The sequence below is a fragment of the Caballeronia sp. J97 genome, assembly GCF_905220305.1.
Classification (GTDB): Bacteria; Pseudomonadota; Gammaproteobacteria; order Burkholderiales; family Burkholderiaceae; genus Caballeronia.
This window is the reverse complement of record NZ_CAJMZL010000015.1, coordinates 1-170,358: the sequence shown is the minus strand read 5'-3', so window position 1 is coordinate 170,358 and position 170,358 is coordinate 1. Positions and strand designations below refer to the sequence as shown.

The window sequence follows — 170,358 nt, the reverse complement described above, 5'->3', positions numbered from 1 at the left end:
GCGGCCACAGCGCATCTGATGCGCGATGGCATGCGCCCAAACGCAGACCGCAACATATCCTCACACAGGCGAAAAACGAGGAAATCTCAAATCGTACGAGCGATGACAGATCTTTCCACGGTTTCCCGTCTTTCTCCACGCTCCACCGGTTAGTCCCCCTCTCGCTCCAAAATACTGTATAAATATACAGTAAAACCAAAGGCCGTCGAGTGCTCGACCATGAGCAGGCCCTTGCATTTGCGTTGGACGGGGGAATTTCATGGGTGCCGCACTTTCATTGCTCGATATCGGGCTGACATCGCATTTGCAGCGTCAGATCTGGCAGGGCAGTCCTGTCAACGATCCCGATTCGAACATCATTTCGAGCGGCTTCCGAGCGCTTGACCTGGCCTTGCCCGGTGCAGGCTGGATGCCCGGCACAGTCACCGAATTGCTGATCGAAGAGAGTGGCGTAGGCGAAATCAGGCTGCTTGCGCGCACGATTCGGGAACTGACGGCAAGCAAAGGCCGCTCCGTCATCTTTGTCGCGCCACCGTGGAAGCCCAACCTGGCTGCGCTTCGAGCGATGAACATCGCGGTGAACAAGCTGGTCTGGGTCAAAGCGCCCGAGGATCAGGTGCTCTGGGCCGCCGAACAGTCGTTGAAGCAAGAAGGCATCGGCGCGGTGCTGATCTGGCTGCCGCAAGTGCGTCCCGACGCGCTACGAAGGCTGCAGGTGGCGGCTCAGGAAGCGCAATCGCTGGCATTTCTGTTCCGTCCGCTCAAAGCGGCGAAGCAATCCTCCGCCGCGCCACTGCGCATGGTCTGCAAGCCGATACTTCCCGCCAACGCGCAGACGATGAATCGTCGCGAATGGATGCAGGCCGTCATGCTCGAAATCGACATCATTAAGCGGCGAGGTCCATTGCTCGTCAAACCGTTGCAGTTGAGCTTGCCGCTGCAGATGCCTGCTCTGCCCGAACATATTCGTCGTGCGCATCAGGCAAGGAAAGCACGAGAGGTCAAACATGTTGTGGATAGCGGTGACATTGCCGCTTTTATCGCTCGAAGCAGTCAGGCCGCCCTCGATGCCCTCGGCATCGCGGAATTCGATCTCGCCTGGAGCAACGTCGACATCGAATGACGCCTGCGCCGGCAACATCGATCAACCATGCTTCGCGCTCGCCGATTACGCGCGCATTCTGATGCCCGATCTCGTCGCGTTTCGGCTCGGCGTGCGGCCCGGCAGCACGCGCTCGCATGCGTTCGCGCTGGCGCCGCAACTGACGCTGCTTGCCGTCGACATTCGCGAAGAGCAGAGCGCACTCGAAGCCGTAGCGTTGGCGCTGCTCGCGTTCACGCCCAAAGTCGTGCTCGCGCATGCGAATACAGTGCTGCTCGAAGTCAGCGCCAGCATGCGGCTCTTCGGCGGATTGCGCGCGTTGTTGTCCAAAGTGACATCGACGGTGAAAGGGTGCGGCTTCACGTCGCGCATGGGCTGCGCGCCGACAGCGTGGGGCGCGTGGCTGCTGGCGCACGCGCGCACGCGCCGCGTTGCGCGACGTGTGCGCATCGTGAAAGAGACGACGCTCCTGCACGTGCTCGATGAACTGCCCGTATCGCTCATTCCGTCGGCGCATTCGCACGGCAACGTGTTCGAGCAGATCGGCTGTGCGACGCTTGCCGATTTGCGCCGTCTGCCGCGCAAGGGTGTCGCGCGACGCTTCGGCCAAGGCGTCCTGCAATGGCTCGCGCAAGCGTACGGACAGGCGCCCGATCCGCGCGAGGCATTTTGCGCGCCGGCGTCGTTCGAAGCGCGGCTCGAATTGCAGGCGCGCGTGGAAAGCGCCGAGGCGTTGCTGTTCGCCGCCCGCCGGCTCGTGCTGCAACTCGCCGGTTGGCTGAGCGCGCATCATGCGGCGGTCAGTGAATTCTCGCTCTTGCTCGAGCACGAACCGGCCGCCCGCCACGCGCCGAAAACGTCGACGTTCAAGGTGGCCTGGGCCGTGCCGACGCGCGAAGCCGACCACATCCTGTGGCTGCTGCGCGAGAAGCTGAATCAGACGACGCTCGCCGCGCCCGTGATCGAGATGAAGCTTCTGGCCGACAAGGTCAGCGAGCATGCGCCGCCCCCCGACACCTTGTTTCCGATACCCGGTTCCGACAGCGAATCGATGGCGCAACTGCTCGAACGTCTGAGCGCACGGCTCGGCGCCGAGAATGTCGTGCAACTGGTCGCACGCGACGATCATCGGCCCGAGGCGGCGATGACGGTCGAAGCTTATAAGCCGCCAAGCGAGACAAAGCCCAGGCGCGGTAAAAAATCATCGAAGACTGAAACAGCGAAGGCGGATACGTCCATCGAAGCAGAGCCCGAAGCGCAAGCCGAATCGGACGGCCCGCTCGAGCTTCCCGATCTGGCTGTTCCTTCGCAGCCGCGCCCGTCGTGGATCCTCGAAACGCCGCAAAAGCTGATGCTGCGCAACGAGCGGCCGTTCTATCGACGTCCGTTGAAGCTGATCAGCCGGACCGAGCGGATCGAAGCGGGATGGTGGGACGGCAACGGTGTCCAGCGCGATTACTATGTCGCCGCCGACGATCGCGGCCGCATGTTCTGGCTCTATCGCGAACGTCTCACCGGTGACTGGTTCCTGCACGGTTTTTTCGGATGATGCCGCCATGGATGATCTGAATGACCTGGGCGAGTTCATCGGCTTGGGCGAAGGTGACGACAAGGCAGCATTCCTCGGCTCGATGTCGGCCTCCGCATTGTTGCCTGGTTACGCCGAACTGCATTGCCTGAGCAACTTCTCGTTTCTGCGCGGCGCGTCGCATCCGCAGGAACTGGCGGCGACCGCGCTCGAGCACGGCTATTCCGCGCTCGCGATCACGGATGAATGCTCGCTCGCGGGCGTCGTGCGCGCGCATGCCGCGATCAAGGACATCGAAGCGAAGGCGCGAGCCGACGCCGAAGCCGCGCGGCTTGCCGGCGAGCCGCCGCCCAAGAAGCAGGATCTGAAGCTGATCATCGGCAGTGAACTGCATCTCACCGATGCAAACGGCGAGCCGTTCTGCACACTCATCGCGCTCGCGACGAATCGAACGGGCTACGGCAATTTGTCGGAGTTGATTTCGCACGCGCGCTCTCGTTCGCCCAAGGGCAGTTACAAGATCGGTCCGGAAGACTTCACCGATCCCGCCACGTCAACCGATACAGCGGACCTGCGCGGCGATATCGCGCATCTGAAGCACTTGCCCGATTGCCTTTTGATTCTCGTGCCGCAGCGCTCGGCGACGCTCGCCGATACGCTCGATCGCGCGCACTGGCTGGCCGGTTTCGCTGCGGGCCGCGCGTGGCTCGCGCTGGAACTCTGGCAGGACGGCAGCGACGACGAGCGACTGGCCTCGTGTCGCGTGATCGCCGAAGCGAGCGGATTGCCGCTCGTCGCGGCAAGCGGCGCGCTGATGCACGCGCGCTCGCGCAAGCCGTTGCAGGACACGCTCACCGCGATTCGACTGAACCGGCCGCTTGCCGAGTGCGGCTATGCGCTCGAAGCGAACGCGGAGCGACATTTGCGTACGCGGCTGCGCATCGGCGCGCTGTATCCGAAAGAGGCGATTCGCGAAACGCTGAAGGTGGCCGCTCGCTGCACCTTTTCGCTCGACGAGCTCAAGTACGAATATCCCGAAGAGTTGGTGCCGCCCGGTGAAACACCCGCGAGCTATCTGCGCAAGCAGGTGATCGCGGGCGCGCTGCAACGCTGGCCGGACGGCATGGATGCCGAGACGATCGGTCTTATCGAAAAGGAGCTGACGCTCGTCGCGAAGCTGGAATACGAGAAGTACTTCCTGACGGTCTATGACATCGTCGCTTTTGCACGCAGCAAAGGGATTCTGTGTCAGGGGCGCGGCTCGGCGGCGAATTCGATCATTTGCTACTGCCTGTTCATCACTGAGCTGGATCCGGTCCGGATGGGCTTGCTGATCGAGCGCTTCATTTCGCAGGCGCGCAACGAGCCGCCCGACATCGACGTCGATTTCGAGCATCAGCGGCGCGAGGAAGTCATCCAGTACATCTATCGGAAGTACGGGCGGCATCGCGCGTCGTTGGCGGCGTCGCTCATCACGTATCACACGCGCAGCGCGCTAAAAGATGTCGGCAAGGCTCTCGGGCTCGATGCATCGCTGATCGAGCGCATCGGCAAGTCGCAGCAGTGGTGGGACGGGCCGTCGGCGGTGGCGGGTTACCTCCGGGAAGCGGGCTTCAGCGACGACTCGCACGTCACGAAGCATCTCATCCGGCTGACGCGCGAGTTGCGTGGTTTTCCGCGGCATCTGTCGCAGCATGTCGGCGGCTTCGTGATTGCGCGAGAACGCTTGTCGCAACTCGTCCCGATCGAAAACGCCGCGATGAAGGACCGCTGCGTGATCCAGTGGGACAAGGACGACATCGATCAGTTGAAGCTGCTGAAAGTGGACGTGCTCGCGCTCGGCATGCTCTCGGCGATCCGTCGCGCGCTCGAATTCGTCGCGCTGCGGCGCGGTGTGCCGGGCTTCGGGCTGTCGCATATTCGCCGCGAGGACAAGGCCGTCTACGAGATGTGCTGTCGCGCGGACACCATCGGCGTGTTTCAGATCGAGTCGCGTGCGCAGCAAAGCATGCTGCCGCGCTTGCGGCCGCAGAAGTACTACGACCTCGTGATCGAAGTGGCGATCGTGCGGCCCGGCCCGATTCAAGGCGGCATGGTGCACCCGTATCTGCGCCGCAAGCAGGGGCTGGAAGAGGCGGTCTATCCGAAAGAGGAACTGCGGCCGGTGCTCGGCCGCACGCTCGGCGTGCCGATTTTTCAGGAGCAGGTGATGAAGCTCGCGATGGTCGCTGCGGGCTACACGGCGGAACAGGCCGATCAGTTGCGTCGCGCGATGGCCGCGTGGCGTCGCGGCAGTCATCTGGAGAAGTATCAGGCCGATCTCATGCAGAAAATGCTCGCGCGCGGCTACGACCACGATTTCGCCGCGCGCGTGTGCAAGCAGATCGAGGGCTTCGGCGAATACGGTTTTCCGGAGAGTCACTCCGCGAGCTTCGCGCTGCTCGTCTATATCAGCGCCTGGATCAAGCGTTACGAGCCCGCGGCGTTTCTGGCCGGCTTGCTGAACAGCCAGCCGCTCGGCTTCTATTCGCCGTCGCAACTCGTGCAGGACGCGCGGCGTCACGGCGTGCCGGTGTTCGCGCCCGATGTTTCCCTGAGCGATTGGGAATCGGTGCTGGAAGCGCGGTCCGGCAACGGCGAGCGCATCGTGTTCGATGCCGGCAAGGAGCGGCGGCGTCAGCAGTTCTATGGAGCAGCCTCGTCGGATCGCGTCTTTCGGAAAACCGTGCGACGCGCGGCGCGCAGACTCGGAAAGCGCATCGGGCTGGATGGACGGCAATACGGAGCGAATGGGCCGGGCGTGCGGATCGGCCTGCAACTGATCAAAGGTTTCCCGCAAGCGGCGGCCGAGCGGATCATGGCCGCGCGCGCGCAAGGTCCGTTCATCGATGTCGACGATTTCACGCGTCGCGCCGCCTTGTCACGCCGCGAACTCGAAGCGCTCGCGGCGGGAAATGCGCTCGCGAGTATCGCGGGACATCGGCGTCAGGCTTGGTGGGCGGTCACCGCGCAGCAGCGCGCCCCGGAATTGCTGCGCGACGCGCCGATGAAAGAGGCGCCGCTCGCGCTGCCGGAAGCGTCTGAGGGCCGCGAAATCGTCGACGACTACGCCAGTCTCGGACTCACGCTCAATCGTCATCCGCTCGCGCTTCTGCGCACGAAGCTCGCACGCATGCGCTTCAAGACCGCGGCCGAACTGGCGGGCATCAGAAACGGACGCTTCGTGCGCGCGTGCGGCATCGTGACGGTGCGGCAACGGCCGGGCACGGCGAACGGCACGATTTTCGTGTCGATCGAGGACGAAACGGGCGCGATCAACGTGATCGTCTGGCCGGGGCTCGTCGAGAAGCAGCGGAAGGTGCTGCTAGGCGCGTCGTTGCTCGGCGTGCACGGTGTCTGGCAAATGGAAGGCGAGGTGCGCCATCTGGTCGCGCAGCGGCTCGAAGATCACAGCGCGCTGCTCGGCCGCCTCGCCGCGACGAGCCGCGATTTTCACTGAGACGCGACTGCCGGATACTTCGCGAGCAGTTCGGCGATCGCGATATCGAACGGCGTGCGCCGGCCGATGCCCAGCGCTTCCAGCCGGCCGGAGTCGAGATGACAGTCGCGCGGGCGAGGCGTGGCGTCTGTCGACGTGCGCTGCGCGACCAGTTTCGCGTCCACTTTCAATGTCCGCGCGATTCTTTCGGCGATATCGAACTTCGTCATCGGTTCGTCGCCGGACCATTGCGTGATGCCGGAAATGGTCGCGCCTTTCGCATGATGTTCGAGCATGCCGCGAATCACCACGGCGACATCAGGCGTGAAGGTCGGATAGCGCGTAGCCCAGGCATCCATCGAGGCGGGCGGGTTCGACGGATCGGCTGATTTCACGATCGCGGGCGTGAGGCTCGTGACCGCCGATTCGTTCCAGTCGGTGAACGGTCCGTAAAGCAAAGGCAGGCGTAGCACGCAGGAGATCGGATCGCTCGCGAGCAACGCGCGCTCGCCTTCGAGCTTGCTCCGGCCGTAGGCGTTAAGCGGTGCGGGCGCGTCGTCGGGCAAGTAGGGCGGCGAAGTGCCGTCGAACACGTAGTCGGTCGAAATCGACAGCACCCACGCGCCGAGCGAGCGCGCCTCGGTGGCGATCACGTTCAACGCATCGACGTTCAACGCGCGCGCGAGGGCCGGATCGTTTTCGCAGATGTCCGGACGACGCTCCGCCGCCGCGACCACGATGGCATCGGGCGCAAGCTCGCGAAGGAAGGCGCGCACCGCGTCATGATCGAGCAGATCGAGTTTCACGCTCGCGGCGTCGGCGCGACTGTGTGCCGTGCGCACGATGCGCCAGTTCCGCGCGCCGGCCGCGCTCGCGAGCTCAGCAGCGAGCGCGCGACCCAGCAACCCCGACGCGCCGATGAGCGCGACGGTAAAGCGCTCATCGGCGCTCATGCCGTCGCGATGCCGATGACCGTATAGCCGGCCTCGTCGATAGCGGCTTTCACGGCGTCGTTCGATTGCGCGGACTCGACGGCGACCCGGCCTCGCTGTAAATCGACGCGAACCTGCGCCTGTGGATCGATCTCCTGAATCGAGCGCGTCACGGCCGCGACGCAGTGCTGGCAACTCATGCCCTGAACTTCGAATTCGGTCATTGCGGTTTCCTCTTGAAAAATCTTCGATCAACGACATCGTATACCTTGCCATCATGGGAAGGTGTAGAGTCGGGATGACATTTTTCAGGAGCGAACGATGAATATCGGGGAAGCGGCCCGCGCCTCGGGCGTGACGGCGAAGATGATCCGTTACTACGAAAGCGTCGGATTGCTCAATCCGGTCAGGCGAACGTCGTCGGGGTATCGGATGTACGGCGATCAGGAGGTGCATGCACTGCGTTTCGTGCGGCAGGCGCGCCGGCTTGGTTTTCTCGTCGAGGATATCCGCAAGCTGCTCGCCCTGTGGCAGGACCGGTCGCGAGCGAGCGCCGAGGTGAAATCGATCGCGCTGGAGCACGTTGCGGAGCTGGACCGGCGCATAGCCGAATTGACGGAGATGCGCGACACGCTGTCGCATCTGGCGAATCACTGTCATGGCGATGCCCGACCAGATTGCCCGATCCTGGACAAGCTGGCACAGTGAATGCACCTATTTGGTGCTAAAAAAGGATGAAATGGCTGACGAGATTAATATTCTTCTGAAAAATCAGTGATTTGAAGCAAGGTTACTGCTCGCACCATTCCGAAACCGAATGCACACTATTCAAGCATTTCACTACCACGGCGCGAACGTTCTCCTCTATAATCCGGGTATTCCCTAACGCGGGTAATCCCTGACCCGAAATTGCCAGGGATCTTTCGAAGACCTTGGAGAACATCATGTTTGCATTCCTGATCGAAAAACTGAGCATTTGGTTTGAAGCCGCAGAGCAGCGCCGCCGCGAAGCGTATCTTGCGCAATCGACGGACATCGTCCAGCTCGAACAGCGCATCCGCTCGCTCGAAACGAACGGCTACAACGCCTAAGCGTATCGTTCCTGGCGGTGAAACCGCCGAACGTGAAAGTTGAAAAGCCCCGCATCGCGGGGCTTTTGCGTTTGTGCGCGTCGCGCTGCTGGGCGGCTTACTTGTGCGGATGCTGCTCCAGCCACTGCTTCATAAATGCAATTTCCTTGTCTTGCGCGGCGATGATGTCTTTGGCCAGCTTGCGCAGCTTTGCGTCCTTGCCATATTTCAGTTCGACCTTGGCCATTTCCACCGCGCCCTGATGATGCGGAATCATGTGCGCGACAAAATCCCGGTCGGCATTTCCCGTGTACTCAATGCTCGACATTCCCGACATCATTTTCTGATCAGCGGCCTGGAATGCGGCTGTCGACGAAACGTCCGTGGGCTTCGGCGCGGGATGCTCCATGCTCATGCCAGGCATCGCTTCGCTCGCGGGCGCCGCTGTCTGAGCGATCGTGCCGGCGCTACAGAGGGTGGCGAAGATGGCAAGTACGATTCTTGTTGATTTCATCGTATCTCCTGTAAAAGGGGCGGTTGCTGCTCCTGTGTGAGGGAACGCCTAGCCTAAAGCTTGCCACGGGGGTAAGGTAAAGCCGTTTCGTCGACACAAAGAGCGCGCGATGCAAGACCAGATCAACAACACGACGAATGTTCGCTCCCGGGGATACGCCGCGAAAGCCGCGCGTCTGTGCATCGCGCTCGCCGCGGCCTTGCCCGCTTCGCAATCGGTGTTCGCCAAACCGGGGGGCGAGCCTCTCGTGCTCGATACGCAAACCGGTATCCATAGCGGCGTGAGCGGAACCGTGCTCCAGAGCGGCCCGCTCGGCGGCCCTGGCATGGTCCCGATGGCGACGTTGCCCGGAATTTCACAGGCGGAGCCGCCAATCGTCGTTTCGCCTTACGTCGAATATTCGACCGGACAGGGCACTGCACCCACTCAGCCCGGTGGCGGCGTGCGACCGAGAGTTCCGAAGAGCCTTCATCCCTGATCGTCGGCCGGAGTCAGTCCGCGCGATGTTCCAGCTTGAACGAGGCGTTGTCGTCCTCGCCGAGCGCGTCGACGAGATAGGCCAGAGATTCCTTCAGTTCCTTTGCCAGCGTGTAGGGCGGATTGATCACGAACATGCCGCTACCGAACAGGCCGAAGCCGTCGGCCGGCGGATTTCTCACTGTGAGGGCCGCGTGCAGCCAACCTTTCGGCTGGATGGTTTTCAGCTGATCGGCGAAACGCTGCGACTCCATGCGCGTGACGATCGGATACCAGACCGCATAGGTGCCCGTCGCGAAACGCTTGATGCTTTCTTCGAGACACGTGAGCACACGCGCATAGTCGCGCTTGTCCTCGTACGATGGATCGATCAGCACGAGCGCCCTTCGCGATGGGGGCGGAAGGAGCGCCTTGATGCCGTCGAAGCCGTCACCGTCGTAGATCATCGCGCGCCGGCCGGCATCGCGGAAATTGTGGCGCAGCACGTCGATCTCCGTGCTGTGCAGCTCGAAGAGGCGCATGCGATCCTGCTCGCGCATCGTGCGCCAGGCGAGATAAGGCGAGCCGGGATAAAAGCGCAGATCGCCATCGGGATTCAGCGCCTTCACTTCATCGACATAGTCGGCGAGAAGCGCAGGCAGATCGTCCCGATCCCAAAGCTTGCCGATGCCCGTTTCGAACTCGGCATTCTTCGTCGCGAAGCCTTCGGTGAGCGAGTAGACCCCGGCGCCGGCGTGCGTGTCGATATACCAATACGATTTGTCCTTCTGGCCGAGATAGCGAAGCATCTGGATGACGATCGCGTGTTTCAGCACATCGGCGTGGTTGCCCGCATGAAAGGCGTGACGGTAACTGAGCATGACAGGAGGCCCGCGAAGGGCGCGAAAAACAGCAATGAAAAGGTGCGGAGGAAGGGCGCCTATTTTAGCCGACCCTGTCCGGCGCGATACTCACGACGTCAGGACTGCACTGCAGCGCACGACGTCCTTCATGCACAATAACCGCTCCCGGGCGTGCGGGAATAGTCGGCCGAACGGTCTAGGCGTTCTGATATTCCGCCCGACTTGTCCTATGCCGAACGGCCAGCTTGATGGCCGCGCCGACTGATGTTGTCATACACCCGATGTCTTCCACTGGATAGGAGGTTCGCATGTCATCAAACGGTAAGCTCGACGGCAAGACCGCGGTCGTGACGGGCGCGGCGAGCGGCATCGGCCGCGCGATCGCCTTCACGCTCGCCGGCGCCGGCGCGGCGGTCGCCATCGCCGATCTGAATCAGGCGGGCGCGGACGCGGTCGCGGAGGAAATTCGCGGAAAAGGCGGCAAGGCCATCGGCATCGCGATGGACGTGACGAACGAAGATGCGGTCAATCAGGGCATCGATCGCGTCGCGACCGAACTCGGATCGGTCGACATCCTCGTATCGAACGCGGGCATCCAGATCGTCAATCCGATCGAGAATTACGCATACGCCGACTGGAAGAAGATGATGGCGATTCACGTCGACGGTGCGTTTCTCACGACCAAGGCTGCCCTGAAGCACATGTACAAGGACGATCGCGGCGGCGTCGTGATCTACATGGGCTCGGTTCATTCGCACGAGGCATCGCCGCTGAAGTCGGCGTATGTGACCGCGAAGCACGGCTTGCTCGGCCTCGCACGCGTGCTCGCGAAGGAAGGCGCAAAGCACAACGTGCGCTCGCATGTCGTCTGTCCCGGTTTCGTGCGCACGCCGCTCGTCGACAAGCAGATTCCCGAGCAGGCGAAGGAGTTGAAGATCAGCGAGGAAGAGGTCGTCAAGCGCGTGATGCTGGGCGGCACGGTCGATGGCGTGTTCACGACCGTCGAGGACGTCGCGCAGACCGTGCTCTTCCTGTCCGCGTTCGAAACGGCGGCCCTGACGGGGCAATCGTTCGTCGTGAGTCACGGCTGGTTCATGCAATAAGGGGGAACACGCGGGATGTCGGAAATCGAGAACGAAGAAGTTGGAACAAGGGGACGCACGGCGACTCGAAAGTCTGCCGCGCGTGACGAATCCGCTGAAGCGCAATCTCGGATCCAGTTGCCGCCTTACGAGACGATCGCGCTGATGCTCCAGGGCGGCGGCGCGCTCGGCGCCTATCAGGCGGGCGTCTATCAAGGGCTTCACGAGGCGGGTATTCATCCGAACTGGATTGCCGGCATCTCGATCGGCGCGCTGAACACGGCGATCATCGCGGGGAACGCGCCCGAGCATCGCGTGACGCGTCTGCAGGAGTTCTGGGAAACGATCTGCCAGCCAGCGTTCGGCTTTCCGTTGCCGGCGTTCGTCGAGCGCGCGTTGTTCGATTCCACCGATGAGGTCCGCAAGGCGTTCACCGCGATGCAGGCCGTCGGCGCGATCCTCGAAGGGCAAAAGGGCTTTTTCGTTCCGCGCTTTCCGACACCATCGCCGATCGCGTCGACGTCGCCGCAAACCGCGAGCTATTACGACACGACGCCGCTCAAAGCTACCCTCGAGCGTCTGTGCGACTTCGACCGCATCAATTCCGGCGAGACCCGCGTGTCGGTCGGCGCGGTGAATGTCGCGACCGGCAACTTCGCGTATTTCGACAACTCGAAGATCCATTTGCGCGCCGAGCATTTCATTGCTTCGGGCGCTTTGCCGCCAGGCTTCGCCGCCGTCGAAATCGACGGCCAGTTCTACTGGGACGGCGGCCTCATGTCGAACACGCCGCTCTACGAGATTGCGCAGGCGACGCCGCGCCGCGACACGCTCGCTTTCCAGGTCGATCTGTGGAGCGCGCGCGGGCCGGTGCCGGACAGCATCGTCGACGTGATGGGGCGCGTGAAGGACGTGCAGTACTCGAGTCGCACGCGTCTCGTCACGGATCAGATGCAGCGTTCGCAGCGCTACAGAAATGTCTTGCAGCACGTGCTCGATCTCGTGCCCGAAGAGGTCCGCAAAAGCGACGAATGGTGCAGGCTCGCCGCTGATCTGGCGTGTTCGAAGCGCTACAACATTGTCCATCTCATCTATCGCCACAAAGAGTACGAGGGGCACTACAAGGACTATCAGTTCGGTTTTTCGACGATGCGCGAGCATTGGGAAACCGGCCTGTCCGACATGCGACGCACGCTCGCGCATCGCGACTGGCTTGACATGCCCAACGGCGAATCCCGCTTCGTCACGCATGACATTCACCGCGACGAGCGATGAGCGCGTTCCGCGGAGAGGAATGTCCCTGTCAGGCGAGAATTTGTGCCCCTTTGTATAATCCGGGACGCGTTCCGGTGGCTGTTTTTCCGAGGTCACCGGGCATCATGACCTTTTCCGGCTTTAGATGAACTCGATCGCGGTCTGCTTCGTCTGTCTCGGCAACATCTGCCGCTCGCCCAGCGCGGAAGCGGTGATGCGCGACCTCGTCCAGCGCGCGAATCTGGCCGACCGGATCGTCATCGACTCGGCGGGCACGGGCGACTGGCACATCGGCGAGCCGCCCGATGAGCGCGCCCAGAAGGCGGCAAAGAAGCGCGGCTACGATCTGTCGGCATTGCGCGGCCGTCAGGTCGCGACCGCCGACTTCACGCGCTTCGATCTTTTCATCGTCATGGATGACGCCAACGCCGCTGCCCTGAATGAAGTCTGCCCGTCCGAGCATCGCGACAAGATTCGTCTGCTCATGGAATTCGCCACGCGCGACGACAGCCGCGTCGTCGTCGATCCGTACTTCGGCGGCGAAGAGGGCTTCGAAAAAGTCCTCGATCAATGCGAGGACGCCTGCGAGGGCTTGCTGAACGCCTTGCGCGCCCAATTGACGGGCTGACCGCCCACCGTCAGCTCCCGGTCGTACGAGCAAAAAAATCAATTAAAAAGCTACTTATCTCGCCGGGGATACTTGACTAAAACTGTGGGATATTTATACTTGACGAAAATCATCGAGTATTAGCGGTAGCCCCCAATTATGAGACTCACCACGAAAGGCCGTTTCGCCGTCACGGCGATGATCGACCTGGCACTGCGCCAGGAGCAGGGCCCGGTGACGCTGGCAGGCATTAGCCAGCGCCAGCGCATCTCGCTTTCCTACCTCGAACAGCTCTTCGGAAAGCTGCGGCGGCATGAAATCGTCGAATCGGTCCGCGGGCCGGGCGGCGGTTACAACCTCGCGCGCCGCGCGGAAAACGTCACGGTTGCCGACATCATCATCGCGGTCGACGAGCCGATCGACGCCACGCAATGCGGCGGCAAGGGCACGTGCGAAGGCACCAAGCAGCACGACGGCCACTGCATGACGCACGAACTCTGGGCGACGCTCAATCAGAAGATGGTCGAGTATCTCGACTCCGTCTCGCTGAAGGATCTCGTCGATCAGCAGCGCGCACGCGAAGGCTCATCGGCGGTGCTGCGCGACCGGCGCGCCGAATCGGCTGGCGTCGAGACCGCACGCGTCGTGCCCAAGGGTCCGAATTCCATTTTCAACCTGGCCGGATGACATACATGCGGCGCCGGCACGAGCCAAGCGCGCAGACAAAGAGCGTCCCAGCCAAGAGCTTTGACCGATTTTCCCGGAGCGACTGATGAATAACGATATTCCCCACCTGCCCATTTACATGGACTACAGCGCGACGACGCCTGTCGATCCGCGCGTGGTGGACAAGATGATCCCGTATCTTCGCGAGCAGTTCGGCAATCCGGCCTCGCGCAGCCATCAGTACGGCTGGGATGCGGAGCGCGCGGTCGAAGAGGCGCGCGAGAACGTTGCGGCGCTCGTTAACTGCGATCCGCGCGAGATCATCTGGACGTCGGGCGCGACGGAATCGGACAACCTCGCCATCAAGGGCGCGGCGCATTTCTACAAGAGCAAGGGAAAGCACATCATCACCGTGAAGACCGAGCACAAGGCCGTGCTCGACACCACGCGTGAGCTGGAGCGCGAAGGCTACGAAGTCACGTATCTCGACGTGAAGGACGACGGTCTCGTCGATCTCGAGAAGTTCAAGGCGGCGATCCGCCCGGACACCATTCTCGTTTCCGTGATGAGCGTGAACAACGAAATCGGCGTGATCCAGGACATCGAGGCGATCGGCGAGATCACGCGCGAAAAGGGCATCATTTTTCACGTCGACGCGGCGCAGGCCACCGGCAAGATCGAAATCGACCTGCAAAAGCTGAAGGTTGATCTGATGTCGTTCTCGGCGCACAAGACGTACGGTCCGAAGGGCATCGGCGCGCTGTACGTGCGCCGCAAGCCGCGCGTGCGCATCGAAGCGCAGATGCACGGCGGCGGTCACGAGCGCGGCATGCGTTCGGGCACGCTTGCGACGCATCAGATCGTCGGCATGGGCGAGGCATTCCGTATCGCGCGTGAGGAAATGGCGACGGAAAACGAGCGCATCCGCATGCTGCGCGACCGTCTGCTGAAGGGCCTGCAGGATATCGAGGAGGTGTACGTCAACGGCGACATGGAGCGTCGCGTGCCGCATAACCTCAACATCAGCTTCAATTTCGTCGAAGGCGAATCGCTGATCATGGCGGTGAAGGATGTCGCGGTGTCGTCGGGTTCGGCGTGCACGTCGGCGTCGCTCGAGCCTTCGTATGTGCTGCGCGCGCTCGGTCGCAACGATGAACTCGCGCACAGCTCGATTCGCTTCACGGTCGGCCGCTTCACCACGGAGCAGGACGTCGACTATGTGATCAACCTGCTGAAGAACAAGATCGCGAAGCTGCGCGATCTGTCGCCGCTCTGGGAAATGCATAAGGACGGCATCGACATCTCGACCATCCAGTGGGCCGCGCACTAAGCGGCCGCGCTGAGCGACACGCGACACCGAATATTAGGAGAGTTTGAATCATGGCTTATAGCGACAAGGTTCTGGACCACTACGAAAATCCGCGCAACGTCGGCTCGTTCTCGAAGGACGACGACACCGTCGGCACCGGCATGGTCGGCGCGCCGGCTTGCGGCGACGTGATGAAGCTGCAGATCCGCGTCGGCGCGGACGGCGTGATCGAGGACGCGAAGTTCAAGACCTACGGCTGCGGCTCGGCGATCGCATCGAGTTCGCTCGTGACCGAGTGGGTGAAGGGCAAGACGCTGGATCAGGCGCTTACGATCAAGAACACGCAGATCGCCGAAGAACTGGCGCTGCCGCCGGTGAAGATCCACTGCTCGATCCTCGCGGAAGACGCGATCAAGGCAGCAGTCGCGGATTACAAGCAGCGTCATGGCATCGCGGCGCCGGAAGCGCAGGCGCACGAAAAGCAACACGCGGCGTAAGTGACGAAAGCGGGCGCCGTGCATGCGCGCGGCGCTTTGATGAGAGAAGCGAAGACTATGGCAATCACGTTGACGGATAAAGCGGCACAACACGTGCAGAAGTATCTGACGCGGCGCGGCAAGGGCGTCGGCCTGCGGCTGGGCGTGCGCACGACGGGCTGTTCGGGTCTGGCGTACAAGCTCGAGTATGTCGACGAGCTCGCGCCGGAAGACACCGTGTTCGAGTCGTCGGGCGTGAAGATCGTGATCGATCCGAAGAGTCTCCCGTATCTCGACGGCACCGAACTGGACTTCGCCCGCGAAGGCCTGAACGAAGGCTTCAAGTTCAACAACCCGAACGCGAAGGACGAATGCGGCTGCGGCGAATCGTTCCGCGTCTGACGTGGATTGCGCCGGCGGTATCGGCAAAAGAGGCGGCGCGTGCCGCCTTTTTCATTCGCGCACACTAAACCCATTGACCTAGCATGGCCTCGCTTACCGACAGTCATTTCGATCTCTTCGACCTGCCGCAGACTTTTGCCGTCGATCCGCAAAGGCTCGCCGACGCCTATCGCACGGTGCAGGCGCAAGTGCATCCGGACCGCTTCGCCGCCGCCGGCGATGCGCAGAAGCGTCTCGCGATGCAGTGGGCCACGCACGCGAACGAGGCCTATCAGACGCTGCGCGATCCGCTCAGGCGCGCGCGCTACATGCTGTCGCAACGCGGCGTGGACGTCGACGCGGAGAACAACACCGCGATGGAGCCCGCGTTCCTGATGCAGCAGATGGAATGGCGCGAAAATATCGAGGATGCCGCGGGCGCGAAGAATATTGGCGCGCTCGAAGCGCTGCTCGAAGAGTTGCGCGACGAAGAGCGCGTGCGCTTCACGAAGCTTGAGGCGTTGATCGACAGCAAAGCGGATCAGGCCGCGAGCGAGGCCGTGCGTCAGTTGATGTTCATCGAACGCGTGGCGACGGAGATCGGCGCGCAAATCGAACGGCTGGAGCACGCGTAAAGACGAGCCCGCCGGAACTAACCCCATAAGACCAACGATGGCTTTACTGCAAATCTCAGAACCCGGCATGGCGCCGGCGCCGCACCAGAGGCGCGTGGCGGTCGGCATCGATCTCGGCACGACGAACTCGCTCGTCGCGGCCGTGCGCAACAGCGTGCCCGAAGCGCTGCCCGACGAGGACGGCCACGTGCTGCTGCCGTCGGTCGTGCGCTATCTGGAGAAGGGCGGTCGGCGCATCGGCCGCACCGCGAAGGAAGAGGCCGTCACCGATCCGCGCAACACGATCGTTTCGGTCAAGCGCTTCATGGGCCGCGGCAAGAGCGAGGTCGAGGGCGCGGAGAATGCGCCGTACGATTTCATCGACGCGCCGGGCATGGTGCAGATTCGCACCATCGACGGCGTGAAGAGCCCGGTCGAAGTGTCGGCGGAAATTCTCGCCACGCTGCGTTACCGCGCCGAAGACACGCTCAGCGAGGATCTCGTCGGCGCGGTGATCACGGTGCCCGCGTATTTCGACGAAGCCCAGCGGCAGGCGACCAAGGATGCGGCGAAGCTCGCCGGGCTGAACGTCCTGCGTCTGCTGAACGAACCGACCGCGGCGGCCATCGCCTACGGTCTCGACAACGGTGCGGAAGGCCTGTATGCCGTCTATGACCTCGGCGGCGGCACCTTCGATCTGTCGATCCTGAAACTCACGAAGGGCGTCTTCGAAGTGCTCGCGGCCGGCGGCGACTCCGCGCTCGGCGGCGACGATTTCGATCACGCGCTGTATCGGCATGTGCTGGAGCGGGCGGGCGTCGCGCTCGATACGCCCGAAGACGTGCGCCTGCTGCTCGATCGCGTGCGCTCGGCGAAGGAAGCCTTGTCGGACGCGCCCGAGACGCGCGTGCAGGCGACGCTTTCCACCGGCGTCGAAATCGATGTCGCCGTGACCGAAGCGCAATTCGCCGCGCTGACCGAAGCGCTCGTCGCGCGCACGCTCACGCCGACCAGGAAGGCGCTGCGCGATGCGAATGTCGCATCGAAGGACATCAAGGGCGTCGTGCTGGTCGGCGGCGCGACGCGCATGCCGGTGATCCGCCGCGCGGTCGAAGCGTTCTTCGGCCAGCCGCCGCTCATCAATCTCGATCCGGATCAGGTCGTCGCGCTCGGCGCGGCGATTCAGGCCGATCTGCTCGCCGGCAACCGGCGCGGCGAAGGCGACGACTGGCTGCTGCTCGACGTGATTCCGCTGTCGCTCGGCGTCGAGACGATGGGTGGCCTGACCGAAAAGATCATCCCGCGCAATTCGACGATTCCGACCGCGCGCGCGCAGGATTTCACGACCTTCAAGGACGGCCAGACCGCGATGGCGATTCACATCGTTCAGGGCGAGCGCGAACTCGTGTCGGATTGCCGCTCGCTCGCGCGCTTCGAGTTGCGCGGCATCCCGCCGATGGCTGCGGGCGCCGCGCGCATTCGTGTGACCTATCAGGTCGACGCGGACGGCCTGCTGTCCGTGTTCGCGCGCGAGCAGACCTCGGGCGTGGAGGCGTCGGTGGTGGTGAAGCCGTCATACGGCCTCGCCGACGACGAAGTCGCCCGCATGCTCGAGGAGAGCTTCAGGACCGCGGAAACCGACATGCGCGCGCGTGCGTTGCGCGAGGCGCAGGTCGAGGCGGAGCGCCTCATCGAAGCGACGCATGCCGCGCTCGAAACCGACGGCGAATTGCTCGACGACGAGGAACGCGCGCAAATCCTGTCGCTCGTGACCGGACTCGAGGCGCTCGCGAACGGCGACTCGGTCGAGAAGATCGAAGACGCCACCCGGACGCTCGCCACCGGCACCGACGAATTCGCCGCGCGCCGCATGAACAAGAGCATCCGCCGCGCGCTCGCGGGCCGCAAGCTCGACGACGTCTGATCATCGCGCGGCTATCGAACCATCAAGCATTTACGGAAGAACCAGTCCCATGCCTCAAATCGTTGTGCTGCCTCACGTGGAGCTTTGCCCGGACGGCGCGGTGATCGACGCCGACCTCGGCAAGAGCATCTGCGACAACCTGCTGGATCACGGCATCGAGATCGAACACGCCTGCGAGAAGTCGTGCGCGTGCACGACCTGCCACGTCATCATTCGCGAGGGCTTCAACGCGCTCGAGCCGTCCGAGGAAGACGAGGACGATCTGCTCGACAAAGCGTGGGGTCTCGAACCGACATCGCGGTTATCATGTCAAGCAATGGTGCCTGCCGACGAGGATCTCGTGGTCGAGATTCCGCGGTACTCCATCAATCACGCCAAAGAAAATCACTGACAGGAGGCTCGCCCATGAAGTGGACAGATACTCAGGAGATCGCGATGGCACTCACCGACGCGCATCAGGATATCGATCCCCAATATGTGCGTTTCACTGACCTGCATCGCTGGATCACCGAACTGGACGGTTTCGACGACGATCCCGAAAAATCCAACGAGAAGATTCTCGAAGCGATCCAGGCGGCGTGGATCGAGGACGCGGATTACTGAGCGTCTCCGGCTTCGGTTTCAGTCCCCATCCAGCGGCGGCTTCGTGAGAAGCCGCCGTTTTGTTTTTTGCGCGCGCGTCATGCGGCGCTGCGCGTTCTCCATCACGATTTTGCACGCGCGCAACGGTTTCGATCTTTGACAGAAGTTCACGTCAGAAACGTTGTTCGTGGTTTCCCTGCGACTTAAAATCGCGCCGCTTTGCGTTGGGTGTTGTTGAGCAACGAATGCCGGCCGCGCTTCGTCATGCCCGGACGCCACGACGCCACACGCATTGATGTTTCGCATTGCAGACGATTTTTTACACGCCCGCGTCAAGGCGGCGTGCGGCCGTTCCGTGCGCGGACGGTTCTCGGGCGATCACTTGAGGAGAAGGACATGGCGCAACTCGGGCTGTCGAGGCGCGGTTTTCTGAAAGCGGGCGCGCTCGCCGGCGTGTCGGTGTTCGTCGCGCCGCTTGGCAGCCGGGCGTTTGCCGCATTGTTCGAAGAGAAGATTCTCACGCCGGTTCAGTGGGATGCGACCCAAGGCGGCGCGAAGTTCCGCATCGACGGCATCGCGAAGGTGACGGGTGCGAAGGTGTTCGCGCGCGACGTTCGCGCGGCGGACATGCCGCACTGGCCGAAGGAACAGTCGCACGCGCTGATCCTGCGCACGACGCTCGCCGATCGCCTCTACGAGGGTTTCGATCTTTCGATGCTCGATGGCGGCCTCGCGCCCGATCGCATCGTCACGGCGGACGATCTCGCGCGCGACAAGCTCGCGTTTCCCGCCTTCTACGGCGACGACATGCTTTTGCCCGCCGGCAAGACGCCGGCGTATCTCGGGCAGGCGGTCGCGATTCTGATCTATCACGACTTCGCGCGCTTTCGCTTCGCCAAAAGCAAGTTGCAGTTCCGCGACGACGTGATTCGCTATGGCGCCACGACCGGCCCGCTCGAGCGCGATCCGTGGGCGGCGTTCCGCTTTGTGCGCGTCGGCGGTAAAACGCCTTACGACGACGACACGTTCTCGAGTCTCAAGGACACGCCGCTCTTTCCGCACATGATGAAGAAGCGCGAGCCGGTGTGGGCGAGCGCCGCCGAGCACGGCAAGCTCGACGAGCAGGGCGCTTTTCATGCGAACGCGATCGGCGAGGCGCTCGATCGTCCGCCGTCGGACTGGCTCGTGGTCGAGCGCGCGTATCGCACGCAATCGGTCGATACGGCGGCGCTCGAACCCGACAACGCGAACTGCTGGTATGACGCGGCGACGCAGTCCCTGCACATGGTCGTCCCGACGCAAGGCCCGCACGAAGTGGCCGAAAGCGCGATCGAGATGACGGCGAAGTCACGCTTTGCCGTGAAGAACCTGTTTCTGCATCCGTGCTACACGGTCGGCTACGGTTCGAAAGATCACTACAACATGCCGTTTTACGGGCTGCTCGCGTCGCTGTACGGCGACGGCCGCCCGGTGCGCCTCGCCAATGACCGCTTCGAGCAGTTCCAGAGCGCGCTCAAGCGGCACGCGTTCGATATGCGGTATCGCATGGCGATCGACCGGAGTTCGGGGCTGATTCAGGCTTTCAAGGGCGATTTCGTCGCGAATGGCGGCGGGCGCTGCAACTTCTCGCCGTCCGTCGCAATGGTGGCCGCGACGGCGGCTCAGTCGATCTACTACATCCCGAAGAGCGATCTGTGCGCCACCGCTATCGCGTCGCGCGCGATAGACGCGGGCTCGGCGCGCGGCTACGGCACGCTGCAGAGCATGGCCGCGACCGAGATGATGATCGATGACATCGCGCAGACGCTCGGCGTCGATCCGATCGATCTGCGTCTGAAGAACGTGATGCGCACCGGCATGAAGAACACGCAGGGCGCGATTCCGGCGGGCGCCGTGCGGGCCGAAGACGTGCTGAGGCGCGCACAGTCGCATCCGCTCTGGACGAATCGCACGGCGCGCAAGCGCGAATTCGAGGCGGCACATCCGGGCAAGCGCTACGGCGTCGGCTTCGCGTGCACGCAAAAGGACTTCGGCACGGGCGCGGAAAGCGCGTTTGCGAAGGTCGAGTTCGACGCCGGCGGCCGCATCGCGCTGCATCACTCGGGCGCGGAAATCGGCACCGGCGCATCGACGTCGCAGGCGCTCGCGTGCGCGAAATGGCTCGGCAAACCCGCGTCCGACGTTCGCATGGCGACGATCGACTGGACGGATCTGCCGGTCGTCACGAGCGGCGATCCGTACATCATGTCGCAGGCCGAGCAGGATCGCCGGAGCGCGAACCCGCGCTGGTCGCCCTCGTATATGTCGCCGGCGAGCGCGACGAACTCGGCGTATTACTTCACGCATGCGACGCACGAGGCGGGGCGCGTCGTGTTTCGTCACGGCATCTGGCCGGCGGCGCTCGCGATCTGGGGGCAGGGCATCGGCGGCGGCCAGGCGGCGTCGTTCGTCGTGCGCATCGAGGACGCGCGCTGGACAGACGGCAAGCTTTCCGCCGACGGACTCGAACCGCTCGCCTTCGAGCAGCTCGCGAAGAAGGCGCATGAACTCGGGCTCGCGACGGGCGCGGTCGTGCATACCTTCAATCGCTGGCAATGGAGCGAAGCGCAGTTCGACATCGCGGGAGCCGTCGAGCGCATTCCGGTCGACGGTCTATCCGTGCGCTTCGGCGACGGGAAAACGAACGCCAGCGCCAACGGCTACACGGTGCTCGATCGCAAGCGTGTCTTCATCCCGCCGGTGCAACGCAACAATGCATCGGTCACGTATTACAGCGCGGTCGGCACGCTGGTCGAACTCGCGGTGAGCGAGTCGAGCGGCAAGGTCGAACTGCTTTCGCATCACTCGATCATGGAGTGCGGCAACCAGATCGCGCCGCAACTCGTGTCCGGCCAGTTGCAGGGCGGCCTTGCGATGGGCATCGGCCACGCACTGCACGAATATCTGCCGCTCTACGAAGACGGCCCGGGCAACGGCACCTGGAATTTCAATCGCTATCGCCTGCCGCTCGCGAGCGACGTCGCGGTCTGGACGCAAACGGGTGAAGTACTGCCGCCGCTTTCCGAAACCGATCCGCCCAAGGGCATCGCCGAAGTCGTGATGATTCCGGTGGTCGGGGCCATCGTCAACGCGATCGCGCATGCGATCGGCCATCGCTTCACCGATCTGCCGGTGACGCCGCAAAACATTCAGGAGGTGCTCGCATGACGGCCATCCAATCCGCCGCGGGCTTCGAATCGCGCGCGCTCTCGATGACGATCAACGGCGATAAGGTCGGCCCGATGCAGGTGCCCGCCGGTTTGCCGATGATCGATTTTCTGCACGAGTATCTCGGGCTCACCGGCTCGCGTCTCGGATGCGGTCAGGGTGTCTGCCATGCCTGCGTCGTGATCGTCGATAACGCCGACGGCACGAGCGGCGAAGTGCGGACCTGCATCAACGGCGCGCATTTCTTCGACGGCAAGACCCTGCGCACGATCGAAGGTCACGCGAAGCGCAACGAGCAGGGCGAAGTCGTCGCGATGTCGCCGGTGCAGCAGAAGTTTCTTGAACACTTCAGCTTCCAGTGCGGCTACTGCACGCCGGGTTTCGTCAACGCGACGACCGTGCTGATCGAAAGACTCAAGCGCAATCCGATCGCGAAAGAGCAGATCGAGGCGACGATCATGGATGCGTTGAACGAGCATATCTGCCGCTGCACCGGCTACGTGCGCTACTACGAAGCGGTGAAGGATCTCGTGCTCGCCACGCCCGGGCTCGTGAAGGACGCCGCATGATGAGATTGATTCTGAAACGCCTCGCGCCGCTCGCGTTCGCCGCGGTTGCGCTCATCGGGTGCGGTCAGCATGACGATGCCGCGACACCCGTGAAAAGCTCGCCCGAACAGATCGCGCGCGGCCGCTATCTCGCGCGCGCCGCCGATTGCGCCGCGTGCCACACCGCGCCGGACGGCGCGCCGTTCGCGGGCGGCGTGAAGCTCGAATCGCAGTTCGGCACGTTCTACGGCACGAACATCACGCCTGATCCGAAGCATGGCATCGGTAAATGGAGCGCAGACGATTTCTACGGCGCGCTGCATGACGGCGTCGCGCCGCGACACAAGCTCTATCCCGCGATGCCTTATACCTCGTATCGGCAGATGTCGCGCGAGGACAGCGACGCGATCTACGCCTATCTGATGGCGCAAAAGCCAGCCGCGCTGCCGAACGTCGAAGCCGATCTCAAATTCCCGTATAACGTGCGCTTTGCCGTCCGTTTCTGGGACATGCTGTTCCTGAAGGACACGCTGCCGGATGCGTCGTCGGGGCAATCCGCTGCCTGGACGCGCGGACGTTATCTGGCCAATGCGCTCGGCCATTGCACGGAATGCCACACGCCGCGCGGCGCGTTCGGCCAGATGCAGGGCGCGAAGACGTTCCAGGGCGGCGAGCTCGGGCGCATCGGCGCACCGGACATCACGCCGGCGGCACTCGCCGCGCGTGGCTGGACGGGTGCGGATCTGCAGGCTTTTTTCGCGACGGGCACGGCAAAACAAGGCTCCGCGTTCGGCGAGATGCATCCCGTGGTTTATCTGAGCACGCAGCATCTGAGTGCCGAAGACTCGCACGCGCTCGCGACCTATCTGGTCGGCGACGCACCGCGCGAACCCGCGCCGCTCGCCGTCGTGAAGCTCGCCGACGCGGGGCAACTCACGGCCGGCCGCGGTCTCTATCTCGATTCCTGCGCGGGCTGCCACGGTTTCGACGGGCAGGGCAAGCCGCATGTCGCGGTGGGAATGAACGGCAATTCGACCTTGCGCCAGTCCGATCCGCGCAATCTCCTCGTGTCGATGCTCGATGGCATCGAGGCGCAGCGTTTCCCGGGCGTGGAGAACATGCAGCACATGCCGGGTTTCGCGCAAACCTACAGCGATGAACAGATCGCGCAGCTCGCGAACTATCTTCGCGCGACCTGGGGTGGTCAGCCAGGCGATGTGACCGCCGAGAAGGTGAAGTCGCTACGCTGAAACCGCATGCGAAAAAACGCGAGGCCACGCATTCGTGCGTGGCCTCGCCGCATTCGAGCTGCGAATCAGATGGAACCCGCGGGATCAGGCCTGCGCGCTGCGTTCCGCGAGCTGTCGCTGCAAAGTCGGCCAGATTTTGGCGACGGCTTCTTCGCCCGCGAGGATCGACGCGTTGCGCTGACTGAAATCGCTGCTGCTCATCGCGTTGAGATTGGGGCGGATCACGGCGTTTGCGTATTTGTCGAGCTCGTAGGCCTTGATCGTCTGCCCCATGATCGTGAAGGTTTGCATCAGCACGTCGAACGAGCTCGACGTGAGCCCGCTTTCGGGTCGCGCCGAGATATCGACCGCGATCACGAAATCAGCGCCCATCTTGTGCGCGAACGCCGCCGGCACAGGACTCACGAGCCCGCCATCGACATACTCGCGATCGCCGATTCTCACCGGCTCGAAAATCGACGGCACGCTGCACGACGCCCGCACCGCGATGCCCGTGTTGCCGCGCTGAAAGAGAATCGGCTGACCGCTCTTCAGGTCCGTGGCGACGATGCCGAGCGGCCTGGCCATCTTTTCGATCGGACGGTTGTCGAGTGTTTTGTTCAGGTAGTTCTGCAGCGCGACGCCCTGCAGGATGCCGCGCGCGCGAAAGGGCATCGCCCAGTCGCTGATCGAGGCTTCGTCCATCGTCAGGGCGAGCTTGTTGATCGCGATGCCGTTCATTCCCGATGCGTACAACGCCGCGATCACCGAACCCGCGCTCGTGCCCGCGACGAGATCGACGCGCACGTTGCGCGCCTCCAGCGCCTTGATCACGCCGATATGCGCGAAGCCGCGCGCGGCGCCGCCCCCGAGCGCGAGACCAATGCGCATCGGCTGCTGCGGCTGCGCTTTCGGCGGCGTGGCTGGCGTGCCGGTCGCGGTCTCGCTTGAAACGATGCCCTTCGTGGTCGTGCAGGCGGCGAGAACGGACGATGCGGCCGCGAGCGAAAACGCGCGGCGCGAAAGACGGGGTGACGATGAACTCAAGGTAGGCTCCGGCGGTGCAGCGGCGCCCGGGTGGCCCGTCCGTGCGGGCGTTCCGGGAGATCGGGAAAAGCGCGCACATCATAAAACAAAAGGCGCGCGGACCGGCGCAAAGCGGGTGGCGAGTATAATTTCGTCTCATTTTGCGCAGGATTCGAACGCCAGCGCGCAGCGCCATTCATCGAGTAAACAGCAATGACCACCCAAGTCCGTACACGCTTCGCACCGAGTCCGACCGGCTTCATCCATCTCGGCAACATCCGCTCCGCGCTCTATCCGTGGGCGTTCGCGCGCAAGATGAAGGGCGCGTTCGTACTGCGCATCGAGGACACCGATCTCGAGCGTTCCACCGACGCATCGGTCGATGCGATCCTCGAAGGCATGGCGTGGCTCGGGCTCGATTTCGACGAAGGCCCGTTCTATCAGATGCAGCGCATGGACCGTTATCGCGAGGTCGTCGCTCAGATGATGGAGAGGGGGCTCGCCTACCACTGCTACATGTCGACGGAAGAGCTCGACGCGCTGCGCGAGCGTCAGCGCGCCGCGGGCGAAAAGCCGCGCTACGACGGCACGTGGCGTCCGGAGCCGGGCAAGGTCCTGCCGCCGATTCCGGAAGGCGTGAAGCCGGTCGTGCGCTTTCGCAATCCGCTGACCGGCGCGGTCGCCTGGGACGATGCGGTGAAAGGCCCTATCGAAATCTCGAACGAAGAACTCGACGATCTCGTGATCGCGCGTCCTGACGGCACGCCGACCTATAACTTCTGCGTGGTCGTCGACGATCTCGACATGAAGATCACGCATGTGATTCGCGGCGACGATCACGTGAACAACACGCCGCGCCAGATCAACATCCTGCGCGCGCTGGGCGGCGAAGCGCCGGTATACGCGCACCTGCCGACGGTGCTGAACGAGCAGGGCGAAAAGATGAGCAAGCGTCACGGCGCGATGAGCGTGACGGGCTATCGCGACAACGGTTACCTGCCCGAAGCGGTGGTGAACTATCTCGCGCGTCTCGGCTGGTCGCACGGCGATGCGGAGATTTTCTCGCGTGAACAGTTCGTCGAATGGTTCGATCTCGAGCATCTCGGCAAGTCGCCCGCCCAGTACGACCACGACAAGCTCAACTGGCTCAACGCGCACTACATCAAGGAGGCGGACAACGCGCGTCTCGCGGAGCTGACGAAGCCGTTCTTGTTGCAGGCGGGCATCGATGCCGCGCTCATCGACGGCGGCGCGCCGCTCGATCAGGTGATCGGGCTGCTGAAGGATCGCGCATCGACGGTGAAGGAGATCGCCGATAACGCCGCGATGTTCTATCGCGAGCCCGTCATCGATGCGGACGCGTTCGCTCAGCACGTCACCGATGCAGTGCGGCCGGCCATCGCGGAACTGCGCGCGGCGCTCGCGAACGTCGAGTGGACCAAGGAAGCGATTGCAGCAACGCTCAAGGCGACGCTCAGCGCGCACAAGCTCAAGATGCCGCAACTCGCGATGCCGGTGCGCCTGCTGGTCGCGGGCACGACGCATACGCCGTCGATCGATGCCGTCCTGATGCTCTTCGGTCGCGATGCCGTGTCGAAGCGCTTGGAGAAAGCGGCAGGTTGAACGCATAGCAAAGGATGACGAGCCGCAAACGCGCCGGCGCGTCATCCATTGCGCGCGTCGGCGTCGGAGAGACAAAAAAGTTTCGCTCAAGTCGTCAGAAGGTATTTACAGTTTCAAAAACGCCCTATACAATCTCGTTTCTGTTCTGCAAGGGGGTATAGCTCAGCTGGGAGAGCGCTTGCATGGCATGCAAGAGGTCAGCGGTTCGATCCCGCTTACCTCCACCAAAGAACAGTTGGAGTAGTGCGAAGCTTGTTCTCCGGAAGCGGAAGTCGCAAAAAATACTTCACAAGTAACACGAAGTTGTATAGAATTTCGGTCTTCGCTGATCGGCAGCAAGCAAGTGAGCAGATAAGCGAGGCGGTAGTAAAGACAGAATCACAAGTTTCTGTCCCCTTCGTCTAGAGGCCTAGGACATCACCCTTTCACGGTGAGTACAGGGGTTCGAATCCCCTAGGGGACGCCAGAATATCGGCGGCTGCTAGCAGAAAAGCGCTGCACATCCACAGGTGACACTGCGGATCGATGGAAAGAAGTGGAGCGGTAGTTCAGTTGGTTAGAATACCGGCCTGTCACGCCGGGGGTCGCGGGTTCGAGCCCCGTCCGCTCCGCCAACACTTGCGAGCAGAAACACTCCGGCTAATGAGAGCCGGTTTTTTTTCGCCGCAGGGTGGGTAGAAGTTGAAGTCCCCTTCGTCTAGAGGCCTAGGACATCACCCTTTCACGGTGAGTACAGGGGTTCGAATCCCCTAGGGGACGCCAGAATATCGGCGGCTGCTAGTAGAAAAGCGCTGCACATTCGCAGGTGACACTGCGAGTCGATGAAGGAAAGTGGAGCGGTAGTTCAGTTGGTTAGAATACCGGCCTGTCACGCCGGGGGTCGCGGGTTCGAGTCCCGTCCGCTCCGCCAGAACGTTGTATGAAAAATCCAGCCTTCGGGCTGGATTTTTTTTTCTGTTTGCTGTATTCAATTTCTCTTCCGCACGTCCGATCCCCGTTCGACCGTGATAATGGCCATTGCCAGCCCGCGCGCACTGTCTTAGTGTTTAGGCACTTGTTCTCGTGCCCGTGCAATGCTCGACCCGACCGAAGATCTCTCGCTCTACCAATTGCGCCAGGCGTCCATGGCGGACTTCGCCTTCGCCGAAGCGCTCACGCACGACAACATGGTCGGCTATTATCGGCGCCACAATCTCGTGTGGCGCGGCGATCTCTTCCTCTCCAGTTGGCGCGAGTCTGAGAATTTCATCCTGCAGGCGGACGGCATACCGATCGGCGTCATGCGCGTCACCGAAGAAGACAACTCGCTGCATATCCGCGACGTGCAAATCGCCCAGGGTTATCGCGGGCGCGGTGCGGGGACGTTCCTCCTCAACACGGCGCATCGCTGGGCGCGGGCGCGCGGGCTTGCCGAATGTCAGTTGCGCGTATTCGTCGATAATCCGGCGGCGCGGCTCTACATCCGTCTCGGCTACCGGCCGGCCGGTCCGCGTCTCGCGCAGCTTGGCGCGATCCGGCACATGGTGCGGCGCGTCTGACGGCAGCGTGTGCGCTTCATGCACCGTCGACGTCGCGCGCGTCCCGCTCATCGCGGCTATCGCGCGCGAAGAACGCGCGCGGACTTTCGCCGAACGCACGGCGGAACATCGCGGAGAAGGCGCTCTGGCTCTGATAGCCCAGTGCACGCGCGACTTGCGCGAGCGGACGGCCCTGGCTCAATAGGGGAATGGCGCGTGCGAGCACGGCCTGCTGACGCCATTGCGAAAAACTGACGCCGAGCTCGCGCCTGAAAAGCCGCGCGATGGTGCGCGAGCTCGCGCCCGCTTCCGACGACCAGCGCTCCAGATCCGAGTGCGACGGGTCGGCCAGCACGGCGTCGCACAGGGCACGCAGGCGTTTCTCGTTGGGCATCGGCACGGAGAGCGGCAGCGGCTGCGAACGGATGATCTCGTCGAGCGCGAGCGTGCCGAGCAGTCGCTCGCGCTGGCGGGAAATCGATTCATCGTCGAGCGCCGCGATGACTTCGCGCAAGAGCGGCGACACTTCGACGACGCGGCACGCGCCGAGGCCCGCCGGCACGACGCTCGCATCGACATAGAGCGTTCGCAGATAGGCGTCTTCGACGATCACGACCTCATGCGTGACATTGGGCGGCACCCAGATCGCGCGCGAGGGCGGAACCATCCAGGTCGAATCGGCGGTCGCGACGCGCAGCACGCCGCGCGACGTGTAGGCAACCTGCGCCCACGGATGCGTATGCAGCGCGATGCGCACGCCATAAGGAACCGGCCTCGAGCGCACGCGAATCGGATGATCGAGCGTCGGCGAATGCTCGACAAGAATGTCGAGATGCTCGACTTCTTCATTCGACGTTCTCGGTTCGACAATCGTGGCCATGTGCGCTCGGATTGAATGGTGCTCGGGCGTCCGGGTTTCATCGACCGCCCAAGGGCCGATGGTAGCCGAAAGCGCTCGCCGAAGCGCGCCGCGAATTTTGCGCGGCCGCATAATGGCCGTTGATCGATTTTCGACTACAGGAGCGCTTTTCTCGATGCAATACGTTTTTGTCTACGGCACGCTGCGCGCCGGCGAAGCCAACGATATCAACCGCGCGGCGGCGCGACATGGCGTGGCGATGCCCGAATGGATCGGTGCGGCGCACGTTCAGGGGCGGCTCTTCGACTTCGGCACGTATCCGGGGCTCGTGATCGACGAGAAGGGCGCGCCGATCCGCGGCGACGTCTACCGGATCGCGGACGCACTCGTGCCCGTGCTCGACGAGATCGAAGACGTGTATCCGGGCGTGGAGGGGTTATTCCGCTCGCATCGCCTGCATGTGGAAGTGGACATCGAAGGACGAACGGATCGGGTCGATTGCCTGATCTATCCGGTCGCGGCCGCGGCAGTAGAAGGACTACCGCGCATCGAGGGCGGCGACTGGGTCACGCATCGCGCCGCGCGGGCGTGACTGCAAGACTCATAGGAGAGTGAACATGCTTGCGCGCCGCCTCGAGTCGATTCGACCCAAGGCGGCGCGAATGGCCCCGTGCCTGACAGCGGAAAGCGCGGCTTACTGGCCCGAGCCGGCCGCCGGCTTGCTCGGCGATTTCTTGTGATGCATCGACTTGTGTGAAGGCGCCTGCGAGTGCATGTTTTGCATGTTGTCCTGCTGTGACTGCAAGTTTTGCGCGCGCGATTCGATGTCAGCGATCTTCGCGGGATCGGTGCTCATGGTCACGCCTTGATCGCTCTGGGCATAGGCGCCCGATGCGACCGCGCTGAGGGACAACAGAACAGCCAGGGACACTTTCTTCATTGTTACCTCCTAGTAGTAGTTGAACCCGGGAATCGTCTGTCCGATCCGGTGGATGACGCCTGGGTCTGAGCAAAAATCGCTCCCGCGGCTTCGCGGGCCGTCAGTCGCGAACCTCGCGCGTCTGACGATCAGACAATCCGAATCATAAGCCCGGAATCGGGCGACCGTGTGTCGCGTGTTCGCCCGACGCGCGTCGAGCATGATCGAGCGCAATCACCGAATTATTTTCGAGTGCTTAGCATCGCGTCACGATCCGCTGGTCCCGCGCCCAGTAGCCTAGTAGATATGCAGCCAGCGATACACATCGAAGCGCGCGAGCCCGACGAGTTCGTGCATCGCGAGTTCGCTGTTCATGAAGCCGCGGATGCGCGGAAAGAACGTGACGCGATTGGGCCGCACGTCCGACACGTAAGGCACGGGCGCGTAGCCGAAAGCCTCGAATGCGCGTAACGAGCGGCGCATGTGATACGCGGATGTCACGACGATCAAACGGCTGTCATGTGCCGGGCCGACAATACCGGCCACGTTGCGCGCGTTCTGATACGTGTTGAGGCTTTGATTCTCGCGCACGAGATCGCCGGAAGCGACGCCTTGCGCCAGCACGTAGGGCGCATAGTTGTCGGCCTCGGCTTGTCCGTGGTGCTCCGGATCACCGCCGCTCAGAATCACCTTGCACGACGCGCCGGTCTCGCGGCACTCGCGATAGAGCATCCCGACAGCCTCGATGCGCGGCACCGCGTTGGACTTCGGAACGAGTCCCGAGTCGCTGCGATACGTACCGCCGCCCATCAACACGATCGTCGTTTGCGGCGCGAATGCGGGTAGGTCCGTGTGACGATAACCGTGCTGCGCGAGATCGAGCAGCGGAGTCGCAAGCCATCCTGCGCCGGTTGCCCACGCGAGCGCAGCCACGCCGAGCGCGATCTGGAGGCGAAGGCGCCGACACAGCGCAAATAATGCAAAAAAAAGCAGCAATAAAGTGAATAGAACCAATTTGATTGGGGTAACGTATTGGTTTTAGGGCAATTCGTTCCGTCATCGCGTGCTCTGGAACGCATCGGCGGATGTCGCAGCAAAGCGCGTGATCAGCGCGCTCTCAACGGGGCTTGTAATAGAAAGCAGCACCTAACGCAAGCGGCGGCCAAACATTCGGCTGCGAGTCGTTCATCGCAAACGGAATTCGGCGCGCCGCGTTTAGTCGACGTCGCGGACCGTCTTGCGACCGTCACGAGCGTCGTCATGGCTGCACAGGAAGAAAGAACGAGATGACCACGTATTCCAACGAAGTTGTACTCGAAGCACTTCGCCGAGCGCAGTATCGTCAGGTTCCCTGGGCGAAACGCCCTAACGTTTTCGATCTCCTGCGCGGGCTCGGTTTGCTGGAACTCGCGAGGCAACGCACAGTAGCGCCCGCTCCTGGATTCCATGCACCGGTCGATATCGCGGTCGTCACTGAGCGCGGAAAGCACGAATTCTCGCGGCTTTCACGCGACGAACGCGGGACTGACTGGGACTTGCGTCGCGTGGAACCCTATACGTTCGGTGGTCAGGAAGCAGTTCTGGAGGCACGAGTCTAGCACTGCAAGGCGCGCGGGCCGCGATCGACAGTCGACGCTCGGGTCGAGGGGGCGTTGTCGTCGGACAAAAGGGCCGTGAGTTGGCCGGCCAACATCCATAGTCCGAAAAAATGCCCGTGTCGCGAACGGCACGGGCAGACCGGATCTCACTGTTGCCATGCTGTGCTCATGGCATGAGATGTGACTGACGCGTGCTGAAGTGGTTCCGCGAAGTGCGCATCGTCTTTCAGCCGGGCTCAATGATGCTGTGAGCGCGAGTCGCGCTCGGAATCCGGACGAGCGCGCACATTGCTCGCGATATCGCCACGCAGATCGCCGCGCGGCGCGGGCGGCGTCGCATCGCGGTTGTGTCCTGCATTCTGCGGCGCGGCCATTGAGGCCTTCGTGCTCACGTGGAAATCGGATGCAGGAGGCGGCTGCGCCTGGCTTATCGCCGCAGTGCTCGTCAGCGCGACGAAAGCGCTGCTCGCGAGCAGAGTCGATGCCTTCATGATGAAATCCTCGAAGCCCTCATGGGGCGTGTTCGATCATTCACCAAGCTATGCTGCGATCCGCCGTGGTGCTGTAAGGAATCGTAAAGAGTTGTTTCGTCGAGGACGCGTCGAGCGCGCCTGTGCTACGCCGCAAACGTGCGCTCGATCGCTTGGCGCTGGCCGATCGGCGAGCGCAGCGTATTGCAAGGAGATTAAATATTCGCGCGGGCCCGTGGCCCGTGCGAGAGGTGAAGTATTTGCGTGAAGCCAGCGAATGCCGGCTTCGGTCGAGGCCAATCTGCTCAGGCCATCTTGGCCGGAGCGCGCCACGATTCCGGGTTTGTCCAGAACGCGCCGCGCAGGCGATCGCGACTCGGCGGCGCTGGCGGCTTCGCAGCGCTCGAACCGATGCGCCCGCGCAACGACACTTCACGGCCGTTGCCGGAGAGCCGTTTCACGATCTCGGCGAGCGTGCCGTCGGCCTGCCACTCATCGAAGCGGCGGCGGCAGGTCGGCGGGGACGGATAGCGTCCGGGCAGCTTGGACCAGCCTTCGCCCGTCGACAGCACCCACAAAACCGCGTTGACCACCGCGCGCGCCTCGACGCGAGGGCGTCCGCGCCGCTCGCTACGCGCCGGCTCGGAACAGAACAACGCCTCTACCAGCGCCCACTCGTTATCTCTCAAATCGTCGAACAGCACCATATCTCACCTCAGCGAAGCTAACCCCGGTGCGCTGCCCCGCGCCGCGCACTCTGGTCGGAATCCGATGAACGAATACCTGGGAAGGCCAGAGCGATTGCGGCGGACAATGTTCGATATAACCGCGAATGGCTCCAACCTCTGTGCGCAATGAAATGCGAGAACCGTGCCATGCATGTCGCAAAATCCGGGAAACCCGCATGGCAGTAGGCTGACGCGATGTCAGCATGGCCCGTATAAGACCCGAAACAGACTGATTAAGAAATCGGGACAATCACCAATCAAGTGCAATAGGCCCTTCTGGCGTGCGTTTGGCCGATTTGCTGCACCGCAGCGAAACGTTCGGTCGTGCATGAAATCACACCAATGCCTCGCTATAATCTGCATGAAACGGCCCTATTGATGAGCATTCTGAATGACCGCGCCATTGAACGTGACGTTGCGGCAACTGCGCGTCTTCATCGAGGTATCCAGGCTGCGCAGCTTCAGCCGCGCGGGCGACGAGATCGGCCTTACGCAATCGGCGGTCAGCCGCTGCGTGCGCGAGCTGGAAGGGGAAATCGGCCTCAAGCTGATCGACCGGACGACGCGCGAGGTGCAACTGACCGATGTGGGTCTGAATCTCGTCGGCACCGTATCGCGTCTGCTGGCCGATCTCGACGAAGCGTTGCGCGAGGTGCGCGATCTCGGGCAGCAGCGTCGCGGGCGCGTGATCGTCGCGGCGAGTCCGACGATCGCGTGCCGGTTGATGCCGCGCGTGATCGCCTCCTGCCTTGCGCAATTTCCGCTGATCGCGCTGAGCCTGTGCGACGACGTCCAGTCCGATGTGCTGCGCAAAGTGAAATCCGGTGAGGTGGATTTCGGCGTCGTCATCGGCCCGTTTTCATCTGATGAACTGCACGGCGAGCCGGTGATGACTGATTCGTTCTGTCTCGTCGCGCGGCGCGACCATGCGCTCGGACACGAGGCCGCGGTGCCGTGGAAAGCGCTCGCCGGCGAGCGGCTTGTGATGCTCGGCTACGCATCCGGCAGCCGGCCGATCATCGATGCGGTGATGCAGGAGCACGGCGTCGAGGCGCAGGTGGTGCAGGAGCTGGGGCATTCGGCGACCGTGTTCGGGCTCGTGGAGGCGGGGGTCGGCGTGAGCGTGCTGCCATGGCTCGCGCTGCCGCTGCCGGCGAATTCGTCGCTGGTCGCGTTGCCGCTCGAACCGCGCGCCGAACGGACCGTGGAGCTCGTGCGCCGGCGCGATCGCTCGTTGTCGCCGGCGGCGGAATCGGTCTGGTCGTTGATCGCATCGCTGCCACGGCGTGCGGAAGACCTCGGATAAGCCGGTCGTCCATCTCGAATGAGACGGCGCACGCGTTAGACTTCAGTTATTAAGACAAGACGACGGGGCGAGCGATGAGTGAGTCGGAAGGAGCGGTGGTCAGCGAACTGAGCCGGCTGGCGGACGCGCACGGATCCGGTGCGCCGAATGCGCGCGACGCGGTGCGGGCGTTGCGGCCGTCGCAGATCCGCGAAGTCGCGAACGCGGGCTTCGGCGTCGCCGACGTGTTGCCGTTCTGGTTCGGCGAATCGGACCGCGTGACGCCGCAGTTCATCCGCGACGCCGCGAGCCGCGCGCTCGCCGACGGCGCCACGTTCTATACGCACAATCTCGGCATCGCGCCGCTGCGCGAATCGCTCAGCGGTTACGTGAGCGCGCTGCACGGCGCGACGGCGCCCGCGCACATCGCCGTCACGAGCGCCGGCGTCAACGCGCTGATGCTCGCGGCGCAGCTTGTCGTCGGCGCCGGCGATCGGGTGGTCGCGGTGACGCCGCTGTGGCCGAATCTCGTCGAGATTCCGAAGATCCTCGGCGCGGGCGTCGACACCGTTTCGCTCACCTACGGCCCGCGCGGCTGGACGCTCGACCTCGACCGTTTGATCGCGGCGCTCACGCCGGACACGCGCATGCTGATGATCAACTCGCCGAACAACCCGACCGGCTGGACGATGACGCGCGATCAGCAACGCACCGTGCTGGAGCATTGCCGCCGTCACGGCATCTGGATCGTCGCGGACGAAGTCTACGAGCGTCTGTATTACGGCGATGACGCGCGCGTCGCACCTTCGTTTCTCGATCTGGCCGCGCGCGACGAACGCGTGATCGCCGTGAATTCGTTCTCGAAGGCGTGGCTGATGACTGGCTGGCGGCTTGGCTGGCTCGTCGCGCCGACGCAGTTGATGGACGATCTCGGCAAGCTCGTGGAGTACAACACCTCGTGCGCGCCATCGTTCGTGCAGCAGGCGGGCGTCGTCGCGGTGCAAGAGGGCGAGCGTTTCGCACAGGCGCTCGTCGCCGATCTGCGCGCGAGCCGCGATCATCTCGTGAGGGCGCTGCAGGCAATCGAAGGCGTCGACGTGCGCGCACCCGACGGCGCGATGTATCTGTTTTTCTCGCTGCCGGGGGCGCAGGACAGTCTCACACTGTGCAAATCGCTCGTTCGCGAAGCCGGTCTCGGGCTTGCGCCGGGCAGTGCTTTCGGGCCGGAGGGCGAGGGTTTCGTGCGCTGGTGCTACGCGTGCGATCCCGCGCGGCTCGATGCGGGCGTCGGGCGCTTGCAGCGTTTCCTGGCGGCGCGTGGCGGCGCCTGAGTCGTGCCGGTCGACGCCGGCCGTGCGTGACCGACGTCGAGTGAGTTCGGGCAGCGATGAATCGATCACCTTTACGCACCGGTTGTTTTTGCGTAATATGGCGCTCAGTCACGCGCTTTCGCCTAGGAAAGCGCCACCTCGTCCGGCTGGGATGGCCCGGCGTTCGCTCACCGACCGCCCTGTAACGCCTCTCCCCGGTGCGTGCTCCCAATCAATATGACCGATTACAATCGGGCGAGCGCGTCTTGGAAACTCCGCGTACAGCTTTATCGTTCGCACCATTTTGGTAGCGTTCGGTCCTGCGCAAGCCCGTTTTGAATTGAATCATTGACCATACAGGGTTGACCCAAGCTGCATGAATACCCAAGAGGCGAAGATCGTCCTCGAGACTGCTTTGATTTGCGCGCAGGAACCGCTGAGGCTGAATGAATTGCGCAAGCTGTTCGCCGACGACATTTCGGCGGATACCGTTCGCACGTTGCTCGAAGCGCTCAAGGCCGACTGGTCGGGGCGCGGCGTCGAACTTGTGGCGCTTGCCTCGGGCTGGCGTTTTCAGAGCAAGCCCGCGATGCGGGCCTATCTCGACAGGCTGCACCCGGAAAAGCCGCCCAAGTATTCGCGGGCCGTACTCGAAACGCTGGCGATCATTGCGTATCGGCAGCCAGTGACGCGGGGTGATATCGAAGAGATTCGCGGCGTGACGGTGAACACGCAGGTCGTGAAGCAACTGGAGGACCGTGGCTGGATCGAGGTGATCGGTCATCGCGACGTGCCGGGCCGCCCGGCGCTGTACGCGACCACCAAGCAGTTCCTCGACGACCTCGGCCTGACGGCGCTCGACGAACTGCCCGCGCTGGACAACCCGTCGGCGCAACTCGAAGCATCGCTGCTCGCGCAGCATTCGATCGAGTTTCCCGACAGCGTCGCCGGCGATTCGCCGCCGGTCGCTGCACAAGCACAAGCGCAGGACACGACGGCGGCAACGAATGACGGGGAACAAGGCGCCTTCGCGCCGGTCAACGCCGTTGAAGCGGCGCCCTCGGCCGAAGCAGTAGAAACCGAAACATCCGGCGGCGATGAGAGCGCGGCCGAGGTTGCGGCAGAGCAAGAACAGACAGAAGAACCGCAGGAAAGACTCGGAACGGAACATGCGGATGCGCTGGATGAGCGCGCCTTGTCGCCGGCCGGGATTTACGCGCCATCTTTGAGTACCACGTATGACGCACCCGTGTCGGTGCCGCGTGACGAGGAACAAGACGCGAGTCCATCGAACGAAGCCGAACTGGACGACGACTCCCAGGAACCGAAGGCGCGCCGCGCCTGACGCAAATTGCATGGCCCCTGATCTGGCAACCGGCTCTCCATAAAGATCATTTCGAGACGACCAGCCGGACCGATCAGCGGATTTTTTGACGCGCCCGCGACGGGCGCGCGATTCGACATTTGAGGTTGTTTTGACACACTCCCACGACAGCGATTCGCCTGAATCCGCGCGCCCGGTGCACGCCGCGGACGCCCCTGAGTCGGCCGATGCCGGCGAAAGCACGCGCACCGACCGCGCCGATGAAGGCGGCGAGGGCGAGGACCGTCCGCGCCGCGGACTGCGCCGCGGGCCGCGCAGCCTGATCGCACGGCGTCGCGCTGTCGCGAAGACTAAAGGCGCAGACGCTGCGCCCGGCACGCCGGACGCCGTGAACGAGACGCCGCCCGATGGCGTCGTCGCCGCGCAGATGCGCACGCCGCGCAAGGATCCGGGCGCGAAGCCGCGCAAGAGTGAAGGGGCGAACCCGCGCGCCCGCAAGAGCGCGCGCGTGGACACTGCCGAGACCGGTGTCGAGGCAGCGGATCAGCCGGCCGTGCATGCCGCCGCGCCCGCGCCGCGTGAGGGAGGCCGGCGCAAGAGCCCGCCGCAGCAAAAACGCGGCAAACGCAACGACGCCGGGCCGGCGACGGTCGAAAGCGCGGCTGCTGCCGCCGTCGACGATGTCTTCGCCTACGTCACCTCGCCGGCCTTCGATGCCGACAACGGTTCGGCCGGGGTGCGCGCGCCGATGCTGCGCCGTGGACGTAACGCCCCGCAGCAAAAGCGCGTGCTGGAGCCGGACGAAGACGCGCCGAAGCTGCACAAGGTGCTCGCCGACGCGGGCATGGGTTCGCGTCGCGACATGGAAGAGCTGATCATCGCGGGCCGCGTTTCGGTGAACGGCGAGCCGGCGCACATCGGCCAGCGCATCATGCCGACGGACCAGGTGCGCATCAACGGCAAGCCGCTCAAGCGCAAGCTCGCGAGCAAGCCGCCGCGCATCCTGCTGTATCACAAGCCGACGGGCGAAATCGTCAGCCATGCCGACCCGGAAGGCCGTCCGTCCGTGTTCGACAAGCTGCCGTCGATGAAAACCGCCAAGTGGCTCGCGGTCGGACGTCTCGACTTCAATACGGAAGGTCTGCTGCTGCTTACGACGTCGGGCGATCTGGCGAACCGCTTCATGCATCCGCGCTACAGCGTCGAGCGTGAATATGCGGTGCGCGTGGTCGGGCAATTGTCCGAAGCGATGAAGCAGAAGCTGCTGAAAGGCGTCGAACTCGACGACGGCCCCGCCAATTTCCTGCGCATTCAGGATGGTGGCGGCGAAGGCACGAACCACTGGTATCACGTCGCGCTCGCCGAAGGTCGCAATCGCGAAGTGCGCCGCATGTTCGAGGCGGCCGGGCTGATGGTGAGTCGCCTCATCCGCACGCGTCATGGTCCGATCGCGTTGCCGCGCGGCCTGAAGCGGGGCCGCTGGGAGGAGCTCGAGGACAATCAGGTGCGCAGCCTGATGGCGGCGGTCGGACTGAAATTGCCGACTGCCGAGAAGGCCGGACGCAGCGCAGCGCCCCGCGTACAACCCGATCCGATGCAAACGTCAATGGGCTTCATCACGCGCGAGCCGGTGCTCAGTTCGCACTCGCGCATGACGCAGCAGCAGACCCCGGGCCGCGGCGGCGGACGACGCGGCCAGCCGGGCGGCCTTCCTGGCGGCTTCGGGCTCGGCGGCATGGGCGGATTCGGCGGCAACACCGGCAGCAACGCGGGCAACGCCGGCGGCATGGGCCGTCGCGGTGGCCGCGAGCCGAACGGCAACCGCATCGGCAATGAGCCGAACGGCAATCGCGCGAACGGCGCCCGGCCGGGTCCGCGCGGCGCTCGTCCGCAAGGCGGACCGCAGGGCGCTGGCGGCGCGGGCAAGCGCGCGGCGGGTGGCAACGCGCCGCGCGGCAATCGCCAGGGCGGCGGGCAGCAGGGCGCGGGACAGGCCAAGACTGGCGGCGCTGGCCGAGGCGCGCGAAATCGCTCGCGCGGACGCTGATCGCGGAGATCGCAAAGAAACACGTCGCCGGGACGCCGGTGCGAAGCATTGAACCTGCTTCCGGCGGCAAAAATCCCGCGTTTCGCGCCTCGGATCAGAAACGACAAACGGGCATGAAACCGACCTCAACAGGGCCGAAAGGGCGCGTTACGTTTGCGTTTGTCCTGAAAAATGGCTAAAATCTTGAAGTCGCTGGGCACGTAGTTTTCTTTTTGCCCTGAGTGCGATCTTGGTTGAAAAAGATGGGCGTTGCGCCCATTTTTTTTTGGCTTTTCGGTTCGGCATCTCGGGAGCAGGGGTGCGCGCCCGCAAGAAGGCGCTCGCCCGCAGGTGTTTCGGCGTCGAGCGCGCGAACACCTTGGAGTTACTGTGCAACTGACGGAATTGATAGAAACCACGGTCTCGGGCCTGGGCTACGAGCTTGTCGATCTCGAGCGTTCGGGAGGCGGCATGCTGCGTGTGTATATCGACCAGCCGGCCGGTATCGCCATCGAAGACTGCGAGAAGGTCACGCGTCAGCTCCAATATCTGTTCGAAGTCGAGAACATCGACTATGACCGGCTCGAGGTATCGTCGCCGGGGCTCGATCGCCCGCTCAAGAAACTGGCGGATTTCGAGCGCTTCGCGGGAAGCGAAGTCGCCATTACATTGAAGAAGCCGCTGGACGGGCGCAAGTCGTTCCGTGGCATCCTGCACGCCCCTGACGGCGAAACGATCGGATTGGAATTTGAAGGGAAGGACGGCGCCGCGATGCTCGATTTCACGCTCGCGGACCTCGATAAGGCACGTCTCGTCCCCAAGGTTGACTTTAGGAGCCGCAAACAATGAGTCGCGAAGTATTGATGCTGGCGGATGCGCTGGCACGCGAAAAGAACGTCAACAAGGACGTCGTGTACGCAGCGCTGGAGGCTGCGCTTGCTTCGGCAACGAAGAAGCTCTTCGAGGAAGACGTGGATATTCGTGTCGCCATCGACCGTGAGAGCGGCGAACATGAAACTTTCCGCCGCTGGCGCGTGGTGCCGGACGAGGCCGGCCTGCAAGAGCCGGATCAGGAAATCCTGTTGTTCGAAGCGAAGGAACAGAAGCCGGATGCAGAGGTGGACGAGTTCATCGAGGAGCCGATTCCGTCGATCGAGTTCGGCCGTATCGGCGCGCAGGCCGCCAAGCAGGTCATCCTGCAAAAGGTGCGCGACGCCGAGCGCGAGCAGATCCTGAACGACTTCCTCGAGCGCGGCGAAAAGATCATGACCGGTTCGGTGAAGCGCCTGGACAAGGGCAATTTCATCGTCGAATCGGGCCGCGTCGAAGCGCTGCTGCGCCGCGACCAGCTGATCCCGAAGGAAAATTTGCGCGTGGGCGACCGCGTGCGCGCCTATATCGCCAAGGTCGATCGCACCGCGCGCGGCCCGCAGATCGAGCTCTCGCGCACCGCGCCCGAGTTCCTGATGAAGCTGTTCGAGCTGGAAGTTCCGGAAATCGAGCAAGGCTTGCTGGAAATCAAGGCAGCCGCGCGCGATCCCGGCGTGCGTGCGAAAATCGGGGTGATCGCCTACGACAAGCGTATCGACCCGATCGGCACTTGCGTCGGCATCCGCGGTTCGCGCGTGCAGGCCGTGCGCAACGAGCTCGGTGGCGAGAACGTCGACATCGTGCTATGGTCGGAAGACCCCGCGCAGTTCGTGATCGGCGCCCTCGCGCCGGCAGCCGTGCAGTCGATCGTCGTCGATGAAGAAAAGCATTCGATGGACGTCGTCGTGGACGAGAACGAGCTCGCCGTCGCCATCGGCCGCGCCGGCCAGAATGTGAGGCTCGCGAGCGAGCTCACCGGCTGGCAAATCAATATCATGACGCCGGACGAATCGGCGCTGAAGCAAAACGAAGAGCGTGGCAAGTTGCGCGACCTGTTCATGGCGCGTCTGGATGTGGACGAGGAAGTCGCCGACATCCTGATCGACGAGGGCTTCACGAGCCTCGAAGAAATCGCCTACGTGCCGCTCAACGAAATGCTCGAAATCGAAGCCTTCGACGAAGACACGGTGCACGAGCTGCGCAACCGTTCGCGCGACGCGCTGCTCACGATGGCGATCGCCAACGAAGAGAAGGTGGAAGGCGTCGCGCTCGACCTGAAGAGTCTCGAAGGCATGGATAGCGAGCTGCTCGCGAAGCTCGCCGAGCACCAGATTCAGACCCGCGACGACCTCGCGGAGCTGGCAGTAGATGAACTGGTCGAAATGACCGGTATGGAAGAGGATGCCGCTAAGGCGTTGATCATGAAAGCACGTGAACACTGGTTCCAGTGAGAAATGACCATGGCGCACTGATATTTGGCGGCCTGTCTGGCCGCGTGACCCCGATCTAACCGCAAGGATCTGTCCTTGCATCAAGAGGAATGAATGGCGAGTAACAACGTAGCCCAATTTGCCGCGGAACTCAAAATGCCTGCGGGCGTCCTGCTCGAGCAGTTGCAGGCGGCTGGCGTCCAGAAAGCGAGCGCGAACGACGACCTGTCCGAAACGGACAAGGCGCGTCTGCTCGATCATTTGCGCAAGTCGCACGGTTCCGCCGACGCCGACAAGCGCAAGATCACTTTGACCCGCCGGCATACGTCGGAAATCAAGCAATCCGACGCAACGGGTAAAGCTCGCACCATTCAGGTCGAGGTGCGCAAGAAGCGTGTTTTCGTGAAACGCGACGAAACCGGTGCGGAGCAGGCCGAGGCAGCGCCGAATCACGTCGAAGAACCGGAAGTCGACGAGGCCGAACTGCAGCGCCGCGAGGAAGAAGCGCGCCACGCCGCTGAGCAGCTCGAGCGTGAAGAACGCGAGCTGAAGGAGCGTCAGGCCAAGCTCGAGCGCGAAGAAGCCGAGCGTCGCGCCCGCGAGGAAGCAGCGGAAGCCGAGCGCCGCAAGCAGGAAGAAGAGGCGGCGCGCCGTGCGGCGGCCGCGGCGCAAGCGGCGGAAATCTCGCGTGCGGCGCAGGCTGCGCGTCAGGAAGCGCGTGCGCAGGTGACCGCCGAAGCGAAGCAGGACGTGAAGCAGGATGTGAAGCAGAACGACGACGCGCAGCGTGAGGCCGCCGAGAAGGCTGCGGAAGAAAAGGCCGCGAGCGAGCGTGCCGCCCAGCGCGAAGCCGCCAAGAAGGCGGAGGAAGACGCGCGCGCGGCCGCCGAGAAGGCGCGTCTCGAGCAGGAAGCGATCGCGAAGCGTCGTGCGGCGGCGGAAGCCGAAGCTCGTGCGATCCGCGAGATGATGAACACCCCGCGCAAGGCGCAGGTGAAGGCGCCGGAACCCGCGCCCGCACCGAAGCCCGCGGAAGCCGCGAAGGCTGCCGAAGCGAAGGGCACGCTGCACAAGCCCGCGAAGCCGGAAGGCGCGCAGGCGGCACGTCCGGCGGCGAAAAAGCCGGCCGCAGGCGGCGCGCCGGCTCCCGCATCGACGGCTCCGGCAGGCGCTGGCGACAAGAAGAAGGCCGGCAAGGGCGGCTGGCAGCAGGACGACGCATCGAAGCGCCGCGGCATGAAGACGCGCGGCGATTCGAGCGGCGGCGTCGATCGCGGCTGGCGTGGCGGCCCGAAGGGTCGCGGCAAGCATCAGGAACAGACGAGCTTCCAGGCGCCGACCGAGCCGATCATCCGCGAAGTGCACGTGCCGGAAACCATCTCCGTCGCGGACCTCGCGCACAAGATGTCGGTGAAGGCTTCGGAAGTCATCAAGGTGATGATGAAGCTTGGCCAGATGGTCACGATCAATCAGGTGCTGGATCAGGAAACGGCGATGATCGTCGTCGAGGAACTGGGCCATCGCGCGGTCGCGGCGAAGCTGGACGATCCGGAAGCGCTCCTGATCGAAGGCGAAACCACCGAGGAAACGGCAGAGAAGCTGCCGCGTCCGCCGGTCGTCACGGTCATGGGCCACGTCGACCACGGCAAGACCTCGCTGCTGGACTACATCCGACGCGCGAAAGTGGCGGCGGGCGAAGCGGGCGGCATCACGCAGCATATCGGCGCCTATCACGTCGATACGCCGCGCGGCGTCATCACCTTCCTCGACACGCCGGGTCACGAAGCCTTTACGGCGATGCGTGCGCGCGGTGCGAAGGCGACCGACATCGTCATTCTGGTGGTTGCCGCCGATGACGGCGTGATGCCGCAGACGAAGGAAGCGATCGCTCACGCAAAGGCAGGCGGCGTGCCGATCGTCGTCGCGATCAACAAGATCGACAAGCCGGAAGCCAACCCGGACCGCGTGAAGCAGGAACTCGTCGCGGAAGGCGTGGTGCCGGAAGAGTACGGCGGCGATTCGCCGTTCATCGAAGTGTCGGCGAAGACCGGCCGCGGCATCGACGATCTGCTGGAAAACGTGTCGCTGCAGGCCGAAGTGCTGGAACTGACCGCACCGGTGGAAGCCGCCGCGAAGGGTCTCGTGATCGAAGCCAAGCTCGACAAGGGCAAGGGTCCGGTCGCGACCATTCTGGTGCAGTCCGGCACGCTGAACCGCGGCGACGTGGTTCTCGCGGGCAGCGCCTACGGCCGCGTTCGCGCGATGCTCGACGAAACCGGCAAGCCGACGAAGTCGGCGGGTCCGTCGATCCCGGTGGAAATCCAGGGTCTGTCGGAAGTGCCGGCGGCGGGCGAGGAAGTCATCGTGCTGCCGGACGAGCGCAAGGCGCGCGAAATCGCGCTGTTCCGTCAAGGCAAGTTCCGCGACGTGAAGCTGGCGAAGCAGCAGGCCGCGAAGCTCGAAAACATGCTCGAGCAGATGGGCGAAGGCGAAGTGCAAAACCTGCCGCTCATCGTCAAGGCGGACGTGCAGGGCTCGCAGGAAGCGCTGGTTCAATCGTTGCAGAAGCTGTCGACCAACGAAGTGCGCGTGCAGATCGTGCACAGCGCGGTCGGCGCGATCAGCGAGTCGGACGTCAACCTGGCGACGGCGTCGAAGGCGGTCATCATCGGCTTCAACACGCGTGCGGATGCGCAAGCCCGCAAGCTCGCCGAGGCGAACGGCATCGACATCCGCTACTACAACATCATCTACGACGCTGTGGATGAGGTGAAGGCGGCGATGTCCGGCATGCTCGCACCGGAGAAGCGCGAGACGGTGACGGGCATGGTCGAGGTGCGTCAGGTCATCCGGGTGCCGAAGGTCGGCCTGATCGCGGGTTGTATGGTCACGGACGGCGTGGTCAAGCGTTCCTCGTCGGTGCGCGTGATCCGCAACAACGTCGTGATCCACACCGGCGAGCTCGATTCGCTCAAGCGCTTCAAGGACGATGTCAAGGAAGTGCGTCAGGGCTTCGAGTGCGGTATGTCGATCAAGAACTTCAGCGACATCGTGGAAGGCGATCAGTTCGAAGTCTTCGAAGTGACGGAAGTGGCCCGCACGCTGTAATGCGCTAGCCGCCGATAAAAGGGCGGGGTGAGCCTTGCGGCTCGCTCCGCCCTTTTTGCTTCCGGTGGCAAGAAAAGAAATACGGAAACGACATCATGGCTAAGAGAAAGACATCCACGAACCGCAACGTGCAGATTGCGGATCAGATCCAGCGTGATCTCTCGGAACTCATGCGCGAGGTGAAAGACCCGCGCGTGGGTCTCGTGACCATTCAGAGCGTCGAGCTCACGCCCGACTACGCGCACGCGAAGGTCTACTTCACGACGCTGACGGGCGATCCCAAGCAGACCGAGCAGGGTCTCAATCACGCGGCGGGGCATCTGCACAATATGCTGTTCAAGCGCCTGCACATCCATACGGTGCCGACGCTGCATTTCCACTATGACCAGACGATCGAAAAGGCCGTCGAGATGTCGCGCCTGATCGACGAAGCGAACGCGACGCGTGCGAAAGACGACGAAGAGGGTGCGTGAGTGAAAGGCGGCCCGAAGATTGCCCGTCGTGCGCTGGATGGCGTGCTGCTGCTCGACAAGCCGCTGGGATTGTCGAGCAATGATGCGCTGATCAAGGCGAAGCGGATTTATCTGGCGAAGAAGGCGGGCCATACGGGCACGCTGGATCCGCTCGCGACCGGCTTGCTGCCGCTGTGCTTCGGCGAAGCGACGAAGTTCTCGCAAGACCTGCTCGATGCCGACAAGACCTACGAAGCGACGATGCGCCTTGGCATTCGCACGGCGACCGGCGATGTCGAAGGCGAGGCGATCGATACGCGCGACGTAACGTGCGATGAAGCGTCGGTGATCGATGCGATGAATAAATTCATCGGCGATATCGTGCAGGTCCCGCCGATGTACTCGGCGCTCAAACGCGATGGCAAACCGCTCTACGAATACGCGCGCGCGGGTCAGACGGTCGAACGCGAGGGCCGCCAGGTGACGATCCACGCGTTGCAGTTGATCGCGTGCGCATTGCCGCTCGTGACGTTTCGCGTCACCTGCAGCAAGGGCACGTACGTGCGCACGCTTGCCGAGGACATCGGCGAGGCGCTCGGTTGCGGCGCGCATCTGACGGCGTTGCGGCGCACGGGCGTCGGCGCGCTGACGCTCGAGCACGCGGTGACGCTGGATCAACTCGCGAGCCTGAGTGAAACAGAGCGCGACGAACGGCTTCAGCCCGTCGATGCGCTTCTGTCCACATTTCCCTCGATTCAGTTGAACGACGAAGCCACCAAACGCTTCCTGCACGGCCAGCGATTGAAGCTCGCCGATATCGAGAAGACCCGCGTCGAAGGCCGCGTGCGGGTCTATGCGCAAGAAGGCGGTCGCCTGCTCGGCGTGGCGCGCGCCGGCGAGGGCGTGCTCGCGCCCGAACGACTGATCGTCACGGCGCAATGACAAAGAGCCCGGTCGATCATCGACCGGGCTCTCTTCTTTCCGCCACCAAGCGGCAAACGGATCAACGCAAGATCAATGCGTGATCAGCGCAGGATCAATGCGCCGCCGATGCCGCCGCGGCCGAATCTCCGCCGCCCGAACGCTCGGGCCGGGTGATCCAGATCAGCACGATCAGCGCGACGAAAATTCCCGCCGAGATATAGAACATGTCGTTCACGCCGAGCTGGGCGGCCTGCTGCGTCGCCATGCTGTTGTAGAGGCCGACGGTCTGGTCGTGCGAAAGCCCGAGCGCGCCCATCTGCTGCATCGAGTTCGCGAACACCGGGTTATACGAATTCGCGCTTTCGACCAGTTGCGCGTGATGCACGATCGAGCGATGCTCCCACGCCGTCGAGAAGATCGACGTGCCGATGCCGCCGCACATGATCCGCACGAAGTTCGACAGACCCGACGCTGCCGGAATCCGGTGCCCCGGCAAGCCCGACAGCGTGATCGATACGAGCGGAATGAAGAAGCCCGCCATGCCGATGCCCTGAATCACCGTCGGCACCGTGAGCGCCCAGGTGTCGACGCCGGTCGTATAGCGCGAGCGCATCCAGAAACACAGCGCGAACACGAGAAACGCGGCGGTCGCGATGTAGCGCGGATCGGTGCGCGGCAGGAATTTGCCCGTGATCGGCGAGAGCAGAATCGCGAAGAGGCCGACAGGCGCCATCACGAGACCGGCGTTCGTCGCCGTGTAGCCGATGTCGGTTTGCAGCCACAGCGGCAGCAGCACCAGATTGCCGAAGTAGAGCCCGTAACCGATGGATAGCGCGATCGTCCCGCCCGTGAAGTTGCGCAGCTCGAAAAGCGACAGGTCGACGACCGGGTGTTCCGCCGTCAGCTCCCACACGATGAAGAACGCGAACGAGATCACTGCGATCAGCGCAAGCACGACGATCGTGGTCGAGTTGAACCAGTCGAGATCCTTGCCCTTGTCGAGCATGACTTGCAGCGAGCCGACCCAGATGACGAGCAGCGCGAGACCGACTGTGTCGATCGGCGCCTTGCGGATCGCGGAATCGCGGTCGCGGAAGATCGCGAACGTGGCGATCGCCGCCGCGATGCCGACCGGAATGTTCACGTAGAAAATCCACGGCCACGAGATGTTGTCGGAGATCCAGCCGCCGAGCACCGGGCCCGCGACCGGCGCGATCAGCGTGGTCATCGACCACATCGAGAGCGCCATCGGCGCCTTTTCGCGTGGATAGCTCGCGAGCAGAAGGGTCTGCGACAGCGGAATCATCGGGCCGGCGACCGCGCCTTGCAGCACGCGCGCGGCGAGCAGGAAGGGCAGCGTCGGCGCGAGACCGCAGAGCCACGATGCGAGCACGAACAGGATGATCGAGCCGAGGAACAGCCGCACCTGGCCGATGCGCTGCGTGAGCCAGCCCGTGAGCGGCACGGAGATCGCGTTGGCGACCGCGAACGACGTAATGACCCACGTGCCCTGATCCGACGACACGCCGAGGTCGCCGGAGATCGACGGAATCGAGACGTTCGCGATCGACGTGTCGAGCACGTTCATGAACACCGCGAGCGACACGGCGATCGTCCCGATGACGAGCTTTCCGCCCGACAGCGGCGGATGAACGACGTTTTGCGAAGACATGAGCCGAGTCCGCTTACATCAGCTTCGTGGCCGATGCGGACTTCGCCGCGCGGCCGGGCGCCGAGGATGTGCCCTGCGCCGACGAGCCCGCGCCCGCGCCCGCGCCCGCGTTCTGCTGGATGATGCGCGCGATTTCCTGATCGGCCTGCGCGCCGTAGTTGTCGAACACATTGGTCTGATAGACCGTGTTCTGCGCGTTGCCCAACTGGCCGCCTTCCTCGTTCTTGATCGTCACGTCCACGTTCATCGACAGACCGATGCGCAGCGGATGCTCCTGCAGTTCCTTCGGATCGAGCGCGATGCGCACCGGCAGGCGCTGCACGACCTTGATCCAGTTGCCCGTCGCGTTTTGCGCCGGCAAAAGCGAGAACGCCGAGCCCGTGCCGGCCGAGAAGCCGATCACCTTGCCGTGATACACGACGCTGGAACCGTACAGATCGGCCGTCAATTCGACCGGCTGGCCGATGCGCATGTGCTTCAACTGCACTTCCTTGAAGTTCGCGTCGACCCACACGGCGTTGAGCGGCACGATCGCCATCAGCGGATTGCCCGGCGACACGCGCTGGCCCACTTGCACCGAACGCTTCGCGACATAGCCCGTCACCGGCGCGGGCAGCGTGTTGCGCGCGTAGTTGATGTACGAGTCGCGCACCTTCGCCGCGGCGGCGAGCACGTTCGGGTGATTGGCGATCGTCGTGTTGGCCGTGAGCGAACGGTTCGACGCGAGTTCCTGCTCGGCGGCATCGAGCGCGGCCTGCGCGCCGCGCACCGAGTCGCGGGCGTGCGAGATTTCTTCCTGCGACACCGCGCCGGTCTGCGCGACCTGCATGCGGCGCTTCAGATCGTCCTGCGCGCGCGACAAATCCGACTTGCGCAACGCGATCTGCGCTTCGTACTGGTTGTTGTTCACGAAGAACGTGCGCACCTGGCGCACCGTCTGCGCGAGATTCGCCTCGGCCTGATCGAGCGCGACCTTGGAGTCGGCCGGATCGAGCGCGACGAGCGGATCGCCGATCTTGACGGTCTGCGTGTCGTCCGCGTTCACCGAAATCACCGTGCCGACGACCTGCGGCGTGATCTGCACGACGTTGCCGTTGACGTAGGCATCGTCGGTCGACTCGTGAAAGCGCGCGATCAGGAAGTAGTACAGGCCGTACGCGATGGCGGCAATGATGATGACGAGCACGATCAGCGTCATCAGCACGCGGCGCTTGCCGTTACTCTGCTTCGGCGCGGGCGCGGCGGCCGGGGCGGCGTTTTGTTGAGGGTCGCTCATGAAAGACTCCGAAAATTCCGTATTGGTCCGATGCGTGTTCTTGTGGGCGCTTATTTCGACGGCGCGGCCTCGTTGGCCGCCTGCGTCGTCGCCTGGTTCTGCCCGCTGCCGTCGATCGCGAGATTGGCGCTCGTCGCGTCGAAGCCGCCGCCGAGCGACTTGATCAGCGCGATCTGCAGATCGGTGCGCTTCAGGCGCAGATTGGTCACGGTCTGCTCGTTGGCGAGGCGGTTTTCGTCGGCGTTCAACACCTGCAATTGCGGCGAGAGGCCCGCCTTGTAGCGGATCACGGCGAGCTGATAAGCGCTCGATGCCGCCGCGAGCGCGCGTTGGGCGTCGGCCATCTGCCTGTCGAGCGAGCGGATCGCGGAGATATTGGTCGCGACGTCGTTCATCGCGCTGATGAGCGTCTGGTTGTAGTTCGCGACGTCGCCCTCGAAATCGGCATAACGGCCCTTCAACTGGGCGCGCAGCGCGCCGGCGTCGAAGATCGGCAGATGCACGGCCGGCCCGATCTGGATCTGCCGGCTGCTCGCCTGCAGGAAGCGGCTCCAGCCGAACGCGTCGAAGCCGAAAGCGGCCGCGAGATTGATGTCCGGGAAGAACTCGGCCTTCGCTTCCTTGATGTTGTGTGTCGCGGCTTCGACCTGCCAGCGCGCGGCGACGATATCCGGGCGGCGCGCGACGAGATCGGCGGGCACGTTGTCGGGCAGCGTCACGTTGACGTTCGGATCGATCATGGGCTTGGCGATCTTGAGTCCGCGGTCCGGGCCCTTGCCGAGCAGCGCGGCGAGCTGAAACCGAACAGTTTCGATCTGGCCGTCGAGTTCGGTCGAGTTCGTCTGGCTCGTCGCGACATTGCCTTCCGCCGTGCGGCGCTCGACGTTGGTGTCGAGCCCGGCCGCGACGCGTCCGTTCGTGATGCGGCCGACGTCCTGGCGGTTCGCGATCTCGCGTTGGGCGACGTCACGCAGCGCGTAGAGCAGCGCGAGCTGGTTGTACGTGCGCGCGACCGACGCCGCGAGCGTCACGCGCGCCTGCTGCATGTCGGCTTCGGCGGCTTTCTGCTGCGATACCGCCATGTTCAGCCGCGAGCGGTTCTTGCCCCACAGGTCCAGTTCCCACGACGCGCTCGCGAGCACGTTGTTCTCGCTGAACCACGTGCCGCCATAGGGTGGCGGGAAGAGGGCGTTGGCCGAGTACAGTTCGCGCGTCCACGAATACGATCCGTTGACCTTCGGATAGAGCGCCGAGCGCGACGTCTCGATATAGGACGACGCCTTCGCGATGCGAGCCTGCGCCTGTGCGATGGTCGGATTGTCCGCGAGCGCCTCGTCGATCAGTTGCGGCAGCTGCGGATCGCCGAACTGCTTCGCCCAGTCGAGCGTCGGCCACTGGCCGCCTTGCCCCGGCACGCTCTGCGTGGCCTCGAAGTTTTCGGGCGCGGCAATCTGCTTGTCGCTCGAAATGCCCGAGTAGTTCGCGCAGCCGGCGAGCGCGAGCGCGGCCACCGCGGCGGCCAGGGCGCTCTTCGCACGGCTTTCGCCGCGAACCGCGGACAGGGAGAGGTGTTTCATATCTCGTCTCTTGAGATGCGAATTAAAGATGGACGTTGCAATCATTTTGTAGGCTTGCGATGACAAATTTGCTTGTCATCGCAATGACGTACCAGGCTTATCACTTCCGCCGAGTAGTGGCGCCACGGACGGATCGCACGAGTTTGCAAGAATTCGCCGCAGCATGCTTTTCAGAAAGCCGACCTCTTCGGGCGTAAAGCCGCCGAGCAGGTTGTCGAGGACGCGCGTGAAGATGGCGGGAATCTTTTCGGCCGTCGCCTGGCCTTCGTCCGTCAGCGCGAGGCGCACGACGCGCCGGTCTTCTTCGCTGCGCACCCGCGAGAGCAGACCGCGTTTCTCCAGCCGGTCGATGAGACGCGTGACGGCGCTTGCATCGATGCCGTATTCGCGGGCGATATCCGCCGCGGTGAGACATTTGCCCACCGCCAGCATGAACAGAATGCTGGCCTGCGTGCTGGTGATGCCCAGTTCGGAGGTCGTGTGTTGCGTGACCATGTTCCACATGGTCGAGCGCACCCGGCTGATCAGGTAGCCGACGCTCTCGGCGAGCACGTATTCGCCGATCGCCGCGGATTTCGGAGCGTCGCTCATGGAAATATTATGCGATTGCAATAGTTGACTAGGCAGGATTATAGGCGCGCGTTTCAGTCGCTGCAAGAAGCTTTTCTGAAAATGCTTAACAATCCCCGCGTCACTGGGCGGGCGGGCTTTTGCGATGCGGCGTGTCGGGCGCGCAACGCGTGCCGGCCGGATTTGCGGGTTGCGTCCTATTGCAAGGTATGGACATCCGTGCGTGCTATACTTTACGGTTCTCACCGCGCCGGGCCCGCGTCGTCATGCTTGCATGATGGTTTCCAGAGGGGGCTTGCCGAGCCATGGAGTCTCGTTGAGGAGACTCGCTCCGACGGCGCACAACCAAGACATCTTTCTATGACTCGCGCCCTCCGCAATATCGCCATCATTGCCCACGTCGACCACGGCAAGACCACGCTCGTCGACCAGTTGCTCCGTCAGTCGGGCACGTTCCGGGAAAATCAACAGGTCGCCGAGCGGGTCATGGACTCGAACGACATCGAAAAGGAACGTGGCATCACGATTCTGGCGAAGAACTGCGCCGTCGAATACGAAGGCACGCACATCAATATCGTCGATACGCCGGGGCACGCCGACTTCGGCGGCGAAGTCGAGCGCGTGCTTTCGATGGTCGACTCGGTGCTGCTGCTCGTCGACGCCGTCGAAGGCCCGATGCCGCAAACGCGCTTCGTCACCAAGAAGGCGCTCGCGCTCGGTCTCAAGCCGATCGTCGTGATCAACAAGGTGGACCGCCCCGGCGCGCGCATCGACTGGGTGATCAACCAGACTTTCGATCTCTTCGACAAGCTTGGCGCCACCGAAGAGCAACTCGACTTCCCGGTCGTGTACGCGTCGGGCCTGAACGGCTACGCCGGTCTCGATCCCGAAGTGCGCGAAGGCACGATGCGCCCGCTGTTCGAAGCCATCCTCGAGCACGTTCCGGTGCGTCCGGCCGATCCGGACGGCCCGCTCCAGCTTCAGATCACGTCGCTCGACTACAACTCGTATGTCGGCCGTATCGGCGTGGGTCGTGTCGCGCGTGGCCGTATCCGCCCGGGCATGCAGGTGGCCGTGCGTTCGGGTCCGGACGGCGCGATCCTGAATCGCAAGATCAATCAGGTGTTGTCGTTCCACGGCCTCGAGCGCGTGCAAGTGGAAGAGGCGCAGGCCGGCGACATCGTGCTGATCAACGGTATCGAGGAAATCGGCATCGGCGTGACCATCTGCTCGCCGGAGAATCCCGAGGCGCTGCCGATGATCACCGTCGACGAGCCGACGCTCACGATGAACTTCCTCGTGAACTCGTCGCCGCTCGCGGGCAAGGAAGGCAAGTTCGTCACGAGCCGCCAGATTCGCGATCGTCTGACGAAGGAACTGAACCACAACGTCGCGCTGCGCGTGAAGGACACCGGCGACGAAACCACGTTCGAAGTGTCGGGCCGCGGCGAACTGCATCTGACCATTCTGGTCGAGAACATGCGCCGTGAGGGTTACGAGCTGGCCGTGTCGCGTCCGCGCGTGGTGCTGCAGGAAATCGACGGCGTGAAGTGCGAGCCGTACGAAAACCTGACCGTCGATATCGAAGACGGCCACCAGGGCGGCGTGATGGAAGAACTCGGCCGCCGCAAGGGCGAAATGCTCGACATGACGTCCGACGGCCGTGGCCGCACGCGTCTCGAGTACAAGATTTCGGCGCGCGGTCTGATCGGCTTCCAGAGCGAATTCCTGACGCTGACGCGCGGAACGGGCCTGATGAGCCACACGTTCGATTCGTACGCGCCGGTGAAGGAAGGCTCGGTCGGCGAGCGTCGCAACGGCGTGCTGATCTCGCAGGACGATGGCGCCGCTGTCGCCTACGCACTGTGGAAGCTGCAGGATCGCGGCCGCATGTTCGTGTCGCCGGGCGATGCGCTCTATGAAGGCATGATCATTGGCATCCACAGCCGCGACAACGATCTCGTCGTGAATCCGATCAAGGGCAAGCAGTTGACCAACGTGCGCGCGTCGGGCACCGACGAAGCAGTGCGCCTCGTGCCGCCGATCCAGCTTTCGCTGGAATACGCGGTCGAGTTCATCGACGACGACGAACTGGTCGAAGTCACGCCGCAGTCGATTCGCTTGCGCAAACGTCATCTGAAGGAACACGAGCGTCGCCGCGCGAGCCGCGAGGCGAACGCCGAGTAAGCTGCGCACGCATCGGTCGCATCAGGAACACAAGAGCCGCCTTCGGGCGGCTTTTGTCTTTCCGATGATGTGCAAAAGACCCTTGCTTATCTCACAAAAGCCCGCACATGCTTGTTGCGTAAAGGATGACGAGGGTAGGGCACATGCGGCGATCCGTCATATGACTATTCGTTCTGTGCTATGCTTCTTCGATTAGCTGTCGCTTTTTAGGTCCTTCCAAGCAGACTTGATTCGCGCAATCCGCTAAACGGTCAGGCCGTGGCGCGGAAGGTTTCGTAACCCGCACTTCCTCGAGAAACTCGAAGAAAGGTGAGCGTAAAATGATGAAGCAATTCCAGTCGAACTCTTATCTGTTCGGCGGTAATGCTCCGTACGTCGAAGAGTTGTACGAGCAATATCTCGATAATCCTGCGTCAGTGCCCGAGACTTGGCGCGCCTATTTCGACGCGTTGCAGAACGTGCCCGCTTCCGACGGCACCGCTCACAACGACGTGGCTCACGGCCCCATCGTCGAATCCTTCGCCCAGCGCGCGAAGGCCAATGCCTTTCTGCCGCGCGAAAGCACCGGTGATCTGACCACCGCGCGAAAGCAAGTCTACGTTCAGTCTCTCATCGGCGCGTATCGTTTCCTTGGCACGCAATGGGCCAATCTCGATCCGCTCAAGCGCCGCGAGCGTCCCGCGATCCCCGAACTCGAACCCGGTTTCTACGACTTCACCGAAGCCGACATGGACCAGGTGTTCAACGCGAACAACCTGTACTTCGGTTTCGAGCAGGCATCGCTGCGCGACATCGTCAAGGCGCTGCGCGACACGTACTGCGGCACGATCGGCGCCGAATTCATGTACATCAGCGATCCCGAGCAGAAGCGCTGGTGGAAGGAGCAGCTCGAGTCGATCCGCTCGACGCCGAACTTCTCGAACGACAAGAAGAAGCACATCCTGAACCGCCTGACGGCCGCCGAGGGCCTCGAGCGTTTCCTCCACACCAAGTATGTCGGCCAGAAGCGCTTCTCGCTGGAAGGCGGCGAGAGCTTCATCGCGTCGATGGACGAAGTCGTGCGTCACGCGGGCAAGAACGGCGTGCAGGAAATCGTCATCGGCATGGCGCACCGTGGCCGTCTGAACGTGCTGGTCAACACGCTCGGCAAGATGCCGGCGGACCTCTTCGCCGAATTCGAAGGCAAGCACGTCGATGACCTGCCGGCCGGCGACGTGAAGTACCACAAGGGCTTCTCGTCCGACGTCGCGACAGAAGGCGGCCCGGTTCACCTGTCCCTCGCGTTCAACCCGTCGCACCTCGAAATCGTGAATCCGGTGGTCGAAGGCTCGGCCAAGGCGCGTATGGATCGCCGCGGCGACGAAGAAGGCCTGCAAGTGCTGCCGGTGCAGGTTCACGGCGACGCGGCCTTCGCGGGCCAGGGCGTCGTGATGGAAACGCTGAACCTCGCGCAGACGCGCGGCTACGGCACTCACGGCACGTTGCACATCGTCATCAACAACCAGATCGGCTTCACGACGTCGGACCCGCGCGATGCGCGCTCGACGCTGTACTGCTCGGACGTCGTCAAGATGATCGAGGCGCCGGTGCTGCACGTGAACGGCGACGATCCCGAAGCCGTGGTGCTCGCGACGCAGCTCGCGATCGACTTCCGCATGAAGTTCCACAAGGACGTGGTCGTCGACATCATCTGCTTCCGCAAGCTGGGTCACAACGAGCAGGACACGCCGGCGGTCACGCAGCCGCTGATGTACAAGACCATCGCGAAGCACCCGGGCACGCGCGCCGTGTACGCGGAAAAGCTCGTGCAGCAGGGCGTGATCACGGCCGAAGACGCGGACAACTTCGTCAAGGAATATCGTCAGGCGATGGACGAGGGCCATCACACGATCGATCCGGTGCTCTCGAACTACAAGAGCAAGTATGCGGTCGACTGGGTTCCGTTCCTGAACCGCAAGTGGACTGACGCCGCCGATACCGCCGTGCCGCTGGCAGAGCTGAAGCGTCTCGCCGAGCGCATCACGACGATCCCCGAAAACTTCAAGGTTCACCCGCTCGTCGAGCGCGTGATCAACGACCGTCGCGCGATGGGTCTGGGCGAAGCCAAGCTCGACTGGGGCATGGGCGAGCACCTCGCGTTCGCGTCGCTGGTCGCATCGGGCTACGCCGTGCGTCTGACGGGCCAGGATTCGGGCCGCGGCACGTTCACGCACCGTCATGCCGTGCTGCACGATCAGAACCGCGAGCGCTGGAACGACGGCACCTACATTCCGCTGCAGAACATCGCGGAAGGCCAGGCCAAGTTCACGGTGATCGACTCGGTGCTGTCCGAAGAAGCGGTGCTCGGCTTCGAGTACGGCTATTCGACGGCCGAGCCGAATACGTTCGTCGCGTGGGAAGCGCAGTTCGGCGACTTCGTGAACGGCGCGCAGGTCGTGATCGACCAGTTCATCTCGTCGGGCGAAGTGAAGTGGGGCCGCGTCTCCGGTCTCACGATGATGCTGCCGCACGGCTACGAAGGTCAGGGTCCGGAGCACTCGTCGGCCCGTATCGAGCGCTTCCTGCAACTGTGCGCGGATCACAACATGCAAGTCGTCCAGCCGACGACGCCGGCGCAGGTCTTCCATCTGCTGCGCCGCCAGATGATCCGCCTGTTCCGCAAGCCGCTCATCATCTTCACGCCGAAGTCGCTGCTGCGTCACAAGGAAGCCGTATCGGATCTGTCGGAGCTGTCGAAGGGTTCGTTCCAGCCGGTCATCGGCGAAGTCGACGAAGCGATCGAGCCGAAGAAGGTCAAGCGCGTGATCGTGTGCTCGGGCCGTGTCTACTACGACATCGTCGCGCATCGCCGTGAAGCGAAGGGCAACGATGTCGCCATCGTGCGTATCGAGCAGTTGTATCCGTTCGCACACAAGCAGTTCGACGCCGAGCTCAAGAAGTACGAGAACGCGACGGAAGTGGTCTGGGTGCAGGACGAGCCGCAGAACCAGGGCGCCTGGTTCTACGTCGAGCACCATCTGCGCGAAGGCATGCGCGAAGGCATGAAGCTGGCCTACAGCGGCCGTCCCGCTTCGGCATCGCCGGCCGTCGGCTACTACGCGAAGCACTACGAGCAGCAGAAAGCGCTCGTGGAAGGCGCGTTTGGCCGCCTGAAGGGCGCGCAGGTCATCGCGAAGTAATCGCTGCTTGAACGAAGCCGGGTGAACACGTTCCCCGGCTTCGACGCTCGAACTCAAAAGACACGCATCAGGAAAATACAGAAATGGCTATCGTAGAAGTCAAGGTTCCCCAGCTTTCCGAGTCGGTCTCGGAAGCGACCATGCTGCAATGGAAGAAGAAGCCGGGTGAGGCTGTCGCCCAGGACGAAATCCTCATCGAAATCGAAACCGACAAGGTCGTGCTCGAAGTGCCGGCGCCGTCGGCTGGCGTGCTGGCGCAAGTCATCAAGCACGATGGCGACATCGTCACCGCCGACGAACTCATCGCGAAGATCGACACCGAAGCGAAAGCGGGCGAAGCGCCTGCCGCTGTCGCCGCCGCCGGCGACGCCGAAGTGAAGCCGGCGCCGGTCGCGGAACCCGCTGCCGCCACCGCGGCTCCGGTTGCCGCGCAGGCATCGACGGGCGGCGCGGCATCGCCGGCCGCGACGAAGATCCTGGCCGAGAAGGGGGTGTCGGCCGATCAGGTTTCGGGTTCGGGCCGCGACGGCCGCATCACGAAGGGCGACGCACTCGCCGCGCAAGCCGGCGCACCGGCCGCCAAGGCTGCCGCACCGGCGCCCGCCGCCGCGCCCGCGCGCGCCGCGAAGCCGTCGCTGCCGCAAGTCAGCGCGCCTGCATCGGCGGACCAGTGGCTCAAGGATCGCCCGGAACAACGCGTGCCGATGTCGCGTCTGCGCGCGCGTATCGCCGAGCGTCTGCTCGAGTCGCAGCAAACCAACGCCATCCTGACGACGTTCAACGAAGTCAACATGGCGCCGGTCATGGATCTGCGCAACAAGTACAAGGACCGCTTCGAGAAGGAACACGGCGTGAAGCTCGGCTTCATGTCGTTCTTCGTGAAGGCGGCCGTGCACGCGCTGAAGAAGTTCCCGCTGGTGAACGCGTCGATCGACGGCAACGACATCGTCTACCACGGCTACTTCGACATCGGTATCGCGGTCGGTTCGCCGCGCGGTCTGGTGGTGCCGATCCTGCGCAACGCAGACCAGATGAGCCTCGCCGACATCGAGAAGAAGATCGCCGAGTTCGGCCAGAAGGCGAAGGACGGCAAGCTGTCGATCGAAGAAATGACGGGCGGCACGTTCTCGATCTCGAACGGCGGCGTGTTCGGCTCCATGCTGTCGACGCCGATCATCAACCCGCCGCAGTCCGCGATTCTCGGCGTGCACGCGACGAAGGAACGCGCGGTCGTGGAAAACGGCCAGATCGTGATCCGTCCGATGAACTACCTCGCGCTGTCGTACGACCACCGCATCATCGACGGCCGCGAAGCCGTGCTGTCGCTGGTCGCGATGAAGGACGCGCTGGAAGATCCGGCCCGTCTGCTGCTGGACCTGTAAGAAAAGCACTTCGCCTCGGTGCGCGCGATAGGCTCGCGCGCACCATTCGAGGCTCCTCCGCATGAGCGGAGACAGATCAAAGGAAAGTCATGTCCAAGGAATTTGATGTCGTCGTGATCGGCGCGGGCCCTGGCGGCTATATCGCGGCGATTCGCGCAGCGCAGCTCGGCAAGACGGTTGCGTGTATCGAGAAGTGGAAGAACCCGGCTGGCGCATTGAAGCTCGGCGGCACGTGCCTGAACGTGGGTTGCATTCCGTCGAAGGCGCTGCTGGCGTCGTCGGAGGAATTCGAGAATGCGTCGAAGCATCTGGCCGATCACGGCATCAGCGTGTCGGACGTGAAGCTCGATGTGTCGAAGATGCTGGCGCGTAAAGATGGCATCGTCGAGAAGATGACCAAGGGCATCGAGTTCCTGTTCCGCAAGAACAAGATCACGTGGCTCAAGGGTCACGGCAAGTTCACCGGCAAGAACGCCGCCGGCGTGCAGATCGAAGTGTCGGGCGAAGGCGAAGCCGAGGTTGTCACGGCGAAGAACGTGATCATCGCGACGGGTTCGAAGGCGCGTCATCTGCCGAACATTCCGGTCGACAACAAGCTGATCGCCGACAACGAAGGCGCGCTGTCGTTCGACTCCGTGCCGAAGAAACTCGCCGTGATCGGCGCGGGCGTGATCGGTCTGGAGCTCGGCTCGGTTTGGCGCCGTCTCGGTGCGGAAGTGACCGTGCTCGAAGCGCTGCCGCAATTCCTCGGCGCCGCTGACGAATCGCTCGCGAAGGAAGCCGCGAAGCAGTTCAAGAAGCAAGGTCTCGACATTCACCTCGGCGTGAAGATCGGCGAAGTGAAGACGTCGCAGGGCAACGAAGGGGGCGTGTCGATCGCATACACGGACAACGCGGGCAACGCGCAGACGCTCGAAGCGGATCGCCTGATCGTGTCGATCGGACGCGTGCCGAATACCGATAACCTCGGTCTCGAAGCGATCGGCCTGAAGGCCAACGAGCGCGGCTTCATCGACGTGGACGATCATTGCGCGACGAGCGTGCCGAACGTCTACGCGATCGGCGACGTCGTTCGCGGCCCGATGCTCGCCCACAAGGCGGAAGACGAAGGCGTGGCGGTGGCGGAAATCATCGACGGCCAGAAGCCGCATATCGACTACAACTGCGTGCCGTGGGTCATCTACACGGAACCGGAAATCGCGTGGGTCGGCAAGACCGAGCAGCAGCTCAAGGCCGAAGGCCGCGAGATCAAGACCGGCCAGTTCCCGATGATGGCGAACGGCCGCGCGCTCGGTATCGGCAAGGCGGAAGGCTTCGTCAAGATGATCGCGGACGCGAAGACCGACGAGATTCTCGGCGTGCACGTGATCGCTGCGGACGCATCGGATCTGATCGCGGAAGCGGTCGTCGCGATGGAGTTCAAGGCGGCGTCGGAAGATATCGGCCGCATTTGCCATCCGCATCCGTCGCTGTCGGAAGTGATGCGTGAAGCGGCGCTGGCCGTCGACAAGCGCGCGTTGAACATGTAAGTACGCTCGACTTCGGGCATCAGGCATCGCTAAACGAAGGCGAGCGGATCAAACCGCTCGCCTTCGTCACTTCAAAACGGCAGAAGATGAACGTCACCGAATACTACGAAAACGAACTGCGCACGCGGGGTTATCAATCGGACGAGGCGCAGCTCGCGGCGGTCGCGCGTCTGCAGCGCTGCTACGAGGAATGGGTCGCCTACAAGGCGCGCCGCTCCAACGCGCTCAAGAAGTTTCTCGTGCATCCGGACTTGCCGCGCGGTGTCTACATGTGGGGCGGCGTCGGGCGCGGCAAGAGCTTCCTGATGGACAGCTTCTACGCCGTCGTGCCGGTGCAGCGCAAGACACGTCTGCATTTCCACGAATTCATGCGGGAAGTGCATCGCGAACTGGAAGAGCTGAAAGGGCAGGCCGATCCGCTCGACGAACTCGCGAAACGCATAGCGAAGCGTTACAGGCTGATCTGCTTCGACGAGTTCCACGTCTCCGATATCGCCGACGCGATGATTCTCTATCGCCTGCTCGACCGCCTCTTCAAGGCCGGCGTGCAGTTCGTGATGACCTCCAATTACGAGCCCGACACGCTGTATCCGGAAGGGCTGCATCGCGATCGTCTGCTGCCCGCGATCGAGCTCATCAAGCAGCATCTCGACGTGCTCAACGTCGACGCCGGCACCGACTACCGCAAGCGCACGCTGTCGCAGGTGAAGGCGTATCACACGCCGCTCGGCGCGGCGGCGAGCGAGGCACTGCGCGCGGACTTCGCAAAGCTCGCGGCCGTGCCCGACGAAACTCCGATCCTGCACATCGAAAAGCGTGAGATCAAGGCGCTGCGCCGTGCCGACGGCGTCGTGTGGTTCGATTTCGCGACGCTGTGCGGCGGCCCGCGCTCGCAGAACGACTATCTCGAACTGGCGAATCGCTTTCACGCGGTGATCCTGTCGGATGTGCCGCAAATGACGCCGCGCATGGCGTCCGAAGCACGCCGCTTCACGTGGCTCATCGACGTGTTCTACGACCACAAGGTGAAGCTGCTGATGTCAGCGGCCGTGCCCGCCGAAGCGCTCTACGTGGAAGGACCGATGGCCAACGAGTTCGCGCGCACGGTGTCGCGGATCGTCGAGATGCAGTCGAAGGAATATCTCGAAGCGCCGCGTCGCGTCACCGATATTTCGCTGACCTAAAACGAGTATCAAAAATCTGCGGCTAGCCAATCTGCATAAGGCTTTGCGGCCTTTTCAAGATTCGGATCACTCCGATTTGCCGACTATCGGGTACTCGGTATCGTCGATACCGGTTATCAGTCAGTAAATTGGAGAATATACCGTGAAGCCCTACCGCGACATGACCGATGAAGAATGGCAGATGGTCGCACCGCTGCTTCCCGAACTGCGTCCGCGTTCGGAGCTGCGGGGCCGGCCGCTCGCCAATACCCGCGCCGTGCTCAACGGTGTGCTCTGGGTGATGTACAGCGGCGCGTCGTGGTCCACGCTGCCGCGCAAATATCCGTCGTATCAGACGTGCCACCGGCGCTTCAAGGCGTGGCACGAGTCGGGCGTGCTGCTGCGTGTGATGACGCAGTTGTTCGGGCCGGCGGGAGAATCGCTTTATGCGTTGATGACATCGCGCATGCGCGTGCCGGCGGAACTCAAGCTCGATACCCAGGACGACTTGCCTGCCGATGCGCAAGCGGACGAGGTGCATCAGCGTCGCGCCGCGTAAGTTCGTCGAACACGCGCGAAACAAGCAAAGCCGGTCGAAGACCTATGTCTTCGACCGGCTTTGTCCTTTTTGGATAACGTCCGTTGTGCTTACTGTTGGCGTACCCACGTCTGCGAGCGCCCCAGCAGCGACACGCCGAGATACCCGCGCACGACGAGCTTCTGCCCGCCGTCCTCGAGCTTCATCTTGCACTTGTAGAGCTTGCCGCTCTCGGGATCGAGAATCCGGCCGCCGTCCCACGCATCGCCGTCCTGCCGCATTCCGGTGATGATCGTCATGCCCTTGATCAACTGGTCCTTGCGATCGTCGGTGCAGGCCGTGCAGCGTTTGTCGGGATGATCGAATTCGCCGATGCCGCGCACGACCTTGCCGGACAACTGGCCACTGCCGTCGTCGACGATCTGGATGATCGCTTTCGCCTTGCCGGTCTGATCGTCGATGGTCTGCCAGGTGCCGACGGGCGTCGCCGCCTGCGCGAATACGCTCGCGGCGAAGGTGGCGCACAGCGCGCCGAGCGTCAGGCGCGCGCCGCGCCGGCCGATGAAACGGGTCATGTCATCTCCTTGTCATGAACGGTCGAGCATACGAGAAAGCCCTCGTAGCGTCTGTGAAGAAACGTTCTAGACGCGTGGACCGACAACCGGACCCTCGGACGATCAGACTTCGCGCTTCAGACCCGCTTCGAGCGTGGCGAAAGTGCGCTCGTCGGTGCGATCGAAATGCAGCGGCGTGACGGAAACGCGGCCGGAGGCGACCACCGCCGTTTCGCTATCGGGGGAATTCGGGCGCGGGCCGCGCTGGAAGCGCAGCCAGTGATAGTCAATGCCGCGCGGATCGACGAGCGGCATCACGTCGATGCCTTCCACGAGCCCCACGCCTTGCCGCGTCACGGTGAGCGGTCCCGCGGCGGACGCGTCGCAATCGGGGAAATTGACGTTCAGGCATGTGGGCGCGTCGTGGGAGATCGCGAGCAACTGCCGGATCACGCCCGGCGCCAGCGCGCGCGCCGTATCCCAGCGCACGTTCTCGCGGTCGGTGAAGGCCTGGCTGAGCGCAATTGACGGCAGGCCGAGCAGCAGGCCCGTCATCGCCGCGCCGACGGTGCCGGAGAACATGGTTTCGACGCCGAGGTTCGCTCCGCGGTTGATGCCGGACAGCACGAGCGTCGGCGGCGCCTCTTTCATGATGTGACGCGCGGCCATCACGACGCAGTCGCCGGGCGTGCCTTGCACGCCATAGCGCCGCTCGCCCTGACGCGAAATGCGCAGCGGCGAATGCAGGCTGATGGAATGCGACGTGCCGCTCTGGTCATGCTCGGGCGCGATGACCCAGACTTCGTGCGCGAGTTCGGCGGCGACCGCTTCGAGCACGGCGAGGCCGGGGGCGTCGATGCCGTCGTCGTTGGTGATGAGCACACGTTGCACGATGGGTGAGAGGGCGGACATCGCGAATCACTCCTTGGTCGATGATGAAAAGTATCGACCGATTATTACAGAGTTCGCGCTTGCGGGCGTCCGCTGACCGTGCGTTACGGAGCCTTACTTGACGCCGAGGCCACGCAGGACCGCGTTACCGTCTTCGGTCAGGCGCACTTCCGGTCCGCCCATTTCCGGCGACACGATCTCGACATAGCCATACTCCCGCAGCGAGGCGACGTCCGGCGTGGCCGCCATCACGTCGATGGGCGCGTGCAACAGCAACAGCAGCGTGGCGATTTCGTGATGGCTCAGAAGCTTTTTGATGGCTCGCACGGGGGCGGAAGCCGGACGGCGGAGGTTCATGAAGGATGTCCTCAGGTTTGCATGACGATGTGCGGCGCTTTCGGCCTGACGTGGCCTGCGCGCGAACCTTGATGTCGATGGAGTGCGGGCAGGTTATCGGCCGACTCTTAGGCGAAACTTAAAATATGCGCCGCGGCATGCGGCCAGTTGTTACGCCGCGTGTCGCGAATTCAGCGGGCGTTTCAATACCGTTTCAATGCAGTTTCGATCAGAAGCGATAGTCGGGATTTTTCGGATCGAACGTCAGATCGTCGAAGCGTTTGGCTTCGATGCGCTCGAACACAACGCTTTCGAAAATTTCGCCGTCGTTGTCGTACGACTCCAGCGTGCGGAAAACCGGACGTTCCAGATCGAGCCCGAGCACTTCTTTTTTCGCGTAGAAGGTGGGTTGCCCTTCCGTCGTCTCATAGGTAAGCGCGACCACGCGCAGTCCGTCGACGGTCTTCACCTCGATATTCGACGGCTTCGTGATGCCGGCTTCGGCGAACTTGTGCCCCTCGTCGATAAAGCGCTGCGTAATGGCATCGATGCCGAGCTCGCGAATCGAATGATTCGACTGCGCGCGGGCGAGCGCGCCGTTCACCGATGCCCACATCGGCACGACGCCGAGAAAGCCGCCGAGATGACCGTAGAGCTGGTCGGGCCGCGTGGAATCGTCATAAATGACTTCCTGGCCCGCGTGCGCGCCGTCCAGCAGCCATTTCGCATAGATGCGCAGCGGATCGCGCGTGACGCGCACGAGCATGTGATCCGCGCGCTTCGGCCACTTGCCCTTGATGCGTTCGCGCCGGCGCATCGTGAACTCGTACGAATCGAACTCGCGCAGGCCATCCTGCAAGTATCGCGGCAGCGCTCGCGTGTCGAGCGAACGAAAGAGAGCGACCAGTTGTGCGTCGTCGAGCTTCGCGAGCGCGCCGTTCGCCGCCGCTTGCGACAGCCATTGCACTTGCTGCTCGACGCCGAGATTGCCGATGCGCGCGGCTTGCTCGGGTTCATCGGCGCGTGCGCCCACGGGCGCCAGCGCCAGCGCGAGACACAAGAGGCCCGCGCAAGCGAGCCGCAAGTCGGAAGCACGTCGGCGTCGCATGCGCGGCATGAGTCTCTCCGAGAGTCAATCCTGCGGTTTCGATCCGGCGTCGCGCAATTCGCGCCTGAGCACCTTGCCGACCGTCGTGAGCGGCAGTGCGTCGCGGAACTCGACGTAGTGAGGCACCTTGTAACCGGTCAGGTGTAAACGGGCGAACTTCAGCAGTTCTTCCACCGTGAGCGAGTCATCGCGACGCACGACGAAAGCCTTCACGCGCTCCCCCGTCAGCGGATCGGGCACGCCGACGGCCGCGACCGCGCGCACTTTGGGATGCGCCGCGAGCACGTCCTCGATTTCGTTCGGATACACGTTGAAGCCCGACACGATCATCATGTCCTTCTTGCGATCGATGAGCCGGATGATGCCGCGCGCATCCATCACGCCGATGTCGCCGGTCGCGAGCCAGCCGTTCGCGTCGATGGCTTTCGCCGTCTCCTCGGGACGGTTCCAGTAGCCTTTCATCACCTGCGGTCCTTGCACGCAAAGCTCGCCCGCTTCGCCGACGTTCGCCCACGCGCCGTCCTCGCGACGCAGGCGCACGAGCGTCGACGGCACCGGCACACCGATGGTTCCGTCGAATTCGCTCGCGCCGTGTTCATCGAGCGGCGTCGCGGCCACGAGCGGCGAACATTCGGTGAGACCGTAGCCTTCGACGAGCGTCTGGCCGGTCATCGCCCTGAAGCGCTCCGCGATCACGCGCTGAGTCGCCATGCCGCCCGCCATCGCGAGCTTGAGCGAGGAGAAGTCGCGCTGGCGGAACGCGTCGTTGTCCATGAGCGCGCTGTAGAGCGTGTTGAGCGCGGTGATCGCCGTGAAGTTCTCGTGACGCAGCGCGCGCATGAGTCCGTCGATATCGCGCGGATTGACGATCAGCACATTGCGCGCGCCGATCGCGAGAAACGCGAGCGCGTTGACCGTGAGCGAATAGATGTGATAAAGCGGCAACGGCGTGACGACGGTCTCCGCGCCGTCGACGAGCCGCCCGCCCGCCCACGCGAGCGCCTGCAGCAGATTGGCGATCACATTGCGGTGCGTGAGCATCGCGCCTTTCGCGACGCCCGTCGTGCCGCCGGTGTACTGAATGAACGCGATATCGCCGTGGCCGATCCTGACCGGCTCGAACTTTCGCCGCGCGCCGCGCGCGAGGGCTTGCGGCAGGCGCAGCGCATCGGGCAGCACGTAGGCGGGGACCTGCTTCTTCACGTGACGCAGAATCAGGTCGATCGCGCGGCCTTTGACATTGAGTCCATGACCGAGCAGATCGCCGAGCGCGGTCACGACGATGTTGCGCACGCGCGATCCCGGCTGCGCGTCCTGCACGGTTCTGGCGAAGTTCTCGAACACGACGACCGTCTGTGCGCCGCTATCCGTCAACTGCTGGCCGAGCTCGCGCACGGTATAGAGCGGATTCACGTTGACGACGATCGCGCCCGCGAGCAGCGTGCCGAAGAGCGTGACGGGATAGACGAGCGTATTGGGCATCATCAGCGCGACGCGATCGCCGGGCTTCACACCGATGCCCTGCAGATACGAGGCGAACGCGTGCGCCTTCTCGCCGAGCGTCGCGAACTTCATCTCCGAGCCGAGGCTCACGAACGCGACGTGATCGGCAAACCGCTCGACGCATTCGTCGAAGAAATGCGCGAGCGAGCGATACCGCGAAGGATCGATCTCGCGCGCGACATCGGGCGGATACGACGCGTACCAGATGCCGTCGGTCGCGTGCGGCTCCGAAGCCCCGCGCGGCATTGCCTGTCCCGGGCTCATGGGGTGTCTCCCTTGGCGCAACTCGTGTTCGTCGACAGACGCGCCTTATTGCTTGCTTCTGCTGCTCACCGCTCCAGTATCGCGACGACCCCTTGGCCGCCTGCCGCGCAGATCGAGATCAGTCCGCGCAGCGGCTTGCCGTCGCCGCGTGCGGGCGCGTTCGCGAGCATCTTCGCCAGTGTGCCGACGATGCGCCCGCCCGTCGCGGCGAACGGATGTCCCGTCGCGAGCGAGCTGCCGTTCACGTTCAGGCGCGCCCGGTCGATCGAACCGGGCGGCGCGTCGAGGCGAAGCGCGGTGCGGCAGTATTCATCGTCTTCCCATGCGGCGAGCGTGCACAGCACTTGCGCCGCGAATGCTTCGTGGATTTCGTAGAAATCGAAGTCCTGCAATGCGAGTCCGGCGCGCGCGAGCATCGACGGCACCGCGTAGGCGGGCGCCATCAGCAGGCCTTCGCGCTGGTCGAAGAAATCGACGGCGGCGGTCGCGGACCACGTCAGGAACGCCTGCACCGGCAGTCCGCGCTCGGCGGCCCATTGCTCGGACGCGAGCAGCACGGCCGATGCGCCATCGGTGAGCGGCGTCGAGTTGCCCGCCGTGAGCGTGCCCGCGTCGCGATCGAAGACGGGCTTCAATTGCGACAACTGGTCGAGCGATACATCGGGGCGCAGCGTGTTGTCGCGCGCAAGCCCTTTGTATGGCGTCATCAGATCGTTGAAGAAGCCGCGCCCATACGCCGCCGCGAGCTTGCGATGACTCTCCTGCGCGAGCGCGTCCTGCGCTTCGCGCGAGATCTTCCAGCGTTTGGCCATCAGTTCGCAATGCTCGCCCATCGAGAGACCGGTGCGAGGTTCCACGTTGCGCGGCAGCAGCGGCCTGAAGAACATGCCGGGCCGCAGCTTCGCGAGCGCGCCGACGCGTTGCCCCGCCGAGCGGCCGCGATTCGCTTCGAGCAGGATCTTGCGCATGCGCTCGTTCACCGCGATCGGCGCGTCGGACGCCGTATCGACGCCACCGGCGATGCCCACGTCGAGCTGCCCGAGCGCGATCTTGTTCGCGACCAGAATCGCTGTTTCGAGGCCGGTGCCGCAGGCCTGTTGCACGTCGTAGGCGGGTGTTTCCTTCGCGAGCGTCGTGGAGAGCGCGGCTTCGCGCGTCAGATTGAAGTCGCGCGAATGCTTGATCACCGCGCCCGCCGCCACTTCGCCGAGGCGCATGCCGTGCAGATCGAAGCGATCGACGAGTCCTTGCAGCGTGAAGCTCAGCATGTCCTGATTCGACGCGCTCGCGTAGGCCGTGTTCGAGCGCGCGAACGGAATGCGGTTGCTGCCGATTACCGCGACACGACGCGCTTCGCTCATGGCAGCTCCCATTCGAAATGACCGCGCAGGTGCGGCCGGTCACCCGCGAGATCGCGCACTTCGAAATCGCGCGCGGTGGGCGAGGGCGCCGCGGTCCAGAGCGTCGCGTCGCCGGGAATATAAAGAGGCGTTTTGAAATCGCCGTGCGCATGGCCGGAAGCGAGCGCCTTGACCGGATGCAGCGCCGCGAGCGTGCGCGCGAGCGTCCACATGCCGTGCGCGATCGCGCGTGGAAAGCCGAACGCTTTCGCGCTCAGCATGTGCAGATGGATCGGGTTGAAATCGCCCGATGCCTTCGCGTAGTCGCGCCCGAGTTGCGGCGGAAGCTGCCAGCGCGCCTCGCGTGCGAGAAGCGGCACGCGCGCATCGGCGGCAGCGGCGATTTCGATCGACGGCGCGGCGCTCTCGCTGCGCGCGCCGCGCTTCAGATACACGCTGTCGCCGTCCCACACCGCCTCGCCGCGCCGGTAGATGCGCGTGTGCAGCGTGAACGCCTGTCCCTTCTGATGCGGCATGAGCGGCCCGCATTCGACCTCGATGCGCAAGTCCTGTCCCGCCGCGAGCGGACGCCTCAGCCGCACGGTATTGGCCAGATGCACGACGCCGAGCGCGGACCACGGAAACGACGGATCGGTGAGCATCATCAGATGCAAGGGGAACGCGAGCACGTGCGGAAACGTGAGCGGCACGCCATGCTCGGGGATGAATCCGCACACGCGCGCATAACGGCCGACCTGCTCGGCGTCGAGCCTGACATTGGGGCGCACGAGCCTGAGCGCGGGCAACTCGGGGGCACGCGCGCGTCTGAAGAGCGCGGGCAACGCGCGGCCGTAGAGCTTCGCGGGCGGCGGCAACGTGTCGACGACGACGGTGCGGGCGCGCGGCATGGTCGGTGCGTGCATGCGTCTCGTCTCCTCACGCGCCGATCAGGCTCTGACCGCACACGCGCACCACATTGCCCGTGATGCCCGCGCTGCCCGGACTCGCGAGCCACGCGACGGTCTCGGCGACGTCGACGGGCAAGCCGCCTTGTCCCATCGAATTGAGCCGTCTGCCGGCCTCGCGCACGCCGAAGGGCATGCGCGCGGTCATATGCGTTTCGATGAAGCCGGGCGCGACCGCGTTGATCGTGATGCCGCGCGCGCGCAGCACGGGCGCCATCGCGTGCACGCGGCCGATCACGCCGGCCTTCGATGTCGCGTAGTTGGTTTGCCCGCGATTGCCCGCGATGCCGCTGATCGATGACACGGCGACGATGCGGCCGTCCGCGCGCAGCACGTTCTGCGCGAGCAGCGCGGCGTCGATGCGCTCCTGCGCGAGCAGATTGATGTCGATCACGCTGTCCCACATTTCGCCGGTCATGCGCGCGATGGTCTTGTCGCGCGTGATGCCCGCATTGTGCACGACGATATCGATGCCGCCCGATGCGCCGAGCGCCGCGGCGATCTCACCGGGCGCGTCCGGCGCGGCGATATCCGCGACGAGCGCCGCGTGCGCGCCGCCGGAAGGCGACGCGTCTTCGATCGCGAGCATGGTCTGGTCGAGCGTGTCGCGCGCGGCGTCGACATCGAGCCCGGTGACGATCGCGCCGCGCTCGGCCAGCACCGTCGCGATCGATGCGCCGATGCCGCGCGCCGCGCCCGTCACGAGCGCGCGCTTGCCCGCGAGCGGTTTCGCCCAGCTTTCCGGCGCGGCGGAGGGCGCATCGATGGTCACGACCTGGCCCGATACATACGCCGAGCGTGGCGACAGGAAAAAGCGCAGCGCCGATTCGATGTCCGCGCCCTCGGCCACGCGCAGCAGGTTCGACGTGATGCCGTTGCGCGCTTCCTTGCCGAGCGAGCGGACCATGCCTTCGAGCGCGTGCTGCGCGGTGGCGGCCGGCGCGCCCGAGCGCGTGCCGGGCGGCCGCCCGATGACGACGATGCGACCGTTTTTCGCGAGCGAGCGCAGCGCATCGTGGAAGAACGCGTAGAGCGCATGGAGTTGCGCGCTTTCGTCGATGCCGGTCGCATCGAAGATCAGCGCCTCGACACGATCGCTCGCGGACGCGTCGCGTGCGCGCGGCTCGAAGCGGCCGCTCATCGCGCCGTGCCGCGCGGCGACGGGCAGCCAGCCGGACGCGCTCTCGTGCGCGATACCCGTCATGCCGATGGCGGAGAGCACGCCCATCAGATCGTCGAACAGTGCCGGCGACGGCCCCGCGCCGATGGCGGCCATGCCGCCGAATTCGGCATGGTCCGCGCGATGCCGGCGCAACACCTCGGGACGCGGCAGGCCGAGCGAGCGTGCGATGCTCGTGCCGAAGGGCGAATTGACGAAGTCGAGATAGCGGTCTTTCATCGATTGGCGATCGGTCGTCGGGCGCGCGCGGCGGTGCCTTGTGGGCTGCCTCTTCAGGCAATCGTTGCGGGCAATTGCTGCTCGAGCGCCGCGCTGCGCTTTTGCAATGCTTCGAGGATACCGAAGTCTGCGGAAAAATCATCGACTTTCACCGCTTCGCGCGCATGATCGGCCCATTCGATCAGCAGCGCGCGCTCGTTTTCGTCGATGAGACCGCGCGCCGCAGCGGTTTGCGCCCACGCTCCGATGTCTTGCGGGCTTTGTGGCAGCGGGGCGGTCTGGCCCGCTTTGACCGCATCGCGCAGACGCGCTTCCAGCGCCGCGACGGCGGGCGTGAGCGCGAGCAGCTTCTCGCCGCGCGCGATCGGATCGGATTCGAATGCCGAAACGTGCGAGCCGGCGACGAGACGCTCGCGGGCATCGCCGGGCGTCTGCATCAGCATTGCGATGTCGTTGCCGAGCACGTCGGCGCTCGGTGCGTGCGGCAGGCCGAACGGGAACGCGACGACGCGCAGGAACGCCGCCGCCGCGCGGTTCGGATAGTTCGCGAGCAAGCCTTCGAACGCGGCGCGCGCCTGATGCAGCGCGTCTTCCGCGCCCCAGCGCACGAGCGGCAGATCGCTCTCGGGACGGCCATCGTCCTCGAAACGCTTGAGCGTCGCGGAAAGCAGATACAGCTGCGAGAGGATGTCGCCGAGGCGCGCCGAAAGCCGCTCGCGGCGCTTGAGCTCGCCGCCGAGCGCGAGCATCGACACGTCGGCGAACAGCGCAAAGGCGCTCGACAGGCGGGTGGCGGCGCGGTAGTAGGGCACGAGACGCGCGTCGGCGCGCGCGGGCTTCGCGCCGATCGCGCCGCCGCCGAATGCGTACACGAAACTGCGCATCGCGTTCGATGCCAGAAAGCCCGCATGTCCGAAGAACGCGGCGTCGAATGCGCGCAGATCGTTCTCGCGCGTGGCGGTCATTTCCTTCAGCACATAGGGATGGCAACGGATCGCGCCCTGTCCGAAGATGATGAGGCAGCGCGTCAGGATGTTGGCGCCTTCGACGGTGATCGAGATCGGCATCTGCTGATACGCGCGCGCCAGAAAGTTCGACGGCCCCATGCAGATGCCCTTGCCCGCGACGACATCCATGCCGTCGTTGATCACCTTTCGCGCGCGTTCCGTGATGTGATACTTCGCGATCGCCGAGATGACCGAGGGCTTCTCGCCGAGATCGACAGCCTGCGCGGACAGGCGGCGCGCCGCGTCCATCACGTACACATTCCCGCCCATGCGCCCGAGCGCTTCCTGAATCCCTTCGAAGCGACCGATCGACGTGCGGAACTGGCGGCGCGCGGCCGCATACGCGCCGGTGCCGCGCACGGCGAGCTTCGCCATGCCGACATTCGACGAAGGCAGCGAGATGGCGCGCCCGGCCGCGAGGCATTCCATCAGCATGCGCCAGCCATTGCCCACTTGCGCTCGTCCGCCGATGACCCAGTCCATCGGGATGAACACGTCCTTGCCCCAGTTCGGGCCGTTCTGAAACACGGCATTGAGCGGCCAATGACGCCGTCCGATGTTCACGCCGGGATGGCTCGTCGGAATGAGCGCGCAGGTGATGCCGGGTGCATCGTCGTCGCCGAGCAGATGATCGGGATCGAGTGCGCGAAAGGCGAGGCCGAGCACGGTCGCGATCGGCCCGAGCGTGATGTAGCGCTTGTCCCACGTGACGCGAAAGCCGAGCGTTTCGCGGCCTTCGTGCGTTCCACGACACGCGATGCCGACATCGGGGATCGCCGCGGCGTCCGATCCGGCATACGGGCTGGTGAGCGCGAAGCACGGAATTTCATCGCCGCGCGCGAGACGTGGCAGATAGTGATTCTTCTGCTCTTCGGTGCCGTAGTGCAGCAGCAATTCGGCAGGGCCGAGCGAATTGGGCACCATCACCGAGACGGCCGCCGCCGAAGAATGCGTCGCGAGTTTCATGATGACCTGCGAGTGCGCATACGCAGAGAACGCTTTGCCGCCGTAGCGCTTCGGAATGATCATCCCGAGGAAGCCCTGTTCCTTGACGTAGGCCCACGCTTGCGGCGATAAATCCTGCCAGACGGCAGTCGTGTCCCAGTCGTTCGACAGATCGCACAGGCGCGCGCATTCATTGTCGATGAACCCTTGTTCTTCCTGTGTCAGCTTCGGCGCGCCGTGCGCGAGCAGGTTGTCCCATCGTGGCCGACCCGAGAAGAGTTCGGCGTCCCACCACACGGTGCCGGCTTCGATGGCGTCGCGTTCCGTCGACGACATCTCCGGCAGGATCTTGCGAAACGCGGCGAACGCGTGGCGGCTGACGAGCGCGCGACGCAACGGTGTGATGGCGATCGCGAGTGCGGGAATGACAAAGGCGATCGCGAGCAGCGCGACGCCCACGGTGCCCGTCACGCCGACGAGCGGACCGGCGGCCACCCAGATCGCAAGCCCGACGAGCCAGGCGAGCGAGGGCGCTTGAAGGAAGGTGAGCGTGCCGGCCAGCAGGAGGAAAACGACGACGTACAGGGCGGACATCACGAGTCTCCGGTAAGTAACGCGTCGGAGCACGTACCATGCCACAAAAGTGACGAACAGGCGTAACGAGCCGGTTAGAGGGTTCGCTCGGCAGTCCCACTGTTTAGGAAGTGTCTACTTTGATCGCTCTATCTCGACGCGTTATGCTTTTTGCTCACGCTAGTACCGACAAAATCGAATGATTATCTCGTACAACTAAACATGCGTCGATGAGGATTCTTGATGCCCCGCATCGGCGGGGCATCAAAGGGGGCTGTGGATTGATCTTCGCGGGATACACCACAGCAAGTCACATAGGATCGGTTCTTATTGTGACCACCTGCCACGCGTACGGTGGCCATGGGAGCATATTCGGAAGTGGAGAATAGAGATAACTTAGTCAGGCTAAACATCGGAGCGACTCCGTGGGAACAGGGTATTTCGGATTGGATGTTCCTCACGGGCGACCTGCTCTACTTGCTGGTGCGTTGCAACGGGGAGGTGAGATATATACACGTTCAACTGGATCTGGAGATGCTCAGTTGCGTGCGGGAGTCGATCGTCGGCGACGAAGGCGGCGTGTACAGAGACGTGCAAGGCGAGCCGACCTTGCTCGCCGCGTATCTGGCGTTGATTTTCCTGCAGCGGAACGTGCCAGCTCAGGCGATCAGGCGCGAACTCGGCATGTCGGACATGGCGATGAACCGGTTGCTCGCTGTCTGGCGAGAGGCCGCCGGCGTCAGCGATCGTGACAGCCGATCGCAACGGATACGTATGCTCCCGTTCGACTGAGAAGGACAAGTCTGGTTCGCCCGATTCCGGGTGTGCCGGGTCGGAATTCATGCGGCTGTCTGGCCAGGTCGGCGCGCGCGAATGAGTATTGGTCCCGGCTTCGCTCAGGCGAAGCCAAGACCTGTAGGAGGGTCGTGCGCCGGTTTGGGGACCCGCGCACGACGATCGCAACACTACAGAAGGCTCCTGTAGGCAGCAATCACTTGCCCTGAACTAGCGGCATCAGGAGATTAAATGTTCCTAAACAAAAATGTTTACCAAGTTGAGCTAAAAATAAACTCGCTTTACAGAGAGGCTGTCTCGATCGACCGAAGCTACATTTTCGACAACAAGCTTTATCTTTTCGGCAACGAAACGGACGGCTACAGCTACCAGTCCGTGTGCCTGGACGCGTCCGGGCCGAAGAAACTCCACAGGCAATTTCGCGTCGTCGAGGCATCGCCGGGAAGAAAGGCCGGAGGGCGAATCGACGCGAGGCGGAAATTCCAGGCGATGGCACTGCTGCGCGATGGCGCGTCGGTCGCAGCGGTTTCGCGCGGCGTCAACTTGTCGGAAGCGACGGCTTATCGATATTGGAAGGAACTTCAAGGCGTCGTTGCGCTGCGTCCGCAGAACGTGAACTCGCTTCTGCGGATACTTGCTTTTCCGGGCGGCGCCGAACGATAAACGAGCCGGCGTCGATGCGAGGAGAGCTTTCGATCAGGCGCTACTGCGCGTCGCGCCCACTTCTTGCGCGGAGCGCGTCAAGTCGATGCCTCTGCGTTCCCGGCTGAAGAAGATGAGCGCCGCGATCACCACGGCGACGACGCCCGCGACGATCGCCATCGCCATGCCGTAGTTGTTGCCGTGGGATGTGGCAAGGGACGCCTGCATCGTTGCGTTGACCGCGGCGAACAGGTTGCCGAGCTGATACACGAGGCCCGGGAAGGTCGCGCGAATCTCGTCGGGCGAGAGTTCGTTCAGATGCACGGGAATCACGCCCCACGCACCTTGCACGGAAATCTGCATGAGGAACGCGCCGATCGCGAGCGTGACCGGCGTGGTCGAGAACGCCCACCAGTACAAGACCGGCAACGCAATCAGCGCGGCGATGAAAATGGCCACGCGCCGGCCGATTCGCTCCGACAACGCTCCGAAGAACAGCCCGCCGACGATCGCCCCGATATTCAGCGTGATGGTGATGAGCGACACGGTATGCGGATCGAAATGATGTTGCTCGCGCAAGAAGGTCGGATAGAGGTCCTGCGTGCCGTGCGAGAAGAAATTGAATGCGGTCATCAGCACGATCGCGTAGAGCGAGAGTGTCCAGTTCTGCTTGAGCGTGGCGACGAGGCCGGGGCGCTGGCGCTTTTCCATGGCGCGCCACGCGGGCGATTCGGGCACGTGCGCGCGCACGTACATGACGAGCAGCGCGGGCGCGACACCGACGAAGAACATTCCGCGCCAACCGACGAACGGATAAAGCACGCCGAACGCGATCGACGCAAGCAGATAGCCGCTCGGATAGCCCGCCTGCAAGAGTCCCGACACGAAGCCACGCGCCGAAGGCGGGACGGTTTCCATCGTCAGCGCCGAACCGACGCCCCATTCGCCGCCCATCGCGATGCCGAAGAGGGCGCGCAGAATGAGCAGCGTCGTGAGATTCGGCGAGAGGCCGGAAAGCAGTTCGAGCAGCGAGTAGCACGCGATATTGATCATCAGCGTGGGGCGGCGGCCGAATTTGTCGGCGAGCCGGCCGAAGATCAGCGCGCCCAGAGGACGCATCGCCAGCGTGAGCGTGATGGCGAACGCCACGTCTGGGATTTTCGTATTGAATTCGGTGGCGATATCCTTCAATACGAAGACCATCAGAAAGAAATCGAATGCGTCGAGGGTCCAGCCCAAATAAGCGGCGACCGTCACGTTTCGCTGTTCGCGCGTCCAATTCATTGCCGGATTCTCCGTTCGAATGACCGATTGGCGGGTGTCTTAATGCGACTCAGCAATTTACGAACCGGCCAAAAGCCGCGCCGGACGGGCGTGCCGGCGTTTCACACGAAGGAGTGTATGTCGCAGATTAAACGTGCGCTTAAACGAACCCGTTAATACATTGGGAGCCTGCGCGTGGCGATGAACGGGAGAATACGGATTCGATTCATTTAAAGTTCGACAGAGAGGTCGTCGAATCTGAAATGAAAGGAAGTCGAAGCGAAAAAGAAGGCAGAAAACAAAAAACCCCACGATTTTGCGTGGGGTTTTTGTCTGCGATGCGCCCGAATGAGCGTCTCACGAAAGAAGGACCTTGGTGCCCAGGAGAGGACTCGAACCTCCACGGTGTTGCCACCGCTAGGACCTGAACCTAGTGCGTCTACCAATTCCGCCACCTGGGCCAAGGGGTACAGCGAGCCCGCTATTCTAGCGGGAACGGGCGCCGTGTCAATCGAAAAGTCGTGCGACTCGTCTGAAACAAAAACACGGTCTCCGCACAAAAAGAAAAAGCCACCCGAGGGTGGCTTTTTCCAAACATCTGGTGCCCAAGAGAGGACTCGAACCTCCACGGTGTTGCCACCGCTAGGACCTGAACCTAGTGCGTCTACCAATTCCGCCACCTGGGCAAGGGTGCGTGTACTGCAAGTTTGCTGTGTTTCGCTGTGCGTTCAGCAGCAAAGAACGCCATTATAGCGAGCTGGACACGACTGTCAAGCGTTTCGATGCGATGCGCATATCGAGCCGCATCAGGACGTGCCGGCCGCGCCGGATCGTCCCGCAAGCCCCGTGGTGCTTAAAAGACGGGTGTTAGAATGACCCGCGACGATGACCGCATTTATTGGTTGCAAAGCACCGCGAAAGTCCCGTTCAACGAGAAAAATCACGACTACGCCCTTGAGCAAATATCCGTATCCGATTCCGAGCCGCGAAGAAATTCTCGGAGTGCTGCGCACGAGCGAGACACCGCATGCCGCGAACGACATCGCCGAGGCGTTGTCGATCAAACGCCAGGAGCGCGAAGGATTTTTCAAGCGACTGGCGGCCATGGAACGCGACGGGCAAATCCGCCTCGACAAGCGCGGCCACTATCAACTCACGCATCCGTCGAATTTTGTGGCCGGACGCGTTCAGGGACATCGCGACGGCTTCGGCTTCCTGATCCGCGACGACGGACAGGACGATCTCTTCCTCCCCAACGGCGAAATGCAGAAGGTCATGCACAACGATCGCGTGCTCGCGCGCATCGTCGGCTATGACCGGCGCGGGCGGCCGGAGGGGCATATCGTCGAGGTGACGGATCGCGCGAACAAGCGCGTCATCGGGCGCCTCGTCAATGAGAACGGCGCGCTCATTCTCGTGCCGGAAGACAAGCGCATCGGTCACGACATCCTGATCACGCAAAATCCGAAGAAAGCGAAGGTCGGGCAGGTGGTGTCCGTCGATCTGACGGATTTCCCGAGCCGCCATTCGCAGCCGCTCGGGCGCGTGGTCGAAGTGATCGGCGATATCGACGATCCCGGCATGGAGATCGAAATCGCGGTGCGCAAATACGGTGTGCCGCATCAGTTCAGCGACGCCGCGCTCGCGGCCGCCGCGAAGCTGCCCGACGAAGTCCGCCCGGTCGATATCCGCCATCGCGTCGATCTGCGCGATGTGCCGCTCGTTACCATCGACGGCGAGGACGCGCGCGACTTCGACGACGCCGTGTATTGCGAGCCCGTCACGGTCGGGCGCGGTCAGGGCTTTCGCCTGCTGGTCGCGATCGCGGACGTGTCGCACTATGTGCGCGCGAACGAGGCGCTCGACATCGATGCGCTCGATCGCAGCACGTCGGTGTATTTCCCGCGCCGCGTGATTCCGATGCTGCCGGAGAAACTGTCGAACGGTCTCTGTTCGCTGAATCCGGATGTGGATCGCTGCGTGCTCGTGTGCGACATGGTCATCACCGCGCGCGGCGAAATCAAGGCGTATCAGTTCTATCCGGGCGTGATGCATTCGGCGGCGCGCCTGACCTACACCGAAGTCGCGGCCGTGCTGACCAACACGAAGGGCCCGGAAGCGGCGAAGCGCGCGGAGATCCTGCCGCAGTTGCAGAACCTCTACGGCGTCTACAAGTCGCTGCACGCGGCGCGCCAGAAGCGCGGCGCGATCGACTTCGACACGACCGAGACGTATATCGTCGTGAACTCGCAAGGCAAGATCGAGCAGATCGTGCCGCGTCATCGCAACGACGCGCATCGGCTGATCGAGGAGTGCATGCTGGCCGCGAACGTCTGCGCGGCAGATTTTCTGAAGCGCAACAAGCATCCCGGTTTGTATCGCGTGCACGCGGGGCCGACGGAAGAGAAGCTCGAGAATCTGCGTGCGTTCCTGCGCGGCGTCGGCTTGACGCTGACCGGCGGCGACAAGCCGCACGCGAGCGACTACGCCGCGCTGATCGCGCAAATCCGCGACCGGCCCGACGCGCAGATGCTGCAATCGATGGTGCTGCGCTCGATGCAGCAGGCGGTCTACAGCCCGGACAACATCGGCCATTTCGGTCTCGCGTATGAGGCGTACGCGCACTTCACGAGCCCGATTCGGCGCTATCCCGACTTGCTCACGCATCGCGCGATTTACGCGATCCTGCAGGGCAAGAAGTATCTGCCGGACATCGGTCACGACGTGTCGCTGAGCACGGGTCTCACGAAAGCGGCGCGCGAGATGCAGAAAGCCGACGATACCGCGCGTGGCCGCGCGCGCAACAGCGTCGCGATCTGGGAAGAGCTGGGGCTGCATTGCTCGTCGAACGAGCGGCGCGCCGACGAAGCTTCGCGCGACGTCGAAGCGTGGCTCAAGTGCTACTTCATGCGCGACAAGCTCGGCGAGGAATACGGCGGAATGGTGAACGGCGTGACGTCGTTCGGCATCTTCGTGCAACTGGATTCGCTCTTCATCGAAGGTCTCGTGCACGTGACCGAACTGGGTTCGGACTACTTTCAGTACGACGAGATCAAGAACGAGCTGCGCGGGGAGCGCACGGGCATTCGCTACCGGATGTCGGATCGCGTGCGCGTGCAGGTCGGCCGCGTCGATCTCGATGCGCGCAAGATCGATTTCCGGCTTGTCCGCGATACGCCGGTCAAACCGCCGTCGGCGCGTCCGCCGTCGGGAGCGGGCGATGCCGCGAGTGCGGCCAGCTCGGCGGGACCGCGAATCCGTCCGTTCAGCGACGACGATGTCCCGAGCACGCGTGCCCGCGGCGGCACGAAGAAGGGCGCGTCGCTCGCGGCGGGCTCGCGCGGCGGCGCCGCGAAGAAGCGCGGCGCGGCGTCGAAGTCGGCGTCGCAGGGACGGCCGGCGCGCAAGAAACGCTAGGGCGGCGCGTAGTCCAGCCGCCATCGAATACGCGCGGTCCGATGCTTCGTGCTTCGGACCGCGTCGTGCTTTTCAAGTTTTCATCGAAGGTTCGAATCAGCCATGTCACGTCTCAAGGTTCTATACGGATTTCACGCAGTGACCGCCCGTTTGCGCGCGGATGCATCGTCGATCGAGGAGGTGCTGTACGACCCCACGCGCAAGGATCGGCGCATGCAGGACTTTCTGCGGACCGCGAAGGAAGCGGGCGTGCGGCTGATCGCGGCCGATGAAGCGCGTCTGTGGGGGCTGGCGGGCAATATCCAGCATCAGGGCGTGGTGGCGCGCGCGCACGATCTGCCGCTCGCGCAGAATCTGGCCGAGCTGCTCGATGGCATTTCGGGCACGCCTTTGCTGCTCGTTCTCGATGGCGTCACCGATCCGCATAACCTGGGCGCGTGTCTGCGTGTCGCGGATGCGGCCGGCGCGCATGCGGTGATCGCGCCGCGCGACCGTTCGGCGGGATTGAACGCGACGGCGGCGAAGGTGGCGAGCGGGGCGGCGGAGAGCGTGCCGTATATCACCGTGACGAATCTGGCGCGCGCGCTGCGCGAGCTCAAGGACGCGGGCGTGTGGGTGATCGGCACGGCGGGCGAGGCGACGGCTTCGCTCTATGAGACCAGGCTGGACGGTCCGGTGGCCATCGTCGTCGGCGCGGAAGGCGAGGGCATGCGCCGTCTGACGCGCGAGACGTGCGACGAAATCATGAATATTCCGATGGCGGGGACGGTCGAGAGCTTGAATGTGTCGGTGGCGAGCGGGGTGTGTCTGTTCGAGGCGGTGCGGCAGAGGGCGGTGAAGAAGTAGATCATTCACACGCGGGGATCACTGGAGATTGGCCCGGCATGTGACTCGGAAGTCGAATACCGCCACATCGGAGGCTTTACTTGATACCTTGTCTCTCAAGCACAAGTCCCAAAAATTGCGTGATATCGAGCAGCCATTCTTGCTGAGGCGCGGTGTAGCTGCCGTGAAGTTTCTGGGGTAGCACTAGTTGCAGTCCCTTGGAGCACATCTCGTCGGTTTGATGCTGCGAGATGGCCGTTTCGAGTGTCAGCAGGTGCTTCTCGTGGATTCGATCCGCCTCTGAAAGTACTTGACGCCAACGGTCTTTGCAGGTGGATTTGACTCCAAGCATTGTCAAATGCGCTGCTGGAAAATGACGGTCGTGATATTGTAAAACGCTGGGGAAAAGGAAATCGGGTTTTGATTTATTCTCCGTGGCCGCGGTTCTGCTGTATCGCACACCGTTTGCCATAAACAAGATCTCAAGATGATTCTCCAAGGCAAGCCCAACGCGACTCTTCCGACGGTTCTGTACCGAAAGTGAGAATGTCAGGAAACCATCAACATCCACTTTGTTCGGCCCTTGAACATTGAAACCAGCGGCAAGTCGGTCTGCGATCAGATAACGCTCCATCGTGCGAAAGAGAATTTCTTCTCGCTCCATCCACGCCATCAGAGTGGCGTCCGGGTTATCGCATGGACTGATCTCCGGAAGAGTAGATCGTGCATATTCGGAGAACGAACGCGTTGTTGGAAACTTCCCGTTAAATCGCTGCAACATCTCTTCTAAGAACGTTTCCTCGGATGTCTCGACGGCAATGCCGATGCTCTCGAGAATAAAGCGCGAAGCGAATCCTATCCGGTCTTGTTCCGTCTCGAGTTCCGCCTTTATCGAAAAGCCCGGATGCGAGAGATTGTTAAGTCCGAAGAGCCACTCAATCTGGCGCCCGATACTCGACCCGCTCTCTGCAATGATCACCAGTAGTCCTCCGTCGCTGCGTTTTGCGATAACGAGCAAATCGCCTACAGCCGCGTTCAGCGAAATGTTGGTCGTTGGGAAGTAGAGCCTATATTCCCAGCGTTGGATGTTGCGGGCAATCCGCGCTCGCTGCCGAGCGTCATACCATGTGAAGACTGCATCCTCCATGATAGGGTCGTCTTCTTGATCGGACAGGTATAGCAGGCGAGTGTCATACCGCACTTTGCCATCCGGTTCGCCGAGGATCGCCCTTAACCCTTCGACACCATTAAATTCATGTTGATTCGAATGGATAACATCTGCTTCAACGCAACTAAGTCGTTTGGCTGCGACGCCTTCAAAGTATTCCGATAAGTATCCGTGTTTCATCCCCGTGCTTCCCAAGTTTTATTTTGCGTTCCTAACCAAGCCGAAAATTCATCAACAAGTTTAGCAGGATCCGCATCCCGGTTCCGTATTGCACACTCCCATATTGTCGCAACCCGCCATCCCGCCGCAAGCAACGATTCGAGAACCTGCTCATCTCGCTGCCGATTCCGAAATATTTTTGTGCGCCAGAAATCAGGTCTCGTCTTAGGCCACTTGAAGAGTCGACAGTCGTGACCATGCCAGAAGCATCCGTGCACGAAAATCACTGCGTGATACTTTGGGAGTACGATATCCGGTTTCCCTGGCAAATCAGCCACGTTCAACCGAAAGCGGAAGCCGCGACGATGCAACAGACTGCGAATCAGGACTTCGAGGCGTGTATTTCGTCCTTTGATGCCGGACATCATTCGGCTTCTGGTTGCACTATCGACAATATCTACCACTAGACGAACAGTGGCAAGCGTTGTTGCGCGCCGTCACGTGACTTGTCCAGCAGCGCTTTGACTCGTGGAATCATGATTCGCGCTGTCTCTTGCATCACAGGTACGACTACGCTGTTGCCGAATTGCCGATAGGCTTGAGTGTCACTGACCGGGATTACGAAGCTATCGGGAAAGCCCATAAGTCGGGCACACTCGCGCGGGGTCAGTCGTCGTGGCCGCCTGGCGCCGCCCTGAGAGACGAGAATCTCTGAGCCATCCTTGAAATAGCGTGCGGACAAAGTGCGCGTCACGCTTTCCGCGGTAACGAGTCCGAATCCGAATCCATTGCCGGCCGCCCGATGCTTTTCAGCGTACGCCTGCAGGTATTCCCACAGTTTTGGCGTTAGCGTGTATTTGCTTTGCACCTTACAGCCATCGTGATCGAAGAAACGATCTTGGTCGTGTTCCAGAAATGGTTCTGTGCCGTCCGCCTTATGGAGAATCGAACCGAGACGCGGTTTGACGGATGGCAGGCAGAGGTCGTCAAATGTGAAGTCTGTCAGTTCGCGGAAGCCGACAATCACGATACGCTCCCGGTGCTGGGGCGTAAAATGCTGTCCGTCGATGACTCTGAAATGCACGTCGTAATTCAGTTCGTCGCGCAAGACAGCAAGGATTGTTTTGAAAGTATTTCCCTTGTCGTGCGACAACAGGTTTTTGACGTTTTCGAGAAGGAATGCAGTAGGTCGCTTTGCATCGATGATACGTGCGACATCATAGAACAAGGTGCCTTGTGTCGTGCATTCGAATCCATGTGGCCGGCCAAGCGAGTTCTTTTTGCTGACGCCGGCGATACTAAACGGCTGACATGGAAATCCCGCCAGCAGTACGTCGTGTGTTGGAATAGCATCAGCGGGAAACGGGACAATGTCGCCAACGAAATGGTGATCGCTGGCACCAAAGTTCTCAATGTATGTTCGCTTCGAGAAATCGTTCCATTCGCTAGTGAACACGCACGCACCACCGTGCGCTTCGAAGCCTCGACGGATTCCCCCGATCCCCGCAAACAAGTCAATGAAGGTGAACTCTGGCTTCGCGGGTGCCGCTAGCCGATGCGTTCTTTCGGCGAGCAACTCGCGCAGGGCAGCCTCTGCAATGACAGGACAGCGAGCCTTCTCTGATTCCCATCTACGGATTGTTCGCACGTTCTTTCCGATACGCTGCGCAATTTCCCCTTGCGTATAGAACTTCAGTGCTTCTGTAAGGAGGTTCCGGTGTTCCGCTGCGGTCATATTGTTTGTTCTCGCTGGGTATTTTGGCGGACATTTTGACCGCCGTGCGTCCATTTGTCTAGCACGATATGGGCTGCGTTCGGAAAGGAAAAGGGCACGGGGGCTATGCTTGGGGCTTGCCGGGAACGACTACGACACCGCTGCGATCCAGACGAGAGTGCTCGAAGCGACTGTACAATCCGGACGTGCTGCGCTTACTAGCTGTACAGGCGAGAGGCGTATCTTTACTTCCTATGACGAAACTACACCTTGGTGTTGCCACGCTCTTTGCCTGCATCCTCACCGCCTGCACCACAATGCAAGACCGCACGACCTACATCGCCGACACCCGCTACCACGCGAAAAACGCCGACTCCCGCGTCCGTTTCCTTGTCATGCACTACACGGAGATCGACGAAGCCGAATCGCTCGCGGTGCTCACCGGAAATCAGGTCAGCGTGCACTACGTCGTCCCCGATGCGCCGCGTATCGAAAAAGGCGAACCGGTCGTCTATCAACTGGTGCCGGAAAGCAAGCGCGCCTGGCACGCGGGCGTCAGTTCGTGGCAGGGCGCGACGGAACTGAACGCGTCCTCGATCGGCATCGAGAACGTGAATCTCGGACCGATCGGCGAGGGCAAATGGCAGCCGTATCCGCCCGCGCAAGTCGATGCGCTCATCGAGCTCTCCCGCGATATCGTCGCGCGTTACGACATTCCTCCGACGCGCGTCGTCGGTCATAGCGACATCGCACCGCAGCGCAAGATCGACCCGGGCCCGCTCTTTCCGTGGCGCGCTCTGCACGATGCCGGCGTGGGCGCATGGCCCGACGATGCGACCGTCGCCGCGCACCTGGCTGGCCGCGATCCGAAAGCGCCGTGCGACGTGCGCGCGCTGCAGGACAAGCTGAAGCGCTACGGCTACGACATCGCAACCGACGGGGTGCTCGACGAAAAAACGCGCCGCGTCTTCAGCGCGTTTCAGATGCACTTCCGTCCGTCGGACTACGCGGGCGACGCGGACGCGCAAAGCGACGCCATCGCCCAAGCCTTGCTCGACAAGTACTTCCCCAATTGAACGGAGCCCACGATGGGCGACTACTTCCTGCCGCTGCGCGCGATCCACATGACGTGCGCGGCGCTTTCAATCGCCGGATTCGTGCTGCGCTGGATCTGGATGCTGACGAATTCGCGCCTCCTCGGCGCGCGCGCGACGAAAATCCTGCCGCATATCATCGATACGCTGTTGCTCGCGAGCGCCATCGCGCTGGTCGCGATCGTCGGCTTCTCCGCGAACGCCGCCTGGCTCGGCGCGAAAATCGCGGGACTCGCCGTCTATATCGCGCTCGGCACGCTGGCGCTCAAGCGCGGCCGCACAAAGAGCGCGCGCGCCGTCTATGGCGTGCTGGCGATCATCGTGTTCGCGTTCATCGCGTCGGTTGCGCGCACGCACGATCCGCTCGGTTTCCTGCGCGCGATTGCATGATCCGCACGGTGGGCTCGCGCGCTCCGATAAAATCTCAGTTTTATCCGATAAAGCAGCACCGCTCCCATGACTCAAGACGAACTCAAGCAACTGGTCGGCCAGGCCGCCGCCGACTACGTGAACGCGAACGTGCCCGAGGGCGCGATCATCGGCGTCGGCACCGGATCGACGGCGAACTGCTTCATCGACGCCATCGCGAAGTCGAAGGCGCGCTATCGCGGCGCGGTGTCGAGCTCGCTCGCGACCACCGCGCGGCTCGAATCGCACGGCTTCGAGGTGTTCGATCTGAACGACATCGAATCGCTCTCCATTTACGTGGACGGCGCCGATGAAATCGACGCGAGCGGCGCGATGATCAAGGGCGGCGGCGGCGCGCTCACGCGCGAGAAAATTGTCGCGTCGGTGGCGGACGTGTTCGTGTGCATCGCCGATGCCAGCAAGCGCGTGCCGGTGATGGGCACATTCCCGCTGCCCGTCGAGGTCGTGCCGATGGCGCGCACCGCGATCGGCCGCAAGCTCGCGGCGCTGGGCGGCGTGCCGATCGTGCGCGTGACGAAGGACGGCTCGCCCTACATCACGGACAACGGCAACGAAATCATCGACGTGAAGGGCCTGTCGATCACCGATCCGCGCGCGCTCGAGGCGCAGATCAACGCGTGGCCCGGCGTCGTGACGGTCGGCCTGTTCGCCGCGCGCGGCGCGAACATTTGTCTGCTCGGCACGGAAACGGGCGTCGAGCGCATCGACTACAAGTAAATCGCGGGAAGAAACGAAGCGAAAAAGGCCCGGCGACTCGCATCGCCGGGCCTTTTTCGTCGCAACGTCGATCAGTACGCGTTGCGCCCGATGAATCCCTTGAACATCGTCATCGCGACGATCTTGATGTCGAACCAGAACGACCAGTTGTGGATGTAGAAGAGGTCGAACTTCACGCGGCTCTGCATCTTCTCGACCTTTTCGGTCGCGCCGCGATAGCCGTTCACCTGCGCCCACCCCGTGATGCCGGGCTTGATGCGGTAGCGGAACATGTAGCCGTAGACGAGATCCTTGTAGAGATCGTCGTGCTCGATCGCGTGCGGGCGCGGACCGACCACCGACATATGCCCGAACAGCACGTTCAGGAACTGCGGCAGTTCGTCGAGGCTCGTGCGCCGCAGGAACGCGCCGACCTTCGTCACGCGCGGATCGTTGCGGGTCGCCTGCGTGACGTGGCCCTTGTGTTCCCGGTGCACGCCCATCGAGCGGAACTTGTAGATGCGGAACGGCCGGCCGTCCGCGCCCTTGCGGTGTTGCGTGAAGAACACCGGGCCCTTCGATGTCGCCTTCACGGCGATCGCGATTGCGATCATGAGCGGGGCGAGCGCGAGCAGCGCGGTCGCCGCGAACAGGCGGTCGAAAAGCATCTTCGGCCACATCTGCAAGGTGTTGACCGGGGACGTCGTCAGGTTGATGGTCGCGAGCCCGGCGACATCGGTCATCGAATGATTGAAGAGCGAAATGCTGCGCGTGTCCGGAATCAGCCGAAGATTCACGAAATCGTGCCGCAGCGCGTGCACGAGACGGTAGATCGTATGCTCTTGCGATAGCGGCAAGGCCAGCCACACTTCGTCGATTTCGTCGGCGCGCACCTTCTCGACGAGCTCGTCGAAGTCGTTCAGCACGGGCAAACGATTGCCTCCTATGCCGATTGCGGTCGTCGGCGCCGACACGCCGATGATGCCGCTCGCGTGCAGTTCCTCGTCGCCGGTCGTATCGAGAATGCACACGGGCGTGAAGCCTTGCTCGGGCGTGCTGCACAGATGCGCGAGCAAGGTCCGCGAGAACCCTTGCGCGCCGACGATCGCGACGGTGCGCTGGTTCAGGCCGCGCCCGCGCATCAGGCGCAAGCCCGAGTACACCACCAGTTTCGCCGCGATGATGAGCGCGCCGCAGATGATCGTGGAATACGCGAACCAGAGCCGCGACACCGAATCCATGCGATGCAGCGTGAACGCGAGCAGCAGACCCGCGGCGACGACCGCCATCCACGCCAGCGTGACGCGCGCCAGCATCACGGCGAACGGCTTGCCACGCCAGGTTTCGTACACGCCAAACGCAGGGAAGAGCAGCAGGGCGAGTGCGGAATTGAACGCGATCAGAAGCCTTTCGATATCGCTGATGTCCAGCGATGAAAAGCGTACGTCATGTGCGATCAATCCGCCCGCGATGATGAGGCAGACATCCAGAAAGCGTGCCAGCCATGAAAACAAGTCGTGATTTTTTTCTTGCATTAATCCTAGCCGTTAGACACTTGAGGCCGATACCGCCTCGGTTGCACGAAGACGCGGGAGCAGTCGATCGAACTCCCGCTTGACGAGCCCGTAGCACTCGCATGCGCGCGCTTCGAGACCCTCGCGATCCACGACCTTGATGCAGCCGCGGCTGTGATGAATGAGACCCGCGTCGTGAAGCTTGCCCGCCGCTTCGGTGACGCCTTCGCGGCGCACGCCGAGCATGTCGGCGATCAGTTGCTGCGTGACTTGCAGTTCGTTCGACGCGGTGCGATCGATTTCGATCAGCAGCCAGCGGCAAAGTTGCTTGTTCAGCGAGTGATGGCGATTGCACGCGGCCGTCTGCGCGACCTGCGTGAGAAGCGCCTGCATGTACAGCAGCATCAGGCGACGCAGGAAGTCCGAGCGGCCGAACTGCTCGCGCAGCGCCTGCGCGCTCATGCGATACGCGAAGCCAGGGCATTGCACCTGCACGCGCGTCGGCATCGTTTCGCCGCCGGTCAGCACCGGCACGCCCGTCATGCCTTCGCGGCCCACCGCGGCGATCTCGACCGAGCCGCCGTCTTCCATCGTGTGCAGCAGCGAAATGATGGCCGTGGTCGGGAAATAGACGTGATGAATGCGCTGGCCCGAGTCGCACAGCAGTTGTTCGGTGCGCAGTTGCACGAGTTCGAGATGCGGCGTGAGCGCTTGCCATTCGTGCGCCGGAAGTGCGCCAAGCAGATGATTGCCGTGCAGATCGGACTGGAGGGTCAGCATGATTTGTTCTCTCTCGTAACTTTCGCGCGTTGCGCTTCAATTTTTATTTACTGATATGACCGTTTTCGACAGGAGTCGCTCGCGACGTATCGAAGAAGCATCACATCAGCCCCGTAGCGGCCCGGTCGCGCGTGAATTGGATTTTCTTGTTCGCGCTGGTCGGGGTTGCGCGACTCTATTAGCGAGGACTGTGCCAATTCGTGCAATCGCAATGCTGGCGGGGCCTCATAACCGATGCAATTTTCGTGATGCAGCGCAGCGCAGCATTTTTGTTTCAGTCTTGAACATCGGTGGTCTTAGGAATACGTGCGTGCCCCGATGAGTTTCATCAGTGCAAACCCCCCGGGAAGCGTTTCGAGCTTTTCTGACCACCGTGCGACAAGCCTCACAGGTCGACGTCCCTTCGACAGAACACCTTCTTTCGTAGGGATAAAGAAAAATGATTCATCTGTGTTCCATCGGCTTCGTGGGATATCGAACGCGCGTTATTTTCGAACACGCTTGATTCCCCGCGAAGCCTTGCCGGACGGGCCTGAGCGAGCGATCAGAAAAGTCTGCCGAATGACGACGTGCGCGGCGGAAACGTTGCGCCGATTGCACGAAGTGAAAAATCGCCGTTTCAATCCTCGCGCGCAGGCCCCGCACGGACGCCGTCTGGAGTGTCTGATAGCCCACACAGGGCTTGCAGCGACCTTCTCCGGTTCGCGATGACCGGCGCATCGCCGTAAAACGTTTGCGCGCATTTCGTCGGATTCATCGCGCCGCGCAGGTCATTCAGACGCGGTGCGAGACGCACCGAAATGTTTCATCGGGGACAATTTCATGCGGAACCGATTAACGGGCGCGAAAAAAAGCCGCGCCATAATCGTCGTGATGACATCGCGAGGACATTAAAACAAATGGGGATTGCGCAGGTAAGCGATTGAAAAATCCCTTGAAACGGCGGCTCGAATATGTTTTTGCAGCAAGCGTTTGCTGAGACGCGACGTGCAATTCGCGAAGGTCGGCCAAAAGGTCAGCACACGATTTCCGCGAGCGGCGGAATGACGCGTTCGTACGCATCTTCGATCAGGTCGAACGATGTTTCGCAAAGCTCGCGCCGTCCGCGTGAAAGCGCGCGAGCGAGCCGGCACTGCATGACCATCGTCTCGCTCGCGATCTTGCGTGCGCCCGCGTGGGTCTGCACGGGAATATCGAAGCCTTGTTCGCGCATCCATTGCAGATAATGCGCGAGTAGTTCGAAGTTCGCGCCGAGCTGTCTCATCACGTTGAACGCGTAGAGGCGCGCATAGGATTCGCCCCGCGCAATCATCGTTTCGACATGCTCGGGAAACGCCGCGCGCCAGCGTGTGACGGGGTTGTGCAGAGGACGCCGCAACAGATGCGCGCACAGCAGATCAGCCGAGACTTCCGCGAGCGGCGTGCCCGATAGCGGCTCGCGCACACGCTTGACGAATTCGACGTGCGGAAAGAGCGTGGGCTCCGGCATCGCGCCGGAATGCAGGACGCCGTCGTAATCGTCGCCGTCGAGCAGGTGATAACCCGTGTGATGAAAGTAGCCGAGACGCCGCGCATCGGGATCGATCACATCAATGCCGATGGTCGTCTTCGCATGCTCGCGGTGATACGAAGTCGTGCGCATGTCGGGCAGGAAGAACGCATCGACTTCGACGAGCACGATGTTCGCGCGGCGCGTCTGCACGAGCGCGCGTTCCTCGAGCGAATCGAACATCGACAACTCTTGCACCTGCAGACCGTAGAGCTTTTCGATGTCTTCCTGCGGCAGCTTGCCGAGCGTGAACTGATCGGCTTCGAAGTCCTGAGCGACGGTGAACGCAAGCGCGGCGCGCGGTTCGAGCGCGTTGCCGTGCAGAATTTCGATCCACAAATCGACGGGTGCGACCGCTTCACGCCAGATGCGTTCGCCACGATGGAGCGCGTGCGCATGATGGCGCCGCGCCCGCATGCGCAGAGGATCGAGTGACACGACGCGGGAACGACTTGCGCCGGAATCCGTCACACCGCTCGTATGGAACGCGCTCATGCCGTGACCTCGGGCCGGAAAGGCCGGCGTTCGATACCGCGTGCGCGCTGGAGCGGGTGTAGTTCTGGTTGTGCGTCTCTATCGCGTTCGATGGCGGTATGCATTGTGATTTTCCCATGAAGGTGCCGTATTACGCGAGCGCTATCGATTCCGCGCGAGCGCGCACCGCCGCTCCGGTCGAGGGCCGTGGTGCGGTCGCTTTTATCGTCGGGCAGGCGTCCTTTTCCCCGGGACGCCCTTTTGCGTGTGGTCGGGCTTATTTGAAAGGCGCGCGAGGCATGGGTCGGTGCGATGGCGCACTGAATTTAAGCGGGTCGGCACGTAAGGTTTAATCGTCGCAAACGCCGGTTATTACCGGTAAAAGCATGGAGATAATCGATGAACTGGAAGACCCTGGATTTCGAACAACTCACTGCGCGAGAGCTTTATCTGATATTGCGCGCGCGCAGTGCGGTGTTCGTCGTCGAACAGTCGCACGTCCATCTCGACCCCGATGGCCGCGATGAAACCGGCACGCACGTATTCGCCGCCGAAGACATGAGCCGTTCGATGCCCGTGCTCGCCTATGCACGCATTCACGAGGGCGACGCGGAAGATCCGGAAGTCGTGGTGGACAAGATCTTGACGAGCCCGCTGCGTCGCGGCGACGGCACCGCGCATGCGCTGATCGAGCGCGTGCTCGCGGTGAGCGCCGAGCGCTGGCCCGGCCGAGGCGTGCGCCTGACCGCGCCGGTGAGCCTCCGAGGCTTCTACGAGGCGTTCGGCTTTCGCAAGACCGAAGGACCGTTTCTCGAGCACGGCATGCCCTATATCGGTCTGACGAGAAAGAGCCGGCAGCCGCGCGAGGCGATCGGCGCGAGCAAGGCTCAGTTCGCGCCGGGCGAGAACGCCACGACGTACGAATTGCTGTAAGCCATCAGCGACGCGCCGCGTGCATCGCAACCGGCGCGCGCGGCGAAAGCAACCAACGCAGCAGTCAGCAGCATCACAGGCGTGGACCGTCGGGGCATCGAGGCAATAACAAAGCGATAAAAACGCAATAACAACGCGGTCGAGGCGGCGCAGCACGCTTCGAAACGCGCCCTCGAAACAATAAGATCAACGCCGCCGGCGCGTGCCGGCGAGCGTGCAAACAGCCTATCTCATGCGAATAGTCCATCTCGCCAATCACGCGCAGACGATCGGCAACGGCACCGTCAACATGATGGTCGATCTCGCCTGCATGCAGGCGCGCATGGGGCAGGACGTCGTGGTGGCCTCGTCCGGCGGCGGCTTCGAGCCGCTCCTGCGCCGGCACGGCATCACGCATGTTTCGCTGCAGCAGTCGCGGCAGCCGTGGCGCGTGCCGTCGATGATCGCGGGCTTCAATCGTCTCATCGATCGTTTCGATCCCGACATCGTGCACGCGCACATGATGACCGGCGCGCTCATCTCGCGTTTCGGCAGCATGCGGCGACGCTTCGCGCTCGTGACGACGGTGCATCACGAACTGCAGAAGAGCGCAACGCTCGTGCGCGCCGGCGATCGCATGGTGGCCGTGAGCCGCGAGCTCGCACTGGACATGGAGGCGCGCGGCATCGGCCCCGAGCGCATGTCGGTCGTGCTCAACGGCGCGGTGGGGGCGCCGCGGCTCGTGTGCCGGCCAGCGGCGAAGCCGGTGCGGCTGAAGCATCCGAATATCGTCTGCGTGGCGGGCATGTATCGCAGGAAGGGCGTCGCGGATCTCCTGCATGCGTTCGCGCTCGTGCGCGAGAGGTCCGCGAGCGAGCGCGAGTTCATGCCCGAGCCGCATCTGTACCTTGTCGGCGATGGCCCCGATCGCGGCTCGATGGAAGCGCTCGCGGCCGAGCTCGGCATCGCGGAGGTCACGCACTTCACCGGTTTCGTCGCGGACGCGCGGCCATATTTCGCGAGCGCGGACGTGTTCGCGCTTCTGTCGCGTGAAGACCCGAGTCCGCTCGTGATCGCGGAGGCGCGCGAGGCGGGCTGCGCGATCGTCGCGACGCGCGTGGGCGGCATCCCCGACATGCTCGACGACGGCGCGGCCGGCGTGCTCGTGCCCGCCGGCGACATCGCGCAGGCGGCGGCGAAGCTGCACTGGCTGTTGCTCGACCGCCAGGCGCGTGGCCAACTGGCGGTGCGCGCACGCCAAAACCTGCAGCCGCTTTCGGTCGAAAGAGTCTGCAACGACTATATTGCGGTGTATCAGCACACGCTTAACGAGCGCGAAGCGATGCAACGCCGGCAGGTCACGCTCGATACCAGAAACCGTCGAACGACAGATGGCGCGATTTAAGCATAGGGCTGACAAATCGCCCCGCTCGCGCCGTAGCACGGCCTTTTCGTCCAAACCGTCCGATCATACAAAAGGCTCATGCCAGCGGCCTTCCGTTCGCGTTCGCACAGAAAGCCTACGAGATGCTTGCTCAAATGAGTGCATGATCGGTCCAGCGACAACAGAGGGCCGGACAGAACGCACACGCCGCGCTGCGACGCCGCCATTCTTCAGTTTCCCTGATGAATGCCTGCGCGCGCGCGGCGCGAGCGCAACAGATGCACGTGCAGCGGCAAGAAAGAAAAAAAACGAAACAGTGATGCCGAGGTCAGAGGGATTACCCTGTCAGGAAATTCCTCACTGGCATTCGAAGCAACGAAGACGCAACGTATCAAGCACGACGAATGGACCTGTCGGGAACCCGTCGTGCCTTTCGCAGCCCGGGAAGCGAAAGCGATGCGCTCATACACACGGCTACGGAACAGGCGAGAAGGGGAGAAGCGAGATGGATGACAACAAAGAGCGATCGCTGGTGGCGAAGGTCATGGACGGACTCGTCTCAGGGATCGTCGAGCAAAAATATGGCGCGATACTGCCACCGCAGGACATCCTCTCGAAGGAGTTCGACGTGAGCCGCACCGTCATGCGCGAGGCGCTGTCGATGTTGCTTGCGCGGCACATGCTGGACGTGCGGCCGAAAACCGGCACGCGCATTCGTCCGATGAGCGACTGGCGTCTCATCGACGAGGACGTGGTGAGCTGGCGTTTTCGCGCCAAGCCCGATCAGACATTTTTGCGCGATGTAATCGAATTCCGCATGCTGATCGAGCCGCGCGCGGCAGCGCTGGCGGCCGCGCGTGCGACGCCCGACGAGATCGCCGGCATCCGCGACGCGTTCGACACGCTCTCGCGTCTGCAGGTGGGCGAGCCGGAATATCAGGCGGCCGACGAGGTGCTGCACACGCGCATCGTCGCGGCGAGCGGCAACCAGTTCTTTCGTCAGATGACGGCGATCGTGCGCGGCGCGCTGGTGACGGTCAATCCGATCGTCGACGGCATCGAGTCCGTGCGCGAGGCGACGCTCGCGGCGCAGAAAAGCGTCGTCGAGGCGATCGAGGCCAAGGATCCCGCGGCCGCCGAAGCCGCGACGCGCGCGCTCGTCGATCTCGCCGCGGAGGAAGTGGGCCGCGCGTTCTCGCTGGAGCGTGTGAACAGCCAGCCGGCGTCGCCGAACGTGAACGCCTCCGCGGGCGTATGACGCGTTCCCCGCGCATCGGTCGATGGGGCCGATGTGCTGAAAGCATGGAGCCGGGACGCGTCCCGGCTTTTTTCGTCTCTGGCCCGCCGCGCGGATTCGTCATGCGATGCAATCAGGCACAATGCGTCGCACGACGAACATGGCGCACGGAGGCCGGATTGACCGATACGAACATCGACGGAGCAACGATACGCTGGGGGATCGTCGGCGCGGGGCGCATCGCGCGGCGCTTCGCGGACAGTCTCGCCCATGTCGAAGGGGCGCGGCTCGCGGGCGTCTGGTCGCGCCGCGAGGAACCGGCGCGTGCGTTGGCGGAGGCGTTCGATGCGCGCGCATTCGCCGATTTCGACGCGATGCTCGAATCCATCGACGCGCTTTACATCGCGACCTTGCAGGACAGTCATCCGGAGTACGCATTGCGCGCCTTCGCGGCGGGCAAGCCGGTGCTGTGCGAAAAGCCCGCCGCCGTGAATGCGCGTGACCTGCAGCGCATGATCGACGCGGCGCGCGCGGCGAAGCTGCTCTTCATGGAAGCGATGAAGCCGCCGTTCTATCCGCTCTATCGCCGCTTGCGCGAGCATCTGGAGCGCGATCCGATCGGCGAGATCGGGCTGGTGCGCGCGGGCTGCTCGATGGCGAACGTGCCGCTCGATCATCCGTCGTTCTCGCTCGAAGCCGGCGGCGGCGCGCTTCTCGACATCGGCATCTACGAGGCGTTTCTCGCGGTCGACTGGCTGGGCGAGGCGCTCGACGTGCAGACCATCGGCCGGCTCGGTGCGACCGGCGTCGATGTCTTCGCGAGCCTGAACGTGCGCCACGAGCGCGGCATCGCGCAATTGTTCTGCGGACTCGATCTGCAAGGCCGGGGCGACGCGCTCATCGGCGGCACGCTCGGAACGGTGACGATCCACGAGAACTGGTGGAATCCCGCCCGCGCGACGATCGCCTACACGGACGGACGCAAGGTCGAACTCGACGAGCCGTTCTCGGGCGGCGGCCTCAACTACGAAACCGCGCATTTCTGCGCGTTGCTGCGCGCCGGGGAAACCGAAAGCCCGGTGATGCCGCACGCGACGTCGATGCGCATGATCTCGATCATCGACGCCGCGCGGCGCGATCTGCGGCTGCGCTTTCCCTTCGAGACCGACTGATGCGAAAAAGCCGCTCGTCGAGCGGCTTTTTCGATTTCAGTGCCGTCCCGGCAGTGCGAGACGCCGCTCGAAAATGCGCTGCACGAATTCGAGCACGCTGCACAAAATCCAGTAGACGAACGCCGCCGCGAGATAGAGCGGCAGCGGCTGATAGGTCGCCGCGATCACTTCCTGGGCGCTCCGCAAAAGCTCGGTCACGGTGATGACCGATACGAGCGACGTGTCCTTGATCAGACTGATGAGACTGTTCGACAGGCTCGGCACCGCGATGCGCAGCGCCTGCGGCCCGATCACGTAGCGCAGCGTCTGCGTGCGCGACAGCCCGAGGCTGTAGGCCGCGAGCCACTGCCCGGCGTGGATGCCGAGGATCGCGCCGCGCATGCTCTCCGACAAATAAGCGGCGACATTCGCCGACAGCGCGATCACGCCGGCGGGCGTCGGTTCGAGGGAGATGCCGAGGCTCGGCAGGCCGTAGTAGATCACGAAGATCTGCACGAGCAGCGGCGTGCCGCGCATCACGCTGACGTAGAAACGTCCGATCGCGACGAGCGCGCGATTCTGGCTGATGCCCATCAACGCCAGCACGACGGCCGCGATGAGGCCGAAGAACATCGAGTAGAGCGCGAACTTGATCGTCAGCAGCGCGCCTTGCGCCAGCACGGGCGCCGATTGAACGAGCAGGGATGTCGTGGACATGAACGGAAAAGCGGTGAAAGAACGCGTGCGCGGATCGGATCGTCCGATGCGCACAAAGCGCACATCATAAACCGGCAGCGAAAAAGCGAAGGGCGGCATCGCCAGACGATGCCGCCCCGATGGCGCGAAAGCGCGCCGACTTACTTCGCAGGCTTCGTCACGTCGATGCCGAACCACTTGTCCGAGATCTTCGTGAACGTGCCGTCGGCTTCGAGCTGAGTCATCGCGTCGTCGATCGCCTTCGCGAACTTCGGATTGCCCTTCTTGAACGGAATGCCCGACGGATTGCCCGCGCCGACGTTCGCACCCGTGCGCAGCGGCAGTTGCGAATTCTTCAGCAGGTACGCGAGCATCAGGCGGTCGTTGAGCGCGGCGTCGAGACGGCCGGCGGCGAGATCGCGCAGATATTCGGGCGCGCCCGGATACGTCTTCACGTCGATGCCCGGCACCGACTTCGCCATGTCCATATAGTTCGTGCCGAGACCGACGCCGAGCTTCTTGCCCTTCAGTTCTTCGAGCGTCTTGAATTCGCGCTTGTCGTCGCTGCGCTGGATCAGCTGCGCGTTCGAATACGTGTACGCGGGCGAGAAATCGAGCGTCTGCTTGCGCGCATCGGTGATGCCGACCTGATTCACGATCACGTCGAACTTGCCGGCCTGCAAGCCCGCGATGATGCCGCTCCATTCGGTCGTGACGAATTCGGGCTTCACGCCGAGCCTGGCGGCGACCGCCTTGGCGATATCGACGTCGAAGCCGACCAGCTCACCGTTGGGCGCTTTCGAGTTGAACGGCGGGAAAGTGCCTTCGAGACCCACGCGCAGCGTGCCGCGCTGCTTGACCTGATCCAGCAGGTCTTCGGCGTGGGCGGCGGTGGTGACGGCAGTGAATGCCGCACCGATCAGGCTGGCGGCGACGAGCTTCTTGAGCGTGGACAGTTTCATCGTGTTGTTTTCCTCTTGATGAGCACAGCGTCTTTTTTAGATGCGGCGATCATAGTGAAAATGCAATCGCAACGTCATATCGTTTGCTTATGTCTATATGCGGCGTGACGTAATTCACGCGAGCGCTTCGACACACTCCTTCACCAGCGCGGGACCGCGATAGATCAGCCCCGTATAAAGCTGGACCAGCGACGCGCCCGCCGCCAGCTTCGCGCGCGCGTCCTCGCCCGAGAAAATCCCGCCCACGCCGATGATCGGCACGTCGGTCCCGACTTCCGCGCGCAGCTTGCGAATCACTTCGTTGGAAGCATCGAACACGGGTCGCCCGGACAGGCCGCCGGCTTCGTCGCCGTGTTTCATGCCGGTCACGGCGGTGCGCGAGAGCGTCGTGTTGGTCGCGATCACGCCGTCGATCTTGTGAGCCAGCAGCGTGCCCGCGATCGACTTGATCTGCTCGTCGTCGAGATCGGGCGCGATCTTCAGCGCGAGCGGGACCAGCTTGCCGTGCAGATCGGACAGACGCGCCTGCTTTTCCTTGAGCGCGCCCAGCAGCGAATCCAGTTCGCCCGCGCCCTGAAGCTGCCTCAGATTCTTCGTGTTCGGCGACGAAATGTTGATCGTCACATAGCTCGCGAACGGATAGACGCGCTCGAGGCAATAGAGATAGTCCTCGGCGGCGCGCTCGATCGGCGTATCGGCGTTCTTGCCGATGTTCAGGCCCAGCACGCCGCGATAATGCGCGGCCTTCACGTTGTCGACGAACTGATCGACGCCGCCGTTGTTGAAGCCCATCCGGTTGATGATCGCGTTCGCCTCGGGCAACCGGAACATGCGCGGACGCGGATTGCCAGGTTGCGCGCGCGGCGTCACGGTGCCCACTTCGATGAAGCCGAAGCCGAGCGCCGCGAGCCCGTCGATGCACGCGCCGTCCTTGTCGAGTCCGGCCGCGAGACCGACGGGGTTGCGGAACGTGATGCCCATGACGGTGCGGGGCGAATCGGGGCCGCGTGTGGCGAGCATGCCGGCGAGCCCGGTGCGGCCGGCGGCGCCCAGCATGCGCAGCGTCAGGTGATGAGCGTCTTCCGCGTCCATCTTGAAGAGATGCGAGCGCGCGATCGGATAGAGGGAACTGAACACGAAGTGAAAGCCGGCGACGGCGAATTTTTTTAAGACCGCTATTTTAGCGGTTTCGGACGGCGGCCCGGTCCGACTGCGTTCGGTGACTTCCGAGGCTACTTCGGCTGGAGCGGTCCAAGCATGCGCCCGGGCATCGGCAATGTGCCCGCGGATTGCGTGTTCGCGGGATCGAGCAGCGTCCAGCGGCCGTCGACCAGGCCTTCCAGCGGCCGGAAATTCGCCTTGTAGGCCATCTTTTCGCTTTCGCGAATCCAGTAGCCCAAATAGACATGCGGCAAGTCGAGACTCTTCGCCTGCTCGATCTGCCAAAGGATGTTGAACGTGCCGTAGCTGGTCTTTGGCAGATCGGGTTCGAAGAACGTGTACACAGACGAAAGCCCGTCGCCGAGGATGTCGATCATGCTGATCATGCGCAGCTCGCCGGGCTCGTCCGGATGGCCCGGATGCGCGGGCTCGCGGAATTCGACGAGACGCGAATTGATCCGGCTCTGAAGCAGGAACTGCTCGTACTGGTCGCGGCTGTCGCGGTCCATGCCGCCGCCCGCATGACGCGCCGACTGATAGCGCATGTAGAGCGCGTAATGCTCTTCGTCGTAATGCAGCGGCGCGACGCTCGCCACCAGATTGCCGTGCTGCTTCCACACGCGCCGCTGCGCGCGGTTCGGCACGAAGCGCGCGACCGGCACGCGCACCGGCACGCAGGCGCGGCAGCCGTCGCAATACGGGCGATAGGTGAAGACGCCCGAGCGCCGGAAGCCGGCCTTGACGAGTTCGGTGTAGACGTCGGAGTTGATCAGATGGCTCGGCGTGGCGACTTGCGAGCGTGCGACGCGCCCTTCCAGATAGCTGCAAGGGTAGGGCGCTGTTGCATAGAATTGCAGCGCGGAAAGCGGTGACAGCGGCAGCTCGTTCGGATGTGTCACGTTGGCGGCTCTCGCAGGCGTCGTCTCGTCGTTGCCGCCGGCGCGCGAGATTGGCGTCACGCGCGAGGGCGGCTGCAGTTCATGTGTCGCTCGGGGCGTCACGCGTGGAGCGTTCAGCGTGCCAGCACGTCGAGGAGGACGGATTTATCGAAGCGCCAGCCGATCGCCGGTTCCGTCGTCGCCCGTCTGAGATGCGTGACGAACGCGCGGCGTGCGATCTCGCGACCGCCCAACGACGCCAGATGCGACGTGTTCTGCTGGCAGTCTATCATCTCAATTTGATTGCGGCGCAAGTGTCCGACGAGTGCCGCGAGCGCGATTTTCGATGCATCGGTCTTGTGCGCGAACATCGATTCGCCGAAGAACATGCGCCCGAACGAGACGCCGTACAGTCCGCCGACACGCACGCCCCCGTGCCATGTTTCGATGCTGTGGGCGCTGCCCGCGCGATGCAGTGTCGTGTACGCGTCGACGATATCCGAGGTAATCCATGTCCCGCGCTGGCCATCGCGCGGCGTGTCGGCGCAGGCGCGCATCACTGCCGGAAAGTCGTCGTCGACGCGGACTTCCCAGTCCGGATCGCGCACGACACGCTTCAGGGTCTTGCGCAGCGAATCCGACACCTTGAACTCGGCCGGAAACAGCACCATGCGCGGGTCCGGACTCCACCACAGCACGGGCTGGCCGTCCGAATACCACGGGAAGATGCCGCGCCCGTAGGCGTCGATGAGCCGCGAGGGCAGCAGATCCGCACTCGCGGCGAGCAGGCCCGGCGCGCCGCTCGCCGCGCCGAGCGCGCGCTCGACGGGCGGAAAGGGATCGTCGTCGGCGAGCCAGGGAACCATGTTCTCGGGAGGGCGGCGTGCGGTGATGTGTCGGCCAGCGAGGCGATCAGCCGTCGCGCAGCGTGCGGAAGATGTCGCCCGTGTGCAGCGTGTAATTGCCGGCGGCGCGGTCGGCGAAGAAAAAACGCAGCGTCTGTCCGACCGTCGGGAAGGCGATCTCGTCCCACGGAATCTCGCTTTCCTCGAAGAGCTTCACTTCCAGACTCTCTTCGCCGGGATCGACCTCGGTATCGAGCAGCCGCGCGAGATAGAACAGATGCACCTGATGCACGTGCGGCACGTTGAGCAGCGTGAACAGACTCTGGATCTCGACACGCGCGCCCGCTTCCTCGAGCGTTTCGCGCGCGGCGCCTTCGCTCGTCGTTTCCTGCATTTCCATGAAGCCGGCCGGCAACGTCCAGTATCCGTATCGGGGCTCGATCGCGCGCCGGCACAGCAGCACCTTGTCGTCCCACACCGGCACGGTGCCCACGACGTTGCGCGGATTCTGGTAGTGAACGGTGCCACAGTTGTTGCACACGAAGCGCTCGCGGTTGTCGCCGGGCGGAATGGCGAGACCGACCCCGTGGCCGCAGAGGGAACAGAATTTCATGGAAATGGACGTGGGAAGTGTGCTGCGAGTGTATCACCGCACCGCGGCGGCTTTGAGACGCTCAAGTGGATTGCGGTATCAGTCGCGGCGCATGATCGGCCTGCCCGGGACCGAAGGTGCGGCGCCTGCCTTCTCGCTACAATAGTTGATCGGAATTGCAGTGTCCCTTTTCACGATCAGGGCGCCTCGGGCGTCCGAAACGAACCCCATGTCATCCACCCCAGCCGCTTCCAGCCGTTCTCCGATGCTCGCCACCGCCGAGGCGCTCGGCCGTTTGCTCGACGCCGCGCGTCAGGTCGACGCTCGCGAGCGCGTCGACACGCTCGATGCGCTCGGCCGCGTGCTCGCCGCCGACGTGACTTCGCCGCTCGATGTCCCGCCGATGCACACCAGCGCGATGGACGGTTACGCGGTGCGCGCCGCCGATCTCGCCGGCGCGAGCGAAGGCGCGCCGGTCGCGCTGCCGGTCTCGCAGCGCATCCCGGCGGGCCACGCGGCCGCGCCGCTTGCGGCGGGCACGGCCGCGCGCATCTTCACCGGCGCGACCGTGCCGCCCGGCGCGGATACGGTCGTCATGCAGGAGATGGCGCACCTCTCGGACGACGGGCGCGTCGCGTTCGCGCAGACGCCCGCGGCGGGCGAGTGGATCACGCGGCAAGGCGCGGACATCCGGCGCGATTCCGTGATTCTCCCCTCGGGCACGCGCCTCACGCCGCAAGCGCTCGGGCTTGCGGCATCGGTCGGGTGCGCGCAGCTCGATGTCGTGCGGCGCGTGCGCGTCGCGATCTTTTTCACGGGCGACGAGTTGCGCATGCCGGGCGAGCCGCTCGAGCCCGGCGCGATCTACAACTCGAACCGCTTCACGCTGCGCGCGCTGCTCGCGAGGCTCGGCTGCGAGGTGACGGATCTCGGCATCGTGCCGGATCGGCTCGATGCGACGCGCGAAACCTTGCGGCGCGCGGCCACGGACCACGATCTCATTCTGACGTGCGGCGGCGTGTCGGTCGGCGAGGAAGATCACGTAAAGCCGGCGGTCGAGGCCGAAGGGCGCATTTCGATGTGGCAGATCGCGATGAAGCCGGGCAAGCCGCTCGCGTTCGGCGCGGTGCGACGCGGCGATGACGGCGGCGAGGCGTTCTTCATCGGCTTGCCGGGCAATCCGGTTTCGAGCTTTTGCACTTTTTTGCTGTTCGTGCGGCCGTTTCTGTTGCGGCTCGCGGGCGTGACGAACGTCGCGCCGCGCGTCTATTCGATGCGCGCCGACTTCGCCCAGAAAAAAGGCGACCGGCGCAATGAATTCCTGCGCGCGCGGGTGAACGAATCGGGCGGGCTCGATCTCTTCGAGAATCAGAGTTCGGCCGTGCTGACATCGACCGTGTGGGGCGACGGTCTCATCGACAATCCGCCCGATCATGCGATCAGCGCAGGCGAGATCGTGCGCTTCATCCCATTTTCAGAACTGACGCGGTAAGGACGAGCCGGACATGAAAGTCGAACTGAGGTTTTTTGCGAGCGTGCGCGAAGCGCTGGGCGTCGCGAACGAGACGGTCAGCGTGCCGGACACGGTGGTCAATGTCGGCGACGTGCGCGCCTGGCTGCGCCTGCGCGGCGGTGTGTGGGCAGAGGCGCTCGCGGAAGGCCGCGCGTTGCGCATGGCCTGCAATCACGTGATGACGAATCCGTCGCAGCGCATCACCGAGGGCTGCGAAGTCGCGTTTTTTCCGCCGGTCACGGGTGGTTGAGATGAGCGCGCGTTCCAAGATTCGCGTCCAGGAGGCCGATTTCGACATCAGCGCGGAAGTGGCCGCGCTGCGCGCCGACAATCCGAAGGTGGGCGCGGTCGCGTGCTTCGTCGGCACCGTGCGCGACCTGAACGAGGGCAGCGCCGTTGAAACGATGGAACTCGAACATTACCCCGGCATGACGGAAAAATCGCTCGAAGCGATCGCCGATCAGGCGCGCGAGCGCTGGCGCGGCTCGGACGTGCTGATCGTGCATCGGGTGGGCAAACTGAAGCCGCTCGACCAGATCGTGCTCGTCGCGACCACGGCGATGCATCGCGCGGAGGCGTTCGAATCGTGCGCTTTCGTCATGGACTACCTCAAGACGCAAGCGCCGTTCTGGAAGAAGGAAAAGACGGAAGCGGGCGAGCGCTGGGTCGATGCGCGCGAATCCGACGATGCGGCGCTCGGGCGCTGGCAACGCGAGCGCTCCTGACCGGCGTCAATTCTCGTCGGCGGATTTCCCGATGAACTTGGCCGGAAACGGCTCGGCGTCCGGACGTTCGGGAAAGCGCGGCTCGGGTGCGTCACCGGTGCGCTGACGCTTGAGCGCGGCGAGCAATGCCTGCTGTTCCGCGGGAATCTGATAATCCCAGCCGAACTTGCTGAGCTGAAGACTCTGCGCGATGCGCAGCGCTGGCTCCATGAACTGCACGGCGGCGGCCGGCTCGTAGCGCGACTCGACGGTGTTCAGAAACAGCGACAGCCAGCGCGCGAAGTGACGCGGCTCGATATCGTCGATCGGGCGATGCGCTTCCTGCACGTTCCCCCGATATTGCTTCGAACCGAGCACGAGGCTCGACCAGAAGGTCGTCATCTTGGCGAGATGCTCGTCCCAGCGGCCGGTGAGCGCGCGCGTGAAGATCGGGCCGAGTAGCGGATCGTCGTCGACGCGGCAATAGAAGGCTTCGACCAGCGCGCGGATGTTGGCTTCGCTGGGCTCTCGTTCTCGCGGCGCGTCGGTGTCGGAGTGTTCGGGGTTCATGTCGATGGGTCAAGCAAAGGGCGTGACGATCAGATATTTTGCTGACGAAGCATATCAAGATGACGCAAAATGTTGCTTTTGCGCCTGAACCAGATTCACGCGGCCTCGTTGTACGAATCGCATGGTCGTTCTTCCCCGATTCCGTGCGTCCCGGTCACACCGCCTGCGGGCGGCGCGCCGATGTTAAGTCAGCCGCGTCTGTTCGTGTCATCGTCCTCTGTCTTTACGCGGACTTTTTGACGATACGCACGTCCCGTCGAATCCCCGATGCGTTTTGCATTCAACTCTCTTCGCGCGAGATCATGCGACTTACCGATTACACCGATTATTCGCTGCGCGTCCTGCTCTATCTCTGCGTTCGACCTTCCGGTCTTTCGACGATTCAGGAAATCTCGGACGCCTACGGCATCTCCAAAAATCACCTGATGAAAATCGTCCAGCAGCTCGGCGAGCTCGGCTGGGTCGAGACCGTGCGCGGCCGCAACGGCGGGCTGCGGCTCGCCTCGCGGTCGAGGGAGCTGACGATCGGCGATATCGTGCGCAAGACCGAGAGCGATTTTTCGATCGTGGGCTGCTTCGCGACTCAGGACACCGATCAGGCAGGCACACCGCAGCTGCGCTGCGTGATTCAGCCGAGCTGCCGGCTGCGCGGCGTGCTGGCGGCCGCGCGCGACGCTTTTCTCGCTGAGCTCGACAAGCATACGGTCGGCGAACTCGCGCATCCCGCGAACGATCTCGCGCGGCTGCTCGGCATCGTCAGCATCGCGCCGATGACGCCGGGCGGATTCGCGCCGGCCGCGGGTCCATCCTGAGCGCGTACGGAGACGGTCGCCGCGGTCATTGTCGAAGAGCAAAAAAGTGCACTTAATGAGCTAAACAATGCTTGAAAGTGACAAAAAGCGCCTCATTTTGAACGTATTCAGAATTGGAGCTTTTAAAAAATGAGAATCGACAAACTCACCACCAAATTCCAGGAAGCGCTGTCCGACGCGCAGAGCCTGGCAGTCGGACGTGACAATCAGTACATCGAGCCTGTGCATCTGCTTGCGGCGCTGATCGCGCAGCAGGACGGCTCCGCGCGCTCGCTTCTGTCGCACGCGGGCGTGCAGGTTCAGGCGCTGCAGACATCGCTGAACGAAGCGATCAACCGCCTGCCGCAAGTTCAGGGCACGGACGGCAATGTTCAAGTGAGCCGCGAGCTCGCAGGTCTGCTGAATGCCGCCGACAAGGAAGCGCAGAAGCTCAACGACACCTACATCGCGAGCGAGATGTTCCTGATCGCCGTCGCGGACGATCGCGGCGAAGCCGGCCGGCTCGCGAAGCAGCACGGCTTGTCGCGCAAGGCGCTCGAAGCGGCGATCAACGCCGTGCGCGGCGGCGCGCAGGTCAACAGCCAGGACGCGGAGAGCCAGCGCGAGGCGCTCAAGAAATACACCGTCGATCTGACCGAACGCGCCCGCGCGGGCAAGCTCGATCCGGTGATCGGCCGTGACGACGAAATTCGCCGCTCCATTCAGATCCTGCAACGCCGTACGAAGAACAATCCGGTGCTGATCGGCGAGCCGGGTGTCGGCAAGACGGCGATCGTCGAAGGGCTGGCGCAGCGTATCGTCAACGGCGAAGTGCCGGAAACGCTCAAGGGCAAGCGCGTGCTGTCGCTCGACATGGCCGCGCTGCTCGCGGGCGCAAAGTATCGCGGCGAGTTCGAGGAGCGCCTGAAGGCCGTGCTGCACGACATCGCGAAGGACGAAGGGCAGACCATCGTCTTCATCGATGAAATTCACACGATGGTCGGCGCGGGCAAGGCCGAAGGCGCGATGGACGCGGGCAACATGCTCAAGCCGGCGCTCTCGCGCGGCGAGCTGCATTGCATCGGCGCGACAACGCTCGACGAATACCGCAAGTACATCGAGAAGGACGCGGCGCTCGAGCGGCGTTTCCAGAAAGTGCTCGTCGACGAACCGTCGGTGGAAGCGACCATCGCGATCCTGCGCGGCTTGCAGGAAAAGTACGAGCTGCATCACGGCGTCGAGATCACCGATCCCGCGATCGTCGCGGCGGCGGAATTGTCGCATCGCTATATCACGGACCGCTTTTTGCCGGACAAGGCCATCGATCTGATCGATGAAGCGGCGTCGCGCATCAAGATGGAAATCGATTCGAAGCCCGAAGAGATGGACAAGCTGGACCGTCGTCTCATTCAGTTGAAGATCGAGCGCGAAGCCGTCAAGAAGGAGAAGGACGAGGCTTCGCAGAAGCGTCTGCAACTGATCGAAGAGGAAATCGAGCGGCTCAATCGCGAGTATTCGGACCTCGAAGAAATCTGGACCGCCGAGAAGGCAGCGGTGCAGGGCAGCGCGCAACTGAAGGAAGAGATCGAGAAGGTGCGTGCGGACATCACGCGTCTGCAGCGCGAAGGCAAGCTGGAGAAGGTCGCGGAACTGCAGTACGGCAAGCTGCCGGAACTCGAAGCGCGTCTGAAGCAAGTGACGCAGGCCGAGTCGCAGGAGCAGAACAACCCCACGCGTCCGCGTCTTTTGCGCACGCAGGTCGGCGCCGAGGAAATCGCGGAAGTCGTATCGCGTTCCACCGGCATCCCTGTCTCGCGGATGATGCAGGGCGAGCGCGAGAAGCTGTTGCAGATCGAGAGCAAGCTGCACGAGCGTGTGATCGGGCAGGACGAAGCGATCGGCGCGGTGGCGGACGCGATTCGCCGTTCGCGCGCGGGTCTGTCGGACCCGAACCGTCCGTATGGCTCGTTCCTGTTCCTGGGGCCGACGGGCGTCGGCAAGACGGAACTGTGCAAGGCGTTGGCTGCGTTCCTGTTCGATTCGGAAGATCACCTCATCCGCATCGACATGAGCGAGTTCATGGAGAAGCACAGCGTCGCGCGGCTGATCGGCGCGCCGCCGGGATATGTCGGTTACGAGGAAGGCGGTTATCTGACCGAAGCGGTGCGTCGCAAGCCGTACAGCGTGATTCTGCTCGACGAAATCGAGAAGGCGCACCCGGACGTGTTCAACGTGCTGCTGCAAGTGCTCGACGACGGCCGCATGACCGATGGCCAGGGCCGCACCGTCGACTTCAAGAACACGGTGATCGTGATGACCTCCAACCTCGGTTCGCAAGTCATTCAGGGCATGGTCGGCGAGCCGCAGGAAAAGGTGAAGGACGCCGTGTGGGAAGAAGTGAAGCTGCACTTCCGGCCGGAATTCCTGAACCGTATCGACGATGTCGTCGTGTTCCATGCGCTCGATCGCACGAACATCGAGTCCATCGCGAGGATCCAGTTGCAGCGTCTGCATGAGCGGCTCGCCAAGCTCGACATGCAACTCGATGTGTCCGAAACGGCGCTCGAGCAGATCGGCAAGGTGGGCTACGACCCACTGTTCGGCGCGCGGCCGCTGAAGCGCGCGATTCAGCAGGAGATCGAGAATCCGGTCGCCAAGCTGATTCTCGCGGGACGGTTCGGGCCGAAGGACGTCATTCCGGTCGATGTGCGGGAAGGGAAGTTCGTGTTCGATCGCGTCGTGCATTGAGCGCGGTCGGGTCGCCCGATTGTCGGGCGACCGGTTTTGTACTGAAGGGCAACGGAGCGATTCGTTGCCCTTTTTTGTATTCGTAACACCTGCATCGAGGGCATGACGCGCAAGCTCGCTGCCCGCTGAAAAGCAAAAGCCCCGCGCGGCGCGACGCCTGCGGGGCTTTCGATGCAATGCCGAAAGCGCGCTCAGCCCTGCTTCGGCTCGTCGTTCTTGCCGAACATCCCGGCGAGGCCGCCAAGCGAGCCCAGCACGCCGTTCAGATCGAGCTGGCCTTCGGCAGGCACTTCGCCGTTCGGCGTCGCGCGATCGACGATATGCGGCAGCACCGCCGCGAGCATGCCCGAGAGCTGATCGCCCGAGACGCCGGCCTTCTGGGCGAGCGCGCCGACGTTGTCCTGGCCGAGCACGTTCGTGAGCGTGTCGGGGCTGATGGGCTTGTTCTCACCGGTGCCGATCCACGACTGGACCACGTCGCCCGCGCCGTGCTGCTGGAAGCGCTGGATCAGGCCCATGAGACCGCCGGGCTGGCTGTTGACGAATGCGAGCGCCGCCGCGATCAGCGCAGCCTGGCCGGACTGGGCTGGCTGGCCGCCTTGTTGTTGCGACGAATTGCCGAGGGTGGAGGCGAGAATATCGAGTAGGCTCATGGCAGTCTCACTACGAGAGGTTGCGGGGTGGGTTTGCTCGCGCTGCCGCATGCGGTTAGGAACCGGACGGAGCGGCGCGAGCATCGGCCGCGAGCGGCCGTTCAACGATGGTCATACGAAGGCACATTCCCTTCGACAAGGTTCCCCGAAGAATCACTGACTGGCAGCCGCGGCGCTGGCGGCCTTATCTTTCTTGCTGCGCTTCGATTTGGCGGGCTTCGCATCGCTCGCGGCGGACGCGCCCGATGCGCTCGCCGTCGCTGCCGCCGCGCTATCCTTTTTCGACTTTTTCGACGACTTCGTTCCCGATGCGGGTGCGGCTGGCGTCGCGGACGGCGTCTGCGCCGTCGTGGCGGCGGGAGAAGTTGCGCCGGTGGCGGCGGTCGAGGACTTGACCGTCGAGTTCGGCGCGGCGCTGCCGCCTTGCGTCGATGAGGTCGCGGGCTTCGAGGTCTTGCCCGTCGGCGGCAGCGACGAGCCGCCGATCGTCAGGCCGTTCTGCTCCAGATTCGCGACCGACTTGGTGCCGAGACCCTTGACGCGGGTCGCGAGATCGTCGGCGTCCTTGAACGGGCCGTTCTTCGTGCGCTCGTCGATGATCGCCTTCGACTTCACCGGCCCCAGACCCTTCACCGCTTCCAACGACGCCTGATCGGCGGTGTTGACATCGACCGCGGCGAAAGCCGCACCCATCGACAGCATGAACGCTAAGCACAGCATCAGCAGCTTTTTCAGCATGACGGCACTCCAGGCAAGAGAGAAAGGATGAATCGATATGTTCGGGCCGGTTGAGAAGATGCCGTTAAGGATAGGGCAAAAACCCGTCCCGAACGATGACGGCTCGCATTGTGCACGACTCCGCCGCGCGCACCGCGCTTCTCGCACAATCTTTAACGTTGCGAAACGCCGGATGGATGACGCGACGCTTTTTGCAGACATGTGCCTCGCGCATCACTTCGACGGGGCCGCCGCTTTCGCAAACGCGCCGCGAACCTCGAAGCCGACCGAATCGACGACGTCGCCTCTCGCATCGACCAGTTCGAGCAGGTGCCGGCCCGGCCAGGGCAGCCATGCCGCGCGGGCAGCGTGGCCGTAGGGCTTGCCGTCGAGGCGCCACGCGAGGCGCGCGCCGCTGTCGGCGCGCTCGAACCACACGCGTTGGCGTGCGGGCGGAATGTCGGGGTCGAGCGCGAAGATCGTGCCGTCCGTCGGAGCGCCGATGCGCGCCGCCTGCGTATCCTTGTTGGCGCTGCGCGCGGCCTGCGCCGCATTCGCCGTGAGACCGACCGCGCTCATCTGCGTGCCGCGCACGAACCATTCGTCGCGCGCCGGCTCGATGTCGTTCTGATACGTGACGCGCGTCGTCACGACGCTCGAAGGCGCCTGCGGAGCGTGGCTATCCGATCGCCGGTTCAGATAGTTGACGATCGCGTTCCACGCCGGTGCCGCGCCCGTCACGCCTGAAACGTCCCACATCGGTGCGCCGTCGGCATTGCCGACCCACACGCCCACGGTGTATCGCGACGTGAAACCGACTGCCCAATTGTCGCGCATGTCCTTGCTGGTGCCGGTCTTCACGGCGCTGAAGGTGCGCGTGGCGAGTACGCTGTCGAAGCCGAAGGTGCGCGTGCGCGCGTTGTTGTCCGCGAGGATATCGGTGACGATGAAGCTCGCTTCGGGGCTGAAGACACGCGTTGCGGCCGGCGTCGGCGGATGTTCCGCGAGGTCGAAGAAAGGACGGGCGAGCCCGCCGTTCGCGAGCGCGCGATACGCGTTGGCGAGCGTCGCCAATGTGACGTCGGCGCTGCCGAGCGCGAGAGAAAAGCCGTAGTAATCGCCCGCTTGCGACAAAGGCAGCCCGAGCGCGACGAGCGTCCTGGCGAAACGATGCGGCGTGACCATGACGAGCGTGCGCACCGCCGGCACGTTCAGCGACGAGCCGAGCGCGGTGCGCACGCTCACCCAGCCTTTGAAATCGTGATCGTAGTTCTGCGGGATATAGAGGCCGCCGCCGGTCGCGAGATCGAGCGGAGCGTCGTCGAGCAGGGTGGCGGCGGTGACGCGCTTTTCGTCGATCGCCTGCGCGTAGAGGAACGGCTTCAGCGTCGAGCCGGCCTGACGCGGGGCGAGCACGGCGTCGACTTCCGGCGCGTTCGACAAGCCGCCCGCCGAGCCGACCCACGCGAGCACGTCGCCCGAGCGGTTGTCGATCACGATGGCCGCCGCGTCGTGCACGTTGCGCGGATGCGCGCGCGCGTTGAGTTCGGCGAGCGTGCGGGCGAGCGTGTCGCGGGCGAAGCGTTGCAGGCGCGCGTCGAGCGTGGAGCGCACGCGTGCGCCTGCCGCCGGATGCACTTCGCCTGCGATACGTCGCGCGAGATGCGGCGCGAGCGCGTCGTCGCCCTGGGTGAAGGCGGGCGCGGAAGCGGGGCGCGTAAGCGCGAGTTGAACGTAGCTGTCGAGATTGAGGCACGGATCGGCGTTTCGGGCGACGCCGTGCAGCGCCCGCATGTCGCGCAGAATCAGGCAGGTGCGCGCGGCGACTTTCGCATAGGGCGCGTTCGGCGCGCGCACCAGCGCGGCGGCGAGCGCTGCCTCGCGTTCGTCCAGACCGGACGGCGCCTTTCCGTACAGCGTCTGCGACAGCGCCGACAATCCGACGATCTCGCCGCGAAACGGCACGAGATTCAGATACGCCTCGAGAATCTGGTCTTTGCGCCAGGTGCGTTCGAGCCACAACGCGCCGATCGTCTGCCCGGCCTTTTCACCGATCGAGCGCCGGCCCGCAGGCTTGACGGCTTCATCGTCGATGAGGCCGGTGAGCTGCATCGTCACCGTCGATGCGCCGCGCGTGCGCGTGTTCCACAAATTGCCCCATGCGGCGGCGGCCGCGCCGCGCCAGTCGACGCCCGCGTGTTCATAGAAGCGCTTGTCCTCCGATACGACGATCGCTTCGCGCAACGCCGGTGACACGTCCGACAGCGCGACCCAGTCGCCGCGCCGCGCGCGCTTGTCGATGCGCGTGCGGGCGAGCGGCTCGCCGTCGCGCGAGAGCAGCACCCAGTCGGAGCCGCGCCAGTTCGCGCGCACGTCGTCGAAAGTCGGCTGCGCGTGCGCCGCCGCCGACAGAACGCATGCGATGACGAAGGAGGCGGGACGTTTCATCGCATCACTTCGCGGCGAGCGGCTTGACGACCACCGGCGCATTCGGCAGCGCGCCGGACGACGAAGGCGCGTAAAGCGCTTCGACGCGCGTGGGCGGCAGGCCGAAGGTGCCCGGATTGTTCAGGCGCATCGTGTATTCGACGCTCAGCTTGCCCTTCGGCAGATAGTCGTAATACGCGCGATAACCGTCGAAGCCACGCTCCACGAACGACGGCCATGCGCGTCGATCCTGCTTTTCGCCTTGCGTCGCCGCTTCGGAGTCGCGCCCGAGGCCGGAGCCGAGGATCGTCGCGCCCGCGGGAATCGGATCGTTGACGACGACCCACGTCATGTCGCTTTGGGCGTCGATGTCGAGATGCACGCGCACGATGTCGCCGCGCGAGAGCACGCCTTTCACGGCCGGATCGATCGGCGCGACGGTCTTCGCGATGCGATAGCCCGCCGCGAACGGCGCCTTCAGCGCGACAGCCGCGAGGCTTTCGACCGTAGCCCACGGCTTGCCGGTGCCGTCTTGCGTCAGCGTGAGCGAACCGATGCTCCACGGCAGCATCACGCTGCGCACATTCGCGGTCTTCGTCGCGGGCGGGGCCGAAGCGGGCGCGCTCCAGCTCACGCTCTGCGTCGACGTGCCCAGTTGTATCGACGTACGACCCGTGACCGGCGTGCTTTCGAACAACCGGGAGAAACGTCCGACCGCGAGCGCGCCCCACAGATTGGCGGTCGTCGTCTGCCACGCGCCGTTCTTCTGCAACGCGAGCAGACCCGCGACGACGCGCGGCATCTCGTCCTTCCAGCCGGGCGTATCCGCGAAGACGAGGGCGGTGCGCGCGGCATTGGTTTCGGCGCCGGTCATGAGCCACCAGAGATCGTCGTCGCGTTCGGTCGAGAAGATGAGGCGCGTGCCCTGATATGTCAGGCGCGCACGGATGATCTGCTCCGCCTGCGCGCGCTTCTCGTCGCGATTCGGAATGCCGTCGACGCGCGACAGGATCGCGTAGTAATCGAGCGCCGCCGATGTCGGCCATTGATCAGGCGCGACCGTGATCGACCCGAGCATGCGCGGCTGCGCGAGACCGTAGCGCGACAGCGCTTCGATCGCGGCGAGCTTCTCATAGTCGAGATCGTTGCGCGGAGACCAGAACTTGCGCTCGATCTTGCCGTCGACGAAATTCGCGAGGCCCGCCGCCATCCGGTTGCGCAGATCGTCGGGCAGCGCGAAGCGGCGGTCCTGCTTCGCGGCTTCGTCGGTGACGGCGAGCAGATAGGCGGTGAGGGCGGGGCTGCCGGTGGGGCGCTCGTCGTCGGCGGGCGGAAAGTAGTTCGCGAGGCCGTCGCGGTCGAGATACGACGGCATCTTCGCGAGCACGCCTTGCCACTGCGCGGCGTCCATCAGGCCGAGCGCGCGCGAGGTCTGCTGTTCGAGGCAACTGTACGGATAACGCTCGAACCAGCGGCGCACGCCGGGCAGGCCGTCGGCGAGCTTCGGCTGCAACGACACCGCAATGCCGCCGCGCACGGCGCCATCGTCCGACCGGCTCGCGTCGGCGGGCGGCGCGACGGGCAGCGTGAGCGCGCCGTCGACTTGTCCGATGCTCGCTTGCTGCACGGTGACCGGGATCGCCGCGACGACGCGTTGCGTGATCTTCACCGCGTCGCTCGCTTTGGGTCCGGCCTGTTCGGCGGCGCTGACTTCCCACGCGAGGCTCGCGGACGATCCCGCGCCCAGCACATCGGGCGTGGTCACGTCCCAGGTCACTTCCTGCGATGATTCCGGCCCGAGCTCGACCGTGCGCGCATCGAGCGCAAACGCGCCGGCGTGCGGCGTGACGACGACGCGCATCGTCCGTGCGGTCGTGTTGCGCAGCGTGAACTGCGCGCGGAACGCATCGCCGACGCGCACGAGCGGCGGCAATCCCGAAATCAGTTGCAAGTCCTGCGTGCTTTGAATCGATGCGCTGCCGGCGCCGAACTGGCCCGCGCCGACCGTCGCCACCGCGACGATCCGAAAACGCGTGAGCGCGTCGTTCAGCGGGACGTCGACCGAGGCTTCGCCCTTCGCGTCGAGCGTGACGCGCGGATTCCACAGCAAGAGCGTGTCGAACAGCTCGCGCGTCGCGCTGTGTCCGCCGCCGCCGCCCGCGGGCACCGCCTTGCGCCCGAAGTGACGCCGCCCGACGATCTCCATCTGCGCGGTCGCCGTCTCGACGCCGTACGCGCGCCGCTGCAACATCGCGTCGAGCACGTCCCAGCTTTGATTCGGCATCAGTTCGAGCAAGGCTTCATCGACGGCCGCGACGGCGATCTGCGTGCCGGCGGGTGCGGGTTTGCCGTCGGGCAGCGCGACCTTCACCTTCACATGCGCCTTGCTTCGAACGGTGTACGACTTCGCATCCGGGCTCACGTTCACCGCGAGCCTGTGCGATGCGGTACCGACCCGGATCGACGCGAGCCCGTAACGGAACGCGGGCTTGCTCAAATCGACGAGCGGCGTCGGCGCCTGATACTGACGGCCTTCGTACCAGAAGGCGCGCGCCCATTCGACCGGCGCCTTCCAGCCCCACGTGAAGAACGAATACCACGGCACCTCGCGAATGCGTCCGCGCAGCGCGAGCACCGACACATAGACGTTCGGCCCCCACGCCTCGTCGACCTTCAACTCGACGGTCGGATCCTTGCCGTTCAGTTCGACGACCCGCGTCTCGACGATTCCCTCGCGCTCGACCGCGACGAGCGCCGTCGCCGACCGAAAGGGCATGCGCACCTGAAAGCGCGCGGTCTCGCCGGGTTCGTAGCTGGTTTTCTCGGGCAGCACGTCGATGCGGTCGGTGTTTTCGCCGCCGAACCATAGCTCGTCCGCGCGCGTGACCCATACCGACGTGCTCGCGTTGGAGGCGCGGCCGTCGCCGTCTTTGGCGACCGCGATGAGATCGACATTGCCGGATTCCTTCAGCTTCGCATCGCACGAGACGATGCCGTGATCGTCGCTCTTGCCGCTGCACAACGTGCCGAGATCCTTGACTTCGGTGTGGTTGTCGTACGCATAGAAGCCGCCGACCATGCGCTTTCTCGAACTCGACATTACGCGCGCGACCGCCTTGATATCGACCGAAACGCCCGCGCGCGGCTTGCCCTGCAGATCGAGCGCGATCGCCTGCACGGGCAGCGCGCCGCCGACCGACACCCAATGCCCCGCCTTCACGCCGACGGCGACCGCGGCGGGCCACAGCGTCGTGCCGCCGCTGATCGTCTGAGTCTCGCCGTTCGGATCGGCGAAGCTCGCTTCGAGCGCGAGACGCTTCGGCGATTCGACCTCCGGCAGCGGCTTCAATGTGACCTTGCCCGCGCCGTCGCGATCGAGCGTGACGCGCAGCTTGTCCGCGATGAGCTTCGTCGTCGCGTTGTCCTGCTGCTCGCTGTCCTCGTCCTCGGCGGGTGCGCTCGCGCCGTCGTTCGCGGGCTTGCGGTACGGCGCGAAGCTGAACGCCTCGTACTGCGAAGCAAAGGCCGGCGATGCGTCGCGCACGAGCGCGGAAACCTGCACCGGCAGATTCGATGCCGGCCCGCCTTGCACGTATTCGAGCCGCACCGCGACCGGCGCTTCCTGCGCCGCGACGAGGCCGGGCGCTTTGCCGTCGCCGGCCGTGATCGAGCCTTTGAATACCGGCAGACGGAATTCCTCGACACGGAAGCTGCCCGATTCGTACGACTGGGTCACCGCGCCGTCGTTGTCGTCATCGTTCGATGAATCCGCTCCGTTGTCGAGCGTCACGCTGTATTCGCCGAGTTTCGCGGCAATGGGCACGGTGAAGGTCGAGTCGGCGCTATGGTCCGCCGACCATTTGAGCGGCAGATGCCAGGTCTGCCCGCTGCCGACGTGCCGAATCGTCACGCGGCTCGGATAGGCCGGCGGGAACGCGAATCCAACGAGCGTCTCGACGCGCAGCAGATGCTTCATCGACACCGTTTCACCCGCGCGCAGCAGCGTGCGGTCGAACACCGTATGCGCGCGCGTCGTGCGCGTCGCGCTCATGTCGGTCGGCACGTTGAAGCGCCACGACTCGATGCCGCGATTCCAGTCCGACGTCACGAACGCCGTGTCCGGACCGGTGACGGGATCGTTCACGCGCGCCGACACGAAGAAGCCGCCCCACGCGAGGCTGTGCTCGTTGCATTCGCGCGCGGCCGCGAGCGGCTTGCCGATCTTCGCGAGCCCTTGCGCATCCGTTTTCGCGGTGGCGATTTCATCGCCGTTGCAATCGGTGACGCGCACGTCGGCGTTCGCGACGGGCTTGCCCTTGTCGAGCGTCGTGACCCATACGACGCTGTTCTCGCGTCCCTGCTTGAAATGCACGCCGAGATTGGTGACGAGCACCGACGTGCGCACATACATCGCCTGATTCTTGCCGAGCAGCGACGCGCCGAGCGCCGGCGAGCTCAGTTCGACCACGTAGAAACCGGGCTTGGCGAGCGGAATGCCGACGACCTCGAATGGACGCAGTGCTTTGGGATCGGCGGCGGGCAGCGTGAGGCTTTCGACGCCGGGGCGTTTGGCCAGCATCGACAGCGAACGGACGTCGATTTGCGGATCCTTCGACACCGAGCCGTCGCTGTTCGGGATGATGACCGGCGCGATGCCGTTGTTCAGCATCTCGGGCATGCGTTCCCGGATCGCAGAGCGCGACATCGAGGTGCCGTCAAACATGTCGACGGCGCGCATCCACTGGCGGATGTCCTGATCGGCGTCGAGCTTGAGCTTCGTGATCCGCGACGTGCCCGAATCGAGCCCTTGCACATGCAGGTCCGCTTCGACGTGGCGCAGCGTGACCGGCAGCATCGCGGGCATGTCGGGCTCCGCGAATCGCTCGATGATGCCGAACGTGCCCGACGAGAATTTCGCGAGCGGCGGCATGGCGGCGGTTGCGGCCTTGAGCGGAAACAGATCCGCGTTCGCGAGCGAGCGGCCGCTCACGTCCTTCAGGTTGGGGGGGGCGTCGATGGCGAGGTCGGCGCGTTCGGGAAGCGGCGCGGCGAACTCGATGTGGCTGACTTCCGCCTCCTTGTCGCTCGCATCGAAACGGGGCGATGCGTTGCCCTTGGGACCGCGCAGCACGAACTTCTGCGCATCGGCGCGGCTGATCGGCGCGGTGAAGTTCAGTCGCAGCGGGCGCAGCGGCGTGCACGGCGCCTTCGCGTTCTCGCGCTCGCACGAGAAGCTCGCGGTGAAGGGCTCGCGCACGTTGAAGTCGAAGCGCTTTTCGACATCGTTCGCGATACCGCTCGGACCCGTCACGCCCACGCCGTACACGAACTGCATCTTCGTCGCCGATGGCAAGGTCTGCTGGCATGCGAGCGTCAGCACGCGGTCGCTTTCCTTCTCCAGGCGAAAATGTTTGAGCAGGGCGGCGCGGGTGCCGTCATCGACGGCGCGAACCGGAATGCGGTTGCCCAGCGCGTTCGATTCGCACCAGACATGTTCGAGCACGGAGGCTTGCGTCGCCGGGCCGTTCAGGCGCAGCACGAAGGCCTGATTCTCTTCGATGTCGCCGTAGCTCGGCATGATGCGCGTGACGAACGGTCCGCCCGTCTGAAACGCGAAGTGGCGCGGGCCGGCAAGCGCATTGCCCGCCGTGGACTTGAGGCCGTCGGACAGGTCGAGCGCGCAACGCACGCCGGGCGGCAGATCGCGTTCGAAGTCGAAGGCCCAGGTTTTGGCGTCGATCCAGCGTCCGGAGCCCGCTGTGGCCGCGGCGTTTGCGCCGCTACAGGCGATCTTGCCGGGCGCGGCGGCGGCCGCATTGCCGAACGCGATCATCGGTTCGTCGAACTTGGCGACGACCTGCCGCACTTGCGCGACCTTGCCCTGCGGCGACACGCTCGCGATGCGCGCGGCATCGGCGCGATGAAGCGCCGCGCCGAATCCGAGCGTGGCAATCAGCGTGGTTGCGGCCAGAATCCATTTTTTTTGTGACGTTGTAATGCGGCTCATCCACTCGCTCCGAGTTTTCCTCGACGCGAAATTCTACTGGAGCCTTACGTCATTCTTTCTGACGATGCAAACCGGCGATGTTTTTCCACAAATCATCGCACCGGATGCAATCGGTTCAGGTCGCGTCAATCCTGTTCAGATGCCGCGAACTCACGCGCCGCCAATAGAGGAACAAACCGACGCCCGCCGCGCCCAAACTCGCCGAATTCGCGATCCAGAAGCCGCGCGCGCCTTGCAGCCATTGCGGCACGCCGCCGCCCACGTCGAAGCCGAGCAGATAGCCGCCGCCGAGCCCGATGCCCCACAGCGCGATCGCGTAGATCAGGGTCGGCACGAGCGTCACCTTGTACGCGCGCAGAATGAATGCCGTGGTGATCTGCAGAGCGTCGCAGAGGTGATAGAAGAAGATGATGAGCACGAGCGGCATCGCCGCCGCGATGACGTTCGCATCGGGCGTATAGGCGGCGATCACATGCGCGCGTGCCGCGAGCAGAACCACGCCGTACACGAGCGCGAGCACGCACGCCATGCCGATGCCGTGACGCGAGATCGAGCGCGCGTCGTCGTAGCGTTGCGCGCCGAGCGCCTGCGACACGAGCGTCGACGACGCAATGCCGATCGACAACGGCGTCATGTACAGCACCGCGCCGAGATTGCCCGCGATCTGATGGCCGGCGAGCGTCGTCGTGCCGAAGCGCGAGATGAAGAGCGCCATGAAGGTGTACGACGTGACTTCGATGAGATACGAGAGGCCCATCGGAATGCCCAGACGCAGAAGCGCCAGCTGACGCCGCCAGACCGGCCAGCAGAAGTGCGAGAAGATGCCGAACGGCCGGAAGAACTCGAACTTGAAGAGCACCGTCATGCCGACGGCCGCGAGCACCCAGTTGATGAGCGTGCTCGCGAGCGCGCAGCCCGGGCCGCCGAGCGCGGGCACGCCGAATCCGCCGAAGATGAACCACGTGTTGAGCGGAAACTTGAGCAGCAGGCCGCCGACCTGAAGGAACATCACGAGGCGCGGCTTGCCGACCGCGTTGGTGAGCGAGCTGTAGACGCGAAACGCGAGGCTCGCGGGCAGGCCGAACGACAGAATGCGCAGATAGTCGACGGTGCGATCGTGCAGCGCGGGCGGCGTTTTCGCGAGCGACAGCAGCGGCTCGGGATGGAAGAGCAGCACGAAGCCGATCACGGCGAGCGCGGCGGCGAGCCAGAACGCCTGACGCGTCTCTTCGCCGATCTCGCTTTCGCGGCCCGCGCCGAAGAGCTGGCCGGCGATCGGCTGCAGCGCGACGAGAATCCCCGTCAAGCCGATATACACGGAAATGTAGACGGAGCCGCCGAGGCCGAGCGCGGCGAGGTCGGTGGCGGAGAAGCGGCCGACCATCGCGGTGTCGATCACGCCGAACGCAATCACCGCGAGCTGGCCGATCAGCACCGGCCACGCGAGCGCGGCGATCTTGCGCACGTCGCTCAACATGCCGGTCGTGCTGGTCGGTGTCGGCATCGCGCGCATCGTGTTACTGGACGCGGCGCAGGCTCTTCGGGCGCAGCGGTTTCTTCGCCGGCGGCGTGGGACGCTCGATGCGCACGTAGAGGCGGAAGCGCTCGTCACGGTCGGCGACGCGCCGGCCTTCCCAGACGAGCTTCCACTGGAACGCCGACATCGTGGAAGGCTCGCCGTAGTCCGCCGGATCCTGGCGCAGGATCACGTCGCAATCCTCGTCGAACGCGAAATGCATGCCGCCGAAATAGGCGAAGGTGGCGATCTGCGCGTCGCCGAGGCGCACGGGCGAGATGCAGGTGTAGTCGGGCGGCAGATGATCGGCGATCTGCTCGGCCACGTCGCGATACGTCCGGCTGTAGTTCACCACCGGCAGCCATAGCGTCATGAGCAGCACCCACATGAGCGTGGTGCCCGCGCTCGACAACACGACGCTGCGCCACAGCACCTTCGGATGCCGCGCGAGACGCCAGCGCGCGAGCAGGAACCAGCAGACCGTCACGGCTACCGCGCACGCGAAGGAAATCAGCTTGAACTCGGGATGAAAGCCCGGCGCGAGACGCGCGAGATTGCGGGCCATCGTTGCGGGAAAGCCGAACATGCCGGCGCTCCAGACCAGCCACACCAGCGAGCCGATGATCGTGAAGCTCAGCATCGCGAACCAGTCGATCGCGTTGATCGCACCGCGCTTGAGCGTGGGCAGCGCAAAGGTCGCGAGCACCGAGAGCGGCGGCAGAAGCAGCATGAAGAGCCGGTTGGTTTCGTGCGCCTGCAAGACGACCAGCACGAGCAGCGGCCCGATGATCGACAGGGGCACGCCGACGTGCGGCGAACGCCGCAGCCCGCCCCAACTGACGAATGCCCAGACCGCGAGCGGCCACGCCGGCCATGTGAAGAGCGGCAGATTCTTGATCGCGTAGCCGAAGATCGCGCCGGGCGTGCCGGAGAAGAACGAAAAGCTGTTGCGCCACCATTGCCGCAGCCACCATTCCCCGTCCTCGGGGAAGTAGTGCAGCGTCGGCAGCACCCACGCGGCGATCAGCACGATCGCGACCGGCAGGCCGAAGATCAGGAGCGGCGCGGCGCGCACCTGCTTCACGATGATCGTCATCGCGAGCGTGCACAGCAGAAGCGCGAACACGAGCACGGGCGAGCTCGACAGTCCGACGACGCCGATTGCCACGCCCCACATGAGGCCGCCGTGGATCGGCTTGTCGAGGCTTCGCACGAGGGCGTAGAGGAGCATCGCGGTGCCGGCGAACTGCGCGAGCTGCGGCGTGGTTTCGTGGCCGCGTTCGGCGAGGCCGAAACACGCGAGCAGGATCAGCAGCGCGCCGTCGGCGAGTGTGCGGCCGTAGTCGCGTGGCTCAGGCTCGCCGCCGAAAGCATATTTGAAGGGCTGGGCCTCTTCGCGCCGGCCCAGCAGATAGGCCGAATACCAGACGAATGCGCAGGCAAGACAGAAGAGCAGACCCGTGACCACGCGCGACGCGTTGCTCGCATCGACCCAAGGGCTCAGGATCCGTATCGCCGATGCGCCGAGCCAGTACATCAGCGGGCCATCGGCGGTGGGCGCCTTGCCGACCAGGTTCGGCAGCAGCCAGTCGCGGGCGTCGCCGTTGGCCATCGTCCACATGACGCCGAAGCCCGCCGCATCTTCGTTCTTCCACGGATCGCGGCCGAACAGGCCGAACGACGCGTAGGTGATGCAGATGGCGAGCAGCAGCCAGCGCGGCAGGGCGCTGGTGGCGGAGGCGGTCAGACGAACGACAGATCGCATGCGAGAAGGTTTGATTGAAAGCGGTCCGCTGATCTCGGGCGGAGCGAGGCCGGGACTGGAGCAACCGGCATTGTAGTCGCGCGGCGGCGTTAAGGGCGGTTCATCGCGGCTCGCCGTAATCCAGCGCAACAGCGGTTACACGATGCAGCAAAGCGGCGATGCGCGCCGCGTGTAAGACGAAACGTCGAAGCAAACCCGTCGGCGACAAAAAAGGGCAGCCAAAGCTGCCCTTTTCTCATGAAGCCCGAAGCCCGACTTACTTCTTGGTGGAGAAGCGTGCGAACTTGTTGTTGAACTTCTCGACGCGGCCCGCCGTGTCCATGATCTTTTGCTGGCCGGTGTAGAACGGGTGCGATTCCGACGACACTTCGATCTTCGCGAGCGGGTAGGTCTTGCCGTTGAATTCGGCGGTTTCGCGCGTCTGGATGGTCGAGCGGGTCACGAACTTGAAGTCGTTCGACATGTCGACGAACAGGACTTCGCGGTAATCCGGGTGAATGCCTTGTTTCATGGTCTTTCCTGATATCTGGCGGTAGCCAACCCGTTGCACTGTTTGCAGCGCTGCGCGAGTCACTTGCCTAGGGTCGAAAAACGGGGATTATGCCAGAAAATCAGTCGGTTGACATCTTTTTTGGAGGTTGCGGCGGAACTCATGCGACGAGCGCACCGACGCCCGCCGGGTCTTGCCGGTAGTAGCGCGCGAGCAGCCGGTAAAGCTCGGGGTACTCGGCTTCGAACGCTTGCGGCGTCACGAACAGCGCCTCGCTGCAGACCGCGAAAAATTCCGACGGATGATCGGCCGCGTACGGATCGATCAGCGATTCGCGCTCGAAGCGGCTCCAGCGGCGCTGCGGCACGGCGTCCACGCGCGCGCAGAACTGATCGTAGGCGTTGTCGAAGATATCGGACCAGGCGCCGGAATCGAGCGGTGCGTGCCAGCGGCGAAAGAGCGGAGGATGGCCGTCTGCTTCGCCCGTCACCATGTCGATCTTGTGCGCGAACTCGTGGATCACGACGTTGTAGGCGTCGGAGCCGTCGGCCATCTGCGCGTCTTCCCACGACAAGACGACCGGACCGCCTTCCCACGCCTCGCCGCTCGCATCGTGCTCGATCTCGTGCACGACGCCGTCCTCGTCTTCAACGGTCTTCTTGATGATGAACTCGCCCGGATAGACGATCACGCCGACCCAGCCGCGATACAGGTCCAGGTCGAGATTGAGCACTGGCAGGCAGGCCTGCGCAGCGATCGAGACGATCATCTGGTCGGTCAGTTCGAGATCGTGCGCGGTCGAGAATTCTTTCTGCGCGATGAACAGGCTCGCGGTTTCGCGAAGACGCGCGAGGTCGCTCGCCTGCAGATGGCCGAAGCACGGATACGTGTCGAGCGTGCGCTGCCAGAGCGCGTCGTCGATTGCGTATTTGCGCAGCGTGCGCTCGCGGCGCTGTGCACCGAACCAGCGGGTGAAGAGGTTGGCCATCGATCATTCTGTTTGCTTCGATAGTCCGGATTGTACGAAGAGCGGCGCGCGCGAAGCACAAAAAAAACCGCCCGGCGAAGCGGGCGGTTTTTACAGGCTTGAGCAGCGAAGCGGATCAGGGATCAGCCTCCGCCGCGACGCATCATGTCGAAGAACTCGGCGTTGTTCTTCGTCTGACGGATCTTGTCGAGCAGGAATTCCATCGCTTCGACTTCGTCCATGTCGTGGATGAACTTGCGCAGCACCCAGACCTTTTGCAGCAGGTCCGGCTTGATGAGCAGTTCTTCGCGGCGCGTGCCCGACTTGTTCAGGTTGATCGACGGATAGACGCGCTTTTCCGCGAGACGGCGTTCGAGGTGCACTTCCATGTTGCCGGTGCCCTTGAACTCTTCGTAGATCACGTCGTCCATGCGGCTGCCCGTTTCGATGAGCGCCGTGCCGATGATCGTCAGCGAGCCGCCTTCCTCGATGTTGCGAGCCGCGCCGAAGAAGCGCTTCGGGCGTTGCAGCGCGTTGGCGTCGACACCGCCCGTCAGCACCTTGCCCGACGCCGGCACGACCGTGTTGTAGGCGCGCGCGAGACGCGTGATCGAGTCGAGCAGAATCACGACGTCGTGCTTCATTTCGACGAGACGCTTCGCTTTCTCGATGACCATTTCGGCCACTTGCACGTGACGCGCGGCCGGTTCGTCGAAGGTCGACGCGATGACTTCGCCACGCACCGAGCGCTGCATTTCCGTCACTTCTTCCGGACGCTCGTCGATGAGCAGCACGAACAGGATGACGTCCGGATGATTGGCCTTCACCGCATGCGCGATGTGCTGCAGCATGACGGTTTTGCCGGACTTCGGCGACGCGACGAGCAGACCGCGCTGGCCCTTGCCGATCGGCGCGATCATGTCGATGATCCGGCCCGTGACGTTTTCCTCGCCGCGCATTTCGCGCTCGAGCGGCAGCGGCTTGTTCGGATGCAGCGGCGTGAGGTTCTCGAACATGATCTTGTGTTTCGAGGCCTCGGGCGGCTGCCCGTTGACTTTGTCCACCTTCACGAGCGCGAAATAACGCTCGCCGTCCTTCGGCGTGCGCACTTCGCCTTCGATCGTGTCGCCGGTGTGCAGATTAAAGCGGCGGATTTGCGACGGGCTGATGTAGATGTCGTCCGTGCTCGCGAGATACGAGGTCTCGGGAGAGCGCAGGAAGCCGAATCCGTCGGGCAGCACTTCGAGCGTGCCGTCGCCGAAAATCGTGTCGCCACCCTTGGCGCGCTTTTTAAGAATCGCGAACATGAGTTCCTGCTTGCGCAGGCGGTTCGCATTTTCAATCTCGAGGCCATTGGCCATCTCGATCAGTGCGGAGACGTGCTGAGACTTGAGCTCGGATAAATGCATACGGATTTCCCGCCGGGGAGAGAGGTGCGACAGAAAGATTTGGGAGAAGAGGTGAGCGGAACCGCTCGAGACTTAATACTTCTTGAACTCTTGTGATTCTAGCATAGCACACGCCACACGAGCCTCGGGTGGGCTTTGGGCGGGGCTTTTCGGCCGATGTTGTCACGTGACAACATCGGCTGCATCGCTTTGCGCCTGTAATGCGCCGTGGATGCCGCAAGCGGACGCCGGAGGTACCGGAGTCCGCCGGTGATGCCGTTACAGGTTGCTGTCGAGGAACGCGGTCAGTTGCGACTTGGACAATGCGCCGACCTTCTGCGCGGCGACCGCGCCGTTCTTGAAGAGAATCAGCGTGGGAATGCCGCGCACGCCGAACTTCACAGGCGTCGACTGATGCTCGTCCACATTGATCTTCGCGATCTGCAGGCGATCGCCGTAATCCTTCGCGACTTCGTCGAGGATCGGGGCAATCATCTTGCACGGACCGCACCACTCAGCCCAGAAATCGAGCAGGACAGGTTTATCCGACTTGACGACATCCTGTTCGAAAGAAGCGTCGCTGATGTGCTTGATTGATTCGCTCATTGTCTGAATACCTCTATTGATTCGAGGCCCGCGTTTGAATGCTCGCCACGATATACCAAAACTGAAAAAAATTTTCGTCGCCAACGGGCAAGATTCGGCCCGCGCGCCATGCGCCAAAATGACTCGCGAATGGCGGCGAATGATCTGCGGAAGGGCGAAATGCACCACTTCCGGGTAATTCACACGTCATCTTAGCTTACTTTGCTATCCGTCGCCGGGTACTGATAGGCCGTATCTGAGGCCGACGACACGAAGCACAAGAGGGCGCCGAAAAGACTGTGCATTCGACTGACGCCTTCCGGGCGCACCAGACCCCGTGGTACAATTCGACGTGACGGGCCTCCTCGCATGGTGGCGCGGTCAACCTGGTCAGGTCGGGAACGAAGCAGCCACAGCCGCTTTCCACCAGTGCCGAGGGTCGGGCTCGTCACCTTCCGCTTTCCTCTCTGTTGTTCCTCTCTCGTTTTCCCTGATTCATTTGCTGCTTCGCGCAGCCATCCGAGCGCGACATTTTTGTGCGCCCGCGCTGGCCGGAAGCACCCTGTTCAAGTCCGCCGGCGGCCTTTTGGACCGGCGTTTGCGCAAGGTCGTTGCTGATACAATTTCGCGCATGACCTATCAAGTTCTCGCACGCAAATGGCGGCCGAAATCATTCGAGTCGCTCGTCGGCCAGGAGCACGTCGTCCGTGCGCTCACGCACGCGCTCGATGGCGGCCGCCTGCATCATGCGTATCTCTTCACGGGCACGCGCGGCGTCGGCAAGACGACGCTCTCGCGTATCTTCGCGAAGGCGCTCAATTGTGAAACCGGCGTGACCTCGAAGCCGTGCGGCGTGTGCCGTGCGTGTCGGGAAATCGACGAGGGGCGTTTCGTCGATTACGTCGAAATGGATGCGGCGAGCAATCGCGGCGTCGACGAAATGGCGGCGCTGCTCGAGCGCGCCGTCTACGCGCCCGTCGACGCCCGCTTCAAGGTCTACATGATCGACGAAGTGCACATGCTCACGAACCACGCCTTCAACGCGATGCTGAAGACGCTGGAAGAGCCCCCGCCGCACGTGAAGTTCATTCTCGCGACGACCGATCCGCAGAAGATTCCCGTCACCGTGCTCTCGCGCTGCCTGCAGTTCAACCTGAAGCAGATGCCGGCGGGGCATATCGTGTCTCACCTGGAGAACATTCTTCAGCAGGAGAGCATCTCGTTCGAGTCGCAGGCGCTGCGTCTTTTGTCGCGCGCGGCGGACGGCTCGATGCGCGATGCGCTTTCACTGACCGATCAGGCCATCGCGTATTCGGCGAACGAAGTCACCGAGGACGCCGTGCGCGGCATGCTCGGCGCGCTCGATCAAAGCTATCTGATCCGTCTCATCGATGCGCTTTGCGCCGGCGACGGCCCGAGCGTGCTCGCGATCGCCGACGAAATGGCGCTGCGCAGCCTGTCCTTTTCGACTGCGCTGCAGGATCTCGCGAGTCTTCTGCATCGAGTCGGCTGGGCGCAGTTCGCGCCGGCGTCGGTGCTGGACGAATGGCCCGAAGCCGCGGACATCCGCCGCTTCGCCGAGACTCTTTCTGCCGAGCAGGTCCAGCTCTTCTATCAGATTGCCACGGTCGGGCGCAGCGAACTCGGCCTCGCGCCGGACGAATACGCCGGCTTCACGATGACGCTCTTGCGCATGCTCGCGTTCGAGCCGGCGGGCGGACCGGGAGGCGGCGTCGCCGTCAGCGCGCCTTCGGGCGCGAAGCCCGCGCGCAGCGCTGCGCTGGCGGGCGCAATGGCCGAGCGCGCGGTCGCGCCAGCGCCCGTCGCGAAAGCGCCGGCGCCCGTTGTGGAAACGGTCGTCGTCAAGGCGAAAGAGACGCCACCGGTCGCACCCGCTATAGAAAGCGCAAAGCCGGCGGCGCCCGTCGTCGAGACGAGCGAGCCGGTGCCCGTCAAGCCAGCGCCAGTACCGAGCGCCGCACGACAAGTCGCCGATGAAGCCACTCCGCGTGCATCGGATGAAGCGGCGACTTCGCGCGCGGCAGGCGGCGCGAGCGCGGCGCTCGAGGTACTGCGCAGCGCCGGCATGCGGCTGTCGTCCGACCGCGGCGCACGCGGTGCAGCGGCTGCGCAGACAACGGCTCCCGCAGCGCCCAAGGCAACCGCGAAGCCTGCCGCGCAAGTTCAGGTGCCGACGCCGCGTCGCGCGCAGGCCGCGCCCGAGGCGAAACCCGCTGCCGGCGATGCGGCTGGAAGCGCGGCCAAGTCGAACGTCGTTCCGCCGTGGGAAGACATGCCGCCCGACGACTATCCGCCGGCGGGATCGGAGCAGGATTACTTCATGCCGCCGGACGACGGCTTCGTGCCCGCTTTCGATAGCGGTCCCGACGACATGCGTTTCGGCGCCGAGGCCGCCGTCGCGAAACCCGCGCCCGTGATCGACACGACGCCGCTGCCGCCCGCCGTGCCGCTCGATGCGCTCGGCGTGTCGGTGGAGTGGGCCGCGCTCGCCGTCGATCTGCCGCTCAAGGGCGTCGCCTATCAGCTCGCGTTCAACAGCGAACTCACCGCTTGCGATGCACATTCCGTCACGCTCGCGGTTCCGGTTCAGATGTACACCGACGCCACGCACGTCACGAAGCTCAAGGCCGCGCTTGCCGAGAAGCTCGGCCGCGCGATCGAAGTGAGCGTCGATGTCGCGCCCGCGCGGCGCACCGCCGCCGCGCTCGACGCGGCCGAGCGCGCGCGCCGCCAGCAGGAAGCCGAGCAGGAGATCAGGCAGGATCCGTTCGTGCAGTCGCTGATCCGCGATTTCGGCGCGAGCATCGTGCAGGGTTCGATCAAGCCGATCGCCGTATCGGGCGCGAGTCCGTCGTGAATTGAGGCGCGCGGCGCGTCCTTGAACGTCGCGCGGCCGCACTGAATATCGGGCGCGCGCTTTGCGCGTGCTTTTGCCACACGTTTTCCAGGAAGGAGCCGAACCATGATGAAGAACCAACTCGCCGGGCTGATGAAACAGGCTCAGCAGATGCAGGAAAACATGAAGAAGATGCAGGATCAACTCGCGCAGATCGAGGTCGAGGGCCAGTCCGGCGCCGGTCTCGTGAAGGTGACGATGACCTGCAAGAACGACGTGCGTCGCGTGCAGATCGACCCGAGCCTGCTCGCCGACGACAAGGACATGCTGGAAGACCTCGTCGCCGCCGCGTTCAACGACGCCGTGCGCAAGGCAGAGGCCACCACGCAAGAGAAGATGAGCGGCATGACGGCCGGCATGCCGATGCCGCCGGGCTTCAAGCTGCCGTTCTGAGCGCGCGCGCCGAAGTGAATTCGGCGCGCTTCGATGTCAAACGAAGGACACATGAAACAACCTTCCGCCCTGTCGGCGCTCGTCGAAGCGTTGCGCGCGCTGCCCGGCGTCGGCCCGAAGTCGGCGCAGCGCATCGCGTATCACCTGATGCAGCACGACCGCGCGGGTGCCGAGAAGCTCGGCAATTCGCTGCTTTTCGCGACCGAGCATCTGAAGCACTGCGAGAAGTGCAACACCTTCACCGAAGCCGACATATGCGAAGTCTGCAGTGACGAGGAGCGCGATCCGGCCTTGCTGTGCGTCGTCGAAACGCCTGCCGACCAGATCATGCTCGAGCAGACGCTCACGTATCGCGGACTTTATTTCGTGCTGATGGGGCGGCTGAGTCCGCTCGACGGCATCGGGCCGAAGGAGATCCACTTCGAGCGGCTCATCAACCGCGCGCTCGACGGCGAAGTGCAGGAAGTGGTGCTCGCCACCAACTTCACGAACGAAGGCGAAGCGACCGCGCACTATCTCGCGCAGACGCTCAAGTCGAAAGGGCTCAAGGTGACGCGGCTCGCGCGCGGCGTGCCCGTCGGCGGCGAGCTCGAATATGTCGATGCGGGCACGATCGCGCGCGCGATGCTCGATCGCCGCTCCGTCTGAACGCGACCATCAGCAGGACAAAACCGATGACAGAAACCGAAGCTCTCGCGCTCGCGACGCATCGTCACTACAAGGGCGGACTCTATCGCGTGATCGGCGTCGCGCGGCACTCGGAAACCGAGGAAGCGATGATCGTCTACGAGCATCTGTGGCCGCACGAACGCGGCCTCTGGGTGCGGCCCGCCGGGATGTTCAACGAAACGCTCGCCGACGGCACGCCGCGTTTCAGGCCGCTCGACATGCCGCTCTGAAACAGTCCACATAAAAACATTCAGGAGACGACCATGAGCACAACGACGGGACCGCTCGCCGGCGTCAAGGTGCTGGAGCTCGGCACGCTCATCGCCGGTCCGTTCGCCGCGCGCTTCATGGGTGAATTCGGCGCCGACGTCATCAAGATCGAAGATCCGAACGGCGGCGATCCGCTGCGCAAGTGGCGCAAGCTCTATCCGGAAGTGGGCGGCACGTCGCTCTGGTGGGCGGTGCAGGCGCGCAACAAAAAATCGGTGACGATCAATCTCAAGGCCGACGAGGGCAAGGAGATCGTGCGCCGGCTGGCAAAGGAAGCCGATATCGTCGTCGAGAATTTTCGGCCCGGTCTGCTCGAAAAGCTCGGGCTCGGCTATGAAGTGCTGTGCGCGGAAAACCCCGGTCTCGTGATGGTGCGGCTCTCCGGTTACGGCCAGACCGGTCCTTATCGCGATCGCCCGGGCTTCGGCGCGATCGCGGAATCGATGGGCGGCTTGCGCCATATCACCGGCTATCCGGATTTGCCGCCGCCGCGCATCGGCATCTCGATCGGCGATTCGATCGCCGCGCTCCACGGCGTGATCGGCGCGCTGATGGCGCTGCATCACCGGCAAGTGAACGGCGGCAAGGGTCAGGTGGTCGATGTCGCGCTGTACGAAGCCGTCTTCAACATGATGGAAAGCGTCGTGCCGGAATACGGCGTGTACGGCATGATTCGCGAGCGCACGGGCGCGTCGCTGCCGGGCATCGTTCCGTCGAATACGTATCCGTGCCGCGACGGCAGTATTGTCATCGGCGGCAACAGCGATCCGATCTTCAAGCGCCTGATGAACGCGATCGACCGCGCGGACCTCGCGGACGATCCGGCGCTCGCATCGAACGATGGCCGCGTGCCGCGCACGCAGGAAATCGACGACGCCATCGCCGCGTGGCTGTCGACGCGCAGCATCGACGAGGCGCTCGCCGTGCTCAACGGCGCCGATGTGCCCGCGGGCCGCATCTACAGCGTCGCCGACATGTTCACCGATCCGCAATACATCGCGCGGCAGATGTTGCAACGCTTTCCCTGGCAGGACGGGAAGGAAATCACGCTGCCGAACGTGACGCCGAAGCTCTCGGAGACGCCGGGCGAAACGCGCTGGCTCGGCCCGCAACTCGGTGAACACACGGATGAAGTACTTCAAACGCTCGGGTATGATGCCGACGATATTGCGCGGCTGCGCTCGGCCAAGGTGATCTGAGCCTTCGGTCCGACAGCGCTGAGAACGATAAAACCAGGAGACAGACAACGATGAAACGCAGAACGTTCATCGCGAGCGGCGCCGTGCTCGCGGGTGGGGCCATGTCGGGCATGCCGCTCGCGTTTGCGCAGAGCAAGCCGGAACAGGCCAAGGTATCGATCGCGGTCGGCGGCAAGAATCTCTTCTACGATCTGCCGCTCACCATCGCCGAGCGTCGCAATTACTTCAAGGACGAAGGGCTCGAAATCGAAATCGCCGATTTCGCGGGCGGCGCGAAGGCCCTTCAGGCAGCGGTCGGCGGCAGCGCGGACGTCGTGTCCGGCGCGTTCGAGCACACGTTGCTGCTGCAGGCGAAGAATCAGTACTTCCGCGAATTCGTGCTGCAAGGACGCGCGCCGCAGATCGTGCTCGCTGTGTCGAAGAAGGCGATGCCGAACTACAAGTCGGTCGCGGATCTGAAAGGCAAGAAGATCGGCGTGACGGCGCCGGGCTCGTCGACGTCGATCATGGCGAGCTTCGTGCTCGCGCAGGCAGGGCTGAAGGCGACCGACGTGTCGTTCATCGGGGTCGGCGCGGGCGCGGGCGCGATCGCCGCGCTGCAGTCTGGCCAGATCGACGCCATCGCCAACCTCGATCCGGTGATGACCAAGCTCGACCGCGCGGGCGATATCCGCATCGTGTCGGACACGCGCACGCTCGCGGATACCGTCAAGGTGTTCGGCGGCAACATGCCGGCGGGCTGCCTCTACGCGTCGCAGAGTTTCATCACGAAGAATCCGAACACGACGCAGGCGCTCACCAACGCGATGGTGCGCGCGCTGAAATGGCTGCAGTCGGCTTCGGGCAAGGACCTCATTTCGACGGTGCCGGAAAGCTATCTGCTCGGCGATCGCGCGCTGTATCTGGATTCGTGGCAGCACGTGAAAGAGGCGCTGTCGCCGGACGGCCTGATGCCCGCCGATGGTCCCGCGACATCGCTCAAGACGCTTCAGGCCTTCGACGAAACCGTGAAAGGCAAGCCGATCGACTTGTCGAAGACCTGGACCAACGACTTCGTCAAGAAGGCGCTCGCCACCGTCAAGGTCTGACCGATGTCCTCGCCTTCGAAACACGCGCTCGCGCTCGCGAACGTCACGTGCACATTCGCGTCGCGCGAGAATCGCAAGGACCGCTATACCGCGGTCCGCGATACGAGCCTCGCCATCGCGCCGGGCGAGTTCGTGTCGGTGGTCGGTCCGACCGGCTGCGGAAAGTCGACGCTGCTCAACGTGTCGGCGGGATTGCTTGAGCCTTCGTCGGGCACCGTGAGCGTGTTCGGCGAGAAGCTGAAAGGCATCAACCGGCGCGCGGGCTACATGTTTCAGGCCGATGGCCTGATGCCGTGGCGCTGCGCGCTCGACAACGTGACGGCGGGCCTGGCGTTTCAAGGCGTGCCCAAGGCCGAGGCGGACAAGCGCGGCGAGGAATGGCTCAAGCGCGTGGGCCTGGGCGGCTTCGGCGACCGTTATCCGCATCAGTTGTCGGGCGGCATGAGAAAGCGCGTCGCGATGGCGCAAACGCTCATCCTCGATCCCGACATCATCCTGATGGACGAGCCGTTCTCCGCGCTCGACATTCAGACGCGTCAACTGATGGAAAACGAGCTGCTCGATCTTTGGGCGGCGAAGCGCAAGGCCGTGCTCTTCATCACCCACGATCTGGACGAGGCGATCTCGATGTCCGACCGCGTCGTCGTGCTGGCGGCCGGGCCGGGCACGCATCCGATCGGCGAGTTCGCGATCGATCTGCCGCGTCCGCGCGATGTCGCCGAGATCCGCTCGCATCCGCGTTTCGTCGAACTGCACGCACAGATCTGGGGCGTGCTGCGCGAGGAAGTGTTGAAGGGTTATCAGCAGCAACTGAAGCCCGCCGCCGAATAAGACGATACGACCATGTGGAACAAGCTGCGCCCGAATCGAGCGAATCTCATCGTATGGCAATGGCTGTTGCTGCTCGCGTGCTTCGTGCTGTGGTACGTGCTGACGAGCCCGACGCTCCTGCCGCCTTTCTATTTCGACGACGCCAACAAGGCCGCGTTCTTTTTCGGCGAGCCTCAGAAGGTGCTCGTGCGCATCTGGGAGTGGTTCACCGGCGGCGAGATTTATATCCATCTGTGGGTGACGCTGATCGAGACGGTGCTGGCGTTCTTCATCGGCACGGTGTCCGGACTGGGCGTCGGCTTGTGGCTCGCGCTCGCGCCGACGACGAGCGCGCTCCTCGATCCTTACATCAAGGCCGCCAACTCGATGCCGCGCGTGATTCTCGCGCCGATCTTCGCGGTATGGTTCGGCCTCGGCATCTGGTCGAAGGTCGCACTGGGCGTGACGCTCGTGTTTTTCATCGTGTTCTTCAACGTCTATCAGGGCGTGAAGGAAGTGAGCCCGGTCGTGCTCGCGAATGCGCGCATGCTCGGCGCGAACCGCAAGCAACTGCTGCGTCACGTCTATTTGCCGAGTGCGACGAGTTGGGTGTTTTCGAGCCTGCATACGTCGGTCGGACTCGCGTTCGTCGGCTCGGTGGTCGGCGAATATCTCGGTTCGGCGCGCGGCGTCGGGTATCTGATTCTGCAAGCCGAAGGCACCTTCGACATCAACACGGTGTTCGCGGGGATTCTCGTGCTGACCGCGTTCGCGCTGGTGCTCGACGGCCTCGTCGCGCTGGTCGAGCGCCGGCTCATGAAGTGGCAGCCGAAGAGCGGCGAGACCGAAAAGCTTTGATCGCTCGTGAAGCGCGCACGGCAACACGCCGTAAAACGTGCCGGACCGTTTTCGGAGTATCCGTTCTGGCACGATACGGCTGACATCGCTATCATGCTGCCCTAAACAGGTGTATTACGGTGAATCGCTGCGCAAGGGCCGTCTTCATTCGGGGTGAATGGGCGCCAAGGCACATCGAATCGTGACGAAAGTCGGCGACACTCTGTTTCGGGCGCCATGCGCGGTTTCTGCGCGGCATCCGTCCACGCGATTCCGCGAGACCAAGAATGAAACTGCGAACTGACGGTTCGATTGCGGTGGTTCTGCCATCGCCGATCGGTGACAGCCTCATCGGGCTCGTCCTCGTCGACAATCTCATCCGCAACGGCTATCGCCCCGTCGTGTTCGGCTGGGTCGCGGAGCAGCTCGCCGAATGGTTTCCGCGTGTGACAGTGGGACGTGCCGACGCCTGTCAGGGCGCTTTCGACACCGTGATCGAGCTTCGTCCGACCGACTACGCGTCGACGCTGAGCCGCTCGGGCAAAACGATTTGTCTCGCGACGTTGCCGGAATACGGCGGCTCGAAACACATGGTGGACCGTATCGTCGACATTGCGACGAACGTGCTGGGCCTCTCCGACGTGACCCGTGCGAACGGTCTCGTCGTCCCGGCCGGCGTCATGCGAGGGCGTTTCGCCAATCGCGTCGTCATTCATCCGACGGGCAGCCATCCCGAGAAAATGTGGGGCCGCGAGAAATTTCTCGCCCTTTCGCGTGTGCTCGACCGCGGTCGATTGCAGGCGAGCTTTCTCGTTGCACCGGAGGAGTTGGGCGTCTGGCGCGATATCGCTCAGGAAGGATGCGAAGTCAACGCGCTGCCACAACTGAGCGATGTCGCGACCTGGATCGCCGAGTCGTCCTGGTTCATCGGCAACGATTCCGGTCTCGGGCATCTCGCATCTTGCATCGGCGTGCCCACGCTCTCACTGTTCATGCGCCAGGGCCTTGCACGCTCGTGGCGTCCCGGCTGGGGGCCGGGCGCGGTCGTGTTGCCGCCATCCTTCCTGCCGTTCGGCAAACTTCGCGAACGCTTGTGGCAACGCCTGCTCACGGTGCGGCGCGTGATGTCCGCGTTCCAGACCTTGCATGGCAAGCATGCGCGCGCACCGCAGCACTACGCGCCAGCCGATTTCGTCGATGCCAAATCGGCGCAGTCGACGCGCATCGGCATGCTGCCCGGCGCGCAGTCGCGGCGCTTCTGATCGGGCGTCTCTACGCCGCGCAGCGGGAATAGAAGCGCCAGCAGCGCAGCGCGCGCCACACTTCGCTTGCGTTGGTCGCGCCCTTCAGCATCGCGCGGAGATAGCCCGACTGCAGGAACTGCCGCGCAAAAGGCCTGCGCAGCGCGTCGTCGCTCAGGCGTTTTCTGAGCACATGCAGCAGATGACCACTCTCGCGGTTGGCCTGGCGCAGCAGAATCCGGCTCAGGCGTCGGTTGGCGCGCGGGTCGAGCGCGGCGGTCACGAGCGCGTCGATCACGCGGAGGTAACCCGCGGCGCGACGCGCGACGGCATCCGGCGAAAGCGAGTTCGTGATCGATCCCGGATTGCGCCGATAGCCGTAGAACGGCTCGTGCACGAAACCGACACGCTGCGCGCGAAGCCCGACCTGCAACGTCCAGATGATGTCCTCGTGCACGACGCCTTCCTCGAACCGCAGCCCGTGTCTCGAGACGAAATCGCGTCGTACGCACTGAAGCCATACGCAGACGACCCAGTCGTCGTTCGGCACGGTTCGCTCGAACCACGTCGCGCCGCTGCAGACCTCGCCCCACGGCTGACCGTCGTACATCGGCTGCGGATCGGCGGGCGGCGGCAGCGCGTCGAAGGTGAATCCGTTGCCGATCACGACATCGAGATCGTGCTGGCGGCCGTGCTCGATCCAGGTGCGCAATGCGCCCGGCTTCATCCAGTCGTCGCCGTCGGCGAACGCGATCCACTCGCCGCGCGCGAGCGTCAGTCCGGCATTGCGCGCCGCCGATACGCCGCGATTGGCCTGCGCCACGACGCGGATGCGTGCATCGCGTGCCGCCAGCGATTCGAGCACGGCGAGACTGCTGTCGGTCGCGCCGTCGCAGATCGCGATGACTTCGAGATCGACGCCGTCCTGATCGAGCACCGAGCACAGCAGCACTTCGAGCCACGCCTCGCAGTTGTAGACCGGCACGATGACGCTGGCGTCGGGACGTTTGCTCGTCATGTCGCTTCCGATGAATTCGAAAGGCTGCGATGGTAGCAGCAACGCGTCACGGCTCGATCACGATCTTGCCGGTCACGCGGCGATTCATCATGTCGTCGAGCGCGCGCGGCGTTTCATCGAGCGAATAACGTTGGGTGATCACCGGACGCAGCTTGCCGGCCTTGATCCAGTCGACCATCGTCGCGAATTCTTTATCGGCGAGCGCGTGCTCGCGTTGCATGTGGCCGCCCCAGAACACGCCGACGATGCTCGCGCCTTTCAATAGCGCGAGATTGAGCGGCAGCCTCGGAATTTCGCCGTTCGCGAATCCGACCACGAGATACCGGCCGCGCCATCCGATGCTGCGAAACGCGGGCTCCGCATAGGTGCCGCCGACGGGATCGAAGACGACATCCGGCCCGTTGCCGGCGGTCAGCGCCTTGACGCGCTCGCGCAAATCTTCGCTTGTATAGTCGATGACCTCATCTGCGCCATGCTCGCGACAGAACGAGAGCTTCTCCGGGCTCGATGCCGCGGCGATCACGCGCGCGCCGATGAGCTTGCCGATCTGGATCGCCGCGATGCCGACGCCACCCGCCGCGCCGAGAACGAGCAGCGTATTTCCGGCCACGAGCTCGCCGCGATCGACGAGCGCGTGATACGACGTGCCGTAGGCGAGCGTGAACGCGGCGGCATCGGCGAGATCGACGTCATCGGGCAGCACGATGCAATCCTCCGCCTTCGCGCGCGCCTGTTCCGCGAACGCGCCTTGCGCGGTATAGGCGGCCACCCGCATGCCGGGCGACAGACGCGCGACACCCGCGCCGACTTCGCGCACGATGCCCGCGAACTCCGCGCCCGGCGTGAACGGCAACGGCGGCTTGAACTGGTATTTGTTCTGGATGATGAGCACGTCGGGAAAGTTCACGCTCGCCGCCTTCACGTCGATGACGACTTCGCCCGCTTCCGGGTGCAGGTCGGGCAGCGTTTCGATCGAAAGGGTATCGGGCAATCCGTGTTCGTTGCATCGTACGGCGCGCATATCGTCTCCTTGTCCGCCTGTTCGGGAATGGCCCCAGTGTATAGGGCAGGGACGCCGCCGCAAGCGAGCCTGCGAGTCGTCGTCGCGCCACTTTCCTCGGTTACAATCGTCGGATGCGAATCCTACTCAGCAACGACGACGGTTATCTGGCGCGCGGCATCAACGTGCTGCACGATGTCCTGCAGCCGCTCGGCGAAGTAACGGTGATGGCGCCCGAGCAGAACTGCAGCGGCTCGTCCAACTCGCTTACGCTGTCGCGACCCTTGAGCGTTCATCAAGCGCCGAATGGTTTCAACTTCGTGAACGGCACGCCGACCGATTCCGTGCACATCGCGCTCACCGGCATGCTCGAGCATCAGCCGGATCTCGTGGTGTCGGGTATCAACAACGGGCAGAACGTCGGCGAGGACACGCTGTACTCCGGCACGGTGGCCGCCGCGACCGAAGGCTTCATGTTCGGCATTCCGGCGATCGCGTTCTCGCTCGTCGGCCGCGACTGGCTTCATCTCGACGACGCCGCGCGCGTCGCCGCCGAGATCGTCGCGCATTTCCTCGAACATCCGATGCCGGGCCATCCGTTGCTGAACGTGAACATCCCGAGCCTGCCTTACGATCAACTGCGCGAATGGAAAGTGACGCGGCTCGGCAAGCGTCATCCATCGCAGCCCGTGATCCGACAGACCGATCCGCGCGGCAATCCGATTTACTGGATCGGTCCGTCCGGCGATGCGCTCGACGCGAGCGAAGGCACGGATTTTCACGCGGTCGCGAACGGCTTCGTATCGATCACGCCGCTGCAGCTCGACCTCACGCATACCAAGCTCATGGCCGAGACGCGCGAATGGGCGAGCGCCGGGAGCCGCCGCACATGAGCGACGAGCGCGCCAAGCGCTTTCCGCTGGCGCTCGCGGATCTGGTTCGCGAGCCGCGCAAACCCGCGACGCGCACGCAGGATCTGCGCGGCAAGCAAGCGGCCGCCGCTTCAGCGCTCAAGTCGACGCCCGCGCTGCCGGCCAAGACGGCTCCGTCGCGCGCGGCGAACGCGCCGATGAAGAATCCCGCGACGGCGGCTGCGTCCGCGAAACCGGCCACCTCCGTATTTCCCGCGCGTTCCGGCGCGAAGACCGCAATTGGCACGGCGAAACCGGTTCCGCCGGCGAGCAAGAGCGCCGCACTGCCACATCATTCGGCGCACTCGCCGCGCGCGAACGCATTGCGCCCGGCGGCGCGGTCCGCCGAGCGCGACCTGAACGCTGCGACCGCGACAAAAAAAGGCGCGCCGAACGTCGCGCTCGCGAGCACGCAGACGCTCACGTCGGAACGGGTGCGCGAGCGCATGGTCGAACGGCTGCGCTCGAACGGCGTGACCGATCCGCGCGTGCTGAACGCGATGTCCGTTGTGCCGCGCCACATGTTCGTCGATCCGGGGCTCGCCGCGCAGGCTTACGAAGACGCCGCGCTGCCGATCGGCCATCACCAGACCATCTCGAAGCCGTCCGTCGTCGCGCGCATGATCGAGCTGGTCGCGACGGGGCGTGCATTGAACAAGGTGCTGGAGATCGGCACCGGCTGCGGCTATCAGGCGGCGGTGCTGTCGCAAGTCGCCACTGAGGTTTATTCGATCGAACGCGTGCGGCCGCTGTCGGAGCGCGCGAAGCTCAATCTTCGGCCCTTGCGTGTGCCGAACATCCGTTTGCATTACGGCGATGGCCGCCTCGGCTTGCCCGCGGCCGCGCCGTTCGACGCGATCGTGATCGCGTGCGCGGGCCTCGACGTGCCGCAGGCTTTGCTCGATCAACTGGCGGTGGGCGGCAAGCTCGTCGCGCCGGTCGGATCGCAGGCCGCGCAATCGCAGGTGCTGACGCTCGTCACGCGCGTGTCGGCGACGCAATGGCGGGAAGAGCAGCTCGATCGCGTTTTCTTTGTACCCTTAAAATCCGGAGTGATTTGACACCGATGAGTATCCTGCGTGCTTTGCGAGAAGGAAGTGCGGACCAAGCCTTAAGCGCGGCGCAGCGCGGCGTGTGCGTGCTGGCGTTGTCCGCGCTGGCGGCGTGTTCGACGCGCATGGACATGGCGCCGGTCGTCGACAGAACGGGCGCGCCCATCAGCACGACAGCGGCGCAGACGCCGGACAACGGCCCGCCGCCACCGGGCTATTACCGTGTGAAGCCGGGCGACACCCTATATCGGATCGCACTGGAAAACGGTCAGAATTATCACGACATCGCGACGTGGAATAACCTGACCAACCCGAACCAGATCGAAGTCGGCCAGTTGATGCGCGTGGCGCCTCCGGGCGCGAACGTCGCGGCGGCGACGCCCGGTGTGGCGACCGCGCCGATCGTGGGCGGCGGCGTGCAGACGCAGCCGCTCAACGGCGCGAACGCCTACGCGACGCCGCAGCCGGGTGCGGCCGCGCAGCCGCCGTATTACGGTCCGAATTCAGGGATGGCGGGCACGGGCGCGGCGGCCGGAACGGCCGGCGCGGCGGCGGCCATGGCACCGGCGCCCGGCGCGGATGCGAACGCGACGGCGGCGGCTGCGCAGCCGGCGTTCATCTGGCCGGCGCGCGGCCCGATCATCGGCACGTTCGACGACGCGAAGAACAAGGGTTTGAATATTGGCGGTGCGGCGGGAGATGCGGTCAACGCGTCGGCGGATGGCCGAGTGGTTTACTCCGGAAATGGGCTGCGCGGCTACGGCAATCTCATTATCATCAAACACGACGCGACTTTTCTTACCGCGTATGCACATAACCGTGCTTTGATGGTAAAAGAAGGGGACGCGGTAACTAAAGGGCAGAAGATCGCTGAGATGGGGAACAGCGATTCGGACCGCGTGATGTTGCATTTCGAAGTTCGCCGGCAGGGAAAACCTGTTGACCCACTGAAGTATTTGCCGCCGCAATAAAGCGAAACCATCATGCCAAAAACGAAGCGCCGCCTGCCGCAAGCCGAGACTGAGACGATCAGCCGACCTTTGCAAGTGTCGGTGGAAGACGGTGCTTCGACTCAAGATGACGACATCGATAACGTCGATGTCGATGTCGACTCCGACGAAGAGGGCGGCAACCGGGCAAAAAGCAGCGACGAAGCGGGCGAAGGCGCGACCGATGCCGCACCGGACGCCGACGATTTCCGCTCGCTTTTGCAGGCCGAGCTCACGGCCGACACGATCCAGCATTACCTGAACCGCATCAGCGTGAAGCCGCTGCTCACCGTCGAGGAAGAGCAGCGCTATTCGCGGCTCGCGAAGGCGGGCGAGTTCGACGCGCGGCAGGTGATGATCGAGCGCAATCTGCGGCTCGTCGTCAGTATCGCGAAGGGTTATCTCAATCGCGGCGTGCCGCTGCTCGATCTGATCGAGGAAGGCAATCTCGGCCTCATGCACGCTATCGAGAAATTCGATCCGACGCGCGGCTTTCGTTTTTCGACCTATGCCACCTGGTGGATCCGCCAGAGCATCGAACGCGCGATCATGAATCAGGCGCGCACGGTGCGTCTGCCGGTGCACGTGATTCGCGAGCTGAACCAGGTGCTGCGCGCGAAGCGTCATCTGGAAAAAAATTCCGCCAATTCGACTGACAGCGTCGCGCCCGAGCGCCGCGACGCGAGCATCGACGATATCGCGTATCTCACCGGCAAGACGCCCGAGGAAGTCACCGACATTCTCGCGCTCAACGAACACACGGCTTCGCTCGACGCGCCGCTCGACCTCGATCCCGGCAGCAGCCTGCTGGACCTGCTTTCCGACGACCAGAGCCAGTCGCCCGACGCGGAAGTCCAGCATCGCGAGCTCGAATCGCTGACGCGGCTGTGGCTGTCGCGTCTGTCCGATAAACACCGGCACGTAATAGAACGGCGTTTCGGGCTGAACCATATCGAGCCCGCGACGCTCGAAGAGCTCGCCGACGAAATGGGCCTCACGCGCGAGCGTGTGCGCCAGATCCAGCAAGAGGCGCTCGTGCGGCTCAAGCGCTTTTTCGCATCCAACGGCGTTCGCAAGGACGCCGTGCTTTAACGCACTAGCGACGCCTTTCGAGTTCGGGGCGTCGCGCTTCAGGATTCAATGACACCGATTCTCGTTTTCGACATCGAGACCATCCCCGATGTCGACGGCATTCGCCGTCTCGAAGATTTGCCCGACGATCTTTCCGACCGGGAGGTCGCCGAACATGCGTTCGAAGCGCGCCGCGAGCGCGTCGGCAATGATTTCCTGCCGCATCATCTGCAGCGCGTTGCGGCGATTTCATGCGTGTTTCGCGACAATAACGGCTTTCGCGTGCGCTCGCTCGGCACGACGGCCGACGGCGAGGCCGCGCTCATCCAGTCGTTCTATCGCGTGATCGAGAAATACACGCCGCAACTCGTGTCGTGGAACGGCGGCGGCTTCGATCTGCCCGTGCTCCATTACCGCGCGCTCGTGCACGGCATAGCCGCGCCGCGCTACTGGGATCTCGGTCAGGACGACCGCGAGTTCAAGTTCAATAACTACATCAGCCGCTATCACATGCGGCACATCGATCTGATGGACGTGCTCGCGATGTATCAGGCGCGCGCCAACGCGCCGCTCGATGCGCTCGCGAAACTGTGCGGCTTTCCCGGCAAGCTCGGCATGGACGGCGGCAAGGTCTGGGAGGCGTATTGCGATGGCCACATCGAGGAAATCCGCAACTATTGCGAGACCGATGTCGTCAACACGTATCTGATGTACTGTCGTTTCCAGATGATGCGCGGCGGCTTCACACCCGACGAGTACGCGGACGAAATCAACTTCGTCAAGAACGCGCTCGCGCAGGAATCGTCGCCGCATTGGGCCGAGTATCTCGCGGCATTCGGGAACTAGGCACGGCGAAGCGGTGACGTTCGTCTACAATCTCGCCTTTGCCCATTCGTTAGCCAGGAAGTACGCAGGTGTCTGAAGCCGCTCGAAAAAACCAGCATCGCCGCCGCGCCGCGCCGGCGAAATTCGTCACGCCCGATCCCGACTTCGTCGCGCCCGAGCTCGAAATCGAGTCGCTCGACATGGAAGCGCGCGGCGTCGGCCGCACGGTCAACGAAGACGGCGAGCCGGGTAAGGTCATCTTCGTCGAAGGCGCGCTGCCGGGCGAACGAGTGAGCTATTCGAGCTTCCGGAAGAAGCCGAGCTTCGAGCAGGCGCAAGTGGTGAGCGTGCTGCGCGAGAGCGTGATCCGCGCGAAGCCGAAGTGCCAGTTTTTCGGCATCTGCGGCGGCTGCTCGATGCAGCATCTCGACGTGCGCGCGCAGATCGCGGTGAAGCAGCGCGTGCTCGAGGACAACCTGCAACATCTGTCGAAGCTGCGCGCGGAAGTCATGTTCCGGCCGATTCACGGGCCGTCGTGGGGATACCGCTATCGCGCGCGCCTGACCGTGCGGCACGTCGAAAAGAAGGGTGGCGTGCTGGTCGGCTTTCACGAGCGCAAGAGTAGCTACGTCGCCGACATGACGAGCTGCGAAGTGCTGCCGCCGCACGTTTCGGCGATGCTCGTGCCGCTGCGTCATCTGGTGGCGGCGCTTTCGATCCGCGATCGCATGCCGCAGATCGAGCTCGCGGTCGGGTCGGATGTGACAGCGCTCGTGTTGCGCATTCTCGAGCCGCTGACCGAAGCCGACGAAGCGCTCCTGCGCACCTTCGCCGACGAGCACGGCGTTCAATGGTGGCTCCAGCCGAAGGGCCCGGATACCGTCTATCCGTTCTATCCGCTCGATCGCGAGCTGGCTTACACGCTGCCGGAATTCAATATCCGCATGCCGTTCAAGCCTACCGATTTCACGCAGGTGAATCACCAGATCAATCGCGTGCTGGTGAGCCGGGCGCTCAGCCTGCTTGCGCCGAAGCAGTCGGAGCGCGTGCTCGACCTGTTCTGCGGTATCGGCAATTTCACGCTGCCTCTCGCGCGCGTGTCGCGCGAAGTCGTCGGAATCGAAGGCAGCGAGGCGCTGACGGCCCGCGCGCTGGAGAACGCGAAGGCCAACGGTGTGGACGGGCATACGTCGTTCGCGTGCCGAAATCTCTTCGAAGTGACCGCCGATGACCTGCGCGCGCTCGGCCACTTCGACAAGTTTCTCGTCGATCCGCCGCGCGAAGGCGCGCTTGCCGTGTCGAAGGCGCTCGCGGAGATCGCCCAGAGCGGCGACGGGCCGTTGCCGCAACGCATCGTCTATGTGTCGTGCAATCCGGCGACGCTCGCGCGTGATGCCGGCCTGCTCGTGCACGAGGCGGGTTACCGGATGAAGGGCGCAGGCGTGGTGAACATGTTCCCGCACACGTCGCACGTCGAATCGATTGCGTTGTTCGAGCGCGACTAGACGGGATACGGCAGTTTGAAGTCACAAAAAAAACCGGCCCTCGGGCCGGTTTTTCGTTTCCGCGGATTGAAACGTCGATCAGTTGCGGTTGCCGCCGAAAATGCCGAGCAACGCCAGCAGGTTCGTGAACACGTTGTACAGGTCGAGGTAGATCGCGAGCGTCGCGCTGATGTAGTTCGTCTCGCCGCCGTTCACCACGCGCTGTACGTCGAACAGCATGTACGCCGAGAAGATGACGATTGCGAGCACCGAGATGGTCATCATCAGCGCGGGCAGTTGCAGGAAGATGTTCGCGAACGCGGCCAGCAGAATGACGATCACGCCCATGAACAGGAACTTGCCGAGGCCCGAGAAATCACGCTTGCTGACGGTGGCGATGGTCGCCATGGCCGCGAAGATCACGCCCGTGCCGCCGAAGGCCATCATGATCAACTGAGGTCCGTTCGAGAAGCCGAGAATGAAACTCAGCAGGCGCGAGAGCATCAGGCCCATGAAGAACGTGAAGCCGAGCAGAACGACCACGCCCATGCCGCTGTTCTTGGTCTTTTCGATGGCGAACATGAAGCCGAATGCGATCGCGAGGAACGCGATGAAGCTCATCGCCGGGCTAGTGGCTGCGAACAGCGAAAAGCCCGTCGCGACGCCGACCCACGCGCCGAACACGGTCGGCACCATCGAGAGCGCGAGCAGCCAGTAGGTGTTGCGTAGCACGCGGTTGCGCGTCTCGACCGAGGTGACGCTGCCATTACGGCCAAAGCTGTAGGGTGATTCGTTCATGGTTTCTCCTTGCTCCAATTGTCTGTCGTTTGGTCTTCTCGCGACATCCGTCACATACGAATGATAAGGTGCGCCGACTTAAACCAGTATTAGGACCGCGCAGGTGCGTTCGCCGCCTCGCCCGGTCCCCGTTGCAACGCAGCGTTTTGCTCCAATATGGCCCCGGCGCGCGCCGAATTCAATAGTTCGAATGGCTGATTCGGCCGTCCAGAGGTTTCCGTCGTCGCATTGTTTGATTCTTACGGCGCCGTAAGGTTTCAATCGCAATCATACCTTGCTTCATGCTACAATTGTCGATTCGTTTTAATCCGTAAACCGTTCATTTTTTGGAGTTTTTCATGGCGATCGAACGCACCCTGTCGATTATCAAGCCGGACGCAGTGGCAAAGAACGTTATCGGCCAGATCTACAGCCGTTTCGAGAACGCGGGTCTGAAGATCATCGCGTCGCGCATGGTTCATCTGTCGCGCGCCGACGCGGAAAAGTTCTACGCCGTGCACGCTGCACGTCCGTTCTTCAAGGACCTCGTGGAATTCATGATCTCCGGTCCGGTGATGATCCAGGTGCTGGAAGGCGAAAACGCCATCCTGAAGAACCGCGACCTGATGGGCGCGACCGACCCGAAGAAGGCGGACAAGGGCACGATCCGCGCCGACTTCGCCGACAGCATCGATGCGAACGCGGTTCACGGTTCGGACGCGCCGGAAACGGCTGCGCAGGAAGTTGCGTTCTTCTTCCCGCAAGTGAACGTTTACTCGCGTTAATTTTCGCGTTGGTCGCCATGCTGGCCGTATGGTCAACATGGCATCGCGCCGCGACGCACAAGAAGTCGTAATAAAGCAGAAATTGGCGCGAACGGTCCCGGACTGCACATGTTCCGGGCTTCGCAATCTGAAATGGCACATCTCGACATGACGAGCAGCAGCACCGTCAATCTTCTCGATCTCGACGCCGCCGGGCTCACCGCGTATTGCGCGAGCCTGGGCGAAAAGCCGTTTCGCGCCAAGCAGTTGCAACGCTGGATCCATCAATACGGCGCCGACGATTTCGACGGCATGACGGATCTCGCGAAATCGCTTCGCGAAAAGCTCAAGGGCCGCGCCAACATGGCGATGCCCGACATCATCAGCGACCACGTTTCCGCCGACGGCACCCGCAAGTGGCTGATCGACGTCGGTAACGGCAACGCGGTCGAAACGGTGTTCATCCCCGAAGAGACGCGCGGCACGCTGTGCGTGTCGTCGCAGGCGGGCTGCGCGGTGAACTGCCGGTTTTGTTCCACCGGCAAGCAGGGCTTTTCCCGCAACCTCACCACGGGCGAGATCATCGGTCAGTTGCGCATGGCCGAGTTCGCGTTGCGCAAATCGCTCGGGCGCGAGGTCGGCGGGCCGGGCAAGGGCGAGCGTGTCGTCACGAACGTCGTGATGATGGGCATGGGCGAGCCGATGCTCAATTACGACGCCGTCGTGCCGGCCATGCGCCTTATGCTCGACGACAACGCCTATGGGCTGTCGCGCCGTCGCGTGACATTGTCCACCTCCGGCGTCGTGCCGATGATGGACCGCCTCGCCGCGGACCTACCGGTGGCGCTCGCCGTATCGCTGCACGCGCCGAACGATCCGCTGCGCGACATGTTGGTGCCGCTCAACAAGAAGTACCCGCTGCGCGAGTTGATGGCCGCGTGCCAGCGGTATCTGAAAGTCGCGCCGCGCGACTTCATCACGTTCGAATATTGCATGCTCGACGGCGTCAACGACACCGAAGACCACGCGCGCGAACTGCTCGCCGTGACGCGCGACGTGCCATGCAAGTTCAACCTCATTCCGTTCAATCCGTTTCCCGAATCGGGTTTGACGCGCTCGAAAAACGAGCAGATCAAGCGTTTCGCGCAGGTTCTGATCGACGCGGGTGTCGTCACTACCGTGCGCAAGACGCGCGGCGACGATATCGACGCCGCCTGTGGTCAACTCGCGGGCGCGGTGCAGGACCGCACGCGTCTTGCCGAGCGCATGGGCCGCGCGGGAAGCCGGACGATCGAGGTGCGGCCGGTCTGACGGGGCGTTCGAACGGGAAAATGCCGCAGCGGCAAGGCGCACAAAGCGTCTGGATGCGGTACTAAAAGCCGAACATTTTGTTATAAAGCGGTCTGCAATGGCGCCGGAGTTGTATCGTTCTCGTGGTTTTTCAACCGAACGACGTAACAGCGCTATATAAAAGAATCGATGCGAGGAATTTGGCATGAGTGAGCCGCAGCACCCGACGCCTTTCGGCAGTCATTCCGGTAACCGGTCCGGCGATCAGTACGACGGTCAGGCCGGCGCGGAAGGGGCGGCATCGAATGCGAGCCAGACGGGGTCACTGGACTCGATACAGGCGGTCGGCGCGCGTCTCGCTCAGCTCCGTCAGGCGAAAGCGTGGTCTATCGACGACGTTTCCGCGCGCCTGAAGGTTTCGCCGCCGAAACTGCTTGCGCTCGAAGCGGGCGATATCAGCCATTTGCCGGACCGCACGTTCGCTGCGGGCATCGTGCGCAGCTACGCGAAGATTTTAGGTGCCGATCCAGCCCCATTCACGCAGGCGTTTCGGCGCGGTGGCGGCGAGATCGAGCAAAATCTGAAGGTGCCGGCGTCGGCGGGGGCGGGTCTGCCGCGCGGACGCGTGTCGGTGCCGCTCGGCAATGCGTCGGGCCGCAAGCGTTCGTGGATGTGGGGTGTCCTGGCGGTCATCGTCGTGCTCGCGGCGCTCGTGATGTGGCACACCGGCGGCGATTCGAGCAACTGGCTCGCGCGCTTGAAAACGACGACGGGCATGGGCCTGTCGTCGATGTCGGCACCGGCATCGAACGAAGCGGCGGGCACGGCGTCGGCGCCTACGCCCGACGAGGCCGCCGCGGCGAATACCGGCGAAGCGTCGCTGCCGGAAGTGGCGGGCGCACCCGGCGAGCAGCCGATGCCGCGTCCGCTCGGCACTAGCGCACTGCCGGCTTCGTCGCCTGCGCTGTCCGCGATCCAGGGCGCGAGCGCACCGGTCGCGACAGCACCCGCCGCGGCGGCGAAGGCCGCGTCGGCTGCCACGACGGGGGCGGCATCCGCGCCGGCCGTCGCGGGCAGCGGGTCGAGCGCAATCGAGTTGAAAGTGAAGGAAGATAGCTGGTTCAGCGTGCGCGGCAAGGACGGCAAGGAACTCTATTCGGGCCTCGTCCATGCGGGCAACACGCAGCGCGTGGAAGGCGAGGCGCCGTTCAAGGTGACCGTCGGCAACGTGAAGGGCGTCGAGTCGTTGTCGGTCGACGACGAACCCGTCGATGCCAAGCGCTATTCATCCGCACGCGGAAACGTCGCGCGTCTCTCGCTGCCTTGAGTTTGCGAGATCGACGGGTCCCGCGCGACGGGCAAGTCGAGGGCGTCACGGTGCGAGCCGTGACGCCCGTTTGAGGTTCCACACACGCAACCCGGCGCCGGATCGGCGGCAAGGTTGCCAAAGGGTTTTTCGATGCAATCCGAAGCTCAATCCCTGATCAGCAGCAAGATTTGTTCGACCGAGCCGGTCTTCGGCGGTCCGTTGACGCGCCGTTCATCGCATGCCGTCGACGTGCGCTGGGGCGGCCAGCTCGTGACGATCGGCGGCGACGCGCCGGTGCGCGTGCAGTCGATGACCAACACCGACACCGCCGACGCGATCGGCACCGCCATCCAGATCAAGGAACTGGCGCAGGCGGGCTCCGAGCTCGTGCGCATCACGGTGAATACGCCGGAAGCGGCCGCAGCCGTGCCGCATATCCGCGAGCAGCTCGATCGCATGGGCGTGGCGGTGCCGCTCGTCGGCGACTTCCACTACAACGGCCATCTGCTGCTGCGCGACTATCCCGCGTGCGCCGAGACGCTGTCGAAGTACCGTATCAATCCCGGCAACGTCGGCCAGGGCGCAAAGCGCGACACGCAATTCGCGCAGATGATCGAAGCCGCGATCAAGTACGACAAGCCGGTGCGCATCGGCGTGAACTGGGGCAGTCTCGATCAGGATCTGCTCGCGCGCATGATGGACGAGAACGCCGCGCGATCGACGCCGTGGGAATTGCAGAGCGTCATGTACGAAGCGCTGATCCAGTCGGCGATCGGCTCGGCCGAGCGCGCCGTCGAGCTGGGTCTGGGCCGCGACAAGATCATCCTGTCGTGCAAGGTCAGCGGCGTGCAGGATCTGATCGCCGTGTACCGCGAACTCGCGAAGCGGTGCAGCTTCGCCCTGCACCTCGGCCTGACCGAAGCGGGCATGGGCTCGAAGGGCATCGTCGCGTCGACGGCGGCGCTTTCGGTGCTGCTGCAGGAAGGCATCGGCGACACCATTCGCATCTCGCTCACGCCGGAGCCGGGCGGCGCGCGCACCGGTGAAGTCGTCGTCGGCCAGGAAATCCTGCAGACGATGGGCCTGCGCTCCTTCACGCCGATGGTCATCGCGTGCCCTGGCTGCGGCCGCACGACGAGCACGCTGTTCCAGGAGCTCGCGTCGCAGATTCAGACGTACCTGCGCAGCTCGATGCCCGCATGGCGCGACCAGTACCCCGGCGTCGAGAAGATGCACGTCGCCGTGATGGGCTGCATCGTCAACGGACCGGGCGAATCGAAGCACGCGAACATCGGCATCAGCCTGCCGGGTTCGGGCGAGAATCCGGCCGCGCCCGTGTTCATCGACGGCGTGAAGGTGAAGACGCTGCGCGGCGAACGCATCGGCGAGGAATTCCAGCAAATCGTCAGCGACTATGTCGAGCGCACTTACGGGCAAGAAGCCGGCAAGCGTGAAGCGACGTCCACCGCAACCCTTTGAAGACAGATGACTGAACAGAAGAAACGGCTCGAGAAGCTGAGCGGCGTGAAGGGCATGAACGACATCCTCCCGCAGGATGCCGCGTTGTGGGATTTCTTCGAGACCACCGTCAAGTCGATGCTGCGCGCATACGGCTATCAGAACATCCGCACGCCGATCGTCGAGCATACGCAGTTGTTCACGCGCGGAATCGGCGAAGTGACCGACATCGTCGAGAAAGAGATGTACAGCTTCACCGATGCGCTGAACGGCGAGCATCTGACGATGCGCCCGGAGAACACCGCGGCGGTCGTGCGCGCGACCATCGAGCACAACCTCTTGTACGACGGCCCGAAGCGCCTGTGGTACGTCGGCCCGATGTTCCGTCACGAGCGTCCGCAACGGGGGCGTTATCGCCAGTTCCATCAGGTCGGCGTGGAAGCGCTCGGCTTCGCGGGTCCGGATACCGACGCCGAAATCATCCTGATGTGCCAGCGTCTTTGGGACGACCTCGGACTCACCGGCATTCGCCTCGAACTGAATTCGCTCGGTCAGGCGGAAGAGCGCGCGGCGCATCGCAAGGAACTGATCGCGTATCTGGAGAAGCACGTCGATTCGCTCGACGAGGAAGCGAAGCGTCGTCTCTACACGAATCCGCTGCGCGTGCTCGACACGAAGAATCCGGCCATGCAGGAGATCGCGCAGAACGCGCCGAAGCTCGTCGACTTTCTCGGCGAGACATCGCGCAAGCACTTCGAAGGCGTGCAGCGTCTGCTCAAGGCGAACAACATTCCGTTCACGATCAATCCGCGTCTCGTGCGCGGGCTCGACTATTACAACCTCACCGTGTTCGAGTGGGTCACCGACAAGCTCGGCGCGCAGGGCACGGTCGCGGGCGGCGGCCGCTACGATCCGCTCATCGAGCAACTGGGCGGCAAGCCGACGGCCGCGTGCGGCTGGGCGATGGGCGTCGAGCGTATCCTCGAATTGCTGAAGGAAGAGCAACTCGTGCCGGAGGCGGAAGGCACGGACGTATACGTCGTGCACCAGGGCGAAAAGGCGGCGGAGCATGCGTTCATCGTCGCCGAGCGTCTGCGCGACACGGGCCTCGACGTGATCCTGCATTGCAGCCCGGACGGCGCGTCCGCGAGCTTCAAGTCGCAGATGAAGAAGGCCGACGCGAGCGGCGCGGCGTTCGCCGTGGTGCTCGGTGAGGACGAGCTCGCGCAAGGTATGATCGGCGTCAAGCCGCTGCGTCGTTCGGTCGACGAAACGTCGGGCGGCCAAAAGAATGAGCAAGTCAACGTTCCGGCGGAAGACTTGACCGAATACCTAATCAATGCGATGGTTGCAACCGCCGATGACGAGGGTGCCTGAGATTCAGGCGCCTTGCCGCGCGCATCGGCCGTGATCCAGACGATCCGGTATCGCGCGCGGCCCTCGTTGAGGGAATTGAAACGCAGGAAGGAATAGCTGGACGATGAGCTATCACGACGAACAAGAATCAGTTGAAAGCGTAAAGGCCTGGTGGGCCAAATGGGGTAACACCACGACGTGGGTCGTGCTCGTGGCGCTCGTTATTGCGGCCGGGTACAACGGGTGGAATTTCTGGCAGCGCCGTCAGGCGGCCGAAGCGTCGGTGCTGTACGACCATTTGCAGCAGGCGGTGAACGGTAACGACCAGGCGCTGGTCGCGCGCGTCGCGTCGGACATGGAAGACAAGTTCGGCAGCACCGGTTACGCGCAGATGACCGCGCTTGCGGCGGCGAAGTCACTTTACATGGCAGGCAACACTGCGGGCGCGAAGGCGCAGCTGCAATGGGCCATCGATCACGCGAAGGACGACGAGTACAAGCAGATCGCCAAGTTGCGTCTGGCGCTCGTGCTGCTCGACGAGAAGAACTACGACGCAGGGCTGAAGCTGCTCGCGGATCAGCCGCTCGACGCGTTCAAAGGCGTGATCGCGGATCGCCGTGGCGACCTGCTCGCCGCGCAAGGCAAACGCGACGACGCGCGCGCGGCCTACAAGGTCGCGCTGGAAACGCTGCCCGAAAACGACACGTCCGCGCGTCAGTTGATCCAGTTCAAGCTCGATGCGCTCGGCGGCTGATCCGCGTCGTCTCAGTCGATATCCGTCGATCCAGCCATCAGTCAATCCAGTTGCCCCGCCACGGCGTCGCGTCGAAGCGATGCGGCGGGCAGCGCCGATCAACCCGATTCACCAATTCATGTTGCGTCCACCGATGACTTTTTTGAAACGCTACGCCGTGCCGCTCGCCTGCGCGATGACCGTCTTGTTGACCGCTTGCTCGTCGACCAAGGATGAACGCCGCGTGCCGGTACCGCTCGCGGACTTCAAGCCGGTGTTGAACGTCAACCAGACGTGGAAGGCGAGTGTCGGCAAGGCCGGCCGCTATCTGTTCTCGCCGGTCGCGGTGGGCGATTACGTCTTCGCCGCGGGTGCGAACGGCACCGTCGCCAAGATCGATTCGAAGACCGGCCAGGACGTCTGGCGCATCAAGCTCAAGGACGATCTTTCGGCGGGCGTCGGCAGCGACGGCAATCTGACGGCCGTGGGCGGCCTGAAGGGCCAGGTCGACGTGCTCGGCGCCGACGGCAAGCTCCTGTGGACGGCCACTGCGCCGGGCGAGATCGTTTCGCCGCCGCTCGTCGGCAACGATCTCGTGATCGTGCGTACGATCGACGGCAAGGTCATCGCATTCAATGCGCAGACCGGCGAGCAGAAGTGGGTGTTCCAGTTGCGCGCGGTGCCGCTGAATCTGCGTGTCGCGGCGGGCATGACGTTCGCCGGCAATCAGGCCGTGCTCGCGGGCTTCCCCGGCGGCACGTTCGCGGCGATCAATCTGCAGACGGGGGACGCCTACTGGCAGGCGCCGGTTTCGTATCCGAAGGGTGTGACCGAAGTCGAGCGTATCAACGACGTGACCGGCGCGCCGGGACTCGTCGGCGCGCAGACCTGCGCGGTGACGTTCCAGGGCCGCATCGGCTGCTTCGATGCGAACACGGGTCGGCCGGTGTGGGAAAAGAACTTCTCGAGCGACAGCGGCCTCGCGCAGGACGAGCAAGTGGTGGCGGCGGGCGACGACTGGTCGGTCGTCAATGCGTTCCGCGCCTCGGACGGCTCGCAGCTCTGGAAGACGGACGTGCTGAAGAATCGCACGGTCAGCGTGCCGTTCATTCTCGGCCGTGCGGTCGTCGTGGGCGACTACAAGGGCTTCGTGCACTTCCTGAGCGCGGAGAACGGCGAACTGGTCGGCCGCGCGTCGACCGACGGCAGCGCGATCACCGCGGCGCCTGTACTGGCGGGCAACACGCTCGTCGTGCAGACGCATGACGGCGATCTCTACGGTTTCCGTCCGGGCAACTGATCCGATCCGGGCCGCGAGCGGGTCATGCTCTCGCGGCCTTCAGCAGCAAGCGCGCCGACGGCTTTACGCGGTGCGGCAGGCTCGCCACGACGGGCCGCACGAGAAAGAAGCGCTGCGCCGTGTGCGCCGCGCGATAAACCCCGCATGCAAAAGCAGGGTCGCAAGAACGAAGCGCGTCACGCGAAGGCGCCGCGCAAAAAAGAGCCTCGAACGAGGCAAGACCGGCGAACGACCGCCGACGATCCGGCCAACCGGCGCGCCTCGCGTGCGGCAGGCCGAATCCATGCTAATTTTCGACAAGCGCAGCCATTGCGCGGCGTAGCGGAACGCAACGAGACATTTGTACCGCCCGTTCCGCGTTCGCCTTGCGTTCAACCTTGAACAAACTCAGATGAAACCCGTGATTGCCCTCGTCGGGCGCCCCAATGTTGGGAAATCGACTCTTTTCAATCGGCTGACGCGCTCGCGCGACGCGCTCGTCGCGGACTTGCCGGGCCTCACCCGAGATCGTCACTACGGCGAAGGTCGCGTGGGCGGAGAACGTCCGTATCTCGTGGTGGACACGGGCGGCTTCGAGCCGGTGGCGAAGGACGGCATTCTGCACGAGATGGCGCGACAGACGCGTCAGGCGGTGGAAGAGGCCGACATCGTCGTGTTCATCGTCGATGGACGCAACGGGCTCGCGCCACAGGACAAGTCGATCGCCGACTATCTTCGCAAGACCGGCCGGCCGCTCTTTCTCGTCGTGAACAAGGCCGAGGGCATGAAGTACTCGGCCGTCGCGGCGGACTTCTATGAACTCGGCCTCGGCGATCCGCGCGCGATCTCGGCGGCGCACGGCGACGGCGTCCTCGAGATGATCAACGACGCGCTCGACATCGCGTACAAGGATCAGCCGGAAGAGACGGAAGAAGAGAAGGCGCAGCACGGCGTCAAGATCGCGATCGTCGGGCGTCCGAACGTCGGCAAGTCGACGCTCGTGAACACGCTGATCGGCGAAGAGCGCGTGATCGCGTTCGACATGCCGGGCACCACGCGCGATTCGATCTATGTTGATTTCGAGCGTCAAGGCCGCAAATACACGTTGATCGACACGGCGGGTTTGCGCCGGCGCGGCAAGGTGTTCGAAGCGATCGAAAAGTTTTCGGTCGTGAAGACGCTGCAGTCGATCGCGGACGCCAACGTCGTCATCCTCCTGCTCGATGCGCAGCAGGACATTTCCGAGCAGGACGCGCATATCGCGGGATTCGTGGTCGAGCAGGGACGCGCGCTGGTGGTCGGCGTGAACAAGTGGGACGGTCTGGATTCGCATGTGCGTGAGCGCACGAAGTCGGACCTGACGCGCAAGCTCAAGTTTTTGGACTTTGCTAAATTCCACTACGTTTCCGCGCTGGAGAAGACGGGCATCGGCGCACTGATGAAATCGGTCGACGACGCCTACGCTGCCGCGATGGCCAAGCTTCCGACGCCGAAGCTGACGCGCGCGCTCATCGAGGCGGTGGAGTTTCAGCAGCCGCGTCGCCGCGGTCCGGTACGCCCGAAGCTGCGTTACGCGCACCAGGGCGGGCAAAATCCGCCGATCATCGTCGTGCACGGCAACGCGCTCGATGCAGTCACGGATACGTACAAGCGATATCTGGAAGGTCGTTTTCGTGAAACTTTTGGACTCGTCGGCACTCCACTTCGCATAGAGTTTCGGTCGAGCCGAAACCCTTACGCGGACAAGGAGTAAGAGCCGCGCAAAGCCTTACGCTTCGGTGCCGTCGGCCATTTGGCCGAGCCGGTGCCGAAAACGTAAAATAACGAAAATCAGCTATAGTGTAGCGATTGTCGGCGGATCTCTTTTTCTTCGTCCACAATACTTCCAACCTGCAAAAAAACACGGAGTTTGCTATGAGCAACAAAGGGCAATTGTTACAAGACCCGTTTTTGAACGCACTGCGTAAAGAGCACGTGCCGGTCTCGATCTATTTGGTCAACGGCATCAAGCTCCAAGGGAACATCGAATCGTTCGACCAGTACGTCGTGTTGCTCCGAAATACGGTCACCCAGATGGTCTATAAGCACGCCATTTCGACGGTCGTGCCGGCCCGCCCGGTGAATTTCCACCCGGACGCTGAACCGTCCTAAACCTCGTCGCGGCCGGTGCGAATTTGCCACTTCTAAAGCGAACATTAAGCAACTCGCCGGTCGCTTCAAATACTTAAACATATTAATTTGATCAACGCAGCGCTCGTCGGCATCGACTTCGGCAAGATCGATTTCGAAGCCAGTCTGGAAGAACTCAGCCTGCTCGCACAAAGTGCGGGCGCCCATCCCGCCGTCACGCTCACCGGCCGCCGCTCGAGTCCCGATGCCAAAATGTTCATCGGCAGCGGCAAGGTCGAGGAACTGCGCCTGCAGTGTGAAGCGAACGATGTCGAACTCGTCATCTTCAATCACGCGCTCGCACCCGCGCAGCAGCGCAATCTCGAAGTCGCGCTGAATCGTCGCGTGGTCGATCGTACGAGCCTCATCCTCGATATCTTCGCGCAGCGCGCCCGCAGTCACGAAGGCAAGCTGCAGGTCGAGCTCGCGCAACTGCAATATCTGTCGACGCGCCTGATTCGCGCGTGGACTCACCTTGAACGCCAGAAAGGTGGTATCGGCCTGCGCGGTCCCGGTGAAACGCAGCTCGAAACCGACCGAAGACTCATCGGCGAGCGCATCAAGGCACTCAAGTCCCGGCTGGAAAAGCTGCGCCGTCAGCACGGCACGCAGCGGCGTCAGCGCGTCCGCAACCGCACGATGTCGGTATCGCTCGTCGGCTATACGAACGCGGGCAAATCCACTTTGTTCAACGCGCTGACGAAAGCGCAGGCGTACGCGGCCAATCAACTCTTCGCCACGCTCGATACCACTTCGCGCCGTGTGTTCCTCGGTGAGGAAGCGGGCCATGTCGTCGTGTCGGACACGGTCGGGTTCATCCGCGAATTGCCGCACCAGCTCGTCGCCGCATTCCGCGCCACGCTCGAGGAGACGATTCACGCAGACGTGCTGCTGCACGTCGTCGATGCATCGAGCGCGGTGCGCCTCGATCAGATCGATCAGGTGAACGAGGTGTTGCGCGGCATCGGCGCGGACAACATTCGCCAGATCCTGGTCTTCAACAAGATCGATGCGGTGCCGGAGCTTGCAGCCCGTGACGAGGCGGTTGAAAGGGACGAGTATGGTAATATTTCGCGCGTTTTCTTGAGCGCACGCACGGGTCAGGGGCTCGATGCGCTGCGCGCTGCCATCGCTGAAATCGCCACAGCGGAATCCGAAGAAACCGATGCGGGACTACCCAGCGTGCTCGCTGAATTGTCGGAGCCGCACGAGACGTCCGAAGCAACGCAATCCACGCAGTCCGGGTCAAACGACATACACGGCACGAATGCGGAGCCGGACCCCGACCGGCCGGCCGTCGAATTCGACGATCGCAAGGTCCCCGAGCACGGGCATTGAGTCGCTTCGAAATTGCATCGACCCGGCGTCGACCCCGGCTGTCTAATGGTGAATCACCGAGTGAAAGACTACAAAGAGCGGACTAACCGGCAAGCTGAGCATGCCGTCTTTTCGATCAACGATCCGCGCTGGGGGCGGGGCGACGGCAATGGCGTGAAGAACGACTCGAAGCGTCCGCAGGACGGCAAGCGCCCCAACGGCAAGGACGAAGGTCCGCCCGACCTCGACGAAATGTGGCGGGAGTTCAACCGCCGCATTGCCGGCGTGTTCGGGAAGAAGCCTGGGAACGGCGCACCTCGCGAGAACGGCCGCGGCACCAAGATCGGGCTCGGCATCGTCATCGGCGTGCTCATCGCCATCTATCTCGGCAGCGGCGTGTTCGTCGTGCAGGACGGCCACGTCGGCGTGGTTTCGCAGTTCGGCAAGTATCGTCAGACGGTCTCGCAGGGCATTCACTGGCGTCTGCCGTATCCGTTTCAGTCGAGCGAAATCGTCGATACGTCGCAGATCCGTTCCGTCGAAGTCGGTCGCGGCACCGCGCTCTCGCAGGGCAACGTGCGCGATGCGTCGCTTCTGACGAACGACGCGGATATCGTCGATGTGCGCTTCGCCGTTCAGTATCAGATCAAGTCACCCACCGATTTCCTGTTCCGCAGCGTCAATGCGGACGACAGCGTCACGCAGGCCGCGCAGTCGGCGATCCGCGAGATCGCGGGCGGACTCTCCACGGACGACATGCTCTACAAGGATCGCGAAGCGCTGCGCGCGCGCCTGATCGAGACGATCCAGCGCTCGCTCGACACGTACCGCACCGGTTTGCAGGTGACGGGCGTCGCGGTGCAAAGCGTGCAGGTGCCGCAACAGGTGCAGTCGGCGTTCGAGGAAGCAGCGCGCGTGCGTCAGGACAACGAGCGCGCCCGCGATACCGCGCAAGCCTATGCGGATCAGTTGCTGCCGCGCGCGAAGGCCGACGCCGCCAAGCTGATCGACGAGGCGAGGGCATACAGCAATCGCGAAGTCACGCAGGCCCAAGGCGACGCGGAGCGCTTCAAGGAGGTCTACGCGGAGTACTCGAAGGCGCCCGCGGTCATTCGTCAACGCATGTACCTGGACACGATGCAGCAAATCTATTCGCGCACCACGAAGGTGTTCGTCGACAGCAAGGCCGGCAGTAACGTGGTGTATCTGCCGCTCGACAAGCTCATCGAAGCCAATCGACAGCAGGCGAAGGCATCGGCGGACGGCGCGAGCGGCGCGGTCGCGTCGGGCGCGCCTTCCGCAACGGAAGCGCCTCAGGCGCGCGCGCCGGGCGCTTCGGCGCCCGCCGCGGTCGCACCCGCCAGCGCGGCTAGCGCCGCCAGCGGCGCGAGCGCGACTGCCGGCGATTCGCTGCGCTCGCGCGATGCGTTCCGCTCCCGCAGTCGTCAAGACGATCTGCAATAAGGAGCGCGAACATGAATCGAATCATTGCGCTCATCGTCGCCGTCGTGATCGTGTTGTTCATCGGATCGTCGATGATCTTCACCGTCGACGAAAGGCATGCCGCCGTCGTTGCCGCGCACGGCGAAGGCAATCCGCGTCTCGAAGGTCCGGGGCTGCACTTCAAGCTGCCGCCGCCGTTCCAGACGCTCACGCTCATCGACACGCGCACGCTCACCATCGACGAATCCGGCGCCGATCGTTTCGCTACCGCGGACAAGAACGAAGTGCTCGTGAACACGGTGGTCAAATATCGCGTCGCCGATCCCCTGAAGCTCTTCGAAAGCAACGAGAAGAACACGCAGACGGCGGAAGAACGCATCACCGCGCTCGCGCGCACCGCGCTCGCCAGCGGCTTCGCGAAGCGCTCGCTGACCGATGCGCTCGGCAACCAGCAGGCAATGGAAACCGATGCGCAGAAAAGCGTGGAAGGCGCGGCCGCTGCGTTCGGCGTGCAACTGGTCGATCTGCAGATGACGCGCATCGACTTTCCGTCGGCGGTGGCCGATTCGGTCTACAAGCGCATGATCGCGGCGCGCCAGCAGGCGGCGGCGAACGAGCGCGCGAAGGGCACGGCGGAAGCGGACAAGATCAAGGCCGACGCGGAACGCACGCAGCAGGCAATCCTCGCGGATGCCTACAGCCAGGCGCAGTCGATCAAGGGCGAAGGAGACAGCAAGGCGGCGGCCATAGCGGCCGATGCGTACGGACGCGATCCGCAGTTCTACCAGTTCTATCAGAGCCTCGAAGCGTATAAGAAGACCTTCAAGCCGGGCGACGTGATCGTCGTCGACCCGAGCAGCGACTTCTTCCGCTTCATGAAGAGCCCGACCGGCGGCGCGACGGACACGTCGGCCCCGGCCACGGCGAAGCGCTGATCCCCGTGCGCGCCGCGCGCCAGTTCGTGCTGGTCGCGCGGCAATTGAAAAACCCCCGGACATGGCCGAGACGTTACTGCTCGCTCTTGCGTTGATGCTGATCATCGAAGGTATGTTTCCCTTCGTTTTTCCGACCGCGTGGCGCGACACCTTTCGTCGCATCGCGGAGCGGCCGATTCACCACATCCGCATCGGCGGGCTGGTCGCGATGGTGCTCGGCCTGATCCTGCTCCTGATCGCGACGTGAACCGCGCCCGGCAACACGCCGCCATTTCGCCTATCTTGTCCTTATCCTTTCGTCCCTGACCGTTCAGATCCGCGAGCGCCGCGCGACAAGCGCCGAGCCTCGCGTTCCGTAGGAAACGTATCGATGTCCACCTGGTTACTTCCCGAGAATATCGCCGACGTCTTGCCGTCGGAAGCCCGCAAGATCGAAGAGTTGCGCCGGCGGCTCCTCGACCGTTTCCGTTCGTACGGCTACGAACTCGTGATGCCGCCGATGCTCGAGTATCTCGAGTCACTGCTGACGAGCGGCGGAAGCGACCTGAATCTGCGCACCTTCAAGCTCGTCGATCAACTGTCCGGCCGCACGCTCGGCCTGCGCGCGGACATCACGCCGCAGGTATCGCGCATCGACGCGCATTTGCTGAATCGTCAGGGCGTGACGCGCCTGTGTTACGCGGGTGTCGTGCTGCACACGCGTCCGCGCGGACTGCATGCCACCCGCGAGCAGATTCAGATCGGCGCGGAAATCTACGGGCACGCGGGACTGGAAGCGGATCTCGAGATCCAGCAACTGATGCTCGACTCGCTGCATCTCGCAGGTCTGAAGAAAGTGCGTCTCGATCTGTGCCATGCAGGCGTGCTCGCCGCGCTGCTCGAACTGGAGCCGGCCGCGGCGACGCTCGGCGAAGCGCTCTATGACGCGCTCGCGAGCAAGGACGTGCCGCGTCTGCACGAACTCACCGCGCATCTCGGACAGGTGCCGCGCGAGGCGCTGCGCGCGCTGCCGTCGCTCTACGGCGACGCGTCGGTGCTGCAGATCGCGCGCGGCCGTCTGCCGAATCTGCCGGTGATCGCGCGCGCGCTCGACGACCTCGCCTTTCTCGCGGGCCAGGTCGAAGGGGCGGAGCTGATGATCGATCTCGCGGACCTGCGCGGTTATGCCTATCACAGCGGCGTAATGTTCTCGGCCTATGTCGATGGCGTGCCGAACGCGGTCGCGCGCGGCGGCCGTTACGACGACGTGGGCCTCGCGTACGGCCGCGCGCGGCCCGCCACGGGCTTCTCGCTCGATCTGCGCGAAGTGGCGCGGATCTCGCCGGTGGATGCCCGCGGCAGCGCTATCCTCGCGCCGTGGAAGCACGATGAGCCGTTGCGCGCCGCGATTCTCGCGCTGCGCGACGCGGGCGAAGTGGTGATCCAGGCGCTGCCCGGCCACGACCACGATCTGGACGAGTTCGCATTCGACCGCGTGCTCGTCGAGCGTGACGGCAAGTGGACGGTGGAAACGCGCGCCTGAAGCAGACGACGAATACAGTCGCTTGATCGGCAAGGGATTTTGCTTAGCCGATTCCAATCGCGCGAGCGTGACGAAATCGCGAAACACATCCCGAAAAACTCGGAACCTTCCGCGAACCTAGGTAAAATACGTTTTTAACCAGCTAACGAATCAACATGTCTGCCAGTGCAGTGAATGTGAACCCGGGGCGCAACGTCGTCGTGGTGGGCACCCAGTGGGGTGACGAGGGCAAGGGCAAGATCGTCGACTGGCTGACGGACCACGCCCAGGGCGTCGTGCGCTTCCAGGGCGGTCACAATGCCGGCCATACGCTCATCATCGGCGGCAAGAAAACCATTCTGCGCCTCATTCCGTCGGGCATCATGCGCGCGGGCACGGCCTGCTACATCGGCAATGGCGTCGTGTTGTCGCCGGAAGCGCTGTTCAAGGAAATCGACGAGCTGGAGGCGGCGGGCATCGACGTCCAGAAGCGCCTGTTCATTTCCGAAGCCGCTACGCTCATTCTCCCTTACCACGTTGCGATCGATCAGGCGCGCGAAGCCAAGCGCGGCGCCGGCAAGATCGGCACGACCGGACGCGGGATCGGCCCGGCGTACGAAGACAAGGTCGGCCGTCGCGGTCTGCGCGTGCAGGATCTCTTCGACCGTACGGTGTTCGAGGAACGTCTGCGCGAAGCGCTCGATTTCCACAACTTCGTGCTGACGCAATATCTCGGCGCGAAGGCCGTCGACTATCGGGAAACGCTCGACACGATGCTCGGCTACGCCGACCGTCTCGCGCCGATGGTCACGGACGTCTCGCGTCGTCTCTACGATGAAAATCACGCCGGCCGCAATCTGCTGTTCGAAGGCGCGCAAGGCACGCTGCTCGATATCGACCACGGCACGTATCCCTACGTCACGTCGAGCAACTGCGTCGCGGGCGCGGCGACGGCGGGCGCGGGCATCGGGCCGCAGCGTCTGAACTACATTCTCGGCATCACCAAGGCATATTGCACGCGCGTCGGTTCGGGCCCGTTCCCGAGCGAGTTGTACGACGCGGACAATCCGCAACGCCAGGATCAGGTCGGGCTGAATCTCGCGACCGTCGGCAAGGAATTCGGCTCGGTCACTGGCCGTCCGCGCCGCACCGGCTGGCTCGATGCCGCGGCACTGCGCCGTTCCATTCAGATCAACGGCATCTCGGGTCTGTGCATGACGAAGCTCGACGTGCTCGACGGCCTCGACGAAGTGAAGCTGTGCACGGGCTACACGCTCGACGGCAAGCCGGTCGACATCCTGCCGCGCGGCGCATCGGAAGTCGCGCGTTGCGAGCCGGTGTACGAAACCTTCGGCGGCTGGAAGGAAAGCACGATCGGCATCACGCAATGGGACGGCCTGCCGGAAAACGCGCGCGCGTATCTGACGCGCGTGCAGGAAGTGGCGGGTGTACCGATCGACATGGTGTCGACCGGTCCGGACCGTGACGAAACCATCCTGCTGCGGCATCCGTTCAAGGTCTGAGCGCGGCAGGCGCTTCGACTCGAACCGGACGCTGTAAAGAATGTGGCCGCCTCCCGCGGCCACATTTCGTATATAACCTAAGCATTTGAAAGAGCCTCACCATGATCGCGATGACGGACCCGCGCAACGATGACAAGAACCTCTGGGTCGGCTGGGATGAATATCACCGGCTGATCGAACTCCTCGCACTGAAGGTGCACGAGTCGGGCTGGAAGTTCGACCAGATCCTGTGTCTCGCGCGCGGCGGCTTGCGCGTGGGCGATCAACTTTCGCGCATCTACGATCTGCCGCTCGCGATCCTCGCGACGAGTTCCTATCGCGAGGCGGCGGGCACGGAACAGGGCGACCTCGACATCGCGCAATACATCACGATGACGCGCGGCGATCTGTCCGGCAACGTGCTGCTAGTCGACGACCTGGTCGATTCGGGCGTTACGCTCGCACGCGTGCAGGAACATTTGAAAGAACGGTATCCGGCGATCACGTCGGTGCGCTCGGCCGTGCTCTGGTACAAGGCCTGCTCGAAGGTCAAGCCTGACTATCACGTTCAGCATCTTGAAACGAATCCATGGATTCATCAGCCATTCGAAGAGTGGGACACGGTCCGTCCGCACAACCTCGGGGCATGGATCAAGCGCGGCACGCAAAACGCACGCGGATAAATTCCGCCGCCTGATCGTTTCGAATGACGACGCCGTTGCGCCTGGCACGAAGCCGGACACAACGGCGTTTTTGCTTGACGGCATCGCATCGAAAACGCAAAGAATCGTGATGGACACGCGCGCCGACGCTCGCGGGGCGCGATGCTACACTCTATTCGCGTCTCTCGTGGCGCTGGTGCAACAAGCGAGAAGGCGTTTTCGCGTCCGACGTTAGATAGAATGGCGTTCGTTTCTTTCCGCCCTGGACGGATATCTCGCTTTTATGACTAACACGACTCACGCGCACGAGCACAAACAGCCATTGCCCTCGCTTGCGCTCGCGGCCATCGGCGTCGTTTTCGGCGATATCGGCACGAGTCCGCTCTACTCGTTGAAGGAAGCCTTTAGCCCATCGCACGGCATCGGCTTGTCGGAGGCGTCGATTCTCGGCGTCATCTCCTTGCTCTTCTGGGCGATCGTCATGGTCGTCGCCGTCAAATACGTGCTCTTCGTCATGCGCGCCGACAACAACGGCGAAGGCGGCGTGTTCGCGATGACCACGCTCGCGCTGCGCAGCGTGAAGGAGGCGGGAAAAGTCTCCGGCGTGCTGATGATGCTCGGCATTTTCGGCGCATGCATGTTCTACGGCGACGCGGTCATTACCCCGGCGATGTCGGTGATCTCGGCGGTCGAGGGCCTCGAGATCGCGGCGCCCAAGCTCACGCCGTACGTGCTGCCGATCACGATCGTCATCCTGATCGCGCTCTTCTGGATTCAGCGCCACGGCACGGCGGTGGTCGGCAAGCTCTTCGGCCCGATCATGGTCGTCTGGTTCGTGACGCTCGCGGTGCTGGGCGGCGCGCATATCGTGATGGAGCCGCGCATCATCGCCGCGCTCAATCCGTATTACGCGTTTTCCTTCATGGCGCAGCACGTGCTGCAGGCGTATATCGTGCTCGGCTCGGTCGTGCTCGTGCTGACCGGCGCAGAAGCGCTGTATGCGGACATGGGGCACTTCGGCGCGAAGCCGATCCGCTACGGCTGGTACGGGCTCGTGATGCCGTCGCTGCTGCTCAACTATTTTGGCCAGGGCGCGTTGCTGATGCACGACCCGAAGGCCATCGAAAGCCCGTTCTTCCTGCTCGCACCCGACTGGGCCTTGCTGCCGCTCGTGATTCTGTCGACGGTCGCGACCGTGATCGCATCGCAGGCGGTCATTTCCGGCGCGTATTCGCTGACGAGCCAGGCGATCCAGCTCGGCTACGTGCCGCGCATGAAGATCCTGCATACGTCGGAACTCGCGATCGGCCAGATCTACATCCCGCTCGTCAACTGGATGCTGCTTTTCATCATTCTGTGCATCGTGGTCGGGTTCAAGAGCTCCGAGAATCTCGCGGCGGCGTACGGTCTCGCCGTCACCGCGACGATGCTCACGACCACCATTCTCGTGTCCGTCGTGATGGTGAACCTGTGGGGCTGGAATCGCTGGCTCGTGGGCGGAATGATCACCGTGTTCCTCGCGATCGACATCGGCTTCTTCGGCGCGAGCCTGCTCAAGATCGAGCAGGGCGGCTGGCTGCCGCTGTGCATCGGCGGGGCGCTCTTCTTCCTGCTGATGACATGGTACAAGGGCCGCATGATCGTGAAGGACCGCACGGCCGCGGACGGCATCCCGTTGATGCCGTTCCTGCAGGGCCTGCTCGCGCATCCGCCGCATCGTGTGTCGGGCACGGCGATCTATCTCACCGGCAGCGATTCGCTCGTGCCCGTGAGCCTGCTGCACAACCTGAAGCACAACAAGGTGCTGCACGAGCGCACCATTTTCATGAACTTCTTGACGCGCGACATTCCTTATGTCGACGACGCGCATCGTCTCGAAGTGAAGGACATCGGCGGCGGGCTGTTCCTCGTGAAGGCCGCGTACGGCTTCAACGAGACGCCGGATGTGAAGGCGGTGCTCGAGCAGATCACGCGCACGCACGCGATGAACTTCGAGCTGATGGACACGTCGTTTTTCATGGCGCGCGAGACGGTCGTGCCGACGGAATTGCCCGGCATGTCGGTATGGCGAGAGCGCGTGTTTGCGTGGATGCATCAGAACGCAGCAAAGCCGACGGATTTCTTCAGTATTCCCGCGAATCGCGTGGTGGAACTGGGGACGAAGATCGAGATCTGACGCCTCGTCGCTCGAAGGCGCAAAAAGAAAAAACCCCACGCTGCGAAGCGTGGGGTTTTTTGTTGGCAGCTTGAGGCGTCAGCGTTTCAGTTTTGCGAACGCCGCGGCCATCGCGCCGGCCGGCTCCGATTCGCGGCGCTGTTGCGGACGCTGGCCCGAACGACGATCCTGCGAGCCGCGCGATTGCGATGCCGCCGCGCCGCCCGCCGAAGACGCGGCCGCGAAGTCGTCGTCGAGACGCATCGTGAGCGATATGCGCTGGCGCTTCACATCGGTCTCCAGCACCTTCACCTTGACGACCTGGCCGGCCTTCACGACTTCGTGCGGGTCCTTGATGAACTTCGTCGACATTGCCGAGACGTGCACGAGGCCGTCCTGATGCACGCCGATATCGACAAACGCACCGAACGCCGCGACGTTCGTCACGACGCCTTCGAGGATCATGCCCGGCGCGAGGTCCGAAATCTTCTCGATGCCTTCCTTGAACGTCGCCGTCTTGAATTCGGGGCGAGGATCGCGCCCCGGCTTTTCCAGCTCGACGAGAATGTCGCGCACGGTCGGCAGGCCGAAACGATCGTCGACGAATTCGGTCGGCGAGAGGCCCGTCAACGCTTCGCGTTTGCCGAGCACGTCGCCGATATGCTTTTTGATCTTCGCGAGAATGCGCTCGACGACCGGGTACGCCTCCGGGTGCACCGACGAACGATCGAGCGGATTCTCGCCATTGTTGATGCGCAAGAAGCCGGCTGCCTGCTCGAAGGTCTTGTCGCCCAGACGCGGCACCTTCTTCAGATGCTCGCGCGACGGGAAGGGTCCGTTGGCATCGCGAAAATCGACGATATTGCGCGCGAGCGTTGCGTTCAGCCCCGACACACGCGCAAGCAGTGCGACCGATGCCGTGTTCGCATCGACGCCGACCGCGTTCACGCAATCCTCGACGACGGCATCGAGCGAGCGGGCGAGTTCGCGCTGATTGACGTCGTGCTGGTATTGGCCGACGCCGATCGCCTTCGGCTCGATCTTGACGAGTTCAGCGAGCGGGTCCTGCAGACGCCGGGCGATCGACACCGCGCCGCGCAGCGACACGTCGAGTTCCGGAAACTCTTTCGCGGCGAGTTCGGACGCCGAATATACCGACGCGCCCGCTTCCGACACGACGATCTTCTGCAACTTCAGATCCGGATGCTTCGCGATGAGCTCGCTCGCGAGCTTGTCGGTTTCGCGCGAAGCGGTGCCGTTGCCGATCGACACGAGCTCAGCCTGCGTCTCGCGCGCGATGCGGGCGAGCTTCGCGATGGAGCCGTCCCAGTCGCGGCGCGGCTCGTGCGGGTAGATGGTGTCGGTGGCGAGCAGCTTGCCGGTGCGATCGACGACCGCGACTTTCACGCCGGTGCGCAGACCCGGATCGAGGCCGATCACGGCCTTCGGACCCGCGGGCGCCGCGAGCAGCAAATCCTTCAGATTGCGCGCGAACACGCGAATGGCTTCGTGTTCGGCTTCCTCGCGCAATTGGGTGAGCAGTTCGGTTTCGATATGCGGCTGCACCTTCACGCGCCAGCACCAGCGGCACACGTCGGAGAGCCATTTGTCCGCGGCGCGGCCACGATTCACGATACCGAAGTGCTGCGCGATCATCGCTTCGCCCGGGTGCGGAATCTGCGCGTCGAGTTCTTCGCCGAGTCCGAGCTTGACGCTCAGGACGCCCGCATTGCGTCCACGGAACAGCGCGAGCGCGCGATGCGACGGCACCGTGCGGATCGTTTCGCTGTAATCGTAGTAGTCGCGGAATTTTTCGCCTTCCTCGCCTTGCTTGCCGTCCACCACGCTCGACATGACGAGCCCCTGGTTGAACAGATGGTCGCGCAACTTGCCGAGGATTTCGGCGGTTTCGCCGAACTGCTCGGAGAGGATGTCGCGCGCGCCGTCGAGCGCGGCTTTGCTATCGGCGACGCCTTTTTCCGCATCGACGTATTTCGCGGCTTCGGCCTGAGGATCGAGCGTCGGATCGGCGAGCAGCGCCTGCGCGAGCGGTTCGAGACCGGCTTCGCGCGCGATTTGCGCGCGCGTGCGGCGCTTGGGCTTGTACGGCAGGTAGAGGTCTTCCAGCACCTGCTTGCTGTCCGCGCCTTCGATGGCGCCGCGCAATTCGTCGGTGAGCTTGCCTTGCTCGTCGATGCTTTGCAGGATCGTCGCCCGGCGGTCTTCGAGTTCGCGCAGATAGAGCAGGCGTTCTTCGAGCGTGCGCAATTGCGTGTCGTCGAGATTGCCGGTGACTTCCTTGCGATACCGGGCGATGAACGGGACAGTCGAGCCTTCGTCGAGAAGCTGCACGGCGGCGGCGACCTGGCGCGGCTGCACGGTGAGTTCGGTGGCAATGCGCTGTACGATCTTGAGTGCTACGGTTTCCGTCATGATTCTGCGCTGTCTGCGGCTCGCCGGCGAGATCCGCGCCGCGTCGACGCATTCGCGAGAGCGAGGCGCCGTGGGCGGGTGACCGTGTACGAGCCAGGTTCGGACCGGGTTGCTGAAGCGGGGGATTTTGCCATAAATGGCAGAGCGCTCCGGCATGCGGTGATAGAATTTGGACATCGCCCAAGCCGTTTCGCACCTGATTCTTTATCACGTTGCCGTCCATCCATTTGCTCAACTTCCGCTTTTCAAACGTGCCGATTGCCGCGGCTGTTTTGCTGCTGTGCGCAGCGATCGCATTCGCGCCTGAGCGCGCGTTCGCTCAATCCGCCAGGCCGATCGATCCCGGCACGTCCGTAAGCACGCGTGCCCTCGATGATGCGGCGCCTGCCGGCGCCTCGGGCACGCAAAGCGCCGATGACGCGCTGAAAGCCGAATTCGCACAGCGTCAGAAGGTGCTCGACCGGCGCACCGAGGAAAATAATTACCGCTACGGCGTGAAAGAACACGACTGCTACAGCAAGTTCTTCGTGAATCACTGTCTCGACAACGCGCGCAACGAACTGCGCGAGACGCGCCAGCAGATCCGCCAGGAACAGCTCGCGCTCGATGACGAGCAGCGCGCCGAGCGCGCGAAGCAACGCGACCAGCAGACGGCGATCAAGCGGGCGCAATACGAAGCGGAAGCGCCGCAGCGGGCGGCGAACGAGAAGCAGAGTCAGCAGGCTTACGAGGACAAGCAGCGTCAGAACGCGCAGGCCGCCGCCCGGCGCGACGCCGAGGCGCCGCAGCGCGCGGCCAATCAGGCGGCGTACGATCGCAAGCAGGCGGACTATCAGAAACAGCTTGACGAGGCGCGTGCGCGCGGCGTACAGGATGCGCAGGACCGCGAGCAAAAGGCGCAACGCTACGAGCAGAAGCAGCAGGAAGCGGCGCAGCATCGCGCGGAAGTCGAGGCGCGTCAGAAGGAAGCCGCCAGAAAAGCGCAGGAAAAGGCGCAACAGCAGGAACAGGAGCGCCAGGAGCAATTGAAACTGCAGCAGCAACAGCAGCAAGGTAAATAGGGTAGCCGGGCTCGTTGCGCGGGCCCGCGCCATGAGGATGAAAGGAGGCGAGCATGCAGCAGCGCTTGAGTGAATCCCCGCGCGCACCCCGACAACCCGCCATGGATGCCGCTGTGCTGCGCGATCGCATCGCGCAACTGCAGGAAGAGCATCACAGTCTGGACACGCTGATCGAAAAGATGTCCGGCATCGACGACCTGGAGCTGAGGCGCCTGAAAAAGCGCAAGCTCAAGGTGAAGGACACCATTCTCCTGCTGCAATTGCAGCTGGACTCGGACGCGCACTGAACGCCGCGCGCCGGCCGCGGGCTCGTGCTGGCGACGGCGCTTCGGGTGCGCGGCCGCGCCGAAACTCGCAGGACTTAGCACGCCTTGAACTCACCCGCACAACCCAGCGACGACGCCCGCGCGCCGCTCGCGCTGAACGAAAAGCGCGGCGCCGAGCTCGACGCCATCTTCTCCGCGCAAGGTCTGCTCGCGCGCGCGATCGATGGCTATCGGCCGCGCGCGTCGCAGATCGAAATGGCGCGCTCGGTCGCCGCCGCGATGGAAGCGTCCGGCCGCGCGATGCCCGAGCCCGCGATGTTCGAGGCGCAGCGCCGCCCGGCGCGCAAGCTCGGTCCATCCGACAACCCCTACGCGCCCGATGCGCAGCCGGCCGACGACATCGGCATCGCGATGGCGAAGACGGCCATCGACGGCGGCGAGAACACGCTCATCGTCGAGGCCGGCACGGGCACGGGCAAGACCTACGCGTACCTCGTGCCCGCCATGCTGTGGGGCGGCAAGGTCATCGTGTCGACGGGCACGAAGCATCTGCAGGATCAGCTTTTTCAGCGCGATATCCCGACCGTGCGCGACGCGCTCGCGGTGCCGGTATCGGTCGCGATGCTCAAGGGCCGCGCCAACTATCTGTGCCACTACTACCTGGAGCGCACCGCCGATAACGGCCGCCTGCCGACGCGTCAGGACACGTCGCATCTGCAGGAAATCGTCCGTTTCGCGAAGATCACGCGCACCGGCGACAAGGCCGAGCTCGCGAGCGTGCCGGAAAACTCGCCCGTCTGGCCGATGGTCACGTCCACGCGCGACAACTGTCTCGGCCAGGAATGCCCGCACTACAAGGAGTGCTTCGTGATGCAGGCGCGCAAGGAGGCGCAGCAGGCGGACATCGTCGTGGTGAATCACCATCTGTTCTTCGCCGACGTGATGCTGCGCGACACCGGCATGGCCGAGTTGCTGCCGATGGCGAACACGATCATCTTCGACGAAGCGCATCAGTTGCCCGAAACCGCGACGCTCTTTTTCGGCGAAACGCTCTCGACCACGCAGTTGCTCGAACTCGCGCGCGATACCGTCGCCGAAGGCCTGTCGCATGCGCGTGACGCAGCCGACTGGACCAAGCTCGGCGCGGCGCTGGAGCGCGCTGCCCGCGATGTGCGGCTCGCGTTCAAGGAAGATTCGGTGCGGCTGTCGCTCGGCCAGCTACCGGACGACCATCCGATTTTCGAGGCGCTCGAGACGCTCGAGACGCATCTGTCGGCGCTTGCAGCGGCGCTGTCGTCGCATGCGGAACGGGCCGAATCGTTGCAGGCTCTGGTGCGTCGCGCGCGCGAGTTGCAGGATTTGCTCGCGGGCTGGACGACGCCGCCGACTTCGCTCGGACGCGCCGTCGCCGCGGACGCCCCGAAGGTCGTCTCCGCAGGGGATGAAAACGTCGCCGAAGAGGCCGTGAAGGCTGAGCCGAACGAGATGGTGCGCTGGATCGAAGTGTTCTCGCACACGGTGCAGTTGCACGAGACGCCGCTTTCGGTCGCGCCGATCTTCGCGAAGCAGCGGGCGGGCGTGCCGCGCGCGTGGATTTTCACGTCCGCGACGCTTTCGGTGCGCGGCGACTTCACGCACTACGCCGCGCAAATGGGCCTGAATGCGCGCCGTTCCATGACCTTGCCGAGTCCGTTCGATTACCCGTCGCAAGGTCTTTTGTATGTGCCGCGCAATCTGCCGCAGCCTTCGTCGCCGCAATTCACCGATGCCGTGTTCGAGGCCGCGCTGCCTGTGATCGAGTCGGCGGGCGGCGGCGTGTTCGTGCTGTGCACGACGCTGCGCGCGGTGGACCGTATCGCCAATCGCTTGCGCGATGTGATCGAGCGGCGCGGCTGGGACAATCCGCTGCTCGTGCAGGGCGACGCCAGCCGCACGGAATTGCTCGACCGTTTTCGCGCCTATGGCAACGCAATTCTCGTGGGCAGTCAAAGTTTCTGGGAAGGCGTCGACGTGCGCGGCGATGCGTTGTCGCTCGTCGTCATCGACAAGCTGCCGTTCGCGCCGCCCGACGACCCGGTGCTCGCCGCGCGCCTCGATGCGCTCACTAAAAAGGGCCTCAGCCCTTTCGCCGTGCATCAGTTGCCGCAGGCGGTCATCACGCTCAAGCAGGGCGCGGGGCGGCTGATTCGCGCGGAGACGGATCGCGGCGTGTTGATGATCTGCGACACGCGCCTGGTCGACAAGCCTTACGGCCGGCGTATCTGGCAAAGCCTGCCGCCGTTCAAGCGCACGCGCGAACTGGACGTGGTGCGCGAGTTCTTCAGCGATGCAGCGAAGTGGAAAACGGAGCTGGCCGAATAAGCATCGGCATCCTAAGTTTCCGTCGATCCAAAAAAACGGCCGGTTATCAACCGGCCGTTCGTTTTACCAGATTTGATACCAGGGTTTCTCGGTGCCCGCTCGGCGCTTGCCGGTCACATACGGGCTGTCCGGGAACGTTGCTGCGAGCACGCGCTTGGTGTCGTCGGCGAGTTGCGGCTGATCGAGCTTTTCGTACGACAGCATCATGATGTGCAGCGCGTCTTCCGTCGCCGGCGCGTTCCGGTATTCGCGGATGGCGAGCTGCGCGCGGTTGATTGCGGCGACATACGCGCCACGGCGATAGTAGTAATCGGCGGCGTGCACTTCATGCGACGCGAGCGCGTTCACGATATAGCGCATGCGCTGCGCGGCATCGGGCGCGTACTTGCTCTGCGGATATTTGTCGACGACGACCTTGAATGCGTCATAGGACTCGCGCAGCGACTTCGGGTCGCGCTCGCTCATGTCCTGACCCGAGAAGCGGCCGAAGAGGCCGAGGTCGTCGTTGAAGTGGATCATACCCTTGAGATAGTACGCATACGCGATCTCGGGGTGATCCGGGTGCAGCTTGATGAAACGGTCGATGGCCTGATCGGCGTTGGCGGTTTCGCTGTCCTTCCAGTCGCAGTACGCGACGTTGATCTGCGCCTGCTGTGCGAAGTGGCCGAACGGGTCGCGGCCTTCGAGCGCTTCGAAATATTTCGCGCACTTGCCCCAGTCGCTGCCCGATAGCGCGTCCTGAGCCTCCGTATATAATTTGTTGTTATTCCATGTTGCCGTTTCGTCGGTCTTCTCGGGCAGGCCGTGACAGGCCGTGACGATGGCGACGCTCGCGGCCAGCGCCAGATACTTGATCGATTGACGCATCGAGTGATGAATGGTGTTGAAGGCTCGCATCAGTGCTTGCTGTTCCTGGCTGATTCTGGCTGTTCTGCCTGTGTTTCCGGCGCGGCTTCCGATCGGTGCCGCCGAATCTCGTTCAAATGACCCGCTCAAGTACACGTCGTACCAAAGACCAACTCAAAGATTATAGCCCAAGCGCCACCGGCCACGACTCAGCGTCGGCCGATTCGACCGGCGGCGCGGGCCGCGAAGCGCCGCGCGCGGCGCGCGTGCCCGACGAACTCGCGGGCCACCGCCTCGACAAGGTGCTCGCGAAGATCTTCCCGGAATTCTCGCGCAGCCGCTTGCAGGGCTGGATCGAGGAAGGGCGCGTGCTCGTCGACGGCGCGGGCGCGAAGGTGCGCCAGCCCGTGCCGCTCGGCGCGACCGTTACGCTCGTTCCGGACCTTCTGCCCGAGCAGCTCGCGTTCACGCCCGAGCCGGTGCCGCTGCATATCGTCTACGAGGACGAGACGCTCGTCGTCGTCAACAAGCCCGCGGGCATGGTCGTGCATCCGGCCGCCGGCAACTGGAGCGGCACGCTGCTCAACGGCCTTTTGCATCGCTACGGCGATGCGGCCGCGGGGCTGCCGCGCGCGGGCATCGTGCATCGGCTGGACAAGGAAACCTCCGGGCTGATGGTCGTCGCGCGCACGCTTGAGGCGCAGACCGACCTCGTTCGCCAGTTGCAGGCGCGCACGGTGAAGCGCCGCTACGTCGCGTTCGTGTGGGGCAACATGCCCGACGACGGCACCATCGACGCGCCGATCGGCCGTGATCCGCGCGAGCGCACGCGCATGGCGGTCGTGAAGACCGCATCGGGCAAGCCCGCGCGCACGCATTTCCGCACCATCGACCGCACCACGTGGCACGGCCAGCCCGTCAGCGCGATCCATTGCGATCTGGAAACCGGCCGAACCCATCAGATTCGCGTGCATTGCGCGCATATCCAGCATCCGTTGCTGGGCGATCCGGTGTACGGGCACGCGCGCGGCAAGCGTTCGGTCAGGCCGCTGCCCAATGACTTCGCCCGTCAGGCGCTGCACGCCTGGCGGCTCGGCCTGATTCACCCGGCGACGGGCAAGGAAGTCCATTGGCGCGCGGACGTCCCCGAGGACATCGCGGCGCTCGCGGCGGAACTCGGCTTCGGACAGGACAAGGAAGTCGAATTCGACGAGGACGAAGGCTTTGCCGAAGTCTACGAAATGGGCGAGGGCGAAGAAGACGACTGGGACGACGAAGACTACGAGGACGACGAAGCATGAAGCGCGACCCTGCCGAACTGGCATTGAAAGACTGTCTCTGGCCGCAATGGAAAGTGTCGCCGCGCGTGCGCGGATTCGTCACGACGCGCGAGGGCGGCGTGAGCGAGGCGCCTTTCGGCGGCGGCGCGGCCGCCACGGGCGGCCTCAATCTCGGCTTTTCATCGGGTGATGCACCGGACGCGGTGAAGGAAAACCGTCGCCGCGCGCTCGCGTTGACGGGCTCGCGCGACGCGGCCTGGCTCGAACAGATTCACGGCACGGAAGTCGAGGATGCGCAGGCGGTCGTCGAACGCCTTGCCCGAGGCGAGCGCACGCGCGCCGACGCCAGCGTGACGGATCGAACGGGCGTCGTGTGCGTCGTGATGACGGCCGACTGCCTTCCCGTGCTTTTCTGCGACGACGACGGCCGCGCGGTCGGCGCCGCACACGCGGGCTGGCGTGGACTCGCGGGCGGCATCGTCGAGAAGACGGGCGAGCGCGTCGCGACGCTGGCGGGTGTGCCGGCGTCGAAGCTCAACGCGTTTCTCGGGCCGGCGATCGGGCCGCAAGCCTTCGAGGTGGGCGAAGACGTGCTCGAAGCCTTCGTCGCGGCGGCGCGCGCGGACCGGCGCGATGCGACCCGGGCCGCGTTCAGGCCCGCGGGCGGGACGCCGGCCAAGTTCTTCGCCGATATCTACGCGCTCGCGCGCCTGCGCCTCGCCGATCTCGGTGTTCAGGCCGCGCGCATCGACGGCGGCGCGCACTGCACGGTCACGGAAACGTCGCGCTTCTATTCGTATCGCCGCGATCGCGTGACCGGCCGCATGGCCGCGATGATCTGGCTGAACGATTGACCATCCGCAGTAGTGTTGGACCATATCCAACAATCATGGCTTGCCTATGACGAAACCCCGTGCGAACGCAACATTTCGCATGGGGGAAAACGATAATTAAAAAAATATCGCACTGCGGCAAAATCGGGACGAAGCATTGACATGCCTGACATCCTGGAGCAAGAATGTTCCCGGAATTCATTCAATCGGGCACGGCGTAGCAAGGCTCTTTCTTGCCACGCGCATAAGGCGCACCAACACTTGCGCGCTGGTCAGGAAAGCCCGGCGATGCCTGCGTTAGCAATCCAGGTCTTGCGAGACTCACAGGTCAATAGCGGGTATGGCTTCCAAATCTACTTCCTCATCTTCCCGCTCCCGTACCGCCGACAGCACTTCGGCCGAAGCATCATCTGCCGATACGACTGGCGTACAGCAGGCGTTCGATCAATGGCTGAACGCGTGGCGCACCGTCGCCGATCCCGCGCAGTGGTCGAAATTCACTCAACAGACGAATACCGCGAACGACGCGACCGCAGCCGCGGCATCGCCGTTTGCTGCGTTCAGCGCATTCGCGAACGGGTTTCCGTCCACGGCATTTCCGGCGGCGTTCCCGACGCCGGGCGCCATGCCGCAGATGCCCGACTTCACGAAAATGAACGGCATGGCCGAATTCGCGAAATTCGCGAGCAGCATGCCGGGTTTCGGGGCGGCGATGCAGGGCTTGCCCACGCTGCCGAAGATTCCGACCGCGGCGATCGCGCCCGAGCGCCTTCATAAATTGCAGAGCGACTATTCGCGCGACGCCGCGGATTTGCTCAAGCAGGCGGGCGCGCAGAGCATCGATCCGTCTTCGCTGAAGGACCGGCGCTTCACCGACACCGCATGGCAGTCGACGCCCGCGTATGCGTTCACCGCCGCGTGGTATCTGCTGAACGCGCGCTATCTGCAGGAACTCGCCGACGCCGTGCAGAGCGATCCGAAGACGCGCGAGCGCATCCGCTTCGCCATCCAGCAATGGGCCGCCGCGGCCGCGCCGAGCAACTTCCTCGCGTTCAATCCCGATGCGCAAAAGACGCTCATCGAGAGCAAGGGTGAAAGCCTGCGTCAGGGCATGATGAATCTGCTCAACGACATGCAGCGCGGCAAGATTTCGCAGTCGGACGAGTCGCGGTTTTTTGTCGGCAAGAACATTGCGTCGACGGAAGGGTCGGTCGTGTACGAGAACGAGCTCGTGCAACTGATCCAGTACAAGCCGCTCGCGCCGAAGGTCTATGCCCGGCCGCTCCTGATCGTGCCGCCGTGCATCAACAAGTTCTATATCCTCGATCTGTCGCCGGAGAGCTCGCTCGTGCGCTATGCGCTCGAAGAGGGGCATCAGGTGTTCATCCTGTCGTGGCGCAATGCGGATCAGTCGATCGCGCACAAGACGTGGGACGACTACGTCGAGGAAGGCGTGCTCGAGACCATCGGCGTCGTGCGGGAGATCACGGGCGAAGACAAGATCAACACGCTCGGCTTCTGCATCGGCGGGACGATTCTCGCGACCGCGCTCGCAGTCGCTGCGGCGCGCGGCGAGGATCCGGCCGCATCGATGACGCTGCTCACCTCGATGCTCGACTTCTCGGATACCGGCGTGCTCGACGTGTTCGTCGACGAGGCGCACGTGCAGATGCGCGAGCAGGCGATCGGCGGCAAGGGCGGCGCGCCTGCCGGTCTCATGCGCGGCATCGAGTTCGCGAACACGTTCTCGTATCTGCGCCCGAACGATCTCGTGTGGAACTACGTCGTCGACAACTACCTCAAGGGCCGCACGCCGCAGGCGTTCGATCTGCTCTTCTGGAACAGCGATTCGACGAACCTGCCGGGCCCGATGTGCGTCTGGTATCTGCGCAACACGTATCTCGAGAACAAGCTGAAGACGCCGAACGCGCTGACCGTGTGCGGCGAGGCGGTCGACCTGTCGCGTCTCACGGTGCCGACGTTCATCTACGGCTCGCGTGAGGACCATATCGTGCCGTGGAAATCGGCGTATGCGTCCGCGCCGGTTCTCGCCGGGCCGCAGAAGTTCGTGCTCGGCGCGTCGGGTCATATCGCGGGCGTGATCAATCCGCCGTCGAAGAACAAGCGCAGTTTCTGGATGATCGACAGCAACGAAGCGCGTCTTCCGGAAGACCCCGATGCGTGGTTCGACGCCGCGGCGGAGCATCCGGGAAGCTGGTGGCCGACCTGGTCGAAGTGGCTTGCGGAAAACGCGGGCGAGCAGGTCAAGGCGGGCGCGGCGCAGGGATCGAAGACTTACCCGGTGATCGAGGCCGCACCCGGCCGTTACGTGCTGGAACGCGACTTTTGAGCGGCGCGCGTGACCGTGCGCGCAAGCGCACGGCACCGACCGGAGCCGCATTAACATTCGATGCCAAAAGGAAACTG

At 63.7% G+C, this 170,358-nt stretch carries 146 protein-coding genes, 7 tRNA genes and 1 other RNA gene; 98 read left to right on the top strand and 56 right to left on the bottom strand.

The genetic code is table 11. From position 1 onward, the window contains the following. Window positions 1–259: 259 nt before the first annotated feature. Genes imuA through U4Y90_RS20305 form a run of 3 tightly spaced genes read left to right on the top strand, consistent with a single transcriptional unit; the run spans window position 260 to window position 6,129 of the window. Window positions 260–1,123 (top strand): translesion DNA synthesis-associated protein ImuA, encoded by an 864-nt coding sequence (imuA, locus tag U4Y90_RS20315; RefSeq protein ID WP_321797150.1) that lies wholly within the window; start codon window positions 260–262, stop codon window positions 1,121–1,123. Beyond that, complete coding sequence (locus U4Y90_RS20310) at window positions 1,068–2,651, top strand: DNA polymerase Y family protein (RefSeq protein ID WP_321797149.1); 1,584 nt, start codon at window positions 1,068–1,070, stop codon at window positions 2,649–2,651. Before imuA ends, U4Y90_RS20310 begins: the two co-directional genes overlap by 56 nt. 7 nt (window positions 2,652–2,658) lie before the next feature. Beyond that, a complete protein-coding gene (locus U4Y90_RS20305) occupies window positions 2,659–6,129 on the top strand; it encodes an error-prone DNA polymerase (protein WP_321797147.1) in 3,471 nt (1,156 codons plus the stop codon). Here the strand turns inward: U4Y90_RS20305 and U4Y90_RS20300 are convergent. Both U4Y90_RS20300 and U4Y90_RS20295 read right to left on the bottom strand, forming a co-directional pair. After that, on the bottom strand, window positions 6,123–7,061 hold the full coding sequence (locus tag U4Y90_RS20300; RefSeq protein ID WP_321797145.1) for an SDR family oxidoreductase: 939 nt from the start codon (window positions 7,059–7,061) through the stop codon (window positions 6,123–6,125). The genes U4Y90_RS20305 and U4Y90_RS20300 overlap by 7 nt on opposite strands. Then, the gene (locus tag U4Y90_RS20295; protein WP_321797144.1) at window positions 7,058–7,264 is read right to left on the bottom strand and encodes a heavy-metal-associated domain-containing protein; all 207 of its coding nucleotides are present in this window, start codon (window positions 7,262–7,264) and stop codon (window positions 7,058–7,060) included. The genes U4Y90_RS20300 and U4Y90_RS20295 overlap by 4 nt, the downstream gene beginning before the upstream one ends. Before the next feature lie 97 nt (window positions 7,265–7,361). Here U4Y90_RS20295 and cueR point away from each other — a divergent pair, with 97 nt between their 5' ends. Together cueR and U4Y90_RS20285 are read left to right on the top strand one after the other, a co-directional pair. Then, window positions 7,362–7,748, top strand: a complete 387-nt coding sequence (gene cueR / locus U4Y90_RS20290) for a Cu(I)-responsive transcriptional regulator (protein WP_321797143.1) — start codon at window positions 7,362–7,364, stop codon at window positions 7,746–7,748. A gap of 236 nt (window positions 7,749–7,984) precedes the next feature. Then, a complete protein-coding gene (locus tag U4Y90_RS20285; protein WP_008349196.1) occupies window positions 7,985–8,131 on the top strand; it encodes a DUF3563 family protein in 147 nt (48 codons plus the stop codon). A gap of 97 nt (window positions 8,132–8,228) precedes the next feature. Here U4Y90_RS20285 and U4Y90_RS20280 read toward each other — a convergent pair whose 3' ends face one another. Then, window positions 8,229–8,624: a DUF305 domain-containing protein gene (locus tag U4Y90_RS20280; protein ID WP_321797142.1), complete on the bottom strand. Its 396-nt coding sequence runs from the start codon at window positions 8,622–8,624 to the stop codon at window positions 8,229–8,231. A gap of 109 nt (window positions 8,625–8,733) precedes the next feature. On the opposite strand from U4Y90_RS20280, the gene U4Y90_RS20275 reads away from it, so the two are divergent. Then, the gene (locus U4Y90_RS20275; RefSeq protein WP_321797140.1) at window positions 8,734–9,102 is read left to right on the top strand and encodes a hypothetical protein; all 369 of its coding nucleotides are present in this window, start codon (window positions 8,734–8,736) and stop codon (window positions 9,100–9,102) included. Window positions 9,103–9,115: 13 nt separating this feature from the next. Here the strand turns inward: U4Y90_RS20275 and U4Y90_RS20270 are convergent, their stop codons facing one another. Further along, window positions 9,116–9,961, bottom strand: a complete 846-nt coding sequence (locus tag U4Y90_RS20270) for a 23S rRNA (adenine(2030)-N(6))-methyltransferase RlmJ (RefSeq protein WP_321797139.1) — start codon at window positions 9,959–9,961, stop codon at window positions 9,116–9,118. A gap of 290 nt (window positions 9,962–10,251) precedes the next feature. On the opposite strand from U4Y90_RS20270, the gene U4Y90_RS20265 reads away from it, so the two are divergent. From U4Y90_RS20265 to iscX, 11 genes are all read left to right on the top strand, one after another. Continuing rightward, on the top strand, window positions 10,252–11,046 hold the full coding sequence (locus U4Y90_RS20265; protein WP_321797137.1) for a 3-hydroxybutyrate dehydrogenase: 795 nt from the start codon (window positions 10,252–10,254) through the stop codon (window positions 11,044–11,046). Window positions 11,047–11,061: 15 nt separating this feature from the next. After that, window positions 11,062–12,300, top strand: a complete 1,239-nt coding sequence (locus U4Y90_RS20260; protein WP_321797135.1) for a patatin-like phospholipase family protein — start codon at window positions 11,062–11,064, stop codon at window positions 12,298–12,300. Between the two features lie 124 nt (window positions 12,301–12,424). Beyond that, window positions 12,425–12,907, top strand: coding sequence for a low molecular weight protein-tyrosine-phosphatase (locus tag U4Y90_RS20255; protein ID WP_321797133.1), 483 nt, complete (start codon window positions 12,425–12,427; stop codon window positions 12,905–12,907). A gap of 138 nt (window positions 12,908–13,045) precedes the next feature. Continuing rightward, the gene (iscR, locus tag U4Y90_RS20250; RefSeq protein ID WP_061164295.1) at window positions 13,046–13,573 is read left to right on the top strand and encodes a Fe-S cluster assembly transcriptional regulator IscR; all 528 of its coding nucleotides are present in this window, start codon (window positions 13,046–13,048) and stop codon (window positions 13,571–13,573) included. Between the two features lie 85 nt (window positions 13,574–13,658). Next, entirely contained in the window at window positions 13,659–14,882 is a 1,224-nt protein-coding gene (locus tag U4Y90_RS20245; RefSeq protein WP_321797129.1) for an IscS subfamily cysteine desulfurase, read from the top strand. Window positions 14,883–14,932: 50 nt separating this feature from the next. After that, window positions 14,933–15,358 carry a Fe-S cluster assembly scaffold IscU gene (iscU, locus tag U4Y90_RS20240; protein ID WP_321797127.1) on the top strand — a complete coding sequence of 142 codons (426 nt, stop codon included), beginning with the start codon at window positions 14,933–14,935 and terminating at the stop codon, window positions 15,356–15,358. A 57-nt stretch (window positions 15,359–15,415) separates the two neighbouring features. Further along, window positions 15,416–15,739 carry an iron-sulfur cluster assembly protein IscA gene (iscA, locus tag U4Y90_RS20235; protein WP_008349207.1) on the top strand — a complete coding sequence of 108 codons (324 nt, stop codon included), beginning with the start codon at window positions 15,416–15,418 and terminating at the stop codon, window positions 15,737–15,739. Between the two features lie 83 nt (window positions 15,740–15,822). Beyond that, a complete protein-coding gene (hscB, locus tag U4Y90_RS20230; RefSeq protein ID WP_321797122.1) occupies window positions 15,823–16,353 on the top strand; it encodes a Fe-S protein assembly co-chaperone HscB in 531 nt (176 codons plus the stop codon). Window positions 16,354–16,390: 37 nt separating this feature from the next. After that, window positions 16,391–18,256 (top strand): Fe-S protein assembly chaperone HscA, encoded by a 1,866-nt coding sequence (gene hscA, locus U4Y90_RS20225; protein WP_321797120.1) that lies wholly within the window; start codon window positions 16,391–16,393, stop codon window positions 18,254–18,256. A gap of 49 nt (window positions 18,257–18,305) precedes the next feature. After that, window positions 18,306–18,647, top strand: a complete 342-nt coding sequence (fdx, locus tag U4Y90_RS20220; protein ID WP_061125472.1) for an ISC system 2Fe-2S type ferredoxin — start codon at window positions 18,306–18,308, stop codon at window positions 18,645–18,647. A 14-nt stretch (window positions 18,648–18,661) separates the two neighbouring features. Continuing rightward, window positions 18,662–18,859 carry a Fe-S cluster assembly protein IscX gene (iscX, locus tag U4Y90_RS20215; protein WP_061121077.1) on the top strand — a complete coding sequence of 66 codons (198 nt, stop codon included), beginning with the start codon at window positions 18,662–18,664 and terminating at the stop codon, window positions 18,857–18,859. Window positions 18,860–18,877: 18 nt separating this feature from the next. On the opposite strand, the gene U4Y90_RS20210 is transcribed toward iscX, so the two are convergent. Continuing rightward, window positions 18,878–19,144 carry a hypothetical protein gene (locus tag U4Y90_RS20210; protein ID WP_321797114.1) on the bottom strand — a complete coding sequence of 89 codons (267 nt, stop codon included), beginning with the start codon at window positions 19,142–19,144 and terminating at the stop codon, window positions 18,878–18,880. Window positions 19,145–19,234: 90 nt separating this feature from the next. Between U4Y90_RS20210 and U4Y90_RS20205 the strand changes: the two genes are divergently transcribed. The 3 genes from U4Y90_RS20205 to U4Y90_RS20195 are packed head-to-tail and all read left to right on the top strand — an operon-like array spanning window position 19,235 to window position 23,843. After that, window positions 19,235–22,045, top strand: a complete 2,811-nt coding sequence (locus tag U4Y90_RS20205; protein WP_321797112.1) for a xanthine dehydrogenase family protein molybdopterin-binding subunit — start codon at window positions 19,235–19,237, stop codon at window positions 22,043–22,045. Further along, window positions 22,042–22,614 (top strand): (2Fe-2S)-binding protein, encoded by a 573-nt coding sequence (locus U4Y90_RS20200; RefSeq protein WP_321797110.1) that lies wholly within the window; start codon window positions 22,042–22,044, stop codon window positions 22,612–22,614. The genes U4Y90_RS20205 and U4Y90_RS20200 overlap by 4 nt, the downstream gene beginning before the upstream one ends. Continuing rightward, window positions 22,611–23,843 carry a cytochrome c gene (locus U4Y90_RS20195; RefSeq protein ID WP_321797108.1) on the top strand — a complete coding sequence of 411 codons (1,233 nt, stop codon included), beginning with the start codon at window positions 22,611–22,613 and terminating at the stop codon, window positions 23,841–23,843. The genes U4Y90_RS20200 and U4Y90_RS20195 overlap by 4 nt, the downstream gene beginning before the upstream one ends. An 84-nt stretch (window positions 23,844–23,927) precedes the next feature. Here the strand turns inward: U4Y90_RS20195 and U4Y90_RS20190 are convergent, their stop codons facing one another. Beyond that, complete coding sequence (locus U4Y90_RS20190; protein WP_321797106.1) at window positions 23,928–24,869, bottom strand: patatin-like phospholipase family protein; 942 nt, start codon at window positions 24,867–24,869, stop codon at window positions 23,928–23,930. Between the two features lie 192 nt (window positions 24,870–25,061). On the opposite strand from U4Y90_RS20190, the gene gltX reads away from it, so the two are divergent. The 7 genes from gltX (at window position 25,062) to U4Y90_RS20155 (ending at window position 28,009) form a co-directional block, all read left to right on the top strand. After that, the gene (gltX, locus tag U4Y90_RS20185) at window positions 25,062–26,471 is read left to right on the top strand and encodes a glutamate--tRNA ligase (RefSeq protein WP_321797104.1); all 1,410 of its coding nucleotides are present in this window, start codon (window positions 25,062–25,064) and stop codon (window positions 26,469–26,471) included. A 151-nt stretch (window positions 26,472–26,622) separates the two neighbouring features. Then, window positions 26,623–26,698 (top strand) — tRNA-Ala (locus U4Y90_RS20180). A gap of 163 nt (window positions 26,699–26,861) precedes the next feature. Then, window positions 26,862–26,937, top strand: a tRNA-Glu gene (locus U4Y90_RS20175). 71 nt (window positions 26,938–27,008) lie between these two features. Further along, a tRNA-Asp gene (locus U4Y90_RS20170) sits at window positions 27,009–27,085 on the top strand. A 72-nt stretch (window positions 27,086–27,157) separates the two neighbouring features. After that, window positions 27,158–27,233: transfer RNA gene (locus tag U4Y90_RS20165), tRNA-Glu, on the top strand. A 71-nt stretch (window positions 27,234–27,304) separates the two neighbouring features. Next, a tRNA-Asp gene (locus tag U4Y90_RS20160) sits at window positions 27,305–27,381 on the top strand. A gap of 163 nt (window positions 27,382–27,544) precedes the next feature. Next, on the top strand, window positions 27,545–28,009 hold the full coding sequence (locus tag U4Y90_RS20155; RefSeq protein WP_321797102.1) for a GNAT family N-acetyltransferase: 465 nt from the start codon (window positions 27,545–27,547) through the stop codon (window positions 28,007–28,009). A gap of 16 nt (window positions 28,010–28,025) precedes the next feature. On the opposite strand, the gene U4Y90_RS20150 is transcribed toward U4Y90_RS20155, so the two are convergent. Continuing rightward, window positions 28,026–28,868: a helix-turn-helix transcriptional regulator gene (locus tag U4Y90_RS20150; protein ID WP_321797100.1), complete on the bottom strand. Its 843-nt coding sequence runs from the start codon at window positions 28,866–28,868 to the stop codon at window positions 28,026–28,028. A gap of 154 nt (window positions 28,869–29,022) precedes the next feature. Between U4Y90_RS20150 and U4Y90_RS20145 the strand changes: the two genes are divergently transcribed. Then, entirely contained in the window at window positions 29,023–29,439 is a 417-nt protein-coding gene (locus U4Y90_RS20145; protein WP_321797098.1) for a gamma-glutamylcyclotransferase family protein, read from the top strand. 102 nt (window positions 29,440–29,541) lie between these two features. Here U4Y90_RS20145 and U4Y90_RS20140 read toward each other — a convergent pair whose 3' ends face one another. Both U4Y90_RS20140 and U4Y90_RS20135 read right to left on the bottom strand, forming a co-directional pair. Next, entirely contained in the window at window positions 29,542–29,787 is a 246-nt protein-coding gene (locus U4Y90_RS20140; RefSeq protein WP_321797097.1) for a hypothetical protein, read from the bottom strand. A gap of 276 nt (window positions 29,788–30,063) precedes the next feature. Further along, the gene (locus U4Y90_RS20135; protein WP_321797095.1) at window positions 30,064–30,699 is read right to left on the bottom strand and encodes a YdcF family protein; all 636 of its coding nucleotides are present in this window, start codon (window positions 30,697–30,699) and stop codon (window positions 30,064–30,066) included. 353 nt (window positions 30,700–31,052) lie between these two features. Between U4Y90_RS20135 and U4Y90_RS20130 the strand changes: the two genes are divergently transcribed. After that, window positions 31,053–31,364 (top strand): hypothetical protein, encoded by a 312-nt coding sequence (locus U4Y90_RS20130; protein WP_321797094.1) that lies wholly within the window; start codon window positions 31,053–31,055, stop codon window positions 31,362–31,364. A gap of 236 nt (window positions 31,365–31,600) precedes the next feature. Here the strand turns inward: U4Y90_RS20130 and U4Y90_RS20125 are convergent, their stop codons facing one another. Together U4Y90_RS20125 and U4Y90_RS20120 are read right to left on the bottom strand one after the other, a co-directional pair. Then, on the bottom strand, window positions 31,601–31,855 hold the full coding sequence (locus U4Y90_RS20125) for a hypothetical protein (RefSeq protein ID WP_321797093.1): 255 nt from the start codon (window positions 31,853–31,855) through the stop codon (window positions 31,601–31,603). Between the two features lie 284 nt (window positions 31,856–32,139). Next, window positions 32,140–32,541, bottom strand: coding sequence for a transposase (locus U4Y90_RS20120; RefSeq protein ID WP_061138582.1), 402 nt, complete (start codon window positions 32,539–32,541; stop codon window positions 32,140–32,142). A gap of 424 nt (window positions 32,542–32,965) precedes the next feature. Here U4Y90_RS20120 and U4Y90_RS20115 point away from each other — a divergent pair, with 424 nt between their 5' ends. The 9 genes from U4Y90_RS20115 to truB all read left to right on the top strand — a co-directional run bounded on the left by U4Y90_RS20115 (window position 32,966) and on the right by truB (window position 45,309). Further along, a complete protein-coding gene (locus U4Y90_RS20115) occupies window positions 32,966–33,868 on the top strand; it encodes a LysR family transcriptional regulator (RefSeq protein WP_321797164.1) in 903 nt (300 codons plus the stop codon). A gap of 74 nt (window positions 33,869–33,942) precedes the next feature. Beyond that, complete coding sequence (locus tag U4Y90_RS20110; RefSeq protein ID WP_321797091.1) at window positions 33,943–35,178, top strand: pyridoxal phosphate-dependent aminotransferase; 1,236 nt, start codon at window positions 33,943–33,945, stop codon at window positions 35,176–35,178. Between the two features lie 355 nt (window positions 35,179–35,533). Next, window positions 35,534–36,502 carry an SMC-Scp complex subunit ScpB gene (gene scpB / locus U4Y90_RS20105; protein WP_321797090.1) on the top strand — a complete coding sequence of 323 codons (969 nt, stop codon included), beginning with the start codon at window positions 35,534–35,536 and terminating at the stop codon, window positions 36,500–36,502. A gap of 130 nt (window positions 36,503–36,632) precedes the next feature. Continuing rightward, window positions 36,633–38,528, top strand: a complete 1,896-nt coding sequence (gene rluB, locus U4Y90_RS20100) for a 23S rRNA pseudouridine(2605) synthase RluB (RefSeq protein ID WP_321797088.1) — start codon at window positions 36,633–36,635, stop codon at window positions 38,526–38,528. A gap of 369 nt (window positions 38,529–38,897) precedes the next feature. Next, window positions 38,898–39,356: a ribosome maturation factor RimP gene (rimP, locus tag U4Y90_RS20095; protein WP_321797087.1), complete on the top strand. Its 459-nt coding sequence runs from the start codon at window positions 38,898–38,900 to the stop codon at window positions 39,354–39,356. Continuing rightward, window positions 39,353–40,828, top strand: coding sequence for a transcription termination factor NusA (nusA, locus tag U4Y90_RS20090; protein WP_321797085.1), 1,476 nt, complete (start codon window positions 39,353–39,355; stop codon window positions 40,826–40,828). The genes rimP and nusA overlap by 4 nt, the downstream gene beginning before the upstream one ends. 93 nt (window positions 40,829–40,921) lie before the next feature. Then, window positions 40,922–43,915: a translation initiation factor IF-2 gene (infB, locus tag U4Y90_RS20085; RefSeq protein ID WP_321797083.1), complete on the top strand. Its 2,994-nt coding sequence runs from the start codon at window positions 40,922–40,924 to the stop codon at window positions 43,913–43,915. A 95-nt stretch (window positions 43,916–44,010) separates the two neighbouring features. Next, a complete protein-coding gene (rbfA, locus tag U4Y90_RS20080; RefSeq protein WP_321797081.1) occupies window positions 44,011–44,388 on the top strand; it encodes a 30S ribosome-binding factor RbfA in 378 nt (125 codons plus the stop codon). Further along, window positions 44,389–45,309: a tRNA pseudouridine(55) synthase TruB gene (gene truB / locus U4Y90_RS20075; RefSeq protein ID WP_321797079.1), complete on the top strand. Its 921-nt coding sequence runs from the start codon at window positions 44,389–44,391 to the stop codon at window positions 45,307–45,309. It begins immediately after the preceding gene. A gap of 94 nt (window positions 45,310–45,403) precedes the next feature. Here the strand turns inward: truB and U4Y90_RS20070 are convergent, their stop codons facing one another. The 4 genes from U4Y90_RS20070 to U4Y90_RS20055 form a co-directional block, all read right to left on the bottom strand. Next, window positions 45,404–46,963, bottom strand: coding sequence for a DHA2 family efflux MFS transporter permease subunit (locus tag U4Y90_RS20070; protein ID WP_321797078.1), 1,560 nt, complete (start codon window positions 46,961–46,963; stop codon window positions 45,404–45,406). Window positions 46,964–46,976: 13 nt separating this feature from the next. Beyond that, complete coding sequence (locus U4Y90_RS20065) at window positions 46,977–48,239, bottom strand: efflux RND transporter periplasmic adaptor subunit (RefSeq protein WP_321797076.1); 1,263 nt, start codon at window positions 48,237–48,239, stop codon at window positions 46,977–46,979. Between the two features lie 50 nt (window positions 48,240–48,289). Then, entirely contained in the window at window positions 48,290–49,816 is a 1,527-nt protein-coding gene (locus tag U4Y90_RS20060) for an efflux transporter outer membrane subunit (RefSeq protein ID WP_321797075.1), read from the bottom strand. Between the two features lie 75 nt (window positions 49,817–49,891). Continuing rightward, window positions 49,892–50,407 (bottom strand): MarR family transcriptional regulator, encoded by a 516-nt coding sequence (locus U4Y90_RS20055; protein WP_321797162.1) that lies wholly within the window; start codon window positions 50,405–50,407, stop codon window positions 49,892–49,894. A gap of 339 nt (window positions 50,408–50,746) precedes the next feature. Here U4Y90_RS20055 and typA point away from each other — a divergent pair, with 339 nt between their 5' ends. The 6 genes from typA (at window position 50,747) to U4Y90_RS20025 (ending at window position 60,385) form a co-directional block, all read left to right on the top strand. Further along, window positions 50,747–52,573: a translational GTPase TypA gene (gene typA, locus U4Y90_RS20050; protein ID WP_321797073.1), complete on the top strand. Its 1,827-nt coding sequence runs from the start codon at window positions 50,747–50,749 to the stop codon at window positions 52,571–52,573. 320 nt (window positions 52,574–52,893) lie between these two features. Next, entirely contained in the window at window positions 52,894–55,752 is a 2,859-nt protein-coding gene (locus U4Y90_RS20045) for a 2-oxoglutarate dehydrogenase E1 component (protein ID WP_321797071.1), read from the top strand. Window positions 55,753–55,835: 83 nt separating this feature from the next. Next, entirely contained in the window at window positions 55,836–57,134 is a 1,299-nt protein-coding gene (gene odhB, locus U4Y90_RS20040; RefSeq protein ID WP_321797069.1) for a 2-oxoglutarate dehydrogenase complex dihydrolipoyllysine-residue succinyltransferase, read from the top strand. Window positions 57,135–57,223: 89 nt separating this feature from the next. Continuing rightward, a complete protein-coding gene (lpdA, locus tag U4Y90_RS20035) occupies window positions 57,224–58,663 on the top strand; it encodes a dihydrolipoyl dehydrogenase (RefSeq protein ID WP_321797067.1) in 1,440 nt (479 codons plus the stop codon). Between the two features lie 86 nt (window positions 58,664–58,749). Continuing rightward, the gene (gene zapE / locus U4Y90_RS20030; RefSeq protein ID WP_321797065.1) at window positions 58,750–59,847 is read left to right on the top strand and encodes a cell division protein ZapE; all 1,098 of its coding nucleotides are present in this window, start codon (window positions 58,750–58,752) and stop codon (window positions 59,845–59,847) included. A 142-nt stretch (window positions 59,848–59,989) separates the two neighbouring features. Next, window positions 59,990–60,385 (top strand): transposase, encoded by a 396-nt coding sequence (locus U4Y90_RS20025; RefSeq protein ID WP_321797063.1) that lies wholly within the window; start codon window positions 59,990–59,992, stop codon window positions 60,383–60,385. Window positions 60,386–60,474: 89 nt separating this feature from the next. On the opposite strand, the gene U4Y90_RS20020 is transcribed toward U4Y90_RS20025, so the two are convergent. The 9 genes from U4Y90_RS20020 to U4Y90_RS19980 all read right to left on the bottom strand — a co-directional run bounded on the left by U4Y90_RS20020 (window position 60,475) and on the right by U4Y90_RS19980 (window position 71,270). Next, a complete protein-coding gene (locus tag U4Y90_RS20020) occupies window positions 60,475–60,939 on the bottom strand; it encodes a DUF2147 domain-containing protein (RefSeq protein ID WP_321797062.1) in 465 nt (154 codons plus the stop codon). Window positions 60,940–61,041: 102 nt separating this feature from the next. Continuing rightward, window positions 61,042–61,830 carry a 5'/3'-nucleotidase SurE gene (gene surE, locus U4Y90_RS20015; RefSeq protein WP_321797060.1) on the bottom strand — a complete coding sequence of 263 codons (789 nt, stop codon included), beginning with the start codon at window positions 61,828–61,830 and terminating at the stop codon, window positions 61,042–61,044. A gap of 93 nt (window positions 61,831–61,923) precedes the next feature. Beyond that, window positions 61,924–62,166, bottom strand: coding sequence for a hypothetical protein (locus tag U4Y90_RS20010; protein ID WP_321797058.1), 243 nt, complete (start codon window positions 62,164–62,166; stop codon window positions 61,924–61,926). A 208-nt stretch (window positions 62,167–62,374) separates the two neighbouring features. Further along, window positions 62,375–63,262, bottom strand: a complete 888-nt coding sequence (locus tag U4Y90_RS20005) for a DUF1571 domain-containing protein (protein ID WP_321797057.1) — start codon at window positions 63,260–63,262, stop codon at window positions 62,375–62,377. A gap of 15 nt (window positions 63,263–63,277) precedes the next feature. Continuing rightward, window positions 63,278–65,020, bottom strand: coding sequence for an AMP-binding protein (locus U4Y90_RS20000; RefSeq protein ID WP_321797056.1), 1,743 nt, complete (start codon window positions 65,018–65,020; stop codon window positions 63,278–63,280). 65 nt (window positions 65,021–65,085) lie between these two features. Further along, window positions 65,086–66,381, bottom strand: a complete 1,296-nt coding sequence (locus U4Y90_RS19995) for an acetyl-CoA C-acetyltransferase (RefSeq protein WP_321797055.1) — start codon at window positions 66,379–66,381, stop codon at window positions 65,086–65,088. Next, on the bottom strand, window positions 66,378–67,283 hold the full coding sequence (locus U4Y90_RS19990; protein WP_321797053.1) for a MaoC/PaaZ C-terminal domain-containing protein: 906 nt from the start codon (window positions 67,281–67,283) through the stop codon (window positions 66,378–66,380). The genes U4Y90_RS19995 and U4Y90_RS19990 overlap by 4 nt, the downstream gene beginning before the upstream one ends. Window positions 67,284–67,296: 13 nt before the next feature. Then, a complete protein-coding gene (locus U4Y90_RS19985) occupies window positions 67,297–68,724 on the bottom strand; it encodes a 3-oxoacyl-ACP reductase (protein WP_321797051.1) in 1,428 nt (475 codons plus the stop codon). Between the two features lie 53 nt (window positions 68,725–68,777). Continuing rightward, window positions 68,778–71,270 (bottom strand): acyl-CoA dehydrogenase, encoded by a 2,493-nt coding sequence (locus U4Y90_RS19980; RefSeq protein ID WP_321797050.1) that lies wholly within the window; start codon window positions 71,268–71,270, stop codon window positions 68,778–68,780. A gap of 429 nt (window positions 71,271–71,699) precedes the next feature. Here U4Y90_RS19980 and U4Y90_RS19975 point away from each other — a divergent pair, with 429 nt between their 5' ends. Next, on the top strand, window positions 71,700–72,041 hold the full coding sequence (locus U4Y90_RS19975) for a hypothetical protein (protein WP_321797049.1): 342 nt from the start codon (window positions 71,700–71,702) through the stop codon (window positions 72,039–72,041). Between the two features lie 234 nt (window positions 72,042–72,275). Further along, the gene (locus U4Y90_RS19970) at window positions 72,276–72,707 is read left to right on the top strand and encodes a hypothetical protein (RefSeq protein WP_321797047.1); all 432 of its coding nucleotides are present in this window, start codon (window positions 72,276–72,278) and stop codon (window positions 72,705–72,707) included. A 33-nt stretch (window positions 72,708–72,740) separates the two neighbouring features. Here U4Y90_RS19970 and U4Y90_RS19965 read toward each other — a convergent pair whose 3' ends face one another. From U4Y90_RS19965 to U4Y90_RS19955, 3 genes are all read right to left on the bottom strand, one after another. Continuing rightward, window positions 72,741–73,970, bottom strand: coding sequence for an MFS transporter (locus U4Y90_RS19965; RefSeq protein ID WP_321797045.1), 1,230 nt, complete (start codon window positions 73,968–73,970; stop codon window positions 72,741–72,743). 353 nt (window positions 73,971–74,323) lie between these two features. Next, window positions 74,324–74,410 (bottom strand) — tRNA-Leu (locus U4Y90_RS19960). Between the two features lie 138 nt (window positions 74,411–74,548). After that, window positions 74,549–74,635, bottom strand: a tRNA-Leu gene (locus U4Y90_RS19955). A gap of 199 nt (window positions 74,636–74,834) precedes the next feature. Between U4Y90_RS19955 and rnr the strand changes: the two genes are divergently transcribed. Further along, the gene (gene rnr / locus U4Y90_RS19950; protein WP_415749386.1) at window positions 74,835–77,366 is read left to right on the top strand and encodes a ribonuclease R; all 2,532 of its coding nucleotides are present in this window, start codon (window positions 74,835–74,837) and stop codon (window positions 77,364–77,366) included. Window positions 77,367–77,468: 102 nt separating this feature from the next. After that, window positions 77,469–78,212 (top strand): 23S rRNA (guanosine(2251)-2'-O)-methyltransferase RlmB, encoded by a 744-nt coding sequence (rlmB, locus tag U4Y90_RS19945; protein WP_321797042.1) that lies wholly within the window; start codon window positions 77,469–77,471, stop codon window positions 78,210–78,212. Window positions 78,213–78,288: 76 nt separating this feature from the next. On the opposite strand, the gene U4Y90_RS19940 is transcribed toward rlmB, so the two are convergent. Genes U4Y90_RS19940 through dcm form a run of 3 tightly spaced genes read right to left on the bottom strand, consistent with a single transcriptional unit; the run spans window position 78,289 to window position 81,253 of the window. Then, window positions 78,289–79,539 (bottom strand): type II restriction endonuclease, encoded by a 1,251-nt coding sequence (locus U4Y90_RS19940; protein ID WP_321797040.1) that lies wholly within the window; start codon window positions 79,537–79,539, stop codon window positions 78,289–78,291. Beyond that, window positions 79,536–79,982 (bottom strand): very short patch repair endonuclease, encoded by a 447-nt coding sequence (locus U4Y90_RS19935; protein ID WP_321797039.1) that lies wholly within the window; start codon window positions 79,980–79,982, stop codon window positions 79,536–79,538. Before U4Y90_RS19935 ends, U4Y90_RS19940 begins: the two co-directional genes overlap by 4 nt. Beyond that, a complete protein-coding gene (dcm, locus tag U4Y90_RS19930) occupies window positions 79,982–81,253 on the bottom strand; it encodes a DNA (cytosine-5-)-methyltransferase (RefSeq protein ID WP_321797038.1) in 1,272 nt (423 codons plus the stop codon). The genes U4Y90_RS19935 and dcm overlap by 1 nt, the downstream gene beginning before the upstream one ends. A gap of 233 nt (window positions 81,254–81,486) precedes the next feature. Here dcm and U4Y90_RS19925 point away from each other — a divergent pair, with 233 nt between their 5' ends. The 3 genes from U4Y90_RS19925 (at window position 81,487) to rpiA (ending at window position 83,472) form a co-directional block, all read left to right on the top strand. Continuing rightward, a complete protein-coding gene (locus U4Y90_RS19925; protein ID WP_321797036.1) occupies window positions 81,487–82,308 on the top strand; it encodes an N-acetylmuramoyl-L-alanine amidase in 822 nt (273 codons plus the stop codon). 12 nt (window positions 82,309–82,320) lie between these two features. Continuing rightward, window positions 82,321–82,716 (top strand): SirB2 family protein, encoded by a 396-nt coding sequence (locus tag U4Y90_RS19920; RefSeq protein ID WP_321797035.1) that lies wholly within the window; start codon window positions 82,321–82,323, stop codon window positions 82,714–82,716. Between the two features lie 66 nt (window positions 82,717–82,782). Next, entirely contained in the window at window positions 82,783–83,472 is a 690-nt protein-coding gene (gene rpiA / locus U4Y90_RS19915) for a ribose-5-phosphate isomerase RpiA (protein ID WP_321797034.1), read from the top strand. Window positions 83,473–83,543: 71 nt separating this feature from the next. Here rpiA and U4Y90_RS19910 read toward each other — a convergent pair whose 3' ends face one another. From U4Y90_RS19910 to U4Y90_RS19900, 3 genes are all read right to left on the bottom strand, one after another. Next, window positions 83,544–84,965: an undecaprenyl-phosphate glucose phosphotransferase gene (locus U4Y90_RS19910; RefSeq protein WP_321797160.1), complete on the bottom strand. Its 1,422-nt coding sequence runs from the start codon at window positions 84,963–84,965 to the stop codon at window positions 83,544–83,546. 33 nt (window positions 84,966–84,998) lie between these two features. After that, window positions 84,999–85,745: a Crp/Fnr family transcriptional regulator gene (locus U4Y90_RS19905; RefSeq protein ID WP_016345545.1), complete on the bottom strand. Its 747-nt coding sequence runs from the start codon at window positions 85,743–85,745 to the stop codon at window positions 84,999–85,001. A 1,015-nt stretch (window positions 85,746–86,760) separates the two neighbouring features. Continuing rightward, on the bottom strand, window positions 86,761–87,789 hold the full coding sequence (locus U4Y90_RS19900) for a DUF1839 family protein (RefSeq protein WP_321797032.1): 1,029 nt from the start codon (window positions 87,787–87,789) through the stop codon (window positions 86,761–86,763). A gap of 378 nt (window positions 87,790–88,167) precedes the next feature. Here U4Y90_RS19900 and U4Y90_RS19895 point away from each other — a divergent pair, with 378 nt between their 5' ends. From U4Y90_RS19895 to U4Y90_RS19880, 4 genes are all read left to right on the top strand, one after another. Further along, on the top strand, window positions 88,168–88,701 hold the full coding sequence (locus tag U4Y90_RS19895) for a GNAT family N-acetyltransferase (RefSeq protein WP_321797031.1): 534 nt from the start codon (window positions 88,168–88,170) through the stop codon (window positions 88,699–88,701). Window positions 88,702–88,933: 232 nt separating this feature from the next. Next, window positions 88,934–90,085 carry a glycosyltransferase family 4 protein gene (locus tag U4Y90_RS19890; RefSeq protein WP_321797030.1) on the top strand — a complete coding sequence of 384 codons (1,152 nt, stop codon included), beginning with the start codon at window positions 88,934–88,936 and terminating at the stop codon, window positions 90,083–90,085. A gap of 484 nt (window positions 90,086–90,569) precedes the next feature. Continuing rightward, window positions 90,570–91,322 carry a FadR/GntR family transcriptional regulator gene (locus tag U4Y90_RS19885; protein ID WP_321797028.1) on the top strand — a complete coding sequence of 251 codons (753 nt, stop codon included), beginning with the start codon at window positions 90,570–90,572 and terminating at the stop codon, window positions 91,320–91,322. Window positions 91,323–91,480: 158 nt separating this feature from the next. Continuing rightward, a complete protein-coding gene (locus tag U4Y90_RS19880; RefSeq protein WP_321797027.1) occupies window positions 91,481–92,473 on the top strand; it encodes a Gfo/Idh/MocA family oxidoreductase in 993 nt (330 codons plus the stop codon). A gap of 36 nt (window positions 92,474–92,509) precedes the next feature. On the opposite strand, the gene U4Y90_RS19875 is transcribed toward U4Y90_RS19880, so the two are convergent. From U4Y90_RS19875 to U4Y90_RS19850, 6 genes are all read right to left on the bottom strand, one after another. Beyond that, window positions 92,510–93,169 (bottom strand): amino acid ABC transporter permease, encoded by a 660-nt coding sequence (locus tag U4Y90_RS19875; protein ID WP_238214326.1) that lies wholly within the window; start codon window positions 93,167–93,169, stop codon window positions 92,510–92,512. Between the two features lie 140 nt (window positions 93,170–93,309). Then, window positions 93,310–94,110: a cystine ABC transporter substrate-binding protein gene (locus U4Y90_RS19870; RefSeq protein WP_321797025.1), complete on the bottom strand. Its 801-nt coding sequence runs from the start codon at window positions 94,108–94,110 to the stop codon at window positions 93,310–93,312. A gap of 114 nt (window positions 94,111–94,224) precedes the next feature. Beyond that, window positions 94,225–95,247 carry a quinone-dependent dihydroorotate dehydrogenase gene (locus tag U4Y90_RS19865; protein WP_321797024.1) on the bottom strand — a complete coding sequence of 341 codons (1,023 nt, stop codon included), beginning with the start codon at window positions 95,245–95,247 and terminating at the stop codon, window positions 94,225–94,227. Between the two features lie 95 nt (window positions 95,248–95,342). Further along, window positions 95,343–96,170: an arginyltransferase gene (locus U4Y90_RS19860; RefSeq protein ID WP_321797023.1), complete on the bottom strand. Its 828-nt coding sequence runs from the start codon at window positions 96,168–96,170 to the stop codon at window positions 95,343–95,345. A 113-nt stretch (window positions 96,171–96,283) separates the two neighbouring features. Next, window positions 96,284–97,015: a leucyl/phenylalanyl-tRNA--protein transferase gene (aat, locus tag U4Y90_RS19855; RefSeq protein WP_321797021.1), complete on the bottom strand. Its 732-nt coding sequence runs from the start codon at window positions 97,013–97,015 to the stop codon at window positions 96,284–96,286. A 46-nt stretch (window positions 97,016–97,061) separates the two neighbouring features. After that, entirely contained in the window at window positions 97,062–97,607 is a 546-nt protein-coding gene (locus U4Y90_RS19850; RefSeq protein ID WP_321797019.1) for an NUDIX hydrolase, read from the bottom strand. Between the two features lie 244 nt (window positions 97,608–97,851). On the opposite strand from U4Y90_RS19850, the gene glp reads away from it, so the two are divergent. Genes glp through moaE form a run of 3 tightly spaced genes read left to right on the top strand, consistent with a single transcriptional unit; the run spans window position 97,852 to window position 99,824 of the window. Next, window positions 97,852–99,078 carry a gephyrin-like molybdotransferase Glp gene (glp, locus tag U4Y90_RS19845; RefSeq protein WP_415749388.1) on the top strand — a complete coding sequence of 409 codons (1,227 nt, stop codon included), beginning with the start codon at window positions 97,852–97,854 and terminating at the stop codon, window positions 99,076–99,078. Between the two features lie 13 nt (window positions 99,079–99,091). After that, on the top strand, window positions 99,092–99,349 hold the full coding sequence (gene moaD / locus U4Y90_RS19840) for a molybdopterin converting factor subunit 1 (RefSeq protein ID WP_321797016.1): 258 nt from the start codon (window positions 99,092–99,094) through the stop codon (window positions 99,347–99,349). 1 nt (window position 99,350) lies between these two features. Further along, window positions 99,351–99,824: a molybdopterin synthase catalytic subunit MoaE gene (moaE, locus tag U4Y90_RS19835; protein ID WP_321797014.1), complete on the top strand. Its 474-nt coding sequence runs from the start codon at window positions 99,351–99,353 to the stop codon at window positions 99,822–99,824. Between the two features lie 6 nt (window positions 99,825–99,830). On the opposite strand, the gene U4Y90_RS19830 is transcribed toward moaE, so the two are convergent. Further along, window positions 99,831–100,373 carry a group III truncated hemoglobin gene (locus U4Y90_RS19830; protein WP_321797013.1) on the bottom strand — a complete coding sequence of 181 codons (543 nt, stop codon included), beginning with the start codon at window positions 100,371–100,373 and terminating at the stop codon, window positions 99,831–99,833. Window positions 100,374–100,675: 302 nt separating this feature from the next. Here U4Y90_RS19830 and U4Y90_RS19825 point away from each other — a divergent pair, with 302 nt between their 5' ends. Both U4Y90_RS19825 and clpB read left to right on the top strand, forming a co-directional pair. Beyond that, window positions 100,676–101,185 carry an Rrf2 family transcriptional regulator gene (locus U4Y90_RS19825; protein WP_321797011.1) on the top strand — a complete coding sequence of 170 codons (510 nt, stop codon included), beginning with the start codon at window positions 100,676–100,678 and terminating at the stop codon, window positions 101,183–101,185. A 129-nt stretch (window positions 101,186–101,314) separates the two neighbouring features. Next, window positions 101,315–103,912: an ATP-dependent chaperone ClpB gene (gene clpB, locus U4Y90_RS19820; protein WP_321797009.1), complete on the top strand. Its 2,598-nt coding sequence runs from the start codon at window positions 101,315–101,317 to the stop codon at window positions 103,910–103,912. A 191-nt stretch (window positions 103,913–104,103) separates the two neighbouring features. On the opposite strand, the gene U4Y90_RS19815 is transcribed toward clpB, so the two are convergent. The 10 genes from U4Y90_RS19815 to trxA form a co-directional block, all read right to left on the bottom strand. Beyond that, on the bottom strand, window positions 104,104–104,616 hold the full coding sequence (locus tag U4Y90_RS19815) for a YidB family protein (protein ID WP_415749387.1): 513 nt from the start codon (window positions 104,614–104,616) through the stop codon (window positions 104,104–104,106). Between the two features lie 102 nt (window positions 104,617–104,718). Further along, entirely contained in the window at window positions 104,719–105,303 is a 585-nt protein-coding gene (locus U4Y90_RS19810; RefSeq protein ID WP_321797007.1) for a ComEA family DNA-binding protein, read from the bottom strand. Between the two features lie 213 nt (window positions 105,304–105,516). After that, window positions 105,517–107,730, bottom strand: a complete 2,214-nt coding sequence (gene pbpC, locus U4Y90_RS19805) for a penicillin-binding protein 1C (protein WP_321797006.1) — start codon at window positions 107,728–107,730, stop codon at window positions 105,517–105,519. Between the two features lie 4 nt (window positions 107,731–107,734). Then, window positions 107,735–113,716 carry an MG2 domain-containing protein gene (locus U4Y90_RS19800; protein ID WP_321797004.1) on the bottom strand — a complete coding sequence of 1,994 codons (5,982 nt, stop codon included), beginning with the start codon at window positions 113,714–113,716 and terminating at the stop codon, window positions 107,735–107,737. 115 nt (window positions 113,717–113,831) lie between these two features. Then, complete coding sequence (locus tag U4Y90_RS19795; RefSeq protein ID WP_321797158.1) at window positions 113,832–115,193, bottom strand: MATE family efflux transporter; 1,362 nt, start codon at window positions 115,191–115,193, stop codon at window positions 113,832–113,834. A gap of 40 nt (window positions 115,194–115,233) precedes the next feature. Then, window positions 115,234–116,997: a glycosyltransferase family 39 protein gene (locus U4Y90_RS19790; RefSeq protein WP_321797002.1), complete on the bottom strand. Its 1,764-nt coding sequence runs from the start codon at window positions 116,995–116,997 to the stop codon at window positions 115,234–115,236. A gap of 256 nt (window positions 116,998–117,253) precedes the next feature. After that, window positions 117,254–117,508, bottom strand: a complete 255-nt coding sequence (locus U4Y90_RS19785; protein WP_050326712.1) for a type B 50S ribosomal protein L31 — start codon at window positions 117,506–117,508, stop codon at window positions 117,254–117,256. Between the two features lie 139 nt (window positions 117,509–117,647). Then, a complete protein-coding gene (locus U4Y90_RS19780; protein ID WP_321796998.1) occupies window positions 117,648–118,475 on the bottom strand; it encodes a M90 family metallopeptidase in 828 nt (275 codons plus the stop codon). 122 nt (window positions 118,476–118,597) lie between these two features. Then, window positions 118,598–119,863, bottom strand: a complete 1,266-nt coding sequence (rho, locus tag U4Y90_RS19775; RefSeq protein WP_061163748.1) for a transcription termination factor Rho — start codon at window positions 119,861–119,863, stop codon at window positions 118,598–118,600. 258 nt (window positions 119,864–120,121) lie between these two features. Then, window positions 120,122–120,448: a thioredoxin TrxA gene (trxA, locus tag U4Y90_RS19770; protein ID WP_008349330.1), complete on the bottom strand. Its 327-nt coding sequence runs from the start codon at window positions 120,446–120,448 to the stop codon at window positions 120,122–120,124. Between the two features lie 333 nt (window positions 120,449–120,781). Between trxA and ffs the strand changes: the two genes are divergently transcribed. The 10 genes from ffs (at window position 120,782) to U4Y90_RS19720 (ending at window position 129,872) form a co-directional block, all read left to right on the top strand. After that, an RNA gene (ffs, locus tag U4Y90_RS19765) (signal recognition particle sRNA small type) lies at window positions 120,782–120,880 on the top strand. A gap of 178 nt (window positions 120,881–121,058) precedes the next feature. Continuing rightward, window positions 121,059–123,305, top strand: coding sequence for a DNA polymerase III subunit gamma/tau (locus U4Y90_RS19760; protein WP_321796988.1), 2,247 nt, complete (start codon window positions 121,059–121,061; stop codon window positions 123,303–123,305). Window positions 123,306–123,410: 105 nt separating this feature from the next. Continuing rightward, entirely contained in the window at window positions 123,411–123,737 is a 327-nt protein-coding gene (locus U4Y90_RS19755; RefSeq protein WP_008349334.1) for a YbaB/EbfC family nucleoid-associated protein, read from the top strand. Between the two features lie 51 nt (window positions 123,738–123,788). Then, window positions 123,789–124,385, top strand: coding sequence for a recombination mediator RecR (gene recR / locus U4Y90_RS19750; RefSeq protein WP_321796987.1), 597 nt, complete (start codon window positions 123,789–123,791; stop codon window positions 124,383–124,385). 26 nt (window positions 124,386–124,411) lie between these two features. Further along, on the top strand, window positions 124,412–124,636 hold the full coding sequence (locus U4Y90_RS19745; RefSeq protein WP_321796985.1) for a DUF1653 domain-containing protein: 225 nt from the start codon (window positions 124,412–124,414) through the stop codon (window positions 124,634–124,636). A gap of 33 nt (window positions 124,637–124,669) precedes the next feature. Further along, window positions 124,670–125,875 (top strand): CaiB/BaiF CoA-transferase family protein, encoded by a 1,206-nt coding sequence (locus tag U4Y90_RS19740; protein WP_321796983.1) that lies wholly within the window; start codon window positions 124,670–124,672, stop codon window positions 125,873–125,875. Window positions 125,876–125,925: 50 nt separating this feature from the next. Continuing rightward, a complete protein-coding gene (locus U4Y90_RS19735) occupies window positions 125,926–126,963 on the top strand; it encodes an ABC transporter substrate-binding protein (protein ID WP_321796981.1) in 1,038 nt (345 codons plus the stop codon). Between the two features lie 3 nt (window positions 126,964–126,966). Next, complete coding sequence (locus tag U4Y90_RS19730; RefSeq protein WP_321796979.1) at window positions 126,967–127,794, top strand: ABC transporter ATP-binding protein; 828 nt, start codon at window positions 126,967–126,969, stop codon at window positions 127,792–127,794. Window positions 127,795–127,806: 12 nt separating this feature from the next. Next, window positions 127,807–128,631, top strand: coding sequence for an ABC transporter permease (locus U4Y90_RS19725; protein ID WP_321796977.1), 825 nt, complete (start codon window positions 127,807–127,809; stop codon window positions 128,629–128,631). A 266-nt stretch (window positions 128,632–128,897) separates the two neighbouring features. Next, window positions 128,898–129,872, top strand: coding sequence for a glycosyltransferase family 9 protein (locus U4Y90_RS19720; RefSeq protein ID WP_321796976.1), 975 nt, complete (start codon window positions 128,898–128,900; stop codon window positions 129,870–129,872). A gap of 10 nt (window positions 129,873–129,882) precedes the next feature. On the opposite strand, the gene U4Y90_RS19715 is transcribed toward U4Y90_RS19720, so the two are convergent. Together U4Y90_RS19715 and U4Y90_RS19710 are read right to left on the bottom strand one after the other, a co-directional pair. Beyond that, entirely contained in the window at window positions 129,883–130,869 is a 987-nt protein-coding gene (locus tag U4Y90_RS19715; protein ID WP_321796975.1) for a glycosyltransferase, read from the bottom strand. A gap of 46 nt (window positions 130,870–130,915) precedes the next feature. Further along, the gene (locus U4Y90_RS19710) at window positions 130,916–131,890 is read right to left on the bottom strand and encodes an NADPH:quinone oxidoreductase family protein (protein ID WP_321796974.1); all 975 of its coding nucleotides are present in this window, start codon (window positions 131,888–131,890) and stop codon (window positions 130,916–130,918) included. A 113-nt stretch (window positions 131,891–132,003) separates the two neighbouring features. Here U4Y90_RS19710 and surE (U4Y90_RS19705) point away from each other — a divergent pair, with 113 nt between their 5' ends. From surE (U4Y90_RS19705) to rlmD, 6 genes are all read left to right on the top strand, one after another. After that, window positions 132,004–132,762: a 5'/3'-nucleotidase SurE gene (gene surE / locus U4Y90_RS19705; RefSeq protein ID WP_321796973.1), complete on the top strand. Its 759-nt coding sequence runs from the start codon at window positions 132,004–132,006 to the stop codon at window positions 132,760–132,762. Further along, the gene (locus U4Y90_RS19700) at window positions 132,759–133,841 is read left to right on the top strand and encodes a protein-L-isoaspartate(D-aspartate) O-methyltransferase (RefSeq protein ID WP_321796972.1); all 1,083 of its coding nucleotides are present in this window, start codon (window positions 132,759–132,761) and stop codon (window positions 133,839–133,841) included. Before surE (U4Y90_RS19705) ends, U4Y90_RS19700 begins: the two co-directional genes overlap by 4 nt. 5 nt (window positions 133,842–133,846) lie before the next feature. Next, the gene (locus tag U4Y90_RS19695) at window positions 133,847–134,803 is read left to right on the top strand and encodes a peptidoglycan DD-metalloendopeptidase family protein (RefSeq protein ID WP_321797157.1); all 957 of its coding nucleotides are present in this window, start codon (window positions 133,847–133,849) and stop codon (window positions 134,801–134,803) included. Window positions 134,804–134,815: 12 nt separating this feature from the next. After that, window positions 134,816–135,913: an RNA polymerase sigma factor RpoS gene (gene rpoS / locus U4Y90_RS19690; RefSeq protein ID WP_321796971.1), complete on the top strand. Its 1,098-nt coding sequence runs from the start codon at window positions 134,816–134,818 to the stop codon at window positions 135,911–135,913. Between the two features lie 48 nt (window positions 135,914–135,961). Next, complete coding sequence (locus tag U4Y90_RS19685) at window positions 135,962–136,738, top strand: 3'-5' exonuclease (RefSeq protein ID WP_321796970.1); 777 nt, start codon at window positions 135,962–135,964, stop codon at window positions 136,736–136,738. 68 nt (window positions 136,739–136,806) lie between these two features. Continuing rightward, on the top strand, window positions 136,807–138,222 hold the full coding sequence (rlmD, locus tag U4Y90_RS19680) for a 23S rRNA (uracil(1939)-C(5))-methyltransferase RlmD (protein WP_321796969.1): 1,416 nt from the start codon (window positions 136,807–136,809) through the stop codon (window positions 138,220–138,222). A gap of 78 nt (window positions 138,223–138,300) precedes the next feature. On the opposite strand, the gene U4Y90_RS19675 is transcribed toward rlmD, so the two are convergent. Then, window positions 138,301–138,999, bottom strand: a complete 699-nt coding sequence (locus U4Y90_RS19675) for a Bax inhibitor-1/YccA family protein (RefSeq protein WP_321796968.1) — start codon at window positions 138,997–138,999, stop codon at window positions 138,301–138,303. A gap of 338 nt (window positions 139,000–139,337) precedes the next feature. On the opposite strand from U4Y90_RS19675, the gene ndk reads away from it, so the two are divergent. From ndk to U4Y90_RS19590, 17 genes are all read left to right on the top strand, one after another. Next, a complete protein-coding gene (ndk, locus tag U4Y90_RS19670) occupies window positions 139,338–139,763 on the top strand; it encodes a nucleoside-diphosphate kinase (protein ID WP_008349368.1) in 426 nt (141 codons plus the stop codon). A 147-nt stretch (window positions 139,764–139,910) separates the two neighbouring features. Beyond that, on the top strand, window positions 139,911–141,053 hold the full coding sequence (rlmN, locus tag U4Y90_RS19665) for a 23S rRNA (adenine(2503)-C(2))-methyltransferase RlmN (RefSeq protein ID WP_321797156.1): 1,143 nt from the start codon (window positions 139,911–139,913) through the stop codon (window positions 141,051–141,053). Window positions 141,054–141,237: 184 nt separating this feature from the next. After that, the gene (locus U4Y90_RS19660) at window positions 141,238–142,359 is read left to right on the top strand and encodes a RodZ domain-containing protein (RefSeq protein WP_321796967.1); all 1,122 of its coding nucleotides are present in this window, start codon (window positions 141,238–141,240) and stop codon (window positions 142,357–142,359) included. A gap of 132 nt (window positions 142,360–142,491) precedes the next feature. Then, window positions 142,492–143,820, top strand: a complete 1,329-nt coding sequence (gene ispG, locus U4Y90_RS19655) for a flavodoxin-dependent (E)-4-hydroxy-3-methylbut-2-enyl-diphosphate synthase (protein ID WP_321796966.1) — start codon at window positions 142,492–142,494, stop codon at window positions 143,818–143,820. Window positions 143,821–143,826: 6 nt separating this feature from the next. Next, window positions 143,827–145,176 carry a histidine--tRNA ligase gene (hisS, locus tag U4Y90_RS19650; RefSeq protein WP_321796965.1) on the top strand — a complete coding sequence of 450 codons (1,350 nt, stop codon included), beginning with the start codon at window positions 143,827–143,829 and terminating at the stop codon, window positions 145,174–145,176. Window positions 145,177–145,279: 103 nt separating this feature from the next. Next, complete coding sequence (locus U4Y90_RS19645; protein ID WP_321796964.1) at window positions 145,280–145,909, top strand: tetratricopeptide repeat protein; 630 nt, start codon at window positions 145,280–145,282, stop codon at window positions 145,907–145,909. A 133-nt stretch (window positions 145,910–146,042) separates the two neighbouring features. Further along, window positions 146,043–147,188, top strand: a complete 1,146-nt coding sequence (gene bamB, locus U4Y90_RS19640; RefSeq protein ID WP_321796963.1) for an outer membrane protein assembly factor BamB — start codon at window positions 146,043–146,045, stop codon at window positions 147,186–147,188. A 391-nt stretch (window positions 147,189–147,579) separates the two neighbouring features. After that, window positions 147,580–148,920: a ribosome biogenesis GTPase Der gene (gene der, locus U4Y90_RS19635; RefSeq protein WP_321796962.1), complete on the top strand. Its 1,341-nt coding sequence runs from the start codon at window positions 147,580–147,582 to the stop codon at window positions 148,918–148,920. 161 nt (window positions 148,921–149,081) lie between these two features. Then, window positions 149,082–149,318: an RNA chaperone Hfq gene (gene hfq / locus U4Y90_RS19630; protein ID WP_008349383.1), complete on the top strand. Its 237-nt coding sequence runs from the start codon at window positions 149,082–149,084 to the stop codon at window positions 149,316–149,318. Window positions 149,319–149,405: 87 nt separating this feature from the next. After that, on the top strand, window positions 149,406–150,674 hold the full coding sequence (hflX, locus tag U4Y90_RS19625; protein ID WP_321796955.1) for a GTPase HflX: 1,269 nt from the start codon (window positions 149,406–149,408) through the stop codon (window positions 150,672–150,674). Between the two features lie 60 nt (window positions 150,675–150,734). Continuing rightward, entirely contained in the window at window positions 150,735–152,117 is a 1,383-nt protein-coding gene (gene hflK / locus U4Y90_RS19620; RefSeq protein WP_321796954.1) for an FtsH protease activity modulator HflK, read from the top strand. 11 nt (window positions 152,118–152,128) lie between these two features. After that, the gene (hflC, locus tag U4Y90_RS19615; protein WP_321796953.1) at window positions 152,129–153,031 is read left to right on the top strand and encodes a protease modulator HflC; all 903 of its coding nucleotides are present in this window, start codon (window positions 152,129–152,131) and stop codon (window positions 153,029–153,031) included. Window positions 153,032–153,092: 61 nt separating this feature from the next. Then, the gene (locus U4Y90_RS19610) at window positions 153,093–153,278 is read left to right on the top strand and encodes a DUF2065 domain-containing protein (RefSeq protein ID WP_321796952.1); all 186 of its coding nucleotides are present in this window, start codon (window positions 153,093–153,095) and stop codon (window positions 153,276–153,278) included. Between the two features lie 123 nt (window positions 153,279–153,401). Next, a complete protein-coding gene (locus tag U4Y90_RS19605) occupies window positions 153,402–154,553 on the top strand; it encodes an ATP phosphoribosyltransferase regulatory subunit (protein ID WP_321796950.1) in 1,152 nt (383 codons plus the stop codon). Window positions 154,554–154,708: 155 nt separating this feature from the next. Then, the gene (locus tag U4Y90_RS19600; protein ID WP_321796949.1) at window positions 154,709–156,055 is read left to right on the top strand and encodes an adenylosuccinate synthase; all 1,347 of its coding nucleotides are present in this window, start codon (window positions 154,709–154,711) and stop codon (window positions 156,053–156,055) included. A 101-nt stretch (window positions 156,056–156,156) separates the two neighbouring features. Beyond that, complete coding sequence (locus tag U4Y90_RS19595) at window positions 156,157–156,717, top strand: phosphoribosyltransferase (protein ID WP_321796948.1); 561 nt, start codon at window positions 156,157–156,159, stop codon at window positions 156,715–156,717. A 262-nt stretch (window positions 156,718–156,979) separates the two neighbouring features. Next, the gene (locus U4Y90_RS19590; protein WP_321796946.1) at window positions 156,980–158,872 is read left to right on the top strand and encodes a potassium transporter Kup; all 1,893 of its coding nucleotides are present in this window, start codon (window positions 156,980–156,982) and stop codon (window positions 158,870–158,872) included. Window positions 158,873–158,950: 78 nt separating this feature from the next. Here U4Y90_RS19590 and U4Y90_RS19585 read toward each other — a convergent pair whose 3' ends face one another. Further along, window positions 158,951–161,284: a Tex family protein gene (locus U4Y90_RS19585; RefSeq protein ID WP_321796944.1), complete on the bottom strand. Its 2,334-nt coding sequence runs from the start codon at window positions 161,282–161,284 to the stop codon at window positions 158,951–158,953. Between the two features lie 245 nt (window positions 161,285–161,529). Further along, the gene (locus tag U4Y90_RS36165; protein ID WP_415749385.1) at window positions 161,530–162,336 is read right to left on the bottom strand and encodes a hypothetical protein; all 807 of its coding nucleotides are present in this window, start codon (window positions 162,334–162,336) and stop codon (window positions 161,530–161,532) included. Between the two features lie 110 nt (window positions 162,337–162,446). Between U4Y90_RS36165 and U4Y90_RS19575 the strand changes: the two genes are divergently transcribed. Together U4Y90_RS19575 and U4Y90_RS19570 are read left to right on the top strand one after the other, a co-directional pair. Next, entirely contained in the window at window positions 162,447–162,632 is a 186-nt protein-coding gene (locus U4Y90_RS19575; RefSeq protein WP_321797152.1) for a DUF465 domain-containing protein, read from the top strand. Between the two features lie 84 nt (window positions 162,633–162,716). Further along, entirely contained in the window at window positions 162,717–164,972 is a 2,256-nt protein-coding gene (locus U4Y90_RS19570; protein WP_321796942.1) for an ATP-dependent DNA helicase, read from the top strand. A 63-nt stretch (window positions 164,973–165,035) separates the two neighbouring features. Here the strand turns inward: U4Y90_RS19570 and U4Y90_RS19565 are convergent, their stop codons facing one another. After that, window positions 165,036–165,869, bottom strand: coding sequence for an outer membrane protein assembly factor BamD (locus tag U4Y90_RS19565; RefSeq protein WP_321796940.1), 834 nt, complete (start codon window positions 165,867–165,869; stop codon window positions 165,036–165,038). 86 nt (window positions 165,870–165,955) lie between these two features. On the opposite strand from U4Y90_RS19565, the gene U4Y90_RS19560 reads away from it, so the two are divergent. From U4Y90_RS19560 to phaC, 3 genes are all read left to right on the top strand, one after another. Beyond that, entirely contained in the window at window positions 165,956–167,119 is a 1,164-nt protein-coding gene (locus tag U4Y90_RS19560) for an RluA family pseudouridine synthase (protein WP_321796938.1), read from the top strand. Then, window positions 167,116–167,952, top strand: coding sequence for a peptidoglycan editing factor PgeF (gene pgeF, locus U4Y90_RS19555; RefSeq protein ID WP_321796937.1), 837 nt, complete (start codon window positions 167,116–167,118; stop codon window positions 167,950–167,952). Before U4Y90_RS19560 ends, pgeF begins: the two co-directional genes overlap by 4 nt. A 319-nt stretch (window positions 167,953–168,271) precedes the next feature. Further along, window positions 168,272–170,281 (top strand): class I poly(R)-hydroxyalkanoic acid synthase, encoded by a 2,010-nt coding sequence (gene phaC / locus U4Y90_RS19550; protein WP_321796935.1) that lies wholly within the window; start codon window positions 168,272–168,274, stop codon window positions 170,279–170,281. The last annotated feature ends 77 nt before the right edge of the window (window positions 170,282–170,358 follow it).

Coding starts and splice junctions, on each gene's coding strand:
- imuA (WP_321797150.1), top strand. CDS start 260: ATGGGTGCCGCACTTTCATTGCTCGATATCGGGCTGACATCGCATTTG.
- U4Y90_RS20310 (WP_321797149.1), top strand. CDS start 1,068: ATGCCCTCGGCATCGCGGAATTCGATCTCGCCTGGAGCAACGTCGACA.
- U4Y90_RS20305 (WP_321797147.1), top strand. CDS start 2,659: ATGGATGATCTGAATGACCTGGGCGAGTTCATCGGCTTGGGCGAAGGT.
- U4Y90_RS20300 (WP_321797145.1), bottom strand. CDS start 7,061: ATGAGCGCCGATGAGCGCTTTACCGTCGCGCTCATCGGCGCGTCGGGG.
- U4Y90_RS20295 (WP_321797144.1), bottom strand. CDS start 7,264: ATGACCGAATTCGAAGTTCAGGGCATGAGTTGCCAGCACTGCGTCGCG.
- cueR (WP_321797143.1), top strand. CDS start 7,362: ATGAATATCGGGGAAGCGGCCCGCGCCTCGGGCGTGACGGCGAAGATG.
- U4Y90_RS20285 (WP_008349196.1), top strand. CDS start 7,985: ATGTTTGCATTCCTGATCGAAAAACTGAGCATTTGGTTTGAAGCCGCA.
- U4Y90_RS20280 (WP_321797142.1), bottom strand. CDS start 8,624: ATGAAATCAACAAGAATCGTACTTGCCATCTTCGCCACCCTCTGTAGC.
- U4Y90_RS20275 (WP_321797140.1), top strand. CDS start 8,734: ATGCAAGACCAGATCAACAACACGACGAATGTTCGCTCCCGGGGATAC.
- U4Y90_RS20270 (WP_321797139.1), bottom strand. CDS start 9,961: ATGCTCAGTTACCGTCACGCCTTTCATGCGGGCAACCACGCCGATGTG.
- U4Y90_RS20265 (WP_321797137.1), top strand. CDS start 10,252: ATGTCATCAAACGGTAAGCTCGACGGCAAGACCGCGGTCGTGACGGGC.
- U4Y90_RS20260 (WP_321797135.1), top strand. CDS start 11,062: ATGTCGGAAATCGAGAACGAAGAAGTTGGAACAAGGGGACGCACGGCG.
- U4Y90_RS20255 (WP_321797133.1), top strand. CDS start 12,425: ATGAACTCGATCGCGGTCTGCTTCGTCTGTCTCGGCAACATCTGCCGC.
- iscR (WP_061164295.1), top strand. CDS start 13,046: ATGAGACTCACCACGAAAGGCCGTTTCGCCGTCACGGCGATGATCGAC.
- U4Y90_RS20245 (WP_321797129.1), top strand. CDS start 13,659: ATGAATAACGATATTCCCCACCTGCCCATTTACATGGACTACAGCGCG.
- iscU (WP_321797127.1), top strand. CDS start 14,933: ATGGCTTATAGCGACAAGGTTCTGGACCACTACGAAAATCCGCGCAAC.
- iscA (WP_008349207.1), top strand. CDS start 15,416: ATGGCAATCACGTTGACGGATAAAGCGGCACAACACGTGCAGAAGTAT.
- hscB (WP_321797122.1), top strand. CDS start 15,823: ATGGCCTCGCTTACCGACAGTCATTTCGATCTCTTCGACCTGCCGCAG.
- hscA (WP_321797120.1), top strand. CDS start 16,391: ATGGCTTTACTGCAAATCTCAGAACCCGGCATGGCGCCGGCGCCGCAC.
- fdx (WP_061125472.1), top strand. CDS start 18,306: ATGCCTCAAATCGTTGTGCTGCCTCACGTGGAGCTTTGCCCGGACGGC.
- iscX (WP_061121077.1), top strand. CDS start 18,662: ATGAAGTGGACAGATACTCAGGAGATCGCGATGGCACTCACCGACGCG.
- U4Y90_RS20210 (WP_321797114.1), bottom strand. CDS start 19,144: ATGCGAAACATCAATGCGTGTGGCGTCGTGGCGTCCGGGCATGACGAA.
- U4Y90_RS20205 (WP_321797112.1), top strand. CDS start 19,235: ATGGCGCAACTCGGGCTGTCGAGGCGCGGTTTTCTGAAAGCGGGCGCG.
- U4Y90_RS20200 (WP_321797110.1), top strand. CDS start 22,042: ATGACGGCCATCCAATCCGCCGCGGGCTTCGAATCGCGCGCGCTCTCG.
- U4Y90_RS20195 (WP_321797108.1), top strand. CDS start 22,611: ATGATGAGATTGATTCTGAAACGCCTCGCGCCGCTCGCGTTCGCCGCG.
- gltX (WP_321797104.1), top strand. CDS start 25,062: ATGACCACCCAAGTCCGTACACGCTTCGCACCGAGTCCGACCGGCTTC.
- U4Y90_RS20155 (WP_321797102.1), top strand. CDS start 27,545: ATGCTCGACCCGACCGAAGATCTCTCGCTCTACCAATTGCGCCAGGCG.
- U4Y90_RS20150 (WP_321797100.1), bottom strand. CDS start 28,868: ATGGCCACGATTGTCGAACCGAGAACGTCGAATGAAGAAGTCGAGCAT.
- U4Y90_RS20145 (WP_321797098.1), top strand. CDS start 29,023: ATGCAATACGTTTTTGTCTACGGCACGCTGCGCGCCGGCGAAGCCAAC.
- U4Y90_RS20140 (WP_321797097.1), bottom strand. CDS start 29,787: ATGAAGAAAGTGTCCCTGGCTGTTCTGTTGTCCCTCAGCGCGGTCGCA.
- U4Y90_RS20130 (WP_321797094.1), top strand. CDS start 31,053: ATGACCACGTATTCCAACGAAGTTGTACTCGAAGCACTTCGCCGAGCG.
- U4Y90_RS20125 (WP_321797093.1), bottom strand. CDS start 31,855: ATGAAGGCATCGACTCTGCTCGCGAGCAGCGCTTTCGTCGCGCTGACG.
- U4Y90_RS20120 (WP_061138582.1), bottom strand. CDS start 32,541: ATGGTGCTGTTCGACGATTTGAGAGATAACGAGTGGGCGCTGGTAGAG.
- U4Y90_RS20110 (WP_321797091.1), top strand. CDS start 33,943: ATGAGTGAGTCGGAAGGAGCGGTGGTCAGCGAACTGAGCCGGCTGGCG.
- scpB (WP_321797090.1), top strand. CDS start 35,534: ATGAATACCCAAGAGGCGAAGATCGTCCTCGAGACTGCTTTGATTTGC.
- nusA (WP_321797085.1), top strand. CDS start 39,353: ATGAGTCGCGAAGTATTGATGCTGGCGGATGCGCTGGCACGCGAAAAG.
- infB (WP_321797083.1), top strand. CDS start 40,922: ATGGCGAGTAACAACGTAGCCCAATTTGCCGCGGAACTCAAAATGCCT.
- rbfA (WP_321797081.1), top strand. CDS start 44,011: ATGGCTAAGAGAAAGACATCCACGAACCGCAACGTGCAGATTGCGGAT.
- U4Y90_RS20070 (WP_321797078.1), bottom strand. CDS start 46,963: ATGTCTTCGCAAAACGTCGTTCATCCGCCGCTGTCGGGCGGAAAGCTC.
- U4Y90_RS20065 (WP_321797076.1), bottom strand. CDS start 48,239: ATGAGCGACCCTCAACAAAACGCCGCCCCGGCCGCCGCGCCCGCGCCG.
- U4Y90_RS20060 (WP_321797075.1), bottom strand. CDS start 49,816: ATGAAACACCTCTCCCTGTCCGCGGTTCGCGGCGAAAGCCGTGCGAAG.
- U4Y90_RS20055 (WP_321797162.1), bottom strand. CDS start 50,407: ATGAGCGACGCTCCGAAATCCGCGGCGATCGGCGAATACGTGCTCGCC.
- typA (WP_321797073.1), top strand. CDS start 50,747: ATGACTCGCGCCCTCCGCAATATCGCCATCATTGCCCACGTCGACCAC.
- U4Y90_RS20045 (WP_321797071.1), top strand. CDS start 52,894: ATGATGAAGCAATTCCAGTCGAACTCTTATCTGTTCGGCGGTAATGCT.
- odhB (WP_321797069.1), top strand. CDS start 55,836: ATGGCTATCGTAGAAGTCAAGGTTCCCCAGCTTTCCGAGTCGGTCTCG.
- lpdA (WP_321797067.1), top strand. CDS start 57,224: ATGTCCAAGGAATTTGATGTCGTCGTGATCGGCGCGGGCCCTGGCGGC.
- zapE (WP_321797065.1), top strand. CDS start 58,750: ATGAACGTCACCGAATACTACGAAAACGAACTGCGCACGCGGGGTTAT.
- U4Y90_RS20020 (WP_321797062.1), bottom strand. CDS start 60,939: ATGACCCGTTTCATCGGCCGGCGCGGCGCGCGCCTGACGCTCGGCGCG.
- surE (WP_321797060.1), bottom strand. CDS start 61,830: ATGTCCGCCCTCTCACCCATCGTGCAACGTGTGCTCATCACCAACGAC.
- U4Y90_RS20010 (WP_321797058.1), bottom strand. CDS start 62,166: ATGAACCTCCGCCGTCCGGCTTCCGCCCCCGTGCGAGCCATCAAAAAG.
- U4Y90_RS20005 (WP_321797057.1), bottom strand. CDS start 63,262: ATGCCGCGCATGCGACGCCGACGTGCTTCCGACTTGCGGCTCGCTTGC.
- U4Y90_RS20000 (WP_321797056.1), bottom strand. CDS start 65,020: ATGAGCCCGGGACAGGCAATGCCGCGCGGGGCTTCGGAGCCGCACGCG.
- U4Y90_RS19995 (WP_321797055.1), bottom strand. CDS start 66,381: ATGAGCGAAGCGCGTCGTGTCGCGGTAATCGGCAGCAACCGCATTCCG.
- U4Y90_RS19990 (WP_321797053.1), bottom strand. CDS start 67,283: ATGCACGCACCGACCATGCCGCGCGCCCGCACCGTCGTCGTCGACACG.
- U4Y90_RS19985 (WP_321797051.1), bottom strand. CDS start 68,724: ATGAAAGACCGCTATCTCGACTTCGTCAATTCGCCCTTCGGCACGAGC.
- U4Y90_RS19980 (WP_321797050.1), bottom strand. CDS start 71,270: ATGTCCGCCCTGTACGTCGTCGTTTTCCTCCTGCTGGCCGGCACGCTC.
- U4Y90_RS19975 (WP_321797049.1), top strand. CDS start 71,700: ATGTTCCTCACGGGCGACCTGCTCTACTTGCTGGTGCGTTGCAACGGG.
- U4Y90_RS19970 (WP_321797047.1), top strand. CDS start 72,276: ATGTTCCTAAACAAAAATGTTTACCAAGTTGAGCTAAAAATAAACTCG.
- U4Y90_RS19965 (WP_321797045.1), bottom strand. CDS start 73,970: ATGAATTGGACGCGCGAACAGCGAAACGTGACGGTCGCCGCTTATTTG.
- rnr (WP_415749386.1), top strand. CDS start 74,835: ATGACCGCATTTATTGGTTGCAAAGCACCGCGAAAGTCCCGTTCAACG.
- rlmB (WP_321797042.1), top strand. CDS start 77,469: ATGTCACGTCTCAAGGTTCTATACGGATTTCACGCAGTGACCGCCCGT.
- U4Y90_RS19940 (WP_321797040.1), bottom strand. CDS start 79,539: ATGAAACACGGATACTTATCGGAATACTTTGAAGGCGTCGCAGCCAAA.
- dcm (WP_321797038.1), bottom strand. CDS start 81,253: ATGACCGCAGCGGAACACCGGAACCTCCTTACAGAAGCACTGAAGTTC.
- U4Y90_RS19925 (WP_321797036.1), top strand. CDS start 81,487: ATGACGAAACTACACCTTGGTGTTGCCACGCTCTTTGCCTGCATCCTC.
- U4Y90_RS19920 (WP_321797035.1), top strand. CDS start 82,321: ATGGGCGACTACTTCCTGCCGCTGCGCGCGATCCACATGACGTGCGCG.
- rpiA (WP_321797034.1), top strand. CDS start 82,783: ATGACTCAAGACGAACTCAAGCAACTGGTCGGCCAGGCCGCCGCCGAC.
- U4Y90_RS19905 (WP_016345545.1), bottom strand. CDS start 85,745: ATGCTGACCCTCCAGTCCGATCTGCACGGCAATCATCTGCTTGGCGCA.
- U4Y90_RS19900 (WP_321797032.1), bottom strand. CDS start 87,789: ATGAGCGCGTTCCATACGAGCGGTGTGACGGATTCCGGCGCAAGTCGT.
- U4Y90_RS19895 (WP_321797031.1), top strand. CDS start 88,168: ATGAACTGGAAGACCCTGGATTTCGAACAACTCACTGCGCGAGAGCTT.
- U4Y90_RS19890 (WP_321797030.1), top strand. CDS start 88,934: ATGCGAATAGTCCATCTCGCCAATCACGCGCAGACGATCGGCAACGGC.
- U4Y90_RS19885 (WP_321797028.1), top strand. CDS start 90,570: ATGGATGACAACAAAGAGCGATCGCTGGTGGCGAAGGTCATGGACGGA.
- U4Y90_RS19875 (WP_238214326.1), bottom strand. CDS start 93,169: ATGTCCACGACATCCCTGCTCGTTCAATCGGCGCCCGTGCTGGCGCAA.
- U4Y90_RS19870 (WP_321797025.1), bottom strand. CDS start 94,110: ATGAAACTGTCCACGCTCAAGAAGCTCGTCGCCGCCAGCCTGATCGGT.
- aat (WP_321797021.1), bottom strand. CDS start 97,015: ATGGTTCCCTGGCTCGCCGACGACGATCCCTTTCCGCCCGTCGAGCGC.
- U4Y90_RS19850 (WP_321797019.1), bottom strand. CDS start 97,607: ATGAAATTCTGTTCCCTCTGCGGCCACGGGGTCGGTCTCGCCATTCCG.
- glp (WP_415749388.1), top strand. CDS start 97,852: ATGCTCGCCACCGCCGAGGCGCTCGGCCGTTTGCTCGACGCCGCGCGT.
- moaD (WP_321797016.1), top strand. CDS start 99,092: ATGAAAGTCGAACTGAGGTTTTTTGCGAGCGTGCGCGAAGCGCTGGGC.
- moaE (WP_321797014.1), top strand. CDS start 99,351: ATGAGCGCGCGTTCCAAGATTCGCGTCCAGGAGGCCGATTTCGACATC.
- U4Y90_RS19830 (WP_321797013.1), bottom strand. CDS start 100,373: ATGAACCCCGAACACTCCGACACCGACGCGCCGCGAGAACGAGAGCCC.
- U4Y90_RS19825 (WP_321797011.1), top strand. CDS start 100,676: ATGCGACTTACCGATTACACCGATTATTCGCTGCGCGTCCTGCTCTAT.
- clpB (WP_321797009.1), top strand. CDS start 101,315: ATGAGAATCGACAAACTCACCACCAAATTCCAGGAAGCGCTGTCCGAC.
- U4Y90_RS19815 (WP_415749387.1), bottom strand. CDS start 104,616: ATGCGGCAGCGCGAGCAAACCCACCCCGCAACCTCTCGTAGTGAGACT.
- U4Y90_RS19810 (WP_321797007.1), bottom strand. CDS start 105,303: ATGCTGAAAAAGCTGCTGATGCTGTGCTTAGCGTTCATGCTGTCGATG.
- pbpC (WP_321797006.1), bottom strand. CDS start 107,730: ATGAAACGTCCCGCCTCCTTCGTCATCGCATGCGTTCTGTCGGCGGCG.
- U4Y90_RS19800 (WP_321797004.1), bottom strand. CDS start 113,716: ATGAGCCGCATTACAACGTCACAAAAAAAATGGATTCTGGCCGCAACC.
- U4Y90_RS19795 (WP_321797158.1), bottom strand. CDS start 115,193: ATGTTGAGCGACGTGCGCAAGATCGCCGCGCTCGCGTGGCCGGTGCTG.
- U4Y90_RS19790 (WP_321797002.1), bottom strand. CDS start 116,997: ATGCGATCTGTCGTTCGTCTGACCGCCTCCGCCACCAGCGCCCTGCCG.
- U4Y90_RS19785 (WP_050326712.1), bottom strand. CDS start 117,508: ATGAAACAAGGCATTCACCCGGATTACCGCGAAGTCCTGTTCGTCGAC.
- U4Y90_RS19780 (WP_321796998.1), bottom strand. CDS start 118,475: ATGGCCAACCTCTTCACCCGCTGGTTCGGTGCACAGCGCCGCGAGCGC.
- rho (WP_061163748.1), bottom strand. CDS start 119,863: ATGCATTTATCCGAGCTCAAGTCTCAGCACGTCTCCGCACTGATCGAG.
- trxA (WP_008349330.1), bottom strand. CDS start 120,448: ATGAGCGAATCAATCAAGCACATCAGCGACGCTTCTTTCGAACAGGAT.
- U4Y90_RS19760 (WP_321796988.1), top strand. CDS start 121,059: ATGACCTATCAAGTTCTCGCACGCAAATGGCGGCCGAAATCATTCGAG.
- U4Y90_RS19755 (WP_008349334.1), top strand. CDS start 123,411: ATGATGAAGAACCAACTCGCCGGGCTGATGAAACAGGCTCAGCAGATG.
- recR (WP_321796987.1), top strand. CDS start 123,789: ATGAAACAACCTTCCGCCCTGTCGGCGCTCGTCGAAGCGTTGCGCGCG.
- U4Y90_RS19745 (WP_321796985.1), top strand. CDS start 124,412: ATGACAGAAACCGAAGCTCTCGCGCTCGCGACGCATCGTCACTACAAG.
- U4Y90_RS19740 (WP_321796983.1), top strand. CDS start 124,670: ATGAGCACAACGACGGGACCGCTCGCCGGCGTCAAGGTGCTGGAGCTC.
- U4Y90_RS19735 (WP_321796981.1), top strand. CDS start 125,926: ATGAAACGCAGAACGTTCATCGCGAGCGGCGCCGTGCTCGCGGGTGGG.
- U4Y90_RS19730 (WP_321796979.1), top strand. CDS start 126,967: ATGTCCTCGCCTTCGAAACACGCGCTCGCGCTCGCGAACGTCACGTGC.
- U4Y90_RS19725 (WP_321796977.1), top strand. CDS start 127,807: ATGTGGAACAAGCTGCGCCCGAATCGAGCGAATCTCATCGTATGGCAA.
- U4Y90_RS19720 (WP_321796976.1), top strand. CDS start 128,898: ATGAAACTGCGAACTGACGGTTCGATTGCGGTGGTTCTGCCATCGCCG.
- U4Y90_RS19715 (WP_321796975.1), bottom strand. CDS start 130,869: ATGACGAGCAAACGTCCCGACGCCAGCGTCATCGTGCCGGTCTACAAC.
- U4Y90_RS19710 (WP_321796974.1), bottom strand. CDS start 131,890: ATGCGCGCCGTACGATGCAACGAACACGGATTGCCCGATACCCTTTCG.
- surE (WP_321796973.1), top strand. CDS start 132,004: ATGCGAATCCTACTCAGCAACGACGACGGTTATCTGGCGCGCGGCATC.
- U4Y90_RS19700 (WP_321796972.1), top strand. CDS start 132,759: ATGAGCGACGAGCGCGCCAAGCGCTTTCCGCTGGCGCTCGCGGATCTG.
- U4Y90_RS19695 (WP_321797157.1), top strand. CDS start 133,847: ATGAGTATCCTGCGTGCTTTGCGAGAAGGAAGTGCGGACCAAGCCTTA.
- rpoS (WP_321796971.1), top strand. CDS start 134,816: ATGCCAAAAACGAAGCGCCGCCTGCCGCAAGCCGAGACTGAGACGATC.
- U4Y90_RS19685 (WP_321796970.1), top strand. CDS start 135,962: ATGACACCGATTCTCGTTTTCGACATCGAGACCATCCCCGATGTCGAC.
- U4Y90_RS19675 (WP_321796968.1), bottom strand. CDS start 138,999: ATGAACGAATCACCCTACAGCTTTGGCCGTAATGGCAGCGTCACCTCG.
- ndk (WP_008349368.1), top strand. CDS start 139,338: ATGGCGATCGAACGCACCCTGTCGATTATCAAGCCGGACGCAGTGGCA.
- rlmN (WP_321797156.1), top strand. CDS start 139,911: ATGACGAGCAGCAGCACCGTCAATCTTCTCGATCTCGACGCCGCCGGG.
- U4Y90_RS19660 (WP_321796967.1), top strand. CDS start 141,238: ATGAGTGAGCCGCAGCACCCGACGCCTTTCGGCAGTCATTCCGGTAAC.
- ispG (WP_321796966.1), top strand. CDS start 142,492: ATGCAATCCGAAGCTCAATCCCTGATCAGCAGCAAGATTTGTTCGACC.
- hisS (WP_321796965.1), top strand. CDS start 143,827: ATGACTGAACAGAAGAAACGGCTCGAGAAGCTGAGCGGCGTGAAGGGC.
- U4Y90_RS19645 (WP_321796964.1), top strand. CDS start 145,280: ATGAGCTATCACGACGAACAAGAATCAGTTGAAAGCGTAAAGGCCTGG.
- bamB (WP_321796963.1), top strand. CDS start 146,043: ATGACTTTTTTGAAACGCTACGCCGTGCCGCTCGCCTGCGCGATGACC.
- der (WP_321796962.1), top strand. CDS start 147,580: ATGAAACCCGTGATTGCCCTCGTCGGGCGCCCCAATGTTGGGAAATCG.
- hfq (WP_008349383.1), top strand. CDS start 149,082: ATGAGCAACAAAGGGCAATTGTTACAAGACCCGTTTTTGAACGCACTG.
- hflC (WP_321796953.1), top strand. CDS start 152,129: ATGAATCGAATCATTGCGCTCATCGTCGCCGTCGTGATCGTGTTGTTC.
- U4Y90_RS19610 (WP_321796952.1), top strand. CDS start 153,093: ATGGCCGAGACGTTACTGCTCGCTCTTGCGTTGATGCTGATCATCGAA.
- U4Y90_RS19605 (WP_321796950.1), top strand. CDS start 153,402: ATGTCCACCTGGTTACTTCCCGAGAATATCGCCGACGTCTTGCCGTCG.
- U4Y90_RS19600 (WP_321796949.1), top strand. CDS start 154,709: ATGTCTGCCAGTGCAGTGAATGTGAACCCGGGGCGCAACGTCGTCGTG.
- U4Y90_RS19595 (WP_321796948.1), top strand. CDS start 156,157: ATGATCGCGATGACGGACCCGCGCAACGATGACAAGAACCTCTGGGTC.
- U4Y90_RS19590 (WP_321796946.1), top strand. CDS start 156,980: ATGACTAACACGACTCACGCGCACGAGCACAAACAGCCATTGCCCTCG.
- U4Y90_RS19585 (WP_321796944.1), bottom strand. CDS start 161,284: ATGACGGAAACCGTAGCACTCAAGATCGTACAGCGCATTGCCACCGAA.
- U4Y90_RS19575 (WP_321797152.1), top strand. CDS start 162,447: ATGGATGCCGCTGTGCTGCGCGATCGCATCGCGCAACTGCAGGAAGAG.
- U4Y90_RS19565 (WP_321796940.1), bottom strand. CDS start 165,869: ATGCGAGCCTTCAACACCATTCATCACTCGATGCGTCAATCGATCAAG.
- U4Y90_RS19560 (WP_321796938.1), top strand. CDS start 165,956: ATGACCCGCTCAAGTACACGTCGTACCAAAGACCAACTCAAAGATTAT.
- pgeF (WP_321796937.1), top strand. CDS start 167,116: ATGAAGCGCGACCCTGCCGAACTGGCATTGAAAGACTGTCTCTGGCCG.
- phaC (WP_321796935.1), top strand. CDS start 168,272: ATGGCTTCCAAATCTACTTCCTCATCTTCCCGCTCCCGTACCGCCGAC.